Below are 225,629 nucleotides of genomic sequence, written 5' to 3' on the forward strand. Positions count from 1 at the left end.
CGCCTGTTCACCAACTACATCAACAAGGACGTCCTGAAGGTCGTCGAGGCCGTGTTCGGCGGCGAGGCCAACTCCCTGATCGAGATGATCAAAGAGAACGAGACTTTCAAGAAGCGCTTCGAGAAGGCATTCGAAGAAACCCTGGTCAAGGTCAAGAAAGAGGCTTGGAGCCGGGACACCTACACCCTGAAGCCCGAGCCAAGAAGAAGCTGGAGGACGCTGTCCAGACGCAGGTCGACAGTCTGCTTAAGCAGCACGCCCTCCGCGGTGAGCAGCTCGTTAATGAGACCGTCGAGCGTATCTTTGGAGCCTTCGAGACCCAAGCAATGGACGTCATCGACCGCAAGCTGACGCGAAGGTCAACGCCCTGTTCGACGGCGGTATCAGCGAAATGGTCGAGAGCCGAGTCGCAAAAGCCCTGAAGGTCGCCAAGGCATGAAGGGCATCGTGGTGAACTCGTTCATTATCTCCGGTGAAGACGGCTCATGCATCAAGGGATACCGCGATAACATGGGTGAACCGTTCCGATCCGGCGTGTCCCTGCGTATCTGCAGATCCGCCGACGACAACGGTGCCGGCGTCTTCGTCCAGGACCACGAAATCGAGCAGCTCATTTCAGCACTTCGATCGATCCGGAAGCAACGGCAATGAACCCAAAGTACGCACCAAAGACTGGCGATGGCAGACGGGCTCGCGTGATCGAGGAGATCGGCGAAGTCCTCAAGGCATTCGGCAAATGGGATCGTTTCGGCAGCGGAAGCCGCCATCCGAATGGCGGTATGACCAACGCTGAAGAGGCCCTGTTCGAGCTGGAAGACCTGAAGGGCGCGATCGATGTGTACCTCCCTGATGTCAGGGCAATCGTGCATCGTGATGCGGCAATGGCAGCGAGCAACGACAATGCCAAGAAGTCCTAGAATGTCGCCGGCCCAGGTCCGGTTCCTGGACGAGCATGCCCCAGCTTATCTGGCGTGGTTGGATGCTGTTGGGCATTCGGTCGGCATCAAGATGGAGCCGTGGCAGAAGCGCACAGTCGAAGCCATGATCAAAAATGGCTTCCTCACCGAGGACGGTCACGTCACCAAGGATGGCAAGGATCGCTGGCTCAGCATCATCAGCAAGCGCGACCGCGCACTGCCGCTGAAGCCTCGTATTTTGGATAATAGGGCGACGCTCATGATCGTGGACGATCCCGAAACTATTGCTTGACTGTTTGCTTGAATGCAAATAGGAAAAGCAAATGTTCGCTGAGCTTCCCCTCGCCCCTCCGACCGGTTTCCGCAAGGCAATCCCGGACCTGGTGAAGCTCAAGGTCGTGCTCAGACAGGACAGTCTGTGCGCCACCTGCCGCGAGCGGCTCGGGAAGCTGGAGGATACCCAGTTCGATCACGTCCCGGCATTGCAGCTGCGGTGCTGGGATCCAGAAGCGAAGAACACGATCCCGCCGGCTAACGATGTGGACTCGATCTTCGCAAAACACGTCGACTGCCACGCTGCCAAGACCTTCGGGTCAAAGGCATCCAAGCGCGGAGCCGATGTGACCGAGATTGCCAGAACCAAGCGGATTGCAAAGGACACCGAAGCTTTCCGTCAACGGATGCTGGCGAAGGGTGACCCGGAAGCAGAGCCGCGTCCGGAACGCCCGAAGAAACAATGGCCGAAGAGGCCGTTTCAAAAAAGGGGCAAGGATGAAGGGCGTCGTTCGAGAGGTCAAGAAAGTAGCGGAACAGCTGAAGAGTGACGGTGAGATCGAGGCATTCACCCCTCGGTCACGACAAGAAGCACCACCTGATCGAGTTCAGAGTCCGCGGCAAGTGGATGTCGGTGCCATTCTCGGACACTCCCAGAAGTCCATACACCTCGAACTACGCGAAACAACAGATCCGGCGTCGCATCAGAGCGATGTCTTGATGTTTGCTTGAATGCAAAAAGGAGAAGGCAAGACTATGGAAGTAGATCGACCCAGGACGGCATCCTCAGGGCTTTCGCCATGCTGCTTCAGCAGCAGTCGCAGCCGCGCAATGTGAAGAAGAAGTTCGTGTACCGGCAGTTTCGGCACCGCGGTGCATGCCTCTCGCCGTCTCACCAAGTCCGAAGGCGCCGCTGTCGACGCTCTCGTCGGCCAGCTCGAAGCGCTGGATCCTCGTGACGATGCCAACAATTCATCGATCGAGAGCCTCCTGAAAGAGCTGAGCAAGCAGCCGGTCAGGTTCGTTCCCATCAAGCTGGAAAACGCATCGATTACTCGAAACCCTACCCGTACCGCTCGACGAAGCGAGGCGGATGATGGAGCCGCGGCGCCTCTCGAAGGCGCAGCGCGTATCCATCCCTGAGGGCGGGTTCTCGCTGCGCGGCGTTATCGACGGATGGTTCATCCACACTGCGAAGGTCGTGGAAGAACCTGAGCCGGACCTCTTCAAGACTGAGGTCGGCAGACTCTACCGCATCGATCACTGGAGCCCGCCCTCCAAGCCCACCTCAGAATACGAAAACATCCCGGCCGACTGGCCGGTGCCTCCAAAACAATAAGCAAAAGAGTTGCGAGCAGCATGAGAATTGAGCGTCGATACACAGTGGATGGCAGCAAGTCCCCGTACGATCTGATCGTATGGCGGAACGCGACCAGCGAGATCAAGAATCCCGATGGATCGATCGTTTTCCGCCTGGAAAACATCGAGGTGCCGGCGTCCTGGTCCCAGGTCGCTGTTGACGTCCTCGCCCAGAAATACTTCCGCAAAGCCGGCGTCCCCAAGCTGCTGGAGCGCGTGCCGGAAGATGGCGTTCCGACCTGGCTGCAACGCTGCGTCGGCACCCCCTTCCCCATGGAAGAAGCCGACAACTATCTGACCAGCGAGACCTCGGCCAAGCAGGTGTTCGACCGCCTCGCCGGCTGCTGGACCTATTGGGGCTGGAAGGAAGGCTACTTCAACGGCGAAACCGGGGTGTCTGGTTACGTCAACAAGGCAGCCTACCTGGCTGACAAGGAGTCCAACGCCCGGGCGTTTTTCGACGAGCTGCGCTACATGCTCGCCAACCAGATGTTCGCCCCCAACTCGCCGCAGTGGTTCAACACCGGCTTGCATTGGGCGTACGGCATCGATGGTCCGGCCCAGGGCCACTGGTTCATCGACCAGTCCGAAGGAGCTGACGGCTACACCGCCATGCTCTCGACCTCGGCCTACGAGCGTCCGCAACCGCACGCCTGCTTCATCCAGTCGATCGGCGACAACCTGATCCAGGACGGCGGCATCATGGACCTGTGGCTCCGTGAGGCCCGTCTGTTCAAGTACGGCTCCGGCACCGGCACCAACTTCTCCAACCTGCGTGGTCGGGGCGAGAAGCTGTCGGTGGCGGAACGTCTTCCGGTATGATGTCCTTCCTGAAGATCGGTGACCGCGCTGCCGGCGCCATCAAGTCGGGTGGCACCACGCGCCGCGCCGCCAAGATGGTCATCGTCGACGTCGATCATCCCGATGTCGAGGAATACATCGGCTGGAAGGTCGCGGAAGAGAAGAAGGTGGCAGCCCTGGTCGCCGGTTCGAAGGCTGCCAACAAGCACCTGATGGCCATCCATCAGCTGGCCGCGGAAGACGAGATGTTCTCCGATGCCGAAAGCAAGGCGAAGCTGACAAAGGCCATCAAGGAAGCCCGCAAGGCTTTCCTTCCGGACAGCTACATCAAGCGCGTCATCGATCTCGGCGTGGCACATCAGCCCTTCGAGTTCCAGGTGATGGATATCGACTGGCAGGGTACTGCGTACGAGACCGTGTCGGGCCAGAACTCGAACAACACCGTGTCGGTGACCAACGACTTCATCGAGGCGGTTCAGCTCGACCTGGATTGGCAGTTGATCGGCCGCACCAACGGCGAGGTCATCAAGACGATCCGGGCTCGCGATCTGTGGGATCAAATCTGCCGCGCCGCGTGGGAGTCGGCCGATCCCGGCCTGCATTTCCGCACCACGATGAACGAGTGGCACACCTGTCCGGCCGGCGGCGAGATCCGCGGATCGAACCCGTGCTCGGAATACATGTTCCTCGACGACACGGCGTGCAACCTGGCTTCGACCAACCTGGCGAAGTTCACATCCCGACACGGCGACAATCCGCTGGTGTTCGAGGTGGAGAGCTTCAACCACGCCAACCGCCTGATCACCATCGTGCTGGAAATCTCGGTGGCCATGGCGCAGTTCCCGTCGATGGAAATTGCGCTCAAGTCCTACCAGTACCGCACACTGGGTCTCGGCTTCGCCAACATCGGCGGCATGCTCATGTCCATGGGTATCCCGTACGACTCGGCTGATGCCCGGGCTCTGGCTGGATCGATCTCGGCCATCATGACGGGTGTTGCCTACCGCACCTCCGCCGAGATGGCGAAGGAGATGGGGCCGTTCGTGAAATACCACGAAAACGCCAGCTCGATGATGCGGGTGATGCACAATCACTATGCCGCAGCAGAGAACGACGATACCGGGTACCGCGGTCTGACCGTCAAGCCGGTTGGCCTCGACTGGGATTGTCCGCAGGGAGAGTTGCCGGCCATCGCATCCGAGATCTGGGCTGACGTCGTCGACATGGGTGAGAAATACGGATTCCGTAACGCCCAGACGACGGTTATCGCTCCGACCGGAACGATCGGCTTGCTGATGGACTGCGACACGACCGGTGTTGAGCCGGATTACGCTCTGGTGAAGTTCAAGAAGTTGGCCGGCGGCGGCTACTTCAAGATCATCAACCAGTCGGTTCCGGCTGCCCTCAACGCCCTCGCCTACGATAAGCAGCAGATCGACGAAATCGTGGACTACGCCTTGGGAACGGGCGTGTTGCCGGCCAAGTTTGTGCTGGCTGGTCGTGCGGCTGGCATCGATGTCAGCATCGAGAAGGTCAAGTCGGTGTTCGATATCCGGTTCTTGGCAGACTGGAAGGCGTGCGGCTTTAGCGAGCCGGAGATCGAACAGGCCAACATCCGGGCTGTCGGCACGATGACGCTGGAAGGTGCTCCCCACCTGGATGTTGGCGACTACGCCGTGTTCGACTGCGCCAACCCGTGCGGAAAGACCGGCAAGCGGTTCATCGATCCGAAGGGTCACATCGAAATGATGGCTGCGGTTCAGCCGTTCATCTCCGGTGCGATCAGCAAGACGGTCAACATGCCGTCGACCGCTTCGATCCTGGACGTCAGCAAGGCGTACATGATGTCGTGGAAGCTGGGGCTGAAGGCCAACGCGATCTATCGCGATGGTTCGAAGCTGTCGCAGCCGCTCAACTCGGCCCTGATCGAAGACGATCATGACGAACCCGACGTGGTTGAGGCTCCCAAGAGCGTGATCCAGGTGGTCGAGAAACTCGTCCGCAAGCGGGAGAAGCTGCCTTCGAAGCGGGTCGGTTACACCCAGAAGGCCATCGTCGGCGGTCACAAGGTCTACCTCCGCACCGGAGAGTATACCGATGGTCGCCTCGGTGAGTTCTTCATCGACATGCACAAGGAAGGCGCCGCTTTCCGGTCGATGATGAATGCCTTCGCCATCGCCATCAGCCTCGGCCTGCAGCACGGTGTGCCGCTGGAAGAGTTTGTTGACGCCTATACGTTCTTCCGTTTCGAGCCATCTGGCTTCGTCCAGGAGCACGACCGCATCAAGAACGCGACCTCGATCGTGGACTTCATATTCCGCGATCTGGCGATCAGCTACCTCGATCGCGATGACCTGGCTCACGTCACCCCCGAAGAAAGCGGGCACACCGCGATGGGGAGCGGCGTGGAGCCGGAGAAGCCGACCGTCAGTGTCTCGAACATCGTGATCAACGCGACGTCCGAGATGTCAGACGATCAGCTGGCCAAGGTTGTTGAAACGGTGAAGGCGTCCGCCCTCCCAGATCAACGGGCGGTCGCAAAGATGTCGGGCTTTACCGGCGACTGCTGCACCAACTGCTCAAGCTTCACGATGGTGCGTAACGGTACCTGCCTGAAGTGCGACACCTGCGGCGAGACCACCGGCTGCAGCTGATGCTCCTTCTCGTAGCAAAGCGTCACAAGCGACTTTGGATCATTGATCTGAATACGGATCAGGCGGTTTACACGCCGCCTGATTTCGTAGTTCTCCCGTCAAGGACTCCACTTCAACAGCTGGCGGCCGACCTCATGAGGATCGGACGCCGGGATATCAACCGGATCGCAACATTCGAATGGGAGTTCAGCAAGCGCAATGTTGACCGAACTCGAAATTGTGGAGCGGTGCCTGTTGCTGTTCTCCAGGCCCGGGCGGTGGACGCAAAAGACCTGCGCACGGGATCGACAGGGTAAGCCGGTTCCAGTGTTCAGCCAGGAGGCTCGCGCCTTCGACATTGAGGGCGCGATCCGCCGGGCTGCCGGACAAGACGATCGAGGCGCGTATGCGCGCTTCGTCAAAATCATCAAAGGACAACTCGGCAAGCAGCCGTTCGATTGGAACGATCAGACTGGTCGAACCCAGAAGGAGGTTTGCCGCATGCTTGAGGATCTCGCTGACGAGTTCCGATTTAAGGAGGTAGCATGACTGCAGTAGCGAACGACAATTTCACGGCGTCCGACGTCGAGGAGCTGGAGAGATCGATCAACTCTCTGGTCCGCATCACCCACAAGATGGCCGCTCATTGGTGGATCGATCCGAAGACCGGAGAAGATCTGCGCAAGAACCCGCTCATGGTTCCGGTGAAGTTGGCGCTGGTACACGGAGAGGTGTCCGAGGCCCTGGAGGCTGACCGCACTGACGCGATGGACGACAAGCTTCCCCAATTTCCTGGCATCTGGGTCGAGCTGGTCGATGTTCTGTTCCGTGTCGGCGATCTGGCTGGTGCCATGAAATACGATCTTGGTCCTGTGGCTGTCGCAAAGGCGATGGTGAACGCGACCCGAGCGGACCACAAGCTGGAGAACCGCGCCAAAGCGGGTGGAAAAAAGTACTAGGAGAGCAAGATTACGCTTGCTTTTCTGTGCGCTTGAATGCAAATAGCTTTGCAAAAGGAGAAGGCCTTGGACGTACTACAAGCTGAGAGATTAGCGGACGAACTGATCACCGCGGAACTGGCCAAATCGAACCAGATGTGGGGCCGATCGAGCGAGCGGTCCGACGCTGCCAACGGAGAACTGATGCTCGCCGGCATGGCGCAGCTCGACGCGCTCTACATCCGTCACCTGGGTGACAAGCACGCATTCGAAGAGGCTCCGGAAATCTTCCCGGAGAACTGGAGCGGGTTCCGTGACTACGGCTCTGACATCGCCAACATCGTCGTCACCATCGCCTTCCTCACCCAGGAAGTGAAGCGGAAGCTGATGATCGGCGAGGACTACATCCGCCTCGAACGCGGCGCCGACCAGGTATACCGACCTGCGACGGGCCTGCCCAACACGATCGAGGCCTGATCCATGTACGGGGTCTTCCTCGCCAACCACGTTCTCGATGGTCTCGGTCTGATCTATCTCACCACGATCATCTGGAAGTTCGCCCGCGGCTACGGGGTGCGCCGCTGGTTCTTTTAGTGCCCTAGCGTTTGTTTGAATGCAATCGACCCCAACGGATGGGGTCTCCAAAGGAGAAGTAAATGAAGAAGCTCTTTCTGATCGCTGCGCTCGCCATGGCCGCTATCGCGTCGGCCCCGGCTCACGCTGCAAACTTCCGGCTCTGCACCGGCAACAGCCAGCTGAACTACTTCAAGGCCGGCCAGTACCTGAAGGTTGCCTCGACCAGCGTCGCAGTTGACGTCATCGAGACCAAGGGTTCGCTGGACAACCTCGACAAGCTGAGCAACGGCCAGTGCGACGGCGCCTTCGTCCAGTCGGACGCAATGCTCGTCTATTCGAGCCGCAACTCGAAGGCCATCTCCGGCCTGGAGCGCGCCGGCATCCTCTACCAGGAGCAGGTCCACATGGTCTGCAACCGGAAGCTCGGCATCTCCCGCATGGTCGACCTGAACAAGTCGAACACGGTCGCGGTGGGTCCGGATGGTTCCGGCGGTCGCACCACCTGGGATGCGTTCATCCTCGCTGACAAGGCGCGCTACTCGGTCGTGGGTACCGATCCCCGTTCCGGCGTTCGCGCCTTCTCGGCGGTTGCCGAAGGCACCCAGGTCCAGTGTGCGATGGTGGTAACCGCTCTGAACGCACCGTTGATCAAGAACGATGCGCAGAAGGAAGGCGACAACGTCGTCCTGGTCGGAACCGATGACCGCGACATGACGCGGACGGCCAAAGATGGTCGCGGCAACGCCGTCTACACCTACGGTGAAATCCCGGCTGGCACCTACCCGCGCATCCAGCCCTCGGGCACGGTCTACGGCACCAAGGCGATCGGCACGGTTCAGGTTGACGCCATCTTCGTCGCCAGCACCGCTTTCATCGAAGCCAACGAAGCTGACTACGACAAGCTGCTGCGCTCGTTCGCCGCCGCCAAGCCGCAGATCCAGAAGCTCGCTCAGCCCCAGTAATCGGTCTCTCTGACCTTGGCGGTCGCCCTCCGGGGCGGCCGTCCTTTTTCGATTTGTCAATTTTCAGGAGGCCACCATGAGCGACAAGCACAATACCGACCAGGAACTTCTCTCCTTCATTAGCGAGGCGAGACGCTTCCTCAAATTCGTGTCGAGCCCCGAGTGGGCGGCTTCCGCCGAGAACACGGATGCAGAGCATATTGCAGATCTGACGATGACGCTCGCCCTCTCCAGGGAGTCCAAGAGCCTTCCGGAAAAGACCGTGATGCACCAGGTCCGTTGCAGCGAGACCGGCCTTGTCTTGGCAATCGCCGGCAACACGCCCGCCGCCGCCGCCCGCGCCCGCTTCCTGACCGGAATGATCGCAGCAATGCCGCGTCTGTTCGAAGGCATCGAGGCATTCATGGTCCGGGACGTCTTCATGCAGGATCGCGTCAGGGAGCTACTCGAGTCCAACAACGACAAACTAAACGAGAACCGTGCTCAGCGCGCCGTGATCCGGCAGCTGCAGGCGCAGGTTGATCATCTGCTCAAGACGATCCCGGCAGAGCCGGAGACCATCAACGTGGAGAAGGCCTCGTGATGTCCAGGACGTTCGTGAAGCACCTGTCGGCTGATGAAGTCGGTGAGGAATTGGCCGGCTGGTGGATCATCAGCGTGGACGTGATGCCGGACGGCAGCGAGCAGTCCTACGACGCGGTCGGCCCCTACGACACCAAAGAATTTGCTGAAAACCTGCTCAAGGAAAACGCACTGTGACCATCAAAGCCACCAAGATCACCCACAGCATCTCGCAGGACGGCATCGAGCTGAAGACCGCCCTGGCGCGCTACCCGCGCTTCATCCATGCCGAAGAGCTGACCCACCGTATCCTCAGCTCCAGCCCCGATATGATCGTCGAGATCAACGATGGCGTGATGTACGACCGGAACCTGTCACGTAACGCTTCCAGCTCCCGGGCGATCCCGGTCAAGCGCCTGATCGAAGACATCCTGCTGGACACGGCGATGCCGATCAGCTGGGGCAAGAACCAGAAGGGCATGCAGGCCGGCGAAGAGCACGACGCCTACATCGATAACCCCTTCCATGGATTCACCACCGATCGAATGGGCAAGCTCTATAGCCGGGAGCAGATGTGGCTCCTGGCGCGAGACAATGCCATCGCTGTCGCTCGGGCCTATGATGCCGCCGGCTACCACAAGCAGATCGTCAACCGCCTGCTGGAGCCGTTCGCCCACATCAACGTTCTGATCACGGCGACCGACTGGGACAACTTCTTCGAGCTGCGCGACCACAAGGATGCCCAGCCGGAGATCCAGGCGCTGGCGAAGGCCATCAAGGCAGCCTTCGAGGGCAGCGTTCCGGATCTGCTGCAGCCCGGAGAATGGCACCTGCCGTTCATCACCGCGAACGACCGTGTCAGCTACGAGCCCCTGCCCTACGAGGCACGAAACCTGGCGGTGATCGGGTCGCCCTACGCCGGCATGATCCAGGTCGTTCGCCCGCTCGAACAGTTGATCAAAATATCCGTCGCCCGCTGCGCCCGCACTTCGTACCTCACTCACGAAGGCAAGGTGCCGGAGGTCGAGGCGGACCTGCGTCTCTACAACGATCTGGTCGGCGGACGTCCGCTCCACGCTTCACCGGCCGAACATCAGGCCACGCCGGACGTGCGAAACCACCTTGTCGATGGTTGGGAGCAGCCGTCCCTGCACGGAAACCTCCGCGGCTGGGTGCAATACCGGAAGCAGCTTGAGCTGCAACATTACAAGGTGGCTGCATGACGAAGGTCGCCAGCGCCTTCTACTCGACGGCGGTCGAGCACAAGGAAATGCGAAGCCTCTATCACGCGAGCTTCGGTATCCCTGGCGAGCCGCCCATGTGGGTCAACGACACGGACGGCAAGCCCAAGACCTTCAGAGACCGAGACGAAGCAATCCTAGCTGGCTTCAAGGTTTTGGTCTCGAAGCTGAACAAGGCGCGTCAGTCCCAGGACTTTCAGGTCCGCGGCGAGCGCCCTCCCCAAAAGAACACCATCAAGAGCTGGGCAGCGCCGCCGGAGCGAGGCCCCACGGTCGACAGCGTATTTGGAAAGAAATGATGGGCGAAGCAGCTCTCAAAGTCCCAGAACCGATCAACTCCGACGTCGGCATCATCGGGCCGAATACCCCCCTCCGGTTGGAGATGGCAGTCCGCCTGGCCTACCCGGATGGTTCGATGTCAATATCGGCCCTGCGAAGATTGGTGGCCTCCGAGAAGATCACCCACGAGTTCGTAGCCGGCCGGTATTTTGTTACACTTGCTGCAATTGAGGAGTTTCGAGCATCATGCCGCGTCCCCGCAAAGCCCCCTACGTCACGCTTAAAAAATACAAAGACGGTCGAGCCCCAACCTGGATCATCCGAGACGGACAGCTTTCGCGTGGCACAGGATGCCATGAACATGATCGCGGAGGAGCTGAAAAAGCCCTCGCCCGCTACATCACGAAAAAGCACGACCCAAAAGAGGCGCTTAACGCCGAGGACGTGAATGCCATCAAGATAATCGACGTGTGCGCGATGGAAATCTTGCACATCTCGAAGAGGAATATTGACCAGCAATACAAGAACCAGCTGATTTCGGCGATCCAGCGCATCGGAAACTGGTTTGCAGGCAAGAAGATTGGCGACCTCAACAGCTCACTGCAGGAGCGCTACGCTGAAGAGCGAGTCCTGCAGCCATCAGCATTTCGAGATCTGAAGTTGCTGCAAGCCGCAATCAACCGCTGCGTCAAGAAGACTAAGGGCGGGATCCAGCCAAAATTCAGCGCAACATTGCCAGATGCACCAAAGTCTCGCATCCGATATCTGACTCGAGATGAGGCAGCGTCGATGTTGTGGGCCGCCTGGCGTGAGCGGAAAAAAACTAAGCTGCCCCACAGCAAGGGCCGACATACGCTGCGCCACATTGCTCGCTATATCCTGATCGGTCTCTACACCGGGAGCCGAAACGGCGACATCTGCAACGCCTCGCTGATCCCAGCGATCGATCGTGGCTATGTGGACCTGGAGCGTGGCATCTTCAAGCGCAAGCCGGACAACAAGGAGGCGACCAGCAAGCAGCAGCCCACCATCCCTCTCCCACCCCGGCTCCTGACACACATGCGGCGCTGGGCGCGTCTTGGTATCTCCAAGCACTCGGTGATCGAGTTCATGGGCAAGCGTGTTCGCCGCGTCCACGACGGCTGGGAGACTGTCGTGGATCGCGCCGGCCTAGCCACAGATGACAAGGCGAAGAAGGTCTTGCGACATACATTGAGGCACACGGCGATAACCTGGTACCTGAGCCCCGATCGGAGGACAGGTCGGAAGGTCGACATAGAAACCGTTAGCCTATATTGTGGCGTCTCGGTTGAGACGATCCGCAAGACCTATCGGCACGAGACCCCAGATACCTTCACCGAACTCCTGGAGGTATCGAAGTCGAAGTAACTGGTACGCAATCTGGTACGGATCAAACTCCCGATTCCGCAAACAGCTGAAGCAACAAAGGAAATCACTTAAGACGCCCTTTTCGGCGGGGAAAGGGCGGCTGCCCCGCCCTTCCCGGCCTCGTCAGCCGCGCTCGTTGGCCTCACTGGCCTAGCCAGCCTTGGCCACAAATGAAATAGTTGCCCGGTTCATGCGGGGGCCACCTCGCACGAAAACCACCAAAATCCGGGATAACCGGACGATCCAGAGGAAACCCCAGCAATGACCGATCGAATTCGCCTGGATGGCCGGGTCGCCGTCGTCACCGGTGCGGCCGGCGTCATCGGAACCGCCACCATCCACCTCTTGGCCGAGCGCGGCGCGCGCATCGTCGCCGTCGACCGCAAGGCGCAGGATCTGGCTGACGTCATCAAGGGCCTACCGGCGTCCGCCGAGGCACTGGCGGTCACCGCCGACGTCACCAGGGAAGACGAGGTCGCCGACTATGTCCGTGCCACGGTCGACAAGTTCGGCACCATCGACGCCTTCTACAACAACGCCGGCATCGAGGGCGACATCAAGCCGATCCCGGAATATTCGCTGGAGAGTTTTCGCCGCGTGCTCGACGTCAATGTGGTCGGCGTCTTCCTCGGCATGAAGCATGTGCTGCCGGTCATGCTCAAGCAGAACAAGGGCAGCATCATCAACACCGCCTCCATTGCCGGCCTGATGGGATCGCCGATGATCGCGGTCTACAGCGCCAGCAAGCACGCGGTGATCGGCCTCACCAAGAGTGCGGCGTGGGAATGCACCGGCACCGGCGTACGGGTCAATTGCGTCTGCCCCGGCCTGATCGACAGCCGGATGCTCTCCACGATCCTGCAGGGCCGCAATCCCGGCAATGAGCCGCCGCCGAACGAGCGGATTGTCGACCGCATTCCGGCGCGCCGGCTCGGACAGGCTTCCGAGGTCGCTTCCATCGTCGCTTTCCTCGCGTCTGACGAGGCGAGCTACGTCTCGGGTTCTGCCTACACGGTAGACGGCGGCCGAACCGCCGCCTGATGATGTTGTCATTCCGGGGCGACGCGTAGCGTCGAACCCGGAATCTCGAACTTCCGGGTCTGGTCCTTCGGACCATCCCGGAATGACAGTCTTAAAAACCAGAGGTCTGCAATGCCCGTTGTTCTCGATCCCGATGCCGCCGCCGTCTACAAGGCGTTCCAGGAAGCCGGCCGCCCGCCTTACGAAACCGTGGGGCATGTCACCGCGCGCGAACTCTATCTGGCAGGCCGCGTCGTTTCCAATCCCGAGCCGCCCGAACTCGACTCCGCGACGGCGCTGTCGATCCCTACGCCTGATGGCGCGATCCCGGCCCGCATCTACACGCCGAAGCTTTTACGCAAGACCAACGGCCTCGCGCCCTGCCTGGTGTTTTTCCACGGCGGCGGCTGGGTGATCGGCGATCTCGACTCGCATGACGTGGTCTGCCGCAAGCTCGCGCATGAAGGCGAACTGATCGTCATCTCCGTCGACTACCGTCTTGCCCCCGAGCACAAATTCCCCGCCGCCGCCGACGACGCCATCGCGGCGACCAAATGGATCGCCGCCAACGCGAAAACGCTCGGCATCGATGCGGCCCACCTCATCGTCGGCGGCGACAGCGCCGGCGGCAATCTCGCCGCGGTGGTGGCGCTGGCCGCGCGCGACGGCGACGGCCCGAAACTCGCCGGCCAGGTGCTGATCTATCCCGCCACCGATTTTGCGATGACGCATCCCTCGCACCGCGAGCCCGAGACCAGCATCCTGCTCACGCATTCCGTGATCAAGTGGTTCTGCAACCACTATCTCAACGGCACAGCCGACATCGACAACTGGAAGGCCTCGCCCGCGCGCTCGAAGACGCTCGCCGGATTGCCGCCGGCCTATGTCATGACCGCGGGCGCCGATCCCCTGCGCGACGAAGGCGACGAATATGCCGCGCGGCTGAAGCAGGCCGGCGTGGGCGTGGCCTACCGGCATTTTCCCGGCCAGTTCCACGGCTTCTTCACCATGGGCAAGTTGCTGCCACAGGCCAACGTCGCGCTGAGCGAAATCGCCGGCTGGCTCAAGGCGCTGAAATAACGGTAAGCTGACCTGCACTCGATCATAGGGAATAATTTTGGAAGCCTCCACCTCCATCGAGGTCGCCAAGCACACGTTGCTGTCGTGCGGGCTGATCCTCGCGATCGGTACCGTCGCAGGCTTCGCCGCGCAGAAGATCAGGATCCCCGACGTCGCGGTGTTCCTGGTCACCGGGATTGCGATCGGTCAGCAGGCGCTCGGGCTGGTCGACATCAGGGCGGATTCGGCGCTGAACCAGATCATCCTGCTGTTCGGCGCGAGCTATATCCTGTTCGACGGCGGCGCATCGCTACGGCTCGAGGTGTTGAAACGGGTCTGGATCACTATTCTAGTCATCGCCACCATCGGCTTGCTGATCACAACCGCGATCACCGGCGTTGCTGCGCATTACATCCTCGGCATCCCGCTGATCACGGCGCTGCTGCTGGCGTCGACGCTGGCCTCGACCGACCCGGCGACGCTGGTGCCGATCTTTCGCCAGGTCCGGATCCGGGATCGCGTCGCCCAGACCGTGATGAGCGAGTCCGCGTTCAACGACGCCATGGGCGCGATCGTCACCTTCGGTGTGCTGGCGGTGGCGACCGGCAGCGGCGAGTTCTCCTTGGCCGGCTCCCTGTTCGACCTCGCCAAGGAATCCGTCATCGGCATCGTCGCCGGCATCGTGCTCGGCTATCTCGCCGCCCTCCTCATCGCGCATGAGAAGCTCGACTTCCTCGCCGAATATGCGCCGGTCGTGACGCTGATCGCCGTCATCGGCGCGTATTTCGCCGCCGACGGCCTGCATGCATCCGGATTCATGGCGGTGTTCGTGTTCGGCATCGTGCTCGGCAACAAGGAAGTCTTCGGCTTCCGGATGGAAGCCGAGGAAACCCAGCGGCTCGAGGAATTCGTGCTGACGACGGCGTTCATCATGCGCCTGTTCATCTTCATCCTGCTCGGCGCGCAGGTCGATTTCGCGCTGATGCAACAATACTGGCTCGGCGGCGCAGCCGTCGTCGCGGTGCTGATGCTGGTGGCGCGGCCGGCGACGGTCTTCCTGTGCGCAGGTCCCGACCGCCGCGCGCGCTGGAGCTTTGCCGAAATGCTGTTCATGTGCTGGACCCGCGAGACCGGCGTCATCCCGGCCGCACTCGCGGGCCTGCTGCTCGGCATGAAGGCGCCGGGCGCGCAGATGATCGCGTCCGTCACCTTCATCGCAATCCTGATGACGATCCTGATCCAGGCGCCGACCACCGAATGGCTCGGACGAAGACTGGGATTGCTCGAGAAAACGGCCGGCTGAACCGCCGGTGCCGCAACCGGCCGGAGGCACGCCACGCGCCATGATTCATGTCGGCTTCACGACATCGCCGTGACCGTCCACCGCGACAGCACCGATTTCGCTTCAAGGGCAGAGAACATAACACTCGACAACCAACGAGTATAAATCTACCGTACCCGCCTAGCGTGCATTGTCTTTTTTCAATTTTTTGCCCATTTCCGGAGAGATCCAGATGGACACGCTTTTCAAGACCAGCAGCACCTTCGCGTCGCTTTCCCTGAAGGACCTGATCGAGGCCCGCGACCTGTTTCACTACCACCTGATGAACAAGAAGAACGTGGTTGCTACTGCGGTCGGGCTCTATCGAATTCGCAAGAGCGATCCTTGGCCGTCCCACGAACACCCCAGCGGTTCGAGGCCGCGCAAGCCGAAGGATATCCGCCGGACACTCTTCAATTCCGAGGTGCGGCCCTATTCGTGGCCCTGCGTCTACGTGTTCGTCTCAAGCTGGGAATACGAAACGGACCTGGCCGAGACCGACCCGTCCGACGTCGTCCCCAAGAGCCTGTATCTGCCCGATGGCCGTACCGTCCCGGTTTGCGTGATCGAGGGCCGCAAACAGCCGTTCGCCAAGGACATGCAAATCCGGATGGACGGTCGCACCCCGCGCAACCTGCTGGCGCCAGGCTCGGCGCTCGTCAACAATGACAGCCAGGGCCTGACCCGGCTCGGCACGGCAGGCTGCATCGTGCGCGACGGCGAGCGCTACTACGTGCTGACCAACCGGCACGTCGTCGGAGCGCCCGGCACCAGGATCACCGCCTTGCAGACCCATCGCGAGATCGAAATCGGTGCGACCGCAAAAAAAGGCCTGACGCGCGAGGATTTTCATCGGATCTACCCGCATTTCCAGTCCACCAACCAGCGCCTGCTGATGGACATTGGCTTGGTCGAGGTCGACGATATCCTGCAATGGAAAACGGCATTTCCCGATATTGGCCCGGTCAAACCGGTGCTCGATTTCTACGACAACAGCCTCAGCCTCCAGCTGATCACCATGAAGGTGGTGGGACAGGCCGCCGTCAGCGGCCTGATCCGGGGAGAAATCCACGCTTTGCTCTATCGCTACAAGGCGATCGGCGGATCGGAATATCTCAGCGACTTCCTGATCGGGCCGGAAACCTACGACCTCAAGAAGGGCCGGAAAAGGAAGGATGTCGGAGAGGAAAGGCACAAGAACGAGAACGTCGCGCTCGGCGTTCATCACGGCGACTCCGGCACGCTGCTCTTCGTCGAACGCATGGAGAAGGAAACGGGCGACGAGGAAGCCAAGACAAATTACTACCCGTTCGCGCTGCTGTGGGGGAAGGAGGAATTCTTCGAGGGACGGAGCGCGTTGTCGTATCCATACGCGCTCGCGACCTCGCTGAGCACGGCGCTCGACCGGCTCGATCTCGACCTGGTGCGGGATATCAATCTCGACCAGGAATATGTCTGGGGTTGGGTCGGCCATTATGTGATCGGCCGATCGCTCGGGGCCCCCGCCGATCTCGTCACGTCGGCGAAGCTGCAGGCTTTCATCGCCAAAAATCTCGACCTGCTCTCGCTGGAGCCGGATGAAGGCCTCGACAACAACGCCAAGGTTATCGAGAAGGGCGACGACAAGGTGCACTTCGTTCCACTCGCGGACGTTCCGGACAACGTCTGGAAGAGCAATGTCAACTTCAGGATGGTCGACGGCGACGACGGCAAGAAGCACCACAAGCCCGGTCCCGGAAACCGCGGCAAGGACGACAACAAGAACCACTTTGCCGACCTCGACATGACCTATCTCGACGGCAAGACGTTCCTTGAAATGAATGTTGCCGATCCCGACGCATATTTGAATCCCGAGGCATGGGTGGCGTATTTCGCCGCCATGCAGCCGCAGTACGACAAATGGGCCAAACTGCTGAAGCCCGACGCGCCGGCCGAACATGGGGATGCCCATTGGGGCGCGCTGCCATTCCGGGTGCATCAGTTGTTCGACATCATGGTGAAAGCCGCCAAGGCGGGAAATCAGGATCTGTTCCTGTCGGCGGGCGGCGTCCTGATCCACTATATCGGCGATGCCTGCCAGCCCCTGCACGCATCCTACCTTTCGCAGGGAAACCCGGCCCGCGTGGTCAAGCGCCCGACGGTTGACACCAAGATTCTCGAAGCCGACGGCGTCCACAGCGGCTACGAAGACGACATGGTCGCCTACGGTGTCACCAACGAGGATCTGGCGGCCAAGCTCAAGACCCGGATCGGAAAACTGAAGAGCGAAAACATCGCCGATATCGCGTCGGGCAATGACGCCGCAAAAGCGGTGATCGCACTGATCGACGCGACACAGACGGAGATTGCGCCCAAAGACATCGTCGACGAATGGGTCAAACTCAAGAAGGCAGGCAAGTCGAAAGCGGAAAAAGCGGCCGCGATGTGGGACGCCTTTGGCGACGATACCATCACCTGCATGGCGCGCGGCACGCGCTATCTCGCCAAGATCTGGCAGGGCGCGTGGGACGCCGGCAGTGGCGACACCAATATCGGCGAAGGCGGCCGCAGAAAAGAGAGCAGCATCATGGATATCTACAATGATCCTGACAAGCTGCCTTCAATTCCGCTCGATCATTATCCGGCAAACAGCAGCAGCGACTGGTCCGCGATCAAGCGCACGGCGTCGCCGGCAGGCTCAGGTCCGGCCAACGCAAGCGCAAAGAAGAAGGTTGCCAAGAAGACCGCGGCAAAGAAGACCGCCAAAAAGGTGGCCGTCAAGAAAACGAAGGCGAAAAAGAAGAAGTAACCGGTACCTTAGCCTGCCCGCGCCGCACGGCGCAGCGATTGCGGCGGCTGGCCGAAGGCGCGGATGAAGGCGCGGCGCATCCGCTCCGGATCGCGAAAGCCGGTGGTTTCGGCGACGCGTTCGATCGCCTCGCTGGAAGACTGCACGCGCTGCCGCGCTACCTCGATACGCAACCGCTCGACGGCCTTCGACGGCGTGGTGCCGGTCTCCGCGATGAAGGCGCGGGTGAAATGCCGCGAGCTCATGCCGGCCTGCTCGGCCAGATCCTCGACCGTGAGCGGCGCGTCGAGATGCTCGCGCGCCCAGGCCAGCAGCGGTCCGAACCGGCCGTTCGGCGCCTTCAATTCCAGGAGCGAGGAGAATTGCGACTGGCCGCCGCTGCGCCGGTGATAGAGCACGAGCTGCTTGGCAGTGCGCTGCGCGATCTCGTCGCCGAAATCTTCCGTGACCATTGCGAGGCAGAGATCGATACCGGCGGTGATGCCGGCCGACGTCCATATATTGCCGTCGCGGGTAAAAATCTGGTCGGGCTCGAGCTTTACCTGCGGATAGGTTTTGAGAAATTGCCGCGTCCGTTGCCAATGCGTGGTGGCGCGGCGGCCGTCGAGCAGCCCGGCCTCGGCAAGCAGAATGGCGCCGGAGCAAACGCTGGCGATGCGGACGCCGCGTTTGGCCAGCCCGCGCACGAAGGCAAGCGTCCGCGCGCAACGCGCAGCCGCTTCGACGCCCTCGCCGCCCGCGATGACCAGGGTGGTGATCGCGCCGGCGGGCCGCATGCCCCGCGCCAGCATCTCTGCGCCGGACGTGCTGCGCACCGGTCCCGGCGTCGCCGCCACGACCCTGATTGACGGCTTGCCAACCGCATAGCGCGCCGCGATCTCGAACACCGAAATCGGCCCCGCCGCGTCGAGCAACTGGAAATCGGGAAAGATGAGGATGCCGATCATGATCCAGGCCATGTCTGTAAATGAGGGAAATATGGCATTTCGGACGACAGACGACCATGACAGGATGCCGACGTCAAGCCGACAAGGGAGGATCGCAAGGATGTCCGCGCCGCTTCAGATTGGTCTCGTGCTGTTTCCCAGGGTGACCCAGCTCGACTTCACCGGACCGTTGCAGGTGTTCTCCAGCCTGCCCGGCGCCACCGTGCATCTGATCTGGAAGCGCATCGAGCCGGTGCCTTCCGATTCCGTATTGACGCTGACGCCAACCGTCAGCTTCGCCGACTGCCCGCAACTCGACGTGATCTGCGTGCCCGGCGGGGTCGGTACCGACGATATGGTCAATGACGAGGAGATGCTGGCATTCCTGCGCCGGCAGGCCGAGGGCGCCAGATACATCACCTCGGTCTGCACGGGATCGCTGGTGCTCGGCGCCGCCGGCCTGCTCCAAGGCTATCGCGCGGCGACGCACTGGACCGCGATGGATTTTCTGTCCGCCTTCGGGGCTGTCCCGACCAAGACGCGCGTCTGCATCGACCGCAACCGCGTCACCGGCGGCGGCGTCACCGCCGGTATCGATTTTGCGCTGACGTTGGTTTCGCTGCTGCACGACCGCCGAACCGCGGAGGCGATCCAGCTCCGGCTCGAATATAATCCCGCGCCGCCGTTCAATTCCGGCTCGCCCGACACCGCGCCGCCGGACGTGCTCGCGTTCATGAAGGACCGCATCGCGGCAGCGCAGATCCGCCGCGGCGAGATGATCGACCGCGCCGCGGCGCGGTTGAGCTGATAGCACAGCCGTGTCCCGGACGCGGTGCAGCGTTCTTCACGCTGCTCCGCGTCCGGGACACGGAGCTACCGCCACACCGCAAAGAAAAAGGCCGCCTGGTTTCCCAGACGGCCTTTCCTGTCCTACGGCGGCCACACATTAGCGGGCGATTTCAGAACCTCTGCACCGGGGGCCTATCTCCCGGCCGTGTCCTACTCGGTAGCCGCTGCAAATCGGGGCAGTCGCGAACTGGAGCCCGACACCGACGCGATGGTCTCCCATCTCCGTAAGATGTCGTATTGAAACGCGACGAGGCGGAACGCTCAAGACCGCGGCGACGGTTGTCCCCGCTGATCCCGCTGTTCACAGGCTATGCCTGTGCGCCATAAGTCGGCCCGCGCCAGCGGCTCGCCAGAGTCCGCTATGCCCCGATAGCCGACGTGTTGCCGCGCAGCAGCGAAACGACGCGATGTGCCAAAACCGGGCCTGCTTGCCCGTCGTAGGCGTTGGGCGTCGGTGTTTGCTGAAGTCCGGTGGAACTGCTTAAATCCTGGCTCTGACTGAGGGCTAGCTCAATTCGAACGCGTCTTTCGATGTCGCGGGGAGCCGTCCAATGACGATCCGCAAGAAAATTTTTCTTCTTGCCGGCATCCTGCTGGCGCTGTTTGGCGCTGTGGTCGGCGTCCTCGCCATTGTTCAAAAGCTGGACAGCGATCAAATCAGCAACATCGCCGAATACGAACTGCCGCTGACGCGGCTGGTCGCAGAGCTCGATGTCGATACCGACAGGTACGAACTCGGTATTTTGCGTGCGCTGCGGCTCGATCCCCTGAATCCTCCAGAACTGGCGGCGGCAATTGCCGCAAAGAAGGAGGTCGGCGACGAATTGCGCGCCGATGCTGACACGGCAACCGCATTGATCGCCAAGGCAATCAAGGACCGGGGCTACGGGGCTTCGGAGCGCGTCGAACTGGCGCGCATCGAGGGAGCGTTCAAGTATCTAATCCGCAGCCTGGAGGGGTTTCTCGCTACTGGCGAGCAGGTAATGGCTGCCCTTGTCGATGGCCGGCGTGAGGATGCCCGGACGGCTTCGCTTGGCTTCGCCAAATATGCCCGGGCTTTCGGACCGGACCTTTCCGAGGTCCGCCTTAACCTCGCCGATCTCACGGATCGCGGAACCCGCGATGTACTCGCCCGACAACGGCTTAACACCTACTTGAGCTTTGGCTTGTTCCTGCTCGCCTGCAGCATTGGCCTCGGCGTCAGCGCGGTGGGATCGGCGCGTGTCGTCGGAGGTCTTCGCCAGTTGGTCGTCCGCACCCGCGCCATCGAAGCCGGCGCGGTTTCGGAGCCGTTGTCGATCCTCACGCGTGACGAGGTCGGCGAACTCGCGCTGTCGTTTAATCGCATGGTCGAGGAGCTTCGCACGCGGGAGCGTATCAAGGATACCTTCGGCAAATTCGTCGACCCACGCATCGTCAGCCGTTTAATCGGCAGCGGCGCCGAACAGGCTGAGCGCCGTACGCTCACGATCTTTTTTTCCGACATCAAGGACTTCAGCGGCATCAGCGAGCAACTGACCGCGAGCGCCGTCGTCAACCTGCTGAACAGCTATTTCGGAACGGTCGCCGAGGTCATTCATGCCCATCGCGGCTTCATCGACAAATATATCGGTGACGCCGTCATGGCCTTTTGGGTCTCACCCTTCTCTGCCGGCGACGACCACGCCAGCGATGCCTGCCTCGCGGCGTTGGCACAACAGGAAGCGGTCATCCAGCTTCGCGCCCAGTTGCCCGAGATCACCGGAATGCGACGCAATCCGCCCGAACTTGCCATCCGTATGGGCATCGCTACCGGCGAAGCCGTGGTCGGGACCATCGGCTCGGATTCGTCACGGTCCTATACCGTGATCGGCGACACGGTAAATCTCGCCTCGCGTCTGGAGAGTATCAACAAACTCTATGGCACCTCGCTCATTCTCAGCGAGGAGACCTATCGAACGGCCCAGCACGTCATTGAGGCACGCGAGCTCGATCTCATCACGGTCGCCGGCAAAACCGAGCCGGTCCGCATCTATGAAGCAATGGGCCGCGCAGGCGAGATCGCGCCGGAGCAGATTCAGCTTCGCGAGATGTACGCGAACGGCTTGGCCGCCTATCGCCGGCAGGACTGGAATGAGGCGCAGCGGTGCTTCGAAAGCTGCCAGCTCGGCGATGCCCAAGATGGGCCGTCCCGCCTGTTTATCGAACGTATCAGCCTGTTGCGCAGCAGTCCGCCGCCGGCCGATTGGGACGGGGTTTGGCATTTTAAGGAGAAATGACCGGAGACCGACATCCTGATTCAGCAAGGATGCGCCCAGTCGACCTTCTCGAAATAGCCCGGCTTGGAAGCACCGCCGCATCGTACGGCTCACGTCCGGTTCGGGTCTTGGCTGTGTAAAAACGCGGAGGCGCTCAATCGCGATAGAAGAAGTTGTTCGTCAAAGACCATTTTCGTCGCTCAACGCGCAAGCGGATTCAACTTTGAGATCGAACTGAAAAATATCATTCTTCGTCGCGTTTCGATTTTTGAGTTTTTACACAGCCAGGGTCATTCGCTACCGCGTCGAATTGGCAGCATGTCCGGCCATGTCCGTTATCGCACTGCCGGCTCAACCGGTCGACGCAACACAGGCGTTAAATCTCTCTGCTGGGGTTTCAAATTGCAAGGTCTCACGTGGTCGTTCGTTGAGCTGACGAGCCACTTTGTTCAGATGGGCTTGCGAATGTACCGACAAGTCGGTGCCCTTCGGAAAATACTGTCTCAGCAGGCCATTGGTGTTCTCGTTCGACCCGCGCTGCCACGGGCTTTGCGGGTCGCAAAAATAGACGTCGATTTTGGTCGCCAACGTAAAGCGGCGATGATCCGTCAGTTCCTTTCCCCGGTCCCAGGTCAGGGACTTATACAGCTCCTTTGGTAGCTTCTTCGCCTGCTTGATGAGTGCGGTGACGACCGTTCGGGTGTCCTTACCGGCCACCTTGGCCAACATCACGTAACGCGTATGACGCTCGACCAAGGTCGCGATGTAGCTGTTGTTCGGCCCGGACAGGAGATCGCCTTCCCAATGGCCAGGCACCGCTCGATCTTCAACCGCCGCCGGTCGCTGACGGATTGAGACGATATCCTTGATATGCCCCCGTCTGTCGCCGTTCGGATCAACCGGCTGGGAGCGACGCATTGAGCGCTTCGATCGAAGATGACTAAGCAGCTCTTTCTTGAGCACGCCACGTGTTTGTACAAATAAGCTGCGGTAGATCGTCTCGTGTGACACCTGATTACACTCGTCTTCAGGATGGGTTCTCTTCAGCCAACCGGCTATCTGCTCGGGCGACCAATCCAATCTGAGCTTCCCCGCCACAGCTCGCCGTAGCCGCGGACTGTTCGCCAATTTACAACATTTTGGACGACGAGCCCGCGCCCAGGCATTCTCGTCCGCAAGCGCCGCACGGTAGCGATCACAGCCGCCATTGCGGCTCATTTCCCGGCTCACCGTCGAGGGTGAGCGGCCAAGCAACCTGGCGATCGATCGGGCCGATTGACGTGCCGTAACGCCTCTGGAAATCACCTCGCGTTCTGCGAGCGTCAATGCCAGCCTGGAGCGACACCGCTCGGCAGGACGAATCCCACCATGCGGCGCCACCAAAAAATAGATCGACGATGACTGCTTGCCAAAAGCTCGTCCGATTGCCTTTAGCGACTCTCCGCGCTTCCAGCGATCCCATAACTCCGTTTTCTCTGCCGCAGTAAACCCTCTATGAAATATGTGAGCCATCAAACCACACTCCATCTCGCCTTCAAGATAAAGTGTTGCGTCGACCGGTTGAGACCACCCACCGAAAGCGGTAGTAATCTTGCCTGTGCGTCCGCCACGCACGTGCTCGACAGTTTCTATGACAAGTCGATTCCCGCGCAATGCGCCACGGCTGTCCCGCGTCTAAAAATGCGAGAGGCCGGCTCAACGTCGCGCCCCCGCTTCAACATCTATGCGGGGACACCCAGATCAAGCGCCCTCTTCGCGTAGAGCCCTATGCGGTATCCCGTCGGGCACAACAGCGTTGCGCGCCGTGACGCCATGAACACGATTTTACTTGCCGGGCGTCCAGGCGTGATAGTCGCCAGTGGCCTTGGGCCGGCGGCCGCTGGCGAGCGTCGAACCGGACGGACGGTAGGCGGCGGGAGTCCCGGTCAGGTTCGGGACATGCGGCTTTTCCCATTCGCGCGGCGTGTAGCTTTCTTCGGTCGGCGCGACATCGACGGTGTGATGCATCCAGCCGTGCCAGTCCGGCGGTATCTTGGTCGCTTCGGCATAGCCGTTGTAGACGACCCAGCGCCGCTGGAAGCCGAGCGTCGGATCGATCTTGCCGCCCTTGGTGCGATAATAGGTGTTGCCCTGCTCGTCCCGGCCGACCAGTTCGCCGAACCGCCACGTCCACAACTGCGTGCCAAAGGTCTGGCCGCTCCACCATGTGAAAAATTTGAGCAGAAACAGCTTCATGAGGACTCGGCCGGTTGGAGAGGACGAGCCGCTCTGATGCCATCGGCGGGCCAAATTGTCCAGACGGGTGCCGGTATCCCTGCGCTGTCCAGACGCGCATTTGCGCTGTCCAGACCGGCATTTTGCCGTGTCCCGGACGCGCGTTTTGGAGGCACCCGCCTCAGCGGCGCATTGTCGCGGAACCGGCGCAATCTGTTCATCGCGCATACAGTTCCTATCTGACAGGGTGAGCGGTGCGCACGATCGGTGCGCGGGCTCGGGAACGCTCGCCCTCTGAAAGGGTTAGCCTATATCCCGCAGATGGAGCCAGTAATGACCAACCTTAAGGTTTTGAGTACCGCCGCAATATTGGCGCTCGTGTTGCCCGTGGTGCTGCCGAGCACAAGTTTTGCCCAGGCAGTCCCCGGCTACAAAGGCGGCGGCGGTGGTGGCGCCAGAGCCCCTGTCGGCGGAGGAGGTGGCGGCATGAGGGCCCCCGTTGGCGGTGGCGGCGGCATTCCGCAAGCCGGTGGCGGAGGTGGTCCACGCTTTAGCGGCGGCGGCGCGCCCGGCCCGCGCTACAGCGGTGGCGGTGGCGGTCAATACCGCGGCGGCGGCGGAGGTGGTTACTACCGTGGTGGCGGTGGCGGCGGCTTCATTCCCGGCGCGGTCGCAGGTGCCGTGATCGGCGGCGCCATTGCCTCGGGCGGCTACTATGGCGGCTACGGCGGCCCGGCCTACGCGCCTGGATACTACGACGACGGATATTATGACGATGGTGCGGTGGCAGTAGCCCCGGCGCCCGCTGGCGACGATTCCGTCGGCTATTGCATGCAGCGCTATCGTTCCTACGATCCGAACTCAGGCACCTATCTTGGCAATGACGGCTACCGGCATCCCTGCCCGTAACGGCATGGCTTCTTGAATTGGAAAGGCGGCGCACCTCGGTGCGCCGCCTTCTTTTGTGCCACGAACGACCCTATTCGCAGAAAATCCGCACCTTGGTGCGTTCCTGATCGACATCGACCGTGAGGTCATTGAGCTGTTCGACTAATTCCTCGAGGTTTTCCGGCTTCAGCGCATTGATATCGAACGGCACGCCGTTTTCGGCCATCGCAGCGTTCACCCTATCGCGGGCGTGCGGCGGGATGATGCTGGCGAGCCTCACGCCGGCGCGCAGCAATTGCATGGGGACGCGGACGTTGACCTTGGTCGGGCCGCCCTCATCCTCGTCGGTGTCGACGATGACGCGCAGATATTTCGACGGCGCCCGGTTATAGCCGACGGGGGGCCGATCTGAGCTTTGCGGGGCATCGGCGTGTCCGCGCTCCAGGGCGGCGATCAGACGATCGGCTTCGTCGAGCGTGATCTTGCTTTCGGACAGCATCTGCAGAATGGAGCGACGATCTTCGATCATGGGGCATTCTCCTTAGAAGATATTGATGAGGATGGAGGCGTCCGGACTTTGGACTTCGACGCGGGTACCGTGGAGCGCCAGCAAGGTGCGGACGCCCTCGATCACGATGTGCGTGGGGTTCACCCCAAGGGGGTACGGCAGGAAAGCCGCGATGACGATCGCCAGCAGCAGGAGCGGCGACAGCAATATCAGCAGCGGCGTGAGCGGCAGCCACAGGCGAAAGCGTTTCGGCGCGGCAAACGCCTTCGAACGCGGGGCGCTGCCGGGTTCGTCCAACTGCATCATTTTCGTCGCTCCAGGACTTCGATCGCCTCGTCGGCCGTGATCTCGCCGCGCTTCAGACGCTCGATCACTTCGGCGCGCGGCGGTTTAGGATCGAGATCGATGAATTCGAGCCCACCCGCGATGCGGTTAAGGCGCGCCTTCACGGTCGGATAGCTGACGCCGAACACCTGCTCCATTTCCTTGATCGAGCCATGGCTGCGCAGGAAGGCTGCCACGAAGACCTGATCTTCCGCCGACAGCCGGGCAAGCTGCGGCAGTTCGAACGCGCCTTCGATCGCGATGCCGGAATCGATCAGGCGAATCCGTTCGACCACGAAAGATCGTCCTTGGGTGAGTTCAGTGAGGGCTTGCCAGTCGTCTGGTTTTATCTGCTTCAAGGGACAGCCTCTAATTGATCTTCTCAAGAGATACATTGAGTATTTTAATATTTCAAGCTGTATTTCTAAGAAAATTACTTTTATTGGCCGAATTCGTAGAAAACTCAATTTCCATCGGATGAATGCCGGCGCAAGGACGTTGCGCCGCCTGCCGGTGCGGTGATCGGCGGCGCAATCGCTTCGGCTATTGCGGCGGTCCAGGTTATCTCGGCGACGACGGCTACCGGCGCCCCTGCCCATCGAGGGGCGCGCCCATTCCGGTGCGCCGCCCTCTTCATTGCCAGTTACCTTACGAACGCAGCGCCACGGCGACGCCGCCCAGCGTGACCACGAGCGCGCCGATCTCGCGCAAGCCCAGCGGCTCGTGCAGCATCGCCGCCGCCGCGAGCACGCCGACCACCGGCACCAGCAGCGTGCCGATCGACGCCGTCGCCGCCGGCAGTCGCTCCAATGCTGCGAACCAGCAGACGTAACTCAGGCAGAACTGGATCAGCGTCATATAGACCATCGACGCCCAGCCGGTGGTCGAGAGCGCCGCAAGCTGCGGATGCTCGACAGCGAGGCCGACGATCGCGATGGGCAGGCAACCGAGGCCGATCTGCCAGGCCGCCAGCGACAAGGGCGGCATCGCCAACGGGAAGTGCTTGGTCAGCACGGTGCCGAACGCGACGCACACCGCACCCGCCAGCGCACACAGGATGCCCGGCAGCTTTTCGACGTTGGCCGCAAGGCCGTTGCCGCCGATCAGCACGACGATGCCGGCGAGCGCGACCAGCAGCGAGACCGCACGGAGCAGCGACAGCCGTTCGCCGAGAACGGGCCACGCCAGGAATGCGACCCAGACCGGGATCGATATCCCGAGCACGGCCGCCTCGCTGGCGCTGAGCCAGAGCAGCGCTAACCCCATGAATGCGATCCAACCGCCGATTTGCAGCATCGAGACCAGCAACAGGCGCAGCCACATCCGCCGCGGCACGCTCAGTTGTTGCTGCCGTGCCACCGCAATCAATGCGAGCGCCGCGGCGCCGACGATGCCGCACAGGCCGCGCGAGGACACCGGCGGCCACTCCGTCAGGAGATGCTTCATGATCGGGAAATTGAGCCCCACCCCACCGATGCGATCGTGAGAAAGGCGAGCCCGAGCGGCGACATTCGGGCGCGACCCGCTTGGCGATTGACTGACATGGTGGAACTGGATCCGGGAGGGAAGCGAATTTGTTCTTGTTCTGACACAGCGAAAGGGAATTCGTGCAGGCGAATTCTATATGCACCATACCATACAGACGATTTGTCGTCGTTCAGACTTAATCTTCTCGTGGGGCCATGCGAGTCGCCGGACCGCAGCTCGCAGGAGAAGGAATAATCGTGCCGCGCGTTCTCGTGGTGGATGACGACCCGATGGTGTGTGTCGCCATCGAGCTCTGTCTGACGCGCCAGGGTTTCGAGGTCACCGTCGCCGACGGTGGTGAAGCGGGAATGCGCGCCCTCGAATCATCCCGCTTCGACGTCATGCTGGTCGACGTCTTCATGCCGCACATGCGCGGCTTCGAATCGATCCGCATGTTTCACGAACGCATGCCTGAGGTGCCGATCGTGGCGATGTCGGGCTACGCCTTCGCCAACACCGAGCGCGCGCCGGACTTCCTGCGCATGACCATCGAACTCGGCGCGGCATGCTGCCTGCGCAAGCCATTCACGCCGAACGCGCTGTTGACCACGATAAATGAATGCCTCAACAAGCCCGCAGCCTCTGCGCGTTTCTCAAACTAGCGAAATAAAGCCGTCTATGCCGTCGCAGCGCGTTATTATAGGAATTGGCCTCACCATCCTGCTCACGATCAGCGCCGCGTCAATCGGTTTGGACGTCAAGTCGCGTATCGACGCCGTCGCGGTGGGCCAGACGCTCGGGATCCTGCGGAAACTAGCGGATATCCAGTTGCTGCTCCGACGCTCCGAAAGCGCCGCGCGCGGTTTCGCCCTGAGCAAGGACGATTATTACGTCCGGGAATATCGCAACGCCAGCGCAGGCATCCCGGCGGCTTTCGACGACCTGATTGCGGATTTTGCGGATCGTCCCGACCAAAAGCCGGTGCTCGAGGAAGTCAAGGGCCTTGCCATCAGACGCGTGGCCATCAGCAGCGAAATGATCAGGCTTCAGGCGGCCGGCGACATCGCCGGCGTTGCGGCGCAGGCGGCGAAGGCCGAAGGCCGCATGACGATGGAAAAGATCGGCATCGATCTGGAGAAAATCATTGTCGAAGTAAGAACCCGCCTCGCCGTCCGCTACGCTGCCTCCCGCACCACCCGGGCCTTCCTGCTGGCCATCGATCTGGCCGGCGTCGTTCTGATCCTGATCCTGGCGACGGTCCTGATCCAGACGTCGCGGCGATCGAGCCGCGAGCTTCGGCACTCGCTGAACGCGACGCAGGCCGCCAACGAAACGCTGGAGGCCGCGGTCGCCGAACGCACCGAACATCTGGTCGCCGCCCATGAGGAACTGCGGCATTCGACCGCGGTGCTGCAAAACACGTTCAACAGCGTGGCCGAAGCAGTGATCGTCCTCGACGCCAAGGGCGAGATTATCCTCGCCAATGAGGCCGCCGGGAAATTGTTGCGCTACCGGCCGGGCATGAACGTCTGGGAATTGCGGCGACTAAGCGTCGCCTATCACGCCGACGGGGTGACCCGCCTGACGGCCCATGAAATGCCTTCGGCGCAGGTGCTGCGCGGCGAACCGTTCGACGAGCAGGAAATCGTCATCCGTCCCGCCAACGGCCGCGATCCGCTGGATCTGGTGGTCAGCGGGCGGCCGCTACGCGATGCCTCGGGCGCGATCAGCGGCGCGGCGCTGGTCTATCACGACATCACGCAATGGCGCGAGACCGAGCGCAAGCTGCAGCAATCGCAAAAGCTCGACGCCATCGGCAAGCTGACCGGCGGTGTCGCGCACGACTTCAACAACATGCTGACCGTGATCACCGGCACCACGGAAACGCTGGTCGCGAGTCTGCAGCATATGCCGGCGCTGCAGAAGACCGCCGCGATGATCGACCAGGCGGCGGAGCGCTGCAGCGAATTGATCCAGCATCTGCTCGCCTTCGCCCGCCGGCAGCCGCTGCAGCCGCGCAACGTCGACGTCAACGGCACCGTGCTCGATATCGCAAAACTGCTTCGCCCGACGCTCGGCGAGCAGATCGAGATCGACTCGATCCTGGATCACGAGGTGGCGACCTCGCATATCGACGCTTCGCAGCTCGCGAACGCGCTGCTCAACATGGCGATCAACGCCCGCGATGCGATGCCGAACGGCGGCAAATTGCTGCTGGAGACCCGCAACGTCGTGCTCGACGAAGCCTATGCCCAGGCCAATCCGGACGCGCGGCCTGGCGCCTATGTGATGCTCGCCGTCACCGACACCGGCACCGGCATGTCCAGGGAGGTGCAGGACAAGGTGTTCGAGCCGTTCTTCACCACCAAGGAGGTCGGCAAGGGCACCGGGCTCGGCCTCAGCATGGTCTACGGCTTCGTCAAGCAATCGGGCGGTCACATCAAGATCTACAGCGAGCTCGGCCACGGCACCACGATCAAGCTGTATCTGCCGCCGGCCCGCGGCCAGACCGAGGCTCCCCCCGCCGCGGCAGCGCCGCCGTTGCACGGCAGCGAGACCATCCTCGTCGTCGAGGACGACGCCCTGGTGCGCAACTTCGTCGCCGCGCAATTGCAGGCGCTCGGCTATCAGACGGTGGCGGCCGCCGATGGCCCGGCCGCGCTCGCCGTCATCGACAACGGGCAGCCGTTCGACCTGCTGTTCACCGACGTCATCCTGCCCAACGGCATGACCGGCCGGCAACTGGCCGATGAAGTGGCGCTCCGCCGCCCGGACATGAAGGTTCTCTACACCTCCGGCTACACCGACAACGCGATCGTGCATCAGGGCCGGCTCGATCCCGGCGTGCTGCTGCTGAGCAAACCCTATCGCAAGTCGCAATTGGCCGACATGATCCGCCGCGCGCTGAACGGCGAGTAGCGCAGATTTTTGTTTGACGCGTTTTCTACCGCAGATAAGTCTACGCAATCTGCGTAAACTTGATTGCTACGCGAACCGGTGCCCACTTCGCTTGAAAACGCTATGGCTTCGCTCGCAAGATTTATGAGCGCGTCGCCAGCACCACGCCCGCGAGCGTAAAGGCCAGCGCCACGATCTGCGTCAGCCCCAGCGGTTCGTGCAGCGCCATCGCCGACGCCACCACGCCGATCACGGGTACCGCCATGGTGCCGATCGCAGCGATCGAGGCCGGCAGCCGCGCCAGCGCCGCAAACCAGCTCACATAGGCGATGCAGAACTGGATCACGATCGAATAGGACAACAGCCACCAGCCGAGCTCGGTGACCTTCTCGAGATGCGTGGTCTCGATCAGAAGACCCGCCACCGCGACCGGGAAGCAGCCGAGCCCGATCTGCCAGGCCGCTGCCGGGATCGGCGGCAGTTGCAGCGGCAGCCTTTTGGCGAGCACCGTGCCGAGCGCAAAGCCGATCGCGCCGGTCAGCGCCATCAGGATGCCCGGCAGTTTTGCAGCACTTGCCGAAAAGCCGTTGCCGCCCATGATCACGGCAAGGCCCGCGAACGCCATCACCAAAGCGACGGTGCGCAGCAAGGTCGGCCGCTCGCCGAGCACCGGCCAGGCCAGCAGCGAGGCCCAGACCGGCATGGTGTAGGCGATCAGGGCGGCTTCGCTGGCCGGCAGCCAGAGCAGCGCCAGTCCCATCAGCACCATCCAGCCGGTGACGTTGAGCAGCGCCGCCAGCATCAGCCGCGGCCACAGCTTTCGCTCGACCCGCAGACTCTGCCCCATCGCCAGCGCAAAGGCGGCCAGCAGGGCGGCGCCGATCACGCCGGTGAGGCCCCGCATGGTCAGCACCGGCAGCTCGCTGAGCAGGTATTTGGTGACCGGCCAATTGAAGCCCCAGCCCACCGAGGTGATGGCGAGGAACATCAGGCCCGCGGGTGCGAGGCGCGCAGGCGCGTTGGAAGGCGGCGGGTTGGTCATGAGGGGTACCGGCAAGAATCAGGGGGGCACCCTGCCGCGTATTTGGGGCCGAGACTATCGGCTGGCTGGCATGTCAGGACGGAAGCTTCCGTAGGCCTACGTGAGTCTCGCCAGTGCAATCCTTTGCGCTGAATAAATACTTGCCCTGTGAACAGCGGGAGCAGTCCGGTTTTGACCCCGCCAAACAATTTTTTACGCTTGGGAATCTCTGAGGACTCACTGATACTTGGACCTATCACAGGCGCGGCATTGACCCCTGTTATCCCCCTCTGTCCACCATATTTAGTATTTGATTCAGGAACTCGTACTAGTCCTTGACGGGCGAGACGGAGTTGGCCTAGTTTTCAACCCGTTCGGCGCGAGTGTGTTTTGGGTCCCCGCCGGTCATCCCAAAAGGGTTCCGAAACGACCACTCCGACGGCCGGTTGAGGCAGCGGATGAGGGCTTGTCTGCCCTCGGTTCTCGGGAATTCTTCTGGGAATTCCCCGGGGTTCTTCGGGGCGCCAGAAACGGGCCGGAACAGGCCCAAAGTGAAGCGTTGGGGCGTTGAATTGCATGACCTCGGAGGCCCGGTTCGGGTTGCCCTGGGAGTGCCAGAGAACAGGCCGGGTTTTACCGGTTGAGCTGCGGATGGCGCGATCAGGGTTGTCCAGGACAGGTTGTTTTGGACAGCCATGGTCAGGGAGTCCGCTCAAGGAATAACATCCGGCTCCGCGGGAAGCGGTCCGGTCAATGAAGAGACGGGGCACGACCATGCGAATCGAACGGCGCAACACCACTTCCGGCCAGTCACCCTATGCAGGGATTGATTTCAGATTGACGACATCTGAGATCCGCAACCCCGACGGTTCGATCGTGTTCCGCCTCGAAAATGTCGAGGTGCCCCAGTTCTGGTCGCAGGTCGCCTCCGACGTCCTCGCCCAGAAGTATTTCCGTAAAGCGGGCGTCGCCGCGCGGCTGAAGAAGGTCGAGGAAGAGACCGTGCCGTCCTGGCTGTGGCGCTCGGTGCCCGACACCGAGGCGCTGGCCGTCCTGCCCGAGAACGAGCGCTTCGTCAGCGAGCTCAGCGCCAAACAGGTGTTCGACCGCCTCGCCGGCTGCTGGACCTATTGGGGCTGGAAGGGCAACTACTTCTCCTCGGAAGAGGACGCGAGCGCGTTCTTCGACGAGCTGCGCTTCATGCTGGCCAAGCAGATGGTCGCGCCGAACTCGCCGCAGTGGTTCAACACCGGTCTGCACTGGGCCTACGGCGTCGATGGCCCCGGCCAGGGCCACTACTATGTCGATCCCTTCACCGGCAAGCTGACCAAGTCGAAATCGGCTTACGAGCATCCGCAGCCGCATGCCTGCTTCATCCAGGGCGTCGGTGACGACCTCGTCAACGAGGGCGGCATCATGGACCTCTGGGTCCGCGAGGCGCGCCTGTTCAAATACGGCTCCGGCACCGGCTCCAACTTCTCGCGCCTGCGCGGCGAAGGCGAAAAGCTTTCCGGCGGCGGCCGCTCGTCGGGCCTGATGAGCTTCCTCAAGATCGGCGACCGCGCCGCGGGCGCGATCAAGTCCGGCGGCACCACCCGCCGCGCGGCCAAGATGGTCGTGGTCGACGCCGACCATCCGGATATCGAGACCTATATCGACTGGAAGGTGAAGGAGGAGCAGAAGGTTGCCGCCCTCGTCACCGGCTCCAAGATCAACCAGAAGCACCTCAAGGCCGTGCTGAAGGCCTGCGTCAACTGCGAAGGTTCGGGCGACGACTGCTTCGATCCGGAAAAGAACCCTGCCCTGCGCCGCGAAATCAAGCTCGCGCGCCGCAGCCTCGTGTCCGACAACGTCATCAAGCGAGTGATCCAGTTCGCCAAGCAGGGCTACAAGGACATCGACTTCCCGACCTATGACACCGATTGGGATTCGGAAGCCTACCTCACCGTATCCGGCCAGAACTCCAACAACTCGGTCTCGCTGAAGGACGATTTCCTCCGCGCCGTCGAAACCGACGGCGACTGGGACCTGATCGGCCGCACCAACAAGAAGGTGACGAAGACGCTCAAGGCCCGCGACCTCTGGGAAAAGATCGGCCACGCCGCGTGGGCCTCGGCCGATCCCGGCCTGCACTTCAACACCACCATGAACGACTGGCACACCTGCAAGGCGTCCGGCGACATCCGCGCCTCCAATCCGTGCTCGGAATACATGTTCCTGGACGACACCGCCTGCAACCTGGCCTCCGCCAACCTGATCACGTTCTATTCGACCACGACCAAGCGGTTCGACGTCGAATCCTACGAGCATCTGTGCCGGCTCTGGACCGTCGTGCTGGAAATCTCGGTGATGATGGCGCAGTTCCCGTCGCGCGCCATCGCCGAACTCTCCTACGAGTTCCGCACGCTCGGCCTCGGTTTTGCGAACATCGGCGGTCTCCTGATGACCATGGGCCTGTCGTATGACTCGAAGGAAGGCCGCGCGTTGTGCGGCGCCTTGACCGCGATCATGACCGGCATCTCCTACAAGACGTCAGCCGAGATGGCCGCCGAACTCGGCACCTTCCCCGGCTACAAGAAGAACGCCCAGCACATGCTGCGCGTGATCCGCAACCACCGCCGCGCCGCGCACGGCGAATCGCGCGGCTATGAGGCGCTGGCCGTCAGCCCGGTTCCGCTCGACCACGCCTCGTGCCCGCAGACCGACATCGTCACCCATGCTATTGCGGCCTGGGACGACGCGCTCGCGCTCGGCGAAAAGCACGGCTACCGCAACGCGCAGACCACCGTGGTGGCGCCGACCGGCACCATCGGTCTGGTGATGGATTGCGACACGACCGGCATCGAGCCTGATTTCGCGCTGGTGAAGTTCAAGAAGCTCGCCGGCGGCGGCTACTGGAAGATCATCAACCAGGCCGTCCCCGTCGCCCTGCGCACGCTCGGCTATTCCGAGGCCGATATTGCCGAGATCGAAGCCTACGCCGTCGGCCACGGCTCGCTCTCCAACGCGCCCGGCATCAACGTCTCCACCCTGAAGGCCAAGGGCTTCACCGACGAAGCATTGGCAAAAGTGGAAAAGGCGCTGCCGACCGCGTTCGACATCAAGTTCGCCTTCAACAAGTGGACCTTCGGTGAAGATTTCCTGCGCGACACGCTGAAGATCGCGCCGGAAGCAATCGCCGCCCCCGGCTTCGACCTGCTCGCCGCCGTCGGCTTCACCAAGCGCGAGATCGAGGCCGCCAACGTCCACATCTGCGGCGCGATGACGGTCGAAGGCGCGCCGCATTTGAAGGCCGAGCACTATTCGGTATTCGACTGCGCCAACCCCTGCGGCAAGATCGGCAAGCGTTATCTCTCGGTCGAGAGCCACATCCGGATGATGGCGGCGTCGCAGCCGTTCATCTCGGGCGCGATCTCGAAAACCATCAACATGCCGAACGACGCCACCGTCGAGGATTGCAAGTCGGCGTACCTGCTGTCTTGGAAACTCGCGCTGAAGGCCAACGCGCTCTACCGCGACGGCTCAAAACTGTCGCAGCCGCTGAACTCGCAGCTCATCAGCGACGATGACGACGAGGAAGATGCGACCGACGCCTATTACGACAAGCCGATGGCGGCGCGTACCGCGCAGGTCTCGGAAAAGATCGTCGAGAAACTGGTCGAGCGCATCATCGTGATGCGCGAGCGCGAGAAGATGCCGGATCGCCGCAAGGGTTACACCCAGAAGGCGGTGGTCGGCGGCCACAAGGTCTATCTGCGCACCGGCGAATATGACGATGGCCGGATCGGCGAGATCTTCATCGACATGCACAAGGAAGGTGCGGCGCTGCGCTCCTTCATCAACAACTTCGCCATAGCGGTGTCGCTCGGTCTGCAATACGGCGTGCCGCTGGAGGAATATGTCGACGCCTTCACCTTCACCCGTTTTGAGCCGGCGGGCCCCGTGCAGGGCAACGACTCCATCAAGTACGCGACCTCGATCCTCGACTATGTGTTCCGCGAACTCGCGGTCAGCTACATGTCGCGCTTCGATCTCGCCCATGTCGATCCCAGCGAGTCGAATTTCGACGCGCTCGGCCGCGGCGTCGAGGAAGGCAAGGAGCCGGATCCGGCGCATTCGACCCGCTATGTGTCGAAGGGCCTGACCCGCTCGCGCACCGACAACCTCGTCGTCATGCGCGCTGCCCCCAGCGACACCGACGCGCGCGGCACCAGCAACGTCACCGCGATCGCCGGCCACAGCCCCAGCCCCCGCCTCGCAGACACGGTGGAAGGCGCGGTCGCACTGAAGCAGGAAGCCCAGCACGACCTGTCGCCGACCGAAAAGCTCGAAGCCCTGCAGTGGAGTAAGGCCGGTGCGGCGCAAGCCGCGGTCCCGAGCAAGGCCGAGCGGCGCGCCGAAGCCAAGGCAAAAGGCTACGAAGGCGAAATGTGCGGCGAGTGTGGCCACTTCTCGCTGGTGCGCAACGGCACCTGCATGAAGTGCGATACGTGCGGCTCGACGACGGGGTGTTCGTGAGCTTGCACTGAGCGTCATGCCTGGGCTTGACCCGGGCATCCACAACTAAAGGGGCGGCCGAAAGGCCGCCTCTTTATTGACTGGACAAACACAACTTGATCTTCGAGCAGCACCAACGAATCCCGAGCCGCTCACCATAGATATTCCTCCGCTTCCTCAAGCGAGAATCTAGAGCGCAATCGAGCTTTAGATATGAGATAAACAACCCAATGACATCCGATCCCGAAGAACGACAGCCAGCGGTTGCTAATGTCGAGTATCATCGGATCGCGTTTTTATATCTACACGCAACGCTAAGATCTAAGTTAGAGGAGGCGCTACTCGCAAGGCCAAAACGTATTCGCTCGGAGGCACTCGTTCGCGCGCTTCCAGTAAACAAAATTCTAAGCGGCCCCGATATTTGGGTCACCGTAAAGGATGTCCTCGACCAGATCGAACGGGAAATGAAATGCGTACTTGAGCGCCGCTCGGTCGCATTCTGGCTTCATATTTACCGTCGAATAGGGGTCATGCTCCATCCGGAGCATGAGGACCGGACTGATGATCGGACGGTTGCACTGGTGCGCCAGGTCGTAGAGGCCGCGATTTGCAAGCACGGGAATGCAGGCGACGCGGTCGAATTCGCGCCCTCAACCCATTTGAACATAAAAAAAATCCTTGGAGGATTCTTACTCCGAGCGATCAAGGATACTCCAAAATCCTTCGCTATCAGCAAGAAGCTTCAGCGTATCCTCGCAAGCGCGCCGCAATGGGTCATCCGGGACTTTTCGTCGGATGATTTTGTCGGAATCTATTTTGTTGAAGGACTTGCATACCAATACTGGCGCATGGCCGCTCTTCTTCGATCCTTAGGAAAGGGCGCCTCTGTTGAGTTTACTGCCGAAGGAGATTGGAATTATCACACTACTCCAGAATTCGACGCACTACTCGTGTCGATCGATAGCCGCACCGCCGAACAGCGAATGGATCATTCCCTAATCGGCGTGTGGTTTGCGAAGGCGACCGATTCCGTTGGCTCCGAGAAATTATTAGTCCCTGTTTACAATTTCGAGAAACGCGATATCGCCCCTTTGATAAGGGACATGGGATTAGACGTTCAACAAGGTCTGACCCTTAATTTTTTTCCTGCTACCTTCGATGTAGCTTCCTATCTTAGAGTTCATGGAGATTTCTCCGAATCTCTCTTTAAGAGGTACGGCTTCACACTCGAAGCATTCTTGTTCACAATTTTGGCGCTCAATCGCCTAGCGCTGATTCCTCTGGGCGCGGTTGCCCTCGATAACCTCGAGCGAATAAGGCCGCTACTAATACAAAATCTCCTAAATCTATGTCAGCGCGGGTACCGCATTGTTGGAATTGATCACGATCCAATTCCTCTAATTCGCTCGATCATAAAAGCCGCAAGCCCGTCCAGCGATTTTTCAGAAGAAGAACTGCGCCGATCGATAGATTTCTTGCAATTGTCATCACTGGTTCAAAACCAGATATCCCTTTGGTCAGGCGGTCCGCGCCACCTTTTTTTGCCTTTCGATATTCGTCATAAGGTTTTGGACTTCCATCCAATTGGTCCAATATTGTTAACTCTATTCTTTCGCGTTCAATATGATCAAGCAGGTCGAGGAACGCTATTTGAGTCTGAATTCAGAGAGGCTCTAAGGCGGGTTGGATTTAAGGTCCAGCACGGAGAGCTGCATCCCAAAAGAGGTGACCCACGAGAATTGGATGCCGCCGTAAAAGTCGGCCGGAAGTTAATAGTGATGGAATGCGTTTCGATTGAGCGTCCCTTGGATTACGAAATCGGCAATCCGAAAACATTTGAGCACCGAAAATCGCGCCTAAGTGAAAAGATTGATCAAGCACTTAGTCTCGGGGAATTTATCCGCTCAAACCCCTTGGGCCGAAACTACGCCTTTGAAGATATCGATTGCATCGAGGTATATGTCGTCTCTCCATTCTGCGAATGGATATGGGAATTCTCCGAGCGACTGTGGGTCAACAACAGGCCCCGCATACTGTCGGCCGAAGAAGCTCTCGACTATCTGAGACCAAAAGTAGCAGATGGTTAGGCAGTGTGTCGGATGGGTTGAGCTTTTGCGAAACCCATAACGTCGCAAGGCAACATACTGTTGAGTTTCGCAGCTCAACCATTTTACAGGCTTGCACCCTACCTCGTCGGCACCGGCGCCGGCGGACGCAGCGATGACCGCGACGACCCCGTGCTGGCTGCCCGCGGCTTCGCCGCGGCGCGCGACGGGCCGCGCTTCCCCTCGTCGACGGATTCCAGATAGCTCGTGAGCGCCCAGGCCGAGCTGGAATTGCTGGCGTAGTGATCTTGCAGGAACATGTAGAGCGTGAGCCTGAACCGGCCCTTAGCGAGCCCGCGCGCGCTGCGATGGCAGGTCGTGCAGCTCTCGGCGAATATTTTTGGCGCCGGCTTGCCCTGATCGAGATTCTGCGCGACGGCCGCCGGGCCGCTCAGCGCGGCCATGACCGCAACAACAAGAAGACCGCAGCGCGTTTTCGGTGAAGACATCAGTTTTGGCCGGTAGCTGGATGAGGACCTGTCCGCCGCCGCTGGCATCAGCGACAGCAGAGGCGAAACGCAATCTGGCGCCCGCCGGTGGCGAAATGTGGGCTGCCGCACCACCTTTGCCTCGCAGCCAACGTGGGCTAGAACCCCGGCATGTCCACCCCATCGACGCCCTCGCCGCCCCTCCCGTTCGACGACCTGCTCCACGCCGTCGGCAGCCGCCGCTCTTCCTATGGCTATATCAGCGGGCTGGCGCTCGACCGCGCCGCGCCCGGTGAGGTCTGGACCAGCCTTGCGTACCGGCCGGCCTTCGTCGGCGACACCGGGACCGGCGTGATCCATGGCGGCGTGGTGACGGCGATGCTGGACGAGACCTGCGGCATGGCGGTGCAGCTCGCGCTCGACGGCACCCGTTCGATCGCGACACTGGACCTGCGCATCGACTACCAGAAGCCGGCGACACCCGGACTCGCCATCCGCGCCCATTCGGTCTGCTACCGCGTCACCCGCTCGATCGCCTTCGTGCGCGCCACCGCCTATCAGGAGAGCGAGGACGAGCCGGTTGCCACCGCCACCGCCTGCTTCATGGCCGGCGCCAACCGCACCAACATGCTGACGCGGCCGACCGAACGCGAATTCGGCACGCCGCCGACGCTGGAATTGCCTGACGATCCGACCGGCCTGTTCGCCAACAGCCCGTTCGCGCGCTGGCTCGGCATTCGCGACCATGAAGACGGCACGCTGGTGATGCCGTTCTCGCCCAGGATCGTCGGCAATCCGATCCTGCCCGCGATCCACGGCGGCATCACCGGCGCGTTCCTGGAGACCACCGCGCTCGTCGGCGTCGCGCGTGAACTCGGCGCATCGGCTGTGCCGAAGCCGATCGGGCTGACGGTCAATTATCTCCGCTCCGGACGCGCGCTGGACAGCTACGCCAGCGTGTCGATCGTCAAGCAGGGCCTGCGCATCGTCGCCTTCGAGGCCCAGGCCTGGCAGGACGACCGCAGCAAGCCGATCGCATCGGCGTTCGGACATTTTATGCTGCGGCGGACGGCGGGTAGCGACGAGGAATAGCGTATCCCGTAGCCCGGATGAGCCAACGGGTCGCGCGAATGCGCGCCCGATGACAGGCTCCACGACATCCGGGCCGCTCTCACACCATCCCGGATATCGCTTCGCTCATCCGGGCTACGCGCCCATCCGGGCTATGCCTGCTCCGAAAATCCCAAAATTGTCTTCAGCAATTTCGGAAAGCGCGCATTGATATCCGCCTCGCGGACGACATTGCGGTGCTCGACGCCTTTTTTCGAGGTCTGGATCAATCCGGCTTCGCGCAGAATGCGAAAATGGTTCGACAGGGTCGATTTGGCCATGCCGGGGCACGGCGCTGCGGCCGTGCAGGACATGCAATCCTTCTCGTCCAGCAGGCTCCTGACGATGCGCAGCCGCATCGGGTCCGCCAGCGCTGCCAGCACGCCGGCCAATGTAATGTCCTCGCGCTGCGGGTGAACGAATTGCACCATGCCTAAATATATAGCGCGCCCCTTGAACACATTCAATAGTTCACTATTACTGAACTACTGAACGATCCACGCGTCCGCGCGGACATTTGGGACAAAGACTCGGAGAACAAGATGACCAAGAGACTTGAAGGCAAAGTGGCGCTGGTAACCGGCGCATCAAAGGGTATCGGCGCCGAGATCGCGGTTCGCCTCGCCGCCGAGGGTGCGGCGGTCGCCGTCAACTACAGCGCCAGCAAGCAGGCGGCCGAGCGCGTGGTCGCCGCAATCACCGGCAAGGGCGGCAAAGCCGTTGCCGTGCACGGCAATCTCACCGACGCCGGCCAGGTGAAATCGGCGGTGGCCGAGACCGTGAAGGCATTTGGCCCGATCGACATCCTCGTCAACAATGCCGGGCTCTACGAGTTCGCGCCGCTGGATGGCATTACCGCCGAGCACTTCCACAAGCATTTCGACCTCAACGTGCTTGGCCTGCTGCAGGTGTCGCAGGAAGCCGCGCGGCACTTCAATGAGGCGGGCGGCAGCATCGTCAACATCAGTTCCGGCGTATCGACAATGGCCCCGCCGAACACCGCCGTCTACACCGCGACCAAGGCCTCGGTGGACGCTATCTCCTCGGTGCTGTCAAAGGAACTGGCGCCGCGAAAGATCCGCGTCAACACCGTCAACCCCGGCATGATCGCCACCGAAGGCGTCGTTGCCGCGGGTCTGGACGAAGGTGACATGCGCAAGTGGATCGAATCCGCGACGCCGCTGGGCCGGATCGGCAAGGTCGAGGAGATCGCGGCGGCGGTGGCGTTCTTTGCTTCGGATGATGCTTCGTACATCACCGGCGAAACATTGCACGTGACGGGTGGCCTGCACTGAGAACCCGCTTCGTCATGGCCGGGCAAAAGCTAACGGTCATTCCGGGGCGCGAGCGCAGCGAGCGAACTGTGATGTGCAATTGCACATCTGAGAATCTCGAGATTCCGGGTCTGGTCCTTCGGACCATCCCGGAATGACGGCTGCTCCGCGCAGCTTTGTTCCCCATCCGACTCGGTTCTGTTCGCAAAGAACGAATCGGAATCGCGCAAATCGGCGCGGAGCAATTCTTAACAACGCGTTTGCTTCGTGTAGCCCGGATGAGCGCAGCGATATCCGGGGCAGCCCCGCATATCGCTTTCGCTCATGCGGGCTACTTCTCTGTCGCCGTGAAAAACTTCGTGCCGTCGAAAAAGCGGTTCGGACGGGTGAACACGGACAGGAACGTCGCGCCGTCAGGCGCATGCGCGACATGGATGTTGCCGCCCGGCCGCCACACGAAGTCGCCCGGCCCGCAGCTTCCCTCCGCGTCATCCAGCGAGCCTTCGAGCATGAACGTCTGTTCGAGCGCGGTGTGCTCGTGCAGCGGCACCACGGCGCCTGGCGCCATCTTGAACAGGATGGTGGAGCGCCCCTCGTCGTCGCTGTAAAGAATCTTCATCTCGATCCCGGCGAACTGCGTCGGCTGCCAGGGCATTTCAGATGCGGCAACGAAGGTCGAGCGCAGATGCGGCGGATTGACGGGCGCTGACGTTGTCGTTGACGATTGCGCTGACGTTTGCGCTGACGTTTTTTCGGGCTTGTTCATGGCTCTCGCTCCCTGGATGCGGCTCATCTCCGTGGGCCGGCGGGAACGATTTTAGCACATTCCGTCAAACGCGCGCATCACGACAAAAGCCCGCGACGGATCGCGGGCTTTGTCGCTTTGTAGGATGGGTGGAGCGCAGCGATACCCATCATTTCACGGGCAGTATTGATGGGTATCGCTTCGCTCCACCCATCCTACGTACTTTCGTCAGTGAACGCCGCGAGCGACGGTTTCGCCCGGGACTTCCGCGGACTTGATCTTGTGCCGCGGCGTCAGGACGCTGAGCTGAACCGGCGAAACCGACATCACGGCCGGCGCCTGTTCGCTGACGTTTTCAGCGCCCAGCACCTGAAGCTGCACGGCGGAAACCGGCAGACCGGCCTTTTCGTAAGACGGCAACTCGCCCGCGACAGCGCCGGTCACAGCCGTCATCGCGAGGACCGCGGCGGCAGCGAAGGAAACAGAAATCTTCTTCACGTCAATTCTCCCTGATGGCCTGGAGTACAGACTTAAAGGTCTCTTGTTGCATTGCAATAGTTCATTGCTGCGATGCACAATAACGTGATCGCACCGTCCATTACGGGAGACGGAATGCCGAACCGGCGGTTGGTCGCACCATCAGTCGTGAAGGTTCGCTGGAAATTTTTTGCAGGCGCCGCGGTCGGGGAAACGGACCGGCGCGCTCAGCGCGCGACGCGTAGCAAGCGTAGCCCGGATGAGCGCAGCGATATCCGGGGTCAGCCCCATCGGTCCACGATAAGCGCCCCGCATGTCGCTACGCTCATGCGGGCTACTTCATCACCCCGGATATCGTTCGTTTGGGTTGATCGGCTCAGGCCGCCTTCGCTGCCTGTTCCGGCGGCGCGGTGTCCATCGCGCGCATGTAGAGATCGAGCAGGCCTTCACGCTCGTCGCGCTCGTCCTTGTCCTGCTTTCGCAGCTTGATGATCTCCTTGAGGATTTTTACGTCAAAGCCCTCGCCCTTGGCCTCCGCAAAGATTTCCTTCTTCTGCTCGTTCAGCTCCTGCAACTCGGTGTCGATGTTTTCGACCCGCTCGACGAAGGAGCGAATTTTGCCGCCGGGAATGGTGATGTCTGACATGGTGCCTCTTGCTTGGTGAGGTCGTGAAAATGACCGCAAACAAATAACCAATGTGTTAACCTCCCGGGCGCCCTCCCCAGGAACCTGATACTCTCCCGATTTATCCGCATGAACGTGATTTCGATTCAGTCGCAGGTTGCCTTCGGCCATGTCGGCAATAGCGCCGCGGTCTTTCCGATGCAGTTGCACGGCATCGACGTAACAGCGGTGCCGACCACGCTGTTGAGCAACCGGCCGGGCTACCCGACCATCCGCGGCCGGGTGCTGGAAGCACAACTGGTCGCCGATCTCCTGCTCGGCATCGAGGAGCGCGGCGCGGTCGATGCGTGCGACATGATTCTGTCGGGCTATCTCGGCTCGCCCGATATCGCCGCCGTGGTCGCAGACTTCGTCGCGCGCGCCAAAGCGCGCAATCCTTCCCTGCTCTATTGCTGCGATCCCGTGCTCGGCGATCGCGACCGCGGCCTGTTCGTGCAAGCCGATATTCCGCCTGTCGTGCGCGACCGGCTCTGTCGGCTGGCCGATGTCATCACGCCCAACCATTTCGAGTTCGAATATCTCGCGGGCGCCAAGGCCTCAAACGATAAGGCCACGACAACCGGTCAGGTCATCGCGCAGGCGCAAGCGCTGCTGGCGCGCGGCCCATCGACGATCGTCATCACCAGCGCCGAACTGTCGGATACGCCGGACGGCGAGATCGAGACCGTCGCCGTCGAGCGATCGCAAAGCTGGCGCGTGCGCACGCCAAGACTGCCGATCAGCCCGTCCGGCACCGGCGATCTCTTTGCCTCGCTGTTCGTTTCCGCGCGCGTCCAGGGCAAGAACACGCCGGAAGCGCTCGGCCACGCCGCGTCCGCGATCTTCGCCGTGCTGGAACGCACCGCCATCAGCGGCACGGAGGAAATGCGCATCGTCGCGAGCGCCGACCAGCTCGTTCACCCGACGCGCCGGTTCGACGCTGTCATCATCGGTACTTGGTAGGGCGGATTAGCGACAGCCTAATCCGCCGCCCCACGAAGTTGGTGGGTTACGCCTTCGGCTAACCCACCCCTACGCCACCTCTTCTCTTCCGCTCACGAGTTGCTTGCGCTCGCGATGACAAAAAGTGCGACAAAATAGCCCGACGGGCAAATCACCAAAAGTCTGTCCAGTGCTTCGCGCAAAAATATTTCCGTTGCCCCGTCGGGCAAATCATCCGTTCAATTCTGCCCGTCTACCGCGACAAGAGGGGCGATCGCGATCGTCACGAACGTGCGGTGGGATGCGATGGACGCTGATGCTGCGACTGACGAGCGCGGCAAAGGCGTACGGCGAAATCGTTTGGGTCCGACGCCCCGGTGCTGGCGTCAAGTTGGTGGGAGGCTAACGCTTCTCACGGATGATGGTGGCAAGAAAGCCGGTCACCAGGACGATCACGTATAAGCCGTAAAGCCGTTGCGTGGGGGAGGCCGGAGTGTTCTCCGCTGAACCTGTATGCTCGTGTGCATTTTGTTTTGTGCAATCGCATGCGAGACCGCGGGTGCAGCGCGCACCCGGTCTTCCCCGCGCCCTCTTCTGTTTCGGAGGGCAAACGAAACGTAAAACCTCGGGCGCATCGCGCCGCGAGAAGGATCTTTGCTGTCATCGCCCGCCTTCTGTTTATTTATGTCTCCGAACACCTGTCAGTGATTTGTCCGGAATAAACATCAAGCCGGGCGATCCAGTATTCCAGAGACGCTGATGATTGAAACGATAGGCATCGGCGTACTGGATACCCGCATGCGCGGGCATGACAGTCGCCATCAGTCGGCTTTGAAATTCCAAATACGAACTGAACGCGCGCGCAGCATGGCGTTAAGCTTTCTTCCCGTTCCGTGTGAGCTAGATCACGCACGCTCGGAACCTGATTTGGCCAACCTGCGACCAAAAGGCAGAACGCCGGCATCAGGAGATGCGAACATGACCCAGGTCTATTTTCACTGCTCGAACTCCCGCGAAGTCCGGATCGATCGATCCGGCGAAGCGGTCAGCGATCTCGCCGAAGCGCGCGACCGCGCGGTCGGCATCGTGCGATCGCTCATCATGCAACGCGACCAGGAAGACTGGCGCGACTGGACCGTGCATGTCAGCGACTCCGACGACGAGATCTTCGTGCTCCCCTTCGCCTTCGTCCTCGGCAAGCCGCATTAGAGCATGATCCGGAAAAGTGGATACCGGTTTTCCCCTCGGGACAAACGCGAAGCGTTTGCCCGGAGATCATGCTCAAAAGATAGGAAATTGCCGCGATGCTCCCGCCCTTCAATGCGATCGTAACGCGCTGTCACAGGCTGGCCGAACGCATCTGCAACCCGTATCGCCCCGAGCGGCACTACATGCGCGGCCCCGGGCCGAAGTGGCACGCCCGGCATCGCGCCGCGCCAGACGCCGGCAGGCCCTGATCGTCCCCACGCCAGCCGCTTACGCGACCGTCCGCTTGTCGATGACCTTGCGAAAGTCGGTTGCGAGGCTGGCGTAATAGGCTGCCAGCACCTCGTAGAAGCTCTGCTCGGCCTTGTCCTTTGCTTCCCGCGCATGTTCTTCGCACCGGGCGGCCCTGGCCTCGTACTTCTCCACCTTGGTCTGAAGCTCGGTTTCCATTGCCACTACTCCACGCAACGCACACACCCCCCGATGGTATGTCGGCAAAAGTCGAAAAGATGGCCGCGGCGGGGAAATTTCGCAGCGTTGACGTGAGCAAGCCGTGACGGCGAGCAAGCCGGCAGGTCGCGCGCAGACTACCGCGTCGGCACCGGCATCGGCGGACGCAGCGATGACCGTGACGTGCCGGTCGTGCTGGCCGGCGGCTTCGCCGCCTTCTTTCCGGTGCAGGGAACGGACGAGCGAACCGCTTTACCGCACCACATCGAGCCTTACGTTTGCAACACCCTTTCCGATCATTCCGAGTTCAGCCGCCGCCGAATGAGAGACGTCGACAATACGCCCGGGCACATACGGTCCGCGATCATTGACGCGCACCGTCACCGAACGGCCGGACTTGATGTCGGTCACACGCAACATGGTGCCGAACGGCAGGCTCGGATGCGCCGCGGTCAGTTCGCGCGCGTCGAATTTTTCTCCGCTCGCGGTCTCCGTCCCCTCGCTGTAGAAACTCGCCAGCCCCTGCGACGCAACTTTGGTCCCGGCTGCATCGCTACGAGAAGCGAACCGCGTATGCTTCCTCGTGGCCGCCACGCGCGTCTTCATCGATGATGGCGTTCGATCGCGTTCCAGCGATGCCTGGCGGCTGGTGCGGAAGTCAGACCTTTGACTGACGACAGAGGACTGGGCGCAGGCCGCAAGCGAAGCTGCCGCGAGCGCTACAGCCATCAGCCTGACGATTTTTCCCGCGTTGATGGGTGAGACCAGACGCACATCACGCCGTACGCGGCCTGCGACGTCGACGAACGAATGACCTGCAGCATCGATGGACGACATGTTGCATCCCCAACTCGCGCCCCAGCCCAAGCCGAAATCCAACAGGTCGAAGGATCCCGATCCAATCAGGGCAGAAGCGAGGCGGCATGCGATCAAGGGCGGCAGGATTCGCGCAATTTCACCCGGCTGTGGTGATCCGGCCACAGCCACTGCCGTCTTTGCGCGATGCAGTGAAGACAGGCAGGTCTGGAATCCGCTTAGCTCTAATACGGCGGCTTCTTCCGCTCCCGTTGCGCCCTGGCCGCTTCCATCCACCACGTCAGATCATCCGCAAAGCGCGGAAACGCGTGTTCCAGCGCCTTGCCGCCGCCCTCGGCGGTCGGCTTGCCGTCGGCGGACAACGTCTGCGAAATCGGCCCGACCGCGAGGCTGCTCGAAGTCACCACCATGCCCATTTCGGACAGCGTGCCATGCCAGGCCAGGGCGGCGCGAGCGCCCGCAAAACGCCCGGCGGAATAGCTGGCAATCGCGGCGGGGCGCCAGAACCATTCCTCGAGGAAATGATCGGTGAGGTTTTTCAACCCCGGCTGGATACCCCAGTTGTATTCGCCGGTGACGAACACAAAACCGTCGGCGCCGCGAATTTGGCCGGCGAGCTTTTCAAGCGGCGCCGGCGCCTGCCCCTTCGGATATTCCTTGTACATCCGGTCCAGCATCGGCAGACCGATCGCCCTGGCGTCGATCAGTTCGACATCGTCACCCCTGGCACGAAAGGCCTCGACGACGAATTGCGCGAGCCGGATGCCCATGCGGTCGGAACGGTAGGAGCCGTAGAGAACGAGAATGCGGTTGCTCATGGTGGCGAAAGGCTATCACACCACGGCTTGATCGGCGCGCCCTCAGGGGCGCCAATAGCGCCAAAGGTCGGCCTTGTCGTTCGAACGATGTTCGGGGGAGTTCGGCGGCAGCGAGAGGCCTCTGATGAAGCCGAGCAGGCAAACGGCGACGAAGCCGAAACCGCCCGCCACGCCGATCCAGTGAAAAATGCTGTCCATGCCGCTACCTCCGACGATTGGTCGCGGGGCTTGGCCAATCGGTTCACCGGGGCACGGACACAAGGCCCGGCCCCGGTTCCCGGCCCCCTGATAGCCGCAACCTCTCCACGGCAGCGCCTTGCTTTGGTCAAACCCGGCTGGCCGTCTGGACCGGCCCTGCGGCTTGCACCGCCACGATTCCGCTCGGGCCTTTCTGTTGATGACATTGGACTGATAGAGGGACACCAATGCAATCCACGCCAAATCTGCGCGACACCGATCCGCACGACGTGTTCGTGATCGAGCCCGACGCCTCGCTCGCCGCACGCGCCGACAAGGCCTCGCTCGACCTGTTGTACGACGTGCTGAGCCGTCCGTCGGACCCCGCTCCTTCGCAGGTCAGGCCCGATCCCGAACTGCGCATCGCGCCCGATTTCTCCGCAAGCGCCGCGGTGCCATCGGTCGATGCCGCCGCTCGCCGGACCGTCGCAGATGATGTCCCTGTCAGCGATATCAAGCTCGGCGACACCGAAATCAGCGCGCACCAGCCGTCCACCAGCAAGTTCGCCAGAGGTGCGGTCATGAGCCTGTTCGCGCTGGGCAGCGCCATCGCTGCCGCCGCGTGGCAGCACTACGGCGATGACGCCAAGGCGATGATGGCGCGTTATTCGCCGCCGTTCTCGCTCGCTTCCCTGGCTTCCCCGGAAAAGCCTCCGGCAGCCGAGCCACCGGCCGCTGCCGCGGTTCAGGCCCCGGCGGCCAGTCAGGCTGCAGCCCAACCGGCACCGCCCGCCGACAACGCCGCGCCGGTGACGGCCACCGCCTCGCCCGACCAGACGCAGCTGATACAGTCGATGGCGCGCGATCTGGCCTCCATGGGCCAGCAGATCAACGAACTCAAGGCGAGCATCGAGCAGATCAAGGCCAGCCAGCCGCAAATGGCGAGCGCGCCTGCGAGGACGACCGAAGCCCGTCTTGCCGAACCTGCGCCGCGGCCCCGGATCGTGCCACCGCCTGCACATCCGGCCACCGCCACGATACGCAAGCCGAAGCAGGTGTTCCCCTACGCGCCGATCGCGCCGGCATCGCCGCCGCAACAGGCCGCAGCCCCGGCGCAGATCGCCCCGCAGGTGCAAGCCGCCGAGGACGGCGGTCCCGTGGTGCGACCGCCGATGCCGTTGCATTAGTGTGGTAGCCTGGGCGAGAAGCGCGAAGGCGGCTCGTCTCGCCGAAGCTCGAAGAGCGTAGGCGGAGGGAAAAAATCAGCTCTGATGCGGTCCGCGCATCATCTTCATGGCGTCCTCGACATGCCGCCACTCCCTGGCCTCCTCGGCCTCGCCCTTGCGCTCGCAGGCCAGCGCATTTTGCGCGGCCTCGGCGATCGCCGATAGACCGTGCTGCTCGATCATCTGGCGCGCGATGGTGTGAATTTGCGTATGGGACATCATATCGCTCTCCCCTGATGTCTGATCCGCGCCGGGTCAATCGCCGCGGCGCTTCCCTTGCCTGACAACGCCCGAAGCCGAGCTCTCGTTCCCGGGCCATCGCCGCAAATGCGGCGCGCGGCGCAGCATCCGGACAACGCCGTGAATATACCGGCAAATTGAACCTTGGCCCCGCCCCCGGCGTCCAACTTCAAGTCAGTCCCTTGAAATCAGTTCATTTCACCAGAATTCATTCCGCGAGCACACGTCATGTTCGTCAGCGCCTGCCTTTGGTCCCGCCGCCTCGGCCTCGTCCTCGTCTCCCTGATCGCTGCGTCCTCCCTCGCCTTCGCCGCACCGGCCGAAAAGCCGGTGGCGGGCAAGGTCGTGCACTTCCCGCAAGGCGTCTGGAGCGCGCTGCCGCAGCTCGGGCCGGACGGCAAGGTCCGGCAATGCGTGCTGGTGGCGGCCCGCGATCGCGCGACCAAAGATGGCCCGGTGACGACGCGGCTTTCGCTTAACATCAGCCGGGGCAGCGGTTTCACCGCCGTACTCGGGGATGACCGCGTGCCGACCGAGGAGGTGCTGGACGACCAGGCCGAGATGCTGATCGACAACCGCGCCTTTCCATCGGTCGGCTTCCCGGTCGCCGGCACCGCCTTCATCTTCCATCCCGGCGATGCCGCCGGCGCGCTCACGGCCCTCGCCAAAGCCAACCGCATCACGCTGCGTTCGGATGGCGCCGGCGTCGACTCCGGCGCCGTCGCCGTCAATCTTCCCGCCGAAGCGCTCAAATGGCTCACCGATTGCGGCCGGGCCTTCAACATCGCGATCGACAAGCCGACCGATCCCAACGCGCCCGACATGCCCACGCCACGGCCGCGCTCGCCTGTCATCGTCGACATTTCGACCCTGCCGCCCGGCCCTCCCGGCATGTCGGACAAGCAGAAGATCGAGGGCTGGGATGCCTCCGAGCTGCGCGCCAGCGACGGCAGCATCGTCGTCTGCTTCATTCGCCGCCACTATGTGATGGGATCAGCGCCCTCCTCGCGCCGGATGGCGACGTTCCTGATGGTGAGCCGCAAGCGCGGCTTCACCCTCATGCTCAAGGACAGCAATATCAATCAGCCCGAGGGCGCGCCGGTCGAGGCGACGCTCAAGATCGGCGACGATCCCTTCACCGACTTCTCCGCCCAGGTGCAAGGCAATGACGAAATCGGAATCTTCCCGCAGCATGCCGCGGCGCTGGCCGCCCTGCTCGAGAAAGGCACCCGCGCCACTTTCAAGTCGAAGGTAAGCGACAATTTCGAATTTCCGGTGCAGGCCAGCGTCATCCCGTGGCTGCGCGCCTGCGCCCGCCGCAACGGCATCGCGTTCGAGCAGGTGGGGCAGTAGTCATTCGAGCTCCGGCGGCTCGAACCAGTTCGTCAGCGACAGCCCGCCATCGACCACGATCGCAGCGCCGGTGACATACGCCGATACCTTGTTGGACAGCACCGCCAGCGCCATCGGCGCCAGGTCTTCGGCCGCTCCGAGACGGCCGAGCGGAATGTGTCTGGCGAGTTTGGGATCGGCGACGAAGCCACCGGCCGCGATGGCGCCGGGCACCAGCGCGTTGACGCGGATGCCGTAGCGGCCGAACGTCTTCGCCAGCTCCCGCACCAGCATCGCAAGCCCCGCCTTCGCCGTGGAATAATGCGGCAGGTTGCGCGGCGTGCCGGCATGCAGCGAAGTCAGCAGCAGGAACGATCCGCCGACCTTGGCCGCAATCAGCTTCCGCGCCAGCGCACGCGCGAGGTGAAAGCCCGCCTCGAGATTGACCGCATGCATCTGCGCCCAGGTCTCGGTAGAGACCGCCATCGCATGGTCGGCCTCGCGCCGTGGCGGCGAGGCTGAGTGCACGAAATGCGTCACCCGTCCGACGGCCGCTTCGGCATGCGCCAGCAGGGCATCGCGGGCAGCGGAATTGGCGAGGTCCCCAACCCACGTGGATGCGAGGTCCGGCCGCGGCGAGGATTTCACCGCCGCCGTCACCGTATCCGCGTTGACGTCGGCGAATATGGTCCGCACGCCCTCACCGACCAGCGCCTGTGCGATCGCGCGGCCGATGCCGTTGCCGGCGCCGGTAACCAGCGCCGCCTCGCGCGCGGGGTCGAATGGCGTGTCAAAAAGGCTCATGTTCGTCGGATCCCCCGGAACTACATCGCTTGAGGCCTTGAACCCTACAGAAGGAGCACGCGACCAACCATCGACGATTTCGACCAACAGGCGGTCAGATGCCTCCCTTGCTCTATACCGCCCTCTTCGAAGCCCTCGGCGCCGTCGCCCTCTGGACGATGGTCACCGATATCAGGGCCGGCAGCACGACCAACCGCGGCATGACCATCGATGCCAGGGAAAATCCCGGCGGATTCTATCTCGTCATGTTCGCCAAGGGGGCCTTCGCCTGTTTTGCCGCCGCCACGCTGCTGCACACGCTGGGGTTGATCGGCGATCCCGTGGCCTGGGTCCACGAGACCTTTCCATTTCTCAAGGTTCGCTAGAACCGGTCATGCCGGGCCTTGTGCCGTGCATGACGAAGGGCAAGTCACTGGATGCACATCGCCCGCATCGACAGGTTGCTTTCGCACGGCCGGAAATCGGCCTATTGTCGCGCCTGCAACCGGCGGGACCATTCGATGCGAACCCGCGTTCGAAAGTTTGCCCACGTCCTGGAACGCCTTGGCCTTGCCATGGCCGGCGCGGCGAGCGGGTTGTTTGTGTCGGCGCTGGTGGGAACGAGCATCACGCTGTTCACGTCCCAGGCCTTCCTGCTCCTGATGATGCTCGGCGGCGCCATCGGATTCTATCTCGGGATCGACACCCCGCCTTTGCCCTTCAACGCCAGCAGCGGCAAACCTTCGAACGACGAATGGGTCCGCAAGATCGACACCCCGGAATTCCTCAGTGCGGTCGGCACCTTTCTCGCGGCGTTCTCGGCGTTTGCGTCCGTCGGCGTGATCGTGCTGCGCCACGATCCGCATATCGCCTGGACCTGGATGATCATGGCCGGATGGTGCGTCGGCGTTGCGATGCAGATCATTGCCGGCGCGATTGCGCGTCGGCGATGAGGCAAGCGGGAACCGGCGCGCGTTTGCAGATCGTTAAGCAAACATCCGTGAGCCCGATCGTGCCATCAAACAAATTCCACAATCTTTTTTAGGAAGAGTAGTTCGCTTCATTCATGAAGGAGACCTTTGATGCGGTTTGGTCATGCCCTCTTCATCGCCGCAACGGCCGGCCTTCTCACACTGGCAGCTCCGACGCTTGCCAGAAATTCCGATGCGCAAAAACCCGGTGAGCAGCCGGCTGCGTCTTCCTGTCGTGCCTACCAGATGGCGGCCGATGGGCAGTGGACGCCATTGCCCTGTCAGGAGACGGGTTCCACAGGCCAGACGCAGCACAAGCCCGCACCGAAAAGCACCGACGACGAGACGCGCTGAAACGCAGGGAACACAGTCGTAGCCGCGAAGCCGCGCCGCGCGAAGCAGCCTGATGGGTGGGCACGGCGCAAGTGCGCCTTTGCCCACCCTACGGACTGAGCAGCGCAGCAACCCCCACCCTCAATCGTAAACCCCGGATTAATTCACACCACCTATGATGGGCCTTCGCGTTCCCTCTCCATCGCAAATGGCTCACTTCCATGAAAATCGGCACGCTCCTCACCGCCGCCATCGTTTCGCTGTCCGCCGTCGGCGGCGGCCTCGCCGTCTACGTGGCGGTGACCAAATACCAGACGATGGACAAGGTTTCGGTCGCCCAGAGCCGGCTTGCGGTGGTACGGGCGGTCGGAGAAATCCCGCGCTACATGAACCCGGAACGCGGCTTTGCCACCAACCTCCTGCTCGGACCCGCGACGATCGACCCAAAACTGCGCACCGAACTGAACGACAAGTACCGCAGGGACACCGACGGCGCGCTGGCCAAGATGAACCAGATCCGTAACGCCCTGCCCGGCTCGCTCGACGACAGCGCAGCCTTGGGCAGCGGGATCGACGCGCTGAACGCCCAGTTCGCGGCGCTGCGCACCGCCATCGACAAGGCGCTCGACGGCCCGGCCGAGCCGCGCAAGGATGCCGTCAAGAAGATCGTCGCCGACAACGCCGCCTTCAACACCGCCGTGACCAAACTGCTCGACGACCAGGTCCGCAAGATCGCCCAGCTCGACGGCGACGCCTACCGGCAGGCGAGCTACGCCAACATCGCCTGGACCCTGCGCGACGTCGGCGGTTACAATTCCAGTCTGCACAAGAACCTTGTCGGCGCCAAGCGCGCGGCAACCGAAGCCGAAAAGCTGGATCTGAGCCGGTCGCAGGGCCGCAACGACCAGATCCTGATGTCGCTGCAGGACCTGCGCGGCAACCCCGCCACGCCGGCCAATATCGCAGCCGCACTGGGCAAGATGAACGACGCCTATGTCGACAGCTTCGGCAAGGAGATGAAGCTCGCCAAGGACGGCGCGGCAACCGGCAAATACGAACACGACGTCGACACCTTCTTCGTGGAATCGCAGCGCGGCCTCGGCTCGATCATCACCGTGCGCGACGCCTTCTACGACAACGCCGAACAGATTTTGGGCTCCGGCTATTCCGCCGCACGCTTCAGCTTCATCGTCGCACTGGCAGGCCTGATCGCCGTCGTTGCGGCCAGCGCCGGCATGATCGTGATGGTCCGCCGCCGCGTCTGCAAGCCGATCGTCGATCTCACCGCCACCATGTCGCGGCTCGCCAGCGGCGACATGACCGATGAAGTTTCCGGCGCCGGGCGTGGCGACGAGATCGGCGCGATGGCAGCTGCCGTACGCGTCTTCAAGGACAACATGATCGAAGCCGAACGTCTCGCCGCCGAGAAGGCCGTCGAGAGCGACGGCAAGATGCGGCGCGCGCAGGTGCTGGACGAACTGACCCGCGCGTTCGAAGCCAAGGTCACCGAACTGGTCGGCGGACTGTCGTCGGCCTCATCCGTCATGGAAGACACCGCGCAGTCGATGTCGTCGACCGCGACCGCCACCAACCGCCAGGCCGCCGTCGTCGCCGCGGCCTCGACCCAGACCTCGACCAACGTCCAGACGGTGGCGAGCGCCACCGAGGAACTCACCTCCTCGATCTCGGAGATCGGCCGCCAGGTCGCGCAGTCCACCGAGATCGCGGCGCGTGCGGTCGAAAACGCCCGCCGCACCGGCGATACCGCGCGTTCGCTGGCCGAAGGCGCCCAGAAGATCGGCGACGTCGTGACGCTAATCCAGAGCATCGCGGCGCAGACCAACCTGCTGGCGCTGAACGCGACCATCGAGGCCGCCCGCGCCGGCGATGCGGGCCGCGGCTTTGCGGTGGTGGCTTCCGAGGTCAAATCGCTGGCCGGCCAGACCGCGAAGGCGACCACCGAGATCTCCGAGCAGATCGCGGCGATCCAGGCCGCGAGCGATGAAACCGTGACCGCGATTCAAAACGTCGCCAACGTCATCGGCGAGATCGATCAGATCGGCACCGCGATTGCGGCTGCGATCGAGCAACAGGGCTCGGCGACCAAGGAAATCTCGCGCAGCGTTCAGGAAGCCGCGCGCGGCACCAGCGAAGTCAATTCCAACATCACCGGCGTGCAGAAGGCGGCCGACGACACCGGCTCCGCTGCCCAGCAGGTGCTGGGCGCGGCCGAGCAGCTGTCGTCGCAGTCCAAGGATCTCGCCGGACAAGTCAACCGGTTCCTGTCGGAAGTCCGCGCCGCCTGAGGCCGAGCGGACCCGAAGCGCGGGCCGCGCTATCCGCGCAGGCCGAGCACGCGGCGCGCAATCGACTGGCGATGGACCTCGCTCGGTCCCTCGTACATCCGCATCACCCGCGCCTTCTGCCATAGCGCGCTGAGCGGCAATTCCAGCGTCATGCCGAGCGCGCCGAGCGTCTGCATGGCGTGATCGCAGGCTTCATAGGCCATCTCGGTCGCGAACACCTTGATCATCGAGGCCTCCTGCTTGACCTCCTCGCCGCGGTCGGTCTTGTCGGCGGCGTCCTGCACCATCAATCGACACGCATGAATGCGGGTGGAGATATCCGCAACCCACCACTGGATCGCCTGGCGCTCGGCGAGCTTGACGCCAAAGGTCTCGCGCTGTTTCGCGTGTTCGCACAGCATGTCGCAGGCGCGCCGCGCGATGCCGATGCAGGTCGATCCCATTTCGAGCCGCCGCGTGCGCAGCCGCAACTGCATCGGCGCATAGCCCTTGCCGATTTCGCCGAGCACGGAACCCTCGGGGAGACGGCAGTCCTCGAACACGACCTCGTAGGTCGTGTGACCGCCGATCATGGGGATTTCGCGCTCGATGATGAAGCCGGGTGTGCCCTTCCCGACGATGAAGGAGGTGATGCCGCCCTGCCGCGCGTCGTTGCCGACGCGGGCCATGACGATGATGAAATCCGCGGCGCGGGCGTTGCTGATCCAGATCTTGCGGCCGTTCAGCACCCATTGATCGCCGTCGCGTATCGCCCGCGTCTTCATCGCGGCGGGATCGCCGCCGGCGCCCGGTTCCGAAATCGCGATCGCCGACACCATCCGCCCCTCGATATAGGGCTGCATGTAGCGCTGCTTCTGCGCCTCGGTACCGACCGCCTGCAGCATCCGCAGGTTCGGCGAGTCCGGCGGCAGAATGAACGGCACGCAGGTTCGGCCCAATTCCTCGTGAACCGCGGCCATGGTGCGGGCCGGCAGGTCGTGGCCGCCGAGGTCCTCGGGCGCATCGAGACCCCACAGTCCGAGATCCTTCGAGACCGTGCGCAGCCGCTGGCGCTGCTCGTCCGTCAGTCCCTCGTGACCGCCGCCGGGCAATTTGGACTTCAGGTAATGCGGTTCGAGCGGAATGAGTTCACGGTCCACGAATCGCGCGACCGTGTCGCGGATCATGGCGGTCTCTTCATGGGTGGTCATGCGATTGGCCTCTCAGTCCGCAAACCCGACATAGCGCACGAAATCGCCGTTCGGCTCGCGGTCGGAGCGGACGGCGTTGGCGGGAAAGCTGTCGTCGGGATAGCCCATCGCGACACAGGTCATGATGACCTCCTCCTCGGGGATGCCGGCGACCTCGCGCACGATATCCGAGCGGGTGATGCCCTGCCCGTTGATGACGCTGCCAAGTCCGCGATCCCAGGCCGCCAGCACCAGGCCATAGCAGAGCGCGCCGAGATCGAAGTGGCACACCGCGCCGGGATCCAGAATGCGGTCGTAGGTCAGCACCAGCGAGACCGGCGCGTCGAACTGCCGGAAACCGCGCAGCACCCAGTCCTGCCGCATCGGCTTGTCGTCGCGCGCGATCCCCATGACCGCGAAAAGTTTCTTGGCAACGTCAACCTGCCGGCCGCGATGAACCCCCTGATACTCGCCGTGGCTGACGATGTCGCGCTTCGGCCTGGCGCCGGCCATCATCTCTTCCATGTTGCGGCGGCGGACCTCCTCAAGCGGATCGCCGGTCAGGACGTGGATGTGCCAGGGCTGGGTGTTCATCGACGATGGTGCGCGCTTGGCGACCTCGATGATCTCCTCGATGACCGCGCGCGCCACCGGCTGCTTCCTGAAGCCGCGCACGCTCTTGCGCGTCTGTGCCAGCGTTTCGAAATCCATCCGTTGCATCTGCGAACCTTCCTGCAATCCCAAGTCTCTCTCCCATCGCTGTCGTTACGCGGCGGCCTTGCGGGCCGCGGCCTGCGCCAGCACCATCTCGGCGCATTTTTCGCCGATCATGATGGCCGGTGCGTTGGTGTTGCCGCTGGTCAATGTCGGCATGATCGACGCATCCGCCACGCGCAAACCTTCGATTCCGTGCACCCGCAATTCGCTGTTGACCACGGCCATCGGGTCGGAGCCCATCTTGCAGGTGCCGACGGGATGATAGGTGGTCTCGGCGTTGTTGCGAACCCAGTCAAGCAATTCGTCATCGCTCTGGAGCGCGACGCCGGGCGCAATCTCCTCGCCGGTCACCTCCTTGAGCGGCGACGTCGCCATCAGCTCGCGGCCCTTGCGGATCACGGCGACGATGCCAGCGCGGTCGTGCTCGGTAGAAAGGAAGTTGAAGCGTATCGCCGGCGGCTCGGCGGGGTCCGCCGATTTGATGTGGATGGAGCCAGTGCTCTCCGAGCGCAGCACGTTGGCGTTCATGGTGATGCCCTGCCGCTTGGCGACGCGCCGCTGGCGGCCGACCATCTCATACAGGAACGGCAGGATCGAAATCGTCGCATCGGGGGTCTCGAGTCCCTCCCGGGTGCGGAAATACATCCGGATCGGCACAGCCGTCGAGGCCAGGAATCCGGTACCGAACAGCGCATATTTCAGCACCTCGCGCGCCAGTCGCCAGCCGCGCGCATTGTCGTTGAAGGTGAGGTTGCGTCCCTTGATGGCAAACTTGATGCGCGGCGAATAATGATCGCGCAAATTCTCGCCGACACCCGGCAGCTCATGCACCGGCGTAATCCCGCGCGCGCGCAGCAGTTCGCCCTGGCCGATGCCGGAGAGCTCCAGCAATTTCGGCGAGTTGATCGCGCCGCCGCAGACGATCACCTCGCGCGCCGCCCGCGCCTGCCGCGAAACGCCGTTCACGGAATAGCGCACGCCGACGCAGCGCTTGCCGTCGAGGATCAGCGCCTCCGCCATCGCGCCCTGTTCGATGATCAGGTTCGGCCGTCCGCGCACGGCATCGAGATAGCAGACCGCCGTGCTCTGGCGCTTGCCGCCCGCAATCGTGACCTGCGACATGCCGATCCCTTCCTGGGTCTCGCCATTCAGGTCCGGATTGAACGGCAGAGCAATGCGGCCGGCGGCCTCGATGATCTTCTCCAGCAGCGGCACCTTGTTGCGCGGCGTGTCGGTCACCCGCAGCAGCCCGTTGCGGCCGCGAAACTTGTCCGAGCCGCCCTCGTAACGTTCCATCCTCCGGAAGATCGGCAACACGTCCTGATAGCTCCAGCCGCGGTTGCCGAGCTGGGCCCAGTGGTCGTAATCCTGCGCCTGGCCGCGCATATAGACCATGCCGTTGATCGAGCTCGATCCGCCCATCATCTTGCCGCGCGGCACGTCGATGCGGCGTCCGCCCGAACCTTCGTCGGGCTCGGACTTGTAGCACCAGTTCACGGCGGGATCGTCGATCATCTTGGAGGTGCCGACCGGCACCCGCGCCCAGAAATGGTCCGATCCCTTGATGCCCGCTTCCAGCAGCAGTACGCGATAGGCGCCGCTCTCGCTCAGCCGGCTTGCGACCACCGCGCCGGCCGAACCCGCGCCGACCACGATGTAGTCATAGGCGGCGTTGTCAGTCATGGCACGGTCATCCTCTTGTTGATGGCGGGATTTCGATCGCAGCAGGAAACCAGCGCGCGGACGCGATGGCAAGGGGTGCTCGCCTCACCTGCTAGTCGCGCTTGAAGCGGTAGTCGAAACGATCGCCGTCCGCGGTGATCAGTCCGACCGTCGGCGCCGGAAAGTGAATCGGCAGGATCAGCGTGTCGGTGCCGGCAACGGAGGCAAAGAATTTTCGGCGTGAAACCGCCGATTGCCTGGGATCCCAGTCGGGCTTCGCCGACCAGTCCGGCTCGCGGCACTGGATCGCGTGATGCATGAGGTCACCGGCCACCACCGCGCGCTTGCCCTTCGAGAAGATGTTGATGCAGCAATGGCAGGGCGAATGCCCCGGCGTCGGCGTCAGCGTGACGGTATCGTCGAGCGCGTAGTCGTCGTCGACCAGAACCGCCTGCCCCGCTTCCATGATCGGCAGGCAGTTATCGCGGAAGACGGTGCCGGGCGGGTTGCTGCCTTTGGCATGCTCCGCCTCCCACACGGCATATTCCCGCTTGTGGAATATGTATTTCGCGTTGGGAAATGTCGGCACCCAGCGGCCGTTGCGCAGCGTCGTGTTCCAGCCGGTGTGGTCGATGTGGAGATGGGTGCAGAAGACGTAGTCGATCTGCTCGAAGCTCACGCCGAGCGCGAACAATTCGTTGCGCCAGCGCTCCTTGCCGGGAAAATCGAACGGCGCCGGGTGCCCCTTGTCCTCGCCGGTGCAGGTATCGACCAGAATGGTGTAACGCGGGGTGCGGACCACGAAGGTCTGGTAAGTGATGAACATCTTGCCGGTGGCGATGTCGAACATCTCCGGCTCCATGCCGGCGAGATGATGCTTGAAAACCGCATCGTCATAGGCCGGGAAGAAATCCTGCGGCCGCCGCCACGGCCCCTCGCGCTCGATCACCGCATCGATGGTGATGTCGCCGATCCTGAGTTGCTTCATGGCCGCTTCGCTCCCGCATTTTTGCGGCAGCGTATCGGGCGGCATCCGCAGGTTCAAGCCGAGGGCAGCAATGCAAAATCGGCGATCGAGATCAGCTTCGCAACCCCGGCGCTTCCTGGCCGGTGCGCGCGACATATTCCGAATAGCCGCCGCCAAACTGGTGAATGCCTTCGGGCGTCAGCTCCAGCACGCGGTTGGAGAGCGCGGCGAGAAAATGCCGGTCATGCGACACGAACAGCATGGTGCCCTCGAATTCGGACAGCGCGTTGATCAGCATTTCCTTGGTCGCCAGATCCAGATGGTTGGTCGGCTCGTCCAGCACCAGGAAATTCGGCGGGTCGAACAGCATGTGCGCCATCACCAGCCGAGCCTTCTCGCCGCCCGACAGCACCCGGCATTTCTTCTCGACGTCGTCGCCGGAAAAACCGAAGCAGCCGGCCAGCGCGCGCAACGAGCCCTGGCCTGCTTGCGGAAACGAATCCTCCAGCCACTGGAACACGGTGCGTTCGCCGTCGAGCAGGTCCATCGCGTGCTGGGCGAAGTATCCCATCTTGACGCTGCCGCCGATCGCGACCGTGCCGTCGTCGGGTTCGGTCGAGCCCGCCACCAGCTTCAACAGCGTCGACTTGCCCGCACCGTTGATGCCCATCACGCACCACCGCTCCCTGCGGCGGATCATGAAGTCGAGGCCTTCATAGATGCTGCGGCTGCCATAACCCTTGTGGACGTTCTTGAGGCTGACGACATCCTCGCCCGAGCGCGGCGCCGGCAAAAACTCGAACGCCACCGTCTGGCGGCGCTTCGGCGGCTCGACCCGCTCGATCTTGTCGAGCTTCTTGACCCGGCTCTGCACCTGCGCCGCATGCGATGCGCGCGCCTTGAAGCGCTCGATGAACTTGATCTCCTTGGAGAGCATCGCCTGCTGGCGCTCGAACTGCGCCTGCTGCTGCTTCTCGTTCAGCGCGCGCTGCTGCTCGTAGAATTCATAGTTGCCGGAAAACGTCGTCAGCGTGCCGCCGTCGATCTCGACGACCTTGTTGATGATGCGGTTGATGAACTCGCGGTCGTGCGAGGTCATCAGCAACGCGCCTTCATACCCTTTCAGGAACTGCTCGAGCCAGATCAGGCTTTCCAGATCGAGATGGTTGCTCGGTTCGTCCAGCAGCATCACATCGGGACGCATCAGCAGAATGCGCGCCAGCGCGACGCGCATCTTCCAGCCGCCCGAGAGCGCGCCGACATCGCCCTCCATCATCTCCTGGCTGAAGCCGAGGCCCGACAGCGCCTCGCGCGCCCGGCCATCGAGGGCATAGCCGTCGAGCTCCTCAAAACGGCCCTGCACCTCGCCGTAGCGCGCGATGATCTCGTCCATGTCGTCGGCGCGATCCGGATCGGCCATCGCGGTCTCGAGCTCTTTCAGCTCGGCCGCCACGATGCTGACCGGGCCGGCGCCGTCCATGACCTCGGCCACGGCGCTGCGGCCCGACATCTCGCCGACGTCCTGGCTGAAATAGCCGATCGTAATCCCGCGATCGAGCGAGACCTGGCCCTCGTCCGGAGGTTCCTGGCCGGAAATCATCCGGAAAAGCGTGGTCTTGCCGGCCCCGTTCGGACCGACGAGGCCGATCTTCTCGCCCTTCTGGAGCGCGGCGGAGGCTTCGATGAAGAGAATCTGGTGGCCGACTTGCTTGCTGACGTTATCGAGACGGATCATGGGGTCCTGAAAAGAGGAATTCGTTGCGGCCGCTTTATTCCATGTGGCGCCCGGGTGGAAGCCTGTTCCGGCCCCATTCCGCGTTTAAGCCGCGTATTGGTTCGAACCTCTTCCCAGGCATTGCAAGGGACGCTCGCGGGGCCTCTGGCGCAGCCTCAATGCCGCTTGAAATATTGCACGGCGCGCTCGTGCTTTTCAGCGGCCGCGCGCGACTTGAAGGTGCCGAGATTGCGGCGCTTGCCAGTCTTCGGGTTCACTTTTCGGGAATAGAGCCGATATTCGCCCGACTGCAGCTTTCGGATCATGGGCAGGCCTCTTCGATATCCCCATGTCCTCCAATGATGGCAACGGCCCATTGTTCCAGCGCGAGGCGGCGCAACGCGAACCTCGCGGCGCGTCGGGCCGACCAACCACGCATGACAGTCCAAGACACCAGCGCCGAGATCGCGGCGATCGTTGCCGAGGCCGCCTTGCTGCCGCCGCAAGACGCGGCATATGCCGTGTGGCGACGAAGGCACCGGCTGGATACGCTTGAGGGGCGACCGACGGCGGAACAGGTGCGGGCTTTTCGCGCCATGTCCCCGCCGGAACAGGCGGCTAAAATGCGCCACGATCGTGACTTCGCTCACGAGGGCCCGACCTTTAACCATCTGAAATCAGCCCAGCCGCGCGCCAGCGACGCTGAAATCAAACAGGCCATCATCGCGGCCGTGCGCTTCGAGGACGCCTGCTTCAAATATTTCGTCGACGACAGCACGGATTACTGGGAACGCTGCGTGCGCGCCGTCGCGCGGGCGGCAAAGCAAAGCCCCTTCTATCTCGCAGGCACCTATCAGCAGGCACGCAACGACGTTGCCTATTACATGAAATAGCGCGCCGTCTCGCCGTCAGAAGCACAAATTCGTCACCACGTTGCCGCGCTTGTCCTTGATCGCGTAGGGACAGCGCGCCCGCTCCAGCGCCTTCTTGGCGTCTTCGTCGCCGAGTGCCGCGGCGCGCTGGTAGTAGGCTTTGGCGGCGTCGGAATCTTTCGGTCCGCCGCGGCCCTCTTGCGCAAACGCTCCCATTCGCTCCAGCGCGCCGGGATGATTTTGTGCCGCGGCCTTCTCAAACAGCGCGCGGGCCGCAACGTCGTCCTTGGCGCCGCCATTACCCTCCGCCAGCATCATCCCGAGCTGGTACTGCGCTTCGGCATTGGTCTCTGCCGCCTTCGACAGCAATTCGCGCGCCCGCGCCGGGTTGGCCGCTGTGCCAGCGCCGCCCCCCAGCGCTGCCAGGTTGCTGACGCCGCGCGGATTACCGGCCTCGGCGGCACGCTCGAACAGTTTTCGCGCCCGTGCCTCGTCTCGCGCGACACCCGCGCCAGTCCCGTAGACCACGCCGAGTTCGACCATGGCGGAAGTGGATCCCTTGTCGGCGGCCTTGCGCCAGGCCGCGATGGCCTCCGGCGTCTGCCGGTTGGCGGCATAGGCGCGCCCGAGCTGGTACATCGCGCGTCGCGAAGCGTTCGCGGCGGTCCTGCAATATTTGATGGCGGTGGCGATGTCGGACGCCGCAATATCAGGCACGCCCTTCACGTCGGCCGGCTTGTCGGGGTCGGCAGGATCGGCGGCGACGCGGTCGCACAGCACGAGATCGGCCGATTGCGCGTGCGCCAAAGCAGGTGCCAAAGCCGGTGCCATGGCGACGGCCGCAGTGATCGCAAGGCTGACAAACCATCTCCTCATGCAACACAGGTTGCGTCGGAGGCAGAACAATTTCAAGGCTGCAAACTCACGGATCGAGCCCGCTCTCACGCAGCGCCGGTGCGACCTCCGGCGACGCCAGATAGCGCAACAGCCGGTCCGATTGGGCAGCCCTGGGCGATGCCGCCATGCGCCCGGCGGAAAACACCGCCGGCGTCTGCAACTGGTGCGGAAGGGGTCCGATCACCTCGATGCCGGCAACCTGCTTCAATTCGCTGATCTGCTGAACGGCGAGATCGGCCTCGCCGGCGACGAGCCGCTCGGCGGTAAAGCCCTGCGGGATGATGACCGCGTGCGCGTTGACATCGGACGCAATTCCCATGCGCTCGATCAGTTTTGCAAACAGGATACCGCTGGCGCCGAGCCGCGAATACGCGACCGCGCGCGCACCAAGCAGTGCCGCGCGGAGCGCAGGCTCGGTCGAGATATCCGGATGAGCCTCGCCCGCCCGCACCGCAAGGCCGACATAGGACCGCGCCAGGTCGACGCAGCTCTCTGCCACCACGCGTCGCTCGCGCACGACCTCATCGAGCCCCTCGCGGGTCAGGATGACGACATCGGCGGTCTCGCCGGCGCGCAGGCGATCCAGCAGCGCCAATGTCGGCGCGAAATCGGCGTCGATGCGCGCGCCGCCGCCCGCCACATATTGTCCGGCCAGACTGGAAACCGCGCCCTTCAAGGCCAGCGTCGAGAGCACGCGCACGGGTTCGTCCATCGCTACAGCCGCCGCATCAGTTTCAGCACCGCGCTCAGTCGCAGACTGCGCTTGCCGGCGAGCGCGGTGGCTTCGAGCAGCGCCCCCTCTCCGTCGCAGGTGCCGGAAAAGCCGATACCGACCTCGTGGCCGCCGAATACCGGGTTCTCGCCCTTGGCCGGCGTGTGCTCCTGATTGAGGATCTGGCCCTTCCAGCGGCCATTCTCCGAGGTGTAGCTGCCGATGTAGTAGAACGAGGCGTCGCCGCCGAGGATGCGGCCCTCATTGAGCAGCATCACGCCGGTCAGGCCGCCCTCGATGCCGTCGAGCATGCGCAGATGAATGGAATAGAGGCCGTCGATGATCCCCTCTTCGCCGACACCGCCGGCGATCGGGCTTGCCGCGTCCTCGATCGGCGTCATGACCGACTGAAACTTGACGCCCGGCAGTTCCCTCAGCCCGCCTTCGAAGCGGTAGAGCGCGCCGTCGGCCTGGCCTCGCGCCAGCAAGGTCGCATCGTCGGTTCCCGCCATCGCAGGGTAACTCGGGTCCGGGTTGTGGCGGAAGGTCCTGATCTCGATGGAGATACCGTCGTCGCTCTTCTCATAGCTGCCGATATGGGCAAACGCGGAATTGCCGCCCAGCATCCTGCCGTCGCGGACATACATCACGCTGCGGCCGACCGCCTCGCCGAGCTGAAACCTGACCTTGTAAAAGCCTTCAAACAAAAGCCGCGTCCCCGGCAAGCGCACGGCCCGTTATCTAGCGCGGTTCATAACGCAGGGATACGGCTTTGAGCCGGTGCATTTAAATCAATGTCAGGGAATGCGACGTCGTCAAAACGAGATGTCATCAAAACGCAATGATCCGCCAAAGCGGCGTCGCCTTGGCGGATCGGAGTGGCAACCCGGGCGCCCCCACCCGGGTATGCTGTGTCGCTTAGGCCGCGGCCGACTTGGCGGCGGTCGGAACTTCAGCGACGGTCTTGAGGATCTGCGAAGCGATCGCGTAGGGGTCGCCCTGCGAGTTCGGGCGGCGGTCTTCGAGATAGCCCTTGTAGTCGTTCTTCATGAACGAGTGCGGCACGCGGATCGAAGCGCCGCGGTCGGCCACGCCATAGCTGAACTTGTTCCAGGGAGCGGTCTCGTGCTTGCCGGTCAGGCGCTTGTCGTTGTCCGGCCCGTAGACGGCAATGTGGTCCATGAGGTTCTTCTCAAAGGCCGCCATCAGCGCCTCGAAGTAGGCCTTGCCGCCGGTCTCGCGCAGATAGGTGGTCGAGAAGTTGGCGTGCATGCCCGAGCCGTTCCAGTCGGTGTCGCCGAGCGGCTTGCAGTGATACTCGATGTCGATGCCGTAGGTTTCGGTCAGCCGCTGCAACAGGTAGCGAGCCATCCACATTTCGTCGGCGGCCTTTTTGGAGCCCTTGCCGAAGATCTGGAATTCCCACTGGCCCTTCGCCACTTCGGCGTTGATGCCTTCGTGGTTGATGCCGGCGGCGAGGCAGAGGTCGAGATGCTTCTCGACGATCTCACGCGCGACCGAACCGACATTGCTGTAGCCGACGCCGGTGTAATACGGGCCCTGCGGCGCCGGATAACCCGCTGTCGGGAAGCCGAGCGGACGGCCGTCCTTGTACATGAAGTATTCCTGCTCGAAGCCGAACCACGCGCCGGGATCGTCCAGAACCGTTGCGCGCCTGTTGGTCGCGTGCGGCGTGACACCATCGGGCATCATAACTTCGCACATCACCAGCGCGCCGTTGGTGCGCGCGCCGTCCGGATAAACCGCGACCGGCTTGAGCACGCAGTCCGAGCTCCGGCCTTCGGCCTGGTTGGTCGACGAGCCGTCAAAACCCCACAGCGGAAGCTGCTCCAGCGTCGGGAACGACGCGAATTCCTTGATCTGTGTCTTGCCGCGCAGATTCGGTGTCGGCGTATACCCGTCGAGCCAGATGTACTCGAGCTTGTATTTGGTCATTGAGCCTCTCATGAGTTTAATGCTGTTAAATGCAGGCAACTGAAGCCTTGGAGCTACCTACAGACGTACCCGGCCACGTCAGGCCGTTTCTCACCAAGCAATTAAAGTGCCAATCGCTGCAGCGCAGCACCCGTCATCCCCAGGAATGTCCAGCTCGTTTAGCGTATTTTTTGATGCGACATAGGAGCGCGGCTGACATGCGCCCCGAGCGGCCAAATCGCGCCTGCGGAGCCGGATAGAGCCCGATTCTCCAGCAGTTTCCAAACCAGCCGGGCTTGCCGATTAAAGCCGCGGCAGGTCCCCCGAACATTCGCCAAGAAGTTCGGCGGGCGCCGGCAACCTTCGCGTCGGCTCAAGCGTTAGCCATCTGCCCATTGCCTCACACGAAGCAAAACCAGAAATGCCTATGAAATACACATTCCCTGACTTTTTTCGGTCAACTTGCATTCCCTGAGGGCAAGAACGATATCCGGATTTCGGTAACCACAAGAGAACGAGTCGGGCGCACCATCATGGTTCGTTCGATCCTGAAGGAGAGACTGAGATGCTGACTACAAGCGTGAATGAGGGGTCTGCCAAGATCTACCAATTCCCTGCCGGGGGCCGCGCGGCTCTCGGGGGACGTCGCTATGGCGAGACCAAGACTGCCGTTTCCGAGTTTGCCGCCCCGACGGCCAACCTCGCTGACTGCAGCGGCAGCTGGTACCACGCAGCCGCCATCCAGGAAACCCAGCCTGGGCGAGACCACTGATGCTTGCCAAATGTCTTGTAAGGACGGCCCCAAGAGTTCAGGCGCCGTCGGTGAAGTAGAAAAGGGTCGGAACGAAATCGTTTCGGCCCTTTTTCGTATCAGAACGTCGTTATGTCAGCTCGCACGCCGTGACCGGCCGTTTGGCGTGCTTGAGCGTGGTTGCACGGGCCTTGGTTATCTTGAGGGTGACGCCGCTTCCCGTATAGCGCGATCCCGACAGGGCCAGCCGCTTGGCCAGCGTCACGGACTTGCCGTCAAGCTGCAGATGGGCGCGCGAATCGTACTGGAAAAATCCGACGATGAATTGCGTCCCGTCGGCGCAGCGATAGTTCTGAAAGCTCGTCTGTGCAAAAGCCGGTGACGGCGCGGCCGCGACCCAAACGGCGAACAAGGCCGCACCGAAAATCGTGATCTTCCGACAATTCATATTTCGCCCCCTGAGAACTGCAGTATAGACGAGACGAGGCAGAGCGACACGCCCCTGCCAGTCATTTTCCTGTCGCACCGGATTGCGAAAAATCATCCCGATGTCAGAAGCCCCTGCCCGCCATCTCAACCTTGCCGGCGCCAGTAATTTCCGCGACCTCGGCGGCTATCCGGCGCGCAACGGCAGCATCGTGCGCTGGCGGCAGATCTTCCGCTCCAACCATCTCGGCCATCTCACCGATGACGACATCGCCGTGGTCCGGGAGCTCGGCGTCAGAAGCGCATTCGATTTTCGCGGCGCCGAGGAGCGTCAGGCCGCGCTGTGCCTCATGAAGGACGTCACGGTGCATTCGCTGCCAGTCGAGCCCACGGTGGTCGCGGCGCTGCGCGCCATCTCGGCCAGCGGCACGCAACTGTCGACCGACCATGCCGTCGAGGTGATGCGCGATTCCTACCGCAGCTACGTGCAGCAGAACACGCCGCGGTTCCGGGCGCTGTTTGCGCATTTGCTGGAAGATCGCGCTCCGCTGGTGATCCACTGTACCGCCGGCAAGGACCGCACCGGCTTTGCCTGCGCGCTGATCCTGCATACGCTCGGCGTGTCCGACGACGTGATTGCGGAAGACTATCTCTTGACCAACCGCTACTACCGCCGCGACCCGAATAACGGCAGTGAGCTCCCCGACGACGTCAAGAATGTGCTGGGGACGGTGCAGGCGTCGTTTCTGGGCGCCGCGTTCGAGGCCATCGACGCCGATTATGGCGATCTCGAAACCTATCTTCGTGACGGTCTCGGTCTAGGCCACGCCGAGCGCACCAGCCTCGAATCGCGCTACCTGCAGAACTGAACCGGCAGGCCTGAATTTTCCAAGCCTGAGCTTCGGCCAGTCAGGCCGCCGCTTCCATTTCCAGTTCGGCATCGAGATCGGCGATGACCTCCTCGAAGGCCAAAATCGCGGTCTGGATTGCCGCGATCTGCATCAATTCCCAGCTACCGACCGGACCGCTGCGATTTTGCAGCGCAACGATCAAATCCCGCCGCTGCTCCTTAAGCTGAACAAGCGGTAAACCGTGATCCGGAAGACTTCCCATCGCAACCCCCCTGCTGGACTGTAGTCCGCTTGTAGCGGACGGGTTCTGCAATCGACTTACAGAAGTCCGACAAATTTTATCGATCCGGCGCCGTCCCGTAGTCTTACGTAAAGCCCGCCGCGTTTACCGCCTTCTTGATCTGATTGAACAGCACCTCGGTCACGTTCCTCGTTGCCCAATCGCTCAAATGCAGCACGTCGGTATCAGCTGGATCGATTAGTTCCCGCATCGCGATAGTCTTCTGCCAATATTCCATCAGGGCGTAGCGCCGAAATACATCGACCCCGGCGGCCTCAGCCAGTTCGGATACGCGCTTCACCATCGTATCGGAGAGTTGCTTCTTCTCGGGCTTCTCGACGACGGCGGTGGTATATTGCGAGTCCATCAGGATGACATCGGCCGGGATCTTGGCCAGGCGATCCAGCCCCTCCGCAATGGCGTTCACGACTTTCTCGAACGCGAATCTGGGGTCGTCACTGTGAAAGACGGCATTGGTGCCGACCTGCCAGATCACCAGCGCCGGCTTCTCGTCGATGACGTCGGATTGCATGCGCCGCAGCTCGGTCGACGCTTCCTCGCCACCGACTCCCCGGTTGATGACGTTGATCATCCGTTTATCAAACTCGTTGATCATCTGGATGCCAAACTCGTCCCTCAGCATCAGCTCAAGCCAGGCCGGATAAGGCACGACCAGCCGTGTGCCTGCCGTCGAGGACGAACCGAAGGCCACGATTTTGGTGTTTCGCTGCTCCTTCAGGCTTTTCGCCAAATGCGGAAGCGGGTGCTTGAAGCCGACAATATCCTGCAGCGTATCGCCAGGCGCTGATGTTTCTGCCATACGCCTGCCCTGTTGTGGGAGCGATTATCGGTGAGAACGATTGGAAGCAATTTTTCCGAGCAAGGCAACCGGTTTTCATCCAAACATTGAAGCTTGCCCGAGGGGACAAATCATGGACGGAAAAGTCATTGTGATCACCGGCGCGCTCGGCGCGCTCGGCAGCGTCGTCGCGGACGAGGCGCTGGCCCGTGGCGCCAGGATTGCGAGCGTCGACCATGCGCCGACGCAAGTCCCGGCCACGCCGGACCGGCTTGAACTCGGCGGCGTCGACCTCACCGATGCGGCGCAGGCCAAAAAGGCCATCGATGCCGCAGCATCACATTTCGGCAAGCTCGACGCGCTGATCAACATCGCCGGCGGCTTCGCGTTCGAGGCGGTTGCCGACGGCGACTCCAAGACCTGGCAGCGCATGTATGCCCTGAACGTCACGACGGCGCTCAACGCCTCGCGCGCAGCGATCCCGCATCTTGCACGATCGACTGCGGCGCGGATCGTCAATGTCGGCGCGATGGGCGCGTTGCAGGCCGGCGCCGGCATGGGCGCCTACGCCGCCTCCAAGGCTGGCGTGCACCGTCTCACCGAGGCGCTGGCCGCCGAACAGAAGGGCAAGATCACGGTCAACGCGGTACTGCCGTCGACCATCGACACCGCGGCCAACCGCGCCAGCATGCCGAAAGCCGATTTCACCAAATGGGTGAGCTCGAAGGAGCTGGCCGAGGTGATCCTGTTTCTCGCCAGCGACGCCGCCAGCGCGGTCACCGGTGCGCTGATTCCGGTAAGCGGGCGGGTTTAATCCTCAACCGATACCAGCTTTCGCAACACCGCCTTGAAGCGGACGCTGCGCTTGCCGGCGAGCGCAGTGGCTTCGCCTTCCGCGCCTTCCCCGTCGTAGGTGCCGGAAAAACCGATACCGACTTCATAGCCGCCGAACAGTGGACGCTCGCCCCGGGTCAACGTGTGCTCGCGGTTGACGATCTCGCCTTTCCAGCGGCCGTTCGCTGCCGTGTAAGCGCCGATGTAATCGAAGAACGCGTCGCCGCCCCGGATGTTGCCGTCCTGCAGGAGCATCACGCCGGTGTTGCCGCCGTCGATGCCGTCGAGCATCTTGATGTGGATCGAGTAAAGCCCGTTGCCGATACCGTCGGGCCCGACCTTGCCGGGCGGCGGCGCGTCGGCGTCGTTAATCGGCGTCATGACCGCCTTCAGAACGGCACCCGGGAGCGCCGGCGCGGAACCTTCGGAGTGCAACTCGTTACCGTGAAACACGCCGTTGAACGTCATGGCGATGTTGTCGACCGGGTAGTTCGCGACATAGTTCGGATCGTGGTTGTGACGCGTCATCATCAATTCGGACGAATAGACGCCGTCTTTCTCGGTGTAGCTGCCGACGAGAGACGAACCGGAGTTGCCGCCGTAAAGCTTGCCGCCCGGCGTCGCGAACATCACGCCGCCGCCGCTGCCACGCGGCGTCTCGAACCAGAATTTATACAGCCCCTGCAGCACCGTTGCGTCGCTCCGGATCGAGAAAATGCCTCGCCGCCTGCGAATCGGCGACCCGCAGGTTCCCGTAACTGGTTTTTGTCTTGTCCCGTCGGTAGCTTAGCCGCTCCGGCGTTGCCGGATCAAACGCTTTGCCGAAATTCCGCTAGAGTCCGGACATTGAGTCGCGGTCGCTTTCCGCCGCCGGAGCCCATCTTGGAAACCGCGCTTTACCTTCCCGTCAAACGCTTCCTCGAAAAGCTCGGCTTCACCGTCAAGGGCGAGGTCGGCGGTTGCGACCTCGTGGCGCTCAGCGGGGACGATCCGCCGATCGTGGTGATCGGCGAACTGAAATTGACCTTCAACCTGGAACTGATCCTGCAGGCGGTCGACCGCGCCGCCGCCGCCGACGAAGTCTGGCTCGCGGCGAAATTGTCCGCCCGCGGCAAGGGCCGCGAGAGCGACGCGCGCTATCGCAATCTTTGCCGCCGGCTCGGCTTTGGCATGCTGGCCGTCACCAATACCGGCGACGTCGAGGTAATCGTCAAACCGCCCGACACCGCCCCTCGCCGCAACCCCAAAAAGCGCTCGCGGCTGGTCGCGGAGCATCGGCGGCGCAAGGGCGATCCGGCGATGGGAGGAAGCACCCGCGCGCCGATCATGACCGCCTATCGGCAACAGGCGCTGGCCTGCGCGTCCGCTCTATCTGATGGCCCGCGGCGCGTGAAGGATCTGCGGCCGGAAATTCCCGACGCGGGGAAAATTCTGCTGCACAATGTCTACGGCTGGTTCGATCGCGCCGAGCGCGGCGTTTACGTGCTGACCGATGCCGGGCGTGCCGCACTGAAACGCTGGCCGCAGCCACCGATGGGCCTCGGCGCCGGTTCAGCGCCCTGACGAAGGCAACAAAGAACACGGGAGGACGAAAATGATCGTGGTCACCGGCAGCGTCACCGCCCGGGCGGACAGTTTTGACGAAGTCCGCAAACTGAGCCTCGAACATGTCCGTCGATCGCGTACCGAGCCCGGCTGCATCTCGCATGCCGTGCAGATCGATTGTGAAAACCCGTTGCGGCTGGTGTTTTTCGAGCAATGGGCCGATCGCGCTGCCCAGCTGGCGCATTTCGCGGTCCCCGCTTCGCGCGATTTCGTCCGCTCGCTGCAGTCATTGGCGGCGGCCGCCACCACGATCGAACTGTACGACGCTACCAGGCTCGAGAAGTTGTAGACGCATGGCTGTATTGCCATGCTAATTTCATATTGCAATGCAACATAAGGGCACCTAGGTATCTCTGCATACAGATGCGAGGCCCCGATGAGCGAAGACTGGAACACGAAATACGGCACCCGACGCGTGCGGCGCGATCCGCCGACGCTGGAGGAGGCAATCTTCGCCGCCGTCGGCATTACCGAAGATCCGCAGCAGCAGGCCGAAATCGCCGCCTCGCTGATGGGACTGCCGTATGAAGAGGTGCTGGCTGAAGTGAAGAAGACCGGCCGCGCGATGGCGCGATCGGCGACCCGCGTTATTGCGGGCGAGCAAGGCGCGCAGCGCTCCATCGTGGTCGAGCGCAAGATTGTCCGCCGATTCGGCAACGACAAGCGTACCGGCACCTGAAAGCTGAGGCCGCTTGGGCAATTCGCGGGATCCGCGAATTGCCTCATGAAGCGCCAGGTCAGGCCGCCCGACCCCAACCGGTCATATTCACCAACATCTTCCAATAGGCGCGATTGAAGTTCACGACCGCGTCGACCGCGGTCGTGACCGCGGACGGCGCCAGCACGGTGTCATCCTGCTGCGTGAGGTCGATCGTGCCGGTGGATTCGCCGTATCTGAACGTGAGGTGGGCGCCGAACTTGCTGGCGAGCGCCCGCATCGCATCATTCTGCGCACCGGTGGTGATCCGCAGGCTCTCGTAACCCTTCGCACGTGCCTCCGCGATCAGCTTGCGGAACAGGATGCTGCCGACGCCACGCCGGCGTACCGACGTCTCGACGCTGAACGCGATCTCCGGCAGCGAATCCGGCGATTGATCCGGCGGATGCAGCTCCGCCGCACCGCGAACCACGCCGTTTTCGAAGAAGGCGATCACGATCGTGCCGTCATTGGCGCACTTTTCGGCGTAGCGCTCGATGAAACTGTCGTCCATGAAACCATGGAAGCGATCATGCCGGCTGTTGCGGTCGAGCCGCAGCAGGTGGTCGCGCAACAGCGGCAATTCTTCCTGCTGGCTCAGTTTCCGAACGCTGCTGTCGGCAAGCGCTGCGGCGATAACGGTCAGGTACATAGTCTATCTCCTCTAAGAAAGCCCTCGAGGAGGCGTCGAATCCCTAGACCACCTATATTGTGCATCGCAACATTAATTTCAAGCCCTTGGAATGCCTCATCTAAAGTCAAATTCTGTTAACTAATTGTTAGGCAGCCCCGACTGTATCAGAGCACCAGTTGGGTCTGCATCACCACTGCAACCAGCTTGCCGTCCTCGGCTTCCAGCCGCGTCTGCCAGACCTGGGTACGTCGCCCCCGATGCACCGGGGTGGCGGTGGCGGTCACGGTCGAGCCCTCCTTGGCACCGCCGATGAAATTGGTCTTGCTCTCGAGTGTGGTGGTGCCCTTGGCATCCTCCGGCAGGTTGATGATGGTCGCCGCCGCGCCGACCGAGTCCGCGAACGCCATGATCGCGCCGCCGTGAATCGTATTGTGCAGCGTGCAGAGCTCCGGCCGAACCACCATCTGCGCCACCACGCGGTCCTTGTCGGCCGCGACGAACGTCACGCCCTTCAATTCCGCGAACGGCATTTTCATCGACTGGATTTTTTCAAGCGGCGTCATTGGCCCTCCCGTTTTGTTGAACTCGTCATACGCGGGCTTGACCCGCGTATCCATCTTCCAAAGAAATGTTTTTCCCTATGCAAGGCTTCGCCGGGCACTCCTTTGCCCGGCCCGCGAAGCTTTAGCGAAGTCGGCAAGCCCGGCAATGACGTCTGTGGTAATGGCAAGCATGCGCCAGTTCCCGCCCCGCCGGATCGTCTGCCTCACGGAAGAAACCGTCGAGACGCTGTATCTGCTCGGCGCGCAGGACCGTATCGTCGGCGTGTCCGGCTATGCGGTGCGACCGCCGCAAGTCCGGCGCGAAAAGACGCGGGTATCCGCCTTCATCTCGGCGGACATTCCGAAAATTCTGGCGCTCGAGCCTGATCTCGTGCTCGCCTTTTCCGACCTGCAGGCCGACATCGCCGCCAGTCTCGTGCGCGCGGGCGTCGCCATCCATGTTTTCAACCAGCGCGATGTCGCCGGCATCTTGGCCAAGATCCGTACCCTCGGCGCGCTGGTCGGTGCGGCCGTGCGCGCCGATCAACTCGCCGCGGGTTTCGAGCAACGCCTGGCGCGGATCGCTTCGACACCGCGGCCCTCGCCGAAGCCAAGGGTCTATTTCGAGGAGTGGGATGAACCCCTGATCAGCGGCATCGGCTGGGTCTCCGAACTGATCGAGATCGCCGGCGGCGAAGACGTGCTGCCGAAACTGCGGTTTCAGCAGGCGGCGAAAGACAGGATCATTTCACCTGACGTGGTGCGCGCTGCCGCCCCCGACGTGATCCTCGCCTCCTGGTGCGGCAAGAAGGTCGTGCCCGACCGGATCAGGAAACGCCCGGGCTGGGGCGATATCCCGGCGATACGCAACAACCGCATCATCGAGATCAAGTCGCCGTTGATCCTGCAGCCGGGCCCGGCGGCGCTGACCGACGGGCTCGATGCGATCGTCGCGGCGTTGTGGGACCAACAACCCTCATCCTGAGGAGCGGCCGCAGGCCGCGTCTCGAAGGATGGGCCACGGGCCTCATGGTTCGAGACGCGCTACGCGCTCCTCACCATGAGGGGCTACACCTTCTCCACCCCGCACCATTCCGCGATGAATAGCGCTGTCGCCTTGGTCGATTTCCGCAGCGACTCCAGATCGACATATTCGTTGAAGCCGTGCATCGCCTCGCCGCTGGCGCCGAAGCACAGGCTCGGGATGTTGTAGTTCAAACCATAGAACCGTGTATCGGTCAGTGCGGTGAAGGCCTGCTCCGGCACCGCACCGCCGCCGCCATAAACGGCCGCGAACGCCTTGCCGAAGGCGGCCTCTGGCGCTGCCGAATCCTTCAGCTCATAGCCTTCCGAGAGAAAGCCCGACCATTCGACTTGCGGCGGGTTGTTGGAGAGGAAGCGGTGATCGCGCGCCGCCGACGATATGCAGGCCAGGATTTCGGACTGCGCGTCGGCGACCGACCAGCCCGGCAAAATGGCGATGCGACAATCGACGTCGCACCAGGCCGGCACGCTCGAGGCCCAGTCGCCGCCCTTGATGATGCCGGGATTGAAGTTGATGGGATGATCGACCGTCCCGAAGTGATGATCGCGTTTGGCGCGCTCGTTCCACTCGGCTTCCAGCTTCTGCAGCGAATGGATCAGATGGTAGGCCGCCATGATGGCGTTGGCACCGGAGCCGGCCTCGAATACATGCACGGGAAAGCCACGCACCTTCAGGCGAAACCAGATCACGCCGACCTGCGAGCGTATCACCTTGCCGTCGGTCGGCTCCGGGATGAAGCACGCATCGGCGCGGTAGCCGCGCTGCAGGGTCGAGAGCGCGCCGACGCCGGTGCTCTCTTCCTCGATGACAGATTGAAAATGAATCCGGCCGGTCGGTCGCAGCCCCGCGGCCTTGATCGCATCCAGCGCATAGAGTGCGCCGATGGTGCCGGACTTCATGTCGCAGGCGCCGCGGCCGTACATCTTGCCGTCCTTGACGACCGGCGAGAACGGCGGCGTCTCCCACATGTCCAGCGGACCGACCGGAACCACGTCACAGTGTCCCTGCAGGATCAGCGATTTGCCGGCATTATTTTGCGGGCGATAGGTGCCGACCACGGTGCGGGCTCTGGAAAAATCATGTTCGATCGGGCCGAAGCCGCGCAAATCCTTCAAATCGTCGACGTCGATATGCCAGTCATCGACCTCATAGCCGCGCTCGCGCAAGAGATCGCCGATCATGTCCTGACACGGCCCCTCGGCGCCGCGGGTCGAAGGGATCGCGACGAAATCCCTCGTCGTCGCAAGCTGCGCATCAAAGCCGGCATCGACGGCATCGAGAATTTTTTGTTGGTTATCGCTGGCGTCCATTACGTCGGTATTCCTCATTCAGTCGCGTCCTGCCCCCGATCAAAGCACAATCTGGCGGGAACTCCAGCACCTTGGATCGCTTTCAGAATCGGCCCGCCGCCCATACAGTCGCGCTCGACCATATCCAGCCCCGACGGAGACACCGGATGCCCGGAAATCGCAACGTCCTATTTCTCATCATCGGCGCGCTGATCGTCGCGGTCGGCGTGCTCGGCTACAATCTCTACCAGACCAAGAAGCAGCCGGAGGGCCTGCAGATCAATGTCGGCCCCAACGGGCTGAAAATCGAGAGCAAGTGAGGAAGACCGATTTGAAGATTGCGAAGATGGCAACGACCGGCTGGACCGCCCTGCCCGTGGGCCTTGTCCTGGCGCTGCTCGCGACACCCGTGCTCGCGCAGCCGGTCTCGCGCGAGCAGGACATCGTCGAATTGCGGCTCGGCCAGCGCATCCTGGTCGACGACGGATCGTGCCCGGCCGGGCAGATCAAGGAGGTCTCCGGCGCGCAGATGACCGCGACCGGCGTCTCGCGCACCCTCAAATGCATTCCGCGGTTGGGACCGAAGAAGCGGTAGGGAGCCCCGCGCCCTAGAACCTTTTCCGTTCCGATGGAATCGGAACGGGGCTCCAGGTTTTTGATTTGACGCGTTTTCTTGACGCGAACCGGTTTCCACTTCGCTGAAAAACGCGCTCTAGCCCGGCGCGATCAGGGCGACGACATCGCCGGCGCGCAGCGTCTGGCCCGGTTTGATGCGGACCGATGCGATCCGGCCGGTCGCGGGAGCCAGCACACTGATTTCCATTTTCATGGACTCGATGATCGCAAGAACATCTCCGCTCGCCACATCGGCACCTTCGGTCGCAAGAATTTTCCAGACGTTTCCCGGTACCTCCGAAAATACCCCGGCGAGGCCATCGGGAATATCTTCGGCTGCCGTCGCCGCGGTCGCGGCGACATCGTCCTGCACCTCGTCGATGCGCAGCGCCTTCCAGCGCTGCCGCTCGCCATCGAAGGCCGCCTGCTGTCCCCGCTTGAACGCGGCGATCGAGTCGCGGTCGCGCAGCAATCCCTTGGCGTAGTCGGCGTAGGAAAATTCGCCCGGCTCGATGCGCAGCGGATAACCGCCGTGGGGGAACGCGGCGCGGGCCTCCAGCAACTCCTCTGCACCGACCGGGAAGAAGCGGATCTGATCGAAGAATCGCAGCAACCACGGGTGACCCGGCTCGAACACCGGCGTGGTGCGCCAGGTATTCCACATCTGGATCGTGCGGCCGAACAGCTGATAGCCGCCGGGGCCTTCCATGCCATAGATGCACATGTACGCCCCGCCGATACCGACGGCATTTTCCGGCGTCCAGGTGCGCGCCGGGTTGTATTTTGTCGTGACCAGCCGATGGCGCGGATCGACCGGGGTCGCGACCGGCGCGCCGAGATAGACGTCGCCCAATCCGAGCACGAGATAGCTTGCGTCAAAAACAATGCGCTTGACCTCGTCCTCGCTGGCAAGGCCGTTGATACGCCGGATGAACTCGATGTTCGACGGGCACCAGGGCGCATCGGGCCGCACCAGCTCCTGATACTTCTGCATCGCCAGCACCGCCTGTGGATCGTTCCACGACAGCGGCAGATGAATGATGCGGCTCGGCACCTTCATCGCATCGACAGGCGGCAGACCGTGCTCAAGCTCCCGCAGCACGTCGAGCAATCGCCGCCTCGAAAGAACAGTGCTGTCGTAGTGAATTTGCAGCGACCGAATCCCGGGCGTCAAATCGATCAGGCCGGGCAATCCCGCCGCCTCGACCGCTTGCGCGAGCACATGGACGCGCAGCCGCAACGCGATATCGAGCTCCATCGGGCCATATTCGACCAGCAGATTATCGTCACCGGCACGGCGATAGACCACCGGCAGCGGACCGTCATCGCTGCTGCCCACGATGGCTGAACCAAGTTGCGCCGCCGCGCGTGTAACCAGCGGACCGGCGACAGGATCGCCGTCCCGATGCGCCGGCACGAAGCGGACCTTGTCAGCGGGTTTGAGCTGGCCGGTCTTCCAGAGTTCGTCCCGTGCCACCACCGCGGGACAAACAAACCCGCCGAGACTCGGACCATCGGGACCGAGAATGATCGGCATGTCCCCGGTGAAGTCGATCGATCCCACCGCGTAGGCGTTGTCGTGAATATTCGACGGGTGCAGCCCGGCCTCGCCGCCGTCGGGCCGCGCCCATGCCGGTTTTGGCCCGATCAGCCGCACACCGGTCCGCGCGCTGTTGAAGTGTACCTCATAGTCCGATGCGAACAGGGTTTCGATATCCTCCTCGAGGAAGAAATCCGGCGCCCCGTGCGGACCGTAAATCACGCCGATGGTCCACGCGCGCGTCAGCGCAGGCCGCTCATCGGCCGCAAGCGCCCGAGCAGCCGGACGATCGCCGGTGATCTTGCCGATATGCAGCACGTCGCCGGCCTTCAGCGCACTGGTGGCGTGGCCGCCGAATGCGCCTAGCGTAAAGACGGCGCGCGAGCCCAGTATCTGCGGAGCCTCGAAACCGCCGCCGACGGCAAGATAGCAGCGCTGGCCCGGACCCTCGATGCCGCCGATCGTCAGCACCTGGCCGGCGCGCACGGCAATCGGCACATTATTATCGACCGCCACGCCATCAAGCCTGGCCGTCATGCGCGCGCCGACGAGACCGATCACTGCTTCCGTATTGAACCGCAAGGTCGGACCGTTGACGGTCAACTCCAGCGCGGCGGTGGTCTCGGAATTTCCGACGACGATGTTGGCAAGGCGAAACGAGAGCTCGTCCATCGGACCGCTCGGCGGCACGCCGACGTGCCACAAATGCAGCCGCCCCGGCAATTCCTGCAATCCCGACTGGGCGCCGGGCGCCAGCACGTCGATGCTGCGCGGCGCAAAGGGGAAGGCCGCCAGAACGTTGGTGGCCACGCGGCCGCTATGAAAGACATCCGAACCTGCAATCGCGCGGAGGTAATCGAGATTGGTTTCGATACCGGCGATCGTAGTGGCATCCAGCGCGCTCACCAGCTTCGCGATTGCGTTCGCGCGGGTGTCGGCGGCGACGATCACCTTGGCCAGCATCGGATCGTAGAACGGCGTCACCTCGACACCGGTCTCGATCCATCCGTCGACGCGCACGTCTCTCGGAAAATCAACGCGGGTCAGCCGTCCGGCGCTCGGTCGGAATCCGGCATTGGGGTTTTCCGCGTAGACGCGGACCTCGATGGCCGCGCCTTGTGGCGTAAGCGTTCCCAATCCGTCCAGCACATCTTCGCCGGCCGCCTGCCGCACCATCCAAGCGACCAAGTCGACCCCGAACACGGCTTCCGTCACCGGATGCTCGACCTGCAGGCGGGTATTGACCTCAAGGAAATAGAAATCCTGCCGTTCGACGTCGTAGATGAATTCGACGGTCCCCGCCGATTCATAGGCGACACTCTTGCCCAATGCGATCGCGGCCTGATGCAGTCGCGCACGCATCCCGTCACTGAGACCCGGCGCAGGGGTTTCCTCAAAGACTTTCTGGTTGCGACGCTGCAACGAGCAATCGCGCTCGCCGAGCGCAACCACGCCGCCTTTGCCGTTGCCGAAGATCTGCACCTCGATATGCCGCGCCTCGGCGACAAAACGCTCGAGGTAGACTCGCGCGTCGCCGAAGCTCGCCCGCGCCGTACGCTGCACCGTTGCGAAACATTCACGCAGCGTCTCGGCGTCGTGACAGAGCTGCATTCCGATACCGCCGCCGCCCGCGGTGCTCTTCAGCATCAAGGGAAAGCCGATACGCCCGGCTTCCGCCATCGCCTCGTCGATCGTCTCAAGCAGACCGGACCCCGGCAACAGCGGCACGCGGCTCCGCTGCGCAATTTCGCGCGCCTTGTGCTTCAACCCGAACGCGTCGAGATGCTCTGGACGCGGCCCGATGAAGGCGATGCCGTGCTTCGACAACGCCTCGGCAAAGCGGCGGTTCTCCGACAGGAATCCGTAGCCCGGATGTACCGCCTGCGCGCCGGTCTGCAGGCATGCGGCGATGATCGCATCGACATTGAGATAGCTCTCCGCCGCCGGCGCAGGGCCGACGCGCACCGCCTCGTCCGCGTCGAGCACCGAGCGGGTGAACCGATCGGCATCGGAATAGACGGCGACCGAGGCAATCCCCATTCGGCGCAGCGTTCGGCCAATCCGCCCGGCGATTTCGCCGCGGTTGGCAATCAAGACCTTGCTGAACATCGGATCAAACCTCTTGCGCTTCGAAGATCACCACGCGAACCGGCGTCGGAAAAAAGCCGTTGCAGGGGTTGTTGATCTGCGGGCAGTTGGAGATCAGGCACAGCACGTCCATCTCGGCGACCATGTCGATGTAATCGCCGGGCTTCGACACCCCGTCGACCACGGTGAAATTGCCGATCGGGTCGATCGGCACGTTCATGAAGAAGTTCAGGTTGGGGACGATGTCGCGCTTCGACAGACCATGCTTTGCCGCCTCGATCAGGAAATTCTCCCGGCAGGCGTGAAGATATTTGGTGCCATGGCCGAAGCGGACAGTGTTGCTTTCGCACGAGCATGCCCCCGCGGAGGTATCGTGCAGGCCGCAGCTGTCCGCCACGACGCGCAACATGACGCGCCCCTCGTTGGACATAATGCGGGTGCCGGTGCTGACATAGGCGGAGCCTTGCGCGCGCAGGGTATCCTGTCCGCTGTAGCGCTCCTGCAGATCGTCGGCGCGGTAAAACAGCGTGTCGACCGCCTGCTGCCCGTGGCTGTCGACGATGCGCAGCGTCTGCCCCTTTCGAATGACGGCGGACCAGGGCGCGCGGGCGGGAATCTCCGTATCGAGCACGATGCGCGCGGAGACGGGAATAGAATGGATGGTCATGACGCTCACCCCGCCACGCTGCGATCAAGGAGGACGGCATTGTTCTCGAAGGCGCGTATAGCCTCCGCACTCGCCGTTCGGCACAGGTCATCGGCGCCGGCGGGTTGTGCCCGGTAGCGGATGATCTCCACTGAGCCCTGTGCATAAACGGGCGACGGATCGAGCGGATGCGGGCAGTTCGACAGCGCCACCAGCAAATCCATCTCGGCGCGCAGATCGACGAAATCGCCCGCATGGCGGCGGTTCGCCTGCCACGCAAACCGTCCGTCACCATCAACACTGACCGGCGCGAAGAAGCTGATGCACGGCATCACGTCGCGGCGATCCAGCCCCAGCTTGCCGGCCGCGAGAATGAAGTTGTCGCGGGTGTTGCGGGTGGCGCCGACGCCATAGCGGGCTTCGTTGGTGGCTGCGGTGGAACCTCCCGCAAGCGTATCATGCGCGCCGCTGCTGTCTTCGGTGATGCTCAACAGCACCCGGCCCATGTCGGACAGAATCACGCGGCCTTTCCGCAGGCTAGCCGCCCATTGCACCTTGATGGTGTCGGCGTGATTGAGCCGCTCGCTGGGATCGGCGGCACACCACACCAGCAGGCTGATGCAGGAGGCGCCACTTGAATTGATCAACCGCAAGGCTTCGCCGCGATGGAGGCGCGTGGTCCAGTACCAGCCTCCGAGAACGGTTTCGCGCTGAATGATCGCGGCCTCCGCGATCGACGCACCGTCGCGCGGCGTCGTCGGCGGCAGTGCACGCGGCGCCAGCCCCTGGCCCGCCGCCTTCAACTCGTCGTAGCGCGCTTTATTGGCCGCGATTTCAGCCAGTTGCTCCTCGGTCAGGATCATGGTTTGCCCTTTCTCAGACAAGCGCCGGGCCGTCCCGGCTCATGCTCCTTTTTCGGCAGGGTCGTCCCGGCCGGAGCGAAAAGTCGACAGGTGCCGCACGTCGGCGATGCGGGGCGGATAGATTTCCAGATCGCGCGAAATGGTGGCGCCGTAGCGCTCGCGTTCCTCCGGGCGGTTATGGTTGCGCTCGAACGCGATCACCCGCGTCGCCAATCGGAACGCTTCGCTGAGATCATGAGTGACCATGACCACCGTGAGTTCGGTTTCATTCCACAGCCGCTTCATCAGCAGATGGATGTCGGCGCGGATGCCAGGATCGAGCGCGCCGAACGGTTCATCGAGCAGCAGGATCTTTGGACCGCGCATGACGGCCTGCGCCAGCGCCAGGCGTTGCTGCATGCCGCCGGAGAGCGCCGCCGGATATTTGCCTTCGTTTCCAGCGAGGCCGACTTCGGCGAGCAGCGCCATCGCTTCGTCCACGGCGGCACGCTTCGCTGCCCCGAACAGCCGGCCGGTTACTTTGGCATGCTGCAGCTCGCGCCCGAGCAGCACGTTCTGCAATACCGTCAGATGCGGAAACACCGAATAGCGCTGAAACACCACGCCCCTGTCCGCATCCGGCTCCGGCTTCAGCGCCGCGCCGTCGATCAGGATCTGTCCGCGCGTCGGGCTCTCTTCGCCGAGCAGCATGCGGAGGAACGTGGTCTTGCCGCAGCCCGACGGACCAACCAGCGCTATGAAGGCACGTGATGCCACATCGAGCGTGATCTGCTCCAGCACGATATGGTCGCCGTATTCCTTCCAGACGTCGTCGAATCGGATCGCGCTCATTCCGCCCTCACCGACGCGAACCAGGGGAACGCCTTGCGCTGTAGCAGGCGAAGCGCCGCATCCATCAGAAAGGCGAGAATCGTGATCCAGATCACGTAGGGAATGATCACGTCCATCGCGAGATAGCGCCGCACCAGGAAGATGCGGTAGCCGAGCCCCGAATCGGAGGCGATCGCCTCCGCGGCGATCAGAAACAGCCAGGCCGGTCCGAGTTGCAGCCGCAGCGAGTCGATCAGCCGCGGCAGAATTTGCGGCAACACCACGCGAAGCGCCACCTGCCAGGTTGAGGCCCCGAGTGTCTGCGCCTTGATGAGCTGCTCGCGCGGTAGCTCCAGCACCTTCATGGTGAGATCGCGGATGATGCAGGGCAAGGTGCCGATCACGATCAGGGCGATCTTGGAGTTTTCGCCGAGCCCCATGACAATGAACAGTATCGGCAGCAGCGCCAGCGGCGGCACCATCGACGTGACCCCGACAAAGGGCGCCAGCAAGGCGTTGGCGCCCGGCAGCAGGCCGATCACGATGCCGAACACCAGTGCGGCCCCGGTCGAAATCGCCAACGCGGAGAGCAGCCTGCCAAGGCTCGCCACGGTATCCGACAGCATCAGGTTGGTGCCGGTGCGCACATCGATTTCGAAGGCCATGTGCTTCACCGCCTGCGCCATGCTCGGCAGCGCAGGCAGCAACTTGTCGTTGGGATTTTCCGCGAGCCTCAAGCCCGAGCCGGTAAAATACGCGATCGCCAGCAGCACGAACGGCAGCGCGGCGAGATAGAACCGCATCTGCCTGTTCGGCTTAATGTTCATGAGGCGCATGGTCGTCCCCTTTTCAGAGGCGGATCAGAGCTTGCCCTTTGCGGCGGCGTCCATGTAGGTGGCGTCGAAACGCAGCTTCACATTGCTCTTGTTGCCGAGCACCGCCTTGTCGGCCAGTTCGATGCCGACGACATCCGCCGATTTGGCATCCTTGCCGAGCAGCGCCTTATCGAACAGGAACTTGCGCACCCGATCCATGGTGGTACCGACGGTCGCGCTCTTGGTGAAAGCTTCCGCATCGGCCGCCTTGTCGAACAGCCGCGTCGAGGCGAGCTGGCTGTCGAAACCGGCGAGATCGGTGCCCGATGCCTTGGCCATCGCTTCCTTGGCAGCAGTCCCCTCGGCACCGGCGGCGTTCATCTTGGCGATGGTCTCGTACCAGATGCCGACCAGCGCCTTGGCGAAATCGGGATTGTCTTTCAGCACTGCGGTGTTGACCACCATCAGGTCCATGATCTCGCCGGGAATTTGCGACGAGTCGAATACCTTCTTGGCGTCCTTCGATTCGAGAATTTCGGAGACGATCGGATTCCACGTCACCACCGCCGTCACCTCCGGCGTCTTGTAGGCGGCCGCGAGATCGGCATCGGACGTGTTGACGACCTTGATATCCTTCTCGGCGAGATGCTTGCTCTCCAGCGCGCGCGCCAGCAGATAATGCGAGACGGAGAATTCGACGAGATTGATCTTCTGCCCCTTGATGGCGGCAAGATCGGCCTTGTTCTTCAGAATGACGGCATCGTTGCCGTTGGAGAAATCGCCCATCACGATCGCCGTGGTATCGACACCGCCCGCGGCGGGGATCGACAGCGCATCCATATTGGTGATGGTCACGGCATCGAACGAACCGGCGGTGTATTGATTGACGGATTCGACGTAATCGTTGAACTGCTTCACCTCGATGGTGAGGCCGTATTTGTCGGCCCATTTCTTCACGATGCCGGCGTCCGCCGCATAGCCCCACGGCATCCAGCCGACATAGATCGACCACGCGACCTTGAAGTCCTTCTTCGGCGCCGCATTTGCAGGCGCAACGATCACGGCCGCCAGCGCCGAGGCGAAAATCAGGGAACGGAGAGCTATGGATGTGAGTCTGTTCATGGCAGATCCCTCTTGCAAAAGTTACAAAAAGGGACCGGCGATAGACCATCGCTTTGCCAATCCCTTGGCTAACGAGGTCTCCCGGGCTTTTATCCCGCCGTGCACCTGCGGGGATTTCTCCCCCGCAAGCGGCTGCTCTCGGACCAGCACTCTGCAGGTGCAAAGCCGGAACCCTAGCAACCAACTCGATTCAGGAGATGCACGAGGCGTGCCATCTTTGCATGGGTTGAAACACAACGGATTTTTCGCGCATCGCGATCTTCGCGTGCGAGGAGTCGATAATCCGCCGGGCACTTGCCCAACAAATAAGCAGACAGCGCATTCTATTGAAGCTTTCCTTTTTCGGACACCGAAGCACATGATCCACGCGGTGACCGGCATGCGGGCACGGGGCGGACGTCATATGAAATGGCTGCGAAGCGGACTGCATTTGCTGCTGCTCGGCTTGTACGGGCGGTTTGGCCTCAGCGTGACAAGTCTCCACGCGACATCTTTCAACGAAACGCCAGGCAAAGACACCTGAAAGACCGCTCCGCCTGATCGTCGGCCCGGCAAGCGAATCCCGGACGTCGCTGAAGGGGAGTCCAGAAGCTGACGAGGCTCCGCGATCGATCGGACGTCTCGCCGGCCCGACAGCCGCAAGCCGTGGCCGGTCATCGATAGCTTCTAGAACATGCTGTTGCCATTGGCAGGCTTTTCCGGAATCTCCTGCGCGACGTCCCAGTGCTCGACGATCTTGCCGTCCTCGAGCCTGAAAATATCGACGATGGCGCGCCCGCGGGTGCCCTTCTCGCGCACGCTGTGGACGTGAAGGATCACAAAATCGCCCTCCGCGAAGGCACGTTTGATCTCGCTGTGGGAGTCCGGAAATTTCTCACGCAGGAAGCCGAGGAAGGCCTTGAAGCCTTCGATCCCGTCCGGCGCGGTCGGATTGTGCTGGATATAACGCGGCCCGAAAAATTTCGCGGCGGCGTCAAAATCTTTTTTGTTCAGCCCCGCTTCGTAGAATTCGAGAACGGTCTTCTTGTTGGCTTCCTGTGTCGCGGCACCGGCCGCGAACGCCGGCGATACCGCGAGCGTCAACAGGCCGGCGAGGCCGATCAGGCTGGATCGCATGACAGTTCCTCCGAGCAACGGGACCGATGGCAAGCTACCAGCTTCCGTATTGACCGACGATGCCGCGCCAGAGCGCGTCGCGCTCGCGAGCGAGTGGCTCCTTGCCGACGCTGGCGTTCCTTGCCACCGCCGTAATCACCAGGACCAGCTTCAGCTCGGGATCGACAAAGATCGACTGGCCGTAGACGCCGAGCAGCGCGAACCGGCGCTTTTCGCCCGGAAACAACCAGAACTGATAGCCGTAGCCGAAATACGGTGTCGCCTTGCTCGGCGTGAACGCGTCGGGCTGGCGGCGCCAGTCGGTCGCATCGAGCAGATAGTCCTTCGGCACGATCTGCCGGTCGCCGGCTGAGCCATCATTGGCGAGCAGGATTCCAAGCCGGCCATAGTCGCGCAGGACGGCGTTGAAATTTCCCGATCCGGATTCGGTGCCGTCCCTGGTCTTGATCCACGTCGCGTCGGCCTCCGCACCCATCGGCTGCCACAGCCGCGGCGTCAGATATTCGCTTAAGCTGGTGCCGGTCACCGCGCGCAGCAACAGCGTCAGCACCACCGTCTGGTTGGACGCGTAGTGGAATTGCGTGCCCTGCTCCACTTCGCGCGTCGGGAATGCGCGCAGCGCGGTAATGGAGTCGCGTGTCAGGCGGATCCTGTTGAACTTCGAATTATCGTCGTTGCCGTCATAAACCTCCTTGAACGGCACGCCGGACGCCATGCGCAGGATGTTGCGTATCGTCGTCTCGCCATAGGGATTGCCGGCGAGATCCGGGACGTATTTGGCGACGGTGTCGTCAAGCGAGGCGATCTTCTTCTCGGACAGCGCCATTCCGACGGCGAGGCTGACGATGGACTTCGCCATCGAGTGCGACACGAAACGATCGGTCGCGGTCCGGTCGTATTGATAGCGTTCGGCCAGGATTTGACCGTCCTTGATCACAAGCAGACCGGTCACGCGCTGGTGCGCCAGGAAATCGTCGAGCGAATAGCTCTGCTTTTCGAAGCGATAGGCGAGCTTCGGTTCGCTTGCGGCCTTGGGAAGCGGCAGCGGCGATGCCGCCTTCCGCAAGGTGTAATACGGCAGGAAGCTGTCGAGGCGGCTGAACGATCCGACCCGCACGCCTTGGTCGAAGAACCAGTTGGCAGGCTTGCCGATCGGATAGCCCGCCGCCTTCCCCAGCAATTCCTCGTCAGGCGGCGCGTGGGCCGGAAGGGCCAGCGCGACAAGCACGGCGCACGAAAGCAGGATTCGCCCAGGCTGCATTGATGGACTCACGCAAAGGGATCATCGACCGGCCCACTGCTTACATTGGCAGTCTCCTGCCTGTCGAGCGCACAGCGAGCTTCGACGCAGATCAGATCGTGGCGGTGAGGATGTTGTGTCCGGCGCGCGTGCCTACTGGTCCGTCGACGGCTCGAACATGCACTGCAGCGTCGGCTTGGCGATCTTGGTGAAGGTCGGGCCGATCTCGGATTGTTTCGATGGCGGCACCCAATCGGTCTCGATGGTCGGCACGCCGGTCTCGCTGATGCCGCGCAGCAGAGCTTCGCGCAGGTCGGTATCTTCCACGGTCGCGGCCGCGTAATCGTGCAGACAGCCACAGACGGTTTCGGGATGCGCCCAGCGCCCTACCATATGGGGCGCGCACAACCGCACGAATTCGCCGCGCGGATCGGGCACCCTGAACAGGGAACGCAGGGGCATTGGCTGAAGCTGGGCCTGCGCTTGACCCTTGACCTGAGCTTGCGCCGAGCCGCTGACCAGGACGGAAGCCAGGATCGCGGCAGAACAGATACGAACAAACATTCAAAGCCTTTATCGGCGAGTTTCTTGGGAGCTGTCCGCTGCGCTTACTTGTCCGCTTACTTGGCCGCGACCACCATCAACTGGGGCGCGGAGGTCGTTACCGGGGAGCCGTTGTAGGAGAAGATGCCGATGCCCGGCAAGCCGTTCTCGGAAGAGCCCGCCATCGAGGGACCGGCGAGGATGCAGGCGAAGGCGAGGATGAAGCTGATCGTCCGCATCTGACTCTCTCCGCTTTCGGCGCCGGCGGTGCCCGCCGTTTCGTTGGCAATCTGATAGCCGCGAGTTGTTTCCGGATATCTGCGCCAAAAGCGGAAAATGGTTTCGTCGCGACCGAGATTTGTTTCGTCGGCCAGAGGGGACGAAATATTGGCGAGAAAAACCCAATAATTTCAGCAGAGCGAAGCCCGCGTCGGCCACCAAACCGACCGCAATTGGCTGGTGCCGGCCTGGTTTACCGGCTGATCGCCGCCATTATTATTTCCGGCGCCGGGATCACCACGGGAGATCCGCAATAGGTGAAGGTTCCAACACCCGGCATGTCGCGATCGGAACTGCCGGCCAGCGACGGGCCGGTCAGCACGAAAACCAGGGCGATCATGTAACTGAGGGCTCGCATCTGACATCTCCACCTATCATCTGGAGATGAGACGCCCGCTGAACCAAGCGGGTTCGAGCCTGCGAAGCGAGTTTTTAAGGTTTCTCTGCAAAAGAAGCCACCTCAACCGGGCCGGTCGTGAACCTTAGCTTCGTCGCGACCTACTCAATCGAACGATGTGCAACTTTCCGAGTGAAGGCGCGTTGTAATCTTTCCTCAACAAAGGATAGCCGTCGTGGGCAATGGCAACATCGACGTTGGCAATCAAACCCCGACCCGCAAACCCGGCCAGCCGGCAGTTGAACTGACGTCAGGGCGTAGCGGCTCTTCCGAACAGCGGGTCGACAGTTCCATGAAGACCGAGCCCCCTTGTGGTGCGATGTCGCAACAAGGTGGCGAGTTCCGCGGCAATCTATCGGCGCCGCAGAAATTCGTTCATCTGGTCGGATGCCGCGAGCCCAAAGTCAGGGGCTCCGAGGTTCGCCAATATTCCAATCCGGCCAAACGGTAAGCCCGGGCTTACCAAGCGGTGATGCCCGGCTCCTCGCCCGGGAACCGAACTGCTGCGAAAGCTACTGAACGAACTCACCGCATTTCTGAACCACGGCATCGGCGGCCCCCCACGGCATGATCGGTACCGAGGACGTCGAGTTTTTGGGTGAACCTTCGATCAGTTTATCCGAATAGACCATGTAGACCAGAACGTTGCGCTTGGCGTCGCAGCCACGAACGATCTGCATCTTCTTGAAGAACAGCGAGCGGCGCTGGCGGAACATGTCATCGCCCTGCCCCATCTTGTCCTTGAAACGGATCGGCCCAATCTGACGGCAGGCCAGCGAAATGTCCGAGACCTCCTCGGCGAGGCCCAGCCAGCCCTTGAAGCCGCCCTTTTCCGGTATCGTGAAGTGGCAGGCGACGCCCTCGACCTCGGGGTCATCGACGCCATAGGTCGCCAATTTGTCGTTGGGGCTCACCCATTTGAACACGGTCGACCGGCGGAAGATCAGATCCGGCTCGTCGGCGGCCGAAACAGGGGTGGCCTGCCACAGCGTCAGTGCGAGCACCGCCAAGGCCAGAATTGTCCACTTCCCGTCACACTTTACGATGGCCTTGGATGCCATTGATATCTCCACTGCAAAAGCCGCTGCACAAGCAGCTAAACGCCTCGCCGCCTATGTAATGGCGGAATGCCGCACAGGAAGACCGGCCCGCGCCGGCGGGCCGGCTCGTTTAACGGAATGTGAGGCTTTTTTGTTACGCTCAGGGCGAAAAGCTCTGGCATTAGAAGGCTTACGCTGGTGAACGCTTTTCGCGTCTGCGACAACAAATGAATATCGGGCCACTGGATTCGAAATTCTGTAATTCGAGGATTATGCGCGTGAGCGGGCATCGGATTTTGAGTGCGGCTAGTGCGCACGTGAAGGTTGCGGAGCAGCGGTCCAAAAGCGTCGGGTTTTGGCAGATTGCGGTGTTGACGGCGGCAGGCACCCTGGGGGCCGCCTCGCAGGCGGATGCGGCGCTGTTCTACTATCAGGATTCCGATTCAGGCTATTCCCGACCCACGCCGTCGGTGCAGCCGCGGCGCCAGCGGAACACGCGAAAGAATTCGGCCGGGAAGCAAGCGGCGGAGAAGGAAACCGGCGCCAAGCCGCAGGGACCGCTGATTATCGCGGTCTCGATCGACAAGCAGAAGGTCCGGATCTACGACTCCCGCGGGTTGTTCGCTGAAAGTCCGGTGTCCACGGGCATGAAGGGTCACTCGACCCCGATGGGCGTGTTCAGCATCATCCAGAAGCACAAGTTCCACCATTCCAACATTTATAGCGGCGCGCCGATGCCCTATATGCAGCGCATCACCTGGTCGGGTATCGCGATGCACGCCGGAGTGCTGCCGGGCTATCCGGCATCGCACGGCTGCATCCGCATGCCGATGGCGTTCGCCGTCAAGATGTGGAACTGGACCAAAATGGGCGCGCGCGTGGTCGTGACGCCCGGCGAGATGACGCCCGCCAGTTTCTCGCATCCCCTGCTGGTGGCCCAGAAGATCGCGCCGCAGCCTGTCGTTGCCGATGAGCCCAAGAGCGACTTGATCAAGAGCGATCTCCCAAAGGCGGACATGCCGGCGGTGAAGAGCGACAAGGGCGCGGATGCCGGCCCGGGCATCAAGTCCGAGAATTCGGTGGCGAGCCTCGAACTCCGATCGACCGTCGGCCACGCCTCTGCGCTCCGCGAGCAAACCCAGACCGCGGATGCCAGCGGCGACATGTCGGCGGCGAATGCTGCGGTGACGATGTCGGATCCGACCGGTGGCAAGTCGTCGTCCAGCGAAGCGGTGAGCACGGAAGCAAGACCCGAAGCACCGAAATCCGAATCCAGGCCGGAAGCAGAATCAACTTCCGCCAACAGCGCCGATACCGCTTCGTCCGACAACAAGTCGGCGGAAGCTTCGATTGCCGACGCAAAATCCGACGAGACCGGTTCGGTCGAGAAGAAGACCGACGAGGCCGAGGCTCCAACACCGCCCGCTGCCGACGCTGCCAAGACCGAGACGGCAAGCGACGGCGCGAAGGTTCAGGAGAAGGCTGAAGACAAGCCCGTTGAAGGCAAGGTTGAAGCCAAGTCGGCTGAAAAGCCGGACGAAGCGAAGGCCGATGCGGCCAAGGCTGAAGTAAAGGCGGAGCCGGTCACGGTGGAAGCCGCCAAGCCGGAAGTGACCAAGGCCGACGCGTCGGCTGCGCCCGATGCGAAGAAAGATACGGCGCGCCTGCCCGGCGTCGAGAAGGCCGCTGCCGCGAAGGCTGAGCCCAAGCGTACCGGGCAGATCGCGGTATTCGTGAGCCGCAAGGATTCCAAGCTCTACGTTCGCCAGAACTTCGCCCCGCTGTTCGATGTGCCCATCACCATCGCGCCGAGTGACCGGCCGCTGGGTACGCATGTCTTCACCGCGGAAGCTGACAAGAGCGACCCGAACCTGTTGCGCTGGTCGGTGGTCACGCTGCCGGTGACCGCCCGCAACGCGGCCCGCAATGACGCCGATGATGACCGTCCCGCACGGCGCCGCAAGATGGCGGGCGGAGCGCCTGCAGAGGTCAAGCCCCGGCCCGTGCCGGACAGCCCGGCCGAGGCGCTCGACCGCATCGCCATCCCGCAGGATGCGATGGCGCGTATCACCGAGGCGCTGACGACCGGTAGTTCGATCATCGTATCCGACCAGGGCATCAACCAGGGCGAAACCGGCGAAGGCACCGATTTCATCGTTTCGCTGCGGTAATTCATAACGGCTTGTTGAGCGGCGAGGTGGCGCGCCTTGCGCTATGTTGGCTTCTGTCGAACCGCACCAGCCTTCCATGCGAGGCGCGCCATGATTGACCGCAGGACGATAATCACGGCGGCGGTCGCAGCCGTTGCCGGCGCGGCCTCGGGCCGTCAGGCGTTCGCGCAAGCCGGCATGAGCCGGATCACGGCGTATGCATTTTCATTTCCGGGATTGGCCGGCGGCGACATCCGGCTTGCCGACTATGCCGGCCATCCGATCCTGATCGTCAACACCGCCTCGCTTTGTGGCTTCACGCCGCAATATGGCGGCCTGCAGGAATTGTGGACCGAGTTCCACGACCGCGGCTTAATGATGGTCGGCGTTCCCTCCAATGATTTCGGCGGCCAGGAGCCGGGCGGCGCGACCGAGATCGCCGAGACCGCGCAGCACCAATACGGGGTAACTTTCCCGATAGCAGCCAAGGCGGTCGTGAAGGGACCGAACGCGCATCCGTTCTACAAATGGGCGGCAGAGGCGCGCCCCAAGGATGTTCCACGTTGGAACTTCCACAAATACCTCATTGGCCGCGACGGCTATATCGCCGACGTATTTCCGGAGTCCATTGAGCCTGCGGATACCCGCGTGAAAACGGCGATCGCCCGGGCCCTCAGCCAGACCGTCGCGGAACGCAGCGGCTAGACTTCGGGACACGCCTTAAGCAGCGAACTGTCCACCGAATTAACCGGTTGAGCGACAAATCGACGGCCCCGGACGACAGCCGTTGCCTTGGCGGGGCGGCTGCAACTAGGGTACGATGCACTGGGGCAGGAAGCGGCCGGGACGACGGCAAAAATGCCGGTACCGGGAGCGGGATTCGAATTTTAGGGAAAACAAGATGCGTATCGCGGCAGGGTTGATCTTTGCAGGCACAGTTTCGCTGCTGGCTTCAGGCGCGGCGTGGTCACAAACGCCTCCGGCCAAGGGCGCGGCCTCTCCTCCGGCGGCGGCCCCGCAGGCGGCCGCCCCCGCTCCTGCCGCAGCACCGGCGGCACCCGCCACGGCGCAACCCCCGCAGCCCGCCAGAGCCGCGTGCAACACGCCGGGTGCACTCGGCGTCGGACGGACCGTCGAGATCGACACCACGGGCGGACCCGGGTTCGGCTTCGAGCACTTCAAGCAACTCGATTTCCTGCGCGACAAGGAGGTCGTGCTGACCTTCGACGACGGCCCGTGGCCGCTGAACACGCCCGCCGTGCTGAAGGCGCTGGCCGACGAATGCACGACCGGCATCTTCTTCTCGATCGGCAAGCACGCCACCTACTATCCGGAAATCATCAAGCAGGTTTACGCCGCCGGTCACACGGTCGGCACCCACACCTGGTCGCATGCGACGCTGACCAACAAGAAACTGACCGAGGACCAGCGCAAGGAAGAAATCGAGAAGGGATTCAGCGCGGTGAAATGGGCGCTCGGCGGCGTCTCGCCGTCGCCGTTCTTCCGCTTCCCGGCCCTGCAGCACCCGCCGGAAATGGTCACCTATCTCGGCGACCGCAACATCGCGATGTTTTCCTGCGATCTCGACTCGTTTGACTTCAAGGCCCGCAACGCCCAGGCCGTCATCGACGTAACGATGAAGAAGCTCGACAAGCTCGGCAAGGGCATCATCCTGATGCACGACTTCCACAAGCACACCGCCGAAGCCCTGCCAGATCTGCTGAAGAAGCTGAAGGCCGGCGGCTACAAGGTCGTGGCGATGAAGGCCAAGGCCCCGGCGCAGACCATCGCCAAATACGACGAAGAGGTCATCAAGGACGCCAAGCTGCCGACCGTGAGCTCGCGGCCGGTTTCCAGCGTCGTGCAGACGATTTCGGAATAGTCGGCGGCGACAAGGTCGTGCCGGCGCTGCGCATCGAAGGTTACGTCATCGTGTCCGGCGACGGCATGCTGGCGAACGCCGATCGCGTGATGCCGGAGGGACTGAAGTTCGAGGGCGACAAGAAGTTCTTCACCGACGCCCTCGACCATGCCGACCTGATCGTGCACGGGCGCAATTCGTTCGAAGACCAGCCGAATTCGCCGAAGCGCAAGCGGGTCATCCTGACCCGCAACGTCGATGCGATCGCCCCCGATCCAACCAATCCGAAATCCACGCTGTGGAACCCCGCCGGCGCTTCCTTTGAGGCTGCCTGCGCGCAGGCCGGCGTGCACGCCGGCAGCGTCGCCATCATCGGTGGCCCCTACGTGTTCGGCATGTTCATGGACCGCTACGACACGTTCTGGCTGTCGCTGGCGCCGCACGTGCGCTTGCCGGGCGGCGAGCCCTGCTTCCCCGGTGTTCCTGATCGCTCGCCGCAGCAAATCCTCGCCGCGCACGGGCTGCGCGCCGGCGAACCGCAGATGCTGGATGCGGCCGATGACGTCAGCGTTACGCCGTGGCGGCGCAACACCTGACGCTGGCTTTAGCGGCCTGGCTCAGACGTCGTAAGCCGGTTCCGAGTTTCGCGGCCCGCGGCCGTAGCCCGCGATCATGAACAGCGCGCCGATGATCGAGAGATTCTTCAAGGCATCTATCAAGGTCTTGGCGTTGTCGGGCGGCGACTGGTTCCAGAAATCGTGGAAGTAGAAAGTGGTGGCGAGCACAAAGAAGATCAGCAGGATCGAGAAAAAGCGCGCCAGGAAATTCAGCGCGATCATCAACCCCGCCAGGATCTCGAAGCCGCCGACACCGATCGCCAGCAGTTGCGGCATCGGCATCCCGGTCAGGGTCTCCAGTTGCGACGTATAGGGCGCCAGCAACGTGGGGATCGACACCTTGGAGGCGATGAAGTCCGCCGTTGCCGGAATGGCGAACAGCTTGGTCGCCCCGGTGTAGATGAAGAGCACCGCGAACAAAACTCGCCCGAAAGTGAACAACGCTGGCATGGGTCGGCCTCACTGAATTGGCAAAGCAAAATTGCAGGCGGAGCGAAACGATTATGGGCGTTTCGCTTCCGCTTTTCAAACGAACAAAATCGAAACCGTCCGCGCAGGTTCCTGCGCGGGCTCTATCTTTGACGCGTTTTCTTCCCGCGAACCGGTACCCATCCCCGGATCAAGTCCGGGGGCGTGCTTCGCTCGAAAACGCTTTAGAAACTACCCGAACAGGGTCGGCTGGGTGCGGCCGGCGCGCTCCTGGGCTTCGACGGCGGCGACCGCCGTCATGTTGAGAATGCCGCGCGCCGTCACCGACGGGGTCAAAATGTGCGCCGGACGCGCCGGCCCGATCAGGATGGGACCGACGGGCAGCGCATCCGCCAGCACTTTGATCATCTGATAGGCAACGTTGGCGGTATCGAGGTTCGGCATGATAAGGATATTGGCCTCACCTTCCAGCTTGGAATGCGGCAGCACCAGTTTTCGCGCGGTCTTCGACAGCGCGGTATCGCCCTGCATTTCGCCGTCGGCCTCGATCTCGGGATGCCGTTCCTTCAGAAGCGCGGTGGCCTGGCGCATCTTGCGGGAGGATTCGGTGTCATAACTGCCGAAGTCCGAATGTGACACGAAGGCGACGCGCGGCTTCATGTTGAAACGCTGGACGTGCATGGCGGCCAGCGCCGCCACTTCGGCAAGCTCTTCCGCGCTCGGGTTCGGCCGCACCTGGGTGTCGGCGATGAAATAGGAGCCCTTGCTGGTGATCATCATCGCCAGCGCCGCGAAATCCTTGATCCCGGGCAGGAAGCCGACGATCTCGCGGACATGGCGCAGATGGCTCATGTAGCGGCCCTCGACGCCGCAGATCATGGCGTCGGCCTCGCCGCGCACCACTGCAAGTGCTGCGATCACGGTATTGTTGGTGCGCACCACGGTGCGCGCGGCATCGGGAGTCACGCCGTGACGGCCGGCAACGTCGATATAGGTCTGCACGTAGGAGCGGTAGCGCGGATCGTCCTCGGGATTGACGAGGTCGAAATCCTGCCCGGCCTTGATCGAAAGACCGAACCGCTTGAGCCGGGCTTCGACGACCGAGGGACGCCCGACCAGGATCGGCCGCGCCAGCTTTTCCTCGAGCACGACCTGGGTCGCGCGCAACACGCGCTCGTCCTCGCCCTCGGCATAGATCACCCGCACCGGCTGGGTCTTGGCCTTGGCGAAGACCGGCTTCATGACCAAACCGGAACGGAACGCAAAGCGCTCCAGCAGCGTGCAATATTCGTCGAAATTCTTGATCGGCCGCGTCGCCACGCCGGAGTCCATCGCGGCCTTGGCAACCGCCGGCGCAATGCGCAGGATCAGCCGCGGATCGAACGGGCTCGGGATCAGCGAGCCCGGGCCGAAGCCCTGGGTCTCGCCGCTGTCAAAGCCCCGCGCCACCGCATCCGACGGCGGATCGCGCGCGAGCTGCGCGATGGCGTCGACTGCCGCGTGCTTCATTTCCTCGTTGATCGCGGTGGCGCCGACATCGAGCGCGCCGCGGAAGATGAACGGAAAGCACAGGACGTTGTTGACCTGGTTCGGGAAATCGGACCGCCCGGTGCAGATCATGGCGTCGGGGCGGGCCTTGCGCGCCTCGTCCGGCATGATCTCCGGGGTCGGATTGGCCAACGCCAGCACCAGCGGATGGTCGGCCATCGCCTTGACCATTTCGGGCTTCAGCACGTTCGGCGCGGACACCCCTAAGAAAATATCGGCGCCGCCGATGACGTCGCCGAGCACGCGCGCGCTGGTCTTCTGCGCATAGACCGCCTTCCAGCGGTCCATCAGCGTGTTGCGGCCCTCATGGACGACGCCGTCGATGTCGCAGACCCAGATGTTCTTGCGCTGTGCGCCCAGCGAGACCAGCAGGTTGAGGCAGGCGATCGCGGCAGCTCCCGCGCCGGAGCAGACGATCTTGACGTCGGGGAGTTTCTTGCCGTTCAGCAGCAGCGCGTTGGTGATCGCGGCGCCGACGATGATGGCGGTGCCATGCTGGTCGTCGTGGAACACCGGGATCTTCATGCGCGCTTTAAGCTGCGCCTCGATCTCGAAGCATTCCGGTCCCTTGATGTCCTCGAGGTTGATGCCGCCGAAGGTTGGCTCCAGCGCCGCCACCGTCTCGACCACGCGCTCGATGGTATCGGCGGCGATTTCGATATCGAACACGTCGATGCCGGCGAACTTCTTGAACAGGACCGCCTTGCCCTCCATGACAGGCTTCGACGCCAGCGGGCCGATATTGCCGAGCCCGAGCACCGCGGTACCATTGGAGACCACCGCGACCAGATTGGCGCGGGCGGTAAGGGAAGCCGCTTCCGCGGGGTTATTGGCGATTTCGGTGCAGGCCGCCGCCACGCCGGGCGAATAGGCCAGCGCGAGGTCGCGCTGGTTGGCGAGCGGCTTGGTCGCCTGGATCTCGAGTTTGCCTGGCCGCGGCAGCCGGTGATACGCCAGCGCCGCGTCGCGGAGATCATCAGAATAGGACGACATGCATTTCCCCCACGGGATTCCTCAGAGCTTGATTCAATGAGGTTGAATCAGGCTCGTCGGTATTCTTCTGTTTGGAGCATGGTCTTTCCGAAAACCGGTGTCCACTTTTCCGGACCATGCTCCCGGCCCCGAATTTACCTTCGGTGGCCGGCCTTCGTTCGGGCTTTCTCGGCTTTAGCTTTGCGGCAGATTGAGACGGATGTGAAGTTCGCGCAACTGCTTCGGCGCGACTTCCGACGGAGCGCCCATCAACAGGTCTTCGGCCCGCTGGTTCATCGGGAATAGCGAGATTTCGCGCAGGTTGGTGGTGCCGCAGAGCAGCATCACGATGCGGTCGACGCCGGCCGCCATGCCGCCATGCGGCGGGGCACCGTACTGGAATGCGCGATACATGCCGCCGAAACGCTCGACGACGTCCTTTTCGCCGTAACCGGCGATCTCGAACGCCTTCACCATCGCCTCGGGCCGGTGGTTGCGGATACCGCCGGACGCGATCTCGTAGCCGTTGCAGGTGATGTCGTACTGGAACGCCTTGATGGTCAGCGGGTCCTGCCCGTTGAGCGCATCGAGGCCGCCTTGCGGCATCGAGAACGGGTTGTGTGAGAAGTCGACCTTCTTGTCTTCCTCGTTGTACTCGTACATCGGGAAGTCGACGATCCAGGCGAGTTCGAACCGGTCCTTGTCGATCAGGTTCAATTCCTCGCCGAGCCGGGTACGGGCCAGGCCAGAGAATTTCCAGAACTTGTCGGGGTCGCCGGCGACGAAGAACGCCGCGTCGCCCTCTTTCAGGCCGAGCTGGGTGCGGATCGCCGCGATCCGTTCCGCGCCGATGTTGTTGGCCAGAGGACCGGCGCCCTCGCCGCCCTCGCGCCACATGATGTAGCCGAGGCCGGGCTGGCCCTCGCCCTGTGCCCACGAATTCATCCGGTCGCAGAACGCGCGCGACCCGCCGGTCGGTCCCGGGATCGCCCAGACCTGGTTCTTGGGATCTTCCAGCATCCGCGCAAACACCTTGAAGCCGGAGCCGCGGAAATGTTCGGAGACGTCCTGCATGATCAGCGGATTGCGCAAATCGGGCTTGTCGCTGCCGTATTTCTTCAGGGCTTCCGCAAACGGAATCCGCGGCCAGACTTTGGTGACCGGCTTGCCCTTGGCAAATTCCTCAAACACGCCGGTGATCACGGGCTCGACGGCCGCGAACACGTCGTTCTGCTCGACAAAGCTCATTTCGAGGTCGAGCTGGTAGAATTCGCCCGGCAGGCGATCGGCACGCGGGTCCTCGTCGCGGAAGCACGGCGCGATCTGGAAGTAGCGGTCGAAGCCCGACATCATCAGCAGCTGCTTGTACTGCTGCGGCGCCTGCGGCAGCGCGTAAAACTTGCCGGGATGAATTCTGGACGGCACCAGGAAGTCGCGCGCGCCTTCCGGCGAGGAAGCCGTCAGGATCGGGGTCTGGAACTCGAAGAAGCCCTGCTCCTTCATACGCTTGCGCATGGAGTCCACGATCGCGCCGCGGGTCATGATGTTCTGGTGCAGCTTCTCGCGACGGAGGTCGAGGAAACGGAACTTAAGCCTTATGTCTTCAGGATATTCCTGCTCGCCGAACACCGGCAGCGGCAGTTCGCCGGCAGGCCCCAGCACCTCGATCTCGCTGATGTAAAGCTCGACCATACCGGTCGGCAGTTCCGGATTGTCCGTACCCTCGGGACGGCGGCGGACCTTGCCGTCGATCCGCACCACCCATTCCGAGCGCAGCTTTTCGGCGTCCTTGAACGCCGGCGAATCCGGATCGGCAACGCATTGGGTCAGGCCGTAATGGTCGCGCAGGTCGATGAACAGCACGCCGCCATGGTCGCGGATACGATGGCACCAGCCGGAAAGCCGGACGGTTTGGCCGATGTCGCTGTCGCGGAGCGCGCCGCATGTATGTGACCGGTAGCGATGCATGGAATTCCCAAAAATCGGATGTCGGAGGACAGGAATCGGGGGCCAAAGCCCGCACGAAGTGCGGCAGGGTTTACCCGAGCCCGCGCGGGGCGGCAACCAAGGCGGGGGCTGATTTGGGCTCAAAAACCGCCATTTCGCGGATCGGAGCCCCGAACCGTTTGCCAATTCCGGTGCGGCGCCTATCTTTGGGTCATGACTGTCCATTTCCCGTTCCAGAACACCTATTCGGCGCTGCCTTCGAACTTTTTCGCCCGCGTGGCGCCGACCCCGGTGGCCTCCCCGCGGCTGATCAAGCTGAATCGGCCGCTGGCGCTCCAGCTCGGCCTCGATCCGGACCTGCTGGAGAGCCCGGAAGGCGCCGAAATCCTCGCCGGCAAGCGGCTGCCCGATGGCGCCGACCCGATCGCAATGGCCTATGCCGGCCACCAGTTCGGCCATTTCGTGCCTCAGCTCGGCGACGGCCGCGCCATCCTGCTCGGCGAGGTCATCGACGCCGATGGCATCAGGCGCGACATCCAGCTCAAGGGAAGCGGCCCGACGCCGTTCTCGCGCCGGGGTGACGGCCGTGCCGCACTCGGCCCGGTGCTGCGGGAATACATCGTCAGCGAAGCGATGTTTGCCTTGGGCATTCCGACCACGCGCTCGCTTGCCGCCGTGATCACCGGCGAGCGGGTTCAGCGCGAGACCATGCTGCCGGGCGCGGTGTTGACCCGGGTGGCGGCAAGCCATATCCGCGTCGGCACCTTCCAGTTCTTTGCCGCCCGCGGCGACACCGATGGCGTGCGGCAGCTCGCCGACCACGTCATTGCGCGGCACTATCCTGACATCGCCAACGCCGAGCGCCCCTATCACGCTTTGCTCCAAGGCGTCATTGCGCGGCAGGCCGAGCTGGTGGCGCGCTGGCTGCTGGTCGGCTTCATCCACGGCGTCATGAACACCGACAACTGCTCGATCTCGGGCGAGACCATCGACTACGGCCCCTGCGCGTTCATGGACGATTACAATCCCGCCACCGTGTTCTCCTCGATCGACGAACAGGGCCGCTATGCCTATGCCAACCAGCCGCGGATCGCGCTCTGGAACCTGACGCGGCTGGCCGAATGCCTGCTGCCGCTGTTCACCGACGACAAGGATCAGGCGATCGAACAGGCGCAAATGATCCTCAGCGAATTCCCGGAAAAATTCACGACCGCGTATCAGGCTGGGCTGCGCCAGAAGATTGGGCTGTTCACGGCGCGCGACGGCGACGAGGCTTTGGTGCAGGACCTGCTCGACGCGATGGCGAAGAACGAGGCCGATTTTACGCTGACGTTCCGCGGCCTCGGCGATGCCGCGCTGGATTCCACCAACGACAGCGTGCGGCGCCTGTTTGCCGATCCCGCCGCCTTCAACGAATGGGCCGCGCGTTGGCGCGTGCGCATCGCCGACGAGCCGCAATCGGCTGCTGCGCGGCAGGCCTTGATGCGCTCGGTCAACCCGACCTTCATTCCGCGCAACCACCGCGTCGAAGCCGTGATCCAGGCCGCCATGAACAACGACGATTACGCGCCGTTCGAGCAGCTGATCGCGGTGCTGGCAAAGCCCTATGAGGACCAGCCTGATTTCGCCGAATATGCCGATCCGCCGCAGCCGGAACAGCGCGTGCTGCAGACGTTCTGCGGGACGTGAACGACCACCGCTGTCATTCCGGGATGGTCCGCAGGACCAGACCCGGAATCTCGAGATTCCGGGTTCGATGCTTTGCATCGCCCCGGAATGACGGAGGATAGACACAGCGTCACCTTCTCGCGGCGCGATGCGCCCGAAGTTTTGCAAGAAGACCTTGCCCTCTGAAAACAGAGGGCGCAGGGAAGACCGGGCGCGCGCTGCACCCGCGGTCTCATGTGCGATGCGTAGTAAAAATGCTGCACATGAGCATACAGGTTCAGCGGGAACACCCGGCCTTCCCTGCGCAATGGCTTTACGGCTTATACGATTTCGTCCTGGTGACCGGCTTTCTTGCCACCATCATCGACGTGGGCTTTCGCTTCCGCCGACTTGACGCCAGCACCGGGGCGTCGGACCCAAACGATTTCACCGTACGCAAGTGCCGCGCTCGTCAGTCGCGACCCTGCGTCCACCGCATCCCACCGCACGTCGTGACGATCGCGAGCGCCCCTCTCGTCGCGGGAGACAGGCGGAGTTAGACTTCTGATTTGCCCGACGCTGCAACGGAAATATTTTTGCACGAGGGGCTGGACATACTTTTGGTGATTTGCCCGTCGGGTTGATTTGTCGCAGTCATTGACTGTTGCAAGTGCACCCGAAGCAGTGCATGCGCGCCCTTCACCTGTAGCCCGGATGAGCGCAGCGACATCCGGGGGGTGCGCCAATCCCGCATATCGCTACGCTCATGCGGGCTACTCGCTGCAGCCTACCCGTATCAGTACATGATACAGCCCGATTGACAAATGTATCACGTCTTGATACATTTGATCATAATCGGGAGCTTCAAGACCTCGCTTACGGAAGACGTCTTCAATGGAGTCTTCCGCAAGGGTTTTCCCGCCGATCTGGTCAAGATTGCTCGCCGCAAGCTGCGTTTCCTGCACGCAGCCCATCTGCTTACGGATTTGCGCGTGCCACCCGGTAACCGGCTCGAGGCTCTCAAGGGCGATCGAGCGGGCCAATATTCAATCCGCGTCAACGACCAGTTTCGGATTTGCTTTGTTTGGACTTCGGACGGACCAAAAGACGTCGAGCTGACTGACTATCACTAACCGGCGGCATGGCCCGCAAACCCAGGAGAGCCGTCAATGGCTAAAAGCCTAGCTCCCATGCATCCCGGCGAAGTTCTCAGGGAAGAATTCTTGTTGCCGTTGGGGCTGTCGCCCGGTGCCTTGGCGAAAGCGTGCGGCGTTCCGCGGACGCGCATCGAGCGATTGTCGAATGAAGAAACGGGCGTGACCGCGGATACCGCGTTGCGCCTGTCGAAGGTGTTCGGCACTTCGCCTCAACTCTGGCTGAATCTTCAGACCGACTACGACGTCCAGATCGCGACGCGGCAAATCGGCAAGGAACTCGCGAAAATCGAACCTATCCCGACGAAAGCGGCGTAGCTGCCGGGGGCAAGTGACCGGGATTGCAGCGAGACGACACCCTCACCGGTGCACCCGGCCGCGATGGCTGCCCCCGTTAACCGCAATCCTTAAGCGCCCATCCACCATTGCCCGAGCGGTTCCCGCCTTAACCACATCGCTTAACAACCCCTCAACACCCTCCCGACAAATCTAACGATCTGTTGGGGGAGAATTGCCGTGGATGCGTTTGCTTTTGAATTCATGGGACTGGCGATGATCGCGCTGTGTCTCGTCGTGCTGGCACTGCCTTCGGGGCGGCGCCCGTCGCGCAACATCCGCTACGAATAGGTTCCGGCAGGTTGACCGGATCGCGGACGGGCAAGACTGCGCCCGGACGCCGGCGACCGGCAAAAAGCCGCGCCAAGCCTGAAATAAAGCCTGAAATGCAGGCCTCAAATTTCCCCAAGACCCTTGACATATCAGCGCTTTCGGCAGAACGCCTGTAGCCGAGCGCACTGGATTGTTCATGGATCTGATTACCACCACTGCCGACCTCGCGGCCGCCTGTACCCGGTTGGCCCAGCACAAGGTCATCACCGTCGACACCGAGTTCCTGCGGGAGACGACCTACTATCCCCTGCTCTGCGTCGTGCAGATGGCGAGCGCGGACGAAGCCGTCGTGGTCGACACGCTGGCCCAAGGCATCGACCTCAAGCCGTTCTTCGAGCTGATGGGCAACGAGGCGGTGCTGAAGGTGTTTCACGCCGCCCGCCAGGACATCGAAATCGTCTGGCACCAGTCCGGTACCATTCCGCATCCGATCTTCGACACCCAGGTCGCCGCCATGGTGCTGGGTTACGGCGACAGCATCGCCTACGACCAGCTGGTCGAGCGCATCGCCGGCCACCGGCCGGACAAGACCCATCGCTTTACCGACTGGTCGCGCCGTCCACTGACCGACGAGCAGATGCATTACGCGATCTCCGACGTCACCCATCTGCGCGACGTGTTCGCTGCCCTTGACGCCGACCTCAAGAAGCGCGGCCGCAGCGACTGGGTCAGCGAGGAGATGGAAGTCCTCACCTCGCCGAAAACCTATGATTTCCATCCCGAACGCGCCTGGGAACGGCTCAAGACACGCGTGCGCAAGCCGAAAGAGCTCGCGGTCCTGATGGAAGTCGCGGCCTGGCGTGAACAGGAAGCGCAAAGCCGCGACGTGCCGCGCAGCCGGGTGCTGAAGGACGACGCGGTCGGCGACATCGCCACCCATGCGCCGACCAGCCTGGAACGCCTCGCCAGCCTGCGATCGCTGCCGAAGGGTTTTGACCGCTCCAAATGGGGCAACGATATCGTCGCCGCCGTGCAGCGCGGGCTCGCCCGCGATCCGGCGTCGCTGCCGAAGATCGAAAAGCCGCGCGGCAATTCGAACGGTGCCGCGACCGTCGAACTGCTGAAGGTGCTGCTGCGGATGACGTCGGAACGTCACGCCGTCGCCAGCAAGGTGATCGCCACCGTCGACGACCTCGACCAGATCGCCGCCGACGACAATGCCGACGTCGCCGCCCTGCACGGCTGGCGCCGCGAATTGTTCGGCGAAGCCGCGATCGCGCTGAAACACGGCCGCCTGGCGCTGGCGATGGAAAAAGGCCGCGTCGTCAAGGTCGATCGGGACTAGCACTACTTTGGCAGATTTATTCACGCCGCTGCTTTCCGCCGATTTGTCTTCTGCAGTGCGGGCATCGCTGAGGTCGTGGTTGAACGATGAGATCGACGATGGCTTGGCGTACGGCCGGCAGGCTCGGCTGAGGCGGTGGACCGTTGATTCTTTTTTTTCCGCCCCGCTTGTGCGAGACGGCGATGCTGGAGGAATGCGTAAGCGATCATGGTCATGAGCGCATGACGATGAAGGCCCTGCCAGGATCGTCCCTCGAAGTGATCAAGCCCGAGTTCCTCTTTCAACTGCTGATGGGCCTGTTCGCAAATCCATCGAGCTTTGATCGTGGCAGCTAACGTGCGCAGATTCATCTCGGCCGGCATATTGGCGAGATAATATTTCTTCTCCCCCGACGTCCTGTGTTCGCCGATAAGCCAGGCTTCGTCCCCCGGAAGATGCTGCTGGCCCATGTCCTTGATCCGCTGCGGAGGTCCATCAGCGGTCCGCACGCGAATCGCGGCGAAGCGAGCTTCCAGCCGGCCCTTGGTCCCGTTTCGCCAACTCACATTTTGCCACTTAGCATTGGCCAGCATGTCTTCGGCTGCCCTCGACAGGATATCGGGAATGTGCCGCTTGCGGGGACGACCTCGACTGGCAACCGGCCAGATCAATTTAACCTCCACCGGATAAACCTTCTGGTGACGAGGGATACCGACGGCCCAGGCCAGGCCGCGTGTCGTTAGCCCCTGACGGAACGGCGCGCTGAGGCCGTAACCGGCATCCGCCAGCACGCAGCCAAAGCGCATACCGGCTGCCATCACGCGATCGATCTCCGCCAAGGCGATCTCTGGCTTGGTCCGCGCTGCGCGGTGCTCGACTGGAACGCCCGCACGCTTCAAACGCACCGGATTGCTCGTCCAAATCTCCGGAACGAAGAGACGTAATGCCACCATGACCGGCACTTCCTCCCGCGCAAGCGTCAGCGACACCAATGTTTGGCAATTAGCCGTCTTGCCGAGAGACGAGGCATATTGTGGAGCGACACCAACCGAACGATCGCCCTTCTTCGGCATCGTCGTATCGTCGATGACCAGCACCGCATCTTTGCCGCCGACCAGGCGATCGGCCTGAACGAGCAATTCCGCCTCCAATGGCGCCGCATCCCAGACGCCATCAGCGATGAAATGGTGCAACTGGTCATACTCACCCGGTGCCAGCCGCGCCGCCATCGGCTGGACGCTCTTGCGATCGCCCGGTCCAATCAATCCCGAGATATAAAGCGGACACATCCGCCGCCGCGCCTTGTGACCCAAGCGATCCAGGAATGGCTTAAGCCAGCGTCCAAGCTCGTCTTCCCACTTCGGCGTCGTGTCCACCATGGTCGGCCCTCCAAAAGCCGACCACCCATGAATCATTGAAAATGTGATTCGGGAATCCAGTTTCGCCGATCAATCGCCAAAATCTGCCAAAGTAGTGCTAGGCTGCGTTCCCCGGATGCTGCGCAGCGCGCAGCGGTGCGCTGCTGGTCCGGGGTCCAGTAGGTCCCGGCTCTGCGGAGCCATAGCGCGTCGAAGACGCGCGTGAACGCGCTTGTGGCACGCTGCACTGCGTCCGGGACACGAGCGGTGAGCTAGATCTTCATCACCACTTCAACTCGAGCCCGACCGTGCCCTGGTGCGACTGCATCGCGGCGCGGAATTTGGCGTCGTAATTGACGTAGACACGGGCGGTGTTGGTCAGGCTCAGCGACGCCGAGGCGCCGGCATCGGCGCCGTAGCGGCTTTCGCCGATGCCCTGGAACGTGACGCTCTGGGTGCCGAGGCTGACGGTGACGTCGGAGAAATTCTGCACCAGATTGTCGACGAACTTGCCGTAGGCCGAGACGTCGAAAATCTTCTGATCCAGGATCCAGTAGTGCCCGACTTCGGCGCCGATCAGCACGCGTGCGCGCTGCACGGTCGCGGCCGTCGCCATCACCGGATCGAGGCCGCCGAACTCCTGCAGCGATCCGGTCCGGGCCTGGACGTATTCGAACGCGGCTTTCGGCACGATGCGGAACTGGTCCTTCGACCAGTAATAGCTGATCTCGCTCAGCACGCCGTCGAGTCGCGCGTTGTAACCCGCGGTCGCAAGGCCGAAACCGGTGTCGCGGCGTGAATTGATGTTGCCGAAGCCATGCACGACCGCGCTGGCCCAGGTCCACGGCCCGCTGTCGACAGAGGCGTTGAAGCCGAGCTGGGTCAGGTCGATCGTCGCCGACTGCAACGCCAGCGGCACGTCGATCGAGGTGCGGCTCTGGTCGACGGAGAAGCCGACATTGATGCCGGGCGCGACCCGCGCACCGATCCCGGCCACGCCGCCCCAGGTCTTGCGGTTGTCGCCCGCAAACAGGCCGAGCGGACCGTTGGTGGCTGTAATCCCGTAGCCTTCGAACCAGGTCCGGTAGCGCGGCGCTTCCGCAGCTTCCGAGGCGCCGCCGCCGCCCGGGTTGGTCCGCAGCATGCGGCTGAAGCCGTTGGTGGTGCCGAGCCGCTCCAGGAAATTGCTGCCGAGGTTGGTGACCGTCGCGCCCGCCGACATCGTCGAATCGATCATCAGCGGCGTCGGAGTGGGCGCAGGAGGCACGACCGGCGGGGGAGCCACCACCGCGAATTGCGCATGGGCCGGAAACGCAGCGACGAACCCAAGCAGCGGACCGACGAGGCAAAGGAAAACCGCCCGCACCAGCCAGCGGCCGTTGCGGGTCGTGCCTGCTCGCAAAGGCCGCCATGGGCAGCGCATGTGGTCTTATTCCCGAAAAAGACGCCCGCTCGAAAATGCGCAAAAAACCGCTCGGCAGGCCCACCGATTTGCCCTCGTTTGGCCTGCAGCGTCAATCGGTTGGGAGCCGGGCCACCGGCTGAATAAGGCGCATTGTGCTTCGCGGGCCACAGCCCGTGCCGAGAGCTATTTTATGGCCGGCGAGATCAGCGCGCCCGACGCGGTGCTGTCAGATACCTTGCAGATGTCGCCTTCGAGGCGAACCTTGCCCTCGGCGAGCAGCCGCAGCGCCTCCGGATAGATGCGATGCTCGACGCCGAGAATACGCTGCGCCAGCGTCTCCGCGGTGTCGCCGTCGGCAACTCCCACCGCGCCCTGCATCACGATCGGTCCGGCATCGGTCTCGGGGATCACGAAATGCACGGTCGCGCCCGAGATCTTGACGCCGGCCTTGAGCGCCTGGCCATGGGGATCGAGCCCCGGAAAGGACGGCAGCAGCGACGGGTGAATGTTGAGCATTTTCCCGGACCAGCGCTGGACGAATTCGGCGGTGAACAGCCGCATGAATCCGCCAAGACAAATCAGCTCGACCTTGTGCTCATCGAGCCTGGCCTGCAGCACGGCCTCAAAGCCGGCGCGATCCCTGCCGAACGGCTTGCTCGCGATCACGACCGTCGGGATGCCGCTCGCTGCGGCCTTCTCCAGCCCGGGCGCGTCGGCCCGATTGGAAATCACGGTGACGATCTCGGCCGGAAAATCCGCGGCTTTGGCCGCGTCGATCAACGCGACCATGTTCGAGCCGCGGCCGGAAATCAGGATGGCGACGCGGCGCTTCATGATGTCACTGCGAAAGGTCGAGGTGACCGTTATAGACCACGCGATGCTCGCCCTCGGCCGGGATCACTTCGCCGAGCAGGGCCACAGTCTCGCCGGCTTGGGTAAAAATCTCGGTGACCGCGTCGATCGCGTCCGGCCTGACGATGGCGATCATGCCGATGCCGCAGTTGAAGGTGCGCAGCAATTCGAGTTCGGCGATGCCGCCCTGCGCCGCCAGCCATTTGAACACCGGCAAGACCGGCAGCCGCGCCAGATCGATGCCGACGCCGAGGTGTTTCGGCAGCACGCGCGGAATGTTGTCGGTGAAGCCGCCGCCGGTGATGTGGGCGAGGCCCTTGACCGCGCCTGTCTCGCGGATCGCGCGCAGGCATGATTTCACATAGAGCCGCGTCGGCGCCAGCAGCGCGCCGCCCAGCGTCATGACCGGCGAGAACGGCGCCGGCGCATCGAAGCCGAGACCGGACTGCTCGACGATCTTGCGTACCAGCGAGAAGCCGTTGGAGTGAACGCCCGACGAGGCCAGGCCGATCACGGCGTCGCCTGCGGCGATATCCGCCGTCGGCAACAGCGTGCCGCGTTCGGCGGCGCCGACCGCAAAGCCGCCGAGATCGTAATCGCCGTCCTTGTACAGCCCCGGCATTTCCGCGGTCTCGCCGCCGATCAGGGCGCAGCCCGATTCGCGGCAGCCTTCGGCGATGCCGGCCACGATCGACGCCGTCGCTTCCGGGTCGAGCTTGCCGCAGGCAAAATAGTCGAGGAAGAACAGCGGCTCGGCGCCCTGCACCACGAGGTCGTTGACCGACATCGCCACCAGGTCGACGCCGATGCCGCCATGCAGCCCGGTCTCGATGGCGATCTTGACCTTGGTACCGACGCCGTCGGTGGCGGCCACCAGGATCGGATCCTTGAAACCCGCGGCCTTGAGGTCGAACAGGCCGCCGAAGCCGCCGATTTCGGCGTCGGCTCCGGCGCGCGCGGTGGCGCGCACCATCGGCTTGATCAGATCGACCAGGCGGTTGCCCGCGTCGATATCGACGCCCGAATCCGCGTAAGTGAGGCCGTTTTTGCGGTCGTTCATGCCCAAATTCCACCAGGATGAACGGCTGGTTACGAGGAATTCCGCGTTCCTGCAATGGCTCGCAAGCCCTGCCCGCATATACTATGTAGATAACAGCCGGACGGCCCCGCCAGGGGCCGGACCGGTCAGTCGGGGAGCCGGGAAGCGACCGAGTTGAGTATTCCGAATATCATCACGCTGGGACGCATCATCCTGGTGCCGATCATCGTCTGGGCGATCGTCTCCAGCCAGATGGAGATTGCGTTCGCGATTTTTGTCATCGCCGGGGTCAGCGATGCCGTCGACGGCTTTCTCGCCAAGCGGTTCAACATGGCGAGCGAGCTTGGCGCCCTGCTCGACCCGCTGGCCGACAAGGCGCTGCTGGTCTCGATCTATGTCGCGCTCGGAATCTGGGGCGCGGTGCCGCGCTGGATCGTCATCCTGGTGGTGTCGCGCGACATCATGATCGTGTCAGCCGTGATCGTGTCATGGCTGTTCGACAAGCCGGTGGCGATGAAACCCTCGATGGTGTCGAAGCTCAATACGGTGGCGCAGGTGGCGTTCGCAGCGCTGGTGCTGGCTTCGCTCGGCTTCAACTTCAAGCCGACGCCTTACGACTGGATCCTGATGGGTTTCGTTACGATCTTTACTTTGGTTTCGGTCTCGCTCTATCTCGTCGAGTGGGTACGGCACATGAGCACGATTGACGCGAAATAGGGCTGTTTTGGTTTGACGCGTTTTCTTGGCGCGAACCGATGCCCACCTCGCTCGAAAACGCTATGGTAGGCTTCCTGGAGACTTGCGTGGCAGTTCGCGTTCAACCCCGTCAGTTGGCCTTTGCCCTGCCGCATGCAGAGAGCCTGACCCGCGACAATTTTCTGGAAGGGCCGGCCAATGCGGCCGGCCTGGCGCTGATCGACAGCTGGCCGGACTGGCCGAACCGCGTCATGCTGCTGGTCGGACCGGAGGGGTCCGGCAAAAGCCACCTCGCCGCGATCTGGGCCGAGCAAGCCGGCGCGCGTTCGACCTCGGCACATGCGCTCAATGCCGCCGCCGTCCCCGGTGCGCTGGCCACCGGCGCGCTTGTGGTGGAGGACCTGAGGCCGGCGGATTTCGACGAGCGCGCGATGTTCCATCTCTTGAATCTCGCGCGCGAGGACGAGGCCTCGGTGCTGATCACCGCGCGCGTTCCGCCCGTGGCCTTCGAGGTCGAACTGCGCGATCTGCGCTCGCGCCTGCGCGCCATTCCCGTGGTGTCGCTGCTGCCGCCCGACGATCTCCTGTTTCGCGGCCTGATCGTCAAATTCTGCGCCGACCGCCAAATGAGCATCGACGAGACGGTCGTGAGTTATCTGACCACCCGGATCGAGCGGTCCTATGCCGCCGTTCGCCAAGCCATCGACCTCCTGGATACCGAAGCGCTGCGGCTCGGCCGGCCGGTGACCCGGGCGCTGGCTGCCGAATTATTGCGCAACGCCTGATCCGGCGGCAGGTGCCGCTTGACGGCGCGAGCCAGCGGAACATCAATGTCATTGAAACGTCATCGGCGTATCACATGGTTCGCGCTGAACCCGCGCTGACGGCCTTTTTGCGCCCCGGCTGAGATGGATCGAAGCTTTATGGAATCGGCACAAGTTATTGAAATCAAAGAAAAAGAGGCTGTCGCCGAAGCTCCTCCCGCGATCGCGACCAGCCCCGAGCGATTCATCAACCGCGAACAGTCCTGGCTGCATTTCAACCGCCGGGTGCTCGAAGAGGCCGTCAATCCCGGCCATCCCGTGCTGGAGCGGGTCCGGTTCCTGTCGATTTCCGCCAATAACCTTGATGAGTTCTTCATGGTCCGCGTCGCCGGTATCAAGGCGCAGGTCCGCGAGGGTATCGCCGAACGCAGCCCCGACGGCCTGACGCCGTCCGAACAGCTCGTCGCCATCAACAAGACGGTTTCCGAACTCGCCAGCGACCAGCAGGCGATCTGGAGCAATCTGCGCCCCACTCTGTCCGAGCATGGCATCGTGCTGGTCGATGGCCATGACGTCACCAAGCCGGAACGGAGCTGGATCGAGGATCACTTCCTCCGCAACATCTTCCCGTTGCTGACGCCGCTGGCGATCGATCCGGCGCACCCGTTCCCGTTCATCCCGAGCCTCGGTTTCACCATCGCGCTGCATCTGGCGCGGGTCTCCGATGGCAAGCCGATGAACGCGCTGATCCGCATGCCCGGCAAGATCGACCGCTTCATCCGCATGCCCGCGGGCAAGGACGGCGCGGTGCGGCTGATCACGCTGGAACAGGCCACCGGCCTGTTCATCGGCCGCCTGTTCCCCGGCTACACCGTCAAGGGTCAGGGCGCGTTCCGGGTGATCCGCGATTCCGAACTGGAAATCGAGGAAGAGGCCGAAGATCTGGTCCGGTTGTTCGAGACCGCGCTGAAGCGGCGCCGCCGCGGATCGGTGATCCGGCTCGAGATCGAAGCCAAGATGCCGGAAGAACTGCGCGCCTTCGTGCAGCGCGCGCTGTCCACTGCCGACGACGAGATCTTCCTGGTCGACGGCGTGCTGGCGATGAACGAGCTGTCGCAACTGACCCGCATCGACCGCCCCGATCTCGAATTCGTGCCCTACGTGCCGCGCCATCCCGAACGCGTCCGGGATCACGGCGGCGACATTTTCGCCGCGATCCGGCAGAAGGACCTGATCGTCCATCACCCCTACGAATCCTTCGACGTCGTCGTCCAGTTCCTGCAGCAAGCGGCGCGCGACCCGGATGTCGTCGCCATCAAGCAGACGCTGTACCGCACATCGAACAACTCGCCGATCGTGCGCGCGCTGGCGGAAGCCGCCGAGGCCGGCAAGTCGGTGACCGCGCTGATCGAACTCAAGGCCCGCTTCGACGAGGAAGCCAATATCCGCTGGGCGCGCGACCTCGAACGCGCCGGCGTCCAGGTGGTGTACGGCTTCATCGAACTGAAGACCCACGCCAAGCTGTCGATGGTGGTGCGCCGCGAGGGCGGCAATCTCGCCACCTATGTCCACACCGGCACCGGCAACTATCACCCGGTGACGGCGCGCATCTATACCGATCTGTCCTATTTCACCTCGGATCCGACGATCGGCCGCGATGCCGCGCGGGTCTTCAACTACATCACCGGCTATGCCGAGCCGAGCGACATCGAGAAAATGGCGGTGTCGCCGCTGACGCTGCGCAAGCGCATCATCGAGCACATCAAGGGCGAGACCAATCACGTCAAGCACGGCAGGCCCGGCGTAATCTGGATGAAGATGAACTCGCTGGTCGATCCTGACGTCATCGACGCGCTGTACGAGGCCTCGCAGGCCGGCGTGTCGATCGAACTGGTGGTGCGCGGCATCTGCTGTCTGCGTCCCGGCATTGCCGGACTGTCAGACAACATCAGGGTCAAATCGATCATCGGCCGCTTCCTGGAACACGGCCGAATCTACTGCTTTGGCATGGGTCAGGGCCTGCCGAGCACCAAAGCGGCTGTGTATATCTCGTCCGCCGACATGATGCCGCGGAACCTCGACCGCCGTGTCGAAATCCTCTGCCCGCTGCAAAATCCCACGGTGCATCAGCAGGTTCTCGAACAGATCATGGTCGCGAACCTGAAGGATACCGAGCAGAGCTGGCAATTGTTGCCCGACGGGTCTTCAACGCGTATGAAGGCCGCGAAGGGCGAAGAGCCGTTCAATCTGCACAACTACTTCATGACGAATCCGAGTCTGTCAGGCCGTGGAAAGTCTCTCAAGGAATCTTCGCCGCGCCGCCTCACCCGTCGGAACGAGCGTCAGCAATCGACATAGCGGGGCGCGGCTGTGAAGCGGCCGCGCAAGCGCAGCGTCGCCGTCATCGACATCGGTTCGAACTCGGTTCGTCTCGTCGTCTATGAGCAGATGGCGCGCAGCCTCGTCACGATCTTCAACGAGAAGGCGTTGTGCGGGCTCGGTCGCGAGGTCCAGAGCACCGGTCTGCTGGCGGCCGACGCCGTCGCCAAGGCGCTGACGGCGTTGCGGCGATTTCGGGCGCTGTGCAGGATACAGCAGGTCGGCCGCGTCTACGCGATCGCCACCGCGGCCTGCCGCGACGCCGAAAACGGTCCCGACTTCATCGCCAAAGCCGAGCGGATCTGCGGCGCCAAGATCGAGATTCTCTCCGGCCCGCGCGAAGCCAAACTGTCCGCGCTCGGCGTCATCTCCGGCATTCACAATCCCGACGGCATCGTCGGCGACCTCGGCGGCGGCTCGCTCGAACTGATCGACGTGCGCGGCAACCGCGTCCGCGGCGGCGTGACCTTGCCGCTCGGAAGCCTCGCACTGCAGGATCTCGCCGACAAATCGCTGAAACGCGCCGAGCGCATCGTCAGGACCGAGCTCATCGACGTCGCCCAGCTCAAGGCCGGCCGCGGGCGCACCTTCTATGCGGTCGGCGGCACCTGGCGCGCGCTGGCGCGTATCCACATCCTCCAGAGCGGCTATCCGCTGCGGGTGATGCACGGCTATTCGATTTCTGCCGCGGAAGCGCTGGATTTCGCGCGGCGCCTGCGCCGGCTCGCGGCGGCCAACATGCTGGCCAACATCGAAATCATCGCCGACGCCAGACGGCCGCTTTTGACCTATGCGGCGCTGGTGCTGGAATACATCATCCGCGTCGCCAAGCCGAAGACGATCGTGTTCTCGACCTTCGGCGTGCGCGAGGGCCTGCTCTACGAGATGCTGCCGCAGCAGGAGCGCGCCAAGGACGGATTCATCTGCGCCGCGCAGACCCTGAACGGATTGTTGTCGCGATCCGCGCGCCATGCCGAGGAACTGGTCGGCTGGACCGACCGGCTGGTCCGGGTGGTGAAGCTGCGCGAGACCGAGGAAGACCGCCGCCTGCGCCATGCCGCCTGCCTGCTGTCGGATGTCGGCTGGCGGGTGCATCCCGACCACCGCGGCGAGGAAACGCTGAGCCTGATCACCAACGGCAATTTCGGCTCGATCAGCCACCAGGGCCGCGCCTTCGTCGCGCTATCGGTGTTCTATCGTTACGCCGGCCTGAGCGAGGAAAACGAGCCGCCGGCGCAGATCCGTGAACTGCTGCCGCCGGCGATGGTCGAACGCGCCCGGGTTCTCGGCGCCGCGTTCCGCGTCGCGCATCTGATCTCCGCGGCGCGCACCGGCGTGCTGCCGGCGACGCATTTCCGCACCCGCGGCCGCAAGCTGATGCTGGTGTTCGAACATCGCATGGTCGATCTCGTCGCCGATCGCGTCGGCAGCCGCTTCAAGCAACTGGCGCGGCTGGTCGGACGAACGGGCTCGATCGTGCGGAAGTGAGACGGAACAAGGCGCCGTCGGAGTGGCGCCTCAGACGCTCGGTCCTGCGAGGCTACCTTCCAGCTCGGCCTTGGCGATATCAAGACCGCGCTGGCGCCCCTCGGCAAAACTTTGAGCAATGGTTCTCGCAACGATTTCGGCATCGTCGGCCGAGAGCCCCTTGAGAGGTGCCAATGCGCACACGATCCTGCGCGCGCGCAGCAGGTCCATCTCGGTGACAACGGGCGGTTTGAACGCCATTGGTGCAGCTCCGCAACCGCAGAACGCCTCGATGCTAACATGGCCCGGCGCGTACAGGTATGCGCTGCGCAAGGCGAATGCGGCGTTACGGCCGGGCTGATTGCATTGCTCCGCTTACGCCGCTTTCGCGGAATGCGCGGCGTGCTTTTGCAGCGTGCGCTTGCGCCAGATCGCGCCGACGACCAGCACCACGATCACGCCGAGCCCGGCGCAAACCAGTTCGCCGCCATTGCCGTGATTGGCAAAGTGCGGCGCCGCGCCGAACGACGCCAGCATCGAATCGAGCTTGACGCCGAACGGGCCCGACAACAACGCGTCCAGCTTCGGGTGAATGGCAGGATCGGTTGCAATCACGTCGCCGGCGATCCAGCCGAGCAAAGCTGCACCCGCCCACACCAGGATCGGCAGCCGCGTCAGCAGCGCCATGATCAGGGCGGCACCTGCGACGATCAGGGGAACGCTGATCGCAAGCCCGAGCACCAACAGCGGCACGCTGCCGTTGGCGGCGGCGGCCACCGCGATCACATTGTCGAGGCTCATCACGATATCGGCGACGACGACGATCTGCACCGCCGCCCACAGATGGGAGGCGGATTCGACGCCCTCCTCATCTTCCTGCTCGGGCACCAGCAGCTTCGCCGCGATCACGATCAGCGCCAGCCCGCCGACCAACTTGAGGTACGGCAGCGCCATCAGGGTTGCGACAATTCCGGTGAAGATGATGCGCAGGATGACTGCGGCGCCGGCGCCCAGGATCATGCCCCACAGCCGATGCCGTGGCTCAAGCCCGCGGCAGGCCAGCGCGATCACCAGCGCGTTGTCGCCGGACAGCAGCACGTTGATCCAGATGATCTTGCCGACCGCGACCCAGAATGCCGGTTGGGTCATTTCAGTCTGAAACTGGGTGACGAACGCTCCGATGTTCGCCGGATCGAAGATCTGCCACAGCCAGTTCACGGCGCTTCCTTCTTCGGCCTCGCGGGCCGCATTGTTTTCGGCCTTGCGGCCATCTTCAGTTGGGCCTTGCGGCCGGTGTGGGCGGCGATTGCACGCCGCCCAAGCTGTTTAGCCGACGATTTCGTTGCCGGAGAAGAACTGCGCGATTTCGATCGCGGCGGTTTCCGTCGCATCCGAACCATGCACCGAGTTTTCGCCGATCGACTTGGCGTGAACCTTGCGGATGGTGCCGTCAGCCGCCTTCGACGGATCGGTGGCGCCCATCACGTCGCGGTACTTGAGCACGGCGCCCTCGCCCTGCAGCACCTGAACCACGACCGGACCCGAGGTCATGAAGTCGACCAGTTCGCCGAAGAAAGGACGCGCCTTGTGCACGGCATAGAAGGTTTCGGCCTGCTCGCGGGTCATGCGAATCCGCTTCTGGGCCACGATCCGCAAGCCCGCCTTCTCGATGATCGCGTTGACCGCGCCGGTCAGATTACGCTCGGTCGCGTCGGGCTTGATAATCGAGAAAGTGCGTTCAATCGCCATGTTTTCGTCCTTACAAAACGCCGGGTGAGAGTTGCCGGGCTTATATCGGCGCCACCTCACGACGGCAAGCGACCCGATGACGCGTCAACCCATCGGTTTTGCCGCGCTTTCATGACGCGAACCACAGCCCCGAAGCGCCGTCAGCCCAAAACGCCAACGGGCGGCAAATTACAGCAATTTCACAAAGGTGAACCCTTTCTGAAACCGCCGTCCCGGCTTCGTTCAGCTTCGCCGGCCTAGGATCATCCTCGATCGGACGCCTCCTTCAGCCCGCAGGCTGGCCAGAGGCGTCACGGGAGGCGATTTCACCGATGGCGTCTGACAGCGCCGAAACCTCGAGGAGACGATCATGTTTCGCAAACTCGCGCTTGTTGCAGTGGCCGCGGCTTCGCTGGGTGTAGCCGCGTTGGCGCCTACCTCCGCCTCGGCCTGGGGTGGATGGCACGGTGGTGGCGGTTGGCACGGCGGTGGCTGGCATGGTGGTTGGCACCGCGGCTGGGGTGGTCCCCGCTTCTTCGTCGGCGGCCCGGCCTATTACGGCGGCGGATATGGCTATGGCGGCGGCTGCTATGTGCGCCAGTTGGTCGGAACCCCCTGGGGCCCGCGCTGGAGGCTGGTCAACCGCTGCTATTGATTTGACGTGAGCTCCCCTGACTGGACGCCCCGGCCACCGCGCCGGGGCTTTTTTTGATTCGCCGGAACCAATCGCACGTTTGCGGTCCGGCTATCAGCGCGCGAACGCATGTGATCATACAACGCGGAAACAAAATGGCCCTCCGCGACTTGGTTCAGCAACAGATCATTGATCCCAGCGAAACCTGCGGGGCGGAACACGCGAGAGACCAGCCATGAATGCCCAAAACAACAGCGATTCCGAGCCAATCGATCACAAGACATCCCGCTCGATCTGCGATGCCGTCGGCGAACGGCTACAGCAGAGCCTGCACCCGGAGACCGAGCTGTCACAGCCGTTGCGGCAGCTTATGGATCAACTTCGCCGGCACGACGCCGAACTGCATTAAGGGCCCAAGGAGCGGCCGATTAGCGGCCGATTTCACCGATTTATGGGTTGCGTTTGCGAGCGGCACCGGTGACAAGGCCGCATGCTTTCAATCACTGATATTTCGATCCGGATTGCCGGACGGCTCCTGATCGACGATAGCTCGGCACAGATCGTGCCCGGCGCGCGCGTCGGCTTTGTCGGCCGCAACGGCGTCGGCAAATCGACGCTGTTCCACGCGATTCGCGGCGACCTGCCGCTCGAGTCCGGAAGCATCTCCTTGCCACCCCGCTGGCGGATCGGCAGCCTCGCGCAGGAAGCGCCCGACGGCCCGGAAAGCCTCGTCGACGTGGTGCTGAAGGCCGATCTGGAGCGCGACGCGCTGCTGCAGGAAGCCGAAACCGCCCACGATCCGCACCGGATTGCCGAAATCCAGACCCGGCTCGTCGACATCGACGCGCACTCCGCGCCGGCGCGCGCCGCTGCGATCCTGAGCGGGCTCGGATTTTCAACGGCGGATCAGGCGCGGTCCTGTTCGGAGTTCTCCGGCGGCTGGCGCATGCGTGTGGCGCTCGCCGCGACGCTGTTCTCGGCGCCGGATCTGTTGCTGCTGGACGAACCCACCAACTATCTCGACCTCGAAGGCACGCTCTGGCTGGAAGATCATCTGGCGAACTATCCGCGCACGGTCATCGTTATCAGCCATGATCGCGATCTGCTCGACACTTCGGTCGACCAGATCCTGCATCTCGATCGCGGCAAGCTGACCCTCTACAAGGGGACCTATTCCTCGTTCGAGGAACAGCGCGCCACCCGCGAGATGCTGGATGCCAAGCACGCCAAGCGCCAGGCCGACGAGCGCAAGCGGCTGCAGGCCTTCGTCGACCGCTTCAAGGCCAAGGCCTCCAAGGCCCGCCAGGCCCAGTCGCGCGTCAAGATGCTGGAGCGGATGAAGCCGGTCACCGCGCTGGTAACCCAGGACGTGCGCGAGATTTCATTTCCGGCGCCGGAAAAAATGCTGTCGCCGCCGATCATCGCGGTCGATGAGGTTTCGGTCGGCTACGATCCGAAGAAGCCCGTGCTCAACCGCGTCACGCTGCGCATCGACACCGACGACCGCATCGCCCTGCTCGGCTCCAACGGCAACGGCAAGTCGACGCTGGTCAAGCTTTTGGCGGGCAAGCTGCCGCCGTTCTCCGGCCGGGTCACCCGCGCGGAGAAATTGTCGGTCGGCTATTTCGCGCAGCATCAGGTCGATGAGCTCAACCTGGACGGCTCGCCCTACGATCACGTCCGCAAGCTGATGCCCGACATGCCCGAGAGCAAGGTGCGCGCGCGCGTCGGCGCGATCGGCTTCTCCGGCAAGGCCGGCGATACCCTGGTCAAGAGCCTGTCCGGCGGCGAGAAAGCCCGGCTGCTGCTCGGCCTTGCCACATTCGCAGCCCCCAACATGATCATCCTCGACGAGCCGACCAACCATCTCGATATCGACAGCCGCGCGGCATTGGCCGAAGCGATCAACGATTATCCGGGCGCCGTCATCATGGTCTCGCACGACCGCTATTTGATCGAAGCCTGCGCCGATCAGTTGTGGGTCGTCGCCGATCAGAAGGTCACGACCTATGACGGCGACCTCGATGACTACAGGCGCATGGTGCTGTCGGCGCGCGGCATGCGCACCAACTCACGCGACCGCGGCAACGAGCGCGAAAACGTCCGGGAAACCGCCAAGCCGGAACGCGGAAAGAGCGAAAAGCGGACACCGCTGAAGCAGAAGATCGCCGAGGCCGAGGCCGAGATCGAACGCATCAACGGCATCATCGCCAAGATCGACACCGCACTGGCGCTGCCGGATCTGTTCAGCCGCGATCCCAAGCAGGCCACCCAGCTCAGCAAGGCGCGCGCCGGCGCCGCAAGCGCGTTGCAGCGCGCCGAAGAAGTCTGGCTCGAGGCAAGTTCGCAATACGACAAAGCGGCGGGATAACGCGTCTTCGAGCTTCGGCTGCGATGACGCTTACGTCGCGGCGGGCTTCTTCTTTGCCTTCGGCTTGGCGACCTTTGGCTGCGCCACCGGCTCGGCGCCGCGTTCGATCGACGTCAGGCGTCCGGCGGTAAAGGTGTAGATGCCGGCGCGCTGGCCGTGCGAGTAGTTGACGACGACCATGCGATCGCCACGCGCGTTATTTGAAAGATTGACGCTGTCAGGCGCGCCGATGCCGCGCACCACGTCGCATTCGGTATGGCCAAGCGCCACCGTTCCCGTCGTCGAAGGTGGCGGGCTGCCTGCAGCACCATCGGCGAGCGCGTTGGCGTCCGCGCCGGGCGCTGCCATTCCCGGACAGGCGCCGTCGGCACTGACGAGTTCATCCGGCGCCACCGCCCTGGTCGGCGACAATGGCGGGGTTTCGATCGAAACGTTGCGGATGAACACGCGGCCGGAACGCGAGAACCAGTCGGCATCCTTGCTCAGCCAATCGGGCGTGCCCGAGCAGCCCGCGAGTACCGGCCCGAGCAACATCAACGTCAGCAGTGATTTTCGACCGATGGTTCCGTCCCGCACGCTAGACCCTGGCTCCCGCCCTACCGTAACCCCGTACTGTAACTACTTGTCCCAACACCACTTTGCGGCACGACCGTGGCTGCGCGCAAGGTTCGAGGCAGAAACCGCAGATTATCATTAATTGCCGGATATCGCTATTGCCGTCGCTGCCACCGGCCGCGGTCGTCGGTCTGCCAGTAGGTCACCTCAAATCCGCGGGCCTTGCAATCGGTCCAGGCGCCGCGCGCCACGTCCAGCGCCTCGGTGTCGTCGCCGTTGAAAACCAGCACCAGCCGCTCGTAGCTGTCGGCGTCGGCCGGCAGCGCCGCATTGTCGATCAGGAACCTGACGTTAGCGCGGTTCGGATTGCCCTCCTCGACCGACAGGATGACGGGGTGGTCCGGCGCATCGGCGGCGCGCCAGGTGGCGTGCGGCAGGAACGAATCGTCGCTGTAGGTCCACAAGTGGGCGTCGAGCGCCTCGGTGCGTTCCTGCGAGGTCGATTGCACGACCACGCGCCAGCCGCGCTCCAGCGATTTTTCCAGCAAGGGCGGCAACACGCTTTCAAGCGACATGTTCTGCAGATGGTAGAACAGGACTTCCGTCATCCGACCTCGGCGGTTTGTCGTGGTATTCACTCAAGCCGTTGCTTGCGCTCAAGCTATTTCTTGGCTTCGTAATATTCCGTAACCAGCTGATCCAGCAGGCGAACGCCGTAGCCCGAACCCCAACTGTGATTGATTTCGGTTTTCGGCGCCCCCATCGCGGTTCCCGCAATGTCGAGATGCGCCCACGGCGTGTCGTCGACGAATCGCTGCAGGAACTGTGCGGCGGTGATCGAACCGCCATTGCGCACGCCGGCGTTCTTCACGTCGGCGAATTGCGAGTCGATCATCTTGTCGTAATCGGGACCAAGCGGCATGCGCCAGACGCGTTCGTCGGTATCGAGGCCGATCTTGGTCAGCCGCTCCGCCAGTTCGTCATTGTTGGAAAACAGCCCGGCATGCTGGGTGCCGAGCGCGACCATGATGGCCCCGGTAAGCGTCGCCAGATCGATCATGAATTTGGGCTTGAACTTCTTTGCCACGTACCAGAGCACGTCGGCCAGCACCAGGCGGCCCTCGGCGTCGGTGTTGATGATCTCGATCGTTTGCCCCGACATCGAGGTGACGATGTCGCCCGGGCGCTGGGCATTGCCGTCGGGCATGTTCTCGACCAGACCGATGGCGCCGACTGCGTTGACCCGTGCTTTGCGCGCGGCCAGCGCGTGCATCAGCCCGACCACGCAGGCCGCCCCGCCCATGTCGCCCTTCATGTCTTCCATGCCGGCGGCGCCCTTGATGGAAATGCCGCCGGTATCGAAGCAGACGCCCTTGCCGACGAAAGCGACGGGCTGATCGCCCTTCTTGCCGCCGTTCCAGCGCATGATCACCACGCGGCCGGGCTGCGTGGAACCCTGGGCCACGCCGAGCAAGGCGCCCATGCCGAGTTTCGTCATCGCCTTGACGTCGAGCACCTCGATATCGACGCCGAGCTTCTTGAGCTGGCTGGCGCGGCGCGCGAATTCGACCGGATAAAGCACGTTCGGCGGCTCGTTGACGAGTTCGCGCGCGATGATCACGCCATCGACGACATGCGACGCGGGCGCGAAGGCCTTCCGTGCCTCGGCGACATCGCCGACGGCAATCGAAATGTCGGCACGCAAGGCGCCGTTCTCGTCTTTCTTCTTGGTCTTGTAGCGATCGAATTTATAGGCGCGCAGCCGGATGCCCGACGCGATCCCGGCCGCGGCATCGGCGTGCATCGCGCCGTCAGGCAATTCGGCGATGATGGTAACGGTCGCGCTGGCGGCGTTGAGCTTACCCGCCGTCACGCCACCGAATTTGAGAAAGTCCTTGGCCTTGATGTCGGCCGGCTTGCCGGTGCCGACGACGATCAGACGGTCCGCCTTGATTCCCTCCGGCGCCGGGATGTCGAGCGCCGACCCGCTCTTGCCCTTGAACTGGTTGGCCGCCGCCGCGCGCTTGACGGTATTGGCCGCCGCTCCCAGCGCCTTCCGCGTTGCCGTCCCGAATTTCAGCGCGTCGTCGCAAAACACCACGAGAACGCCGCGCGACGCTGCGGAAAACGGAACAAAGCCGACCTTGACGGCGTCGGACATAGGCAAATCCTCCAGAATTCAGGGCTGTGTGCAGAGCATAAGATGGCCCGGGCGCGGCCCGGGATATTTTTGGTTTTTACATCGGCAACGGCCCGAAATCGCTTCAAGACCGCCGGTTTCCGGCACTATGGCCTGTGAAGCGCCACACTGCCAAGCGCTGGCGTGGCCGGAAGGCCACATCAAGTGAATTATTAACCATATCCTGAGGGTGCCACGGCCCGGCCATTTTGTTGACGGATCAAAGGGATGGTAGTGAGAATGTAGACGACTGGACGGCGGGCGGCGCGACCAAAGGGGACCTCTTGACCGGGGTTGGTCGGAAGCCGCTCTTTGGGGCGCAAGGGTGGGACCGTACGGTAGCGATGGGGTCGATCGACAAGTACATTTTCCGCACGACGCTTGCGTCGTTTGCGCTGGTCTTGGTCAGCCTCACCGGCGTGATCTGGATTACGCAGGCGTTGCGCGGCATCGACCTGATGACGAGCCAGGGCCAGACCATCATTACCTTTCTCGGCATCACCAGCCTGGTGATCCCGGCGCTGGTGCTGATCATCGCGCCGATCGCGCTGATGATCGCGATCTCGCACACCCTGAACAAGCTCGCGACCGATTCCGAAATCATCGTGATGAATGCCGCCGGCTTCTCGCCGTTCCGGCTGTTCCGCCCGTTCTTCTACGCCACCTGCGTGGTGGCATTGATGGTGGCTTTTATCGGCGCCTATCTCGCCCCCGACGGCATGCGCCGGATCAAGCAATGGGATGCCGAAATCACCGCCGACATCCTGACCAACATCCTGCAGCCCGGACGCTTCGCCCAGCTCGACCAGAACCTGACGATTCGCATCCGCGAACGTCTGCCCGGCGGCGTGCTGTCGGGCATCTTCGTCGACGACCGCAGAGATCCCAAGGAGCGCGTCACCATCATCGCCGATCACGGCACGGTGCTGAAGAACGAGAGCGGTTCCTATCTGGTGCTGGAAAACGGCAATCTCGAGCGTTTCGAGGCCGGCAAACGCGATCCGGCGCTGGTGGCCTTCGGCCGCTATGCCTTCGACATGTCGAAATTCTCCAATCAAGGCCGCGACGTCACGCTCGGAATTCGCGAACGTTATCTCTGGGAGCTTTTTTCTCCACCGAACGACGATCCGATTTTCCAGAAATTATCCGGGCAGTTCAACGCCGAACTGCATGACCGGTTGCTGTCGCCGGTCTATCCATTTGCATTCGCGGTCCTGACATTCGCGTTTCTGGGCACGCCGCGCACTACGCGCCAGAGTCGCAATTTCTCGATCGGCGGATCGATTTTCGCGGTGTTCGGCCTCCGCATGGCGGGATTCGCCTGTTCGGTCATGACGGTTAAGACCCCCGCCGCCGCCCTCGTCCAGTATTCGATGCTGATCGCCGCCATCGCCATCGGGCTGTGGATGATTCTCGGCGGCATCGTGGTGGAGCCGCCGGCCGCGCTGATCGAAGCCATCAACAGATCGAACGCGCGCATCGCGCGGTGGTTCGGACGGCCGGTCGCCGCATGAACATGATGACCAATACGCTCGGACGCTATTTCGCCGGCCGCTTCCTGATCGCGGCCGTGGGCGTCTTTGCGAGCATTTTCGTGCTGCTGGTGCTGGTCGATTACATCGAAATGGTCCGCAAGACCTCAGGGCTGGTGTCGGCCTCCGCGATCACGGTGGCGGAGACGTCGCTGTTCCGGGTGCCGCAACTGCTCGAAAAGCTGATGCCGTTCTGCGTCCTGATCGGCGCGATGACCTGCTACCTGGCGCTGTCGCGGCGGCTTGAACTGGTGGTCGCGCGCGCCGCCGGCGTTTCCGCCTGGCAGTTCATCGCACCGGCGCTCGGCAGCTCGATCCTGCTCGGGATCATCGCGACCACCGCCTACAATCCGATGTCGGCGAACCTGCGCGAACTCTCCAAGCGGATGGAGGCCGAACTGTTCGGCTCGGCGCCGGGCGGCGGCATCCAGGACGCATCGGGATTTTGGCTCAACCAGATCAACAGCGACGGCCAGTCCATCATCAATGCCGCCCGCAGCGAACAGCAGGGCGTCCGGCTGACCGGGCTGACCGTGTTCCGCTTCGATACCGACCTCCAGTTCAAGGAGCGAATCGAAGCCCGCGAAGCCTCCCTCGAGGAAGGACGCTGGGCCTTCAAATCGGTACGCAGATACTCCCTCGACAAGCCGCCGACCGACCAGGACAGCTACTATCTTACCACCACCCTGACCCCGGCCCAGGTCCGCAACAGCTTCTCGACCCCCGAGACCGTGTCTTTTTGGCAACTACCGACCTACATCCGATCATCCGAGAGCTCGGGCTTCGCGACCGCGGGATACCGGCTGCAGTACCATAAGCTCATCGCACAGCCGTTTTTGCTGGCTGCAATGGTCATGTTGGCGGCTTCCGTCAGCTTGCGCTTCTTCCGGATGGGCGGCGTGCAAAAGATGGTTTTGAGTGGCGTGGGTGCGGGCTTTCTGCTCTACGTTTTGTCGAAAGTTACTGAGGATTTGAGCAAGGCTGAGTTGATGCATCCGATCGCTGCGGCGTGGTTGCCCGTCTGTGTGGGTGGCCTCACCGGCTTTTTGGCCTTGTTGTACCAGGAGGACGGGTAGTGGCCGTTGTCGCCGCCCTCCAGTTGAGGTCGCCCGTGTTCGGGCGGCGCACTCTGCTGCGCCGCAAACGAACCCGCATGGCTGCCGTCGGCGCCTCCGTGATCGCCCTGCTCGCCGGCCTGGTTTTCGCCGGAGCGATCGATCTTGCCCTGACGGTGCCGGCCTCGGCGCAGGCCTTCACCTATAATCCGCGACCGCCCAAGCCGCCGCCACGGCCCGCCAAGAATGACGGGCAGATGCTCGTGCAGGCGACCGAGGTGGACTACGACTACAACAATCAGCGCGTGTCGGCGGTCGGCAACGTGCAGATGTTCTACAACGGCACCAGCATCGAGGCTGACAAGGTCATCTACGACCAGAAGACCAAGCGCCTGCACGCCGAGGGCAACATTCGGCTGACCGACGCCGACGGCAAGGTCACCTACGCCAACATCATGGATCTGAGCGACGATTACCGTGACGGTTTCGTCGATTCGCTGCGCGTCGACACCGCGGACGCGACGCGGATGGCGGCAACCCGCGCCGACCGTTCCAGCGGCAATTACACCGTGTTCGAAAACGGCGTGTACACCGCCTGCGCGCCCTGCAAGGACGATCCGAAGAAGCCGCCTTTGTGGCAGGTCAAGGGTGCACGCATCATCCACGACCAGACCGACAAGATGCTGTACTTCGAGAACGCGCAGCTCGAATTCTTCGGCGTGCCGATGGCCTATCTGCCGTATTTCTCGACGCCCGATCCCACGGTGAAGCGCAAAACCGGCTTCCTGATGCCCGGCTTCAGCACAGTGACGGGCTATGGTTACGGCGTCGAAGTCCCGTTCTACTGGGCGATCGCGCCGGACTATGACGCGACCATCAATCCGCGCTTCACCAGCAAGCAAGGCGTGCTGTTCCAGGGCGAATTCCGCCAGCGCCTGATCGACGGCGCCTACCAGATCCGCGCCTATGGCATCGACCAGCTCAACCCGTCGGCCTATGCCGGCCAGCCCGGCGATCGCCAGTTCCGCGGCGGCATCGATACCAAGGGTCAGTTCGCACTGAACGACAAATGGACCTGGGGCTGGGAAGGCGTGGCGCTTTCCGATTACGCCTTCATGACCGATTACCGGCTCGCGCAGTATCGCGATCCGCTGCAATCGTTCCTCAATCTGCCGACCGAAGCGATCTCGCAACTTTATCTGACCGGCGTCGGCAGTCGCAGCTACTTCGACGCGCGCACGATCTATTACCTGAGCTACTCCGGCAACCAGGCTTATGTTCCGGTTGTTCACCCGGTCATCGACTACAGCAACGTGATCAACAGCCCGATCTTCGGCGGCGAGTTCAGCTACCAGACCAACTTCACCAGCCTGACGCGCTCGACCGCGGCGTTCGATCCGATCACGACGCTGGCCAACACCAGCGGCCTGTGCCTGACCGCGTCGGCCGATCCGATGGCGCGGCTGCCCTCGCAGTGCCTGCTCCGCGGCATGCCCGGTACCTACACGCGGTTCACAGCTCAAGCGGAGTGGCGGCGGTCGTTCACCGATTCCGCGGGCGAGATCTGGACGCCGTTTGCGATCCTGCGCGCCGACGCCATCAACGCCTCGATCTCCAACCAGCCCGGCGTCTCGAACTTCCTCCCGGTCGGCGATACCAACGCGCTGCGCCTGATGCCGGTCGTCGGCCTCGAATACCGCTATCCCTTCATCAACGTTCAGCCCTGGGGCACCACCACGATCGAGCCGATCGCGCAGATCATCGTTCGCCCCAATGAAACCTACGCCGGCAAGCTCCCCAACGAAGACGCGCAGAGCATGGTGTTCGACGCCAGCAACCTGTTCTCGGTCGACAAGTTCTCGGGCTACGACCGCGTCGAAGGCGGCGGCCGGGCCAATGTCGGCGTGCAGGCGACCACGCAATTCGATCGCGGCGGCAGCATCAACGCGTTGTTCGGACAGTCCTACCAGTTGTTCGGGTTGAACTCGTTTGCGGTCGCGGACGCGACCAATACCGGCGTCGACTCCGGTCTGCAGAACGCGCGGTCCGACTACGTCGCCCGCGTCAATTACTCGCCGAACCGCACCTATACGTTCAGCGTGCGTTCGCGCATGGATGAAGCGACGCTCAACGTCAACCGCTTCGAGGCCGAAGGCCGCGCGGCGTTCGACCGCTGGTCGGTCAGTCTGATGTACGGCAATTATGCCGCGCAGCCGCAACTCGGATACCTGACCCGACGCGAAGGCCTGCTCGGTTCCGCCTCGGTCAAGGTGGCGGCTAACTGGGTGGTGTCGGGCGGAGCACGCTGGGATCTGGAAGCCAACAAGATCAACCAGTACATCGTCGGCGCCGGTTATGTAGATGACTGCTTCGTGCTGGCTGCGAACTACGTGACATCCTACAACTACACCACAGGCACCACCGCGCCGGTGCTCAGCCACTCGTTCATGTTCCAGATCGGCCTGCGGACCATTGCGACTTCAGGCTCAACGGCCGGCGTCGGCGGAATTCAATAGCGCGTGGCCGGACCCGTGCGCGAGAGCGCCCGTGGCACCGCAACAATCGAATTGGTTGATACGGCAGACATGACCATGACGCCCCAAAAACTCTCCCATCAACGCCTGTGGTCGCTGATTGCCGGCTGCGCGATCGTGCTCGGCCTCCTGACATCTGGCGCCTCGCCGCTCGCCGCACAGACCGTCGCCGTGATGGTCAACGGCGAACCCATCACCAACTACGATATCGAACAACGCACCAAGCTGAATTTCCTGACGACCCGCCAGCAGATGCCGCGGCAGGACGTGATCAACGAACTGATCAATGAAAAGGTCAAGATCAAGGAAGCCAAGAGATTCGGCGTCGACCCCACTTCGAGCGACATCGATGAAGCCTATGCGGGGATGGGCTCGCGGATGCGAATTACGACCGACCAACTGACGAAGACACTGGAAGCCCAGGGGGTCCGGCCCGATACCCTGAAGGCCCGCCTCAAGGCCGAAATGGTTTGGACCAGCCTGGTGCGCGGCCGCTTCAAGGAAAGCCTGCAGATCGCCGAAAAAGAAGTCGCCGAAGCCGCCCAGGAAGGCGGCGAACCGGTCCAGACCGAGGCGTTCGAATACAAGCTGCAGCCGATCGTCCTGATCGTGCAGCGCGGGTCGGCGCCAGCAACGATCGAATTGCGAAAGAAGGAAGCCGAGAGCCTGCGCGAACGCGTCCAGACCTGCGAACAGGCCAACGCCTACTTCAAGTCGATGCAGAACGCGGCGATCCGCGCCACCGTGACCAAGACCTCGGCCGACATTCCGGGTCCGCTTCGCGAATTGCTCGACAAGACACCGATCGGTCATCTGACGCCGCCCGAGATCACCAAGCAGGGCGTGGAGATGGTGGCCCTGTGCGAAAGGAAGCCGACCAAGATCGATTCGCCGAAGAAGCGGGAAATCCGCGACAAGATGTTCCAGCAGAAATACGAGAAGAAGTCGAAGGATTATCTGGACGAAGTCCGCAAGGCCGCGATGATCGAATATCGCTGATGGCAAAGCCTCTTGCGCTGACATCCGGCGAGCCCGCGGGCATCGGCCCCGATATCGCCCTCGAAGCCTGGCTGCGGCGCCGTGAACTGGACCTCCCGCCATTCTATCTGCTCGGCGACCGCGCCTTCTTCGCCGAGCGGGCAAAGATCCTCGGACTGAAGGTCGAACTCGCCGATGTCGGACCCGACGACGCGCGCGCAACCTTTGCGAACGCGCTGCCCGTGGTCGCCACCGGTGAAAGCGCAACGGCGCGGCCCGGCCAGCCGGATGTCACCAGCGCCAATGCCGCGCTCGCCTCTATCAGGCACGCGGTCGACCATGTCCGGACCGGACAAGCGAGCGCGGTCGTCACCAACCCGATTTCCAAGAGCGTGCTCTACCGCGCCGGATTCCGTCATCCCGGCCACACCGAATTTCTCGCCGAACTTGCGGCCAATGGCGGCCCTGCCCCGCAGCCGGTGATGATGCTGTGGTCGCCGACACTCGCCGTCGTTCCGGTAACGATCCATGTTTCGCTGCGCGATGCGCTCGCCGATCTCACCAGCGAGTTGATCGTGTCGACGGCGCGCATTGCGGTTGCGGACCTCAAGGCCCGCTTCGGCGTTGCCGCGCCGCGGCTGGCCGTCTCCGGCCTCAACCCGCATGCCGGCGAAGAAGGCTCGCTCGGCACCGAAGACATCACCATCGTCACGCCCGCGATCGAGATCCTGCGCCGCGACGGCATCGACGCGCGGGGACCGCTGCCGGCGGATACGATGTTCCACGCCGCTGCGCGAAAAACCTATGACTGCGCGATCTGCATGTATCACGATCAGGCGCTGATCCCGATCAAGACGATTGCGTTCGAGGACGCCGTCAACGTCACGCTGGGATTGCCGTTCATCCGCACCTCGCCGGATCACGGCACGGCCTTCGACATTGCCGGCACCGGCAAGGCCAATCCGTCGAGCCTCATCGCAGCGCTGCGGCTCGCCGCGCGCATGGCCTGCGCCGGAACGGCATGAGCGGGATCGACGATCTGCCGCCGCTGCGCGACGTCATCCGCGAACACTCCCTTTCGGCGCGCAAATCGCTCGGGCAGAATTTCCTGCTCGACCTCAATCTCACGGCAAGGATCGCGCGCGCCGCCGGTTCGCTGGAAGGCGCCACCGTGATCGAGATCGGCCCCGGCCCCGGCGGGCTGACGCGGGCGCTGCTGGCGCTCGGCGCCAAACGCGTCATCGCGGTCGAGCGCGACGAGCGGGCGCTGGCGCCGCTCGACTATATCGCCAAACGCTATCCCGGCCGGCTCGAGATCGTGCACGCCGACGCACAGCATTTCGATCCGCGCCCGATGCTGGGCGGCGAGCGGGCCAAGATCGTCGCCAACCTGCCCTACAATATCGCAACCGCTTTGCTGGTGGACTGGCTCTCGGTCGAACCGTGGCCGCCCTGGTACGACATCATGGTGCTGATGTTCCAGCGCGAGGTCGCCGAGCGGATCGTCGCAAACGAGAATGACGAGGCCTATGGCCGGCTCGCGGTGCTCGCCAACTGGCGCGCCGAGACCAAAATCCTGTTCGACATCTCGCCTGCCGCCTTCGTGCCGCAGCCCAAGGTCACCTCCTCGGTGGTGCGGCTGGTGCCGCGCGCGCACCCTGAGCCATGCGACCGCCGCGCGCTCGAGCAGGTGGCGGCCGCGGCCTTCGGCCAGCGCCGCAAAATGCTGCGGCAGAGCCTCAAGTCGCTCGCGGTCGATCCGGCGAGGCTGGCTGCCGCGGCCGATGTCGACGCCACCCGGCGCGCCGAAACGATCCCGGTCTCCGGCTTTGTTGCCATGGCCCGTGAATTGACCGATATACGAAACACAAAAATGAACGTGCCCTAAAATTCCGCTGAGGAGAAAATGCCATGGCGCTGATGCGTCGCCAGTCTTTGGTCAAGTTTGATGCGCCCCTGTGCGAAACCATTGTCGACACACCGAAGCCGCAAGGACGGGAAGTTCTGGTCCGTATCGAGCGCTGCGGCCTCTGTCACTCCGACCTGCACATCCAGGACGGCTACGCCGACCTCGGCGGCGGCAAGCGGCTCGACACCACGCGCGGCATGACGCTGCCGTTCACGCTCGGCCACGAGATCGCCGGTGTCGTCGAGGAAGTCGGGCCAGACGCGTCGAAGGACCTGATCGGAAAGAAGCAGGCGGTATTCCCCTGGATCGGCTGCGGCCAGTGCCGCGACTGCGCCAACGGCGATGAGAACCTTTGCGTCAAGCAGCGCTTCCTCGGCGTCTCGATCGACGGCGGTTTCGCCAGCCACGTGCTGGTGCCCGACGCCAAATACCTGCTGGATTACGATCCGCTGCCGGTCAACCAGGCGGCAACCCTGATGTGCTCCGGCGTCACCGCCTATGGCGCGTTGAAGCGGCTGGTCGATCGCCCGCGGCAGCGCAATCTGCTGCTGATCGGCCTCGGCGGCGTCGGCATGATGGGACTTTCGTTCGCGCAAGCGATGTTCAAGCAGAAGATCGCGGTGGCGGATCTCAGCCCTGCCGCGCGCGAGTCCGCGCTCGCGAACGGCGCGGCTGTGGCCTACGATCCGTCCGAGCCCGATGTCGTCAAGCGGATGATCAAGGAGACCGAGGGCGGCTTCGACGAGATCGTCGATTTTGCCGGCAACGAGAAATCCATGGCCTTTGCAGTGTCGGTTGTGGCGCGCGGCGGCAAGATCGTGGTCTCCGGCCTGATGGGCGGCAATTTCAGCCTGCCGATGGTGCAATGGGTCTACAAGCGCATGACCATCGAAGGCTTCATGGTCGGCACGCTCGAAGAGGCCAAGGAGTTGATGTCGCTGGCACGCGCCGGTAAGATCAAACCGACGCCGATGAAGGAAGAGCCGATGGCCGACGTCCAGAAATGGATCGAAGAGCTGCGGGCCGGCAAGGTGGTTGGACGTATCGTGTTGAAGAACTGACGCGGAGCCCTCTGAACACGACATTCTCGAACGTTTCACGTTCTCGAACGTTTCGAGAAAGGAAAGCCTTAAAAAAATAGAGCACCCGGCTCCAGCACGGTCGGAGCCGGGAAAGCTCAACGCTTCGCGATTGACAGAGGGAGACGCTGATGGCTTCCGGGACTCATTCGAAGCTTGCCGCTTGCGCGGCGCCTGCGAAGCTTGCCGCTTGCGCGGCGCTGATGCTCGCGATTTTGACGGCCCCCGCATTGGCGCAGAAGCGCTATGGCCCGGGAGTCAGCGACACCGAGATCAAGATCGGCACCACGACGCCCTATAGCGGCCCCGCCTCCGCCTATGCCGCCGGCGCGATCTCCGCCACCGCCTATTTCGAGATGATCAACGAACAGGGCGGCGTCAACGGACGCAAGATCAACTTCATCAGCCTCGACGATGCCTACAGCCCGCCGAAGACGGTCGAACAGATCCGGCGCCTGATCGAGAGCGACGAAGTGTCGTTCCTGGTCAACCCGGTCGGCACCGCGACCAACATGGCGGTGTACAAATACATCAACCAGAAGCAGGTACCTCACCTCTTCATCGGCACCGGCGCTACCGTCTTCAACGATCCCGAACATTTCCCGTGGACGATGAGCTGGACGCCGCATTACGCGTCCGAGGGCGAGATCTATGCCCGTTACATCCTGTCGACCATGCCCAATGCAAAGATCGGCATCCTGGCGCAGAACGACGATCTCGGCCGGGATTACCTCCTCGGATTCAAGCGCGGGCTCGGCGACAAGGCGTCGACGATGATCGTCTCGTCGCAGACCTACAATACCAGCGATCCCACCGTCGACTCCCAGGTGGTGACGCTGAAGTCGTCCGGCGCCGATGTCTTCTTCATCGTCTCGGTACCGAAATTCGCAGCGCAAGCCATTCGCAAGGCGTACGACATCGACTGGCACCCGCAGGAATTCGTCTCCAGCGTCGGCTCGTCGATTGCGGGCGCGATCAGGCCGGCCGGCTTCGAAGCCGCCAAGGGCATCATCTCCGCCGCCTATCAGAAAGACCCGGCCGATCCGCAATGGGCCAATGATCCGGCGATGAAGGCGTGGAATGTCTGGATGGACAAGTACAATCCGCGCATCAACAAGAGCGACTACTACGCGCCCTATGGCTACAATATCGGCTTCGCGGTGGTCGCGCTGCTCAAGCAGTGCGGCGACGATCTGACCCGCGAGAACATCATGAAGCAGGCCTCCCATCTCGACATGGAACTGCCGTTGCTGCTGCCGGGCATCCGACTGAAGACCAGCCCTACCGATCTGCGACCGATCAAGCAGATGCGGCTGGTCCGCTTCAACGGCGAACGCTACGTGCTGTTCAGCGACGTGCTCGAGAGCAACTAGCACTACTTTGGCAGATTTATTCACGCTGCTGCTTTCCGCCGATTTGTCTTCTACAGTACGGGCATCGCTGAGGTCGTGGTTGAACGATGAGATCGACGATGGCTTGGCGTACGGCCGGCAGGCTCGGCTGAGGCGGTGGACCGTTGATTCTTTTTTTTCCGCCCCGCTTGTGCGAGACGGCGATGCTGGAGGAATGCGTAAGCGATCATGGTCATGAGCGCATGACGATGAAGGCCCTGCCAGGATCGTCCCTCGAAGTGATCAAGCCCGAGTTCCTCTTTCAACTGCTGATGGGCCTGTTCGCAAATCCATCGAGCTTTGATCGTGGCAGCTAACGTGCGCAGATTCATCTCGGCCGGCATATTGGCGAGATAATATTTCTTCTCCCCCGACGTCCTGTGTTCGCCGATAAGCCAGGCTTCGTCCCCCGGAAGATGCTGCTGGCCCATGTCCTTGATCCGCTGCGGAGGTCCATCAGCGGTCCGCACGCGAATCGCGGCGAAGCGAGCTTCCAGCCGGCCCTTGGTCCCGTTTCGCCAACTCACATTTTGCCACTTAGCATTGGCCAGCATGTCTTCGGCTGCCCTCGACAGGATATCGGGAATGTGCCGCTTGCGGGGACGACCTCGACCGGCGACCGGCCAGATCAATTTAACCTCCACCGGATAAACCTTCTGGTGACGAGGGATACCGACGGCCCAGGCCAGGCCGCGTGTCGTTAGCCCCTGACGGAACGGCGCGCTGAGGCCGTAACCGGCATCCGCCAGCACGCAGCCAAAGCGCATACCGGCTGCCATCACGCGATCGATCTCCGCCAAGGCGATCTCTGGCTTGGTCCGCGCTGCGCGGTGCTCGACTGGAACGCCCGCACGCTTCAAACGCACCGGATTGCTCGTCCAACTCTCGGGAACGAAGAGACGTAACGCCACCATGACCGGCACTTCACCCCGCGCAAGCGTCAGCGACACCAACGTTTGGCAATTGGCCGTCTTGCCGAGAGATGAGGCATATTGAGGAGCCACACCAACCGAACGATCGCCCTTCTTCGGCATCGCGGTGTCGTCAATGACCAGCACCGCATCACTGCCGCCAACGAGGCGATCGGCCTGAACCAGCAATTCCGACTCCAATGGCGCCGCATCCCAGACACCATCAGCGATGAAATGATGCAACTGGTCATAGTCGCCCGGTGCCAGCCGCGCCGCCATCGGCTGGACGCTCTTGCGATCGCCTGGTCCAATCAGTCCCGAGATATAAAGCGGACACATCCGTCGCCGGGCCTTGTGACCCAAGCGATCCAGGAATGGCTTGAGCCAGCGTCCAAGCTCGTCTTCCCACTTCGGTGTCGTGTTCACCATGGTCGGCCCTCCAAAAGCCGACCACCCATGAATCATTGAAAATCTGATTCGGGAATCCAGTTTCGCCGATCAATTGCAATAATCTGCCAAAGTAGTGCTAGGCCGTGAAGCCATAAATCCGCCGGGCGGACTTGCGAGGTCCGCTATGCCCTGGAAGCGGACGTTCGCGCTGGCCTTCAGCATGCCTGTTTTGTGCAAAAGCGGTCATTCGATCACCTCGTCGGCACGAGGCGCCAGGCTCATTCGGGCAGCCCTGCTTTGCGGAGGCCCTCAATCAGCAGCTTGGAGTTTGATTGCACGGCCCGAGCGATCCACGCTGATATTGTAAAGGCGGGATCAATCTCAAGCAGGCGAGCCGCCGCCTCACGGGCCTCAGCGTCACGTCCGAGATGGGCGAAAGCGGACGCGAGACAGCGGCAAGCCGTCGAGTAGGAGGGGTTCTGACGAAGGGCTTTTTTCCCTGCGGCAATGGCCTCGTCAAAGCGACGAAGCTCAATCAAGGCAAACCCCATGCCGGCATACAACCGATATAGCAGTGGGTCTAGCGGGCTCATGCGCATGGCACGTTCAAAGCTCCGGAGCGCTTCGTCTGGCAGCCCGGCGTTTCTGTAGACCCAGCCTCTGAAGTGCCATGCACTAAATGAATTTGGGTTGAGCGCGACCGCCCGGCCTGCCATTTCAACCTCATTTTCACAATCGCCGACCATGAAGGCTGAGATTGCGGCGGCCAATGCCAGGGTTTCTGGATCACTATCGTCGAGGCTCAATGCCAAGCGAAGAAGCCGAATTGCTTCCTTGCGGTCGAATTGAGGATCGATCGCGTAGCCTAAAATGACGTTGAGCATGTGACAGTGACCTGCCAGAGCCGCGACGAAGGCGAACCGCGGGTCCAGCTCCAGAGCGCGCTGAGCCAGCCTTATCGTCTCGGCCAGCCCTTCGCGGGTGGTCGCGTAATACTGCTGCATGGCCCGGAGAAAAAGATCATAGGCAGTGAGGTTCTCTGGTCGTCGCCGCGTCGCTATCGCAATTTCGGTTTGAAACAGCTTTGGCTGAATGGCTGAGACAACGGCGAGCGTTACTTCGTCCTGCAAAGCGAAAATGTCGGTCAGGTCACGCTCGAACCTGTCCGCCCAAATGTGCGCACCTGTTACCGCATCGATCAACTGTCCCGTGATCCGGACTTTACCCGCCGCCTTGCGCACGGACCCCTCAAGGACATAGCGCACGCCAAGCCTGCGTCCGATTTCCTTGATGTCGACGGCCTTCCCCTTGAAGGTGAAACTCGAATTCCGAGCGATCACGAACAACCATTTGAACCGCGAGAGCGCGGTGATGATTTCTTCAACCATCCCGTCCGCAAAATACTCCTGTTCGGGGTCGCCGGACATGTTCTCGAACGGAAGCACGGCGATAGACGGCTTGTCCGGGAGTGCCGGAGCTTGCGTGCTATCGACAGGCGGCTCTATCGGCGCCGCCGCAGAACCGCTCGCATTCATCCTGAACCGCCACGCGCGCATCGGCTCGGCAATGTTTTTCAGGATCTGCGGCCCTATATCCTCGAAGGCGGTATCGACCTTCCCGCGGATTTGACGTTGTGCGTCGTCGGAGATGCAAACGCCGCCGGGCTCCGCAATCCCTTCAAGACGGGCGGCGATATTGACGCCGTCGCCAAAGATATCGTTGTCATCGACGATGATGTCGCCAACGTGGATGCCGATGCGAAATTCGATCCGCTTGACCTGCGGTATCGTAGCATTTTGCTCAGCCATACCGCGCTGGACCTCAATGGCGCAGCGTACCGCATCTACGACACTGCCGAACTCAGCGAGCACGCCATCGCCCGTGTGCTTGACGACCTTGCCACGATGTTCGCTGATCTTGGGATCAGCGAGTCCACGCAAACGCTCCCTCAGCCGGACGTGTGTCCCTTCCTCGTCCGAGCCGGTTAGGCGACTATATCCAGCCACATCAGCCGCAAGGATAGCTGCAAGCCGCCGTTCAACGCGATTGTCGGTCAAAACGGCCTCCCGAGATCGGTAGATCCGTTGGACATATCAAAGCATAGGGTGTTGCCCTTGGGCTAGGGCCAACGTCTCAGAATGGGATGGACCGGCCGTGCTCCCGCCCCGAACCGCTCAGAGAATGAGCGGGGGGCTTAGCAGCACGAGGAGCACATCGCTATGTCCCATAAGACAGCCGCTACAGGCGCACACACCATCGGCATCGATACGGGCAAGAACACCCTGCATTTGATCGGCCTCGACGACAAGGGGGCAATCGTTTTGCGGGAGAAGATCGCCCGCGGCCGGATCGCAGCCCGGTTCGCCAATGTGCCGCGGTGCCTGATCGGAATCGAAGCTGGCATGGCGACCCACTACGTGGCTCGCGAGCTAATTGCGCTCGGTCATGACGTAAGGCAGGTACCACCAGCTTATGCCAAACCGTTCCGGCAAGGCCACAAGAACGACTTCAGAGACGCCCACGCGATCGCGGAAGCTGTGCAGCGGCCGTCGACACGCTGCGTTCCAGTTAAGACCGACGATCAGCTTGATCTACAAGCACTGCACCGGGTGCGATCTCGCCTGGTCGGCCAACGAACGGCTGTGATCAATCAGATCCGCGGCTTTCTCCTGGAGCATGGCATTGCGGTACGTCAGGGGCTTCGCTTCCTCCGCCAACAGCTTCCAGACATCCTGGCAAAACGCGGCGACGTGCTGTCACCTCGCATGATCAGGATCATAGAAGATCTCAGCGGCGATTGGCGGCGTCTTGATGAGCGTATCCAGCACATCACCGAAGAGATCGAGGTTTTGGCAAATAGCAGCGAGAGTTGCCGCCAATTGATGACCGCTCCGGGCATCGGCCCGCTCATCGCCAGCGCCATGGTAGCGGCCATTGGCAATGGTGCTGCCTTTGCCAAGGGCCGTGACTTTGCCGCCTGGCTCGGCTTGGTACCGAAGCAAATGTCGACCGGCGATCGGACGATCCTCGGGCGCATCAGCAAGCGCGGCAATCGCTATCTACGTACGATGTTAATGCAGGGTGCTCGCGTTATTTTGCTCAGGCCAGCAAACTGGGCGAAGCATAGCTTTGGGTTATGGCTCACCGCCGCAGCACAACGCTTACACCATAACGTCCTGGCAACCGCACTTGCCAATAAGCTGGCGCGGATCGCTTGGACTGTGTTGGCACAAGGTCGCAGCTACGAAGCGCGCGTCGAGCCAAAGGTCGCATAGGATCAACATGTTCGAACTCGCCGAGGGGATGTCCGACGCTGATCCCTGACGTAACTGATACCTGCCGAGGTCTGCGAGTTGGATGGAGGAAATGGAGAAACGGTCTCGCCGTCGTACCCGTGATCTGGTGACCCAAGCGGCCTCTCAGGGCCTTTCTCAGAATGAGATCGGGTGCGCGCGGATATCCATGATGGCCAGGAGCATAAACGCTCCATGCAAGGGCCGGATACAGATGCGCAAGACCAGCCCCCTCCATTTGTTCACATTCGGCTTGCAACGCACGGCCGGTCCATACATATGGGTCAGACGCTACGGGGACGAGCCAGCGGTAAGTCTGGCCATGTCCGCTAAGCCACTGAGACCAGCTCGCGCAAAAGAGAATGTTGAACGACGATTCGATGGTTGTGCTGGTCACCGGACTTCAACCGAAATAACGGATTTTGCCTGCCTTTTTTTAGGCTGCGGCCCGCCTCAGAGGTGTGGCTTGCGAGCCCCAATTAAGCCCTGCCCGCTCCGGAATTGCGGCTCATTGCCACCCAAGTCTTTAACGAGATTTGCGGCGTCACGCGTTGCGTCATTACCGGGGATCTAGATGTCAAACCGCTCAGCGATATCAGTCGCGGCCCTGTTCGCCAGCATTCTGGCGGGGGCCAATCTCACCTCTGTGACGGATAGCCGTGCCCAAGCCGCCGCAGACAACTGCCTGACGGCTCCGAAAGACAAGACACCCGTGGGCAGCCATTGGTACTATCGGTTTGAACGCGGCACCAAGCGCCAGTGCTGGTATCTGCGCGGCGAGAACGACAAGAGCGCCCGCGCCGCGCCGCAGGACTCATCCACTGACGCTGCGGCGGATTCCGCGGCGGCCGAACCGGCCCCGCCACCACCGCGCCCGGTGGTACGAAAATCGGTCGCGAACGCGCATGCCGAACTGACCGCCACACAACAGCGCGTCGAACAGGAATCGGCCGCCGCTCCCGAACCGCGGACCGTCGGCATGGCGCCTGCGCCTGCGTTTCAAAATAGCCCGGCCGCAAACCTCCCCGACACAGCGACGCCGCCATCGACAGTGGCGACGCGCTGGCCGGATTCCTCCGAGGTGAGTTCGTTCAACAACTTCCGTACGGCGGCCGCGGAATCACAGGCAGCACCGCCGGAAAATATCCAGGCAGCAACCCAGCCCGCGCCGGCGCCGGTCGCGCTTGCCGCGGCAGACTCGTCGATGGCGAAGCAGTCGGCGTCGATGCAGATGCTGTTTCTGGTGATGGCCGGCGCGCTGGCGCTGGCGGGTATCACCGCCAGCCTGATCTACCGGTTCGGCCGCGCGCGAGCCCGCCGGACCGTGGTTCGCCACGACCGCCGGGCGATCTGGGATTCGATCCCCAGCGAACGCCCTTCGCCGTCGATGCTGCCCGGCGAGGACGTTCCGATCTGGCATCGTGACGATTCCCACGATTCCCACGATCCGCGCGCGCCCGATAATCCAGACCGACGCGTGACGGAAATGCTGTCGCGGCTGGCCCGAAGCGCGCCGCACTGACGGGCCTCTTGTTTTGACGCGTTTTCTTGACGCGAACCGGCGTCCACCCACGGATCAAGTCCGAGGGCATGCTTCCTTGAAAACGCTATGACTATTTTTCCAGCTGGCGCTGCAGGCCGCGAACGAACTCGGTCAGGCCGGTGCGGCGGACGCGCTTGAGCCGCTCGGCCTTGAGGATCGACTGCACTTCGGCAAAGGCCTCATCGACGTTCTGATTGACGATGATGTAATCGTATTCGGCCCAATGGCTGAGTTCGTGGCTGGCGCGGTCCATGCGGCCGCGAATGACCTCGTCCGAATCCTGCGCGCGGGTGTGAAGCCGCTTCTCGAGATCGGCGGCCGACGGCGGCAGGATGAACACGCTGACGACGTCGGTAGAGGCCTTTTCCCGCAATTGCTGCGTGCCCTGCCAGTCGATGTCGAACAGCACGTCCTGCCCGGCCGTCAGCGCGGTCTCGACCGGCGCGCGCGGCGTACCGTAGCGGTTATCGAACACGGTGGCCCATTCGAGCAATTCGCCCTGGCCCGCCATCGCCTCGAATTTGGGTTTGGCGACGAAGAAATAATCGCGGCCGTCGACCTCACCCGGGCGCATCGGCCGCGTGGTCGCCGAGACCGACATTTTCAGGCCCGGCGTGCGCTCGATCAACATGCGCGACAGCGTGGTCTTGCCCGCGCCCGACGGCGACGACAGCACGAACATCAGCCCGCGCCGTTCCACCCCGTCGAAGCCAACAGCCGTCATCGGTTACTCCAGATTCTGGACCTGTTCGCGAAACTGCTCGACCACGTTTTTCATCTCGAGCCCGGTCTGGGTCAATTCCAGATCGTTCGATTTGGAGCAACAGGTGTTGACCTCGCGGTTGAATTCCTGCGCGAGGAAATCGAGCCGTCGCCCGACCGGTCCGCCCTTGCCGATCATCTCGCGCGCTTGCGCAACGTGCGATGCGATACGGTCGAGCTCCTCGCGGATGTCGGCCCTGGTCGCGATCATGATCGCTTCCTGATTGAGCCGATCCGAATCGAAACGCTCGGAGGTCTCCAGCAGTACCGCGATCTGCTCGGCCAGCCGCGCCTTGATCGCCTCGGGCTTGCGGCCCGGGGCGGCCTCGGCCTTCTTCGCCAGCTTCTCGATTTCATCCATGCGCTGGATCAGAATTTGCCCGAGCGTCACGCCCTCGCGGCGGCGCATCTCGACCAGATGGGCCAGCGCCCGCTCGAACGCTGCCGCCGCCGCATCCTTTGCCGCCTTGTCTTCCGTCTCGTCGCTTTCGGGTTCGACGACCTCGATCACACCCTTGAGGGCGAGGAGACCGTCGATGCTCGGCGCCACCGCGTCGATCTTGCCGCCGAGCACGCCGGCCACCTTGATGATCGAGGCCAGCACGTCCTCGTTGATGCGCACCGTCGAGACCGCGTTGGTACGCTTGACGTTGAGGTTGGCATACACCGTGCCCCGCGACAGCACCTCGCCGGCGCGCTTCTTGGCCAGGGCCTCGAGTTCGTCCCATCCCGGCGGCAACCGCAGCCGCAGGTCAAAGCCCTTGGCGTTGACCGATTTCAATTCCCATTCGAACGTGTAGGGACCGCTGGCGCCGTGGCTCCGGGCAAAACCGGTCATGCTCGATAGCGCCATTGCGTCAATCTCTCCGAAAGGCGGGGTGCGGGACTCGCTGGGAACGCCACAACCTTAAAACGATTTCCGCCAAAGTGGAATTAGGTTCCAATCCGCAGCGAGGATGTCAACGCTGAACCACCGGCGGCGTTGTGGTCGATTGCGCGGCGCCCTGGCGGGCGGGCGCAGCCGCGGGCGCCGCGGGACGCGCCGGCTTCTTCGGCGCCGCAGGCTTTGGCGTCGCTGCGGTCGGATTGGTATCGGCAGCAGCACCCGCTGCAGCCGGCGGCGGCGCGTCGTCGGCGGGTTCGACGGTGTCGTTCTGAATCTGCTTTTCGATGGCCCGCAGCTTGGCGACGTTCTTCATATGCTGGTCGTAGGTTTCGGTGAAGGTATGTCCGCCGGTTCCGTCGGCGACGAAGAACAGGTCGCGCGTACGCGCCGGATTGGCGGCCGCTTCCAGCGAGGCGCGGCCGGGATTGGCGATCGGGCCCGGCGGCAGACCCTCGATCACATAGGTGTTGTAGGGCGACGGCTGCGTGATCTCGGAGCGCTTGATCGGCCGGCCCAGCGTGCCCTTGCCGCCGACCAGACCGTAGATGATGGTCGGATCGGACTGCAGCTTGATCTTCTGCCGCAGCCGATTGACGAATACCGCAGCGACGCGGCTGCGCTCGTCAGCCTTGCCGGTTTCCTTCTCGACGATCGAGGCCAGCGTGACCAGCGCCTCCGGCGACTTGATCGGAACGTCCGGATTGCGGCGCTCCCAGATTTCCGCCAGCACCCGCTTCTGGGTCTGCTGCATGCGCTGGATCACCTGATCGCGCGTGGTGCCGCGCGGGAACTTGTAGGTCTCGGGCAGCAGCGTGCCCTCACGCGGCACTTCCCGCACGCTGCCTGCGAAGATGTCGTTGTCGGTGAGCCGCGCCACGATCTGTTCCGAGGTCAGGCCTTCCGGAATCGTGACGGCGTGCTGCACCACCTTGCCCTCGACGATGGTGGCAATGACGTCGCGCAGGCTGGCGCTCTTCCTGAATTCATATTCGCCGGGCTTGAGATCGGAACTCGCCTTCAGCGCAAGCACGCCGCCGATGAACACCCACGGATTGACGTTGATGACGCCCTCGCGCTGCAGGGCGTCGGCGATGTCGCGTTTGCCGGCACGCGCGGGAATGTTGACGACTTTGTCTTCCTGCAGCGGGCCTGGCGTTTCGAGCAATTGCCTGCCGTAATAATACACGGTCCCCGCGCCGATCATCAGGATGATCAGGATGGTGATGATGGCATTGCCGATCACCACGAAGGGATTGCGGGCGCGCTCCGACCGCTTCGGCGGCGGCGGCACCTGCTCGGGCTCCAGCGCAGCGCGCGGGCTCCGTGGTGAAATGGGCGGCCTCTCACTCATCGATGCAACCTGAATCCTGCCGGTTCAATCGTGGCTGGCAAACCCTGCCCAGCCAATAGCATACGCCCACACTTAGAAGTCATCGCCGAATGCGGCAAAACGGTGGAGTCGATCTAATCACTTGCTAAACACTTGCTAGTCAATCACGCGCCGCACGATCACGGAGGCGTTGGTACCCCCGAAACCGAAGGAATTGGAGAGCGCGACGTCGATATCGCGCTTGCGCGCCGTTTGCGGCACCAGATCGATCGCGGTTTCCACCGACGGATTTTCGAGATTGATGGTGGGCGGAACGATGTTGTCGCGAATCGCCAGGATGCTGAAAATCGCCTCGATGGCGCCGGCAGCGCCCAGCAAATGCCCGGTCGACGATTTGGTCGACGACATCGACACCTTCGAGGCGGCGTTGCCGAGCAACCGTTCCACGGCGCCGAGTTCGATCTCGTCGCCGATCTGCGTCGAAGTGCCGTGCGCGTTGATGTAGTCGATATCCGACGCAGCTATGCCGGCGCGCTTCAGCGCAGCACTCATGCTGCGGAAAGCGCCGTCGCCGTCCGGCGCCGGCGACGTGATGTGATAGGCGTCGCCCGACAGGCCGTAGCCGACCACCTCGGCGTAGATTTTCGCGCCACGGTTTTTCGCGTGCTCGTATTCCTCGAGCACCACGATGCCGGCGCCCTCGCCCATCACGAAGCCGTCGCGATCCTTGTCATAGGGGCGCGAGGCCTTTTCCGGCGTCTCGTTGAAGGCGGTCGAGAGCGCGCGCGCGGCGCAGAAGCCCGCCATCGCCAGCCGGCAGATCGGCGATTCGGTTCCGCCCGCGACCATGACGTCGGCGTCGCCGAGCACGATCAGCCGGGAGGCGTCGCCGATCGCATGCGCGCCGGTCGAGCAGGCCGTCACCACGGAATGATTGGGTCCCTTGAGGCCGTGCTCGATCGAGACATAGCCGGACGCCAGATTGATCAGCCGTCCCGGAATGAAGAACGGCGATACCTTGCGCGGACCGCGTTCCTTCAGCAGCAGCGCGGTGTCGGCGATACCGGACAGGCCGCCGATCCCGGAGCCGATCAGGGTGCCGGTCGCGCATTTGTCCGCCTCGGACTCCGGATGCCAATTGGCATCGTCGAGCGCCTGTCGTGCGGCGGCCATGGCAAAGATGATGAAGTCGTCGACCTTGCGCTGGTCCTTCGGCTCCATCCACTGGTCGGGATTGAAGCTGCCGCCGGAGCCGTCGCCGCGCGGAATCACGCAGGCGATCTGGCTGGAGAGATCGGCGACTTCAAACGTCTCGATCTTCCTCGCGCCGCTCTCGCCGTTGAGGATACGCGCCCACGTTGCGTCAACGCCACAGCCGAGCGGCGTAACCATGCCCAGCCCCGTGACGACAACCCGTCTCATGTCAAAAACTCCAGCCCGAAACTGGCGGCCCAAAACAAGAAACCGGGGGACCGCTCAACCACGGTCCGTCCGGCTCTGTTGCACCCCGCCCGGGACGTCAGCTTTTCGCGTTCTTTTCGAGAAACTTGGTCGCGTCGCCGACAGTCAAAATCGTCTCGGCGGCGTCATCGGGAATTTCGCAACCGAACTCTTCTTCAAATGCCATCACAAGCTCGACGGTGTCGAGGCTGTCGGCGCCGAGGTCGTCGATGAAACTTGCAGCGTCGACCACCTTGTCCGGCTCGACGCCGAGATGCTCGACAACAATCTTCTTAACCCGCTCGCCAATCTCACTCATCGTTCAACCTCGTGCTTGTTCCATTGGACCCGACCCCAAGACTCTGACTCCCAGACGCTACAGAGACGCTACGAGCCATCGTGGTCGTTAAACTTCCTTCGCTATCGCGCATAGTCTTGATTCGGCCCGGTGGTAGCCGACAAAGCCCGGCGAACGGCAGGCGTCGCCACGCCAATATACAGGGTTTCAAAATCCTGCAATGGCCTTCTTTGCCCATCCGTCGGGGGTTCGGTTATCATACTTCCCAAGCCTTGACCACAAGCCTCGCCCAACCGCCCGAAACCGCCTTTGGCCGCATCGGCCGGGCCGGTAAATCGCTCAAATCATGGCCATTCCGCCGTTGACGTGAATCGTCTGGCCGGTGACGTAGCCACCCTCGTTCGACGCCAGATAGACCGCTGCTGCAGCAATGTCCTCGGGCGTCCCCAGCCGTGCAGCAGGAACCTTGGCCAGGATGGTCTCGCGCTGCTTGTCGTTGAGCGCGTCGGTCATCGCCGTCTTGATGAATCCCGGCGCGATGCAATTGGCGGTCACGTTGCGCTTGGCATATTCCGCGCCCAGCGTCTTGATCAGGCCGATGATTCCGGCCTTCGAGGCGGTGTAGTTGGCCTGACCGGGGTTGCCGGTGACGCCGACGATCGAGGTGATCGCGATGATGCGGCCGAAGCGCTTGCGCATCATCAGTTTGGTGGCGGCGCGGGCCAGCCGGAAGGTCGCGGTCAGGTTGACCTTGATGACGTCGTCCCAGTCCTCGTCGCGCAACTGCACGAACAGGTTGTCGCGGGTGATGCCGGCGTTGGCGATCAGGATATCGACCTGCCCCATGGCGGCTTCCGCCGCCGGCACCAGCGCCTCGACTTCGGCGCTGTCGGAGAGATTGCACGGCAACACATGGACGCGGTCGCCCAACTGGCCGGCGAAGGTGTCCAGCACCTCGCGGCGCGTTCCGGAAATCGCTACCGTCGCGCCCTGTCTGTGCAGCGCCTGCGCGATTGCTCCGCCGATGCCGCCGGTCGCGCCGGTCACCAGCGCCGTCCTGCCCGTCAAATCAAACATGAAAATCTCCCTACCGCGCGTTACGCCGACGCTGCCAAGGCGTCTTTGGCGGCAGCAATGTCGCCCGGCCCGCTGACGGACACGCCGACCGCGCCGTCGGCGATGCGCTTGACCAATCCGCTCAACACCTTGCCGGCGCCGATCTCGAAGAACCTGTTAACGCCGTGATCAGCCATGTAAGCGACCGACTCGCGCCAGCGCACGGTGCCGGTGACCTGTTCGATCAGCCGGCGGCGGATCTCGTCGGGATCGGTGATGGCTGAAGCCAGCACGTTCGACACCAGCGGCGACACCGGCACCTTGATCGTCACGTCCGCCAATGCTTTTGCCATCGCGTCGGCGGCGGGCTGCATCAGCTTGCAGTGGAACGGCGCGGACACCGGCAGCAGCATCGCCCGCTTGGCGCCCTTGGTCTTGGCGATGTCGAGCGCGCGTTCGACCGCGGCCTTGTCGCCGGACACCACTACCTGCCCGCCGCCATTGTCGTTGGCGGCCTGGCAAACCTGCCCTTGCGCAGCTTCGGCAGCGACTGCGGTCGCCGCCTCGTAGTCGAGCCCGAGCAGCGCGGCCATCGCACCGGCGCCGACCGGCACCGCCTTCTGCATGGCAAGGCCACGGGTGCGCAGCAGGCGCGCGGTATCGCTGATGCTCAGGCTGCCGGCCGCGGCCAGCGCCGAATATTCGCCAAGCGAGTGCCCGGCGACGTAAGCGGCATCCCGCCGAACCGAGAAGCCCGCTTCGGTCTCCAGCACGCGCAACGTCGCGAGCGAGACCGCCATCAGGGCCGGCTGTGCGTTTTCGGTGAGCTGGAGCGTTTCGGCCGGACCATCCCAGATGATGGCCGCCAGCTTCTCGCCGAGCGCCGCATCGACCTCGTCAAATACCGCTCGCGCGGCCGGAAAGGCCTCTGCCAGGGCCTTGCCCATGCCAACCGCCTGGGAACCCTGCCCCGGAAATGTAAATGCAGCCGTCATCGGCGCTCCCTCATCAAAGAAGAGCGGTAAGTCACTGACCAAGACCGGGATGTCAAGCCGCGCCGCGGGATAGCTGGGCCGGTTTAGGCCCCCTAGAAGCCGCCTGCCGCCTGATCGCTGCCCACCTCGGCGCCGGCCCGCGCGCGACGCACGCTGCTCGCCAACTCGCCCGGGCGATCCTGCTGGTTCGGCTTCGCCGTCGCCAGCCGCAACACTGTCGCGTAATTCGGCTGCACCTCCATACGCTCCGCATGCCGGCTTTGGCTCAAGATGCGGTGCACCATCGGCAGGTTGTAGCAGGGCACGTAGAACAGCAGATGATGCTCGAGGTGGTAGTTGACGTAATACGGCGCGATGAACAGCCGTTCGAGGAAATTGGCGTGCGTGGTGCGGGTATTGCGCAGGGGATCGGCGCTGTCGGGCACCACCGCGTGCTCGGCGATGTTGCGGATGCGGGTGATCACCATCATCCAGGTCACGAGCGGCAACAGCCACAACAGCGGATAGGCCCACCACACGCCGGCAGCGGCGAGACCCGCAAACAGCGCCGCGTTGACGGCACATTGCGGGCCGAGCTTTTCCCAGAAATGCGCGGCGCGCCGCGCCAGCGGCCATTCTCTTGGTCCGAGCGCATTGAGCAATTGCGCCTTGCGCTGCTGATAGCCGGTCTGTCCGGTGATATCGCGCAGGAATTTTCGGCGGTAACTCATTTTGGTGATCGGGAACGGCGCCGACAGCACCAGATCGGGATCGTCTTCCTGCTGCGTCTTCGCATGATGCCGCAGATGATAGCGGCGATAGGCGCGCGTCTCGGCGAAAACCGGATAGGCGCAGAACCACTGGCTCAAGGTCAGGTTGGTCTTCTCATCGGCCGACAGACATCCATGCGCGCCGTCATGCATCAGGATGGCCAATCCAAGTTGGCGCGAGCCGATGATGCCGACCGCCAGCACAAATGTCAGCGGATTGGGCCACCACGCGACCAGTGCGATCGAGCCCAATATCAGCGCCCAGGCGTGCGCGATCATCGCCGCGCCCTTCCACGTCGAACGCTCGCGCGCGGCGATCAGTTGATCCTCAGTCAGAAAATCGCGGGCCCGCATGCGAAGCGCGGTCATGATGTACTCTCCCCGTCGGCTGAATCTGAAACGGATGCATCGCGATCATCGACGACGCGCAGGCGCGTCAGGTCGCCGGACTTACTTGTCGTCGCCTGCTCGCCCAGCACGCGCAGCATCTCGGCGCATAGCTCTTCGGCCGAGCGGCCCATGGCATAGCCTTCGACCATCACGCCGATCGCGACCGCCCAGAACCGCCGCGAGGTCGCGTCGGGATCGCGCAGGGTATTCCAGCCGTGGCGTTCGATCTGGTTCGAATAGGCGCGCAGCCCCTCGCCGTGCAGCCGCTCGATGGTGCGCTCCACCAGCGGCGCGAGGTCTTGGCGGCGCCGCGTCAAGGTCAGCGCCTCGGCGAAGAACGCGACCGAATCGGTCGCCGTCACGCTCTCGACCAGCGCGCGCGTGTAATCCCTGGGCGTGTGGACCTGCAGCGCGGCCTGCTCGGCCGCACGCGCCACATACAGCATGTCGCGGCAGGCGGCTTCGACGAACAACGCTTCCTTGGTGCGGAAGTAATAGGTGATCTGGCTCGGGAAAGCGTCGGCTGCGGCTGCGATATCCGAGATCGAGGTGCCGGCCAGACCACGCTCCCGGAACAGGCGGCTGGCACCGTCGAGCAGACGCGAACGCATCTGCCGCCCGGCCGAGCGGGTCGCGCGGGCGGCGTGTTTCGGGTCGCCCGAGGCGGTTTCGGAAGCCGCTTGGACCGTTTTGGGAGCCATTTTGCCCTCTCTTCCGTTATTTGTATGCCATACAAACAAATAAATCAAGATAGGCCGGTCGCAGCCGTTGTAAGCCTTGCCACTCCGCCGAAAATCCTTATAAACCGCGCCATCCGTGGATCCCGGCCGGGAGCTGAACGGACGGTCTCAGCAATCTCACCTTTTTGGCGATGTTGATGTGGCAGGGCCAGTCGGCCCGTCGTCCCGTGCTTCCGCCTTCTGAGCATTATCGAGTCCTTTCCGGAGGTCTCGAAGGGCTTGCCGCCGGGAACCGCGCCAACACAGGAAAGGACACCCATGCCTCTTTATGAGCATGTTTTTCTCGCGCGTCAGGATGCGAGCACCCAGCAGGTCGAAGAACTGACCACCCAGATGACCGGCATCGTCGAAGGTCTCGGCGGCAAGGTCGTCAAGATGGAAAATTGGGGCGTGCGCTCGCTCACCTATCGCATGAACAAGAATCGCAAAGCGCATTTCGTGCTGATGAATCTCGATGCTCCCTCGGCTGCGGTTACCGAAATCGAGCGGCAGGAGCGGATCAGCGAAGACGTGATCCGTTATCTCACCGTCCGCGTCGAAGAGCACGAGGAAGGTCCCTCGGCGATGATGCGCAAGGCCGATCGCGATCGCGAACGTGACGATCGTGGCGGCGGCTTCCGCGGCGACCGCGAAGGCGGCTTCCGTGGTGATCGCGAAGGCGGTGGTTTCCGTGGCGGCGAAGGTGGCGGCTTCCGTGGCGACCGTGGCCCGCGCCGGCCGCGTGACGACGAAGCAGCAACCGCAGCGGTTGAGGAGTAAGAATCATGGCTGAAGCTGGTGCACGCCGTCCGTTTTTCCGTCGCCGCAAGACCTGCCCGTTCACGGGTCCGAATGCGCCGAAAATCGACTACAAGGATTCCAAGCTGCTGATGCGTTACGTTTCCGAGCGCGGCAAGATCGTGCCGAGCCGCATCACCGCCGTCTCCGCCAAGAAGCAGCGTGAACTCGCCCGCGCCATCAAGCGCTCGCGGTTCCTCGGCCTCTTGCCTTACGTTATTCGCTAAACGCATGATCCGGAAAAGTGGGTACCGGTTTTCCGATTAAGATCATGCGCAAATAGACACTTCCGGTCCGCGGCGTCAGCGCCGCGGACCGCACTCTTCAAGAGGCTTCCGGGTCGTCCGGTCGCCGATGGTTGGGGTCCATGCGACCTCTAACCGCTCGAAAGGAGCGGGACAGCTGATGATCGCGATTACACTCATTGCGCTTGCGGCCGGCTCTGCGTCGGCACTGATGTTCGCCTCGATCGTCTCGGGCGCGCTGATCTCGCTTGTGCTGTTCTATCTGTCGCCGCTGCCGCTGATGGTGACGGCGCTCGGATGGGGACCGCTCGCGGCCACGATCGGCGGCATTGCAGCCGCCTCCGGCCTCGGCGCGATGTTCGGCCTGCCCTACTGTGTCGCCTTTGCCCTCACCGTCGCGCTGCCTGCCTGGTGGCTCGGCCATCTCGCGCTGCTGGGCCGGCCGATCGCCACCGCCGCGCCCGCCACCGGTACCGCGCCGGCCGCCGCCCCCACGCTCGAATGGTATCCGGTCGGCCGCATCCTGCTCTGGATCGCGGGCCTTGCCACGCTTACGACCATTGCGGCCTTGCTGACGCTGGGCACCGATGCCGAGACCATCACCGGCACACTGCGCCGCGGACTGTTGCGGATTCTCGGGCCCCGCGATGCCGCCTCTTCGGGCGACGTCGAACGCTGGGTTGCCGCGCTTTCTCTCATCGCGCCGCCGGCGGCGGCGATCGTCTCGATGATGACGCTGACGCTCAATCTCTGGCTTTCCGGCAAGATCGCGGCGACCTCAGGCAGGCTGCACCGGCCCTGGCCGGATCTGAAGAGCGCGGAACTGCCGCCGATGACGCTGGTGGCGCTGTCGGTCGCAATGGCCTTCTGTTTCATCGGCGGAATTGCCGCCATGTTCGCGCAGATCGCCACCACGGCGCTGATGATGGCCTACGCCTTTACCGGTTTTGCCGTGCTGCACACGCTGACGCTGGCGCTGAAAGGCCGCGCGATCTGGCTGTCCTGCACCTACGCCATCGTCGTGGTGTTCGGCTGGCCGGTGCTGGCGATGATCGCACTCGGCCTCGCCGACGCCGTTTTCGGATTTCGCCAACGTTATCTGCGCGGCAGGCAACCGCCGCCTCTGCCCGTTTCCTAGAAATTTCCCCATCCACTCACGCCAAACACTGATCACATCAAAGGAGAACGAAAATGGAAGTCATTTTGCTGGAACGCGTCGCCAAGCTCGGCCAGATGGGCGAAGTCGTCCGCGTCAAGGACGGGTTTGCCCGCAACTTTCTGCTCAAGCGCGGCAAGGCACTGCGCGCCACCGCCGACAACCGTTCCAAGTTCGACGGCATGAAGGCCGAACTCGAGGCCAACAACCTCAAGGCCAAGGGCGAAGCGAGCAAGGTCGCGGAGAAGATCAACGGCCGCAACGTCGTCGTGCTGCGCCAGGCTTCCGAAACCGGCCAGTTGTTCGGTTCGGTCAGCGTGCGCGACATCATCGCGTCGTTCGAGGCCGATGGCGTCACCATCAGCCGCAGCCAGGTTCTGCTCGACGCGCCGATCAAGACCATCGGCAAGCACGCGATCTCGATCGCCGTGCATCCGGAAGTCGAAGTCAGCGTCAGTGTCACCGTGGCGCGCAGCGCCGATGAGGCCGAGCGCATCAACCGCGGCGAGGACATCTCGACCCGCCAGGAAGATCAGGACGCTGCCGCCGAGGCGATCGCCGCCGCCGGCGAGTTCTTCGATCCGGAAGCCCAGCACGACGACGAAGCGCCGGCCGCTGCGACCGAGAAGTAACGCGCTTTCTTCGGAACGATATGAACAACCTCGAGCCCGGCCCCTCAGGCCGGGCTCGAAATTTCAGCCCGCTATCCTGGCCGCCGCCTTCTCGTCGAGCATCGCGATCGATGCCAGCGCGGTCGCGGTGTGCTTCTCGACACCATCGGTGATGCAGTACACGTCGGCCGCGACGACGGCGACCTGACGCCCCGGCTTGATCACGCGCGCCCGGCAGATCAGGCGTTCGCCGACCGCCGGCGACAGCAGATTCAGTTTGTATTCCGCCGTCAGCGCCGACTGCCCGCGCGACGTAGCCGCCGCAATCGTGGTCGCATTGTCTACCAGGAAAGCCGTGACGCCGCCGTGAAACAGCCCGTGCTGCTGCAACAGCTCCGGTCGGCGGTCGACCTCCAGCGTGCAGGAGCCGCGCGTCAATTCGGATAATTCCGCGCCGATATGGCGCATGAAACCCTGCCGTCCGACATTGTCGCGAATGCGGGTTTCGATCGGAGCGAAATCAGGATCGGTAGTTGCCGACATTATTTTTCTCCCGGCTGGTTGCCTGCGTCGGGTGCGACCACCGCACGGATGGCGCAGGCGGTCAGGACATCGATCTGGTCTCTCGGATCGGCGCGATCGCGGCCCGACAGCCACGCGCGGCAGAAAATCTGGGCGGGCCCGATGATCTGGCTGAAGAACAGCGTTGCCGTCATCGGCAGCAATTCACCGCGTTCGAGCAACGGCGCCCGCCAGCGCTCGACAGCTTCCGCCAACCGCGAATTCTGTTCGCGCTGCGCGCCCCGGACCTCTTCGGTCCATTCGCTGCGGGATATCTCGAACAGATAGCGCGCTTCGCGCCTGTTGTTCACGACCCAGTCGAGATGCGCACGGATCAGCCGCCTCACCCCCTCCTGCGCACCGCAGGGTTCGGCGACGCCGGCGAGGACGGAAGCGTGATAACGGCCGAGGATTTCCAGAAACAGGGTGCCGGCCAGTTCCTTCTTCGATCCGAAGAAATGGAAGAAGCTGCCGTTGGATGCCCGCGCACGGGTTCGGATGGCGGCAACCGTTGCGCCCTCAAAGCCGTCGCGGTCGAACACCGCCAAGCCCGCCGCCAGCAAATCCTCACGCGCCGTGGTCACCGCGTCTTTCCCCGAATTCACACTGGATCGTTACTCTAGAGTATTACTCTAGAAACGGTCAAGCGAAGCCGTGGACTGTCATTCCCGTCGCGGAATTATTGGGAGATTGGCGGGACAGGCGGACCCGCGGGGGCCGCCGGCGGCATGGGAGGCGCTGACGCCGTCACGGCCGCGGGCGCAGCCGGAGCTGCCGCCGCCGGGGCTGCCGCAGACGGGCTCGCGGCAGGCTCAGGCGTGCCGCTGGCGGTCGTCGAGGATCCTCCCGCGGGCGCCGGTGTCACGGCCGGAACCGGATCGGGGCGCAGCGGCTTCGGCTCGCCGCCGCTCTCCTTGGGGGCGTCGACCTTCGCGGTTTCAGATTTAACCGCCTCGGACTTGCCCTCACCGGCAGGCTTGGTTACCTCTTTGGCCGACTCGGGCTTGTCCTCGCTCTTGCCGGTTTCGGTCTTGCCGGCATCGCTCTTGCCGGTTTCAGTCTTGCCGGTTTCAGTCTTGCCGGTCTCGGTCTTGGCGGTCTCGGTCTTGCCGGCATCGTCCTTCGCGGCGTTGCCTTTGGCCTCGTCCGTCTTCGGCTCTTCCGCGGGCTTGCCGCGCTTGCCCAGCCTCAGCTTGTGGCCCAACTTGCCGTCGGTCGCTGCCTGTGCCGGTGTCTGGCCATCCTCGGGCTTGGCGCCATCGGGCGACGGGCCCGGACGGGCCAGTCGCTTGGCGTCGCGGCCCGGCCGTCCGCCCTCGCCTTGCGGCGCCAGTCCGTCGGCGTCGGGTTTCGAGGCCTCTTGCGCCGGCGCGGGCGGATGCAGCCGGCGGCCGGAACGGTCGAGCTGTTCCGGCCTGGCTTCGGGTTTGCCATCCGGCTTGGCGTCCTGCTTCGCCTCCTGCTTGCCATCCTTCTTGGACGGATCCTGCTTCGGCGCATCCTTTGCCTGATAGCGCGTATCGGTGGCGCCATTCGAAACCAGGAAGGAAGCCAGCACCGAGGCCATGTCGCTGGAGGTCGTATAATGCTGGCGCAGGAAACCCGGCAGCGACGACGCCGGCACGGTTTTCAGCAGGCCGCGCGGGCTCTTGTGGCACGCGTTGCAGGTACCGGCAAAAATCTGGGAGGGGGTTTTGCCGGCTTCGAGGTTGGTCGCCTGAGCGTACGCAGATCCCGCCGCAAAACAGCCGATCAGAAGCGTCACCGTCGCTAAACTGAGCGCTCGGCTCAACATTCCTGCTTCTCCAGATATGGAATCGCGGCCGGCGTCACACAGCGCGGCCGGCGGCGGTCACCTTTTAGCCGATTATCCCGCGAATGGAAGCGCACTTATGACGCATCTGCGTGATCGCGCGAATTGGGAATATCTGCTTTGAGGACAATGCACTAACCCGCCAAAATAATCACAATTATGATCTTGTTGACGTACAATGGAACCATACTTTCCAGTACGTCGGTTGTAATGGCAGGTCGTTCCATTGGTGCTTCCATGGATGGTTTGTTGCGTTATTTCCTAGGTCAGTTCATTCGCCGCGGCACGATGACGTTCACGGCCGCGAGCGGGGCGAGCTTTACCTGCGGCGACGGCACCGGCCGACCGGTCTCGGCACGGTTCCTGAGCGAACGGACCCAACGCCGGATCCTGCTCAATCCGGAACTGGCGCTCGGCGAAGCCTATATGGACGGCACGTTTGTGGTCGAGAACGGCTCGATCGCGGATGCGCTCGAAATCCTGCTCAATCAGCCCGACATGGTGCCGCGCTGGGCCGGGCTGCAATGGTGGCTGCGCTATTTCAGCAGGCACATCGGGCAATTCAATTGGCGCGGCCGCGCGCGAGACAATGTCGCCCATCATTATGATCTGGACGGGCGGCTTTACTCCCTCTTTCTCGACGCCGACCGGCAATATAGCTGCGCCTATTTCGAAGCGCCGGACGCCACGCTCGACGATGCCCAGCTCGCCAAGAAGCGTCACCTCGCCGCCAAGCTGCTGATCGAGTCCGGCAACCGCGTACTCGATATCGGCTCCGGCTGGGGCGGCCTTGGCCTTTATCTCGCTGAGATGACCGGCGCCGACGTTACGGGCATCACGCTCTCGACCGAACAGTTGCAGGCCTCGAACGCGGGTGCGGCGGAGAAGCGCCTGACGGGATCGGCGCGATTTCTCCTCAGCGACTATCGCGATATTCCCGGCCAATTCGACCGGATCGTCTCGGTCGGCATGTTCGAGCATGTCGGCATCGGTTTCTACGAGAAATTCTTTCGGCGATGCGCCGAGCTTCTCAGCGATGACGGCGTGATGGTGTTGCATTCGATCGGCCGCTCGACGGGCCCCGACGTGACCAGCCCCTGGATCACCAAGTATATATTTCCGGGCGGCTATATCCCCGCTGTCTCCGAGGTCATCCCCGCGATCGAACGCGCCGGCCTCCTGGTATGCGACATCGAGATTCTCAGGCTGCATTACGCGGAGACGCTGAAGGCCTGGCGCGAACGGTTCCTGGCGCGGCGCGAAGAGGCCGTGCGCCTGTATGACGAGCGCTTTGCGCGAATGTGGGAGTTCTATCTGGCGGGTTCGGAAATGTCGTTCCGCAAGCAAAACCTGATGAACTTCCAGATCCAGCTCACCAAGCGCCAGGGCGTAGTACCGATCACCCGCGATTACGTCGCGCGTGAAGAAGCCAAGCTGCGCGGGATCGAGAGCCGCCGGCAACCACGGCTGCAACTGGCCGGGGAATGACCCGCAAAGGCGGATGTTTCAGTGGCGCAGGCCGTAAGGCGAGGCGTACGGCAGACCCGACACCGGACTGGCAAGCTGCGCGCGCAAGGCGGCAAGCACATGGCTATCGCAGGGAACCGCAAGCGCTTCCGGGCGCGACACTTCTTCAAAGGTATCGATCAGCATCGACAGCCACGCGCGCTGTTCGCTTGCCGATCGCCACGTTTGGAATGCCTGACCCATCGTGTTTCCTGACCGTCCAAGTTCCTGACCGTTCAAGTCCGTCGCCGTTACCAACCCGCAAGCCGGCGGCCCGTTCCCGATTTCCGCCCGGTTCCCTCGACCGCACCCATGCCCGAAGAAATACGGGCTGATGTGATCTAGTTCACAGAGCCCCCTGGCGGTCTGGCGTAGACCTCCGGACATGGACCAGAAATCCTACCCATCGTTCGATCCGAAAGCCGACCTCAGGACCGACTACGCCTTGATCGCAACCGGCGTGGGTGCTGCCCTGATCGCCTTGATCTATCTCATTCTGATTTGATCAACGCTTAAGATCGCGGCGCGACACACCCTCGCCCTTGGATTAAGTCCATCCATGTGGCGATTAGGTTCAGGCCGCCCCAAGATTTTGTATGGCATTTTATCGAATGCGCTTCGGCAACGCCTCCCGCTGCCGCTCGGTTCCGGCCAACCCCCGTCAAGCGGAATGCGCAAGCGCCGTCACGATTCACAAATCGCATTGTGTGAATCGGGCATAAGGCCTACTCGGACTTTCGGATTGCACAGAGGGAGCGCTTTATCGCCGCCCCGCAGGGAATCCTGACAAAAGCCAAAAATCCGAAGAACATCACAAGCTATGGCCCTGACTGATTCGAACGTCCTCAAGCTCGCCCCCGACGCGGGAACTCCGGCCTATCGGAGCGCACCGCACAATATCGAGGCGGAGCAGAGCCTGCTGGGCGCCATCCTGGTCAATAACGACGCGTTCTACCGGGTTTCGGACTTCCTGGAACCGAAGCACTTCTTCGAGCCGCTCCATCAGACCATTTATGAGACCGCCGGCAGCCTGATCCGGATGGGCAAGGTCGCGACCCCCGTCACGCTGAAGACGTTCCTGCCGGCCGATACCGATATCGGCGGCATGACGGTCGGCCAATACCTCGCCCGCGTCGCGGCCGAGGCGACCACGATCATCAACGCGCAGGACTACGGCCGGACGATCTACGACATGGCGCTGCGCCGCGACCTGATCCGGATCGGCGAGGACATGGTCAATGTCGCCTTCGACGCGCCGGTGGATTTCGCGCCGCGCGCGCAGATCGAGGACGCGGAGCGCCAGCTTTATGAACTGGCGGAGTCCGGCCGGTACGACGGCGGCTTCCAGCGCTTTTCGCAGGCGCTCACGACCGCCGTCGACATGGCGGCCAAGGCCTTCCAGCGCGACGGCAGTTTGTCGGGCATCGCCACCGGCCTGCGCGACCTCGACACCAAGATGGGCGGGCTGCAGGCGTCCGACTTGATCATCATCGCCGGCCGCCCCGGCATGGGCAAGACCGCGCTTGCGACCAACATCGCCTACAATATCGCGAGAGCGCATCGCGCCGAGGTGCAGCCCGATGGCACCATGAAATCCGTCAACGGCGGCATCGTCGGGTTCTTCTCCTGCGAAATGTCGGCCGAACAGCTCGCCACGCGTATTCTCGCCGAGCAGACCAGTATCGGCTCAAGCATGATCCGCCGCGGCGGTATCACCGAAGCCGACTTCGAGAAGATCCGCGACTATTCGATCGAGCTGCAATCACTGCCGCTCTATGTCGACGAAACCGGCGGCCTGTCGATCTCCCAACTGACCGCGCGGGCGCGGCGGCTGAAGCGGCAGAAGGGTCTCGACATGATTGTGATCGACTATATTCAGCTGCTGTCGGGATCGGGCAAACGCGGCAACGACAACCGCGTGCAGGAAGTCACCGAGATCACCACCAACCTGAAGGCGCTGGCCAAGGAACTGAACGTACCGATCATCGCGCTGTCGCAGCTCTCGCGTCAGGTCGAAAACCGCGACGACAAACGCCCGCAACTGGCCGATCTACGTGAATCCGGTTCGATCGAACAGGACGCCGACGTGGTCATCTTCGTGTATCGCGAGGAATATTACCTCGCCAACAAGGAGCCCCGGATCGGGACCCCCGAATACGAAAAGTGGCAGCTCGACATGTCGCTGGTGCACGGCAAGGCCGAAATCATCATCGGCAAGCAGCGCCACGGCCCCACCGGCACGGTGGAAGTACAGTTCGAGGGCCAGTTCACCCGATTCAGCGACCTTGCGCATGACGGCAATTTGCCGGACCGCAACCTCTATTGAGGCGGCTCTGCGGTTGAACCGCCGCGACGGCCCGCGTAAAATGCGGCATGAACATCGCCTCTGATCCCAAATCGATCCCGCCCAGCACCCTGCTCTCGCCCGAGGCCAACCGGGCCGCGGCGCTGGCAAGCGCCACCGGCGTGCTGACGGTCGATCTCGACGCCATCGTCGCCAACTGGCGCAAGCTCGAGAAGATCTCGGTTCCGGCCGAATGCGCCGGCGTGGTGAAGGCGGATGCCTATGGCTGCGGCGCCGACCAGGTCGCGCGCGCGCTCGCCAATGCCGGCTGCAAGACGTTTTTCGTCGCCACCGTCGATGAAGCGCGCGTAGTCCGCGCCGCGGCACCTGCGGCCTCAATCTATACGCTCGACGGCTTCTTCCAGAACACCGGCGATATCTATGCCGCGATCGACTGCAAGCCCGTGATCGGCGACCTCAACGAACTCGCCGAATGGGACGTGTTCTGCCGGCGCTCGGGCTGGTCGGGCGGCGCCGCCATTCACATCGACACCGGCATGAACCGGCTTGGCCTCACGGTTGCCGAGGCGCAGGGCATCATCCCCCGCATCAATGCCGGCGATCACGGCATTACGCTTGTGATGAGCCACCTCGCCTCCGCCGAACTCGTCAACAGTCCGCTCAACGCCAGGCAGCTCACGAGCTTCCGCGAAATCGCGAGCCTGTTCTCGGGCGTGCCGGCGTCGCTGGCGAATTCCTCCGGCGTGTTCCTCGGGGCCCAGTTCCAGTTCGACCTGATGCGGCCGGGAGCGGCGCTTTACGGCATCAACCCGACGCCCGAAGCCGACAATCCGATGCAGCCGGTCGTCGAGTTGAAGGTCCGCATCGTGCAGATCCGCAACGTCGAGCGCGGCGAGACCGTCGGCTATGGCGGCACCTGGACCGCGCGGCGGCCGACCCGGATCGCACTGGTGTCCGCCGGCTATGCCGACGGCTATTTCCGCGCGGCCAGCGCCAATGACGGCACCCGCGGCGCCGAGGTCGTGGTCGCCGGCAAGCGCTGCCCGATTGCGGGCCGGGTTTCGATGGACCTGATTGCGGTCGATATCACCGATATCGAGAAGAACGCGGCCCGCCGCGGTCATATGGTGACACTGATCGGCGAAGGCATCACGGTCGATGAACTCGCCCATCACTTCGGCACCATCGGCTACGAGGTGCTGACCAGTCTCGGCAAGCGCTATGCGCGGATCTACAAGGGCGGTGACGCGCCGGCGAAGGAGCCGGCCGCTCCGCTGCCTGCTGCGGCAGATCCTGCCGCTCCATCGAACTAAGATGAACGCCAGATATTTTGCCGCGAGTTTATCTTATCGGGTCGCGACACGCCGACATTGATGTCGTTGAAGAACCGTTCGACCGGGTTGCGCGCGCGATCGAGAATCGATCTAGCTGGCCGCAGGACCGCTAAGGCTCTGGATTTACCTCCGCTCTCGGCGCGATAACGGCCATGGCCGGACTCGCTGCCAATCCGACTCGGTAGCGAATGACCCAGAACGGACCTCGCGCTGCTTTGGCTTAGGTGCGGACATCAAGAATTTTGCACCAGAAGCGGTCGAACAATTCCAGCGGGTTGCGCAGCGGGATCGTGTGTTGGTGGGTCGCGCCGCCGCATCAATGCGTTACCACGATGAAATCCGTGTCTTTTCCCGTCTCATGGCTAAATCCGTTGTCGGAAATAATCAATGAAGAGGCCGGCGTCAGAAGTTTAGAGATCCTCTCAACGGTATCCTGCGGTATTTCGATGCGGTTGAGGACAGCGTTGGCTTTATCGGGCGACGGTACCGATGGGGCGGTTTGCTTCACGGGTGCTTCGCGCTCTTTCATGGCACCCTCGATGCGAGGAAATTCGTCCGGAATCGACACGACGGTCCAGCGAATAGCCGCTCCCTCGCTCTGGAATTCCATTGCGGTAAACACGTGCGTTCCCAGGGGCTCCTCCGGATTTTCGATCTTGACCGGGACATCAAACAACGGCGAGAAGCCCTGACGCACGAACAGCTTGCTCAACTTTCGACTCACGAAGACGGAGATCGGAACCATCTTTCTAGGTGCGCCTTCAGCGGGAGCCGAGCTTGGAACCTGGAGACTAGTGGTTTCTGGAGTCTCGGCCTTGGACACCAGTGATCCATGCGTTGCCGCGGCTGTGCTAATGCTCTTACCCGCGACTGTGGCAGCCTGAAATTCCGACGAACCGGACACGGCTTTCGGCTTAAAGAGGTGCGGATTGGTTATCTCGACCGGCTGGACATCGTCGTGCGCAATGATCACGCGCGTGCCGCGCTTCGTGAGATGCCAGAGTCGAATGGCAAAGTCATTTTTCAAACGGATGCAGCCGTGTGACACCGGATGCCCAGGCACGACACCGGCATGCAACGCAATCCCTGACCAGGTGATGCGCTGCATGTAGGGCATGGGGGCAGCGCTATAAATATTTGAACGGTGCCATCGTTGTTTGCTGATCACGCTGAACACGCCGAGGGGCGTAGGATGTCCCTGAGTTCCCGTGGACACCGATGAGCGTGCGATCAGGGCCCCGTTGTCAAAAAGCGAGACCCGTTGGTCAGCGATCGAGATGATGATCTGGAGCGGCCCCTTCGGAGGGTCCTCCGGCCGAGCGTTCTTCGCAGATTCAGAGTTTGTCTGCCGGTGGTGGTGCTTGTGTTTGTACGGAGCGTATTGGCTTGGCCAGAACGTGTGTTGGGGTCCAAACAGAAATTGAGCGTGTGCGATCCCCGCAGGAAGCATGAAAATGGCGAATACAGCCGTTGTTATCGCGCGCTGCATTGCTGGTAATCCCTTAACGAACATCGCCCGGTGCCATAGGCGCGATTCCATCGTTTCGAGACGATGCGCGAAGCCGACGCCTGATGCGTCATCCCGACAGCGCACCAAGCCTCTCCTCCAAATCTGGTCGCAGTAGGTCGAAAATTGGACCGTGCTCACAATTACGGTGTGAGTTACCGTTGAGACGGGCGCAATTGCTTGCGATCGACGCGTTGCAATCGGGCAACATGTTTTGGAAAAATTGACGAGCGGCCGTTTGCGCCATTGCGCGACCCACATTGATCCCAAGAATGAGCCTCTTCGCATGCTTGGCTTTTCTACACGGCTCCGGTGGAGCCTATGGAGGCGACGGCATCATGAACACGCGGCGATTTGCGAAAATGGCGGCGGCGTTGTGCGGAACGGTCGTTCTCGCAGGCTGGGTCGTCGCTCGGCTTCCTGGCTTCGCTACGGCCAGTATCGAGAACACCCGCGCAGTGCCAATCGAGGACCGCGCAACATCTCTCGCCGCCACCGCCAGGCTCGCGGATGAACCGCAGGCAATCGCAATGGGCAACGCCGTTGTCGCTAACATCGTTGTCGCGAACGCCGCTGTCGCTAGCGCCGAAGTGGCGACGGCCGCCGAACCCGCGGCGGGGACGGCCACCGACACGACGGCGGCCTCGGATAAGCCGGAATCGATCGTCGTGGCCGCGTTGCCCGATCCGTCGCAGACGCTGTCGGCCGATTTACCGCCTGTGCAGGAATCGGTGGACTTGGGCCACCATGATGTCGCCCAACCGGCGCCGACAACGTGCGATGCATCCGGCGGTGCCTCCAGCACGGGGCCGCAGGATTTCCGGTATCTCATTTGTTATGTCTGGTCCGAACTGCCGCCTGCCGAGAAGCCGGCGGCGATCGTCTTGCGTTCGTTCAAGGACACCCCGGTCGGAACGCCGGTCGAGGAGATCAAGCGCGCGTCCGACGCTTTCGGTCTGGATTTCAATTTCATGAAAGCGGTCGCCAGGATCGAGTCCGGTTTCGACCCCAAGCAACGCACCGGGTCGTATATCGGGCTGTTCCAGCTGAGCAAATACGAGTTCAGCAAATTCGGCTCCGGAGACATTCTTAATCCCCGCGATAATGCGGTTGCGGCAGCCTACAAGGTCATCACCGAAGGCATTCTGTTCCAGTGGGTGACGCACAGGAAGCCGGACTTGAACGATCTTTACTTGATCCATCAGCAGGGCTGGGAAGGCGCCGCCGAGCACATCAGCCAACCCAATCGCGTCGCCTGGAAATCGATGTGTGCCACCAGCGAAGGCAGGGAGAAAGGCGAAAAATGGTGCAGACGGGCGATCTGGGGGAATACCCTTCCGGCCGTCAAAGACACGTGGAAATCGGTCGACAAGCTGACATCGGAGGCGTTCGTCGGAATGTGGCGCGCGCGGATTGCTGAATTCTACTCGAAATACATGGCCACCGCCGCCGCCGCCGAACGGGCGAACCAGTAATTTCCGTTGAGTGGTTGGCAGGAGTTGCCGCACCCGCGGGCCCAGCGGGGACATCACCGCCGCTGCGGCACGTGGTGCCGCTCATCGCTCAATGGTCGCGCGGACGCACTTTACGTCGTCAACGACGCGCTCGGATCGTTCCTACTGCGCGCTAATGAGCTGGTCGATCAGGTGCCGAGTCTGCTTGTGGCACATCGCGTTATTTCGCTGCTATACGGAATTTGGTCCGCTATGCGGGCATTGCGGACCTAGGCGGGCCTGCCGCCCGGCAGATATATTGGTTCACCGCCTAGCGGAATAACGAGGTCTGCGGTCACATGCCCGCATGAAGATCGCCACCTTCAACATCAACAACGTCAACCGGCGCCTGCCGAACCTGCTGGCTTGGCTGCGCACGGCGAAACCGGATGCGGTTTCGCTGCAGGAACTGAAATCGACCGACGCCGATTTTCCGGTCGCGGCGTTCGAAAAAGCCGGCTACGGCGCGGTGTGCCAGGGCCAGAAGACCTGGAACGGCGTCGCCATTCTGGCACGAAACACCGAGCCGGTGCTGACCCGCACCGCGCTGCCCGGCGATCGCGACGACCACGAGGCCCGCTATATCGAAGCCGCCGTCAACGGCATTATCCTGACCAGCATCTATCTGCCGAACGGCAACCCGCAGCCGGGGCCGAAATTCGATTACAAGCTCGACTGGTTCAGGCGGCTCCGCTCGCACGCCGCCAAGCTCCTGAAGCAGGATATCCCGGTGGTGCTGGCAGGCGACTACAATGTCGCGCCGGCGGCGATGGATATCTATCCGACGAAGTCATGGGACAAGGACGCGCTGATCCAGCCGAAGAGCCGCGCCGCCTTCAGGACATTGGTGGAACAAGGCTGGACCGATGCGATCCGCACCCTGCATCCGTCCAAGCCGATGTTCACGTTCTGGGACTACAAGCGCAACCGCTGGCCGCGCGACGCCGGGTTGCGGCTCGATCATCTCTTGCTGAGCCCGGAAGTGGCGCCGCGCCTGACCAAGGCCGGCGTCGACCGGCAGGTGCGCGGCGAGGAAGGCGCCAGCGACCACGCGCCGGCGTGGATCGTGTTGAAGTGAAGCTATTGCGGGACGATGCCCGCCGCCCGAATGAGCGGCAACAAACGCGCCTCCTCGCTGGCGCGGAACGCGGTGACCTCATCGGGCGACGTCGGCCATGCGGTCGCGCCCAGTTCCTCGAAACGCCGCTTCAGATCGGCATCGCCTAACGCCTTCAGCGTCTGTGCGTTGATTTGTGCAACCATGTCCGCCGGCACGCCGGCCGGACCGCACAGAGCGGCCCATGACGTCATCTCGTAGCCCTGCAGCAGTTCGGCCATCGCCGGCGTATCCGGGAGAGCCGGGCTCCGCGTTCGCCCCGTAACGGCAATCGGTTTGACCGATCCTTCGCGCACCGCGGAAAGCGAGCCCGGCAGATTGTCGAACAGCATGTTCACCCGTCCGGCCAAAAGGTCCATCAGCGCGGGATTGCCGCCCTTGTAGGGAATATGCTGCACATCGACGCCGGCCATGCTCTTCATCATCTCGCCGGACAGATGCAGCGTGGTGCCGATGCCGGCCGAGGCGTAGTTGTACTTGCCCGGATTTTGCTTGAGCAACGCGAGCAGATCCTTGGCATTGGATGCGGGAAAGTCCTTCGCGGCCACCAGGATGTTCGGCAACTGCCACAGGCCGCTGACGAACGTGAAGTCATCGGCCGGCCTGTAAGGCAGTTTCGCATAGGTACCGATCGCGATCACGTTGTTCGCGATTCCGCCCATGCCGACGGTGTAACCGTCCGGGGTGGATTTCGCGACGGCATCGTTGGCGATCACGCCGCCGGCGCCCACACGATTCTCGACCACGAACTGCTGCCCGGTCAGCGCGCTCATCTTCTGGCAGAACACGCGCGAAAGGCTGTCGGTGGCGCCGCCCGCGGCGAAGCCGAGCACGTAGCGCACCGAACGCGTCGGCCAGGTCTGTTGCGCCGATGCGAGGTGGGGAAACAGAGGTGATGCGCCAATCAAAGCGAGCACACGACGACGGTCGATCCTGGCCCCTGGCATGGTCGATCTCCCTGCAAGCGTGTCGGCGACTGCAATCGCTCTCGCGCAAAATGAAGCACGGCACGAAACATCCTGCACGCGCAAAATGCCGCACCCAAAGCCGGTTTGTTTCGCGCTGCGAACCAACGTCTGCTATGGAAACTTTAAAAGACGTCGGACGGAGGAATGCGCGTGAGATTTTCGAGAACGATCGCTGCGGTCGCAGCGCTGCTGTGTGCCCTACCCTTTGCCGCCCGCGCCGACGACGAGACTACCCTTCCCGCCCGATCACGCTGATGCATGGATTTGGCGCCGGCGGCAATGCCGACGCGATCGCGCGTATCGTCGCGGACGGCCTCTCCCGCCGGCTCGGCAAGCCGGTCATCGTCGAGGCCCGTCCCGGCGCCGGCGGCAACATCGCCTCCGACCGCGTCGCGAAAGCCGCGCCCGACGGCTACACGTTGATCATGCTGACCGGCGGCCACGCAGTATCGGCCGCGATGTACAAGACGCTGCCGTTCGATCCCGTCGACGATTTTCGGATGATCTCGACGACGGTGTTCTTTCCCTTCGTCGTCGCGGTCAAGGCGGGTTCGCGTTTTCAGACGCTCGCAGATGTGATCGCGGAAGCCAAAGCCTAGCCGGACACGCTGACCTACAGCTCGGTCGGCGTCGGATCGACCCAGCATCTGGTTGGCGAACTGCTGTCATCGATGGCCGGCATCAACATGATCCATGTGCCCTACAAGGGCGGTGGCGGCCCGATCAACGACCTGCTCGGCGGCCAGATCGATATCCTGATCGATACGCTGACGATATCAGCGCCGCAGCTTGCTGCCGGCACGATCCGCGGCCTGGGCGTGACCAGCGCAAAGCCGTGGTTTTCGATTCCCGGCGTGCCGCCGGTCGCCGCGACCGTTCCGGGCTTCGAGGTCCGGTCATGGCTCGGCCTTGCCACCAGCAAGGGCGTGCCCGCGCCTGTGGTCGAGAGGCTCAATCGCGAAGTGCGGGCCGTGCTCGATATGCCGGAAGTCCGAGGCAAGCTGGAGGCCATGGGCAACGAGGTCCGCGGCACCTCGCCCGAGGAGATGCGGACCATGATCGCCTCCGAGATCACGCGCTGGAAGCAGGTGATCGGCGCTGCAAAGATTCCGCAGCAATGAGCCACGGGTAACCGTTGCCTTGAGGTCGGTGCGCCCCCCCGAAATCAGCCCTTGCCGATGTGGCCCCAGGCGGCATCCCAATCCTCGCCCGCGGCGTCGATGACACGGCCGTCGGCCTCGAAGAACTTGTTCGGGACCTGGAAGATCGCGAGCATCAGCCCGCCTTGCGGGCACCAGGCAACGTGACGGCTGCCTTCCTCGCGCCAGATGAATTCGCCGGCTTTGCATTCGATGCCTTGCGCCGGCCCCTCCTTGTCGACCAGCGAGCCTTCGAGCACATAGGTCTGCTCGATGTTGACGTGCTCGTGGTCGGGCAAGACAGCGCCCGGTGCAAAACGCATCAGCGCGGTCATCAGCCCGGTCTTTTTATCGAACAGCAGCGTCTTGGCTTCGCAGCCGGGAAAGCGCGTCTTTTGCCATTCCATGCTGTCGGGACGAACCAGGTGGGAATGGGTGTCTGCGGTCGCGCTCTGCGGCGTCACGGCGTCCATGGCAATCCTCCCGATGCATTTTGCGGCGACAGTAGCAGCTTTGGCCAAGGACGTCAGCCGGCAAGGCCTGGACTGACGAGGCCTGGACCGACGCCGGATCCCGTCTTGTCCGCCGCCGCTCCCGCTTGTCCGATCGGTACATCTGGCGCGCTTGTGGATCACGGGTTGAACATGGCGGCCTTGCAACATTCGAAATTCTGCAAGGGGTGCTGGGAGCAGATGCATCTGCCGGTGCCGCTCCGCGGCGTGATCTCTGCGCCCTTTCGGGCGTTCGGCGTCCGCCCGAGCCGAATGAATCCCAATACCTGCACCATCTGCGAATTGATGTTCACGAAGGTGATGCGCGCCCGCAAGATCACCATCGACGCCACCATCATGTTTGCCGATTTGCGCGGCTACACCAGCCTTTCCCAATCCCGGTCACCGGATGCCATCTCGGGGCTGCTCGACGCCTTCTACGATGAATGCGCCAACGCGATCTGGGCCCATGACGGCCTCCTCAACAAGACGATCGGCGATGCGGTGATGGCCGTCTTCAACTTTCCCTTGCAGCGCGACGACCACGCCAGGAACGCGTTGTTGGCGGCGCGCGAGATTCAGAATAACTGGCGCGAGCGGCGTGACAGTCTTGCCGGCACCCTTGGGCTGACCGCTGGAGAGCTGGGCATTGGCATCGGCATCCACGCCGGCGAACTCAGCTTCGGCGAGTTCGGCCAGTCGCACCGCGATCTCACCGCCATCGGCAACGTCGTCAATAAGGCGTCGCGCGCCCAGTCCGTCGCCGAAGCCGACCAGATTCTGGTGACCGAGGCGGTCTATCAGCGCGCCCGATCGGATTTGCAGGATAGTCAGCCCAGGACATTCCAGCTCAAGGGGTTTGATACCCCGACCGAGCTCTACGCCGCCTGACCGGTCATCTCGAAGAAATCACCACAGGTTCTTGCCATCAATGACCGTCACCGGCACCGCGTCGAGGTCGACATCGTCGAACAGCCGCGCATTGATGCCGACCTTCGGATTGTCAAAATCCGGCTTGCCGGTCGACCAGTCCGGCGATTCCGAATAGGTGCCGCAACCGCAATTCGCGCAGAAATGATGTTTGACGGTGCGGCTGCCCCAGCGATAGGTCGCAACGTTTTCGGGCGGTGACGTCAGGCGAAACTGCGCCGGCGTATAGTAGGCCCACAGCGCGCCACGCTTGGCGCACAGCGAACAGGTGCAACGGGTCACGCCGGCCGGCGCCTCGCTCACCTCGAATTGCGTCTCGCCGCAATGACAGCTTCCCTTGATTGGCACGATCCGCTCCCTCCCAGTGACCCGATATGGCCAATGTCATAACCGGGGCCCGCTGACAGCATGGTGTCAGCAGTAGATGACCGGCGCAGGCCGGTTGACGCCGACCGATGCATCCGGATGGCGTTGCCGCTGATCTGCGGAAATTGCTAGGCTTTCCGTTCCCGTCAGAACGAATCGCGGAGATCAGGTTTCTTGGGCTTCCTCTTCGTCCTCATCGTCGGGCTTGTCGCCGGCACCATCTCGGGCATCGTCGGCACCGGTTCATCGATCATGCTGATGCCGGTGTTGATCTATCAATACGGGCCGAAGGAAGCCGTCCCGATCATGGCGGTCGCGGCGGTGATGGCGAACCTGTCGCGGATTCTGGCCTGGTGGCGCGAAGTCGACTGGCGCGCCTGCTTCGCCTATTCGGTCACGGGGATTCCAGCGGCGGCACTCGGCGCGCGGACGCTGCTGGCGCTCCCCTCGCATGCCGTCGATCTCGCGATTGGCCTGTTTCTGATCGCGATGGTCCCGGTGCGGCACTGGCTGGCCAAGCACCAGCTCAAAACGCAGCTCTGGCACCTCGCCGTCGGCGGCGCCGTGATCGGCTACCTCACCGGCATCGTGGTCTCGACCGGTCCGCTCAGCGTTCCCTTGTTTCTGTTTTACGGGTTAACCAAGGGCGCGTTCCTGGCGACGGAAGCCGCAAGCTCGCTCGGGCTCTATCTGAGCAAGTCCGTCACCTTCGAACGGTTCGGCGCGTTGACCTCGGACGTCGCGCTGAAAGGCCTGATCGCCGGCGCCTCGCTGATGTCGGGCGCCTTCATCGCCAAGCGCTTCGTGCTGCGGCTCGATCCCAACGTGTTCCGCCTGCTGATGGACGGCATCATGATCGCAGCCGGGTTGTCCCTGCTGTGGTCGGCGGCCTTTTCATAAAATTTCCCTGAACCCGGCCGGTCAATCTGAACCAATCGCGGCGAAAGCCCGACGAAGTGACGCGAGTCACATCATTTCGGTTAGTGACCACAGATATTGGCTGGGGTTGCATTTCAACCGCCCCAGCCTGGAGGGATCAAGATGAACCGGGGAATTATCGGCGCCATCGTCGCCGTCGTTATTGCCGTGATTATTGCCGCGGGCAGCTGGTACACCGTCGATCAGACCGAGCGCGGCGTGCTGCTGCGCTATGGCGCGGTGGTCGGCACCGCACAGCCGGGCCTCGGCTTCAAGGTCCCGCTGATGGACACCGTCGAGAAGGTCAGCGTCAAAACCACGACCTTTACGTGGGACAAGATGAACTCCTACTCCTACGACCAGCAGCCGGCCGACCTGAAGATCAGTGTCACGTTGCGTGCATCGCCGGACAAGGTCTCGGACCTCTATGCAAAATTCGGATCGCTGCAGACGGCGGTCAACCAGGTCGTCAGCCCGGTCGTCAACCAGCAGGTCAAGGTCGTGTTCGGCCGCTACACCGCGGTGAAGGCCATTCAGGACCGCGGTCCGCTGAACGGCGCGATCAAGGACGCCATCACCGCGACACTGAAGGACGACCCGATGATCATCATCGAGAGCGTCCAGCTCGAAAATATCGAATTCAGCCAGAACTATCTGCACTCGATCGAGCAGCGCATGCTGGCCGAGGTCGAAGTGCAAAAGCTGCAGCAGAACGCCGAGCGCGAAAAAGTCCAGGCCCAGATCACGGTGACGCAGGCCACCGCGAAAGCCAACGCGGTCCGCGCCGAAGCGCAAGCCAACGCCGAAGCCACCCGGTTGAACGGCGAAGCCAAGGCGTCCAACATCAAGATCACCGGCGAAGCCGAAGCCGCCGCCATCGAGGCGCGCGGCAAGGCGCTGGGCAACAATCCGAACCTCGTCACCCTGGTGCAGGCCGAACGCTGGAACGGCGTGCTGCCGACCACGATGGTGCCGGGCTCGTCGGTGCCGTTCGTGTCGGTCAAATAGGGTCCCACTTCATTGCGCGGCGCCGACAAAGCAGCCGCGCGATGATGCCGAGCGCGAGAAGGCCCACGCCGGCGCGACGCGGCTCGCGGGCAAGGCCAAGCCTCAAGTATCCGCATCGCAGGCGAAGCCGAAGCCGTTGATGATTTTAGTTGAGAGCGCAGCCAACCTCCGGACGAGATAATCCTCTTGAACGACGTAAATTTACGGGGCTTTGCGCCTTGCGTGTTGAAAAACACGAAAGAGTTCTGTTGCGCACTCACTTTTGGTTGTTAGGCGAATTGCCTACACCTCGTCATTACGACTATGACAATCGTATTGCTTGAATTCGACGTTTGCGGAAAAAGGACTTTGCGCAAGCAAGCATCACAGGGTCGCTCAGCGACCCGGATGCGAGCTTCGAGAACCCGGGCGACACATCTTGCTTCAACGGCGCCGCATGCATTTGGTGCCGCAAGTAGGCGGCCGTTGTGGTCGATGTTGCCCTGGAGCTGAAGCCTTCGTGTCGCAGTCGGAGCAAGGGGAGCCGCGGGTCATCAAGGCCCGATGGGCAGGAAAGGCAGGCGCGTGATGCGCAAGGTGATTATCACCTCCACGATGATGTTAACCGTCGTGCTCGTTGGCTCGGCTTTCTGGCCGACAGCAAAGCCCGATGTCGAACGTTTCGGAGACAGCGTTTACGAGACGATCTGGGTATGGCGAATTCCGGCTTATGCGAACAATCCGTCCTGGCGCATTCGCTGGAGTTGGAGCGATCCACTTCGGGCGGAAGCGAGATGTTGCCGGGCATTGCCGACCGGTTCCGTGCCGCGGGATAATCCGCCAATGCTGCTTTCAACGCGCGAGATACGAATTTAGATGCGCGCTTGCCGATGGCCTCACCTGGTTGCTCGGCTCCGGCGTACCGTAGACAGCAGCGCATCCGACGGCAGTCCGGATCAGTTGAGCGTCGAGAGAAGCAACCGCATTTGATTCAAATTTGGATTGCAGTTGATGTTACTTTTTATCCTTAACCAGAAACCTGCTCTTTGATTTACATCTGGAGGATGCGGTTTACCTTGCCTCCGCGACCAAAGCGGAATCAGGGACAACAACAAAATGCACCGGTTAAGCCTCAACCTCTCGCTGGTTTTCTTTCTGGCCGCACCGGCCTTCAGCGTAGCTGCCGATGATACCAAAATAGACCGACCGAATTCGGTTATCGCAACTGCTCGCGTTGGGTGTTCCCTGCACCCCAAAGCTGAGGAACCATCCGATCCATCGTCGACCTCGGCAATCCCTCACGCCGAAAAATTCGTCGCTCGGGAACATTTCAAGGAAGACATCTCGTCCGGCGCCGCCGTCAGGATTTCCTGGCTCGGCGCGACATTCGCGCGCCGGTTCACGGGCAAGGTCGAGGGCGATGCGGGCGGCACATCGTTTCGAACTTACGTCCTGAACTCATCCTCCAGCGATCAGGAGATCCTGGCGGAACTCGGCCGAGGCCATGAGAGCAGCCTGGTCGATGTCTGGTGCCTGTTGCGACAGCAGCCCGGCGGTGACAGTGGCGCACTGCAAACCAGTTCCAATCCCAACATCTTTTTTGTCCGTGATCTCGCGGGTGAGCTTGGCGTCGTAGACGCGATCTGGGGAGGCGTGGGGTGGGAAATTGGCGCGAGCCCCGTGGGGGACAAGCGAAGATGGCCGTCCGGAACGCGCGTATTTTCACGCTGACCACCCTTATCTCCAATAGACCGTGCCTTGCGGGGCCAGAAACGGCGACCGCGCCAAAGCGCTCAATGATTCGCTCAATAATGGATGGATCGTACCCGGTGGCCTAACCGTGCTATGGACACTGCGCGAAAGCGCGACTCACCCTTCATGGCCAAATCCACCCTCTCCTTTGTCTGCCAGAACTGCGGCGCGGCGTATAACCGCTGGCAGGGCAAGTGCGAGTCCTGCGGCGAGTGGAACACGCTCGCCGAAGAGGACACCACCGGCGCCACCTCGATGCCGGTCTCGATCCGCTCCAAGCGCAAGGGGCGGACCTTTGCGCTGGAAAGCCTCACCGGCAAGAGCACCGACGCCCCGCGCCTGTCGTCCGGCATGGGCGAACTCGATCGCGTCACCGGCGGCGGCTTTGTCCGCGGCTCGGTGCTGCTGGTCGGCGGCGATCCCGGCATCGGCAAATCGACCCTTCTCACGCAGGCGACCAGCCTGATGGCCCGCGCCGGCCATCGCGTGGTTTACATCTCCGGCGAAGAGGCCGTGGCGCAGGTGCGGCTACGCGCCGAGCGGCTGGGACTGGCCGACGCGCCGGTGCAACTGGCCGCTGAAACCTCGGTTGAGGACATCGTCTCGACCCTGTCGGAAGGCGCAGTCCCACGCCTGATCGTGATCGATTCGATCCAGACCATGTGGACCGACACCGTGGAATCGGCCCCCGGGACGGTGACGCAGGTCCGCGCCTCGGCGCAGGCGCTGATCAGGTTTGCCAAGAAGTCGGGCGCTGCGATCATTCTGGTCGGCCACGTCACCAAGGACGGCCAGATCGCGGGCCCCCGCGTGGTCGAGCATATGGTCGACGCGGTGCTGTCGTTCGAGGGCGAAGGCTCGCAGCATTTCCGGATTTTGCGCGCGATGAAGAACCGATTCGGCCCGACCGACGAGATCGGCGTGTTCGAGATGACGGGCCTCGGCCTGCGCGAGGTTTCCAACCCGTCCGAACTGTTCCTGTCCGAGCGCGATCTGGGCAGCCCGGGCACGGCGGTATTTGCCGGGATCGAAGGCACCCGCCCGGTGCTGGTGGAATTGCAGGCCCTGGTGGCTCCGACCACGCTTGGCACCCCCCGCCGCGCCGTGGTGGGCTGGGACCCAAGCCGGCTGTCGATGGTGCTGGCGGTGTTGGAGGCCCATTGCGGGGTCAAATTGTCCGGCTATGACGTCTATCTGAACGTGGCCGGTGGCCTGCGGATCCAGGAGCCGGCCGCCGATCTCGCCGCGGCCGCAGCCCTGGTATCCTCGCTGGTGAACGCGCCGCTGCCGACGGATGCGGTCTATTTCGGCGAGATTTCGCTGTCCGGCGCGGTCCGGCCGGTGGCGCAAACCTCGGCCCGGCTGAAAGAGGCTGCCAAACTCGGCTTTGGCCGCGCCGTGCTGCCCGAATCGACACGCGGCGACGTCGGTGGCGATGCTGGTTTGGTGCTGAACACGGTCGGCGGACTGACCAGCCTGGTCGCGGACATTGCCGCGCGCGGCACGCCCAGAGCGAACAAAGAGGCCAATCGCGAGGGCGCGGCTGAGAAAAATGCCACACCGGCGCGATTCCGGCGCGAGAACGGCTAAAGCGGCGTGACGCGCCCCGCCCTCGCCGCTATACAACGCGCGCGAAGGGCGAGCGGGATGGCGCGATATCTGGCCTTGCGGGATATGCCATATGCCCGTCACCTAGGGTGTCCTGACATGACGATTCGCTGCTTGAGAACCTTTGAGCGGACCTGACCAGCCGATGCCGATAACGATACTCGATCTCGTCCTGCTTGGGGTGATGCTGATTTCGGGGCTGCTTGCCCTGGTGCGCGGCTTCATGCGCGAAATCCTGTCGATCGCGGCATGGGGCGCTGCGGCGCTGGTCACGCTTTATGCCTTCGCAAAACTGCTGCCGACCGCAAAAACCTATTTCAACAACGACACCGTCGCCTCGGTCGTGGTGGTGGCCGGCACCTTCATCGGCACGCTGATCGTGGTGTCCATCATCACCGTGCGGATTTCGGACATGATCCTGGATTCCCGGATCGGCGCGCTGGACCGCACGCTCGGGTTCCTGTTCGGGCTCGGCCGCGGCCTTTTGATCGTGGTGGTGGCCTATCAGTTCTTCGTCTGGCTGGTTCCGGACAAGCAGCGCCCCGACTGGATTACCGGGGCGAAGTCCCGGGTGGTGCTGCAGGGAACCGGCGATTGGTTAATGTCGCTCTTGCCTGACGACCCCGAGAACACCATCTTAAAGAGATTCAAGAAGAATAAACCCGAAGACGATCAAACTGACACCGACCAGGCAGCCCCTGCGTCCGGTGATGGCTACAGTAAACCTGCCCGTGACAGCCTTAAAAAGCTGATCGAGAAACCCGCGGGCAAATAATTCTGGCCAGAAGAGAGGCGATGGACGAGATGCAAAACCCTTCCAATCCCGCCCACCAGTTTGACTCCAACCCTGATCTAAATCTCGGCATCGAACTGCAGGACGACCTGGAAGGCGACACGCTCCGCGAGGAATGCGGCGTGTTCGGCATCTTCGGCCACCCCGAGGCCGCCGCCATCACGGCGCTCGGCCTTCACGCCCTCCAGCACCGCGGCCAGGAAGCCGCCGGCATCGTCTCCTTTGACGGCGCCCGCTTCCATTCCGAACGCCGCCTCGGCCTCGTCGGCGACACCTTCTCCCGCCGCGAAGTGATCGAGCGCCTGCCCGGCAACGCCGCCGTCGGCCATGTCCGCTACTCCACCACGGGCGCCACCATCCTGCGCAACGTGCAGCCGCTGTTCGCCGAGCTCAATGCCGGCGGTTTTGCGGTCGGCCATAACGGCAATCTCACCAACGGCCTGACGCTGCGCCGCGAGCTTGTTCTCCACGGCGCCATGATGCAATCGACCACCGACACCGAAGTGATCCTGCATCTGGTGGCGCAGTCCAAGCGCAGCCGTTTCATCGACCGTTTCATCGAGGCGTTGCGCACGATCGAGGGTGCCTATTCGCTGGTGTCCCTGACCAATAAGAAGCTGATCGGTGCCCGCGACCCGCTCGGCATCCGCCCGCTGGTGCTCGGCGACCTCGACGGCTGTCCGATCCTGGCGTCCGAGACCTGCGCGCTCGACATGATCGGCGCCAAATATGTCCGCGACGTCGAACCCGGCGAGATCGTCGTATTCGATGAACAGGGCGCACACAGCCACAAGCCGTTTCCGCCGAAGCCGCCGCGGCCCTGCATCTTCGAATACATCTACTTCTCGCGGCCGGATTCGATCGTCGGCGGCCGCTCGGTGTACGAAGTCCGAAAATCCTTCGGCGCCCAGCTCGCGCGCGAAAGCCATGTCGAGGTCGACGTCGTGGTGCCGGTGCCGGATTCCGGCGTGCCCGCCGCGATCGGTTACAGCCAGCATTCCGGCGTGCCGTTCGAACTCGGCATTATCCGCAACCATTATGTCGGCCGTACCTTCATTCAACCGACCCAGAGCGTGCGCGAACTCGGCGTGCGCATGAAGCATTCGGCCAACCGCGCCGCGATCGAGGGCAAGCGCATCATCCTGATCGACGATTCGCTGGTGCGCGGCACCACGTCGAAGAAGATCGTGCGCATGATGCGCGACGCCGGCGCCCGCGAAGTGCATTTCCGCCTCGCCTCGCCGCCGATCCTGTATCCCGACTATTACGGCATCGACCTGCCGGACCGCGGCGGCCTGCTGGCCGCGACCCATTCGCTGGAGGAGATGCGCGAGATCATCGGCGCCGATTCGCTGGCGTTCCTGTCGATCGACGGCATGTACCGCGCCATGGGCGAGCCCGGCCGCGATCCCGCCAATCCGAAATTCTCGGATCACTGCTTCACCGGCGCCTATCCGACCCACCTCACCGACCAGACCCAGGTCGAACCGCAGCCCCGGCAATTGTCGCTGCTGGCGGAGGCGAGCTGAGGCCACTGTCGTCCCCGCGAAAGCGGGGACCCATAGCCACCGGCACTGCGTGGTTCGGACGGCATTAGACACAACCACCTTCCGCCACTATAGACGCCACGGCGTATGGGTCCCGGCGTTCGCCGGGACGACGTTAGAGTGTATTCCATGACCAAACCCCTCGCTTCCCGTATTGCCGTCGTCACCGGCGCCTCGCGCGGCATCGGCCGTGCCACCGCACTGGCGCTCGCCAGGGCCGGCGCGCATGTCGTCGCCGTGGCGCGCACGCAAGGCGGCCTGGAAGAGCTCGACGATGAGATCCGCAAAGACGGCGGCGCCGCCACGCTGGTGCCGCTCAACCTCACCGATTTCGACGGCATCGCGCGGCTCGGCGCGGCGCTGCATGAGCGCCACGGCAAGATCGACATTCTCGTCGGCAATGCCGGTGTCGCCGGCCCCTCGTCTCCCCTAGGCCATATCGAGTTGAAGCCCTGGAACGACGTCATGGCGGTCAACGTGACCGCGAATTTCCAACTGGTCCGCTGCATGGAGCCGCTGCTGAAGCAGTCCGACGCCGGCCGCGCCGTGTTCGTGACCTCAGGCGCCGCCAACAAGGCGCCGGCCTATGTCGGCCCCTACGCCGCCTCGAAGGCCGCGCTCGAAGCCCTGGTGCGCGTCTGGGCGGAGGAAACCGCGAGCACAAGGATGCGCGTCAATCTGTTCAACCCCGGCCCGATCCGCACCCGCATGCGCGCCACGATGTTTCCCGGCGAAGATCCGGCGACGCTGGACACGCCGGAACAGGTCGCCGAGTTCATCGTGCCGATGTGTGAGCCTGGGTGGGACGCAACCGGCAAGTTCTACGATTTCAAGACCCGCACGCTGATGAGTTTTCGCCCGCCGGCGTAGCACCTCCTCGTCATTGCGAGCGAAGCGAAGCAATCCATCGCGCGGCAAAGCCAGTACGGATTGCTTCGTCGCAAGTGCTCCTCGCAATGACGCCGGCATCTCGCAGGCGGTTACGGTGACAGTGCACTTAACTCGGTGAGTTATGTGCACTGTCACCGTAATTTCAGATTGCCATAGTTCAAACCGTCATGCCTCGGCTTGATTTCTTGGCTTCATTGCCGTCGTCATGGCGCCGAACCGTCTCCATCAATGTCTAGACACCGGTAACTCGACGATGGCGCCGGTCGGCTCCGGCTCGTGCGGCGACAGCTTGTTGAGATTCTCGTCGCTCCAGTTTGCAAGGTTGATGACTCTGGCCGCCTGAACGCCACCCTGCGGCATCCCCTCGGCCGGCTCCAGGATGTTCAGTCCGTTGCCGTCGAGCAGGAAGGTGTGGTCTCCAAACAAACTGCTCAGTTCCTGAATCGCGGGGTGGCTATCGGGAAGAGCCTGGGCTTCGAACTGGTTCATGGTTCGCTCGAGCTGTGCAGCGTTCAATTTCATTGCTCGGTCCTTTCGATTGAGTTTGTGACAGCGCACGACGCGGCGCGTTGCGTGCTCTCGTTGCTTCAAATGGTCCAACGCTGGTCAATTGCGTATCCCACGTAGACGCATCATCGCGATTACGCGAACTACGCAGTAACGGCGCGACGAGACGACAAGGCGCGCCACCGACACCTGGGCCGCGTGCTCGATTGCAGCGCACGGCGCGCAAACATCAACGATCAGCTGATCAGTTTTTTTTGGCGGTTCTGTGTTTCGGCGATGCCGTTGCCAATTGTGGCTATGTCATTTTTTGTCAGGACTGCCAAAAATGCGGCAGCGGAACAAACGCCGCGAGTTCCTCGTCCAATAAATGATCACCGAATGGCCGCATATGAGTCTGCAACTTTCGCGGCCGCACGAATTTGGCGCAGCTCGTAGCTCCACCCGCCCGCGAGAACTGCGTCGCCTCCCGCGCAAGCGAAATCTTGCGGCAACGCCTGCGACAAATCAACCCGACGGGCAAATCACCAAAAGTCTGTCCAGCCCTTCCGCTAAAAATATTTCCGTTGCAGCGTCGGGCAAATCAGACGTTTAACTCCGCCCGTCTCCCGCGATGAGAGCAACTGTGCTGAAGTAGACCGGTGATCGGCTGGCCTCAAGGCTGGCGCGAGGCGCGCCCCCGCCTTCGGCGGCTTACGGCCTTGACGCCGTCCGCTCCCCGGTCTGTTGGCTAGGCATGCGCTCGGTCGAGGACCGAGCGCGGTGAAGTGCGCTCGCTCAATTCAGTGCGTAACGGCTGGGATCCCATTTCTGCCGGCGTGCGATCATTGTGTTGAGGATGATGATCAGCTTTCGCATGCAGGCGACGAGCGCAACCTTCGGCTCCTTCCCCTTGGCAAGTAGCCGTTGATAGTAGGCCTTGAAGACAGGATTGTTCTGTGTGGCCGCGCCGAGGCACGGCATGTAGAGGGCGTTTCGGACCCAACGGCGGCCGCCCTTGATGTGGCGTTCGCCGCGGCGCTTTCCGCTATCATCGTCATAAGGGGCAACGCCTAACAACGCCGCGGCGATCTCGTCGCTCACTTGGCCAAGCTCCGGCATTCCAGCAATGAGGTTCGCTGAGCTCGTTTCGGCAAAGCCTGGCACGCTCTCGACGATCTCGGCGCGTTCGGCAAGATGAGGTGTGGCCCTGACCTGGGCCGAGATCGCGACTTCGAGCTTGGCAATTTCCTCGAGCAAGCTCTTCAAGATACGGGTCCGCGCTTTCCGAGCCTGTCCTGGTGCAGCATGCTCGTTTTGAGCTTCCAGTCGTATCTTGAGATCGACCAGATTGAGACGAGCTTTCACCAGCGCCTGCAGCTCTTCGCGCGCGGCATCGTGCACTTGGCCCGGCGCCTCGCTGAACGTCTCTGCGAACCAAGCGATCATCTCTGCATCAATCGTATCGTTCTTGGCCAGGCGTCCGGCCGACTGCGCAAAGCTGCGGACTCGCTTGGGGTCGACGATCCGTACGGCGATGCCGGCCAGACGGAGCACCTTCCCCCAATCGCGCTCATAGCCGCCGCTGGCCTCCATCACCGCCCTGTTCACCTTGTGCTTGCGAAGCCAGGCAACCAGCTTGCGATGACCCTGGGCAGTGCTCGGATACGTCTGCCGCAGCGCCAACTCGCGAATGCACGCATCGACCTTGTCCTTTGCTACATCGATGCCGACGACAACGAGACCATTTTGTGCCATCATCCACTCCCTTCCTTGCTCGGTACGGGCTCAACGGCCCTTGCAACTGTTCGGGTTGAGGAAGACACCGGAGCTGTCCCTCGCTCTCATACAGGCTCTGCCGCTTTGGGGCGTTACGGGCTCAGTTCCAGCAACGGGCGGTTCTGCTTCAACCGCCCGTTCGCACATTCTGCCAGTTTTTGCCGACACAAGGGGCGCTCGCGATCGTCACGACGTGCGGAGAGATGCGGTGGACGCAGGGTCACGACTGACGAGCGTGGCCTTTGCGTACGGTGAAATCGTTTGGGTCCGACGCCCCGATGCAGGCGTCAAGTTCGAGGGCAGCCAACGCTGCCGGAGAGCGATGGTGTCACAAAAAGCAGGGTCACCAGGACGATCTCGTATAAGCCGTAAAGCCATTGCGCAGGGAAGGCCGGAGGCTTCCGCCAAACCTGTATGCTTGCGTGCACCATTTTGTTGCAACTATCGCACGCAAGACCGCGGGTGCGGCGCGCACCCGGTCTTCCCTGCGCCCTCTACTTTCGGAGGGCAAACGGAATGTAAAACTTCGGGCAGATGATGCCGCGAGAACAATTCCCGCTGTCATCATCCGCGAAGGCGGATGATCCAGTATTCCAGAGACGCCGATGATTAAACTGATAGGCCGCAGTGTACTGGATCGCCCGGTCAAGCCGGGCAACGACAGCTTCTTTGTCGCGACAATTATGGATTGCTTCCGCCTTCGCTCGTTGAGCTACGGCGGACAGGTCGTCGCAAGTGCTCCCTTGCGCAAACGCTTCGCGTTTGCCGCAGGCAATGACAGCAGACGGCGTCATGCCGTTGACACCAGCCCCTCCCCGCGATTGACTGCCTGCCAAGCGGGAAAACCCGTTAATAAAAAAGGGAGGAAGCCATCATGCCGATGCAGCATCGCGCGCGCTCGATACCTGCCGTCCAGCATTTCACCAAAACCATTGCCGCCTGCGCCGCCGCTGCCGTGCTGATCGGCACGCCGCTGTCGCTGCGCAGCGCGCAGGCCGGCGATGTCCCGACTTTCGCGGTCGACGCATCATGGCCAAAACCGCTGCCGAACAACTGGATCATGGGACAGGTCGGCGGCATCACTGCCGACGCGGAGGGACACATCTGGGTGTTTCAGCGTCCGCGCTCGCTGACCGACGACGAGAAAGCCGCAGCGCTCGACCCGCCGCGCACCAAATGCTGCGTCCCGGCGCCGCCGGTGCTGGAGTTCGATGCCGACGGCAATCTGCTACGCTCGTGGGGCGGCCCCGGTGAAGGCTATCAGTGGTTCGGCAACGAACACGGCATCGAAGTCAGCGGCGGATTTGTCTGGCTGACGGGGAATGCGAACGACGACAGCCAGATCCTGAAGTTCACGCCCGACGGCAAATTCGTTTTGCAGATCGGCAAGATCGCGCCGGCCAAGGGAAGCAACGACACCACCCAGCTCGGCAGGCCCGCCGAGGTCACCGTCGACAAGGACGCCAACGAGGTCTACATCGCCGACGGTTACGGCAACCGGCGCGTCATCGTGTTCGATGCCACCACCGGCGCCTACAAGCGGCACTGGGGCGCCTATGGCAAGCCGCCGAACGACGACAAGCAGGCGCCTTACGATCCGAAGGCGCCGGTGTCGCAGCAATTCGGCAATCCCGTGCATTGCGTGAAGATCGCCAATGACGGGCTCGTCTACGTCTGCGACCGCACCAACAACCGCATCCAAGTCTTCAAGAAGGACGGCAGCTTCGTCAAGGAGTGGTTCTACGAGAAGAATACGCTCGCCAACGGCGCCGTCTGGGACGTCGTGATCTGGCCCGATCCGAAGCAGACCTGGCTGTTGAGCGCCGACGGCGCCAACAACGAAATCCGGGTGCTGAAACGCGAAGACGGCACCGTGGCCGGCCATTTCGGCAGCAACGGCCGCAGCGCCGGGCAATTCCACTGGGTTCACACCATGGCGGTGGATGCCAAGGGCAACCTCTATACCGGCGAGGTCGATACCGGAAAGCGCATCCAGAAGTTCAAGCTGACCTCGGACGCGCTACGATAGGTGCATTGCCGGAGGCGTTTGGAGCGACTAGACACGACCGCATTCGCGTCCCGGGACGGCTTCCACAAGAAAGCCGCCCGGCTACCCCTGATGGAGGAAATAGATGACTACAATTAACGCGCGGCGCCTTGCCGCGTTGCTCACGGTCGCCGGTATTGCCTTCGCCGCCCCCGCCTACGCCCAGGACAAGAACGTCAAGATCGGCGTGCTCACCGACATGTCGAGCCTCTATGCGGATATTAACGGCCCCGGCGCCGTGACCGCGGTCAACATGGCCATCGAGGATTCCGGCCTGCGCGCCAAGGGCTGGAAGATCGACGTCGTCAGCGGCGATCACCAGAACAAGCCGGACGTCGGCGTCAACATCGCGCGGCAATGGATCGACACCGAGAAGGTGGATGTCGTCGCCGATACGCCTAACTCCGGCGTGGCGCTCGCGATCAGCAACCTCGTCAAGGAAAAGAACGCCATCCTGCTCAATCAGGCCGCGGCCAGTGCCGACCTGACCGGCAAGGCCTGCAACGCCAACACCATCTCCACCACCTACGACACCTACATGCTGGCCAACGGTACCGGCAAGGCGCTGACCAAGGCCGGCGGCGATAGCTGGTTCTTCGTCTCCGCCGACTACGCCTTCGGCGCGGCGATGCAGCGCGACGCAGCCACCGTGGTCGAGGCCAACGGCGGCAAGGTGCTGGGCAACGTCAAGCATCCGCTCAACACCTCGGACTTCTCGTCCTTCCTGCTGCAGGCGCAATCGTCGAAGGCCAAGGTCATCGGCTTTGCCAATGCCGGCGGCGACACCACCAACGCGATCAAGCAAGCCGCCGAATTCGGCATCGTCGCCGGCGGCCAGAAGCTCGCCGCGCTGTTGCTGTTCGTCAACGACGTGCATTCGCTCGGCCTGAAGACCGCCCAGGGACTGACCTTCACCGAGTCCTTCTACTGGGATCTGAACGACAAGACCCGTGCCTGGTCGGCGCGCTTCCAGGAAAAGGCGGCCAACCATGCCAAGCCGTCGATGACGCAGGCCGGCAACTACGCGGCGATTTCGCACTACCTGAAGACGCTGGAAGCACTCGGCGGCAATCCGCATGACGGCGCCAAGGTGGTGGCCAAGATGAAGGAACTGCCGACCGACGATCCACTGTTCGGCAACGGCCCGATCCGCGCCGATGGCCGCCGCCTGATCCCGGCCTATCTGTTCGAGGTCAAGAAGCCGGAAGAGTCGAAGGGCCCGTGGGATTACTACAAGCTGCTCGCGACGATCTCGGCGGAAGACGCCGCCAAACCGCTCGAGGCCAGCGAGTGTCCGTTGGTCAAGAAGTAACGATGTGAGAACGTACTGCCGTAGGGTGGGTTAGCGACTTGTCCGCCGTAGCTCGCAGAGCGAAGGCGGAAGCGTAACCCACCGCCATCGTCGCAGCAAAGAAGAGGGTGGGTTAGGCATGCGCCTAACCCGCCCTACGCTTTCTGCGCAGCCATCGTGCGCCACGCGATCAACAGCGCCAGCAGCAGCAAGGCCGATGCCAGCAGGAACGGCGCACCCGGCAATTTCAGCGGCGCGTGGTCGCCGATGAACCAGGCGAAGGTCAGCGTAAACAGAAACGGCCCGACAAGCTGGGCGATGCTGTTGACGTTGTTGGTGGCGCCCTGCAATTGCCCCTGCTGGTCCGGCGCCACAAGCTGCGTCGTCAACGCCTGGATGGCCGCGCCGGCGACGCCCCAGAGCGACATCACGGGGATGCCGACCCAGAACAATTCGCCGGTCGGGGCAGCACCATAGATCAGAAACCCGAGCGCTCCGGCAGCGAGCCCCACCAACAGCGTACGTCGCTCGCCGAAGCGCTTGACGATCGGGCCGACGCCTGCGCCCTGCACCACCATGGAGCAGACACCGACCAGCGCCAGCGTCAACCCGACGGTGGTCGTGCTCCAGCCGTATCGATAGGTGGCGTAGAGCACGAAGGTCGAGGGCAGCACCACATGCGCGACCTGGCCGAAGAAGTTCGCCAGCGACAGCCCGGCGAGAATTTTGTTGGAGCGCAGCAAATGCAAGGCACCGAGCGGATTGGCGCTCTTCCAGCGAAACGGCGAGCGCCGCTCGGCCGGCAGCGATTCCGGCAGGATCAGAAAGCCGTACAGCGTGTTGGTAAAACTCAAACCGGCGGCGATCCAGAACGGCAGCCGCGGATCCATGCCGCCGAGCAGACCGCCGAGCGCCGGCCCCAGAATGAACCCGGCGCCGAACGCCGCGCCGATCTTGCCGAACACCGCGGCGCGCCGTTCCGGCGGCGTCACGTCGGCGATGTAGGCGAAGGCGGTCGAGATGCTGGCCGAGGTGATGCCTGAGATCACCCGGCCGATGAACAGCCAGCTCAGCGACGGCGCCAGCGCCATCAGCACGTAATCGAGCGCCAGCCCGAAATTCGACAGCAGCACCACCGGCCTGCGGCCGAACCGGTCCGACAGCGCACCGAGGATCGGCGAGAACAGGAACTGCATCAGCGCCCAGGCAGTCCCGAACAGTCCAAAGATCCGCGCCGCACTCGCGGTATCGTTGTCGACAAAGCTCTCGACCAGCTTCGGCAGCACCGGGATGATCAGGCCCAGCGCCAGCATGTCGAGCAGGATGGTGACGAAAATGAAGGCGGCCGCGGCGTTGCGCACCGGCGGCATGTCGGCGGCGGGCGCGGACGCCTGTTCGCTCATGACGGCCGTTTGCGCTTGTGGGCGAACGGATTGGCCTTTTCACGCAGCGAAATTCGCACCGGCGTGCCCGGCAGGTTGAAAGCCTCACGCATGCTGTTGGTCAGATAGCGCAGGTAGGATGTCGGCACCGCATCGGCGCGCGAGCAGAACAGGATGAAGCTCGGCGGCCGCGCCTTGGCCTGCGTGATGTAGTTGAGCTTCAGCCGCCGGCCCGACACCGCCGGCGGCGGATTGGCGTCGACCGCCTGCTCGAACCAGCGATTGAGGGTGGCCGTCGGCACGCGCTTGTTCCACACCGCATAGGCCTCCTCGATGGCCTTCATCAGCCGATCGATGCCCTCACCCATCAGGCCGGATACCGCGACGATGGGCGCGCCCTTCACTTGCGGCAACAGATGATCGGTATCGATGCGAAGATCCGAAATCAGGCTGCCTTTCTTCTCCATCAAATCCCACTTGTTGACCGCCAGCACGAGCGCGCGCCCCTCGCGCTCGATCAGGTCGGCGATCCGCAGATCCTGTTCCTCGAACCGGTTCTGCGCGTCCATCATCAGCACGACGACTTCGGCGAAGCGGACCGCCCGCAACGCGTCGGCGACCGACAGCTTTTCCAGCTTCTCCTCGATCCGCGAACGCCGCCTGATCCCTGCGGTGTCGAACACCCGGAATTCGCGGCCCTGCCAGGTGATCTCCACGGAAATGGAATCGCGGGTGGTGCCGGCCTCGGGGCTGGTCAACAGCCGCTCCTCGCCGAGCAGATGATTGATCAGCGTCGACTTGCCGGCATTGGGCCGGCCGACGATGGCGACGCGGATCGGACGTTGCGCGATTTCCTCATCGGTTTCGATGATGTCATCGTCGTCGTCGAACTCCTCCTCTTCGACCGGCTCGGGCATCAGCACCCGCAGCGCGTCGTAGAGATCGCTGAGGCCTTCGCCATGTTCGGCCGAGATCTGGATCGGATCGCCTAAGCCCAGCGCGTAGGATTCCATGGCGCCGAGCTCGCCGTGCTTGCCCTCGCTCTTGTTGGCGACCAGCACCACCGGCTTGTTGGCGCGGCGGGCGAAATCGGCGAAGGCGCGATCGTTTGGCGTCAGGCCGGCGCGCGCGTCGAACACGAACATCAGTGCGTCGGCGAGCCCGATCGCGACTTCGGTCTGCTCCTGCATCCGCGCGGTGAGCGAGCCCTTGGCGCCCTCGTCGAGGCCGGCGGTATCGATCAACGTGAATTCGAGGTCGCCGAGGCGCCCTTCGCCCTCGCGGCGGTCGCGGGTCACGCCGGGTTCGTCATCGACCAGCGCGAGCTTCTGCCCGACCAGCCGGTTGAACAGCGTCGACTTTCCGACATTCGGCCGGCCGATGATGGCAATCGTGAAAGACATAAATGATCCTAGCGCCCTCTTTTGAAGGGCGTGTCAATCGAAGGAAAATGAAAACTCAGCGCGTGAAGGTGCCGCTCGGCATCGGGGCCGGGAACGGTGCGGCGGATTGTTGCGTGGCTGACGCGGGCGCCGTCGACTGGCCGGCGGGCGCTTCCGCCGGCGGCGCGGTGGTGCGCTTGCGCACGATCTTCTTGGGCTTGGGCGCTGGCGGCGCCGCGGTGGTGCTGCCCTCTTCCTCAGGCGCAGCGGCATCGGGGTCGGCAGCCGCGGCAGGCTCAGCCGCCGGCGCGGGGCTGGCGGCGGCAGGTGCCGGCTTGCCCTTCGATTTAGCGCCACGCTTCGATTTCGGCTCTTCCGGCGGGGCGGCCGGAGCGACAGCTACCTGCGGACTCTGATCGTCGATCTGACGGCTGCCCTTGTAGAGATCCTTCGGCACGCCCTGCTCAAGGCCCGGCACGCCCTCGGGGAAAACCGGCTTACGTTCGCCCGGCAGCTTCTTCTTGGTGTCGAGGAAGTCGAGCAAATCGGACGGATCGAAATTGCCCATGCTGCCGCAGCCCGCCAGCGCGCTGGAGAGCGCGACAAGGACGGTGGCTGCGATCAAACGTTGCGGGCGGCGCATGGTTGTTTCTCGTTCAGCTCTTGATCAGCTCTTGGCAACCGGCGGAAGCAGGGCCTGCAGCGCTTCGGCGCGCGAACGCAGGCTCGGCGGCGTCTCGCCGTCATTGGCAATCAGGTCGAGCCATTGCCGCGTTGCCGCGGCGTCGTTGGCTCGCCAGGCCGACAAAGCCAGCAATTCACGCGCGGTATGGCGAAACGTCGCGCCTGGTGCCGCGGCGGCTTCGAGGCGCTCTTTCATGTTGGGATAGGTCGCGGTTTCCAGCAACAACTGGGCCGCGCGAATCCGCGCCAGATCCTGCGCTGCGACGCCGACGCTGCGGTCGGCGGCAATCTCGTCGAACAACTTCGCTGCGGCCGGCGCATCGCGGCTCGCGACCTCCGTCGCCATGCGCAGCCGTGCCAGTACGCGGTATCCCGCCGGTCCCCTGGCGGCCAGATCGGCAAACGCCGCTTCGGCTTCGGTGTGCTTGCTGGCTTCCGAGAGCTCCACAGCCTTGTCGAAGGCTGCCCCGGCCTCGGCGGCCTTCCTGGCTTCCACATACTCGTAGCCACGCCAGCCGCCCACAGACGCGATGATCAGGAGCGCGCCCGCGATGATATAGATCGAATATTGCTCCCACAGCTTCTTAAGCTGGTCGCGACGGACGTCCTCGTCTACTTCATCAAATAATTCAGACACTTAAGGCTATCCCATCCCCGAGGGAAACGCGATCAAGGTAGCGGCGCCACGCGCCCAATCCCCGCATGGCCGCGGCGTTACCCTAACGATATGGCGGTGGCAAGGCAAAGTGAGCCGGATCAAAGCGTTAACGGTGCGGCTTAAGGCCTGCGTCACGCGGTCCCCTGCAGAATGACTTGGGAATGAATGTCTTGGGAATGTTGACATCGCCGTTCAAAACTTGACGTAATCGCCCCTATTATCCCTTGGTTTCATTTCGTTTTCTGGGGTGGTTCATGCTTCGCCGTGCCCTGCTTTTCATTCTCGCCATGGCGCCGGCCGCCCTGCCCGCGGCGTCGCTGGCCTCTGACGCCAAGCCGAAGCCACCCGAGACGGCATTCAGCGGGAAACTGCGGCCGGACATCCTGGGCGTCTCCACCGACGCGACGGCCGAATCCGCGCGCGCTGCCTTCGAGACACGTTTCAAGGGACATGCCGATGCCAAGGCAGACATTCAGCAACAGAAACTCGGCGACAGCGGCACAAGCTTCGTCGCCGCGGTGAATTTCAACCTCCCCGCCGGCCCCAAGCAGACCGGCGAGTTGCTGTCGGGCAGCTTCTCCTCACCGGCGAGCGGCAACCGCGCCTATTTCATCGCCCGCAACCTGACCTTCGCAGCGGACCAGCAGCCGGCAAAAGCCGACATGATCAAGGAGATCATGGGCAAATATGGCGTTCCCACCATCGTCGGCGATCAGCACCTCTATTACATCTACCGCTCGGGCTCGGTGATTTCCTCCGGCACCAAATACAAGGAAGCGACCGCGCTTGAAGCGATCGACAAGCCGCTCGACCCGCGCGCCGCGGTCAAACTCAACGGCGAGACCGTTCGCGGCAGTTGCGTGGCCGTCATCAAGCGCGCCCAGACCAAGGCGAAAACGCTGAGCGCCATGTTCGATGAGGCCAAGGGCGCCAATTGCGACGGGGTATTGAGCGTGCAACTGATACCGGGCACGCCGACAGAGCGGGTCGGGATCGCGCAATTCACGCTGCTGGATACCAAACTCGTCGTCAGCGCCACCGCGATCGACAACGAGGCCATCGCAGCCGACCAGAACGAGCGCAAGGCGATGCCCAAGGGCAGCGCGCCGAAGCTCTGACGTCCTCGTTAATTTAAGGCTGCGCCGCCGCCCACGCTTCCCGCAACTGCCGCTTCATCACCTTGCCGTTGGCGTTGCGCGGCAGCGGATCCGACGTGAGATCGATGGTCTCCGGCACCTTGTAGTCCGACAACCGCTCGGCGCACCACGCGCGCAGCACCTCGCCGCTGACCGGGTTGCGGGTCACCACCACGGCATGCACGCGTTCGCCCAGCACCGGGCACGGTTTGGCGATGATCGCACTCTCGACCACGGCGGGGTGGCCTGAAAGCACCGACTCGACCTCGGCGGAATAGATCTTCAGGCCGCCGCGGTTGATCATGTCTTTCTGGCGATCGAACACGCGAACGAAGTTTTGTGCATCCACCGAACCAAGGTCGCCGGAATGCCAGAAGCCGGCGGTAAAACTCTCCGCCGTCGCCTTCGGATTGTTCCAGTAACCTCTGATGACCGAACCGCTGCGGATCCAGAGTTCACCAATTTCGCCGGGCGGCAATTCATGCCCGTCCGCTCCCATGGCGAGGATCTCGGCACCGGGACAGGGCAAACCGACGCTGTCGATGTGGCTCGCGGTCAATTCACCGGGCATCATGGTCGAGGGCGACGTGGTCTCGGTCGCGCCGTAGCAGTTCGCGAGCTTGAGGCCCGGGATCTTGATGGCCAGGCGTTCGATGGTGGCGATCGGCATCGGCGCGCCGCCAAAGCCGCCGATCCGCCAGCTCGACAGGTCGTAGCTGTCGAAATCGGGCTGCAGCAGGCAGAGATTATACATCGCCGGCACCATCACGGTGTAGGTGACGCGCTCGCGCGCGGCGACCTTCAGATATTCCGCGGCCTTGAACTCGGCCATGATGATCAGCGCGCCCGCGCAGCGCAGCATGGTCGTGATATTGGCGACCACGCCGGTGACATGCCCAAGCGGCACGGCGGCGATCGAACGATCGGCCGCGGTCAGCTTGAGACACGACACGAACACCATCGACGAATGAATGATGGTGCAATGCGCCAGCATCGCGCCCTTGGGTTTTCCGGTCGTGCCCGAGGTGTAGAGGATCATCGCCGTGTCTTCTTCGTCGACCTCGGCCGGTGCTGCGGCCGCTGCGTTATCGGCGAGCTCGGAAAAGCGCGAGACTTTTGCATCGTCATCGACAGCGATCCGAAACGCCAGATCGGGAACGTCGTGCTCATCGGGCACACGCGCGGCCAGTGCCGCCTCGTGGATCAGGAGTTTTGCGCCGCAATCGGTCAGCACATAGGCGATCTCGGGCTTTTGCTGCCGGGTGGAGAGCAGCACCGTCACCAAACCTGCATGCGCCGCGGCGAACATCGTCAGCACAAATTCGATGCGGTTGCCGAGCAGCACCGCGACCCGGTCGCCGCGCTGCAATCCAAGTTTGTGAAATCCGGTCGCGATCGCCTGGGATCGCTGCGCGACCTCGCGCCAGTCCATCCGGCTGCTGCCGCAGACCAGCGCCTCGCCGCCGGGATTGCGGGCCGCGGCCTCGGCAACCATTCCCCAGATGCTTTTGGGCCGCTCGCAAAACGCGGGCACCACGCGATCGCCGAAGCGCGCCTCGAGCCGCATCGGAGGAATGGAATGCTGCGACCAGTCCATGGCGGCCCTCTTCAGCCCTTGTTGGCTTTCATCTCGTAGACATGCTCCGGCCCGGGGAAAGCCCGCGAGCGCACGTCGGTGGCGTAGCTCTCGATAGCCGCTTCGATCGCGGGTCCGAGATTGCCGTAGCGGCGGACGAATTTCGGGGTCCGCGGCGACAGCCCCAGCATGTCTTCCAGCACCAGCACCTGGCCGTCGCACGCGGCACTGGCGCCGATGCCGATGGTGGGGATGGCGATCGCTTGCGTAATCTTGCGCGCCAGCGGCTCGGCGACGGCCTCGATCACGACCGAGAACGCGCCGGCTTCCGAGATCGCGCGCGCGTCGTTCAGGATCGGCTCCCAGCTCGCTTCATCGCGGCCCTGCGCGCGAAACGAGCCCAGCGTGTTGATCGATTGCGGTGTCAACCCGATGTGGCCCATCACGGGCACGCCGCGCTCGGACAGGAACGCGATGGTCTCCGCCATCCGCGCCCCGCCTTCGAGCTTCACCGCGCCGCAATGGGTCTCCTTCAGGATTCGCACCGCGGAATGAAACGCCTGCTCTTTCGACGCCTCATAGGAGCCGAACGGCATGTCGACCACGACCAGCGCGTGCTGCGAGCCACGCATGACCGCTCGTCCCTGCAGGATCATCATCTCGAGCGTGACCGGCACCGTGGTCTCGAAGCCGTGCATGACGTTGCCGAGGGAATCGCCGACCAGGATGACGTCGCAATAGCGATCCACCAGCGCCGCGGTATGGGCGTGGTAGGAGGTCAGCATCACGATCGGCTCGCCATTCTTGCGCGCGCGAATATCCGGCGCCGTTTTGCGCTTGATGGCAGACTGAACCGACATGCTAGACTCCAAACACGGGGACGCCGATCACGACCGGGTGGAACGCGAAGGCAAGCGCCAGATAAGCGACAACCCCGACCGCGATCGCGATCAGGTCATTGCCGGGACCGCCGACCGGGATCGGCGGCGCGCCGGCATCGGGGCGGCGTTTGAGCGAGATGCGGTCGAACACCGCCCATGCCAGGAACGAGCCGAACAGGATGATCGAGCCGAGATCGCCATTGGCGAGCAGATGCGCCGCCGCCCACAGCTTGACGCCCGTCAGCATCGGATGTTTCAGCGTCGTGTAGATGCGGCCGCGAATATAGGAGGCGACCACCAGAATGACCGCCGGCAGCATCAGCGCGACGGTGATGTGCTTGAACGCCTTCGGCGGATTCCAGACATCGATCCAGCCGGTCGCGCGATACTCGGCAAAGCCCCAGGCGATCAGCGCAAGGCCGGCAATCGAGACCAGCGCGTAGAAAATCTTGTAACCGCCCTCGCCCATCGAGGTGACAAATCGCGCGCGCAGATCGCGCTGCGTGGTGAGCGTATGGACGCCCAAAAACAGGATCAGGCCCAGGATCATCACCAGCAGTCCCATGACGTCCATCCCATCGCGGCTGTTTTTCCGGCTAACCGCGTATCACCTTAGGGGCTTGGCCCGCAATGCGCGAAAATGCACCCCACCCCATTGCCGTCCCTTGATGAGGGCTTACCTAATTTGCCGCGAAATGGCGGCGGGTTTCATCGCAGGAATCGCGCCCGTCAGGGGGTACCGGACCGCTTGCCCAGCTCGCGGTTGTCGACATAGCGGATCGCGATCGGCCGCCCGGCCAGCGCACCGCCGAGGCCACCGGTGAATTTCAGGGGCATGCAGGCCTCCAGCGAGGCGTTGATCGCCTTCAGATAGGCGGCGCGGGTCTCCGCGGAGACCCCGGCGGTGGAATAGGTCAGGCGCGGCGTGGCGATGATCTCGCCCGATCGCCTGAAGCTGAAACGCACCGACATCTGCATGCCCTCGCGCGCGCTGTCGGCCGGTGGTGGCGACCAGCACGACCGCAGCGCCGCAAAGAGGTCGCCGATGGTATCGAGGTCGTGGTCGGGCTTTTGATATTTCGCGGCCTGGTCCTGCGGCGGCACGGCCTCGATCGTGAGTTGCAGGTTTTCACCGTAGGGATAATCGATCTCGGGAATGCACGGCCCATGGTTGAGCACGCTGCAGTAATACGGCGTGCACGGCCGGTTATCGAGCACGCTGCAGGGCGCATGCGCAAACGGCGTGGCATCGATCTGGCGCGGCCGGGCATCGGCCGTGGCCATCCCGGCAAACAGGGCGATCAGGCAGATGATGATGCACCGGAACATGCGATGGTCCGTTGTTGGCGGGGTCCAGAGCCTTGTTAGTGCTGAACTTGATGCGCGCAGTCGTCAGCATCAAGGCTGACCGCGTTCACATCCTCGCGCTTACATCGTTAGATTCATGGCCGGGCGTTCATGGCGGAGAGTTCCGCAATCAGTGCCTTCTCGCTCGGCTGGTCGAGTACCCCGGTGGCATAGAGCGAAATGCCGCCATACAGCGTGATATAGACCTTCATCACGGCGCGGCGCCGCTCGGCCGGGGTCTTGATGTCCTGGCAGAAGATCCGCATCGCCTCGGTAATGACCTTGTGGACGGCCTGCTGCAGCGGCGGATTGTGCTTCATGGTCGCGTGCGGGCGGCTCGTCATCAGCGCATAGAGCGCGCGATTGGCCAGCGCGAACCGCACATATTTCGCGGTGTAATCATCCGGCGTGTTCGCCTTGACCAGGATTGCCGCGAGCCTGGTGTAGGCAGCGGTCGCGACCGCGTCGAGCAGCGCCTCGCGGTCGGCGAAATGATTATACAGCGAGCGATGCGCGACGCCGACGGCATCCGCGACCTCGCGCAGGCTCAATCGTTCATGGCCGGCTGCGGCCACCAGACGGGTGGCGGCCTTCAGGGCTTCGGATTTCAGGTTGCCATGGCGATAGGTCGCCCGGCGCGGCTTTGCGGTCATGCCCCTTCATACAAAGGCTGCAGCCGTAACGCCACCGCGCCGGCGAAGCCCTCAGGCCGAGGCCCGGCTGGCAACGCGGCTCTCGCCATATTGCGGGGTGATGTCCTCATCGATCATGGCGCGGATCATCTTGATGACCGCGCCCCGCGCCCGCGCCTTGGTGGCGGCATGGGCCGCCATGTTGAGCGTGGCAAGCGCCTGGGCTGCCGCCTCGGCGCTGCGATCCAGCGCTTCCGCCGGCACCACCCGGTCGAAGAACCCGGCAGTGACGGCCTCGACGGGGCCGAACATTTCCGCCGTCATCACCACCCTTGAGAAATAGGCCGGCGTCAGCCGCTGCCGCGCGACCTCGATGGCAAAGCGCGGCACGGTCAGCCCGATCGCGACCTCGTTCATGCCGATCCGGTAATCGCCCTCGGCGGCAATGCGGTGGTCGCTGGACATGATCAGGAAAGCGCCCATCGGATAAGCGTTGCCCTGGCAGGCCGCCACGACAGGGGTCGGAAACGACAGGATGCGCAGCGCCAGTTCGGCGCCCGCCTTCACCATCAGATATTGATCCTCGGCACTCCCTTTGGCGAATACGCCGAGGTCGAACCCGCCGGAAAAGTGCTTTCCCCGCGCTTTCAGGATCACGACGGTCTTGTCTCTTTCGGCCTGATCGAACGCCGCATGCAGCGCGTTCAACATCGCAACCGACATCACATTGGCCTTGCCGTCATCCATCACGATGGTGCCGACCGGGCCGGAACGGGAATACGTCGCAAGATCAGTCATGGTAGCCTCCCTTTCTGTTAAAGCATCCACTGGATACTTCAGGACGGCACGAGGCCGCGCAAGGGGCATGTTCCGGCGGGATGCGCATGGAGGCATCCACTGGATGCATGAGTGGGTGAGGCCAGCCCAGCCCACAACTGTCATCGCCCGCCTTGTGCGCGATTGCGCGCTGGGGCGGGCGACCCAGTATTCCAGAGACATCAGTGATTTATGGAGAGGCCGCGGCGTACTGGGTCACCCGCCTTCGCGGGTGACGACAGGAGGGGCTGGAACGGCAGCGCAGCTAACCGCCCGCCCCTACGCCTTTTTCTTCACGTCCTTGACGTTCGAAAAATTAATGCCCTCGGCGCGCTCGCGGGTGTAGCCGAGATAGAATTCGTTCTTGGCCATGAAGACCGGGTCGCCGTCGACATCGTCGGCGATGCCGGAATTGTTGGCGGCAACGAAGGCGTCGAGCTTCTTGCGGTCGTCGGAGGAAATCCAGCGCGCCAGCTGGAATTCCGAAACTTCGAATTCCACCGGCAGCGAATATTCGGCGTCGAGCCTGGCCTTGAGCACGTCGAGCTGCAGCGGACCGACGACGCCGACCAGCGCCGGCGCGCCGTCGCGCGGCCGGAACACCTGCACCACGCCCTCTTCCGACATCTGCTGCAGGGCTTCTTTCAGCTTCTTGGCCTTCATCGCATCGGTCAGGCGGACGCGGCGGACGATTTCCGGCGCGAAACTGGGAACGCCGACGAAGGTGATGTCCTCGCCCTCGGTCAGCGTGTCGCCGATCCGCAAGGTGCCGTGATTGGGAATGCCGACGACGTCGCCGGCAAATGCCTCGTCCGCCACCGAGCGATCCTGGGCGAAGAAGAATTGTGGCGACGACAGCGACATGTTCTTGCCGGTGCGCACCAGCTTCGCCTTCATGCCGCGGCTGAGCTTGCCCGAACACAGCCGCGCGAACGCGATACGGTCGCGGTGGTTCGGATCCATATTGGCCTGGATCTTGAACACGAAGGCGCTCATGCGCGGCTCGGCCGCCTCGACCTTGCGCAGGTTGGAATCCTGCGCGCGCGGCGGCGGCGCGAATTTGCCGAGTCCTTCCAACAGGTCGCCGACGCCGAAATTACGCAGCGCGCTGCCGAAATAGACCGGCGTCAGATGGCCTTCACGAAATGCTGCCAGTTCGAACGGCTTGCAGGCTTCCGACACCAGCGCGAGTTCGTCCTTGATCTCGGCGACGTCGAGATTGGCGTTGCGGCCGGCGAGTTCGCCGATGTCGATCTGTTGCGCCGCGCCGGTCTTGGCGCCGCCGCCTTCCAGCAGGCGCACGCCGCCATTGATGACGTCATAGGTGCCGAGGAAGTCGCGGCCGCGGCCGACCGGCCAGGTCATCGGCGTGGTGTCGAGCGCCAGCGTCTTTTCGATCTCGTCCAGCAGGTCGAACGTATCGCGGCTCTCGCGGTCCATCTTGTTGATGAAGGTGATGATCGGGATGTCGCGCAGCCGGCAGACCTCGAACAGCTTGCGGGTCCGCGCCTCGATGCCCTTGGCGGCGTCGATCACCATGACCGCGGAGTCGACCGCGGTCAGCGTGCGATAGGTATCTTCCGAAAAGTCCTCATGGCCCGGCGTGTCCAGGAGGTTGAAGACGAGGTCCTGGAATTCGAACGTCATCACCGAGGTCACGACCGAGATGCCGCGCTCGCGCTCGATCTTCATCCAGTCGGAACGGGTATTGCGTCGCTCGCCCTTGGCCTTGACCTGCCCGGCCAGGTTGATGGCGCCGCCGAACAGCAGCAGCTTTTCGGTCAGCGTGGTCTTGCCGGCGTCCGGGTGGGAAATGATGGCAAAGGTCCGCCGCCGCGCCACTTCATCTGCAAGCGGCGACCGGGACGGCGATTCGGTGGGAACAGCGATGTCGGACATGAAGCGAGCGTTTGGCAGGGAAAACCGGCGCAATCAAGGGTGATTTGGCGATTGCGCCATGCCGGTGCAAGCCCCATATCCGGGGCGGAAGGACGGCCTTCCGATCAGCACATCATCCGCGGGGACGACCCTGCCTGTATCTGGAGGGTTCGTCATGGCGTGGGCTGTGTTGTTTGCCGCAGGTCTGCTGGAAATCTGCTGGGCCATCGGCCTGAAATACACCGAAGGCTTTACGCGGCTGACCCCGTCAGTCCTGACGCTCGCGGCCATGGCCGGAAGCGTCCTCCTGCTCGGACTGGCGCTGAAAACATTGCCGATCGGAACCGCCTACGCGGTGTGGACCGGGATCGGCGCCGTCGGAACGGCAATACTCGGCATCTTCCTGTTCGGCGAACCGGCTTCCGGGCTTCGCCTGGCCAGCATCGGCCTGATCGTTGCCGGCATCGTCGGGCTCAAGCTGGTCACCTGATCAGCGCAGAAAGGTCACCGCCCAATAGGCCAGCGCCGCGACGATGGCGGAGGCCGGAATAGTGATCACCCAGGCATAGACGATCGAACTCGCCACGTTCCAGCGCACCGCGGAGACCCGCCGCGCCGCGCCGACGCCGACGATGGCGCCGGTAATGGTGTGGGTGGTGGATACGGGAACCCCGAGATAGGTGGCCATGAACAGGGTCGCGGCGCCGCCGGTTTCCGCACAAAAGCCCTGCATCGGCGTCAGCTTGGTGATCCGCAGCCCCATGGTGCGAACGATCCGCCAGCCGCCCATCAGGGTGCCCAGCGCCATCGCGGTCTGGCACGCCATCACCACCCAGAACGGAATCTCGAAATGGTCGCCGAGGTGGCCCTGCGAATACAGGAGCACCGCGATGATGCCCATGGTCTTCTGCGCGTCGTTGCCGCCATGGCCGAGCGAATAGAGCGACGCCGAGACGAACTGCAGAATACGGAAAGCGCGGTCGACCGCGAACGGCGTCGAACGCACCGACAGCCAGGACACGATCGCAACCAGCACCAGCGCCAGCAGGAAGCCGACCAGCGGCGACAGCACGATCGCCAGCAGCGTCTTGGTGAGCCCGCCCCAGACCGCGGCCGAGAAACCCGCCTTCGCCATGCCGGCGCCGACCAGTCCGCCGATCAAGGCGTGCGAACTGCTGGAGGGAATGCCGAGCGCCCAGGTGATCAGGTTCCAGGCGATGGCGCCTACCAGCGCGCCGAAGATCACCTGCGCATCGACGATGCTGGGCTCGATGATTCCGGTGCCGATGGTGTTGGCGACGTGGAGCCCGAACACCGCAAAGGCGACGAAGTTGAAGAACGCGGCCCAGACCACCGCATATTGCGGGCGCAACACCCGGGTCGACACGATCGTTGCGATCGAATTGGCGGCGTCGTGCAACCCGTTGAGGAAGTCGAACAGCAGCGCGACCGCGATTAATCCGGTCAGAATCGGAAGACCAAGCGTGGCGTCCACTGCGCGGCCCTGCCCTATACCTGTTCGATCACGATACTGTTGATCTCGTTGGCGACGTCGTCGAAGCGGTCCGCAACCTTTTCGAGATGCTTGTAGATCTCGGCGCCGACCACGAAATCCATGGCGTTGGCATTGCGATGCTTGAGGAACAGCTCCTTCAGCCCGATGTCGTGGAGGTCGTCGACGCGGCCTTCCAGCTTGCCGAGTTCCTCGGTGATCGCGGTCAGCATCGCGACGTTTTCGCCGATCGACTGCATCAGCGGCAGCGCGCGCCCGACCAGGTTGGCGCATTCGACCAGCAACGTTCCGATCTCGCGCATCGGCGGCTCGAAGGTGCGGACCTCGAACAGCACCACCGCCTTCGCGGTCTGCTGCATCTGGTCGATGGCGTCGTCCATCGAAGTGATCAGGTTCTTGATGTCGACGCGGTCGAACGGCGTGATGAAGGTCCGGCGAACGGCGGTCAGCACTTCTCGGGTGATGCCGTCGGCCTCGTTCTCGAACTGGTTGACGCGCTGGCAGAATACCGGCGTCTCGTCGCCGCCGCGCAGCATGTCCTGCAATGCCGTTGCGCCCTGCACGACCGTCTGGGCGTGCCGGTCAAACAGGTCGAAAAACCGCTCTTCTTTCGGCAAGAAGGCACGAAACCAGCGCATCAGCATCGGCAACAATCCATCGTTCTGGCAGGGCCGCCCGGGCGGCCCGTCACAAAACTGTCATAGACCATTCGAGGGCAAAGCGCGCCACGGCAGGCCCCGGGAACCCGGTCATCCACCGCTTTGTGGGGCCGCGAAAGCGGCCAAAACCGGCTGATTTAGAGCGATCGCCGGAAAAAATGCGCGATCTCGCCGATCACGCCACGGCGGAACGTCAGCACGCAGGCCACGAAGATCACACCCTGGATCACCGTCACCCACTGGCCGAAACCCGCCAGATATTGCTGCATGGCGATGATGACGAAGGCGCCGACCACCGGACCGAACACCGTCCCCAAGCCGCCGACCAGGGTCATCAGCACGATTTCACCGGACATCGACCAGTGCACGTCGGTGAGCGAGGCGTTCTGCGCCACGAACACCTTCAGCGAACCGGCGAATCCGGCGATGGTGCCGGACAGGATATAGGCCACCAGCTTGTACTGGTCGGTCTTGTAGCCCAGCGAGACCGCGCGCGGCTCGTTCTCGCGGATCGCTTTCAGCACTTCGCCGAACGGCGAGTTGATGGTGCGGTAGATCAGCAGGAAGCCGGCGAGAAAGCCGGCCAGTACGACGTAGTAAAGCACCGTCGGCTTGGAGAGGTCGAAGATCCCGAACAGGTGGCCCTGCGGGATGCCCTGAATGCCGTCCTCACCATGGGTGAACGGGGTCTGCAGATAGATGAAATACAAAAGCTGCGACAGCGCCAGCGTGATCATCGAGAAATAGATGCCCTGGCGGCGGATCGCGATCAGCCCGGTGACGACGCCGAGCGCGGCCGCACCCGCGGTGCCGGCCAGGATGCCGAGTTCGGGCGATAGCCCCCAGACCTTCAGCGCATGCGCCGAGATATAGCCCGCGGTGCCCAGAAACATCGCGTGGCCGAAGGAAAGCAGACCGCCATAGCCGATCAGCAGATTGAAGGCGCAGGCCAGCAGCGCAAAGCACAACGCCTGCATCACGAAGAACGGATAGATGCCGCTCCAGGGCACGAGACCCAGCAGCACCGCCATCACGGCGAACACGATCATCTCGTCGCGCATCGCGCGCGGCGTTACCGGGAGAGTGTCGTCAGTCAATGCGCTCATGTCAGGCCGCCCGTCCGGTCAGTCCCGTTGGCTTCACCAGCAACACCAGCACCATCAGGACGAAGACCACGGTGTTGGAAGCCTCGGGATAAAAGTATTTGGTCATTCCTTCGATCACGCCGAGCGCAAAGCCCGTGATGATCGATCCCATGATGGACCCCATGCCGCCGATCACCACCACCGCGAACACGACGATGATCAGGTCGGCGCCCATCAAAGGTCGCACCTGGTTGATCGGCGCCGACAGCACACCGGCCAGCGCTGCCAAACCGACGCCAAGCCCGAAGGTCAGCGTGATCATGCGCGGCACGTTGATGCCGAAGGCGCGCACCAGCGTCGGGTTCTCGGTCGCCGCGCGCAGGTAGGATCCGAGCCGGGTCCGTTCGATGGTGTACCAGGTCGCCAGGCAGACCACGAGCGAGAAGATCACGACCCAGCCGCGATAGATCGGCAGGAACATGAAGCCGAGATTCATGCCGCCCTTCAACTCATCGGGGATCGCGTAAGGCAGGCCCGAGGAGCCGAAATAATTCTGGAACACGCCCTGAATGATCAGCGCCATGCCGAAGGTCAGCAGCAGGCCATAGAGATGGTCGAGGCCTGCCAGCCACTGCAGCATGGTCCGTTCCAGGATCATGCCGAAGATGCCGACCACGATGGGCGCGATGATCAGCGCCCACCAGTAGCCGAGGCCCATCAGGCTCAGAAGGAAATACGCAACGAAGGCGCCCATCATGTAGACGGCGCCATGGGCGAAATTGATGATGTTGAGCATGCCGAAGATCACGGCGAGCCCGAGACTGAGCAGCGCGTAGAACGATCCGTTGATCAGTCCCACCAGGAGCTGTGCGTAGAGTGCCTGCATGAATTTATCTCACATCGTCCATTCGCTCGATCGGCGTTGTCCGGCAGTCCGCGACCGCCGGGTTATCGCCATTACTTCTTCAGAAGCGGGCACGCACTTTCCGAAAGTGGCCTGAACGCCTGGTCTCCGGGTGTCGTTCCGATCAGCTTGTAATAGTCCCACGGCCCCTTGGATTCGGACGGTTTCTTGACCTCGAACAGGTAGGCCGGATGTAGCGCCCGGCCGTTCGGCTGAATGCTGCCTTTGCCGAACAGTGCATCGTCGGTCGGAAGCTCCTTCATCTTCGCGACCTCCTTGGCACCGTCATGCGGATTGCTTCCGAGCGCCTCGAGCGCCTTGAAGTAATGCAGGAGCCCGGAATAGACGCCAGCCTGCACCATGGTCGGCATCGCCTTGGTCTTCATGCGATCGGAGAAACGCTTGGAGAACGCCCGGGTCTGATCGTTCATGTCCCAATAGAACGTCGAACTCAGGTTGAGGCCCTGCGCGACGTTCAGACCAAGCGAGTGCACGTCGCTGATGAACAGCAGCAGTCCCGCGAGCTTCTGCCCGCCCGCGACGATGCCGAATTCGGCAGCCTGCTTGATCGTGTTGGTGGTGTCGCCGCCGGCGTTGGCCATGCCGATGATCTTGGCCTTCGAGGCCTGGGCCTGCAGCAGGAAGGACGAGAAGTCCGACGAATTGAGCGGATGCTTCACGCCACCGATCACCTTGCCGCCGGAGGCGAGGACGACGGCCGTGGTGTCGCGCTCAAGCGCCGCGCCGAAGGCGTAATCGGCCGTGAGGAAGTACCAGGTGTCGCCACCGGCCTTGACCAGCGCCGCACCGGTGCTGTGGGCCAGCATGTAGGTATCGTAGGTCCAGTGAACCGTATTCGGCGTGCATTGGGCGTTGGTCAGATCGGAACTCGCGGCGCCCGAGTTGATCATCACGCTGTTTTTTTCCTTCACGACGTTATTGACCGCAAGCGCAACGCCGGAATTGAGCACGTCCATCAGGACGTCGACCTTCTCGACGTCGATCCATTGGCGCGCAATGGTGGTGGCGATGTCCGGCTTGTTCTGATGGTCGGCCGAAATCAGGTCGATCTTCCAGCCTTTGGCAGCCATCCCGGAGTCCTCGATCGCCATCTGCGCCGCCAGCGTCGAGCCGGCGCCGCCGAGATCGGAATAAAGCCCGGAATTGTCGGTGAGGACGCCGACCTTGACGGTCTTGTCCTGCGCCAGAGCGCCGCCATTCGTAGCCAACGCCAGGGCGGTGCCGAGGATGAGAGTCGAAATACGATATTTCATATTTTTCTCCGTAAAACCTGATTGCGGGCGCGGTGCGGCTTCAGACGCCGAGATAGGTGTGGAGCTTGTCCATGTTGGCCGACAGCTCGGAATTGGCAAATCCGTCGATCACCTTGCCGTGCTCGACGATGTAGTAGCGATCGGCAACCGTCGAGGCGAAGCGGAAATTCTGCTCGACCAGCAGGATCGTGAAACCTTCCGACTTCAGCCGCGCGATGGTGTGGCCGATCTGCTGGATGATGACGGGCGCCAGCCCCTCGGTCGGCTCGTCCAGCATCAGGAAGCGCGCGCCGGTGCGCAGGATTCTGGCGATCGCCAGCATCTGCTGTTCGCCGCCCGAGAGCTTGGTGCCCTGGCTGTTGAGGCGCTCCTTCAGGTTCGGAAACAGGTCGAAGATCTGATCGAGCGACAGGCCGCCGGGGCGCACGATCGGCGGCAGCAGCAGGTTTTCGCGCACGTCGAGGCTGGCAAAAATGCCCCGCTCCTCCGGGCAGAAGGCAATCCCCATCCGCGCGATCCTGTCGGACGAGGTGCGGATGATGTCCTGGTTGTCGAAGCGGATCGAGCCGGTGCGCTTGCCGATGATCCCCATGATCGACTTCAGCGTCGTGGTCTTGCCGGCGCCGTTGCGGCCGAGCAGCGTGACCACTTCGCCGGCATTCACATTGAAATTGACGCCGTGAAGGATGTGGGATTCGCCGTACCAGGCCTGCAGATCCTGAACGGAGAGAACCTGCGTTACCGCCGGTTTGGTTGCGGCCTCGGCCATTTTCAAATCACTCATGGCCGGCCCCCAGATAGGCTTCCTTGACGCGCTCGTCCTTGGACAGTTGGGCGTAATTGCCTTCCGCCAGCACCTGACCGCGCGTCAACACCGTGATGGTGTCCGAGAGGTTGGCCACGACGTTGAGATTATGCTCGACCATCAGGATGGTGTACTTCGCCGAAATGCGCTTGATCAGCGCAGCGACCTTGTCGATGTCCTCGTGGCCCATGCCGGCCATCGGCTCGTCGAGCAGCATCATCTCGGGGTCGAGAGCCAGCGTCGTTGCGATTTCAAGCGCGCGCTTGCGCCCATAGGCCATCTCGACGGCCGGCGTGTCGGCAAATTCGCTCAGGCCCACATCGTTCAGCAACTCGCGTGCGCGGCCGTTGAAGCGGTCGAGCACGGTCTTGGAGCGCCAGAAATCGAACGAAGCGCCGTGCTGGCGCTGCAACGCGACCCGCACGTTCTCGAGCGCCGTCAGGTGCGGAAACACCGCCGAAATCTGGAACGACCGCACCAGACCGAGCCGGGCCACATCGGCCGGCGCCATCGCGGTAATGTCCTTGCCCTTGTACAGGATCTGGCCGGCCGAGGGCTTCAGGAACTTGGTCAGGAGGTTGAAACACGTCGTCTTGCCGGCGCCGTTGGGCCCGATCAACGCATGAATGCTGCCGCGGCGCACCTTGAGGCCAACGTCGCGAACGGCAAAGAAACCCGCGAATTCCTTGGTCAATCCGTGGGTTTCGAGAATGAACTCATCAGCCAAACAAATTTCCCCCATCAGCCCAGCCGCGAAGTCCCGTCGCGCGTGGCCAATTTTTCCCTGTCGGCAGGCTCTCCTGGACGTTCTTGGAAACGATCCCGGGCCTGCCGCCTCCGGGCCGGAATATGCCGTCAACAGCGGGGATTAGGCAAGGTGGAAAGCTGGGCATGGACGGGGGCGCGCCCTGGTTCCGGTCCCGCCAAAAGTCGAATTGCGCCACCGGCCCGTTTGGTCGATCCGCCAGCGGCTTTCGGCCATCGGGGCATGCCGGAAAGTCATCGTTAACGGTGTTTTGCTGAGATCGGCCGCTTTCATAGAATATTTCCGCCTCGGGCGGATCATGGCGCGATTTACATTGGCAGGGATTGCGGCCTTGGAATTTGAAAGCGCCCAACCGTCGGTCGTCAAATCGATCAAGCAGCGCGACCTGCTGAATACATGGCTGCGGCTTTATGCCCGCAACCAGTCGCTGCCGCGCATCGATGAATATCAACCGGAGCGGATCGAGGACGAACTCCCCGACCTCGTCTTCTACACCGTCGACATGTGCCAACAGCCACCGCGCCTGACGATCCAGAGCGACGGCACGCGGATGTCGAACGCCTACGGCAACACCGGCAAGGGCCGCTATCTCGACGAATATCTCGGCGCAAGGCTCGCTCCGATCGTGATGCCGGTCTACCACGAGTGCATTGGCCGTCGCCTGCCCGCCTATACCATCTCCAATATCGACGACATCTACGGGAGGATCGTTGCCTATGAGCGGCTGTTGCTGCCGTTCTCGGAGGATGGCACCCTCACCCACATCATCGCGTCGCTGAAGACCATCAGCGAGGATGGCGGCTTCGAGATCAGAAACCTGATGCGCGGGGGCGACAAACTGCCGGTGCCCAAGCTCCGCACCGTCATCGATCGCGAACTCTTCCACCGCGCACCCGGCCGCATTCCGTCGGGCGACGTCATTGAATTCGGCTAAGGTGCGATGGAATTCATCAGCTCCGATCCCTCGGTGGTCCGATCGATCCGGCAGCGCTATCTGCTGAATACGTGGTTGCGCGCGGCGGCCGGGCACCGCCCGTTGCCCTTGCTCCGCGATTTCCAACCGGACCGCGTCGCTGACGAACTCGCCGACATGATGGGCTTCGACGTCGTGGGCCAGGGTGACGACGCGCGCTTCCTGATCACCCAGGAAGGGGCCAGACTCACCACCACCTACGGCAATGACCACATCGATCCGGCCGAGCGAACCAATCGCTTTCTCGACGACGCCATCGGACCGGTGCGATATGCCAATGTGATTGCACTGTACCGGACCTGCCTGGCGTACAAGCGGCCGGCTTATTCGATCTCGATGGTGCAGGACGACGACGGCAAGGACGTGTCCTATGAGCGGCTGTTGCTGCCATTCGGCAGCGGCGAAGCCATCGAACAGATCGTCGGCTCCTACAAGAGCATCAGCATCGAGGGCGGCTTCAAGATCAACAACCTGATGGGCCTGTGGCCCAGGGCGGTGCCGGTGATCCTGCTCAGGGCGGTGATCGATCGCGACGTCGCCTCGGCCCCGCCGTACCCGAGCGCCTCCGACGAAGTCGTCGAACTCGACTAGAGCCTTATCGGTTCTGATGGAATCAGAACCAGGCTCTACTTTCTTGTTTGACGCGTTTTCTTGCGCGAAAACGCTCTAGGCTTTTCGCCCGCCCGCCTTCGACGTCACTTCCTTCGCATAGATCTCCGGCTTGAACCCGGCCAGCAACTTGCCGCCGATGTCCAGCACCGGACGCTTGATCATCGACGGCTGCGCCACCATCAACGCCAGCGCCTTGCGCTCGTTGAGACCTTCCTTGTCGCTATCGGGCAGTTTGCGGAATGTCGTGCCGGCGCGGTTGAGCAATGTTTCCCAGCCGAGTTCGTCGGACCATCGCTTGAGTTTGTCCTTGGCAATGCCCGCGGTCTTGTAGTCGTGAAAGTCGTAGGCGATGCCGTGGCTGTCGAGCCAGGCACGGGCCTTCTTCATGGTGTCACAGTTCTTGATGCCGTAGATCGTAATCGCCATCGGACGACTTTCCCTTCCAGGTTACCTCATCGTGATCGGATCGCACGCGGCGAGACGGCGCCTCGGCGCCGTCTATGCCGCACCCGGCTCGAGCGCCTCGCCCAATTCGATCGGATGCGCCATGGCTTCGTGCAGCTTGTCCTTGTCCAGTTCGCCCTCCGAACGGCTGATGACGATGCAGGCCACGCCGTTGCCGATCAGATTGGTCAGCGCGCGGCATTCGCTCATGAACTTGTCGATGCCGACCAGAATGGCGATCGACTGGATCGGTATGTCGGGCACGATCGAAAGGGTCGCCGCCAGCGTGATAAAGCCCGCGCCGGTGACGCCGGAAGCGCCCTTCGAGGTGATGATGGCAATGCCGAGAATGCCGAGCTCCTGCCAGATCGTCAGGTGGGTGTTGGTCGCCTGTGCCAGGAACAGCGTCGCCAGCGTCATATAGATGTTGGTGCCGTCGAGATTGAAGCTGTAGCCGGTCGGGATGACGAGGCCGACCACCGGCCGCGACGCGCCGAGATGCTCCATCTTCTGGATCATCTGCGGCAGCACGGTTTCCGACGACGACGTTCCGAGCACGATCAGCAGTTCATCCTTGATGTAGAGGATGAAGCGAATGATCGAGAACCCAGAAAGCCTCGCAATCGAACCCAGCACGATCAATACGAACAGAATGCTGGTGAGATAGAAAGTCGCGATCAGCGCGATCAGGTTCCACAGCGAAGTGAGGCCATAGGCGCCGACCGTGAACGCCATCGCGCCGAACGCACCGAGCGGCGCGAGGCGCACGATCATGCGGATGATGCCAAAGAACATCTTGGCGGCCTGGTCGACGGCACGGGAAATCGGCTCGCCGGCCTTGCCGAGAAATGCCACGGCAAAGCCGGAGAGAATCGAAACCAGCAGCACCTGCAGCAGGTCGCCGCGGGCGAGCGCGCCGAAGTAGCTGTCGGGAATGATCCCGAGCAGGTGGGCGACGATGCCTTCTTCCTTCGCCTTGGTGACGTAGGTGGCCACGGAGTTGGGGTCGATCGTGGCCGGATCGATGTTGAAGCCGTGACCGGGCTGCAGCACTTCGCCGACGATCAGGCCGATGGCGAGCGCCACCGTCGAGACCACCTCGAAATAGATCAAGGCCTTGAGCCCGACCCGGCCAACGCGCTTCAGGTCGCCCATCGAGGAGATGCCATGCACGACGGTGCAGAAGATCACCGGCGCAATCATCATCTTGATCAGGGCGATGAAACCGTCGCCGAGCGGCTTCAGCTCCCTGCCCAGATCCGGATAGAACCGGCCGACCAGAACGCCGAGCCCGATCGCGATCAGGACCTGAAGGTAGAGGACCCTGTACCACGGTTGATGACGGACGGCGGGACGGATCGCTTCTGTTGTCATGGAATACCCCCGACCGGATCTTTGAAATTTCGCCTATCATGGAATAGCGAGACAGGTGCGGACAATCAATTTCGTGTGGCCGCGCGTCGAATCTATCATAGACTGGGCATCATTCGCTGCCGGGACCGAAGATGGAATTCACCCTGTTGTTTCTGGCCATCGCCGTCGTGATGCTGGCCGCCTGGCGCGGCCCGCGGCCGCTGGCGCTCGGCCTGTTCGCGGCCGTCATGATCGCGTGCGTCGCAACCTATCTGCACCACGCAACCGATACGCTGAAACTGTCGTTCTGAGGAACAGATGACCCAGACGCGTGCCGTCACGCTCAACGCGCTCAGCCTCTACGCGGCCGCGCTGGTGCTGGCGGCGGCCTTTGCAGCGCAATTCATGCTGCACGAACTGCCCTGCCCGCTGTGTCTGTTGCAACGCCTGCTGTTTGCGACGCTCGCCATCGGGCCGATCCTGAACATCCGCTTCGGCCCGCGTCCCAGCCATTATGCAATGTCGCTGCTGGCTGCGGTGGCCGGCGCGGTCGCATCGACAAGGCAGGTGCTGCTGCACGTCCTGCCTGGCGACGCCGGCTACGGTTCGGCGCTGCTCGGCTTTCACTATTATAGCTGGGCGCTGATCGGCTTCGTCGCCGCCATCGTGCTGCTGGCAGCCATCCTGCTGTTCGACCGCCAGTTTGCCGACGACAGCACCTCGTTGCCGGCCGACGGCGGCGCCTTCGCGCAAACCGCGGTCTGGCTCGTGATCGCGCTGACGGCAGCCAACATGGCGACGACGCTGCTGGAATGCGGCTTCGGCGCCTGCGCCGATAACCCTGTTGTCTACGAACTGCTCAAGCACGCCGGCTAGGGACGTTTCGGAATCTCCAGCCCGCGCTGCACGGCGGGCCGCGCCAGGCCGCGCTCCAGCCATGCCGGCACATGCCTGAGCGTGTCGAACGCGACCAGTTCGCGTGCGCCGTAGAACCCGATCAGATTGCGCACCCAGCCCAGCATCGAAATGTCGGCGATGGTGTATTCGTCGTCCATGATCCACTGCCGGCCGGCAAGCCACGTCTCCAGCACGCCGAGCAGCCGCTTCGACTCCGCGACGTAGCGCTCCAGCGGCCGCTTGTCGGCATAGTCCTTGCCGGCGAACTTGTGGAAGAAGCCGACCTGGCCGAACATCGGCCCGATCCCGCCCATCTGGAAGTGCAGCCACTGGATGGTCTGGTATCGCCGCGCCGAATCCGCCGGCAACAGCTTGCCGGTCTTCTCGGCGAGATATTGCAGGATCGCGCCGGACTCGAACAGGCCCAGCGGCTTGCCGCCAGGTCCATTGGGATCGAGGATCGCGGGGATCTTGCCGTTCGGGTTCAGCGAGAGAAACTCCGCCGTCTTCTGGTCGTCCTTGCTGAAGTCGACCAGATGCACCTCGTAGGGCAGCCCGATCTCTTCGAGCATGATCGATATCTTGACGCCGTTCGGCGTCGGCAACGAATAAAGCTGAAGACGGTCGGGATGTTTGGCGGGCCAGCGTTTGGTGATCGGGAAACTCGAGAGATCGGGCATCAAAACTCGTTCTTTTGCTTGGCTTCTGCTAGGCGGCTAATGTACGGCTGATGCCGCATATAACAAGGGTCGGCCCTGTCCATGACTGATGATACGACGGCAGCAAAACTTGGTCTGACCGACGCGGAGCTCGCGGTTCATCCGACCGTCTTCGCAAGCGGCGCGCTGAAGGACCGGGTTGTCGTGGTGTCCGGCGGCGCCGGCGGCATCGGGCGGGCAATCGCCTGGCTGTGCGCGCGGCTGGGCGCGCATGTCGCCGTCGTCGGCCGCAATCAAACCAAGCTCGACTCGCTGGTCGCCGAAATGGCCGACCGCGATCTCAAGGCATCCGCCTACGTCACCGACATCCGGGAGCCCGACGCGGTCAACGCGCTGTTCGACACCGTCTGGGCCGCGCATGGGCGCGTCGACGGATTGATCAACAGCGCCGGCGGGCAATTTCCGCAGGCCGCGATCGATTTTTCGGTGAAGGGCTGGAACGCCGTCATCAACACCAATCTGAACGGCACCTGGTACATGATGCAAGCCGCGGCGCAGCGCTGGCGTGACCACAAGCACCCCGGCAACATCGTCAACATCGTGGTCGTCACCACCCACGGTCTCCACGGCATCGCGCACACGATCGCCGCGCGCAGCGGCGTGATCGGATTGTCGCGGGCGGTCGCGGTCGAATGGGCGCCGCTGAACATCAGGGTGAACTGCGTGGCGCCCGGGGTCATCGAGACCGAGGGCTGGAACGTCTATTCGCCGGCAGCCCGCGCCGCCTACCCGCGCTCCAATCCGATGATGCGCAACGGAACGACGTTCGACGTCGCCGAGGCCTGCGTCTATTTCGCCGCGCCGTCCGGCAAATTCGTCACCGGCGAAATGCTGACGGTCGATGGCGGCGGTCAGCTCTGGGGCGAGACCTGGACCACCGGCAAGCCGGCCTATTTCGGCGGCGACGACACGTAGCGCCGCCGATTTCACATGCCCCGCTACCGCCTCGCAGCGGAGCCAACGTATCTGTTCAGCTCGATGGCGGAGATCAAGCAACGGATCGCGCATCCAACGACCACCGCGCCAGGCAATCATGGCCCCTCAGGCTGCGAATGAGCACGAACTCGTTCACGGTCCAGCAGATCGGCTCGACCGGATACTCTTCCACGGCACGCGCGTCGTAGAGCAGCGTCACATGCGGCGCGAAATTCGTGTTTGCCACCTTCCGCAGACCTTTTCGCATCATCACATCGCCGAGCATACGGCGAAACGATATCAGCCGCTGTAATCCATTATCTCCGACCAGCACAAACGGGCGACTGTCACCCTTGCCGCGAAAGCTCGCGGTGCGGTCGAATAGAACCTCGAACGGCTCCATTCGCACTTCCGCAGCAGCCGCACATGCGGCCCGGATGTCCGGCTCCGGCAAACCGCCGAGAAAGAACAGCGAAACGTGCAAGCGTTCAGGTTCGATCAGCTTGCCATTGAATTGGTGAGCGCGCTTGAGAACGCCGGCTAGCCTGTGGATTCGAGCCGCGGTGCCCGTGTCGGGAATGGCTGCGAGAAATAACCGGGCACTATCAAAATTTGCAATTCCACTCATGATAGAACATACCATGAACACTTGGATCAATCAACCAAAGGATGCGCAGGGATGTTGTATTGCAGGGCCGCCCGAAACTGACGTAGCCATTATCGATCGGGCTGCCTTACACGGCCGTTCGCGGACAAACCTTATGCGCAAGGCGTAGTGCGTGCGGCGGAGGATGTATTGATGGAAACGGCACCCATTCGAATGAGTTCGGCAGGCTTCAAGGCTTTCATGGAGGCGCTATCAGCGCCTCCCCGCAAGGTGCCTGAAATGGTCAAGCTGTTGCAGCGCGCCGCTCCGTGGGAATCCGGGGATGCAAAAGCCGGGAAGTGATCGGTGGCCGTCTCCGAGCGCGCTCTAAGCATTGCAACACGACTGAACCGGAATGCCTGCCCACGCGCTCACACCTGCTTCTGCAACACCGTCACATGCAGGCGGCGGCGGATTTCCATGCCCTGCCGGCGATAGAGCGCGATCGCGGACGCGTTGCTGGTGAAGACGTGCAGGAACGGAATTTCGCCGCGCGCCACGATCTGGCGGGAGATCGCGGACAACAGGATTTGCCCGTAGCCGTGGCCGCGGTGCGAGGGATGCACGCAGACCGCGGTGATCTCGGTATAATTAGCCGGCTTCATGCGTTCGCCGGCCATCGCGACCAGCTGACCATCCACACGAATGCCGAGGAAGGTTCCGAGTTCATGCGTGCGCGCGCTGAACGGGCCGGGTTTTGTCAATGCGGTCAGCGCCATCATGTCGGGAACGTCGGCAACGCCGAGCGTGAGAATATCGACATCGCCTGCCGGGACGTCGGCCGGCGTCCCGATCATCTGCTCGCCGGTCTCGGCCAGCACAACCTTGAACTCGGCCGGCGCCGTCACGGTATCAGGCGTGAACAGCACTGCGATCTCGGATCCTAGCATCATCGCGCCGAGGGCCGCGAATCCGCGCGACGAAATCTCCGCCATGTCGGCGAACGGCGTGATCGCGATGGGATACCGCCGTGCATGGTCGCCGCCTTCCGCCAAAGCCTGGTGCTGCGTCGTCAGCGCGGTCCAGATCGGATGATCGAGCGGATGCGGCATGGATAAATCTACGCCCGCCCCGTCACAGCACGCAGCCGTAATGCGCCGACGACACCAGCCGGATGTACTTGTCGTGCACCGACCCTCTCCGCACCTGCTTGACCGAAGCGGGCTCGCGCCAATCGGCCATGCGCCGGGCGATTTCGTCCGCCGGGACCTCGAGGTTCACGGTGCGCGCGCCGGGATCGATGACGATGATATCGCCGTCGCGCACCGCCGCGATCGGACCTCCCCGCGCCGCTTCCGGCGAGACATGGCCGATCAGGATGCCGTGCGAGACGCCGGAGAAGCGGCCGTCGGTGATCAGCGCGACGTCCTCGCCGAGGCCGCGCCCCTGCAACTGGATCGTCAGCATCACCATTTCGGGCATGCCGGGGCCGCCGACCGGGCCGACATTGCGCACCACAATCACATTGCCCGGCACGATCGTGCCGGCCCGGATCGCGGCCATCGTCTCGGCCTCGGATTCGAACACGCGCGCGGTGCCGCGGAACCGACCCTTTTCGAGCACCTTGCCCGACAGCTTCAGCAGGCAGCTTTCGGGCGCGAGGTTGCCCTTCAACACGCTGATGTGATTGTTCGGCGGCGCGATCGGTTTTTCCACCGGGAGCACGATCTGCTGCGGCGCCATCTGGTCGAGCGTCGGCACCGCGGCGAGATTTTCCGCCAGCGTCTTGCCCGTCACCGTTATGACGTCGCCATGCAGCAGGCCGGCGCGGAGCAATTCCTTCATCACCACCGGCACGCCGCCGATCAGGTGCAGGCTTCCCATCGCGAACGGGCCGTGCGGCTGCAGGTTGGCCAGCAGCGGAACGCGCTCGCCGATTTGCTGGATGCGTTCGATTCCGATCGGCACCTGCGCCTCGCGGGCGACCGCCAGCAGATGCAGGTACATGTTGGTCGAACCGCCCATCGCATAGACGGTCGTGATCGCGTTCTCGAAGGCGCGTTCGGTCATGATGTCGCGCGGCCGGATGCCGGCCTCCATCAACCGGTACAGCGCGTCGACCGAGGCACGCGCCTGCGCCCGGACATCGGCATGGATATCGCTGCCGGCGTTGTAGTCGGCAGGATGCGAAGCGCCGCGCGGCAGCATCATGCCGATCGCTTCGGCAATCGTGCTCATGGTGTTGGCGGTGAACATCGCGCCGCAGGTGCCGCTGCCCGGCATCACGTTGCGCTCGACTTCCAGCAGTTCCTCGCCCGAGAGGCGGCCGGACTCGTTGGCGGCCCGCGCTTCGGCGTAGTCGAGGATGGTGAGGTTATTGCCTTTGGCGGCCCAGGCGCCGAACGAGACGCTGCCCGGCGTGCTGGTGCCGGGATAGAGCACGAGGCCGAACGCATTGGTCCGCGCCAACGGCATCAGCGCGGCGGCGCCGGTTTTGTCGCAGCCGGAAATCACGATCATGGCGTCGCCATGGTGGGCGTAGTGGCCGATCTCGAAGCAATCGGCGACGACATCGCGGGACGCGAGGCTGTAGCCCGCCGTGGGCGTGCCCTGGGTCAGGGCGTCAGAAACGGCCGGCGCGCCGACGACGAGGCCCTGCCCGCCGCGCTCGGCGAGAATCTCGATCAGCAAATCGCTGATGGTGCGCACCCGGTTATTGCAGCGATGGGCGTTGGTCCAGGCGCTGGCGATCGTCACCACCGCGCTGGTCTGCTCGGCGCGGTCCGGATCGAAGCCGGCGGCGCGCAATTCGACCCGCGATTTCTTCCAGTAGAGGCTGCTGTCCTGTGTCATGATGGGCTCACGATCTCGTTTGACGGATGACTTGATTCACTTGCCGTCGTCGAGGCTGACGATAACGGCGGCGTTGGCGATGATGATGGAGTCGCCGCCGGTTTCAGCGGGAATTTCGAGCCCGCCCTTCACGGCCGTGACGGTGATGGTGCCGTAGGGCAGTTCCTTGGCGACATCTGCGGTATCGACCAGGCTCGGATCGGGCACGGCGATGGTGACGTCCACGAACATGTCCTTGGCGGTCTTGTCCAGCATCCGGAAGAAGCCGAGGCTGGAATGGCGGATGGCGTCGGAGACGGCGCGCTTGGCGGCCTTGGTGGCGTCCTTGCCGTGAACGTCGACGCCCATGCCCATTTCGGTGATGCAGCGCACGCGTGCCATGGAGTTTCCTCTTGTTGTTTTTGGAGTGGGTATCAGTGCTGAACTCTGATTATCACGATTTCATACGGGAACTTATCGAGATATGTGGCCGGTAAACCACAATCGTCAACGACATTAAGCAGATCGTAACCGCGCGATTGCCGCGGAATCAACGAATCAACTAGACCGCTAAGTGGGGTAGGAAGCGGAGAGTGTCATGAGAGTAGCTTCCTTAGAGAGTGTATTGACGGCGGCCACACTGGTATCGGCCATCGTCGTGGTGCTGTGGGGAATCAGGATTTTCCAGGGCATATGAGCAGACGGGACGCTTTCGTCGGAACAGAGACCTCCACTCAAGAAGAGGCTCGCGATTAAAGCATCACTCCGCGGCGGCGGAGGCCTTCTGTTCCCTTGCATACGATCGAATAGCCGGGCACTGGTGTGTCCAGACACGCATTGAGTTTGGTTGGCGTTCTTGGCGCGAGATCGGCGCCGGCCACGAAAATATTTGGTTTCAAGTCTCTCATGCATTTCAGCTTCTATGTGATGATTGCCGCGCTGGTTCTGGTCGGCTTCGAAGTCGCCTATGCGCTCTATCAACTGACGCTGTTCGTTCTTTAACCCCCGTCATTGCGAGCCAACGGGTCGGCGCGAAGCGCCGCCCGATGACAGGCTCCGCGAAGCAATCCATTTTTTCTTTGCGCGGCGAGATGGATTGCTTCGTCGCTACGCTCCCTTGCACAAACGCTTCGCGTTTATTGCAGGCAATGACGTTGTGAGACATGCGCTCTTAATCTCGCGGCGCGATGCGCCCGAAGTTTTGCACTGCGTGTCCCTGCTGGAGAACAGAGGGCGCGGGGAAGACCGGGTGCGCGCTGCACCCGCGGTCTCGCAGGCATGATGCATAACAAGATGCGCCCACGAGCATACAGGTTCAGCGGAGAACACTCCGGCCTCCCCCACGCAATGGCTTTACGGCTTATACGCGTTCGCCCTGGTGACCGGCTTTCTTGCCACCATCATCTGCAAGAGCTTTCGCCCCTACACGACTTGACGCCAGCACCGGGACGTCAGGCCCACACGACTTCACCGTACGCAAAAGCCACGCTCGTCAGTCGCAGCTTCGCGTCCACCGCATCCCACCGCACGGTCGTGACGATCGCGATCGCCCCTCTTGTTGCCGTGAGACGGGCGAAGTTAAACGTCTGATTTGCCCGACGGGGCAACGGAAATATTTTTACGCGAAGGGCTGGACAGCTTTTGGTTGATTTGCCCGTCGTGCCAATTTGTCGCGGACGTGCGTGAAGATCGCGCTTGCGCGGGAGGCGAAGCAGTCTGCAGTTCAAACCCAGCCGCCCCGCGCCATGATCGCGGCGCAGAGCAGGATGAGGACGATCGCAAACAGCTCGGCGTGGATAATCGCAGTAACCAGCCGCAACTGCTTCGCGCTGACCTTAGGCACCAGCCCTTCCCGCAGCGGCTTGTTCCAGGACAGGAATTCGACGGTCGGGATAACAGACAACAGCCCTACCAGGATGAAGATCGAGAATTTCGCGAGAAACGCGTGGCTGTGGAAATAATAGTCCGAGCCCTTCTCGAAGAAAAATACCCGGCACAGCCCAACGATCAACAGGAAGCCGGCGGCGATGCCGAGCACCATGTCCGTGACCTGCAGCCGGCGCGCCGACGATAGCGTCAGCTCCTGCCGGATCAGCGTGAACTCCACCGCCAGCGCCGCCACCAGCGTGAAGGCCGCGAGGTGATGCAGGAAGGCAAACAGCGTGGACATGGCGTGGGCTCCCTTTCAGAGGAATCTGGGCAACGGTGAACGGTCCGCAAGACTGCCGTGTGACGGACGGCTGCCCTGCGCCGGACGCGGCGCAGCCTGATCGACAATACCGACGATGCTGCCTAAAATCGGGCAAGACCGCAACGAACGCACAACGAACGCACAAGGAGGGGCAAACCCTCCGGCAGGGCGTCGTGCTGCCGTTCGCGCCGACCGAGGCCGCACGAAAGGATGCCAACGAGCCCCGGCCATCGATCGAAGCGCGGTATGCGGATGATGCGGTGTATGTTGCGGCGGTGAAGCGCGAGGCCGCGCGTGCGGTGGCGGAGCGGTTGCTGCTGGAAGAGGATGCGGTGCGTTCGGTCGAGGCGGTGAAGCAAGGGACGCTGGCGAAGCTTGGGCAGTTGAGATTCGTAGGGTGGGTTAGCGCAGCGTAACCCACCGAATCTCGCTCCACGGTCGGTCCCGATGAGTTCCATGCGGGAACTTTTAAAACGCTTCTTCGATTGGCGCGGTTACACCAATTCCTGGTGACAGCTCCTTCTGCACATTCAGTTTAATTTGCGGATCAGAACGAAGTCTGATTCTCTGCCACTGGGGTATTCACATCGACACTAACGGGGGCACCATGCTGTTGCGTGGGATCGGCGCTATTGCGCTGACGTTATCTCTTTCATCCGGGGCGCTGGCAGAGCGAGGCGTTGTGCAGCGCGTATCCTGCGCGATGGTTCGGGTTTACGTGGCGAAGTATTCAGCTTCGGCAGCAGAAATGTGGGCGCGAAGTCACGGCGCAACCGATGCGCAGATCGAGGCTGCGCGCGAATGCTTGAAAGGCACAACGGAGCGGACCGCGCAGGCTGCTCGCTGGTCATCTCAATAATCGCCGGCTTTGCAGGGTAGGTTGGCCGAGGGCGTAACCCACCAAAGTCTCGATCCGCGGTTGGTTTGGCGGTGGGTTACGGCTTCGCCTAACCCACCCTACGAAGGTCACGCGTCGCAAAATCTCACAACGGCAAATTGTCGTGCTTCTTCATCGGCGTTTCGACGTGCTTGTCTTTCAGCATCGCCAGCGCGCGGGCGATCCGCTTTCGCGTCGAGTGCGGCATGATGACGTCGTCGAGATAGCCGCGCTCGGCGGCGATGAAGGGGGACAGGAAACGGTCTTCGTATTCCTTGGTGCGCGCGGTGATCTTGTCGGCGTCGCCGATGTCGGAGCGGAAAATGATTTCCACGGCGCCCTTGGCGCCCATCACGGCGATCTGCGCGGTCGGCCAGGCGTAGTTCATGTCGGCGCCGATTTCCTTCGATGCCATCACGTCGAAGGCGCCGCCATAGGCCTTGCGGGTGATGACGGTGACGAGCGGCACCGTGCACTGGGAATAGGCGAACAACAGCTTGGCGCCGTGCTTGATCAGGCCGCCATATTCCTGGGCGGTGCCCGGCAGGAAGCCCGGCACGTCCACAAACGTCACGATCGGGATGTTGAAGGCATCACAAAAACGGACAAAGCGCGCGGCTTTCCGTGAAGCGTCCGAGTCGAGCACGCCCGCCAGCACCATCGGCTGGTTGGCGACGAAGCCGACCGTGCGGCCGGCGATACGGCCGAACCCGGTGACGATGTTCCTGGCAAAGGTTTCCGAAATCTCGAAGAAGTCGCCCTCGTCCACAACCTTCAGGATCAGTTCCTTCATGTCGTAGGGTTTGTTCGGATTGTCGGGGATCAGCGTGTCGAGCGACATGTCGACGCGTTCGATATCGTCAAAACTCGGCCATTCCGGCACGCCGTCGGTGTTGTTGGACGGCAGGAAATCGATCAGCCGGCGCATCTGCAGCAACGTCTCGACGTCGTTTTCGAACGCGCCGTCGGCGATCGAGGAACGCGTCGCGTGCACCGAGGCGCCGCCGAGTTCTTCTGCGGTGACCACTTCGTTGGTCACGGTCTTCACCACGTCGGGGCCGGTCACGAACATGTAGCTCGTGTTCTTCACCATGAAGATGAAGTCGGTCATCGCCGGCGAATAGACGTCGCCGCCGGCGCAGGGGCCCATGATGACGGAGATTTGCGGGATCACGCCTGACGCAATGACGTTGCGGCGGAAGACATAGGAATAGCCTGCCAGCGCCGCGACGCCCTCCTGGATGCGTGCGCCGCCGGCGTCATAGAGCCCGATGATCGGCGCCCGCGCCTTCATCGCCATGTCCTGCAATTTTGTAATTTTCAGCGCGTGGGTTTCGGACAGCGAGCCGCCGAACACGGTAAAATCCTTGGCGAACACGAACGTCTTGCGGCCGTTGACGGTGCCCCAGCCGGTGACGACGCCGTCGCCGGGCACCTTGGTCTTCTCCATGCCGAATTCGGTGGAGCGGTGCTCGACGAACATGTCGAATTCCTCGAACGAGCCCTTGTCGAGCAACAGCTCGATGCGCTCCCGCGCGGTCAGCTTGCCGCGGGCGTGCTGCGCCTCGATGCGCTTTTCGCCGCCGCCGAGCTTGGCGCCGGCGCGCCGTTCTTCGAGGGTGTCCAAAATATCTTTCATCTGCTTCCGCCCGTCTTGGCTACGATTTGAGGGCCTTCTAACACGGCCTTTTCCGAACCGGAAACACCCCTCCCGGCATCTGGTACCGCCGCCCTGCAGCCCCTATATCCGCTCCCTCAACCCGAGGCGACGGCAAGGGGACGGCATGACCGATACCGCAAGCACCAACAACCCGGCCGCCGACAGCCCGAACGCCGAGACGCCCGGCACTGACGGCCCGGGCGCCGCCACCGGCGGCGTGCGAACGCTGCTCCGGCTGGAGGGCCTGGCGCTGTTTACCGGGATGACGCTGCTGTACGGGGTCTGGGACGGATCCTGGTGGATTTATGCCATCCTGTTCCTGGCGCCCGATCTTAGTTTCGCGGCCTACCTCGCCGGGCCGAAGTTCGGGGCCATGGTCTACAATGCCGCCCACAGCTATCTGGCGCCGATGGCGATGATGACGTTCGGATTTGCCGCCTCCTCGCCGCTGGTGCTCTCGATCGCGATGATCTGGCTGGCCCATATCGGCTTCGACCGCATGCTGGGCTACGGCCTGAAATACACCGCCGGTTTCGGGTTTACCCATCTCGGGCGGATCGGAAAGCCGAAGGCCGATGCCTAGCACCAGCCCTACTTCTCCCCGTCCTTGAACGGCGGCTCCTTGCCCGGAGGCACGTTCTGCTCCGCCATCGCCAGCAGCATCGCCACCATGACGTAGTTGCCGGCAACCGCGGTGAGATCGACGATCTGCTGGTCGTTGAATGCCTTCTTGGCACGCGCCCAGGTGTCGTCGGAGACCTTGTGCGTGGTCGTCAATTCGGTGACGAAATCGTACACCAGCGCTTCGTCGTCGGCCATTTTGGACGGGCGCTGGCCGGCTTTCAAGTCGGCGAGAATGTCCGCCGACAGTCCGGCCTTGGTCGCGATCGGCGCGTGCGCGAACCATTCGATCTGCGACCGCCACTGCCGCGCGATGATCAAGATCGCAAGTTCATTGAGCTTGTGCGGGACCGACGTTTGCCAGCGCAGATAGTGAAACAGGTCGAACAACAACTGCCCCAGCACGGGGCTGCGGATCATCGGGTTATAGGGTCCGCCGAGGCCGACGCTGGAGACCTTTACGATCTGCTCGCCGAGCGGCTTCTGCTTGTCGTCGAGCTGCTCGAGGGTCAATTGCGGAAAACGCGGCGCCTTGCTGCTCATTATTTCCTCCGGTTTTTTTTATGAACCGGAAGCTAGTCGAACGCCGTGATGCTGGCCAGCCGCTGATGGCGCGGGTCAGCCCGTCAGATCGCCACGATATCGACGAGGCATTGCTGCGTCACCGTCATGCGCGCCGGAATCTGGCTGGGGTCGCGCACGTCCATGTTCATCGCGAACACCGTCTGCTGGCTGCCCTTCTCGGCCCAGCCGACCATCCAGCCCAGCGACGGCTTGTCGATCTCCGCGCCCAACAGACCGCTCTTGACGTGGAGGGTGGCGTCGCCGACTTTCGTCACCGGCAGGATGTCACGCACCAGGTCCTGGCTGCGTTTGGAAACCGGCAGCACGCCGCGCCGCAGGCGGTCGACGAAATCGACCTGCTGGATCGGGTCGATGCGCATGTTCCCGGTCAGCCAGAACTGGTCGATGCCGCCGCCGATGTCGCGGTTGCCGTAGTCGAGCAGGTCGACATATTTCTGCATGCGCTCCGCCCCGATGCGGCGCGCGATCTCCTGATAGACCGGCACGGCAGACGCCGCGATCGCCGAGCGCAAGGTGTGGTCCTTGTTCCAGGCATCGATGCTGCGGGTCACGCCGTCCCACTTGAAGACGTCCTTGTCGGGATCGGCGACCACGCCGGTCTCCAGCGCAATGATCGAATTCGGAATCTTGAAGGTCGAGGCCGGCAACTTGGCCTCGCCCGAGCGCACCTTGTCGCTGGCAATGATCAGGTAGTCGTCGACCTTGTAGCCGACGAAGGTGCCTTCGGTGCCGAGATCGAAAAACCGCTTGGCTAGATCTTCGCGAAATTCGCTGCGCTGGTAGGAGACGTTGGCAAAGCTGCGCGACGGCAACAGGCCGGCGGCGGCAAGAAGACCGAGCGCGTGGCGGCGATGGATCACGGGTTGTATCCGGGCTGGTTGAAGGACGGGAACGATGTGGACGGCATCGTGGTAATACGATGACTGCGAGGGCCTGATTTGGCGGGTTTCTAGCGGATTCTGCCCGACAGCCGAAGCACGAAAATCAGCACTTCGGCAACGGCCTTATACAGATCCGCCGGGATTTCATCGCCGAGTTCGACATTGGACAAGGCGCCCGCCAGCACCTCGTTCTCCTCGATCGGGATGTCGTGCTCTTTGGCGAGTTCGATGATCCTGGCGCCGATGACGCCCTTGCCCTTGGCAACGACCCGCGGCGCGCCTGTCTTGTCGTAGTGCAGCGCGACCGCGAGCTGGTTCCTGACATCGACGGTCATAGCGCGCGATCCAGGAAATGCCCGGCGCGCGCGGGCGTGGCCTGTGGCGGGTTGCCGTCACGGATCACGATGTCGCCGGGTTGCAGCTCGGCGCGGCTGAGCGCCTGGCTCAGTTGCGAGGCCCCGGCACGCAGTTGCGCCGCGGTCGCCGGCCGTTCCGCCCACATCCGCACCGAGGTCTTGTCGCCAACGAGCGAAATCTGCGCGTGGATCGGGCCTGACGGTTCGACGTCGATCGAAAAGCGCGCCCGCCACACCCGTTTGGCGGCCTCGACGGCCTCGCCGCCGCCGTCACGGGAAATCTCGAACTGCGCCATCGCCGTACCCTGCGGCGTCACGAACGGAATCTCGAAATTCCAGCTTGGCGCCGTGGTATCGATGCGTGGCCCCGCCATATCGATATGGTCCGGCAGCGAGGCGACCTGCAGCAGGGTTTGCCGTGCGATCGCCGCATCGGTGTTATCGAGCAGATGATGCGCGGTGGTGCCAAGCGGCGCATCCGGCGCAATCGAGGGAGCAGCGATCGGCTGCGGTGTCGGCGCCGAGCCGCGGAACGGCGGCGGCGGCGTATTGGTGTGGACGGTCACGTCGCCGTCACGGATGTCCTTCAGCGTGGCCGCAAGCCGCGCCGGGTTGCCGAGTTCCTGCAGTGCTTCCTGCAGCAGGTTCAAGGTCGCGCCCGCGGTCGATCCGGCGTGCAGGGCCGCTGCCAGCCCGCTGCGGCCGCCAACGGCGGTTTGCACGAGATCCTCCGCCGCAGCCACGCGCGCCTGCGGCAGCATGATTTCCCGGACCTCGAGTTCCGGCGCTGATGGCGCAAGGCTTGACGATCCAAGGCTTGCGGCCGCCGAAGCGTTTGGCGTTGCCGCCTGCGCCGCGACAGACGGCGGCGGAGCTGCCGCCGTCGCACTGGTGCCGAGCGCGGTTTGCAGCGTCTGGCGCAGCACGATCAGCGCGGCTTTCAGATCGGGCGCGCCGGTTGGAGGAACCGAACCGGACGCCAGCGAGGCTTCCAGCAGAATCCCGGATTTCTGAAACGCCGATTTGATGTCGCTGCCGTCGAGATTTTGATCGAGGCTGGTCTGCTGCGCCAGCACCTGCGCAATCGCCTGCTGCAATTTTGGTGGCAGGTTGCCCGACGATGCCGCGGCGCCGAGATTGGCGAACAGCGGCGCGAGACTGTTCTGTTCGGTGGCCGCGCTCTGCGCCGCTGCCGACACCGCCGCGCGCTCGATCGGCGTCAGCACACTTTTTTGCGCGACGATGGTCGGGCGATTGGCGACATCGACCTGCGCATCCGATGACAGCGTCACCGCATCCGGTGAGGCGCCCGCCGTATCGCCGCCCTGCCCGACCAGAGCGAGGCGGATGCCGTCGCTGGTGTGCGAGACCGCGAGCTGCAGCGCCTGACCCTGCTGCAGCGGAATCTGCGTGCCGACTTCGATCGAGAGGTTGGCAATAGCGATCCGCACCAGATCTGCGGAGAGAACCTGCAGCACCTGGGCGTTGACCACGCTTCCCGGCTGCAGCACGAGCTCCGGCGCCACGCCGCCAACCTGTTGGGCGGCGAGCACGGGGTTCACGGGATTGATCGAAATCGCCATGTATCGAGGTCTCGGCCAGGTCCAGAACCTAACCCGGCGTCGTAAACCTCTCGTTAATTAATCCCAAGTGGCTGATTTTGTGACGGACTACTTCTTCTTGGCCCCGCCTTTTGAACCCGCGTCGACGCACATCTGGACTTCATAAGCGAGCCTGCCAGTGTCCGAATTGCTGACGTAGCCCGTGTAGCTTTTCAGGCAGCAAGCCTTGCCGGTGGGCCCGGGATTTTGGGTCACACATCTTCCCAGGGCCCCCGTGTATTGGGCATTGGCGACTGACGGGACCGCGAACAAAGGCAGGGCAACAGCCGACAGCAAGACAATCGTGGATCGAACACTCATCAAAATCATCCTCTTGAAAAATTCGACCGGCGTAGCGCGACAGGCAATTGTCACGGCGACAAGACGCCGTGACATCGCACGTCCACCCGCTTCCTTAGGAGAGCAGATGACGGCGTGCGAAGCTACGAGCAAAACGCGGTGGAACAAGATCGCCCAGGGGCCAACCTGTATCAGCCCTTCAACGTCTTCAGGATGTCGGCCGCGGCCCTGAAATCGACCAGGCGGGCGGCGCGGCGGGCCGCGACCTCCTCGTCCAGGCCCCATTTTTCGATGTTCCAGTCTTCATCGACATGGGCGGCGGCCCAGACCTGCTCCGGGTCCAGCACCCCGTGCAGCAGCGCCAGTGCCAGCAGCGCCGAACCGGTCAGGGTCGTCACCACATGGAGCGCTGCGACCGGCCAGGGATCGGCCGGAAACACCGCCCGCGCCGCTCTTATCGCCTGCTCCGGCTGGGTGACATGCACGATGCCTTCAGAGAGGATGAAATGGGCCCCGAGATCGTTCGCGGCCCACGACAGCACCGGATCCCAATGCGCGGCCTCCCTTGTCACCAGCGCCGCGGGATGGCCGGCGCGGTAGAACAGCAAATCGGTGCCGAGATATTTTGCGGCGTCCTCGGCCACCGCATCGACGTGGTCGCCGACTTCGGCGACGCTGTTGGCAAAGCGCGTCAGCGGCATGGTCAGGGGATCGATGGTCTCGCTTTGCGCCTCCCATTCCGCCGCGATCGCCTCGGCGATCCCGCGGTTGGGGGCGACGACATGACGCCCGGAAGGCGTGCGGATCGGCTTGCCGTCGAGCGTGACGGCAAACCCGCCCTCCGCCTCGGCAAAGCCTGCGGCCTTGTAAAAGCGCTTGCGCTGCGGGGTACGCGTGCCGCGCCGGACCGCTTCCTCCGGATCGAGCCCGGATTGTCCGGCGACCTCATCGAATAGTTCACGCATGCGTTTTCGGCTTCCGGCGGATGGTATAATCTAGCCCTGACAATACGATATCGGTGGGTACAAAGAAAGCTGATGAGGCCGTTGAAGCGTTTTGTGATTCTTGCCCTGCTCGCTGGGCTTGGCGTGGCGCCGGCCAAGGCCGGGTTCCGATCGCCGGAATCGCTGATCCGTAACGTCTATGCCTATTACGGCAACGGCGCCGCCGAGCTCTCCAGGGGGCTGCCGCGCGATCCCGAGACCGCACGCCAGTTCTTCGATCCAGGCCTGCGCACAGCCTGGGCCGCGCCGCGGGATCAGCCCTACGATTTTCTGGTCCAGAGCCCGACCTGGAAGCTGGGCCCGGTTTCGACCGCGATCCTGCGCAAGCAATTCGACAAGACCTATGTCGCCGTCAGCTTCGCCAACCATGGCCGAGCCATCACCCTGAATTTCATCGTCGTCAACGGCCCCGACGGCTGGGTGATTTCGGACGTCGAAAGCCCGCACGACTCGCTGCGGCTGTTCCTCGACCAGTTCCGGCGCTGAGAATCTCGTCATGCCCGGGCTTGTCCCGGGCATCCACGTCTTAACTGCATTGGCGAAGAAAGACGTGGATGGCCGGGACAAGCCCGGCCATGACGGAGAATCAGGGTTGCCCGTCACGGCTTCTGGTAGATCACCTGCCCCGCACGGATGGTATAGGTGACCTTGGCGAGGTTGCGGACGTCGGCCAGGGGATCGCCGTCGAGGACCGCGAGATCGGCATCAAACCCCTTCTCGACCCTGCCCTTGTTCGTGGCCTTGAAATAGGTGGCCGGGTTGGTCGTCAGCGAGGCCAGCACCTGCCTTTCCCCGAGCACGCGGTGCATCAGCTCGACTTCGCGCGAGGTGTCATAGAGCTTGATGAAGCCGATATCGGTTCCAAACAGAACAACACCGCCATTGTCGGAAAACTGCTTGAGCTGGCCGACGGCAGCGGCGACCACGCGCTCGGTCACGGCGGGATCGAGCACAACGGTGGTAAACAGCGACAGTGTCGGAATCAGCGCGATCCCCTGCGATTTGAAGCGCGCGAGCTGCTCGGGCGTGTAGCCGGATTGGCTGGACGCGGTGTGGGCGAGCACGTCGACGCCGGCCTCGATCACCGTGTCCACGCCGGTCTTGTTCTGCGGATGGGCGAACACCGGCTTGCCCTGGCCATGCGCGACGTCGACTGCCGCTCTGGCGACAGCGGGCTCCATGTTGACGACCGGCCTGTCGCCCATGAACGCGCCGGTAAACAGCTTGATGCCGTCGAGGCCCATGGCGAGGTAGTCGCGCGATAGTTTCGCGGCCTCTTCCGGCGTGGCGACTTCCGGCAGCGGCACCTCGCGCGGGATGTAGACGGGGTGACCGCCTTTCGGGAACATATTGCCCGCAAAGAAGATGTTGGGACCGGGCACTTCGCCCGAGTTGACGCGGCGGCGCAGCGGCAGCGAGTCGTCGGGGTCAGAGCCCAGATCCCATACGCTGGTAAACCCCCAACGCGTCAGCATTTCCTGCATGTGCGCTTCGAGCGTCACCGCCGGCGCGGCACCGGCATTTCGCCACACCGGCTCCGTGAAGTGGACATGGCTGTTCCAGAACCCGGCCACGATGGTCTTGCCGGTGCAGTCGATGACGCGGATATCGGCGGGGATCTGAACCTCGCTTCGGCTGCCGATCGCGGTGATCACGCCGTTGGTCGCGATGATGACAGCGTCGGCGAGTGGCGCGGCCTCCGGTGAGGCGTAGACAGTGCCGCCCGTCAGAACGAGCGTCTGCGCGTCAGCGGTGGCCCAAGTCTCACTGATGACGAATAGAAAAAACGCGGCACGCAACAGATTGCGGATCATTGGCGAAGCCCTCGAATTTTCACCCGACCGCCGGGTGTCAAAAAATGCGATAGCCGATGATGACGTTTCCGGTTTGACAGTTGTTGCGCTTCTTCCTCCTCCCGTCATGCCCGGCCTTGTGCCGGGCATCCACGTCTTTGCAGTTTCGCAGCAGGAAAGACGTGGATGGCCGGGACAAGCCCGGCCATGACGAAACCAATTTGACGCGCGCCCTATTCCTCCGGCGCGTTCTCGATCGGATCGAACCGGTCGGCTTCGAGTCCGAGCAGGTTCCAGGACTGCAGCATATGCGGCGGCAGCGGCGCGGATGCATCGATCACGCCACCGCGCGGATGCGGGATCACGATCCGGCGCGCCAGCAGATGCAGACGGTTCTGGATGCCGCCCGGCAAATCCCAGTTCTCCTTGTTGAAATATTTGGGATCGCCGATGATGGCGTGATCGATATGCGCCATGTGGGTGCGCAACTGATGGGTTCGCCCGGTCACCGGCTTCAGCGACACCCAGGCGAGCTTCTGCGCCGAGGTTTCGACCACGGCGTAGTACGTGACCGCGTGGCTTGCGCCCTCGTCGCCGTGCTTGGCGATCCGCATGATGGTGTCGTCTTCGCTCTCTTCCTTGGCCAGATAGGTCGAGATGCGGCCCTGCTTCGGCTTCGGTACGCCCGCGACCAGCGCCCAGTAGATCTTGCGCGCCGAGCGATGGCGGAACGAACCGGTCATCGCGGTCGCGGCAAAGCGGGTTTTCGCAATCAGAAGACAGCCGGCGGTGTCCTTGTCGAGCCGGTGCACCAGCCGCGGCTTTTGCCCCTTGGCATCGCGCATCACTTCCAGCATGTCGTCGACATTGCGCGTGATGCCGGAGCCGCCCTGCACCGCCAGGCCTGCGGGCTTGTTCAGCACCATGACGTCGGCGTCCTCGAACAGGATCATGTCCTTGAGCGCCTGCAGCGTCTTGGCACCGGCCTCCGAGAGCTGGCCCGCGGCCTTCGGCGTATCGAGTTTCAGCGGCGGAATGCGAATGCTCTGCCCCTCCTCGATCCGGTCCTTGCTGTCGGCGCGCTTGCCGTTGACGCGCAGTTCGCCTTTACGGACGATGCGCTGGATATGGGAGAACGACAGGCCGGGAAAACGCGCTTCGAGAAAGCGGTCGACCCGCATGTTGTTCTCGTCCGCCGTCACCACGACGGTCTGGACTTTTGTCGGCAACGGCGGCAGCTCGACGACGACCTTCTCGGGCTCGGCGACGAATGGTTTTGGCGCGCGGGGCGCCGCCGACGGGGACCGCGGCGGCGCTTTGGCGCCGGTCCGGTGCGGCGGCCGCTCGGCCTGCGAGCCACGGTAGGGACGCGCGCCCTTGGGGCGATCGCCCGCCGGGCGGAGAGGTTTCTTGACGCGACGGCTCATGGTGGGTGTGGCTCCGGCCAAGCGTTTTCGAGCGAAGTGGGTAGCGGTTCGCCTAGCAATCAAGCTTGCGCAGATTGCGTAGACTTATCTGCGGTAGAAAACGCGTCAAAACTAAAGGATCTAAGCCGTTGGGTAGCCCAAATGCCGCGAATCGTCACGGTGAAATCAGTACAAATCGGCCCTGACATCGGTCATGCTGGGCCAAACAGGCCGAAAACACGGGGGATCGGGGATGGCGCTGGCGAAATCAGTCTTGGCGATGGTGGCGGCGCTGGTGGCAGGCCAGGCCTTGGCCCAACAGAGCCCCATGCCGGAGGAACTGGCCTGGAAACTGACGGAAATTGGCCGCGTCATCGACCCGCCCAAGACCGCGGCGCTGTACGTGCCGATGCAGCAGAAGGAGCCGTATGCCGGCGTCAAGACCGAGCGCGACGTCAAATACGGTCCGGCCGATCGCCACCTGCTCGACGTCTTCATGCCGGAGGCCAATTCAGCCGCGCGGCCGGTGTTGATCTACATCCATGGCGGCGGCTTCGTCGCCGGCAACAAGCGCGGGCCCGGCAGCCCGTTCTTTGACAACGTCATGCTGTGGGCGGTCAGAAGCGGCTTTGTCGGCGTCAACGCCACCTACCGGCTGGCGCCGCAGTCGCCCTGGCCGGCGGGCACCGAAGACATCGCCGCTGTGGTCGGCTGGGTTGCCAGCGAGATTGGCGCGCGCGGCGGCGATCCCGCACGCATCTATCTGATGGGACATTCGGCCGGTGCGATCCATGTCGCCAATTACGTCTCGCATCCCGAATTTCACAAGGTGAAGGACGGCGGCCTCGCAGGCGCGGTGATGGTGTCCGGCCTCTATGAACTCGGCAAGGCGCCGCTTGGCAATGGCGAGATCGCCTATTACGGCACCGATCCCTCGCGCTATGCCGAGCGTTCCGCGCTGGCCGGCCTGCTCGCGACGAAAACGCCGCTGATGATCACGGCAGCCGAACTCGACCCGCCCCCCTTCGTCGAACAATTCGAGCTTTTGAAACAGGCGAGTTGCAAACGAGCGAGCGGATGCGCGCACGCGACGATGCTGCCGCAGCACAGCCACATGTCGGAGGTGTATTCGATCAACACCGCGGACGGCCGCCTGACGGATGAGATTTTGGAGTTTGTGAAGACGGGGAAATAGTGGCCGCGCACGCCGTCATGGCCGGCCTTGTGCCGGGCATGACATCAACTACCCCGTTCCCGCCGCAACTTCGCCCAATAATCCAGCCTTTTCCGGATTTCGCGCTCAAAGCCGCGGTCGGGCGGATCGTAAAAAGTCTGGCGACCCAGCGCTTCCGGGAAGTAATCCTGGCCGGAGAACGCATCCGGCGTGTCGTGGTCGTATTCGTAGCCGCCGCCATAGCCCTCCTGCTTCATCAGCTTGGTCGGCGAATTCAAAATGTGTTTCGGCGGCAGCAGCGAACCGCCCTCCTTTGCCGCGCGCATCGCCGCACCAAACGCCTTGTAGGCGGCGTTGGATTTCGGCGCAGTGGCGAGGTAGATCACGGCCTGCGCGATCGCGAGTTCGCCTTCGGGATGCCCTAGGAAATCATAGGCGTCCTTGGCGGCGTTGCAGATCACCAGCGCCTGCGGATCGGCAAGCCCGATGTCCTCGACCGCCATCCGCACCACGCGGCGCGCCAGAAACAGCGGATCCTCGCCGGCATCCATCATGCGCGCGAGATAATACAGCGCCGCATCGGGATCAGAGCCGCGCACCGACTTATGCAGCGCCGAGATCAGGTTGTAATGACCGTCGGCAGACTTGTCGTAAATCGGCGCCCGGCGCTGCAGGATGTCCTGCAACTGCTCGGCGTTGAACACTTCGTCCTTGCGCGCGGCGCGCCAGACTTCTTCCGCCAAGGTCAGCGCGGCGCGGCCGTCGCCATCGGCCATTCGCACCAGTACGGCACGCGCTTCGGCATCGAGCGGCAGCTTCTTGCCCTCGACCTTCTCGGCATGGGCGTAGAGTTTTTCGACCGCGAGCGGATCGAGCGAATGAAACACCAGCACGCGCGCCCGCGACAGCAAGGCGGCGTTGAGCTCGAACGACGGGTTCTCGGTGGTGGCGCCGACCAGCACCACGGTGCCGTCTTCCATCACAGGCAGAAACGAATCCTGCTGCGCGCGGTTGAAGCGATGCACCTCGTCGACGAACAGCAGCGTGCCCTTGCCCATCTCGCGGCGGGCACGCGCAGCGTCGAACACCTTTTTCAGGTCGGCGACGCCGGAAAACACCGCCGAGATCTGCTCGAAATGCAGTTCGGTGGCATCCGCCAGGAGCCGCGCCACCGTGGTCTTGCCGGTGCCGGGCGGTCCCCAGAACACCAGCGAGCCCAGCGTGCGGGTCTCCAGCATCCGCGTCAGCGCGCCGTCGGGGCCGAGGATGTGGTCCTGACCGACGACGTCGGACAGCGCCTGCGGGCGCAACCGGTCCGGCAATGGACGCGGGGCATCCTGTTCCATCCCTGCCGCGGCAAAGAGGTTGGCCGCCTCGCGAGGTTGCTTTGGGCTCATCCGCCGAGCGTCACGTTGATCTGCTGGCCGCCGCGCACCACGGTGATGCGCCACAGCCTCGACGCTGTTTTCGAGGCCTTGTCGAGATCGCTGGTCTTGGCGATCTTCTGGTTGTTGACCGCAAGAATAATATCGCCCTTCTGGAAGCCGACGCTGGCGGCGGTACCGCCATCCTCGAGATCGATCACCACGACACCTTCGGTCTGGGAATCCAGATGCAGTTCGTCGGCAACCGCCGGCGAAATATTGGCGACCTTGGCGCCCTGGAACGGCGAGCGCGCGGAGAGCGTGATTTCGTCGCGGTTGGTGTCGGGCGCGGTCTCCAGCGGCACCGTCAGCTTCACGGTCTTGCCGGCGCGTTGCACGTCGATCTGCGCGTTGCCGCCGAGCGGGCGCGTGGCGAAGCGATAGTCGAACGCGTTGGGATCGTCGATCGCCTGCCCTTCGATCGCAACGATCAGGTCGGACAGTTTCAGGCCGGCGCGCGCCGCCGGACTGTTGGGCGCGACATTGGCGACCAGCGCGCCGTTCGGCAGCTTCAGTCCCAGCGTCTCGGCGATTTCAGGCGTCACCGCCTGCAGCCGCGCGCCGAGCCACGGGCGCTTCACCGCCTTGCCGCCGCCCTTGGCGGAGGCCACGACGACGCGCACCATGTTGGCCGGAATGGCAAAGCCGATGCCCTGCGAGCCGCCGGAGCGCGAGAAGATCGCGGTGTTGATGCCGGCGAGCTTGCCGGTCATGTCGACCAGCGCGCCGCCGGAATTGCCGGGATTGATCGCGGCATCGGTCTGAATGAAGAACTGGTAGTCGGTGATGCCGACTTGCGTGCGCGCCAGCGCCGAGATGATGCCGTGGGTCACGGTCTGGCCGACGCCGAACGGGTTGCCGATCGCGAGCACGACGTCGCCGACCAGCAATTCATCCGAATTGGCGAAGTCGAGCGTCGCGAATTTCTCCTTGGTATCCTTGAGGCGCAGCACGGCGAGATCGGTGCGGCTGTCCTTCAGCACGATCTCGGCCTCGAACTCGCGCTTGTCGGCGAGCGAAACCTTGACCTGGTCGGCGCCTTCGATGACGTGGTTGTTGGTGACGACGAGGCCGGAGGCATCGACCATCACGCCCGATCCGAGCGAACGCTGCATCTGCTCGGGCTGCTGGCCGGGCACGCCGAAGAAACGGCGGAACATCGGATCGTCGAGCAGCGGGTTGCGGTTCTGCACGGTCTTGGCGGCGTAGACGTTCACCACCGCCGGCTGCACGCGCTGCACGATCGGCGCGTAGGACAGCCGCAGTTCCGCGCCCGAGGATGGAACGCGGCGGTCCTGCGCCAACGCCGGCGTGGCAATGACTGCGGCGACCAGCAGCAGGGCGAAAGAGCGAATCGAATTCATGCGAAAAATCCCGGAATTGATGGCCCCAGATATAAATGCGAGGCCGCAACGAGAGAAGACAAAGCGAAACACGATCGCGCTAGGCGGCGCGATCGGGCGCGTTGATGGCTTCGGGCGCCGGCGCGCAGGATAGCCGTTCCTGATGGCCCTCGCCCCAGGCCCGCAGCGTGTCGATCACCGGACGCAGGCTCTCGCCGATCTCGGACAGCGTGTATTCGACCCGCGGCGGCACCTCGGCATAGACCTTGCGGATCACGAGCTTGTCGTCCTCGAGCGCGCGAAGCTGCTTGGTCAGCATGCGCTGGGTAATCCCTGGCATCCGCCGCCGCAACTCCCCAAACCGCTGGGTGCCGGCCTGCAGGTGGAACAGGATCACGCCCTTCCATTTGCCGTCGATCAGATCGAGCGTAGCCTCGACCGCGCAGCCGGGCCGATGGGCAAAATTCCGCCTTTTCATGCGCCTTTTCCCAATAGTATCCAAACAGGGACTAGTTCCCCTAATTTACAGTACTTGCCAATTCGGCGCTAGCGCGACAGTTAAACAACCAACCGCTCACAGGCAGGAGACAACGGGCATGAAGGCCGTCGGATACAAAAAATCGCTTCCCATCGAGGATGCGGATTCGCTGATCGATTTCGAGACCGCCAAGCCGGAACCGAAGGGGCGTGACATCAGGGTCGCCGTGAAGGCGATCTCGGCCAACCCGGTCGATTACAAGGTCCGCAAGCGCGCCGCCCCGCCCGAGGGCCAAACCAAGATTCTCGGCTACGACGCCGCCGGCGTGGTCGACGCGGTCGGCCCCGACGTCACGTTGTTCAAGCCGGGCGACGAAGTGTTCTACGCCGGCTCGATCCTGCGCCAGGGCACCAATTCGGAATTCCACCTGGTTGACGAGCGCATCGTCGGAGCCAAGCCGAAATCGCTGTCGTTCGCGCAGGCCGCAGCCCTGCCGCTGACCTCGATCACCGCCTGGGAATTGCTGTTCGATCGCCTCGGCGCCGTGCCCGGCAAAAGCGTCGATCCCCGCACGCTCCTGATCACCGGCGGCGCCGGTGGCGTCGGCTCGATCCTGATCCAGCTCGCGCGCCGCCTCACCGGGCTCACCGTGGTCGCGACCGCTACGCGGCCGGAATCGCAGAAGTGGTGCCTCGATCTCGGCGCGCATGCGGTGATCGACCACGGCAAGCCGATGAAGGAGCAGATCGAGAAGCTGAAACTGCCGCCGGTGGCGCTGGTCGCCAGCCTCACCTTCACCGACCAGCACTACAAGGCGATCGCGGATTTCATGGCGCCGCAGGGCAGGTTCGGGCTGATCGACGATCCCCCGGAATTCACCCTGAGCGCCTTCAAGGGCAAGGCCATCTCGGTGCATTGGGAATCGATGTTCACACGCTCCTCGTTCCAGACGCCGGACATGATCGCCCAGCATCATCTGCTGAACGACGTCGCCGACCTCCTCGACAAGGGCGTGCTGCGCACCACGCTCGACCAGACGTTTGGAACGATCAACGCGGCCAATCTCAAGCGCGCGCATGCGCTATTGGAGAGCGGGAAATCGCGCGGCAAGATCGTGCTGGAGGGCTGGTAGAAAACGTAGGGTGGGTTAGCCGAAGGCGTAACCCACCTCTTTCTTGCGCGTATCATGGTGGGTTACGCTGCGCTAACCCACCCTTGTAATAGCGCAATCAGTTATCGTCGGCTTGTTCCGTGAGGAATGGCCTGCCGCGGTTTGCACCCCGCGGCAGGCCGCTGGCGATCGGATCGAACCCACCCAGAGCAGTTTGTGGCTGCCCCGTAGCTTGATCGCGTCAGCACCTTCATCGGACCCGGATGGTTGCCGGAACAACTTGGTTCGCTTCACAAGGCAGGGTCGAGGAAGATGACAAAGTCTAACATAACGACGGCTGGAATCGATACGTCCAAAGCTAAACTCGATATCGCGGTTCACGACCGGGCCGAACGTTGGCAGGTCACCAACGATTTAGCTGGCTGGCGGTCCCTTGTGGCTAGCCTCGCCAAGTCCGGCGTGACGCGTGTCGGCATCGAAGCGACGGGCGGCTATGAACGCGGCGTGGTAGAGCATCTGCGGGCGGCAGGCTTTATCGTGCTGTTGCTGCAGCCGCTACAGGTCAAAGCCTTCGGCCGGGTACATTTGCGCCGTGCCAAGAATGATGCACTCGACGCGATATTGATCGCAGCCTGCGCTGCAGCGGTTGATCCACCGGAGATCGCACCGGATCCGCGGTTGACGGAATTGGCCGATTATCTGACCTTCCTCGAGCAGATCGAGGAAGACATCAAGCGGTTCAAGAACCGGCTCGAGCACATTGACGAGCCTGCGCTGCGGCGCATCGTCAACAGCGATATAGCCCGGCTGAAAGCACGCAAGGCGGCGCAGATACGCGACATTGCCAAGCGTCTTCGCGGCCACGGCGATCTGGCCAAGCGGCTAAAGCTGGT

The 225,629-nt window shown here is 63.0% G+C and carries 227 protein-coding genes, 2 pseudogenes and 1 riboswitch (1 of these 230 running past the window's edge); of the genes and pseudogenes, 108 read left to right on the forward strand and 121 right to left on the reverse strand.

The annotated features are described in order from the left end of the window. From BLR13_RS00005 to BLR13_RS00100, 20 genes and pseudogenes are all read left to right on the forward strand, one after another. On the forward strand, positions 1-351 hold a 351-nt coding region (locus BLR13_RS00005; RefSeq protein WP_157793662.1), incomplete at its 5' end, for a hypothetical protein. An 84-nt stretch (positions 352-435) separates the two neighbouring features. Further along, complete coding sequence (locus BLR13_RS00010) at positions 436-651, forward strand: hypothetical protein (RefSeq protein ID WP_091976289.1); 216 nt, start codon at positions 436-438, stop codon at positions 649-651. Between the two features lie 44 nt (positions 652-695). Further along, complete coding sequence (locus tag BLR13_RS00015) at positions 696-917, forward strand: hypothetical protein (protein WP_091976290.1); 222 nt, start codon at positions 696-698, stop codon at positions 915-917. Position 918: 1 nt separating this feature from the next. Next, a complete protein-coding gene (locus BLR13_RS00020; protein ID WP_091976291.1) occupies positions 919-1,209 on the forward strand; it encodes a hypothetical protein in 291 nt (96 codons plus the stop codon). A 31-nt stretch (positions 1,210-1,240) separates the two neighbouring features. Beyond that, entirely contained in the window at positions 1,241-1,741 is a 501-nt protein-coding gene (locus BLR13_RS00025; RefSeq protein ID WP_091976292.1) for a hypothetical protein, read from the forward strand. A gap of 542 nt (positions 1,742-2,283) precedes the next feature. Next, complete coding sequence (locus BLR13_RS00030) at positions 2,284-2,529, forward strand: hypothetical protein (protein ID WP_091976293.1); 246 nt, start codon at positions 2,284-2,286, stop codon at positions 2,527-2,529. A gap of 20 nt (positions 2,530-2,549) precedes the next feature. After that, positions 2,550-6,004: pseudogene (locus BLR13_RS00035) on the forward strand (adenosylcobalamin-dependent ribonucleoside-diphosphate reductase). A gap of 198 nt (positions 6,005-6,202) precedes the next feature. Beyond that, positions 6,203-6,532, forward strand: a complete 330-nt coding sequence (locus tag BLR13_RS00040; RefSeq protein ID WP_091976294.1) for a DUF6197 family protein — start codon at positions 6,203-6,205, stop codon at positions 6,530-6,532. Further along, positions 6,529-6,942: a hypothetical protein gene (locus tag BLR13_RS00045; protein ID WP_091976295.1), complete on the forward strand. Its 414-nt coding sequence runs from the start codon at positions 6,529-6,531 to the stop codon at positions 6,940-6,942. Before BLR13_RS00040 ends, BLR13_RS00045 begins: the two co-directional genes overlap by 4 nt. 66 nt (positions 6,943-7,008) lie before the next feature. Beyond that, positions 7,009-7,398, forward strand: a complete 390-nt coding sequence (locus tag BLR13_RS00050) for a hypothetical protein (protein ID WP_157793663.1) — start codon at positions 7,009-7,011, stop codon at positions 7,396-7,398. A gap of 179 nt (positions 7,399-7,577) precedes the next feature. Next, entirely contained in the window at positions 7,578-8,459 is an 882-nt protein-coding gene (locus BLR13_RS00055) for a TAXI family TRAP transporter solute-binding subunit (protein WP_091976297.1), read from the forward strand. 76 nt (positions 8,460-8,535) lie between these two features. Continuing rightward, a complete protein-coding gene (locus tag BLR13_RS00060; protein ID WP_091976298.1) occupies positions 8,536-9,042 on the forward strand; it encodes a hypothetical protein in 507 nt (168 codons plus the stop codon). Next, positions 9,042-9,218, forward strand: coding sequence for a hypothetical protein (locus BLR13_RS39785; protein WP_157793664.1), 177 nt, complete (start codon positions 9,042-9,044; stop codon positions 9,216-9,218). The genes BLR13_RS00060 and BLR13_RS39785 overlap by 1 nt, the downstream gene beginning before the upstream one ends. Further along, positions 9,215-10,243 carry an FAD-dependent thymidylate synthase gene (locus BLR13_RS00065; RefSeq protein ID WP_091976299.1) on the forward strand — a complete coding sequence of 343 codons (1,029 nt, stop codon included), beginning with the start codon at positions 9,215-9,217 and terminating at the stop codon, positions 10,241-10,243. The genes BLR13_RS39785 and BLR13_RS00065 overlap by 4 nt, the downstream gene beginning before the upstream one ends. Continuing rightward, positions 10,240-10,560 (forward strand): hypothetical protein, encoded by a 321-nt coding sequence (locus BLR13_RS00070; RefSeq protein ID WP_091976300.1) that lies wholly within the window; start codon positions 10,240-10,242, stop codon positions 10,558-10,560. The genes BLR13_RS00065 and BLR13_RS00070 overlap by 4 nt, the downstream gene beginning before the upstream one ends. A gap of 226 nt (positions 10,561-10,786) precedes the next feature. Next, on the forward strand, positions 10,787-11,929 hold the full coding sequence (locus tag BLR13_RS00080; protein WP_157793665.1) for a hypothetical protein: 1,143 nt from the start codon (positions 10,787-10,789) through the stop codon (positions 11,927-11,929). 261 nt (positions 11,930-12,190) lie between these two features. Beyond that, positions 12,191-12,970, forward strand: a complete 780-nt coding sequence (locus tag BLR13_RS00085; protein WP_074829000.1) for an SDR family NAD(P)-dependent oxidoreductase — start codon at positions 12,191-12,193, stop codon at positions 12,968-12,970. A 111-nt stretch (positions 12,971-13,081) separates the two neighbouring features. After that, complete coding sequence (locus tag BLR13_RS00090; protein ID WP_074828998.1) at positions 13,082-14,029, forward strand: alpha/beta hydrolase; 948 nt, start codon at positions 13,082-13,084, stop codon at positions 14,027-14,029. A gap of 37 nt (positions 14,030-14,066) precedes the next feature. Continuing rightward, positions 14,067-15,311 carry a cation:proton antiporter gene (locus BLR13_RS00095; protein ID WP_074828995.1) on the forward strand — a complete coding sequence of 415 codons (1,245 nt, stop codon included), beginning with the start codon at positions 14,067-14,069 and terminating at the stop codon, positions 15,309-15,311. Positions 15,312-15,522: 211 nt separating this feature from the next. Next, complete coding sequence (locus tag BLR13_RS00100; protein WP_074828993.1) at positions 15,523-18,117, forward strand: hypothetical protein; 2,595 nt, start codon at positions 15,523-15,525, stop codon at positions 18,115-18,117. 8 nt (positions 18,118-18,125) lie between these two features. On the opposite strand, the gene BLR13_RS00105 is transcribed toward BLR13_RS00100, so the two are convergent. Next, the gene (locus BLR13_RS00105) at positions 18,126-19,064 is read right to left on the reverse strand and encodes a GlxA family transcriptional regulator (protein WP_074832204.1); all 939 of its coding nucleotides are present in this window, start codon (positions 19,062-19,064) and stop codon (positions 18,126-18,128) included. Positions 19,065-19,164: 100 nt separating this feature from the next. Here BLR13_RS00105 and BLR13_RS00110 point away from each other — a divergent pair, with 100 nt between their 5' ends. After that, positions 19,165-19,851 carry a DJ-1/PfpI family protein gene (locus BLR13_RS00110; RefSeq protein ID WP_074828990.1) on the forward strand — a complete coding sequence of 229 codons (687 nt, stop codon included), beginning with the start codon at positions 19,165-19,167 and terminating at the stop codon, positions 19,849-19,851. A gap of 400 nt (positions 19,852-20,251) precedes the next feature. Here BLR13_RS00110 and BLR13_RS40985 read toward each other — a convergent pair whose 3' ends face one another. Beyond that, complete coding sequence (locus BLR13_RS40985; RefSeq protein WP_172805565.1) at positions 20,252-20,548, reverse strand: hypothetical protein; 297 nt, start codon at positions 20,546-20,548, stop codon at positions 20,252-20,254. An 87-nt stretch (positions 20,549-20,635) separates the two neighbouring features. Here BLR13_RS40985 and BLR13_RS00115 point away from each other — a divergent pair, with 87 nt between their 5' ends. Next, positions 20,636-22,150, forward strand: coding sequence for an adenylate/guanylate cyclase domain-containing protein (locus BLR13_RS00115; protein ID WP_172805566.1), 1,515 nt, complete (start codon positions 20,636-20,638; stop codon positions 22,148-22,150). Between the two features lie 330 nt (positions 22,151-22,480). Here the strand turns inward: BLR13_RS00115 and BLR13_RS00120 are convergent, their stop codons facing one another. Then, positions 22,481-23,641 (reverse strand): IS30 family transposase, encoded by a 1,161-nt coding sequence (locus tag BLR13_RS00120; protein WP_074817198.1) that lies wholly within the window; start codon positions 23,639-23,641, stop codon positions 22,481-22,483. A gap of 312 nt (positions 23,642-23,953) precedes the next feature. Beyond that, the gene (locus BLR13_RS00125) at positions 23,954-24,364 is read right to left on the reverse strand and encodes an NADH:ubiquinone oxidoreductase subunit NDUFA12 (RefSeq protein WP_074828982.1); all 411 of its coding nucleotides are present in this window, start codon (positions 24,362-24,364) and stop codon (positions 23,954-23,956) included. 312 nt (positions 24,365-24,676) lie between these two features. Between BLR13_RS00125 and BLR13_RS00130 the strand changes: the two genes are divergently transcribed. Further along, entirely contained in the window at positions 24,677-25,252 is a 576-nt protein-coding gene (locus BLR13_RS00130; RefSeq protein ID WP_074828975.1) for a BA14K family protein, read from the forward strand. Between the two features lie 70 nt (positions 25,253-25,322). Here the strand turns inward: BLR13_RS00130 and BLR13_RS00135 are convergent, their stop codons facing one another. The 4 genes from BLR13_RS00135 to BLR13_RS00150 form a co-directional block, all read right to left on the reverse strand. Beyond that, a complete protein-coding gene (locus BLR13_RS00135) occupies positions 25,323-25,760 on the reverse strand; it encodes an SHOCT-like domain-containing protein (RefSeq protein WP_074828971.1) in 438 nt (145 codons plus the stop codon). A 12-nt stretch (positions 25,761-25,772) separates the two neighbouring features. Then, the gene (locus BLR13_RS00140) at positions 25,773-26,045 is read right to left on the reverse strand and encodes a hypothetical protein (protein ID WP_091976303.1); all 273 of its coding nucleotides are present in this window, start codon (positions 26,043-26,045) and stop codon (positions 25,773-25,775) included. Beyond that, the gene (locus BLR13_RS00145; protein ID WP_197679508.1) at positions 26,042-26,359 is read right to left on the reverse strand and encodes a DUF2089 domain-containing protein; all 318 of its coding nucleotides are present in this window, start codon (positions 26,357-26,359) and stop codon (positions 26,042-26,044) included. Before BLR13_RS00145 ends, BLR13_RS00140 begins: the two co-directional genes overlap by 4 nt. 352 nt (positions 26,360-26,711) lie before the next feature. Continuing rightward, the gene (locus BLR13_RS00150; RefSeq protein ID WP_244525037.1) at positions 26,712-27,530 is read right to left on the reverse strand and encodes a DMT family transporter; all 819 of its coding nucleotides are present in this window, start codon (positions 27,528-27,530) and stop codon (positions 26,712-26,714) included. A gap of 257 nt (positions 27,531-27,787) precedes the next feature. On the opposite strand from BLR13_RS00150, the gene BLR13_RS00155 reads away from it, so the two are divergent. Next, positions 27,788-28,192 (forward strand): response regulator, encoded by a 405-nt coding sequence (locus BLR13_RS00155; RefSeq protein ID WP_074828962.1) that lies wholly within the window; start codon positions 27,788-27,790, stop codon positions 28,190-28,192. Positions 28,193-28,208: 16 nt separating this feature from the next. After that, positions 28,209-30,449, forward strand: coding sequence for a CHASE3 domain-containing protein (locus BLR13_RS00160; protein WP_074828958.1), 2,241 nt, complete (start codon positions 28,209-28,211; stop codon positions 30,447-30,449). Positions 30,450-30,570: 121 nt separating this feature from the next. Here BLR13_RS00160 and BLR13_RS00165 read toward each other — a convergent pair whose 3' ends face one another. Beyond that, entirely contained in the window at positions 30,571-31,470 is a 900-nt protein-coding gene (locus BLR13_RS00165) for a DMT family transporter (protein ID WP_074828956.1), read from the reverse strand. Positions 31,471-32,223: 753 nt separating this feature from the next. On the opposite strand from BLR13_RS00165, the gene BLR13_RS00170 reads away from it, so the two are divergent. Beyond that, the gene (locus BLR13_RS00170) at positions 32,224-35,967 is read left to right on the forward strand and encodes a vitamin B12-dependent ribonucleotide reductase (protein WP_083387660.1); all 3,744 of its coding nucleotides are present in this window, start codon (positions 32,224-32,226) and stop codon (positions 35,965-35,967) included. 209 nt (positions 35,968-36,176) lie between these two features. Next, positions 36,177-38,033, forward strand: a complete 1,857-nt coding sequence (locus BLR13_RS00175) for a hypothetical protein (protein ID WP_074828950.1) — start codon at positions 36,177-36,179, stop codon at positions 38,031-38,033. A gap of 98 nt (positions 38,034-38,131) precedes the next feature. Here the strand turns inward: BLR13_RS00175 and BLR13_RS00180 are convergent, their stop codons facing one another. Beyond that, entirely contained in the window at positions 38,132-38,500 is a 369-nt protein-coding gene (locus tag BLR13_RS00180) for a hypothetical protein (protein ID WP_074828947.1), read from the reverse strand. 150 nt (positions 38,501-38,650) lie between these two features. Here BLR13_RS00180 and BLR13_RS00185 point away from each other — a divergent pair, with 150 nt between their 5' ends. Beyond that, positions 38,651-39,571, forward strand: a complete 921-nt coding sequence (locus BLR13_RS00185) for a PaaI family thioesterase (RefSeq protein ID WP_074828946.1) — start codon at positions 38,651-38,653, stop codon at positions 39,569-39,571. A 131-nt stretch (positions 39,572-39,702) separates the two neighbouring features. On the opposite strand, the gene BLR13_RS00190 is transcribed toward BLR13_RS00185, so the two are convergent. After that, the gene (locus BLR13_RS00190) at positions 39,703-40,020 is read right to left on the reverse strand and encodes an ArsR/SmtB family transcription factor (protein ID WP_074828943.1); all 318 of its coding nucleotides are present in this window, start codon (positions 40,018-40,020) and stop codon (positions 39,703-39,705) included. A 111-nt stretch (positions 40,021-40,131) separates the two neighbouring features. On the opposite strand from BLR13_RS00190, the gene BLR13_RS00195 reads away from it, so the two are divergent. After that, complete coding sequence (locus BLR13_RS00195) at positions 40,132-40,884, forward strand: SDR family NAD(P)-dependent oxidoreductase (RefSeq protein WP_074828939.1); 753 nt, start codon at positions 40,132-40,134, stop codon at positions 40,882-40,884. Positions 40,885-41,194: 310 nt separating this feature from the next. Here the strand turns inward: BLR13_RS00195 and BLR13_RS00200 are convergent, their stop codons facing one another. From BLR13_RS00200 to BLR13_RS00210, 3 genes are all read right to left on the reverse strand, one after another. Beyond that, a complete protein-coding gene (locus BLR13_RS00200; RefSeq protein WP_074828937.1) occupies positions 41,195-41,629 on the reverse strand; it encodes a cupin domain-containing protein in 435 nt (144 codons plus the stop codon). A gap of 207 nt (positions 41,630-41,836) precedes the next feature. Then, positions 41,837-42,106 (reverse strand): hypothetical protein, encoded by a 270-nt coding sequence (locus BLR13_RS00205; RefSeq protein ID WP_171945010.1) that lies wholly within the window; start codon positions 42,104-42,106, stop codon positions 41,837-41,839. A 355-nt stretch (positions 42,107-42,461) separates the two neighbouring features. Further along, the gene (locus BLR13_RS00210; protein WP_074828933.1) at positions 42,462-42,731 is read right to left on the reverse strand and encodes a DUF2312 domain-containing protein; all 270 of its coding nucleotides are present in this window, start codon (positions 42,729-42,731) and stop codon (positions 42,462-42,464) included. Positions 42,732-42,839: 108 nt separating this feature from the next. Here BLR13_RS00210 and pdxY point away from each other — a divergent pair, with 108 nt between their 5' ends. Together pdxY and BLR13_RS00220 are read left to right on the forward strand one after the other, a co-directional pair. Then, the gene (gene pdxY / locus BLR13_RS00215) at positions 42,840-43,712 is read left to right on the forward strand and encodes a pyridoxal kinase PdxY (protein ID WP_074828930.1); all 873 of its coding nucleotides are present in this window, start codon (positions 42,840-42,842) and stop codon (positions 43,710-43,712) included. Between the two features lie 957 nt (positions 43,713-44,669). Beyond that, the gene (locus BLR13_RS00220; protein ID WP_074828927.1) at positions 44,670-44,900 is read left to right on the forward strand and encodes a DUF6894 family protein; all 231 of its coding nucleotides are present in this window, start codon (positions 44,670-44,672) and stop codon (positions 44,898-44,900) included. A gap of 267 nt (positions 44,901-45,167) precedes the next feature. Here the strand turns inward: BLR13_RS00220 and BLR13_RS00225 are convergent, their stop codons facing one another. From BLR13_RS00225 to BLR13_RS39790, 4 genes are all read right to left on the reverse strand, one after another. After that, positions 45,168-45,347, reverse strand: a complete 180-nt coding sequence (locus tag BLR13_RS00225; RefSeq protein ID WP_074828923.1) for a hypothetical protein — start codon at positions 45,345-45,347, stop codon at positions 45,168-45,170. Positions 45,348-45,599: 252 nt separating this feature from the next. After that, a complete protein-coding gene (locus BLR13_RS42380) occupies positions 45,600-46,442 on the reverse strand; it encodes a septal ring lytic transglycosylase RlpA family protein (protein WP_349532610.1) in 843 nt (280 codons plus the stop codon). After that, entirely contained in the window at positions 46,388-46,981 is a 594-nt protein-coding gene (locus BLR13_RS00235; protein WP_074828922.1) for an NADPH-dependent FMN reductase, read from the reverse strand. Before BLR13_RS00235 ends, BLR13_RS42380 begins: the two co-directional genes overlap by 55 nt. Before the next feature lie 42 nt (positions 46,982-47,023). Next, positions 47,024-47,179 carry a hypothetical protein gene (locus tag BLR13_RS39790; RefSeq protein WP_157793666.1) on the reverse strand — a complete coding sequence of 52 codons (156 nt, stop codon included), beginning with the start codon at positions 47,177-47,179 and terminating at the stop codon, positions 47,024-47,026. A gap of 227 nt (positions 47,180-47,406) precedes the next feature. On the opposite strand from BLR13_RS39790, the gene BLR13_RS00240 reads away from it, so the two are divergent. Further along, complete coding sequence (locus BLR13_RS00240) at positions 47,407-48,345, forward strand: hypothetical protein (protein ID WP_074828920.1); 939 nt, start codon at positions 47,407-47,409, stop codon at positions 48,343-48,345. A 75-nt stretch (positions 48,346-48,420) separates the two neighbouring features. On the opposite strand, the gene BLR13_RS00245 is transcribed toward BLR13_RS00240, so the two are convergent. Then, entirely contained in the window at positions 48,421-48,606 is a 186-nt protein-coding gene (locus tag BLR13_RS00245) for a hypothetical protein (RefSeq protein WP_074828917.1), read from the reverse strand. 246 nt (positions 48,607-48,852) lie between these two features. Here BLR13_RS00245 and BLR13_RS00250 point away from each other — a divergent pair, with 246 nt between their 5' ends. Next, positions 48,853-49,977, forward strand: coding sequence for a hypothetical protein (locus BLR13_RS00250; protein ID WP_074828915.1), 1,125 nt, complete (start codon positions 48,853-48,855; stop codon positions 49,975-49,977). Here the strand turns inward: BLR13_RS00250 and BLR13_RS00255 are convergent, their stop codons facing one another. Then, a complete protein-coding gene (locus BLR13_RS00255; RefSeq protein ID WP_074828913.1) occupies positions 49,978-50,760 on the reverse strand; it encodes an SDR family NAD(P)-dependent oxidoreductase in 783 nt (260 codons plus the stop codon). A gap of 107 nt (positions 50,761-50,867) precedes the next feature. Here BLR13_RS00255 and BLR13_RS00260 point away from each other — a divergent pair, with 107 nt between their 5' ends. From BLR13_RS00260 to BLR13_RS00275, 4 genes are all read left to right on the forward strand, one after another. Next, entirely contained in the window at positions 50,868-51,125 is a 258-nt protein-coding gene (locus BLR13_RS00260) for a hypothetical protein (protein ID WP_079586998.1), read from the forward strand. A 135-nt stretch (positions 51,126-51,260) separates the two neighbouring features. Then, positions 51,261-51,692: a hypothetical protein gene (locus tag BLR13_RS00265; protein WP_074832197.1), complete on the forward strand. Its 432-nt coding sequence runs from the start codon at positions 51,261-51,263 to the stop codon at positions 51,690-51,692. Positions 51,693-51,821: 129 nt separating this feature from the next. After that, a complete protein-coding gene (locus BLR13_RS00270; RefSeq protein ID WP_074828908.1) occupies positions 51,822-52,064 on the forward strand; it encodes a hypothetical protein in 243 nt (80 codons plus the stop codon). 200 nt (positions 52,065-52,264) lie between these two features. Beyond that, positions 52,265-54,349 carry a methyl-accepting chemotaxis protein gene (locus BLR13_RS00275; RefSeq protein ID WP_074828906.1) on the forward strand — a complete coding sequence of 695 codons (2,085 nt, stop codon included), beginning with the start codon at positions 52,265-52,267 and terminating at the stop codon, positions 54,347-54,349. Between the two features lie 29 nt (positions 54,350-54,378). Here BLR13_RS00275 and BLR13_RS00280 read toward each other — a convergent pair whose 3' ends face one another. The 6 genes from BLR13_RS00280 to BLR13_RS00305 all read right to left on the reverse strand — a co-directional run bounded on the left by BLR13_RS00280 (position 54,379) and on the right by BLR13_RS00305 (position 60,904). Continuing rightward, positions 54,379-55,539 (reverse strand): acyl-CoA dehydrogenase family protein, encoded by a 1,161-nt coding sequence (locus BLR13_RS00280; protein WP_074828903.1) that lies wholly within the window; start codon positions 55,537-55,539, stop codon positions 54,379-54,381. Positions 55,540-55,551: 12 nt separating this feature from the next. Beyond that, positions 55,552-56,229 carry a nitroreductase gene (locus BLR13_RS00285; RefSeq protein ID WP_074828901.1) on the reverse strand — a complete coding sequence of 226 codons (678 nt, stop codon included), beginning with the start codon at positions 56,227-56,229 and terminating at the stop codon, positions 55,552-55,554. A 54-nt stretch (positions 56,230-56,283) separates the two neighbouring features. Further along, the gene (locus tag BLR13_RS00290) at positions 56,284-57,918 is read right to left on the reverse strand and encodes a GMC family oxidoreductase (RefSeq protein ID WP_074828898.1); all 1,635 of its coding nucleotides are present in this window, start codon (positions 57,916-57,918) and stop codon (positions 56,284-56,286) included. Positions 57,919-58,009: 91 nt separating this feature from the next. Beyond that, entirely contained in the window at positions 58,010-58,885 is an 876-nt protein-coding gene (locus tag BLR13_RS00295) for an MBL fold metallo-hydrolase (protein WP_074832195.1), read from the reverse strand. 91 nt (positions 58,886-58,976) lie between these two features. Beyond that, positions 58,977-60,599 carry an ABC-F family ATP-binding cassette domain-containing protein gene (locus tag BLR13_RS00300; protein WP_074828895.1) on the reverse strand — a complete coding sequence of 541 codons (1,623 nt, stop codon included), beginning with the start codon at positions 60,597-60,599 and terminating at the stop codon, positions 58,977-58,979. A gap of 155 nt (positions 60,600-60,754) precedes the next feature. Then, positions 60,755-60,904 carry a hypothetical protein gene (locus BLR13_RS00305; RefSeq protein ID WP_091976305.1) on the reverse strand — a complete coding sequence of 50 codons (150 nt, stop codon included), beginning with the start codon at positions 60,902-60,904 and terminating at the stop codon, positions 60,755-60,757. 33 nt (positions 60,905-60,937) lie between these two features. Between BLR13_RS00305 and BLR13_RS00310 the strand changes: the two genes are divergently transcribed. Then, positions 60,938-61,471, forward strand: coding sequence for a hypothetical protein (locus BLR13_RS00310; protein ID WP_244525038.1), 534 nt, complete (start codon positions 60,938-60,940; stop codon positions 61,469-61,471). 15 nt (positions 61,472-61,486) lie between these two features. On the opposite strand, the gene BLR13_RS00315 is transcribed toward BLR13_RS00310, so the two are convergent. The 4 genes from BLR13_RS00315 to BLR13_RS00330 form a co-directional block, all read right to left on the reverse strand. Next, positions 61,487-62,326, reverse strand: coding sequence for a tetratricopeptide repeat protein (locus tag BLR13_RS00315; protein ID WP_074828890.1), 840 nt, complete (start codon positions 62,324-62,326; stop codon positions 61,487-61,489). 46 nt (positions 62,327-62,372) lie between these two features. Continuing rightward, a complete protein-coding gene (locus BLR13_RS00320) occupies positions 62,373-63,059 on the reverse strand; it encodes a substrate-binding domain-containing protein (RefSeq protein ID WP_074828887.1) in 687 nt (228 codons plus the stop codon). 2 nt (positions 63,060-63,061) lie between these two features. Then, on the reverse strand, positions 63,062-63,766 hold the full coding sequence (locus tag BLR13_RS00325) for a GrlR family regulatory protein (protein WP_074828886.1): 705 nt from the start codon (positions 63,764-63,766) through the stop codon (positions 63,062-63,064). 211 nt (positions 63,767-63,977) lie between these two features. Continuing rightward, positions 63,978-65,015, reverse strand: a complete 1,038-nt coding sequence (locus BLR13_RS00330) for a glutamine synthetase beta-grasp domain-containing protein (protein WP_074828882.1) — start codon at positions 65,013-65,015, stop codon at positions 63,978-63,980. 544 nt (positions 65,016-65,559) lie between these two features. On the opposite strand from BLR13_RS00330, the gene BLR13_RS00335 reads away from it, so the two are divergent. Further along, positions 65,560-65,766: a DUF2735 domain-containing protein gene (locus tag BLR13_RS00335; protein ID WP_074828879.1), complete on the forward strand. Its 207-nt coding sequence runs from the start codon at positions 65,560-65,562 to the stop codon at positions 65,764-65,766. Between the two features lie 109 nt (positions 65,767-65,875). Here BLR13_RS00335 and BLR13_RS00340 read toward each other — a convergent pair whose 3' ends face one another. Continuing rightward, positions 65,876-66,193, reverse strand: coding sequence for an MliC family protein (locus BLR13_RS00340; RefSeq protein ID WP_074828876.1), 318 nt, complete (start codon positions 66,191-66,193; stop codon positions 65,876-65,878). A gap of 100 nt (positions 66,194-66,293) precedes the next feature. Between BLR13_RS00340 and BLR13_RS00345 the strand changes: the two genes are divergently transcribed. Further along, positions 66,294-67,040 carry a tyrosine-protein phosphatase gene (locus BLR13_RS00345; RefSeq protein WP_074828874.1) on the forward strand — a complete coding sequence of 249 codons (747 nt, stop codon included), beginning with the start codon at positions 66,294-66,296 and terminating at the stop codon, positions 67,038-67,040. 40 nt (positions 67,041-67,080) lie between these two features. Here BLR13_RS00345 and BLR13_RS00350 read toward each other — a convergent pair whose 3' ends face one another. Next, on the reverse strand, positions 67,081-67,284 hold the full coding sequence (locus BLR13_RS00350) for a hypothetical protein (RefSeq protein ID WP_027536657.1): 204 nt from the start codon (positions 67,282-67,284) through the stop codon (positions 67,081-67,083). Positions 67,285-67,387: 103 nt separating this feature from the next. After that, complete coding sequence (locus BLR13_RS00355) at positions 67,388-68,122, reverse strand: SGNH/GDSL hydrolase family protein (protein ID WP_074828871.1); 735 nt, start codon at positions 68,120-68,122, stop codon at positions 67,388-67,390. A gap of 112 nt (positions 68,123-68,234) precedes the next feature. Between BLR13_RS00355 and fabG (BLR13_RS00360) the strand changes: the two genes are divergently transcribed. Next, positions 68,235-68,915 (forward strand): 3-oxoacyl-ACP reductase FabG, encoded by a 681-nt coding sequence (fabG, locus tag BLR13_RS00360; protein ID WP_074828869.1) that lies wholly within the window; start codon positions 68,235-68,237, stop codon positions 68,913-68,915. Here fabG (BLR13_RS00360) and BLR13_RS00365 read toward each other — a convergent pair. Further along, positions 68,912-69,625, reverse strand: a complete 714-nt coding sequence (locus BLR13_RS00365) for a hypothetical protein (RefSeq protein WP_074828866.1) — start codon at positions 69,623-69,625, stop codon at positions 68,912-68,914. The genes fabG (BLR13_RS00360) and BLR13_RS00365 overlap by 4 nt on opposite strands. 192 nt (positions 69,626-69,817) lie before the next feature. Between BLR13_RS00365 and BLR13_RS00370 the strand changes: the two genes are divergently transcribed. The 3 genes from BLR13_RS00370 (at position 69,818) to BLR13_RS00380 (ending at position 71,219) form a co-directional block, all read left to right on the forward strand. Further along, positions 69,818-70,498 (forward strand): DUF2161 domain-containing phosphodiesterase, encoded by a 681-nt coding sequence (locus BLR13_RS00370; protein ID WP_074832193.1) that lies wholly within the window; start codon positions 69,818-69,820, stop codon positions 70,496-70,498. A 31-nt stretch (positions 70,499-70,529) separates the two neighbouring features. Further along, positions 70,530-70,829 (forward strand): putative quinol monooxygenase, encoded by a 300-nt coding sequence (locus BLR13_RS00375; protein ID WP_074828864.1) that lies wholly within the window; start codon positions 70,530-70,532, stop codon positions 70,827-70,829. A gap of 87 nt (positions 70,830-70,916) precedes the next feature. Beyond that, positions 70,917-71,219: a hypothetical protein gene (locus BLR13_RS00380; protein ID WP_027536662.1), complete on the forward strand. Its 303-nt coding sequence runs from the start codon at positions 70,917-70,919 to the stop codon at positions 71,217-71,219. Between the two features lie 58 nt (positions 71,220-71,277). Here BLR13_RS00380 and BLR13_RS00385 read toward each other — a convergent pair whose 3' ends face one another. Both BLR13_RS00385 and BLR13_RS00390 read right to left on the reverse strand, forming a co-directional pair. Next, positions 71,278-71,889 (reverse strand): GNAT family N-acetyltransferase, encoded by a 612-nt coding sequence (locus tag BLR13_RS00385; protein WP_074828861.1) that lies wholly within the window; start codon positions 71,887-71,889, stop codon positions 71,278-71,280. A 146-nt stretch (positions 71,890-72,035) separates the two neighbouring features. Further along, positions 72,036-72,434 carry a PaaI family thioesterase gene (locus tag BLR13_RS00390; RefSeq protein WP_074832191.1) on the reverse strand — a complete coding sequence of 133 codons (399 nt, stop codon included), beginning with the start codon at positions 72,432-72,434 and terminating at the stop codon, positions 72,036-72,038. A gap of 169 nt (positions 72,435-72,603) precedes the next feature. Between BLR13_RS00390 and BLR13_RS00395 the strand changes: the two genes are divergently transcribed. Next, positions 72,604-73,398 (forward strand): cobalamin-binding protein, encoded by a 795-nt coding sequence (locus BLR13_RS00395; protein WP_074832188.1) that lies wholly within the window; start codon positions 72,604-72,606, stop codon positions 73,396-73,398. 83 nt (positions 73,399-73,481) lie between these two features. On the opposite strand, the gene BLR13_RS00400 is transcribed toward BLR13_RS00395, so the two are convergent. Further along, entirely contained in the window at positions 73,482-74,786 is a 1,305-nt protein-coding gene (locus BLR13_RS00400; protein WP_433994251.1) for an ArgE/DapE family deacylase, read from the reverse strand. Between the two features lie 128 nt (positions 74,787-74,914). Between BLR13_RS00400 and BLR13_RS40990 the strand changes: the two genes are divergently transcribed. Next, complete coding sequence (locus BLR13_RS40990; RefSeq protein WP_171945009.1) at positions 74,915-75,067, forward strand: hypothetical protein; 153 nt, start codon at positions 74,915-74,917, stop codon at positions 75,065-75,067. 26 nt (positions 75,068-75,093) lie between these two features. Then, positions 75,094-75,342, forward strand: coding sequence for a DUF6719 family protein (locus BLR13_RS00405; protein ID WP_074832185.1), 249 nt, complete (start codon positions 75,094-75,096; stop codon positions 75,340-75,342). A 117-nt stretch (positions 75,343-75,459) separates the two neighbouring features. On the opposite strand, the gene uca is transcribed toward BLR13_RS00405, so the two are convergent. The 11 genes from uca to BLR13_RS41000 form a co-directional block, all read right to left on the reverse strand. Continuing rightward, the gene (gene uca / locus BLR13_RS00410) at positions 75,460-79,011 is read right to left on the reverse strand and encodes an urea carboxylase (RefSeq protein WP_074828855.1); all 3,552 of its coding nucleotides are present in this window, start codon (positions 79,009-79,011) and stop codon (positions 75,460-75,462) included. A 4-nt stretch (positions 79,012-79,015) separates the two neighbouring features. Next, positions 79,016-79,657, reverse strand: a complete 642-nt coding sequence (locus BLR13_RS00415) for an urea amidolyase associated protein UAAP2 (RefSeq protein WP_074832183.1) — start codon at positions 79,655-79,657, stop codon at positions 79,016-79,018. A gap of 5 nt (positions 79,658-79,662) precedes the next feature. After that, positions 79,663-80,499, reverse strand: coding sequence for an urea amidolyase associated protein UAAP1 (locus BLR13_RS00420; protein ID WP_074828853.1), 837 nt, complete (start codon positions 80,497-80,499; stop codon positions 79,663-79,665). A 39-nt stretch (positions 80,500-80,538) separates the two neighbouring features. Next, positions 80,539-81,330: an ABC transporter ATP-binding protein gene (locus BLR13_RS00425; protein ID WP_074828849.1), complete on the reverse strand. Its 792-nt coding sequence runs from the start codon at positions 81,328-81,330 to the stop codon at positions 80,539-80,541. Continuing rightward, a complete protein-coding gene (locus BLR13_RS00430) occupies positions 81,327-82,145 on the reverse strand; it encodes an ABC transporter permease (protein ID WP_074828846.1) in 819 nt (272 codons plus the stop codon). Before BLR13_RS00430 ends, BLR13_RS00425 begins: the two co-directional genes overlap by 4 nt. A 24-nt stretch (positions 82,146-82,169) precedes the next feature. Beyond that, positions 82,170-83,246, reverse strand: coding sequence for a putative urea ABC transporter substrate-binding protein (locus tag BLR13_RS00435; protein ID WP_074828845.1), 1,077 nt, complete (start codon positions 83,244-83,246; stop codon positions 82,170-82,172). Between the two features lie 76 nt (positions 83,247-83,322). After that, a riboswitch (guanidine-I (ykkC/yxkD leader) is annotated at positions 83,323-83,434 on the reverse strand. A 478-nt stretch (positions 83,435-83,912) separates the two neighbouring features. After that, the gene (locus BLR13_RS00440) at positions 83,913-84,362 is read right to left on the reverse strand and encodes a nuclear transport factor 2 family protein (protein WP_074828843.1); all 450 of its coding nucleotides are present in this window, start codon (positions 84,360-84,362) and stop codon (positions 83,913-83,915) included. Between the two features lie 34 nt (positions 84,363-84,396). Next, complete coding sequence (locus tag BLR13_RS00445; protein WP_074828840.1) at positions 84,397-85,623, reverse strand: serine hydrolase domain-containing protein; 1,227 nt, start codon at positions 85,621-85,623, stop codon at positions 84,397-84,399. Between the two features lie 132 nt (positions 85,624-85,755). Continuing rightward, a complete protein-coding gene (locus BLR13_RS00450) occupies positions 85,756-86,166 on the reverse strand; it encodes a hypothetical protein (RefSeq protein WP_074828838.1) in 411 nt (136 codons plus the stop codon). A 56-nt stretch (positions 86,167-86,222) separates the two neighbouring features. Continuing rightward, positions 86,223-86,384, reverse strand: a complete 162-nt coding sequence (locus BLR13_RS40995; RefSeq protein ID WP_171945008.1) for a hypothetical protein — start codon at positions 86,382-86,384, stop codon at positions 86,223-86,225. A 233-nt stretch (positions 86,385-86,617) separates the two neighbouring features. Then, positions 86,618-86,782 carry a hypothetical protein gene (locus BLR13_RS41000; protein WP_171945007.1) on the reverse strand — a complete coding sequence of 55 codons (165 nt, stop codon included), beginning with the start codon at positions 86,780-86,782 and terminating at the stop codon, positions 86,618-86,620. 214 nt (positions 86,783-86,996) lie between these two features. On the opposite strand from BLR13_RS41000, the gene BLR13_RS39795 reads away from it, so the two are divergent. Beyond that, positions 86,997-87,272, forward strand: coding sequence for a hypothetical protein (locus BLR13_RS39795; RefSeq protein ID WP_074828836.1), 276 nt, complete (start codon positions 86,997-86,999; stop codon positions 87,270-87,272). 61 nt (positions 87,273-87,333) lie between these two features. Here BLR13_RS39795 and BLR13_RS00455 read toward each other — a convergent pair whose 3' ends face one another. Further along, complete coding sequence (locus tag BLR13_RS00455) at positions 87,334-87,882, reverse strand: CreA family protein (protein WP_074828832.1); 549 nt, start codon at positions 87,880-87,882, stop codon at positions 87,334-87,336. Positions 87,883-88,229: 347 nt separating this feature from the next. On the opposite strand from BLR13_RS00455, the gene BLR13_RS00460 reads away from it, so the two are divergent. The 4 genes from BLR13_RS00460 (at position 88,230) to BLR13_RS00475 (ending at position 92,468) form a co-directional block, all read left to right on the forward strand. Continuing rightward, a complete protein-coding gene (locus BLR13_RS00460; RefSeq protein WP_244525039.1) occupies positions 88,230-90,032 on the forward strand; it encodes a L,D-transpeptidase family protein in 1,803 nt (600 codons plus the stop codon). 90 nt (positions 90,033-90,122) lie between these two features. After that, the gene (locus tag BLR13_RS00465) at positions 90,123-90,716 is read left to right on the forward strand and encodes a glutathione peroxidase (RefSeq protein ID WP_074828826.1); all 594 of its coding nucleotides are present in this window, start codon (positions 90,123-90,125) and stop codon (positions 90,714-90,716) included. Positions 90,717-90,912: 196 nt separating this feature from the next. Further along, a complete protein-coding gene (locus BLR13_RS00470; RefSeq protein ID WP_074828825.1) occupies positions 90,913-91,893 on the forward strand; it encodes a polysaccharide deacetylase family protein in 981 nt (326 codons plus the stop codon). A 65-nt stretch (positions 91,894-91,958) separates the two neighbouring features. Beyond that, on the forward strand, positions 91,959-92,468 hold the full coding sequence (locus tag BLR13_RS00475; RefSeq protein WP_074832180.1) for a dihydrofolate reductase: 510 nt from the start codon (positions 91,959-91,961) through the stop codon (positions 92,466-92,468). Positions 92,469-92,489: 21 nt separating this feature from the next. On the opposite strand, the gene BLR13_RS00480 is transcribed toward BLR13_RS00475, so the two are convergent. The 3 genes from BLR13_RS00480 to aspS all read right to left on the reverse strand — a co-directional run bounded on the left by BLR13_RS00480 (position 92,490) and on the right by aspS (position 97,406). Then, a complete protein-coding gene (locus tag BLR13_RS00480) occupies positions 92,490-92,939 on the reverse strand; it encodes a DoxX family protein (protein WP_074828823.1) in 450 nt (149 codons plus the stop codon). A 210-nt stretch (positions 92,940-93,149) separates the two neighbouring features. Beyond that, positions 93,150-95,459: an NADP-dependent malic enzyme gene (locus BLR13_RS00485; RefSeq protein ID WP_074828821.1), complete on the reverse strand. Its 2,310-nt coding sequence runs from the start codon at positions 95,457-95,459 to the stop codon at positions 93,150-93,152. A gap of 174 nt (positions 95,460-95,633) precedes the next feature. Then, a complete protein-coding gene (gene aspS / locus BLR13_RS00490; protein ID WP_074828817.1) occupies positions 95,634-97,406 on the reverse strand; it encodes an aspartate--tRNA ligase in 1,773 nt (590 codons plus the stop codon). A 192-nt stretch (positions 97,407-97,598) separates the two neighbouring features. Here aspS and BLR13_RS00495 point away from each other — a divergent pair, with 192 nt between their 5' ends. The 4 genes from BLR13_RS00495 to rnd all read left to right on the forward strand — a co-directional run bounded on the left by BLR13_RS00495 (position 97,599) and on the right by rnd (position 102,140). Then, the gene (locus BLR13_RS00495; RefSeq protein ID WP_074828813.1) at positions 97,599-99,074 is read left to right on the forward strand and encodes a protein adenylyltransferase SelO; all 1,476 of its coding nucleotides are present in this window, start codon (positions 97,599-97,601) and stop codon (positions 99,072-99,074) included. Between the two features lie 809 nt (positions 99,075-99,883). Then, positions 99,884-100,165 (forward strand): type II toxin-antitoxin system RelE/ParE family toxin, encoded by a 282-nt coding sequence (locus BLR13_RS00505; RefSeq protein WP_074832177.1) that lies wholly within the window; start codon positions 99,884-99,886, stop codon positions 100,163-100,165. Between the two features lie 36 nt (positions 100,166-100,201). Continuing rightward, positions 100,202-100,504, forward strand: coding sequence for a HigA family addiction module antitoxin (locus tag BLR13_RS00510; RefSeq protein WP_074828808.1), 303 nt, complete (start codon positions 100,202-100,204; stop codon positions 100,502-100,504). 487 nt (positions 100,505-100,991) lie between these two features. Continuing rightward, positions 100,992-102,140: a ribonuclease D gene (gene rnd, locus BLR13_RS00515; RefSeq protein WP_074828806.1), complete on the forward strand. Its 1,149-nt coding sequence runs from the start codon at positions 100,992-100,994 to the stop codon at positions 102,138-102,140. Between the two features lie 20 nt (positions 102,141-102,160). Here rnd and BLR13_RS00520 read toward each other — a convergent pair whose 3' ends face one another. From BLR13_RS00520 to purM, 4 genes are all read right to left on the reverse strand, one after another. Beyond that, entirely contained in the window at positions 102,161-103,498 is a 1,338-nt protein-coding gene (locus BLR13_RS00520; RefSeq protein WP_083387700.1) for an IS701 family transposase, read from the reverse strand. 262 nt (positions 103,499-103,760) lie between these two features. Beyond that, positions 103,761-104,900: an autotransporter outer membrane beta-barrel domain-containing protein gene (locus BLR13_RS00525; RefSeq protein WP_074828803.1), complete on the reverse strand. Its 1,140-nt coding sequence runs from the start codon at positions 104,898-104,900 to the stop codon at positions 103,761-103,763. A 165-nt stretch (positions 104,901-105,065) separates the two neighbouring features. Beyond that, positions 105,066-105,716 (reverse strand): phosphoribosylglycinamide formyltransferase, encoded by a 651-nt coding sequence (purN, locus tag BLR13_RS00530; protein WP_074828800.1) that lies wholly within the window; start codon positions 105,714-105,716, stop codon positions 105,066-105,068. 4 nt (positions 105,717-105,720) lie between these two features. Beyond that, positions 105,721-106,794 carry a phosphoribosylformylglycinamidine cyclo-ligase gene (gene purM, locus BLR13_RS00535; RefSeq protein WP_074828799.1) on the reverse strand — a complete coding sequence of 358 codons (1,074 nt, stop codon included), beginning with the start codon at positions 106,792-106,794 and terminating at the stop codon, positions 105,721-105,723. A 153-nt stretch (positions 106,795-106,947) separates the two neighbouring features. On the opposite strand from purM, the gene BLR13_RS00540 reads away from it, so the two are divergent. From BLR13_RS00540 to ppx, 4 genes are all read left to right on the forward strand, one after another. After that, complete coding sequence (locus tag BLR13_RS00540) at positions 106,948-107,490, forward strand: CDP-alcohol phosphatidyltransferase family protein (protein ID WP_074828796.1); 543 nt, start codon at positions 106,948-106,950, stop codon at positions 107,488-107,490. A gap of 86 nt (positions 107,491-107,576) precedes the next feature. Next, positions 107,577-108,254 carry a DnaA/Hda family protein gene (locus BLR13_RS00545; RefSeq protein ID WP_074832175.1) on the forward strand — a complete coding sequence of 226 codons (678 nt, stop codon included), beginning with the start codon at positions 107,577-107,579 and terminating at the stop codon, positions 108,252-108,254. Positions 108,255-108,392: 138 nt separating this feature from the next. Continuing rightward, the gene (locus BLR13_RS00550; protein WP_074828794.1) at positions 108,393-110,591 is read left to right on the forward strand and encodes an RNA degradosome polyphosphate kinase; all 2,199 of its coding nucleotides are present in this window, start codon (positions 108,393-108,395) and stop codon (positions 110,589-110,591) included. Positions 110,592-110,603: 12 nt separating this feature from the next. Next, positions 110,604-112,100: an exopolyphosphatase gene (ppx, locus tag BLR13_RS00555; RefSeq protein WP_074828791.1), complete on the forward strand. Its 1,497-nt coding sequence runs from the start codon at positions 110,604-110,606 to the stop codon at positions 112,098-112,100. Positions 112,101-112,130: 30 nt separating this feature from the next. On the opposite strand, the gene BLR13_RS00560 is transcribed toward ppx, so the two are convergent. The 3 genes from BLR13_RS00560 to ndk all read right to left on the reverse strand — a co-directional run bounded on the left by BLR13_RS00560 (position 112,131) and on the right by ndk (position 113,828). Then, complete coding sequence (locus tag BLR13_RS00560) at positions 112,131-112,340, reverse strand: hypothetical protein (RefSeq protein ID WP_074828789.1); 210 nt, start codon at positions 112,338-112,340, stop codon at positions 112,131-112,133. A gap of 114 nt (positions 112,341-112,454) precedes the next feature. After that, positions 112,455-113,297, reverse strand: coding sequence for a TerC family protein (locus BLR13_RS00565; protein WP_074828786.1), 843 nt, complete (start codon positions 113,295-113,297; stop codon positions 112,455-112,457). A gap of 108 nt (positions 113,298-113,405) precedes the next feature. Continuing rightward, the gene (ndk, locus tag BLR13_RS00570; RefSeq protein ID WP_074828784.1) at positions 113,406-113,828 is read right to left on the reverse strand and encodes a nucleoside-diphosphate kinase; all 423 of its coding nucleotides are present in this window, start codon (positions 113,826-113,828) and stop codon (positions 113,406-113,408) included. Positions 113,829-114,177: 349 nt separating this feature from the next. On the opposite strand from ndk, the gene BLR13_RS00575 reads away from it, so the two are divergent. The 3 genes from BLR13_RS00575 to BLR13_RS00580 all read left to right on the forward strand — a co-directional run bounded on the left by BLR13_RS00575 (position 114,178) and on the right by BLR13_RS00580 (position 116,812). Further along, on the forward strand, positions 114,178-114,462 hold the full coding sequence (locus BLR13_RS00575; RefSeq protein ID WP_074828782.1) for a sulfur globule protein precursor: 285 nt from the start codon (positions 114,178-114,180) through the stop codon (positions 114,460-114,462). A 214-nt stretch (positions 114,463-114,676) separates the two neighbouring features. Further along, entirely contained in the window at positions 114,677-114,850 is a 174-nt protein-coding gene (locus tag BLR13_RS41005) for a hypothetical protein (protein ID WP_171945006.1), read from the forward strand. A gap of 81 nt (positions 114,851-114,931) precedes the next feature. Next, positions 114,932-116,812, forward strand: a complete 1,881-nt coding sequence (locus BLR13_RS00580; protein ID WP_074828779.1) for an ABC-F family ATP-binding cassette domain-containing protein — start codon at positions 114,932-114,934, stop codon at positions 116,810-116,812. 30 nt (positions 116,813-116,842) lie between these two features. On the opposite strand, the gene BLR13_RS00585 is transcribed toward BLR13_RS00580, so the two are convergent. The 3 genes from BLR13_RS00585 to BLR13_RS00595 all read right to left on the reverse strand — a co-directional run bounded on the left by BLR13_RS00585 (position 116,843) and on the right by BLR13_RS00595 (position 119,528). Continuing rightward, on the reverse strand, positions 116,843-117,346 hold the full coding sequence (locus BLR13_RS00585; protein ID WP_074828777.1) for a hypothetical protein: 504 nt from the start codon (positions 117,344-117,346) through the stop codon (positions 116,843-116,845). A 176-nt stretch (positions 117,347-117,522) separates the two neighbouring features. Beyond that, on the reverse strand, positions 117,523-117,975 hold the full coding sequence (locus BLR13_RS00590) for a DNA polymerase III subunit chi (protein ID WP_074828776.1): 453 nt from the start codon (positions 117,973-117,975) through the stop codon (positions 117,523-117,525). A gap of 53 nt (positions 117,976-118,028) precedes the next feature. Continuing rightward, positions 118,029-119,528 carry a leucyl aminopeptidase gene (locus BLR13_RS00595; RefSeq protein WP_074828774.1) on the reverse strand — a complete coding sequence of 500 codons (1,500 nt, stop codon included), beginning with the start codon at positions 119,526-119,528 and terminating at the stop codon, positions 118,029-118,031. A 362-nt stretch (positions 119,529-119,890) separates the two neighbouring features. On the opposite strand from BLR13_RS00595, the gene lptF reads away from it, so the two are divergent. The 8 genes from lptF to BLR13_RS00635 all read left to right on the forward strand — a co-directional run bounded on the left by lptF (position 119,891) and on the right by BLR13_RS00635 (position 130,006). Continuing rightward, complete coding sequence (gene lptF, locus BLR13_RS00600) at positions 119,891-121,060, forward strand: LPS export ABC transporter permease LptF (RefSeq protein WP_074828771.1); 1,170 nt, start codon at positions 119,891-119,893, stop codon at positions 121,058-121,060. Continuing rightward, the gene (gene lptG / locus BLR13_RS00605; RefSeq protein ID WP_074828768.1) at positions 121,057-122,154 is read left to right on the forward strand and encodes an LPS export ABC transporter permease LptG; all 1,098 of its coding nucleotides are present in this window, start codon (positions 121,057-121,059) and stop codon (positions 122,152-122,154) included. The genes lptF and lptG overlap by 4 nt, the downstream gene beginning before the upstream one ends. 77 nt (positions 122,155-122,231) lie before the next feature. Then, positions 122,232-124,649: an LPS-assembly protein LptD gene (locus BLR13_RS00610; protein ID WP_171945060.1), complete on the forward strand. Its 2,418-nt coding sequence runs from the start codon at positions 122,232-122,234 to the stop codon at positions 124,647-124,649. Positions 124,650-124,724: 75 nt separating this feature from the next. Beyond that, positions 124,725-125,666 carry a SurA N-terminal domain-containing protein gene (locus BLR13_RS00615; protein WP_074832172.1) on the forward strand — a complete coding sequence of 314 codons (942 nt, stop codon included), beginning with the start codon at positions 124,725-124,727 and terminating at the stop codon, positions 125,664-125,666. Next, on the forward strand, positions 125,666-126,670 hold the full coding sequence (gene pdxA / locus BLR13_RS00620) for a 4-hydroxythreonine-4-phosphate dehydrogenase PdxA (RefSeq protein ID WP_074828760.1): 1,005 nt from the start codon (positions 125,666-125,668) through the stop codon (positions 126,668-126,670). The genes BLR13_RS00615 and pdxA overlap by 1 nt, the downstream gene beginning before the upstream one ends. Further along, a complete protein-coding gene (rsmA, locus tag BLR13_RS00625) occupies positions 126,667-127,533 on the forward strand; it encodes a 16S rRNA (adenine(1518)-N(6)/adenine(1519)-N(6))-dimethyltransferase RsmA (protein WP_074828758.1) in 867 nt (288 codons plus the stop codon). Before pdxA ends, rsmA begins: the two co-directional genes overlap by 4 nt. A gap of 23 nt (positions 127,534-127,556) precedes the next feature. Continuing rightward, positions 127,557-128,615: an alcohol dehydrogenase gene (locus BLR13_RS00630; protein ID WP_074828756.1), complete on the forward strand. Its 1,059-nt coding sequence runs from the start codon at positions 127,557-127,559 to the stop codon at positions 128,613-128,615. A gap of 149 nt (positions 128,616-128,764) precedes the next feature. Further along, a complete protein-coding gene (locus BLR13_RS00635; protein ID WP_074828753.1) occupies positions 128,765-130,006 on the forward strand; it encodes an ABC transporter substrate-binding protein in 1,242 nt (413 codons plus the stop codon). A gap of 50 nt (positions 130,007-130,056) precedes the next feature. Here BLR13_RS00635 and BLR13_RS00640 read toward each other — a convergent pair whose 3' ends face one another. Together BLR13_RS00640 and BLR13_RS00645 are read right to left on the reverse strand one after the other, a co-directional pair. Continuing rightward, positions 130,057-131,364, reverse strand: a complete 1,308-nt coding sequence (locus tag BLR13_RS00640) for an IS701 family transposase (protein ID WP_083387697.1) — start codon at positions 131,362-131,364, stop codon at positions 130,057-130,059. 239 nt (positions 131,365-131,603) lie between these two features. Further along, complete coding sequence (locus BLR13_RS00645) at positions 131,604-133,382, reverse strand: adenylate/guanylate cyclase domain-containing protein (RefSeq protein WP_074828750.1); 1,779 nt, start codon at positions 133,380-133,382, stop codon at positions 131,604-131,606. Positions 133,383-133,544: 162 nt separating this feature from the next. On the opposite strand from BLR13_RS00645, the gene BLR13_RS00650 reads away from it, so the two are divergent. Both BLR13_RS00650 and BLR13_RS00655 read left to right on the forward strand, forming a co-directional pair. Continuing rightward, positions 133,545-134,600, forward strand: a complete 1,056-nt coding sequence (locus tag BLR13_RS00650) for an IS110 family transposase (protein WP_074817232.1) — start codon at positions 133,545-133,547, stop codon at positions 134,598-134,600. Positions 134,601-135,192: 592 nt separating this feature from the next. Then, positions 135,193-136,140: a hypothetical protein gene (locus BLR13_RS00655; RefSeq protein ID WP_074828747.1), complete on the forward strand. Its 948-nt coding sequence runs from the start codon at positions 135,193-135,195 to the stop codon at positions 136,138-136,140. Between the two features lie 91 nt (positions 136,141-136,231). On the opposite strand, the gene gmk is transcribed toward BLR13_RS00655, so the two are convergent. The 9 genes from gmk to BLR13_RS00700 all read right to left on the reverse strand — a co-directional run bounded on the left by gmk (position 136,232) and on the right by BLR13_RS00700 (position 144,768). Next, complete coding sequence (gene gmk / locus BLR13_RS00660) at positions 136,232-136,885, reverse strand: guanylate kinase (protein WP_074828743.1); 654 nt, start codon at positions 136,883-136,885, stop codon at positions 136,232-136,234. A gap of 3 nt (positions 136,886-136,888) precedes the next feature. Continuing rightward, a complete protein-coding gene (locus BLR13_RS00665; RefSeq protein ID WP_074828740.1) occupies positions 136,889-137,776 on the reverse strand; it encodes a YicC/YloC family endoribonuclease in 888 nt (295 codons plus the stop codon). A 106-nt stretch (positions 137,777-137,882) separates the two neighbouring features. Further along, entirely contained in the window at positions 137,883-139,160 is a 1,278-nt protein-coding gene (gene mltG / locus BLR13_RS00670) for an endolytic transglycosylase MltG (protein ID WP_074828737.1), read from the reverse strand. A 135-nt stretch (positions 139,161-139,295) separates the two neighbouring features. Beyond that, positions 139,296-140,561 carry a beta-ketoacyl-ACP synthase II gene (fabF, locus tag BLR13_RS00675; RefSeq protein ID WP_074828734.1) on the reverse strand — a complete coding sequence of 422 codons (1,266 nt, stop codon included), beginning with the start codon at positions 140,559-140,561 and terminating at the stop codon, positions 139,296-139,298. A gap of 97 nt (positions 140,562-140,658) precedes the next feature. Then, on the reverse strand, positions 140,659-140,898 hold the full coding sequence (locus BLR13_RS00680; protein WP_027536714.1) for an acyl carrier protein: 240 nt from the start codon (positions 140,896-140,898) through the stop codon (positions 140,659-140,661). 318 nt (positions 140,899-141,216) lie between these two features. Next, positions 141,217-141,954, reverse strand: a complete 738-nt coding sequence (gene fabG, locus BLR13_RS00685; protein WP_074828732.1) for a 3-oxoacyl-[acyl-carrier-protein] reductase — start codon at positions 141,952-141,954, stop codon at positions 141,217-141,219. Positions 141,955-141,974: 20 nt separating this feature from the next. Beyond that, the gene (fabD, locus tag BLR13_RS00690; protein ID WP_074828730.1) at positions 141,975-142,928 is read right to left on the reverse strand and encodes an ACP S-malonyltransferase; all 954 of its coding nucleotides are present in this window, start codon (positions 142,926-142,928) and stop codon (positions 141,975-141,977) included. 92 nt (positions 142,929-143,020) lie between these two features. Beyond that, the gene (locus tag BLR13_RS00695; protein WP_074828728.1) at positions 143,021-144,046 is read right to left on the reverse strand and encodes a fatty acid desaturase family protein; all 1,026 of its coding nucleotides are present in this window, start codon (positions 144,044-144,046) and stop codon (positions 143,021-143,023) included. Further along, a complete protein-coding gene (locus BLR13_RS00700; protein ID WP_074828725.1) occupies positions 144,043-144,768 on the reverse strand; it encodes a TetR/AcrR family transcriptional regulator C-terminal domain-containing protein in 726 nt (241 codons plus the stop codon). Before BLR13_RS00700 ends, BLR13_RS00695 begins: the two co-directional genes overlap by 4 nt. A gap of 297 nt (positions 144,769-145,065) precedes the next feature. Here BLR13_RS00700 and rpsF point away from each other — a divergent pair, with 297 nt between their 5' ends. The 4 genes from rpsF to rplI all read left to right on the forward strand — a co-directional run bounded on the left by rpsF (position 145,066) and on the right by rplI (position 147,617). Continuing rightward, on the forward strand, positions 145,066-145,566 hold the full coding sequence (gene rpsF, locus BLR13_RS00705; RefSeq protein ID WP_027536719.1) for a 30S ribosomal protein S6: 501 nt from the start codon (positions 145,066-145,068) through the stop codon (positions 145,564-145,566). 5 nt (positions 145,567-145,571) lie between these two features. Beyond that, positions 145,572-145,811 (forward strand): 30S ribosomal protein S18, encoded by a 240-nt coding sequence (gene rpsR, locus BLR13_RS00710; protein WP_002711478.1) that lies wholly within the window; start codon positions 145,572-145,574, stop codon positions 145,809-145,811. A 178-nt stretch (positions 145,812-145,989) separates the two neighbouring features. Continuing rightward, positions 145,990-146,967: a hypothetical protein gene (locus tag BLR13_RS00715; RefSeq protein ID WP_074828722.1), complete on the forward strand. Its 978-nt coding sequence runs from the start codon at positions 145,990-145,992 to the stop codon at positions 146,965-146,967. A 53-nt stretch (positions 146,968-147,020) separates the two neighbouring features. After that, the gene (gene rplI / locus BLR13_RS00720) at positions 147,021-147,617 is read left to right on the forward strand and encodes a 50S ribosomal protein L9 (protein ID WP_074828720.1); all 597 of its coding nucleotides are present in this window, start codon (positions 147,021-147,023) and stop codon (positions 147,615-147,617) included. Positions 147,618-147,680: 63 nt separating this feature from the next. Here the strand turns inward: rplI and BLR13_RS00725 are convergent, their stop codons facing one another. The 3 genes from BLR13_RS00725 to BLR13_RS00735 form a co-directional block, all read right to left on the reverse strand. Next, entirely contained in the window at positions 147,681-148,139 is a 459-nt protein-coding gene (locus BLR13_RS00725) for a PaaI family thioesterase (protein WP_074828717.1), read from the reverse strand. Continuing rightward, a complete protein-coding gene (locus tag BLR13_RS00730; protein WP_074832171.1) occupies positions 148,139-148,741 on the reverse strand; it encodes a TetR/AcrR family transcriptional regulator in 603 nt (200 codons plus the stop codon). The genes BLR13_RS00725 and BLR13_RS00730 overlap by 1 nt, the downstream gene beginning before the upstream one ends. A gap of 95 nt (positions 148,742-148,836) precedes the next feature. Continuing rightward, on the reverse strand, positions 148,837-149,952 hold the full coding sequence (locus tag BLR13_RS00735) for a hypothetical protein (RefSeq protein WP_074828714.1): 1,116 nt from the start codon (positions 149,950-149,952) through the stop codon (positions 148,837-148,839). A 255-nt stretch (positions 149,953-150,207) separates the two neighbouring features. Here BLR13_RS00735 and BLR13_RS00740 point away from each other — a divergent pair, with 255 nt between their 5' ends. Next, positions 150,208-151,458, forward strand: a complete 1,251-nt coding sequence (locus tag BLR13_RS00740) for an SAM-dependent methyltransferase (protein WP_074828711.1) — start codon at positions 150,208-150,210, stop codon at positions 151,456-151,458. A gap of 18 nt (positions 151,459-151,476) precedes the next feature. Here BLR13_RS00740 and BLR13_RS00745 read toward each other — a convergent pair whose 3' ends face one another. Further along, positions 151,477-151,680, reverse strand: coding sequence for a hypothetical protein (locus BLR13_RS00745; RefSeq protein WP_074828706.1), 204 nt, complete (start codon positions 151,678-151,680; stop codon positions 151,477-151,479). A 616-nt stretch (positions 151,681-152,296) separates the two neighbouring features. On the opposite strand from BLR13_RS00745, the gene BLR13_RS00750 reads away from it, so the two are divergent. Together BLR13_RS00750 and alr are read left to right on the forward strand one after the other, a co-directional pair. Further along, on the forward strand, positions 152,297-153,802 hold the full coding sequence (locus tag BLR13_RS00750) for a replicative DNA helicase (RefSeq protein WP_074828703.1): 1,506 nt from the start codon (positions 152,297-152,299) through the stop codon (positions 153,800-153,802). Positions 153,803-153,849: 47 nt separating this feature from the next. Continuing rightward, positions 153,850-155,094: an alanine racemase gene (alr, locus tag BLR13_RS00755; RefSeq protein WP_091976309.1), complete on the forward strand. Its 1,245-nt coding sequence runs from the start codon at positions 153,850-153,852 to the stop codon at positions 155,092-155,094. Positions 155,095-155,431: 337 nt separating this feature from the next. Here the strand turns inward: alr and BLR13_RS00760 are convergent, their stop codons facing one another. Beyond that, positions 155,432-156,604, reverse strand: a complete 1,173-nt coding sequence (locus BLR13_RS00760; protein WP_074832166.1) for a L,D-transpeptidase — start codon at positions 156,602-156,604, stop codon at positions 155,432-155,434. Between the two features lie 380 nt (positions 156,605-156,984). On the opposite strand from BLR13_RS00760, the gene BLR13_RS00765 reads away from it, so the two are divergent. Both BLR13_RS00765 and BLR13_RS00770 read left to right on the forward strand, forming a co-directional pair. Beyond that, the gene (locus BLR13_RS00765; protein ID WP_244525040.1) at positions 156,985-158,097 is read left to right on the forward strand and encodes a transglycosylase SLT domain-containing protein; all 1,113 of its coding nucleotides are present in this window, start codon (positions 156,985-156,987) and stop codon (positions 158,095-158,097) included. A 325-nt stretch (positions 158,098-158,422) separates the two neighbouring features. Then, positions 158,423-159,193 carry an exodeoxyribonuclease III gene (locus tag BLR13_RS00770; RefSeq protein WP_074828696.1) on the forward strand — a complete coding sequence of 257 codons (771 nt, stop codon included), beginning with the start codon at positions 158,423-158,425 and terminating at the stop codon, positions 159,191-159,193. A gap of 2 nt (positions 159,194-159,195) precedes the next feature. Here BLR13_RS00770 and BLR13_RS00775 read toward each other — a convergent pair whose 3' ends face one another. Further along, a complete protein-coding gene (locus BLR13_RS00775) occupies positions 159,196-160,179 on the reverse strand; it encodes a Bug family tripartite tricarboxylate transporter substrate binding protein (RefSeq protein ID WP_074828693.1) in 984 nt (327 codons plus the stop codon). Positions 160,180-160,454: 275 nt separating this feature from the next. Here BLR13_RS00775 and BLR13_RS41445 point away from each other — a divergent pair. Further along, a pseudogene (locus tag BLR13_RS41445) lies at positions 160,455-161,321 on the forward strand (tripartite tricarboxylate transporter substrate binding protein). Between the two features lie 44 nt (positions 161,322-161,365). Here BLR13_RS41445 and BLR13_RS00790 read toward each other — a convergent pair. Continuing rightward, the gene (locus BLR13_RS00790; protein ID WP_074828690.1) at positions 161,366-161,812 is read right to left on the reverse strand and encodes a cupin domain-containing protein; all 447 of its coding nucleotides are present in this window, start codon (positions 161,810-161,812) and stop codon (positions 161,366-161,368) included. Positions 161,813-161,992: 180 nt separating this feature from the next. Between BLR13_RS00790 and BLR13_RS00795 the strand changes: the two genes are divergently transcribed. Beyond that, positions 161,993-162,721, forward strand: a complete 729-nt coding sequence (locus BLR13_RS00795; protein ID WP_171945059.1) for an adenylate/guanylate cyclase domain-containing protein — start codon at positions 161,993-161,995, stop codon at positions 162,719-162,721. 18 nt (positions 162,722-162,739) lie between these two features. Here the strand turns inward: BLR13_RS00795 and BLR13_RS00800 are convergent, their stop codons facing one another. Continuing rightward, positions 162,740-163,108 (reverse strand): GFA family protein, encoded by a 369-nt coding sequence (locus BLR13_RS00800; protein WP_074828686.1) that lies wholly within the window; start codon positions 163,106-163,108, stop codon positions 162,740-162,742. A 192-nt stretch (positions 163,109-163,300) separates the two neighbouring features. Here BLR13_RS00800 and BLR13_RS00805 point away from each other — a divergent pair, with 192 nt between their 5' ends. The 8 genes from BLR13_RS00805 (at position 163,301) to BLR13_RS00840 (ending at position 171,601) form a co-directional block, all read left to right on the forward strand. After that, positions 163,301-164,026 carry a sulfite exporter TauE/SafE family protein gene (locus tag BLR13_RS00805; protein ID WP_074828683.1) on the forward strand — a complete coding sequence of 242 codons (726 nt, stop codon included), beginning with the start codon at positions 163,301-163,303 and terminating at the stop codon, positions 164,024-164,026. A gap of 141 nt (positions 164,027-164,167) precedes the next feature. After that, a complete protein-coding gene (locus BLR13_RS00810) occupies positions 164,168-165,052 on the forward strand; it encodes a prohibitin family protein (protein WP_091976311.1) in 885 nt (294 codons plus the stop codon). A gap of 567 nt (positions 165,053-165,619) precedes the next feature. Beyond that, positions 165,620-165,907, forward strand: coding sequence for a hypothetical protein (locus BLR13_RS00815; RefSeq protein ID WP_074828680.1), 288 nt, complete (start codon positions 165,620-165,622; stop codon positions 165,905-165,907). A 240-nt stretch (positions 165,908-166,147) separates the two neighbouring features. Then, complete coding sequence (locus tag BLR13_RS00820; RefSeq protein WP_074828678.1) at positions 166,148-166,762, forward strand: hypothetical protein; 615 nt, start codon at positions 166,148-166,150, stop codon at positions 166,760-166,762. A gap of 147 nt (positions 166,763-166,909) precedes the next feature. Next, positions 166,910-168,373, forward strand: coding sequence for a DNA repair protein RadA (gene radA, locus BLR13_RS00825; protein WP_074828674.1), 1,464 nt, complete (start codon positions 166,910-166,912; stop codon positions 168,371-168,373). Positions 168,374-168,536: 163 nt separating this feature from the next. Then, positions 168,537-169,166: a CvpA family protein gene (locus BLR13_RS00830; protein ID WP_074828671.1), complete on the forward strand. Its 630-nt coding sequence runs from the start codon at positions 168,537-168,539 to the stop codon at positions 169,164-169,166. Positions 169,167-169,195: 29 nt separating this feature from the next. Next, the gene (gene purF / locus BLR13_RS00835; protein WP_074832161.1) at positions 169,196-170,713 is read left to right on the forward strand and encodes an amidophosphoribosyltransferase; all 1,518 of its coding nucleotides are present in this window, start codon (positions 169,196-169,198) and stop codon (positions 170,711-170,713) included. A gap of 147 nt (positions 170,714-170,860) precedes the next feature. Continuing rightward, on the forward strand, positions 170,861-171,601 hold the full coding sequence (locus BLR13_RS00840; protein ID WP_074828668.1) for an SDR family NAD(P)-dependent oxidoreductase: 741 nt from the start codon (positions 170,861-170,863) through the stop codon (positions 171,599-171,601). Between the two features lie 246 nt (positions 171,602-171,847). Here the strand turns inward: BLR13_RS00840 and BLR13_RS00845 are convergent, their stop codons facing one another. The 3 genes from BLR13_RS00845 to BLR13_RS39805 all read right to left on the reverse strand — a co-directional run bounded on the left by BLR13_RS00845 (position 171,848) and on the right by BLR13_RS39805 (position 174,678). After that, complete coding sequence (locus tag BLR13_RS00845; RefSeq protein WP_244525041.1) at positions 171,848-172,111, reverse strand: hypothetical protein; 264 nt, start codon at positions 172,109-172,111, stop codon at positions 171,848-171,850. Positions 172,112-172,903: 792 nt separating this feature from the next. Further along, complete coding sequence (locus BLR13_RS00850; protein ID WP_091976312.1) at positions 172,904-173,866, reverse strand: IS110 family transposase; 963 nt, start codon at positions 173,864-173,866, stop codon at positions 172,904-172,906. 512 nt (positions 173,867-174,378) lie between these two features. Continuing rightward, positions 174,379-174,678 carry a hypothetical protein gene (locus BLR13_RS39805; protein ID WP_143039815.1) on the reverse strand — a complete coding sequence of 100 codons (300 nt, stop codon included), beginning with the start codon at positions 174,676-174,678 and terminating at the stop codon, positions 174,379-174,381. Positions 174,679-174,758: 80 nt separating this feature from the next. On the opposite strand from BLR13_RS39805, the gene BLR13_RS00855 reads away from it, so the two are divergent. Both BLR13_RS00855 and BLR13_RS00860 read left to right on the forward strand, forming a co-directional pair. Further along, a complete protein-coding gene (locus tag BLR13_RS00855) occupies positions 174,759-175,913 on the forward strand; it encodes a hypothetical protein (protein ID WP_244525042.1) in 1,155 nt (384 codons plus the stop codon). Positions 175,914-176,016: 103 nt separating this feature from the next. Next, on the forward strand, positions 176,017-177,243 hold the full coding sequence (locus BLR13_RS00860) for an ABC transporter substrate-binding protein (RefSeq protein ID WP_074828660.1): 1,227 nt from the start codon (positions 176,017-176,019) through the stop codon (positions 177,241-177,243). A gap of 134 nt (positions 177,244-177,377) precedes the next feature. On the opposite strand, the gene BLR13_RS00865 is transcribed toward BLR13_RS00860, so the two are convergent. Genes BLR13_RS00865 through BLR13_RS00880 form a run of 4 tightly spaced genes read right to left on the reverse strand, consistent with a single transcriptional unit; the run spans position 177,378 to position 181,307 of the window. Next, entirely contained in the window at positions 177,378-178,625 is a 1,248-nt protein-coding gene (locus BLR13_RS00865; RefSeq protein WP_079586953.1) for a TCR/Tet family MFS transporter, read from the reverse strand. Continuing rightward, positions 178,622-180,007: a ribosome biogenesis GTPase Der gene (der, locus tag BLR13_RS00870; protein ID WP_074828657.1), complete on the reverse strand. Its 1,386-nt coding sequence runs from the start codon at positions 180,005-180,007 to the stop codon at positions 178,622-178,624. The genes BLR13_RS00865 and der overlap by 4 nt, the downstream gene beginning before the upstream one ends. 55 nt (positions 180,008-180,062) lie before the next feature. After that, entirely contained in the window at positions 180,063-180,629 is a 567-nt protein-coding gene (locus BLR13_RS00875; protein ID WP_074828654.1) for a hypothetical protein, read from the reverse strand. A gap of 24 nt (positions 180,630-180,653) precedes the next feature. Then, positions 180,654-181,307: a tetratricopeptide repeat protein gene (locus BLR13_RS00880; protein ID WP_074828651.1), complete on the reverse strand. Its 654-nt coding sequence runs from the start codon at positions 181,305-181,307 to the stop codon at positions 180,654-180,656. 275 nt (positions 181,308-181,582) lie between these two features. Here BLR13_RS00880 and BLR13_RS00885 point away from each other — a divergent pair, with 275 nt between their 5' ends. After that, on the forward strand, positions 181,583-182,446 hold the full coding sequence (locus tag BLR13_RS00885) for a hypothetical protein (RefSeq protein WP_074828649.1): 864 nt from the start codon (positions 181,583-181,585) through the stop codon (positions 182,444-182,446). 13 nt (positions 182,447-182,459) lie between these two features. Here BLR13_RS00885 and BLR13_RS00890 read toward each other — a convergent pair whose 3' ends face one another. The 7 genes from BLR13_RS00890 to BLR13_RS00920 form a co-directional block, all read right to left on the reverse strand. After that, positions 182,460-184,061 (reverse strand): class I adenylate-forming enzyme family protein, encoded by a 1,602-nt coding sequence (locus BLR13_RS00890; protein WP_074828647.1) that lies wholly within the window; start codon positions 184,059-184,061, stop codon positions 182,460-182,462. 11 nt (positions 184,062-184,072) lie between these two features. Beyond that, a complete protein-coding gene (panB, locus tag BLR13_RS00895; protein WP_074828645.1) occupies positions 184,073-184,900 on the reverse strand; it encodes a 3-methyl-2-oxobutanoate hydroxymethyltransferase in 828 nt (275 codons plus the stop codon). 1 nt (position 184,901) lies between these two features. Next, positions 184,902-185,486 carry an NnrU family protein gene (locus BLR13_RS00900; protein ID WP_074832155.1) on the reverse strand — a complete coding sequence of 195 codons (585 nt, stop codon included), beginning with the start codon at positions 185,484-185,486 and terminating at the stop codon, positions 184,902-184,904. Between the two features lie 164 nt (positions 185,487-185,650). Continuing rightward, on the reverse strand, positions 185,651-186,250 hold the full coding sequence (locus BLR13_RS00905; protein ID WP_074828643.1) for a hypothetical protein: 600 nt from the start codon (positions 186,248-186,250) through the stop codon (positions 185,651-185,653). A 113-nt stretch (positions 186,251-186,363) separates the two neighbouring features. After that, positions 186,364-186,921 (reverse strand): TetR/AcrR family transcriptional regulator, encoded by a 558-nt coding sequence (locus BLR13_RS00910; RefSeq protein ID WP_074828641.1) that lies wholly within the window; start codon positions 186,919-186,921, stop codon positions 186,364-186,366. 51 nt (positions 186,922-186,972) lie between these two features. Further along, positions 186,973-187,698, reverse strand: coding sequence for a crotonase/enoyl-CoA hydratase family protein (locus BLR13_RS00915; protein WP_074828640.1), 726 nt, complete (start codon positions 187,696-187,698; stop codon positions 186,973-186,975). Positions 187,699-187,995: 297 nt separating this feature from the next. Continuing rightward, positions 187,996-189,615 carry a peptide chain release factor 3 gene (locus BLR13_RS00920; RefSeq protein WP_074828637.1) on the reverse strand — a complete coding sequence of 540 codons (1,620 nt, stop codon included), beginning with the start codon at positions 189,613-189,615 and terminating at the stop codon, positions 187,996-187,998. 154 nt (positions 189,616-189,769) lie between these two features. Here BLR13_RS00920 and sugE point away from each other — a divergent pair, with 154 nt between their 5' ends. Further along, complete coding sequence (gene sugE, locus BLR13_RS00925; protein WP_074828636.1) at positions 189,770-190,084, forward strand: quaternary ammonium compound efflux SMR transporter SugE; 315 nt, start codon at positions 189,770-189,772, stop codon at positions 190,082-190,084. Here sugE and BLR13_RS00930 read toward each other — a convergent pair whose 3' ends face one another. From BLR13_RS00930 to BLR13_RS00960, 7 genes are all read right to left on the reverse strand, one after another. Continuing rightward, positions 190,085-191,089 carry an inorganic phosphate transporter gene (locus BLR13_RS00930; protein ID WP_074828633.1) on the reverse strand — a complete coding sequence of 335 codons (1,005 nt, stop codon included), beginning with the start codon at positions 191,087-191,089 and terminating at the stop codon, positions 190,085-190,087. A gap of 14 nt (positions 191,090-191,103) precedes the next feature. Beyond that, positions 191,104-191,748: a DUF47 domain-containing protein gene (locus tag BLR13_RS00935; RefSeq protein ID WP_074832152.1), complete on the reverse strand. Its 645-nt coding sequence runs from the start codon at positions 191,746-191,748 to the stop codon at positions 191,104-191,106. A gap of 155 nt (positions 191,749-191,903) precedes the next feature. Further along, a complete protein-coding gene (locus BLR13_RS00940; RefSeq protein ID WP_074828630.1) occupies positions 191,904-192,872 on the reverse strand; it encodes a branched-chain amino acid ABC transporter permease in 969 nt (322 codons plus the stop codon). Position 192,873: 1 nt separating this feature from the next. Next, positions 192,874-193,737: a branched-chain amino acid ABC transporter permease gene (locus BLR13_RS00945; protein ID WP_074828627.1), complete on the reverse strand. Its 864-nt coding sequence runs from the start codon at positions 193,735-193,737 to the stop codon at positions 192,874-192,876. A gap of 71 nt (positions 193,738-193,808) precedes the next feature. Then, positions 193,809-195,029 carry an ABC transporter substrate-binding protein gene (locus tag BLR13_RS00950; protein WP_074828625.1) on the reverse strand — a complete coding sequence of 407 codons (1,221 nt, stop codon included), beginning with the start codon at positions 195,027-195,029 and terminating at the stop codon, positions 193,809-193,811. Between the two features lie 40 nt (positions 195,030-195,069). Then, positions 195,070-195,798, reverse strand: a complete 729-nt coding sequence (locus BLR13_RS00955) for an ABC transporter ATP-binding protein (protein WP_079586949.1) — start codon at positions 195,796-195,798, stop codon at positions 195,070-195,072. Between the two features lie 7 nt (positions 195,799-195,805). Then, positions 195,806-196,561, reverse strand: a complete 756-nt coding sequence (locus tag BLR13_RS00960) for an ABC transporter ATP-binding protein (protein WP_074828619.1) — start codon at positions 196,559-196,561, stop codon at positions 195,806-195,808. 370 nt (positions 196,562-196,931) lie between these two features. Here BLR13_RS00960 and BLR13_RS00965 point away from each other — a divergent pair, with 370 nt between their 5' ends. Both BLR13_RS00965 and BLR13_RS00970 read left to right on the forward strand, forming a co-directional pair. Continuing rightward, entirely contained in the window at positions 196,932-197,534 is a 603-nt protein-coding gene (locus BLR13_RS00965; RefSeq protein ID WP_074828615.1) for a PAS domain-containing protein, read from the forward strand. A gap of 6 nt (positions 197,535-197,540) precedes the next feature. Next, on the forward strand, positions 197,541-198,164 hold the full coding sequence (locus BLR13_RS00970) for a hypothetical protein (protein WP_074828612.1): 624 nt from the start codon (positions 197,541-197,543) through the stop codon (positions 198,162-198,164). 75 nt (positions 198,165-198,239) lie between these two features. On the opposite strand, the gene BLR13_RS00975 is transcribed toward BLR13_RS00970, so the two are convergent. Together BLR13_RS00975 and BLR13_RS00980 are read right to left on the reverse strand one after the other, a co-directional pair. Then, positions 198,240-198,611, reverse strand: coding sequence for an ArsC family reductase (locus tag BLR13_RS00975; protein ID WP_074828609.1), 372 nt, complete (start codon positions 198,609-198,611; stop codon positions 198,240-198,242). A 72-nt stretch (positions 198,612-198,683) separates the two neighbouring features. Next, entirely contained in the window at positions 198,684-200,003 is a 1,320-nt protein-coding gene (locus BLR13_RS00980) for a dicarboxylate/amino acid:cation symporter (RefSeq protein ID WP_074828604.1), read from the reverse strand. A gap of 131 nt (positions 200,004-200,134) precedes the next feature. Here BLR13_RS00980 and BLR13_RS41010 point away from each other — a divergent pair, with 131 nt between their 5' ends. Further along, complete coding sequence (locus BLR13_RS41010; RefSeq protein WP_171945005.1) at positions 200,135-200,293, forward strand: DUF5993 family protein; 159 nt, start codon at positions 200,135-200,137, stop codon at positions 200,291-200,293. A gap of 7 nt (positions 200,294-200,300) precedes the next feature. Further along, complete coding sequence (locus BLR13_RS00985) at positions 200,301-200,858, forward strand: disulfide bond formation protein B (RefSeq protein ID WP_074828601.1); 558 nt, start codon at positions 200,301-200,303, stop codon at positions 200,856-200,858. Here BLR13_RS00985 and BLR13_RS00990 read toward each other — a convergent pair. Beyond that, the gene (locus BLR13_RS00990; protein WP_074828599.1) at positions 200,855-201,559 is read right to left on the reverse strand and encodes a glutathione S-transferase N-terminal domain-containing protein; all 705 of its coding nucleotides are present in this window, start codon (positions 201,557-201,559) and stop codon (positions 200,855-200,857) included. The genes BLR13_RS00985 and BLR13_RS00990 overlap by 4 nt on opposite strands. An 81-nt stretch (positions 201,560-201,640) precedes the next feature. Here BLR13_RS00990 and BLR13_RS00995 point away from each other — a divergent pair, with 81 nt between their 5' ends. After that, the gene (locus BLR13_RS00995; protein ID WP_074828596.1) at positions 201,641-202,513 is read left to right on the forward strand and encodes an SDR family oxidoreductase; all 873 of its coding nucleotides are present in this window, start codon (positions 201,641-201,643) and stop codon (positions 202,511-202,513) included. A 73-nt stretch (positions 202,514-202,586) separates the two neighbouring features. Here BLR13_RS00995 and BLR13_RS01000 read toward each other — a convergent pair whose 3' ends face one another. Next, positions 202,587-203,141, reverse strand: coding sequence for a 2'-5' RNA ligase family protein (locus BLR13_RS01000; protein ID WP_074828593.1), 555 nt, complete (start codon positions 203,139-203,141; stop codon positions 202,587-202,589). 171 nt (positions 203,142-203,312) lie between these two features. Here BLR13_RS01000 and BLR13_RS42495 point away from each other — a divergent pair, with 171 nt between their 5' ends. Then, on the forward strand, positions 203,313-203,462 hold the full coding sequence (locus BLR13_RS42495) for a DUF1778 domain-containing protein (RefSeq protein ID WP_433994252.1): 150 nt from the start codon (positions 203,313-203,315) through the stop codon (positions 203,460-203,462). Between the two features lie 68 nt (positions 203,463-203,530). Here BLR13_RS42495 and BLR13_RS01010 read toward each other — a convergent pair whose 3' ends face one another. From BLR13_RS01010 to BLR13_RS01025, 4 genes are all read right to left on the reverse strand, one after another. Then, positions 203,531-204,211 (reverse strand): GNAT family N-acetyltransferase, encoded by a 681-nt coding sequence (locus BLR13_RS01010; RefSeq protein WP_074828590.1) that lies wholly within the window; start codon positions 204,209-204,211, stop codon positions 203,531-203,533. A 22-nt stretch (positions 204,212-204,233) separates the two neighbouring features. Continuing rightward, a complete protein-coding gene (locus BLR13_RS01015; RefSeq protein ID WP_074828587.1) occupies positions 204,234-205,952 on the reverse strand; it encodes a dihydroxy-acid dehydratase in 1,719 nt (572 codons plus the stop codon). A gap of 36 nt (positions 205,953-205,988) precedes the next feature. Continuing rightward, positions 205,989-206,333, reverse strand: a complete 345-nt coding sequence (locus BLR13_RS01020; RefSeq protein ID WP_074828584.1) for a Lin0512 family protein — start codon at positions 206,331-206,333, stop codon at positions 205,989-205,991. A gap of 1,321 nt (positions 206,334-207,654) precedes the next feature. Next, positions 207,655-208,101 carry a DUF2214 family protein gene (locus tag BLR13_RS01025; RefSeq protein ID WP_074828582.1) on the reverse strand — a complete coding sequence of 149 codons (447 nt, stop codon included), beginning with the start codon at positions 208,099-208,101 and terminating at the stop codon, positions 207,655-207,657. 59 nt (positions 208,102-208,160) lie between these two features. On the opposite strand from BLR13_RS01025, the gene BLR13_RS42155 reads away from it, so the two are divergent. Beyond that, entirely contained in the window at positions 208,161-208,538 is a 378-nt protein-coding gene (locus BLR13_RS42155; RefSeq protein ID WP_283806932.1) for an alpha/beta hydrolase domain-containing protein, read from the forward strand. A gap of 567 nt (positions 208,539-209,105) precedes the next feature. Here the strand turns inward: BLR13_RS42155 and BLR13_RS01040 are convergent. Continuing rightward, positions 209,106-210,638, reverse strand: a complete 1,533-nt coding sequence (locus BLR13_RS01040; protein ID WP_074828576.1) for an acyl-CoA carboxylase subunit beta — start codon at positions 210,636-210,638, stop codon at positions 209,106-209,108. Positions 210,639-210,783: 145 nt separating this feature from the next. Here BLR13_RS01040 and BLR13_RS01045 point away from each other — a divergent pair, with 145 nt between their 5' ends. Further along, positions 210,784-211,242 carry a DUF4260 domain-containing protein gene (locus BLR13_RS01045; protein WP_074828574.1) on the forward strand — a complete coding sequence of 153 codons (459 nt, stop codon included), beginning with the start codon at positions 210,784-210,786 and terminating at the stop codon, positions 211,240-211,242. An 8-nt stretch (positions 211,243-211,250) separates the two neighbouring features. Here the strand turns inward: BLR13_RS01045 and BLR13_RS01050 are convergent, their stop codons facing one another. From BLR13_RS01050 to BLR13_RS01075, 5 genes are all read right to left on the reverse strand, one after another. Next, positions 211,251-211,823 (reverse strand): carboxymuconolactone decarboxylase family protein, encoded by a 573-nt coding sequence (locus tag BLR13_RS01050; RefSeq protein ID WP_244525044.1) that lies wholly within the window; start codon positions 211,821-211,823, stop codon positions 211,251-211,253. Between the two features lie 83 nt (positions 211,824-211,906). After that, positions 211,907-212,725: a penicillin-binding transpeptidase domain-containing protein gene (locus BLR13_RS01055; RefSeq protein ID WP_079586945.1), complete on the reverse strand. Its 819-nt coding sequence runs from the start codon at positions 212,723-212,725 to the stop codon at positions 211,907-211,909. Positions 212,726-212,814: 89 nt separating this feature from the next. Next, entirely contained in the window at positions 212,815-213,081 is a 267-nt protein-coding gene (locus tag BLR13_RS01060; RefSeq protein ID WP_074828571.1) for an EscU/YscU/HrcU family type III secretion system export apparatus switch protein, read from the reverse strand. Next, positions 213,078-214,685, reverse strand: a complete 1,608-nt coding sequence (locus BLR13_RS01065; RefSeq protein WP_074828568.1) for a flagellar hook-length control protein FliK — start codon at positions 214,683-214,685, stop codon at positions 213,078-213,080. The genes BLR13_RS01060 and BLR13_RS01065 overlap by 4 nt, the downstream gene beginning before the upstream one ends. Before the next feature lie 509 nt (positions 214,686-215,194). After that, positions 215,195-215,968 carry an ATP12 family chaperone protein gene (locus tag BLR13_RS01075; protein WP_074828562.1) on the reverse strand — a complete coding sequence of 258 codons (774 nt, stop codon included), beginning with the start codon at positions 215,966-215,968 and terminating at the stop codon, positions 215,195-215,197. A gap of 72 nt (positions 215,969-216,040) precedes the next feature. Between BLR13_RS01075 and BLR13_RS01080 the strand changes: the two genes are divergently transcribed. Continuing rightward, positions 216,041-216,493, forward strand: coding sequence for a hypothetical protein (locus BLR13_RS01080; protein ID WP_074828556.1), 453 nt, complete (start codon positions 216,041-216,043; stop codon positions 216,491-216,493). Between the two features lie 113 nt (positions 216,494-216,606). On the opposite strand, the gene BLR13_RS01085 is transcribed toward BLR13_RS01080, so the two are convergent. Beyond that, positions 216,607-217,821 carry an amidohydrolase family protein gene (locus BLR13_RS01085; RefSeq protein ID WP_074828553.1) on the reverse strand — a complete coding sequence of 405 codons (1,215 nt, stop codon included), beginning with the start codon at positions 217,819-217,821 and terminating at the stop codon, positions 216,607-216,609. Between the two features lie 212 nt (positions 217,822-218,033). Beyond that, positions 218,034-219,227 carry an RluA family pseudouridine synthase gene (locus tag BLR13_RS01090; protein ID WP_074828547.1) on the reverse strand — a complete coding sequence of 398 codons (1,194 nt, stop codon included), beginning with the start codon at positions 219,225-219,227 and terminating at the stop codon, positions 218,034-218,036. Between the two features lie 232 nt (positions 219,228-219,459). Between BLR13_RS01090 and BLR13_RS01095 the strand changes: the two genes are divergently transcribed. Next, the gene (locus BLR13_RS01095; RefSeq protein ID WP_074828543.1) at positions 219,460-220,401 is read left to right on the forward strand and encodes an alpha/beta hydrolase; all 942 of its coding nucleotides are present in this window, start codon (positions 219,460-219,462) and stop codon (positions 220,399-220,401) included. 44 nt (positions 220,402-220,445) lie between these two features. Here the strand turns inward: BLR13_RS01095 and BLR13_RS01100 are convergent, their stop codons facing one another. From BLR13_RS01100 to BLR13_RS01110, 3 genes are all read right to left on the reverse strand, one after another. Then, the gene (locus BLR13_RS01100; protein ID WP_074828541.1) at positions 220,446-221,777 is read right to left on the reverse strand and encodes a replication-associated recombination protein A; all 1,332 of its coding nucleotides are present in this window, start codon (positions 221,775-221,777) and stop codon (positions 220,446-220,448) included. Continuing rightward, entirely contained in the window at positions 221,774-223,168 is a 1,395-nt protein-coding gene (locus BLR13_RS01105) for a DegQ family serine endoprotease (RefSeq protein WP_074828538.1), read from the reverse strand. Before BLR13_RS01105 ends, BLR13_RS01100 begins: the two co-directional genes overlap by 4 nt. A gap of 79 nt (positions 223,169-223,247) precedes the next feature. After that, on the reverse strand, positions 223,248-223,625 hold the full coding sequence (locus BLR13_RS01110) for a winged helix-turn-helix transcriptional regulator (protein ID WP_074828535.1): 378 nt from the start codon (positions 223,623-223,625) through the stop codon (positions 223,248-223,250). A gap of 118 nt (positions 223,626-223,743) precedes the next feature. Between BLR13_RS01110 and BLR13_RS01115 the strand changes: the two genes are divergently transcribed. Together BLR13_RS01115 and BLR13_RS01120 are read left to right on the forward strand one after the other, a co-directional pair. Continuing rightward, entirely contained in the window at positions 223,744-224,757 is a 1,014-nt protein-coding gene (locus BLR13_RS01115) for a zinc-binding alcohol dehydrogenase family protein (protein ID WP_074828532.1), read from the forward strand. A 291-nt stretch (positions 224,758-225,048) separates the two neighbouring features. Further along, positions 225,049-225,629 carry the 5' portion of an IS110 family transposase gene (locus BLR13_RS01120; RefSeq protein ID WP_074826621.1) on the forward strand. It continues 367 nt past the right edge of the window, so only the first 581 of its 948 coding nucleotides appear in the window; the start codon lies at positions 225,049-225,051; its stop codon lies beyond the right edge, outside the window.

It is taken from the genome of Bradyrhizobium ottawaense, assembly GCF_900099825.1.
GTDB lineage: Bacteria > Pseudomonadota > Alphaproteobacteria > Rhizobiales > Xanthobacteraceae > Bradyrhizobium > Bradyrhizobium ottawaense_A.

Bases quoted from the DNA above. Each gene is read 5' to 3' on its own strand.
- BLR13_RS00010 (WP_091976289.1), top strand. From the start codon at position 436: ATGAAGGGCATCGTGGTGAACTCGTTCATTATCTCCGGTGAAGACGGC.
- BLR13_RS00020 (WP_091976291.1), top strand. From the start codon at position 919: ATGTCGCCGGCCCAGGTCCGGTTCCTGGACGAGCATGCCCCAGCTTAT.
- BLR13_RS00025 (WP_091976292.1), top strand. From the start codon at position 1,241: ATGTTCGCTGAGCTTCCCCTCGCCCCTCCGACCGGTTTCCGCAAGGCA.
- BLR13_RS00030 (WP_091976293.1), top strand. From the start codon at position 2,284: ATGATGGAGCCGCGGCGCCTCTCGAAGGCGCAGCGCGTATCCATCCCT.
- BLR13_RS00040 (WP_091976294.1), top strand. From the start codon at position 6,203: ATGTTGACCGAACTCGAAATTGTGGAGCGGTGCCTGTTGCTGTTCTCC.
- BLR13_RS00045 (WP_091976295.1), top strand. From the start codon at position 6,529: ATGACTGCAGTAGCGAACGACAATTTCACGGCGTCCGACGTCGAGGAG.
- BLR13_RS00055 (WP_091976297.1), top strand. From the start codon at position 7,578: ATGAAGAAGCTCTTTCTGATCGCTGCGCTCGCCATGGCCGCTATCGCG.
- BLR13_RS00060 (WP_091976298.1), top strand. From the start codon at position 8,536: ATGAGCGACAAGCACAATACCGACCAGGAACTTCTCTCCTTCATTAGC.
- BLR13_RS39785 (WP_157793664.1), top strand. From the start codon at position 9,042: ATGTCCAGGACGTTCGTGAAGCACCTGTCGGCTGATGAAGTCGGTGAG.
- BLR13_RS00070 (WP_091976300.1), top strand. From the start codon at position 10,240: ATGACGAAGGTCGCCAGCGCCTTCTACTCGACGGCGGTCGAGCACAAG.
- BLR13_RS00080 (WP_157793665.1), top strand. From the start codon at position 10,787: ATGCCGCGTCCCCGCAAAGCCCCCTACGTCACGCTTAAAAAATACAAA.
- BLR13_RS00085 (WP_074829000.1), top strand. From the start codon at position 12,191: ATGACCGATCGAATTCGCCTGGATGGCCGGGTCGCCGTCGTCACCGGT.
- BLR13_RS00090 (WP_074828998.1), top strand. From the start codon at position 13,082: ATGCCCGTTGTTCTCGATCCCGATGCCGCCGCCGTCTACAAGGCGTTC.
- BLR13_RS00100 (WP_074828993.1), top strand. From the start codon at position 15,523: ATGGACACGCTTTTCAAGACCAGCAGCACCTTCGCGTCGCTTTCCCTG.
- BLR13_RS00105 (WP_074832204.1), bottom strand. From the start codon at position 19,064: ATGATCGGCATCCTCATCTTTCCCGATTTCCAGTTGCTCGACGCGGCG.
- BLR13_RS00110 (WP_074828990.1), top strand. From the start codon at position 19,165: ATGTCCGCGCCGCTTCAGATTGGTCTCGTGCTGTTTCCCAGGGTGACC.
- BLR13_RS00120 (WP_074817198.1), bottom strand. From the start codon at position 23,641: ATGGCTCACATATTTCATAGAGGGTTTACTGCGGCAGAGAAAACGGAG.
- BLR13_RS00125 (WP_074828982.1), bottom strand. From the start codon at position 24,364: ATGAAGCTGTTTCTGCTCAAATTTTTCACATGGTGGAGCGGCCAGACC.
- BLR13_RS00130 (WP_074828975.1), top strand. From the start codon at position 24,677: ATGACCAACCTTAAGGTTTTGAGTACCGCCGCAATATTGGCGCTCGTG.
- BLR13_RS00135 (WP_074828971.1), bottom strand. From the start codon at position 25,760: ATGATCGAAGATCGTCGCTCCATTCTGCAGATGCTGTCCGAAAGCAAG.
- BLR13_RS00140 (WP_091976303.1), bottom strand. From the start codon at position 26,045: ATGATGCAGTTGGACGAACCCGGCAGCGCCCCGCGTTCGAAGGCGTTT.
- BLR13_RS00160 (WP_074828958.1), top strand. From the start codon at position 28,209: ATGCCGTCGCAGCGCGTTATTATAGGAATTGGCCTCACCATCCTGCTC.
- BLR13_RS00165 (WP_074828956.1), bottom strand. From the start codon at position 31,470: ATGACCAACCCGCCGCCTTCCAACGCGCCTGCGCGCCTCGCACCCGCG.
- BLR13_RS00170 (WP_083387660.1), top strand. From the start codon at position 32,224: ATGCGAATCGAACGGCGCAACACCACTTCCGGCCAGTCACCCTATGCA.
- BLR13_RS00175 (WP_074828950.1), top strand. From the start codon at position 36,177: ATGACATCCGATCCCGAAGAACGACAGCCAGCGGTTGCTAATGTCGAG.
- BLR13_RS00180 (WP_074828947.1), bottom strand. From the start codon at position 38,500: ATGTCTTCACCGAAAACGCGCTGCGGTCTTCTTGTTGTTGCGGTCATG.
- BLR13_RS00185 (WP_074828946.1), top strand. From the start codon at position 38,651: ATGTCCACCCCATCGACGCCCTCGCCGCCCCTCCCGTTCGACGACCTG.
- BLR13_RS00190 (WP_074828943.1), bottom strand. From the start codon at position 40,020: ATGGTGCAATTCGTTCACCCGCAGCGCGAGGACATTACATTGGCCGGC.
- BLR13_RS00195 (WP_074828939.1), top strand. From the start codon at position 40,132: ATGACCAAGAGACTTGAAGGCAAAGTGGCGCTGGTAACCGGCGCATCA.
- BLR13_RS00200 (WP_074828937.1), bottom strand. From the start codon at position 41,629: ATGAACAAGCCCGAAAAAACGTCAGCGCAAACGTCAGCGCAATCGTCA.
- BLR13_RS00210 (WP_074828933.1), bottom strand. From the start codon at position 42,731: ATGTCAGACATCACCATTCCCGGCGGCAAAATTCGCTCCTTCGTCGAG.
- pdxY (WP_074828930.1), top strand. From the start codon at position 42,840: ATGAACGTGATTTCGATTCAGTCGCAGGTTGCCTTCGGCCATGTCGGC.
- BLR13_RS00220 (WP_074828927.1), top strand. From the start codon at position 44,670: ATGACCCAGGTCTATTTTCACTGCTCGAACTCCCGCGAAGTCCGGATC.
- BLR13_RS00225 (WP_074828923.1), bottom strand. From the start codon at position 45,347: ATGGAAACCGAGCTTCAGACCAAGGTGGAGAAGTACGAGGCCAGGGCC.
- BLR13_RS00235 (WP_074828922.1), bottom strand. From the start codon at position 46,981: ATGAGCAACCGCATTCTCGTTCTCTACGGCTCCTACCGTTCCGACCGC.
- BLR13_RS39790 (WP_157793666.1), bottom strand. From the start codon at position 47,179: ATGGACAGCATTTTTCACTGGATCGGCGTGGCGGGCGGTTTCGGCTTC.
- BLR13_RS00240 (WP_074828920.1), top strand. From the start codon at position 47,407: ATGCAATCCACGCCAAATCTGCGCGACACCGATCCGCACGACGTGTTC.
- BLR13_RS00245 (WP_074828917.1), bottom strand. From the start codon at position 48,606: ATGATGTCCCATACGCAAATTCACACCATCGCGCGCCAGATGATCGAG.
- BLR13_RS00250 (WP_074828915.1), top strand. From the start codon at position 48,853: ATGTTCGTCAGCGCCTGCCTTTGGTCCCGCCGCCTCGGCCTCGTCCTC.
- BLR13_RS00255 (WP_074828913.1), bottom strand. From the start codon at position 50,760: ATGAGCCTTTTTGACACGCCATTCGACCCCGCGCGCGAGGCGGCGCTG.
- BLR13_RS00265 (WP_074832197.1), top strand. From the start codon at position 51,261: ATGCGAACCCGCGTTCGAAAGTTTGCCCACGTCCTGGAACGCCTTGGC.
- BLR13_RS00270 (WP_074828908.1), top strand. From the start codon at position 51,822: ATGCGGTTTGGTCATGCCCTCTTCATCGCCGCAACGGCCGGCCTTCTC.
- BLR13_RS00275 (WP_074828906.1), top strand. From the start codon at position 52,265: ATGAAAATCGGCACGCTCCTCACCGCCGCCATCGTTTCGCTGTCCGCC.
- BLR13_RS00280 (WP_074828903.1), bottom strand. From the start codon at position 55,539: ATGACCACCCATGAAGAGACCGCCATGATCCGCGACACGGTCGCGCGA.
- BLR13_RS00285 (WP_074828901.1), bottom strand. From the start codon at position 56,229: ATGGATTTCGAAACGCTGGCACAGACGCGCAAGAGCGTGCGCGGCTTC.
- BLR13_RS00290 (WP_074828898.1), bottom strand. From the start codon at position 57,918: ATGACTGACAACGCCGCCTATGACTACATCGTGGTCGGCGCGGGTTCG.
- BLR13_RS00295 (WP_074832195.1), bottom strand. From the start codon at position 58,885: ATGAAGCAACTCAGGATCGGCGACATCACCATCGATGCGGTGATCGAG.
- BLR13_RS00300 (WP_074828895.1), bottom strand. From the start codon at position 60,599: ATGATCCGTCTCGATAACGTCAGCAAGCAAGTCGGCCACCAGATTCTC.
- BLR13_RS00305 (WP_091976305.1), bottom strand. From the start codon at position 60,904: ATGATCCGAAAGCTGCAGTCGGGCGAATATCGGCTCTATTCCCGAAAA.
- BLR13_RS00310 (WP_244525038.1), top strand. From the start codon at position 60,938: ATGATGGCAACGGCCCATTGTTCCAGCGCGAGGCGGCGCAACGCGAAC.
- BLR13_RS00315 (WP_074828890.1), bottom strand. From the start codon at position 62,326: ATGAGGAGATGGTTTGTCAGCCTTGCGATCACTGCGGCCGTCGCCATG.
- BLR13_RS00320 (WP_074828887.1), bottom strand. From the start codon at position 63,059: ATGGACGAACCCGTGCGCGTGCTCTCGACGCTGGCCTTGAAGGGCGCG.
- BLR13_RS00330 (WP_074828882.1), bottom strand. From the start codon at position 65,015: ATGACCAAATACAAGCTCGAGTACATCTGGCTCGACGGGTATACGCCG.
- BLR13_RS00335 (WP_074828879.1), top strand. From the start codon at position 65,560: ATGCTGACTACAAGCGTGAATGAGGGGTCTGCCAAGATCTACCAATTC.
- BLR13_RS00340 (WP_074828876.1), bottom strand. From the start codon at position 66,193: ATGAATTGTCGGAAGATCACGATTTTCGGTGCGGCCTTGTTCGCCGTT.
- BLR13_RS00345 (WP_074828874.1), top strand. From the start codon at position 66,294: ATGTCAGAAGCCCCTGCCCGCCATCTCAACCTTGCCGGCGCCAGTAAT.
- BLR13_RS00350 (WP_027536657.1), bottom strand. From the start codon at position 67,284: ATGGGAAGTCTTCCGGATCACGGTTTACCGCTTGTTCAGCTTAAGGAG.
- BLR13_RS00355 (WP_074828871.1), bottom strand. From the start codon at position 68,122: ATGGCAGAAACATCAGCGCCTGGCGATACGCTGCAGGATATTGTCGGC.
- fabG (WP_074828869.1), top strand. From the start codon at position 68,235: ATGGACGGAAAAGTCATTGTGATCACCGGCGCGCTCGGCGCGCTCGGC.
- BLR13_RS00375 (WP_074828864.1), top strand. From the start codon at position 70,530: ATGATCGTGGTCACCGGCAGCGTCACCGCCCGGGCGGACAGTTTTGAC.
- BLR13_RS00380 (WP_027536662.1), top strand. From the start codon at position 70,917: ATGAGCGAAGACTGGAACACGAAATACGGCACCCGACGCGTGCGGCGC.
- BLR13_RS00385 (WP_074828861.1), bottom strand. From the start codon at position 71,889: ATGTACCTGACCGTTATCGCCGCAGCGCTTGCCGACAGCAGCGTTCGG.
- BLR13_RS00390 (WP_074832191.1), bottom strand. From the start codon at position 72,434: ATGACGCCGCTTGAAAAAATCCAGTCGATGAAAATGCCGTTCGCGGAA.
- BLR13_RS00395 (WP_074832188.1), top strand. From the start codon at position 72,604: ATGCGCCAGTTCCCGCCCCGCCGGATCGTCTGCCTCACGGAAGAAACC.
- BLR13_RS00400 (WP_433994251.1), bottom strand. From the start codon at position 74,786: ATGAGGAATACCGACGTAATGGACGCCAGCGATAACCAACAAAAAATT.
- BLR13_RS40990 (WP_171945009.1), top strand. From the start codon at position 74,915: ATGCCCGGAAATCGCAACGTCCTATTTCTCATCATCGGCGCGCTGATC.
- BLR13_RS00405 (WP_074832185.1), top strand. From the start codon at position 75,094: ATGGCAACGACCGGCTGGACCGCCCTGCCCGTGGGCCTTGTCCTGGCG.
- uca (WP_074828855.1), bottom strand. From the start codon at position 79,011: ATGTTCAGCAAGGTCTTGATTGCCAACCGCGGCGAAATCGCCGGGCGG.
- BLR13_RS00415 (WP_074832183.1), bottom strand. From the start codon at position 79,657: ATGACCATCCATTCTATTCCCGTCTCCGCGCGCATCGTGCTCGATACG.
- BLR13_RS00420 (WP_074828853.1), bottom strand. From the start codon at position 80,499: ATGATCCTGACCGAGGAGCAACTGGCTGAAATCGCGGCCAATAAAGCG.
- BLR13_RS00425 (WP_074828849.1), bottom strand. From the start codon at position 81,330: ATGAGCGCGATCCGATTCGACGACGTCTGGAAGGAATACGGCGACCAT.
- BLR13_RS00430 (WP_074828846.1), bottom strand. From the start codon at position 82,145: ATGCGCCTCATGAACATTAAGCCGAACAGGCAGATGCGGTTCTATCTC.
- BLR13_RS00435 (WP_074828845.1), bottom strand. From the start codon at position 83,246: ATGAACAGACTCACATCCATAGCTCTCCGTTCCCTGATTTTCGCCTCG.
- BLR13_RS00440 (WP_074828843.1), bottom strand. From the start codon at position 84,362: ATGCGATCCAGCCTGATCGGCCTCGCCGGCCTGTTGACGCTCGCGGTA.
- BLR13_RS00445 (WP_074828840.1), bottom strand. From the start codon at position 85,623: ATGCAGCCTGGGCGAATCCTGCTTTCGTGCGCCGTGCTTGTCGCGCTG.
- BLR13_RS00450 (WP_074828838.1), bottom strand. From the start codon at position 86,166: ATGTTTGTTCGTATCTGTTCTGCCGCGATCCTGGCTTCCGTCCTGGTC.
- BLR13_RS40995 (WP_171945008.1), bottom strand. From the start codon at position 86,384: ATGCGGACGATCAGCTTCATCCTCGCCTTCGCCTGCATCCTCGCCGGT.
- BLR13_RS41000 (WP_171945007.1), bottom strand. From the start codon at position 86,782: ATGCGAGCCCTCAGTTACATGATCGCCCTGGTTTTCGTGCTGACCGGC.
- BLR13_RS00455 (WP_074828832.1), bottom strand. From the start codon at position 87,882: ATGGCATCCAAGGCCATCGTAAAGTGTGACGGGAAGTGGACAATTCTG.
- BLR13_RS00465 (WP_074828826.1), top strand. From the start codon at position 90,123: ATGATTGACCGCAGGACGATAATCACGGCGGCGGTCGCAGCCGTTGCC.
- BLR13_RS00470 (WP_074828825.1), top strand. From the start codon at position 90,913: ATGCGTATCGCGGCAGGGTTGATCTTTGCAGGCACAGTTTCGCTGCTG.
- BLR13_RS00475 (WP_074832180.1), top strand. From the start codon at position 91,959: ATGCTGGCGAACGCCGATCGCGTGATGCCGGAGGGACTGAAGTTCGAG.
- BLR13_RS00480 (WP_074828823.1), bottom strand. From the start codon at position 92,939: ATGCCAGCGTTGTTCACTTTCGGGCGAGTTTTGTTCGCGGTGCTCTTC.
- BLR13_RS00485 (WP_074828821.1), bottom strand. From the start codon at position 95,459: ATGTCGTCCTATTCTGATGATCTCCGCGACGCGGCGCTGGCGTATCAC.
- aspS (WP_074828817.1), bottom strand. From the start codon at position 97,406: ATGCATCGCTACCGGTCACATACATGCGGCGCGCTCCGCGACAGCGAC.
- BLR13_RS00495 (WP_074828813.1), top strand. From the start codon at position 97,599: ATGACTGTCCATTTCCCGTTCCAGAACACCTATTCGGCGCTGCCTTCG.
- BLR13_RS00510 (WP_074828808.1), top strand. From the start codon at position 100,202: ATGGCTAAAAGCCTAGCTCCCATGCATCCCGGCGAAGTTCTCAGGGAA.
- rnd (WP_074828806.1), top strand. From the start codon at position 100,992: ATGGATCTGATTACCACCACTGCCGACCTCGCGGCCGCCTGTACCCGG.
- BLR13_RS00520 (WP_083387700.1), bottom strand. From the start codon at position 103,498: ATGGTGGACACGACGCCGAAGTGGGAAGACGAGCTTGGACGCTGGCTT.
- BLR13_RS00525 (WP_074828803.1), bottom strand. From the start codon at position 104,900: ATGCGCTGCCCATGGCGGCCTTTGCGAGCAGGCACGACCCGCAACGGC.
- purN (WP_074828800.1), bottom strand. From the start codon at position 105,716: ATGAAGCGCCGCGTCGCCATCCTGATTTCCGGCCGCGGCTCGAACATG.
- purM (WP_074828799.1), bottom strand. From the start codon at position 106,794: ATGAACGACCGCAAAAACGGCCTCACTTACGCGGATTCGGGCGTCGAT.
- BLR13_RS00550 (WP_074828794.1), top strand. From the start codon at position 108,393: ATGGAATCGGCACAAGTTATTGAAATCAAAGAAAAAGAGGCTGTCGCC.
- BLR13_RS00560 (WP_074828789.1), bottom strand. From the start codon at position 112,340: ATGGCGTTCAAACCGCCCGTTGTCACCGAGATGGACCTGCTGCGCGCG.
- ndk (WP_074828784.1), bottom strand. From the start codon at position 113,828: ATGGCGATTGAACGCACTTTCTCGATTATCAAGCCCGACGCGACCGAG.
- BLR13_RS00575 (WP_074828782.1), top strand. From the start codon at position 114,178: ATGTTTCGCAAACTCGCGCTTGTTGCAGTGGCCGCGGCTTCGCTGGGT.
- BLR13_RS41005 (WP_171945006.1), top strand. From the start codon at position 114,677: ATGAATGCCCAAAACAACAGCGATTCCGAGCCAATCGATCACAAGACA.
- BLR13_RS00580 (WP_074828779.1), top strand. From the start codon at position 114,932: ATGCTTTCAATCACTGATATTTCGATCCGGATTGCCGGACGGCTCCTG.
- BLR13_RS00585 (WP_074828777.1), bottom strand. From the start codon at position 117,346: ATGTTGCTCGGGCCGGTACTCGCGGGCTGCTCGGGCACGCCCGATTGG.
- BLR13_RS00590 (WP_074828776.1), bottom strand. From the start codon at position 117,975: ATGACGGAAGTCCTGTTCTACCATCTGCAGAACATGTCGCTTGAAAGC.
- BLR13_RS00595 (WP_074828774.1), bottom strand. From the start codon at position 119,528: ATGTCCGACGCCGTCAAGGTCGGCTTTGTTCCGTTTTCCGCAGCGTCG.
- lptF (WP_074828771.1), top strand. From the start codon at position 119,891: ATGGGGTCGATCGACAAGTACATTTTCCGCACGACGCTTGCGTCGTTT.
- lptG (WP_074828768.1), top strand. From the start codon at position 121,057: ATGAACATGATGACCAATACGCTCGGACGCTATTTCGCCGGCCGCTTC.
- BLR13_RS00610 (WP_171945060.1), top strand. From the start codon at position 122,232: ATGGCTGCCGTCGGCGCCTCCGTGATCGCCCTGCTCGCCGGCCTGGTT.
- BLR13_RS00615 (WP_074832172.1), top strand. From the start codon at position 124,725: ATGACGCCCCAAAAACTCTCCCATCAACGCCTGTGGTCGCTGATTGCC.
- pdxA (WP_074828760.1), top strand. From the start codon at position 125,666: ATGGCAAAGCCTCTTGCGCTGACATCCGGCGAGCCCGCGGGCATCGGC.
- rsmA (WP_074828758.1), top strand. From the start codon at position 126,667: ATGAGCGGGATCGACGATCTGCCGCCGCTGCGCGACGTCATCCGCGAA.
- BLR13_RS00630 (WP_074828756.1), top strand. From the start codon at position 127,557: ATGGCGCTGATGCGTCGCCAGTCTTTGGTCAAGTTTGATGCGCCCCTG.
- BLR13_RS00635 (WP_074828753.1), top strand. From the start codon at position 128,765: ATGGCTTCCGGGACTCATTCGAAGCTTGCCGCTTGCGCGGCGCCTGCG.
- BLR13_RS00640 (WP_083387697.1), bottom strand. From the start codon at position 131,364: ATGGTGAACACGACACCGAAGTGGGAAGACGAGCTTGGACGCTGGCTC.
- BLR13_RS00650 (WP_074817232.1), top strand. From the start codon at position 133,545: ATGTCCCATAAGACAGCCGCTACAGGCGCACACACCATCGGCATCGAT.
- BLR13_RS00655 (WP_074828747.1), top strand. From the start codon at position 135,193: ATGTCAAACCGCTCAGCGATATCAGTCGCGGCCCTGTTCGCCAGCATT.
- gmk (WP_074828743.1), bottom strand. From the start codon at position 136,885: ATGACGGCTGTTGGCTTCGACGGGGTGGAACGGCGCGGGCTGATGTTC.
- BLR13_RS00665 (WP_074828740.1), bottom strand. From the start codon at position 137,776: ATGGCGCTATCGAGCATGACCGGTTTTGCCCGGAGCCACGGCGCCAGC.
- mltG (WP_074828737.1), bottom strand. From the start codon at position 139,160: ATGAGTGAGAGGCCGCCCATTTCACCACGGAGCCCGCGCGCTGCGCTG.
- fabF (WP_074828734.1), bottom strand. From the start codon at position 140,561: ATGAGACGGGTTGTCGTCACGGGGCTGGGCATGGTTACGCCGCTCGGC.
- BLR13_RS00680 (WP_027536714.1), bottom strand. From the start codon at position 140,898: ATGAGTGAGATTGGCGAGCGGGTTAAGAAGATTGTTGTCGAGCATCTC.
- fabG (WP_074828732.1), bottom strand. From the start codon at position 141,954: ATGTTTGATTTGACGGGCAGGACGGCGCTGGTGACCGGCGCGACCGGC.
- fabD (WP_074828730.1), bottom strand. From the start codon at position 142,928: ATGACGGCTGCATTTACATTTCCGGGGCAGGGTTCCCAGGCGGTTGGC.
- BLR13_RS00695 (WP_074828728.1), bottom strand. From the start codon at position 144,046: ATGACCGCGCTTCGCATGCGGGCCCGCGATTTTCTGACTGAGGATCAA.
- BLR13_RS00700 (WP_074828725.1), bottom strand. From the start codon at position 144,768: ATGGCTCCCAAAACGGTCCAAGCGGCTTCCGAAACCGCCTCGGGCGAC.
- rpsF (WP_027536719.1), top strand. From the start codon at position 145,066: ATGCCTCTTTATGAGCATGTTTTTCTCGCGCGTCAGGATGCGAGCACC.
- rpsR (WP_002711478.1), top strand. From the start codon at position 145,572: ATGGCTGAAGCTGGTGCACGCCGTCCGTTTTTCCGTCGCCGCAAGACC.
- BLR13_RS00715 (WP_074828722.1), top strand. From the start codon at position 145,990: ATGATCGCGATTACACTCATTGCGCTTGCGGCCGGCTCTGCGTCGGCA.
- rplI (WP_074828720.1), top strand. From the start codon at position 147,021: ATGGAAGTCATTTTGCTGGAACGCGTCGCCAAGCTCGGCCAGATGGGC.
- BLR13_RS00725 (WP_074828717.1), bottom strand. From the start codon at position 148,139: ATGTCGGCAACTACCGATCCTGATTTCGCTCCGATCGAAACCCGCATT.
- BLR13_RS00735 (WP_074828714.1), bottom strand. From the start codon at position 149,952: ATGTTGAGCCGAGCGCTCAGTTTAGCGACGGTGACGCTTCTGATCGGC.
- BLR13_RS00740 (WP_074828711.1), top strand. From the start codon at position 150,208: ATGGATGGTTTGTTGCGTTATTTCCTAGGTCAGTTCATTCGCCGCGGC.
- BLR13_RS00745 (WP_074828706.1), bottom strand. From the start codon at position 151,680: ATGGGTCAGGCATTCCAAACGTGGCGATCGGCAAGCGAACAGCGCGCG.
- BLR13_RS00750 (WP_074828703.1), top strand. From the start codon at position 152,297: ATGGCCCTGACTGATTCGAACGTCCTCAAGCTCGCCCCCGACGCGGGA.
- alr (WP_091976309.1), top strand. From the start codon at position 153,850: ATGAACATCGCCTCTGATCCCAAATCGATCCCGCCCAGCACCCTGCTC.
- BLR13_RS00760 (WP_074832166.1), bottom strand. From the start codon at position 156,604: ATGCAGCGCGCGATAACAACGGCTGTATTCGCCATTTTCATGCTTCCT.
- BLR13_RS00765 (WP_244525040.1), top strand. From the start codon at position 156,985: ATGGCGGCGGCGTTGTGCGGAACGGTCGTTCTCGCAGGCTGGGTCGTC.
- BLR13_RS00770 (WP_074828696.1), top strand. From the start codon at position 158,423: ATGAAGATCGCCACCTTCAACATCAACAACGTCAACCGGCGCCTGCCG.
- BLR13_RS00775 (WP_074828693.1), bottom strand. From the start codon at position 160,179: ATGCCAGGGGCCAGGATCGACCGTCGTCGTGTGCTCGCTTTGATTGGC.
- BLR13_RS00790 (WP_074828690.1), bottom strand. From the start codon at position 161,812: ATGGACGCCGTGACGCCGCAGAGCGCGACCGCAGACACCCATTCCCAC.
- BLR13_RS00810 (WP_091976311.1), top strand. From the start codon at position 164,168: ATGAACCGGGGAATTATCGGCGCCATCGTCGCCGTCGTTATTGCCGTG.
- BLR13_RS00815 (WP_074828680.1), top strand. From the start codon at position 165,620: ATGCGCAAGGTGATTATCACCTCCACGATGATGTTAACCGTCGTGCTC.
- BLR13_RS00820 (WP_074828678.1), top strand. From the start codon at position 166,148: ATGCACCGGTTAAGCCTCAACCTCTCGCTGGTTTTCTTTCTGGCCGCA.
- radA (WP_074828674.1), top strand. From the start codon at position 166,910: ATGGCCAAATCCACCCTCTCCTTTGTCTGCCAGAACTGCGGCGCGGCG.
- BLR13_RS00830 (WP_074828671.1), top strand. From the start codon at position 168,537: ATGCCGATAACGATACTCGATCTCGTCCTGCTTGGGGTGATGCTGATT.
- purF (WP_074832161.1), top strand. From the start codon at position 169,196: ATGCAAAACCCTTCCAATCCCGCCCACCAGTTTGACTCCAACCCTGAT.
- BLR13_RS00840 (WP_074828668.1), top strand. From the start codon at position 170,861: ATGACCAAACCCCTCGCTTCCCGTATTGCCGTCGTCACCGGCGCCTCG.
- BLR13_RS00845 (WP_244525041.1), bottom strand. From the start codon at position 172,111: ATGAACCAGTTCGAAGCCCAGGCTCTTCCCGATAGCCACCCCGCGATT.
- BLR13_RS00850 (WP_091976312.1), bottom strand. From the start codon at position 173,866: ATGATGGCACAAAATGGTCTCGTTGTCGTCGGCATCGATGTAGCAAAG.
- BLR13_RS39805 (WP_143039815.1), bottom strand. From the start codon at position 174,678: ATGACGCCGTCTGCTGTCATTGCCTGCGGCAAACGCGAAGCGTTTGCG.
- BLR13_RS00855 (WP_244525042.1), top strand. From the start codon at position 174,759: ATGCCGATGCAGCATCGCGCGCGCTCGATACCTGCCGTCCAGCATTTC.
- BLR13_RS00860 (WP_074828660.1), top strand. From the start codon at position 176,017: ATGACTACAATTAACGCGCGGCGCCTTGCCGCGTTGCTCACGGTCGCC.
- BLR13_RS00865 (WP_079586953.1), bottom strand. From the start codon at position 178,625: ATGAGCGAACAGGCGTCCGCGCCCGCCGCCGACATGCCGCCGGTGCGC.
- der (WP_074828657.1), bottom strand. From the start codon at position 180,007: ATGTCTTTCACGATTGCCATCATCGGCCGGCCGAATGTCGGAAAGTCG.
- BLR13_RS00875 (WP_074828654.1), bottom strand. From the start codon at position 180,629: ATGCGCCGCCCGCAACGTTTGATCGCAGCCACCGTCCTTGTCGCGCTC.
- BLR13_RS00885 (WP_074828649.1), top strand. From the start codon at position 181,583: ATGCTTCGCCGTGCCCTGCTTTTCATTCTCGCCATGGCGCCGGCCGCC.
- BLR13_RS00890 (WP_074828647.1), bottom strand. From the start codon at position 184,061: ATGGACTGGTCGCAGCATTCCATTCCTCCGATGCGGCTCGAGGCGCGC.
- panB (WP_074828645.1), bottom strand. From the start codon at position 184,900: ATGTCGGTTCAGTCTGCCATCAAGCGCAAAACGGCGCCGGATATTCGC.
- BLR13_RS00900 (WP_074832155.1), bottom strand. From the start codon at position 185,486: ATGGGACTGCTGGTGATGATCCTGGGCCTGATCCTGTTTTTGGGCGTC.
- BLR13_RS00905 (WP_074828643.1), bottom strand. From the start codon at position 186,250: ATGTTCCGGTGCATCATCATCTGCCTGATCGCCCTGTTTGCCGGGATG.
- BLR13_RS00910 (WP_074828641.1), bottom strand. From the start codon at position 186,921: ATGACCGCAAAGCCGCGCCGGGCGACCTATCGCCATGGCAACCTGAAA.
- BLR13_RS00915 (WP_074828640.1), bottom strand. From the start codon at position 187,698: ATGACTGATCTTGCGACGTATTCCCGTTCCGGCCCGGTCGGCACCATC.
- BLR13_RS00920 (WP_074828637.1), bottom strand. From the start codon at position 189,615: ATGTCCGACATCGCTGTTCCCACCGAATCGCCGTCCCGGTCGCCGCTT.
- sugE (WP_074828636.1), top strand. From the start codon at position 189,770: ATGGCGTGGGCTGTGTTGTTTGCCGCAGGTCTGCTGGAAATCTGCTGG.
- BLR13_RS00940 (WP_074828630.1), bottom strand. From the start codon at position 192,872: ATGAGCGCATTGACTGACGACACTCTCCCGGTAACGCCGCGCGCGATG.
- BLR13_RS00945 (WP_074828627.1), bottom strand. From the start codon at position 193,737: ATGCAGGCACTCTACGCACAGCTCCTGGTGGGACTGATCAACGGATCG.
- BLR13_RS00950 (WP_074828625.1), bottom strand. From the start codon at position 195,029: ATGAAATATCGTATTTCGACTCTCATCCTCGGCACCGCCCTGGCGTTG.
- BLR13_RS00955 (WP_079586949.1), bottom strand. From the start codon at position 195,798: ATGGCCGAGGCCGCAACCAAACCGGCGGTAACGCAGGTTCTCTCCGTT.
- BLR13_RS00970 (WP_074828612.1), top strand. From the start codon at position 197,541: ATGGAATTCATCAGCTCCGATCCCTCGGTGGTCCGATCGATCCGGCAG.
- BLR13_RS00975 (WP_074828609.1), bottom strand. From the start codon at position 198,611: ATGGCGATTACGATCTACGGCATCAAGAACTGTGACACCATGAAGAAG.
- BLR13_RS00980 (WP_074828604.1), bottom strand. From the start codon at position 200,003: ATGACAACAGAAGCGATCCGTCCCGCCGTCCGTCATCAACCGTGGTAC.
- BLR13_RS41010 (WP_171945005.1), top strand. From the start codon at position 200,135: ATGGAATTCACCCTGTTGTTTCTGGCCATCGCCGTCGTGATGCTGGCC.
- BLR13_RS00985 (WP_074828601.1), top strand. From the start codon at position 200,301: ATGACCCAGACGCGTGCCGTCACGCTCAACGCGCTCAGCCTCTACGCG.
- BLR13_RS00990 (WP_074828599.1), bottom strand. From the start codon at position 201,559: ATGCCCGATCTCTCGAGTTTCCCGATCACCAAACGCTGGCCCGCCAAA.
- BLR13_RS00995 (WP_074828596.1), top strand. From the start codon at position 201,641: ATGACTGATGATACGACGGCAGCAAAACTTGGTCTGACCGACGCGGAG.
- BLR13_RS01000 (WP_074828593.1), bottom strand. From the start codon at position 203,141: ATGAGTGGAATTGCAAATTTTGATAGTGCCCGGTTATTTCTCGCAGCC.
- BLR13_RS42495 (WP_433994252.1), top strand. From the start codon at position 203,313: ATGGAAACGGCACCCATTCGAATGAGTTCGGCAGGCTTCAAGGCTTTC.
- BLR13_RS01010 (WP_074828590.1), bottom strand. From the start codon at position 204,211: ATGCCGCATCCGCTCGATCATCCGATCTGGACCGCGCTGACGACGCAG.
- BLR13_RS01015 (WP_074828587.1), bottom strand. From the start codon at position 205,952: ATGACACAGGACAGCAGCCTCTACTGGAAGAAATCGCGGGTCGAATTG.
- BLR13_RS01020 (WP_074828584.1), bottom strand. From the start codon at position 206,333: ATGGCACGCGTGCGCTGCATCACCGAAATGGGCATGGGCGTCGACGTT.
- BLR13_RS01025 (WP_074828582.1), bottom strand. From the start codon at position 208,101: ATGTCCACGCTGTTTGCCTTCCTGCATCACCTCGCGGCCTTCACGCTG.
- BLR13_RS01040 (WP_074828576.1), bottom strand. From the start codon at position 210,638: ATGAAAGATATTTTGGACACCCTCGAAGAACGGCGCGCCGGCGCCAAG.
- BLR13_RS01045 (WP_074828574.1), top strand. From the start codon at position 210,784: ATGACCGATACCGCAAGCACCAACAACCCGGCCGCCGACAGCCCGAAC.
- BLR13_RS01050 (WP_244525044.1), bottom strand. From the start codon at position 211,823: ATGAGCAGCAAGGCGCCGCGTTTTCCGCAATTGACCCTCGAGCAGCTC.
- BLR13_RS01060 (WP_074828571.1), bottom strand. From the start codon at position 213,081: ATGACCGTCGATGTCAGGAACCAGCTCGCGGTCGCGCTGCACTACGAC.
- BLR13_RS01065 (WP_074828568.1), bottom strand. From the start codon at position 214,685: ATGGCGATTTCGATCAATCCCGTGAACCCCGTGCTCGCCGCCCAACAG.
- BLR13_RS01075 (WP_074828562.1), bottom strand. From the start codon at position 215,968: ATGCGTGAACTATTCGATGAGGTCGCCGGACAATCCGGGCTCGATCCG.
- BLR13_RS01080 (WP_074828556.1), top strand. From the start codon at position 216,041: ATGAGGCCGTTGAAGCGTTTTGTGATTCTTGCCCTGCTCGCTGGGCTT.
- BLR13_RS01085 (WP_074828553.1), bottom strand. From the start codon at position 217,821: ATGATCCGCAATCTGTTGCGTGCCGCGTTTTTTCTATTCGTCATCAGT.
- BLR13_RS01090 (WP_074828547.1), bottom strand. From the start codon at position 219,227: ATGAGCCGTCGCGTCAAGAAACCTCTCCGCCCGGCGGGCGATCGCCCC.
- BLR13_RS01095 (WP_074828543.1), top strand. From the start codon at position 219,460: ATGGCGCTGGCGAAATCAGTCTTGGCGATGGTGGCGGCGCTGGTGGCA.
- BLR13_RS01100 (WP_074828541.1), bottom strand. From the start codon at position 221,777: ATGAGCCCAAAGCAACCTCGCGAGGCGGCCAACCTCTTTGCCGCGGCA.
- BLR13_RS01105 (WP_074828538.1), bottom strand. From the start codon at position 223,168: ATGAATTCGATTCGCTCTTTCGCCCTGCTGCTGGTCGCCGCAGTCATT.
- BLR13_RS01110 (WP_074828535.1), bottom strand. From the start codon at position 223,625: ATGAAAAGGCGGAATTTTGCCCATCGGCCCGGCTGCGCGGTCGAGGCT.
- BLR13_RS01115 (WP_074828532.1), top strand. From the start codon at position 223,744: ATGAAGGCCGTCGGATACAAAAAATCGCTTCCCATCGAGGATGCGGAT.